Raw genomic sequence first — 201,447 nt, 5'->3', positions numbered from 1 at the left:
CTCCTTCTTCCTCGGGCGGCGGGGCGGGGGGGGCGCCCCCACCCCGTTTTTCGTCGAGCGCCCCTCCGGGACCGGGCGCCCCGTTCCGGACCGGGCGCCCCTCCCAGAACGGGTGCCCCTCCCGGACCTGGTGCCCCTCCCGGAACAGGTGCCCCCTCAGGTCGGGCGACCGACCCAGGTCGAGCGCCTCTCCCAGAACAGATGCCCCTCCCAGGTCGGGCGCCCCTCCCGGACCGGGCGCCCCTCCCAGAACGGGTGCCTCTCCCCGGTCGGGCACCTCTCTCAGGTCCTGCGCCCTCTTAAAAAGGGGCCCGCGCCCTCCTCTCAGGACACGCCCGCCCTCCCCCTCTCAAAACGGGCCCGCCGTCCTCAGTACGAGGAAAAGCGTGACCGTCGCGTTCGCGGACGAGAGCGCCGATCCGAGCGTCCCGGCCGCCGCCGCCCAGGCCGCGAGGCCCACGGCCGTGAAGACCGACGGCCAGCTGACGGCCGACGGCTCCGGTTCGAGCAGTGCGGCCACCCGGCGCGGCACCGGTCCCGGCGCGGCGAAGCCCGCCAGCGTCGGGGTGGGCGTGCCGCGCGACACGAGGGCCGCCTTGCCGATGGCCCGGGCCACGACCCGCCGTTCCCCGGTCACCCGGGCCGCCTCCTCGTCCGCCCACCGTTCCGTCGTGTAGGCCACGGCCGACCGCAGCGGCATCAGCAGCGGGTTGGCCCGGGCGGCGAAGCGGACGGCAAGCAGATACCGGTGGTGGTGCCCGGCGAGATGCGCGCGTTCGTGGGCGACGAGCGCCGCGCGCTCACCGGCGTCCAGACACGCGAGCATGGCCGTGGAGACGACGATCCGCCCGCCGGAGACCTCGGTGGGCACGTGCGGACCCACCGACGGGCGCCCGGAGAGCCGGGCGAACCAGCCGCCGGACGAGCGGGGCCGCGCGGCCGGAAGGGCGTACGCGTAGGCGGCCTCGTCCGTCAGTACGGCGAGTTCACCGCCCGGCACACCGGCCAGCGCGTCCGCCGCCCGGCGGCGGACGCGGCGGTGTCTGCGGGCCGCCGTCGACCACGACACGGCCACGGCGAGCAGCGCGACGACGGCGCCCTTGCCGGCGGTCTCCTCGTACGGCGCGGTCGGCGGGCCCTCCTCCTCGGTCCAGGCGTCGGCCCAGTCGGGCAGCGGATGGCCGGGCAGTTGGACCGTACCGACGACCACCAGCAGCCCGAGGCAGACCGTGCTGCACAGGGCCAGGACGGCGGCGAGCGCCGACAACAGCCGTGTGGCGACGCGGGGATGGAGGTGCCGCTCGGCGAGGCGCGCGACCGGCAGGGCCGTCAGGGGCAGCAGAAGCGGCAGCAGGACGAACACTCCCATCCCCTCAGCCCTCCGTCCCGTCCTCGGGAAGATGGAGGAGGTCGCGCAGCAGCCGCTCGTCGTCCGGCGAGAGCGTGGTGACGAAGCGGGCCAGCACCGCCTCGCGGTCCGACTCGGCGTCGAGTACCCGGCGCATCCGCAGCGCGGCGAGCCCGGCCTCGTCGGAGGTCGCGCACCATTCGAAGAACCGCCCCACCCGCTCACGGGTGACGGCCCGTTTGGCCTGGAGCCTGGTCAGGATCGTCATGACCGTCGTGTACGCCAGGTCACCGCCGAGCTGGTCGAGCACCCAGCCCGCGTTGACCGGTCCCGGCGCCTGCCGCAGCACGGCGAGGACCTGGGCCTCCAGCTCGCCCTGGCCGCGCCGGCGCGGGCGCTCGTCCGCGCCGTCCGGCCCTCCGGCCCCGGCCGGCCGCTCACCGTCCCGGCTCCCGTCCGCCCCGACCTGTCCCCTCACAGCGTCTCCCTCCGCCACCGACGTGCGGCCTGGGGCCATCCGGCGCAGCTCCGGCCCGGCCCCGGCGTGGCGGCTTCGCCGCCCCGTACACGCTTCTACAGTGTTGTGGATTTTCAATGCGGTCACCAGTTCAACTCAGGAGGAGCAGCGTGGGAGTCTCCCTGTCCAAAGGCGGCAATGTCTCGCTCACCAAGGAGGCGCCGGGGCTGACAGCCGTCCTGGTCGGTCTCGGGTGGGACGTACGCACCACGACCGGCACCGACTACGACCTGGACGCCAGCGCCCTGCTGGTGAACGAGGCCGGGAAGGTCGGCACGGACCAGAACTTCGTGTTCTACAACAACCTCCGGAGCCCGGACGGTTCGGTCGAGCACACCGGTGACAATCTGACCGGTGAGGGCGAGGGGGACGACGAGGTCGTCAAGGTGAACCTGGCGGGCGTGCCGGCCGATGTCGCCCGGATCGTCTTCCCGGTGTCGATCCACGACGCCCAGGCCCGCGGCCACAGCTTCGGCCAGGTCCGCAACGCCTTCATCCGTGTGGTGAACCAGGACGGCGGTGTCGAGCTCGCCCGCTACGACCTGAGCGAGGAGGCGGCGACCGAGACCGCGATGGTCTTCGGCGAGCTGTACCGCAGCGGCGCCGAGTGGAAGTTCCGTGCCGTGGGCCAGGGTTACGCGAGTGGTCTGTCCGGTATCGCCGCCGACTACGGTGTCGGTGTCTGAGCCTGTCGGACCGTGCCCGTGCCCGCTCTCCCGGCGGCACGCACGAAGGGGCGTGGGCGCGTGACGCGCTTTCCGCGCCCCTTCGGCGTGTACGGGCCCCGGGCGGCGGGCGTCAGCCGTGCGAATGAGCCGTGTCGGCCGGTCCGGGGGCGGCTCCCGCCTCCTCCGTGAGGGACTCGGGCTTCCCGGCCACCGGAGGCGCCGGTGGCTTGCGGGTCAGTCGCCGGGCCAGCGGTTCGGTCCAGCGGGCGGCGAGGGGCCCGAGGATGACGAGGATGAGTACGTACGCGGTGGCCAGGGGTCCGATCCGGGGCTCGACACCGACGGCGAGCCCCGCGATGACGATGGAGAACTCCCCGCGCGCCACGAGCGTGCCGCCCGTCCGCCAGCGGCCCGCCGTCTTGACGCCCGCTCTGCGTGCCGCGTAGTAGCCCGTGGCGATCTTCGTCAGCGCGCTCACGACGGCCAGGATCAGGGCGGGGACGAGCACCGGCGGGATCGCGGCCGGATCGGTGTTGAGACCGAAGAAGACGAAGAAGACGGCGGCGAAGAGGTCCCGTAGCGGCGAGAGCAGGTTGTGGGCGCCCTCGGCCACCTCGCCGGAGAGCGCGATGCCGACGAGGAACGCGCCGACGGCGGCGGAGACTTGGAGCTCCTGGGCGACGCCCGCGACCAGCAGGGTGAGGCCGAGGACGACCAGCAGCAGCATCTCCGGGTTGTCGGAGGAGACCGCGCGGCTGATCAGCCGGCCGTGGCGGAGCGCGACGAAGAGCACCACCCCGACGCTGCCGAGCGAGATGAGGAGCGTGAGGCTCCCGCCGGCGAGGCTCAGTCCGGCCAACAGGGCGGTGAGCAGCGGCAGATAGACCGCCATGGCGAGGTCCTCGATGACCAGGACGCCGAGGATGACGGGGGTTTCGCGGTTGCCGAGTCTGCCGAGGTCGCCGAGCACCTTGGCGATGACGCCGGACGACGAGATCCAGGTGACGCCGGCGAGTGCGACGGCGGCGACCGCGCCCCAGCCGAGGAGGAGCGCGGCAATCGCTCCGGGCAGTGCGTTCAGTACGAAGTCGACGATGCCGGAGGGGTACTGGGTCTTGAGGTTGGTGACGAGTTCGGAGGCGCTGTACTCCAGCCCGAGCAGGAGCAGCAGCAGGATGACCCCGATCTCGGCGCCCGTGGCGAAGAACTCCTCGCTGGCCGCCATGGGGAGGAGGCCGCCGTGGCCGAAGGCGAGTCCCGCCAGCAGGTAGAGCGGGATGGGCGAGAAGCCCACCCTCCCGGCGAGCCGGCCGAGCAGACCCAGGCCGAGGATGACGGCCCCGAGTTCGATGAGCAGCGCGGTCGTGTCGTGCACGGGCGTTTATCCTCCGGTGATCAGTTCGGCGACGGCGTCCACGCCTTCCCTGGTGCCGACGACGACGAGCGTGTCCCCCAGTGCGAAGCGGAAGTCCGGGGCGGGCGAGGGGACGGCGTCGGTCCGGCGCAGCACGGCGACGATGGACGCGCCGGTGCGGGTACGGGCCTGGGTGGAGCCGAGCGTGCGTCCCGCGAAGGGGGAGCGTTTGGTGACCGGGATGTGTTCGGTGACGAGGTCGATCTCCAGGTGCTGGTGCAGATGCCCGACCGGGTCGGGCATCAGAAGTTTGGACAGCGCGGTCGCCTCGTGCGGGGCGAGCGGCGTGGAGTCCTTGCAGTTGTCGTCGTCCTCGGGGTCGTGGAAGCCGACGATGCGGCGTCCGTCCTGGTGCACCACCACCGAGATATGACGGCCGGAGTCGGTGTTGAGGTCGTAGCGGGTACCGACCCCGGGCAGGGCGGTCTTGCTGACGTGAGCGGTGTGCTCCATAGGAAGGCGCTCCATGCGGGCATGCGGGCATGCGTCGGAGGTGTACGGGCGCGGGGCCCCTGGTGGGGAAATTCTCCGCCATTCGGCGCGGCGGGGGCCGGTCAGTGGCGGCCGGCCGGCCGGGCCGGTAAGGGGGTACGGGTGCGCCCGCCCATGAGCTGCCCCTCCGCCTCGGCCCCGGTTCGCAACAAGCCGCCCAGCACTCAACCGTGCGGGGGCAACTCATCAGCCATTTTAACGTAAAATCAAATGGGTCGATTGAGTGCTTTGATGCCGATATTGGCCGTTTCTCTTCGAGCGGGAAACCCGCACGTGTGGCCCGTCGGTGATGACTCCCGACCGCTTGCGCGCCGACGCGGGACGGGGTCCCGGCGGGGCCCGACGTGGCCTGATCAACGTGCCGTTGGAGTCCCGGCGTGGTCGGCCGGGCAGGGTCTCTCTCGAACACCCCACCCCGAGAGCGGAATGAGGCGAGCCATGTCCCCGCACAGCAGCTGGGAGTTCACGGACGACCGCGGTCATCTCACCGTCGCCCCCCGACGCCCGGAACGGGTGGTCGCCTACATCCAGGCGGGCGCGACCCTGTGGGACCACGGCCTGCGCCCCATGGGGATCTTCGGATCCCATCACGACGGCGACTCCCCCGACCCCGCCAAGGCGGGCGGTCTGCCGCTCGACCGCACCCTGGACTTCGGCGGTGGCTCCTCGGTCGATCCGGACGCCGTCCTCGCCGCCGAGCCGGACCTTCTGGTGGCGGTCAGCTACGGCGGTGGCCAGGTCTACGGCATCGATCCGGAGGCGGCCAAGCACCTGGAGGAGCAGGTCGGCGTCATCGTGATCGACGTCGGCAAGGACCGGCCGCTGGAAGGGATCAGAGACCGGTTCACGGCTCTCGCCCAGTCGCTCGGCGCGCCCCGGGAGCCCGACGCCCAGGATCTGGAGTGGGCGGAGGCCCGGCTCCGTACGCTCACCGCACGGCCCGGCGCGGCGCGGGTGCTCGCCCTGTCGGCCGCCGGGCGCGGCTCCGTACATCTCGCGCGGCCCGGGACCTGGCCGGATCTGCGGGCGCTGACCGCGCTCGGTGTCGATCTGCTCGACCCCGGCGAGGGGGCGGGCGCCAACTGGCGTACGACCGACTGGGAGCAGGCGCTGGCGCTCGAACCGGACGTCGTGCTCGGCGACATCCGGGCGAACGCGGCCGCGCCCGAGGCGCTCAGGAGCGACAGCCACTGGCGCGCGCTCCAGGAGCGGGTGCGCACCGTGGCGTGGAACCCGGAGGCGCCGTGCAGCCACCGGGGGCACGCGCGCTTCGTGGACGCGGTGGCTGCGGCGCTGTAATCGGCGCGGTCTCGGGCTCGGGCCGGCGGCCGTGTAGGCGGCGTGTCGGTCGCGTATCGGTGGCGGCTGCGACCGTTCCGTCATGACACGTCACACGGACACTCCCGCCGGCCGTCCCGCCACTCCCGCCCTGCCGGTGCGGACCGTCGAAGTCACCGCGGTACGGCGGCTCTCGCCGCACATGGTCCGCGTCACCTTCGGCGGTCCTGCGCCGGCCGATCTCACCCACGACGGTCCCGACCAGCAGGTGAAGCTGTACTTCCCCAAGCCGGGGCAGGTGTCCCCGGTGCTGCCCGAGCCGGGCGCCGACGGGGATGTGATGCGCTGGTACGGGGCGTTCCAGGCGATCCCGGAGGACGAGCGGCCCTGGACGCGCAGCTATACGATCCGCGCGCACGACCCGGCGCGCGGCACGGTGGACATCGACTTCGTCCTGCACGGCGAGGACGATGACAAGGGCGACGGGGGCGGTGAGGGCCCGGGGCCGGCGACCCGGTGGGCGCGGTCGGCGCGGGCCGGGGACGTGCTCGGGATGTTCGGCCCGTCCGCGTACTTCGCGGAGCCCGTACCGCTCGGGACGACCGACTGGATGCTGCTGGCGGGCGACGAGTCGGCGCTGCCCGCGATCGGCACGATCGTGGAGGCGCTGCCCGAGGGGGCACGCGCGGTGGCGTATGTGGAGGTGTGGGACGCGGCGGAGGAGCAGCGGTTGGAGTCGGCGGGTGAGGTGACCGTGCACTGGCTGCACCGGGCGGCCTCGGCGGGTGACGGCTCCCCGTTGGTGGAGGCCGTACGCGCGGCGGTCTTCCCGGCGGGCTCGGTGTTCGCCTGGCTGGGGGGCGAGGCCGGCGCGGTACGGGCACTGCGCCGGCATCTGGTCGGGGAGCGGGGGCTCGACAGGCGTGCGGTCCACTTCACCGGCTACTGGCGCCGGAGTCTGACCCAGGACGACGCGCCGACGGAGGAGGATCTCGCGGAGGCGCGGGAGCGGCTGGCCGGGCGCTCCTGAGGGCCCCGCACACGCCGGATCGCCGGTTCAGATGAGGGCCGCGGCCTCTCTCAGGGAGAGGGCGCCGCCCTCGGCGTTCGCGCGGGCCCGGGCCTCCTCGTCGAGAGCCGCCCCTACCTCCGCCTCCGCCCGTCGCCGCATCTCCCGCTCGTAGCCGGCCGGGTAGGGGTGGAAGAGGAACTTCTCGGCCCGCCCGGTGTGGCGGCCGTACGCCCCCAACAGCCGAGCGCCGTCGGTCACTTCGCCGATTCCGCTCTTCGCCCAGGCCGCGCAGAGGAACTGACTGACGATCAGCTGGGGTGCGACGAGATGGGCCAGGCTGTCCAGCAGGCGTACCGACTCCCGCAGACGGTCGAGCGCCCGTTCGTAGTCGGCGTCGAGGCAGTCGAGCCAGCCGTGGAGACCCTCGGTCATACCCATCTGGAGGGCGTGCTCCCGGAAGCCCGGTTCCTCTTCCAGCGTGGTCAGTTGGGCGCGCGCGAGGGCGGTGCGTCCGGTACGGCCGTAGCGGCCGGCGAGCAGCAGCCGGGCCGTCCCGCCGGTGCGTCCCGCGTGGCCGCGGGACTCCTCGACCGCCTCCTCCAGCAGCAGCTCCGCGTCTGCCTGGGCCGCGGGACCGGCGGCGGCCTCCAGCCGTACGGAGGCCAACCGCGCCTTGTACAGGGACGCTTGGGTGGGCATCGAGCTGCGCGCGCAGCTCTCCATGGCCCGTGCGAAGTCGGCCGCGGCCTCCTCGTAACGCCCGCGCCGCTCGTACGACTCGCCCCGGGCGGACAGGGATTCGGCGAGGAGCACCAGATCACCGGTCCGTTCGAGCAGCGAGACCGCCTCCTCGGCGTCCCTCGCCGACCGGTCCTCGTTGTCGGCCGCGGTGCCGAGCATCCTTCCGCGCAGCGTCAGCGCGAGGCCGAGGTCCCAACCGCCGCCCCGGTGGGCGCGGCAGGAGTCCACCAGGGCGTCGAGCGCCTCGCCCATGGACCGCCACTCGCCGACGAGGAGCCCGGCGAAGAACCACATGGCACCGGGCTGCCGGCTGACCTGGGGCAGATCGGCCCGGTAGGCGGCGACGATCCGGGTCAGTTGGGCGCGCGTGTCGGCGCTCCCCCAGAACCGCCCGCCGCTCTCGCCCGTGTCCCGGTCGCCCGTACCCAGGTCGCCCGTACCCAGGTCACCCGAGCCCTTGTCGTCCGCAGCCTTGTGCTCCGCGTCCCCGCCCAGGTCCGCGCCGCTCGCGAACCGCAGCAGCCACACTCCGCGCCGCGCCTCCCACACCTGCTCGTCTGACCAGGGCGGCGGGAGGGCGATGCTCGGGTCGGCGAGCGGTACGGCGGGACGTACGGGCGCCGCGAAGGGGTCGGGCCCCAGCTCCGCGACGGCCGACGACCACTCGCGGGCATCGCGCTGATGGCCGTGCAGCAGCCAGAACCAGCTCATGGAGAGCACGAGGCACAGGGCGTCCTGTTCGTGCTCCGGTACGTCCGGGTGGTGGAGCGCGGTGCGCAGGGCGGCCCGTACGTTGTCGTGCTCCCGCTCGAACCGCGCGAGCCGGTGGGCCTGGTGGGGGCCGCGCAGCTCGGGCTCACCGAGGCGGACCAGTTCGCGGTAGGCGCGCAGGTGGCGCAGTTCGACGGCTTCCCGTTCGCCCGACTCGTCCAGCCGCTCCGCCGCGTACTCGGCGACGGTCTCCAGCAGCCGGTAGCGCATCCCGTCCGGGCCGTCGGGCACGGCCACAAGAAGCGACTTGTCGACAAGGGAGGCGAGTACGTCGAAGACCGGCACGTCACCCCCGGCGCAGACCTCCTCCGCCTCGCTCGGCGCGCAGCCGCCCACGAAGACGGAGAGCCTGCGCAGCACGGCCCGTTCGGTCTCCGTCAGCAGCTCCCACGACCAGTCCACGACCGCGCGCAGGGTCTGCTGCCTCGGCAGGGCGGTCCGGCTGCCGCTGCCGGCTCCCAGCAGCCGGAAGCGGTCGTCGAGCCGGTCGGCGAGCTGGCGCGGGGTGAGCAACCGGAGCCTGGCCGCGGCCAGTTCGACGGCCAGCGGCAGCCCGTCGAGCCGGCGGCAGATCTCCTCGCAGGCCGCCGGGTCGTCGTCCGTACGGAATCCGGGCCGGGCGGCGGCGCCCCGTTCACCGAGCAGCCGCAGCGCGGCGGACCGCGCCAGCGGGCCGACCCCGTACAGGAACTCGCCGCGCACCCCGAGCGGTTCGCGGCTGGTGGCGAGGACGGTCACGCGGGGGCAGCGGGTGAGAACGGTCTCGGCGAGTTCGGCCGCGGCGCCGATGACGTGCTCGCAGTTGTCCAGCACGATCAACAGCCGACGGGATCCGCAGTGCTGGACGAGTCTGTCGAGCGGGCGGGGCGCGGCGCCCTCGGCGCCGCCGGGACCGAGCACCGCCGTCTCGCGGGCCCCGAGCGCGGTCAGTACGGCTTCCGCCACATCGACCGGCTCTCGTACGGAGGCGAGCTCCGCGACCCAGACGCCGTCCGCCCAGTGAGGGTCCGACGCGTCGGCGCCCGCCCGGTCCCGCTCGCCCCACCCGCCGCCGTCCGGGCAGAGGTCCGCGCGCGCCGCGCTCTCGGCGGTCTCGAAGGCCAGCCGGGTCTTGCCCGCGCCTCCGGGTCCGGTGAGTGTGGTGAGGCGGTGCGCGCGCAACTCGACGCGCAGCGCGTCCAGTTCGGGCTCCCGTCCGACGAATGAGGTGAGCCGGGCCGGGAGATTGCCGGGGAGTCCGGTCGGGCCCGCGACGGGCACGGCCCCGCTCGTGCGGGAGGGCGCGTCGTGCTCCCGGGCGGGGTGACCGCTCGGGACAGGACCCGCCGCGCTCCGTGCGTCGAGGTCGTCGCCGAGGTCGTCGCCGATGTGGTCGTCGATGTGGTCGTCGATGTGGTCGTCGATGTGGTCGTCGAGGAGCAACTGGGCGTGCAGAGCCCGCAGTTCCCTGCCCGGCCCCGTACCGAGCCGGTCCGCCAGCAGGGCGCGTACCTCCTCGTACGCCTGGAGGGCTTCGGCCCGGCGCCCGGCCGAGCGCAGCGCCGCGATCCTGGTCGCCTGCAACGGCTCGTCCAGGGGCGCTTCGGCGGCCAGCGCGGCGAGCCCGGGAAGCGCGCGTTCGGCATGGCCGAGCCGGACGTCGGCCGTCAGACGGATACGGCGGGCCTCGATGTGCCGTTGCCGCGCGCGTACGGCGAGGGGGTCGGTGTCGCCGCCCGGGAGATCCGCGAGCGCGGGCCCGCGCCACAGCGCCAGCGCGTCGTCCAGCAGCGCTGCGGCGCGGGCGCCGTCGCCGCTGTCGAGCGCCGACGCGCCTTCCGCGGCGAGCCGTTCGAAGCGGAACACGTCGACGGCGTCGCGCTCGACCGCCAGCCGGTAGCCGCCGGGGACCGAGGCGATCGCGTCGCCGCCCAGCGCCTTGCGCAACCGTCCGATCAGTGCCTGGAGGGCGGCCGGCTCGTCGGCGGGCGGCTCGTGCGCGTCGTCCCACACCCGTTCGGCCAGCCGGCCGGCGGGGACCGCGCGGCCACCGGCGGCGGCGAGCGCGGTGAGCAGTGCCCGCATCCTCGCCCCGCTGACCGGCACCTCGGCGCCGTCCGGGCGAAAGGCCCGGGTCGTGCCGAGTACGTCGTAGCGGTAGGTCACCCGATCATTGTCCCCGCCGGGGGAGCGGGCCGCGTCCGCTCCCCCGGCGGGCGCCGGAAGGGGTCAGGCGGCGCGGCGGTCCTTCGGGGTGAACTCGCACCAGACGGCCTTGCCGTTCCCGCGCGGTTCCCCCCCAGCGCGCCGCCACGGCGTCGATCAGCAGGAGCCCGCGCCCCGAGGTCGCCGCCTCGCCCGGCCACCGCCGCCGGGGCCAGGCGCTGGAGCGGTCCTTCACCCAGAGCCGTACGCGCCGGACCGGTCCCGGCACGACCTCCAGGGTGAGGACGGCGCTTCCCTCGGTGTGCAGCAGGACGTTCACCAGCATCTCGCCGGCGGCCAGTTCGACGTCGTCGATCAGGGCGGGCATGTCCCAGTCCGTGAGCGCCTGGCGCAGCACGGCCCGGGTCTCGGTCAGGCCCTCCGGGTCGGCCTGGTGGATGTACTGGTGGACACGGGGTGCCTGGTGGGTGCCGGGGTCGGGCGGCCGGTGCACGACGAGGAGCGCGACGTCGTCGCCGGTCGCCCAGCGCTGCCAGAGCCGGTCGGCGAGATGGTCGGCGAGCGCGCCCGCCCCGCCGGGACCGGTGCGCACGGCGTGCGCGAGCTCCCCCATGCCGTCGGTGATGTCGAGTCCCGGCTCCTCCACGAGACCGTCGGTGCACAGCACGAATGTCTCGCCGGGCACCAGATCGAGCCTGGTCTCGGGGAAGTCCTCCTGCCCGAACTCGGTGGCCGGACCGAGGGGCAGCCCGCCGCGCAGATGGGGCCAGCCGGTCCTGCCGTCGGTGTGCCGCACGAGCGGGCCCAGATGCCCGGCGCGTACGGCGCGTACCTCGCCGGTGGCGAGGTCGAGCTGGGCGTACGTACCTCGGCGGGCGTCACCGCGGGCTCCGACCACGGGGCCCGCGCCGGATCCGCGGCCGAGGCCGGATCGGGGCCCGGGTGGGGCGTCAGCCCGCGGCGCGCAGGTGTTCCCGCGCCCAGGTCTCGAAGGTGGTGACGGGAAGTCCCAGGTCGCGCGCGAATTGCGGCCGGGCGGGCTGCGGGTGCTCGTTGATGTGCGCCTGTCCGAAGCCCATGTCGGGCATCCCGGCGGCGACCGCCTCGTCCTTGGTCATGTCGGGCGCCGTCAGTTCGGTGCCCAGCTCACGGGAGAGGATCTCGGCGATGTCGGTCATCGCCAGATGGTCGCCGGCCAGCTCCAGCTCGACCCGGTCGAACCGGGCGGGCTCCAGGAAAGCGGCGGCGGCCGCCGCGCCGATGTCCCGCACCGCGATGAGGGACAGCCGCGTGCCCGGCTTCAGCAGGGTCACCAGGCCGCCCTCGATCCCGCGCGGGAACACGATCCCGGCGGAGGGGTACAGGTTCTCCATGAAGTAGCCCGGCTTGAGAAGCGTCCAGTGCGTGAAGCCCGCCTCGCGCACCCGGTCCTGGATCCCGGCCTTGGCGGTGTAGTACGGCTCCATCCAGGCCCAGGCGCCCTTGACCCAGTCGATGTGCTGTCCCGCGCCGGAGACGGAGGTGTGCACGAACTGGGGCACTCCGGCGGCCCTCGCCGCCTCGATCAGATTGACGGCCTGGACGACCTCGCCCTCGAAGGCCCGTCCGTTCACATCGGGCAGCTGGACCGAGAAGACGGCGCGTGCCCCCTCGGCCGCGCGGGCCAGCGACTCGCGGTCGTACAGGTCGCCGGTCACCAGCTCGGCGCCGAGCGCCTCGACGGTCTTCGCCCGGTCGCTCGCGGGGTCGCGGACCAGCGCCCGGACGGGAACGCCCGCCGTGAGCAGGGCGCGGGCGGTGGCGCCGCCCTGCTTGCCGGTGGCTCCGGTGACGAGAACGGGTGCGGATTCAGTGGTCATGGTGGTCCTCGGGGTGGTGGCACGGATAAGTGGCGGGGCCCGCCACTTACCTTACGGTACGATACGGAGGACCCCGCCACTTAGCAAGCCTCGGAGATGCCGCATGACCGTCCAGCGCGCGGACGCCCGGCGCAACTACGCGCGGATCCTCGCCGTGGCCGAGCAGGAGGTCGCCGCGCACGGAGCCGATGCCTCCCTGGAGCAGATCGCCCGGATCGCCGGGGTCGGTTCGGCCACCGTGCGCCGGCACTTCCCCGGGCGGCACGCGATGCTGCGGGCGGTGTTCGACGAGCGGATCGAGGCGCTGTGCGTCCGCGCGCGGGCACTCGCCGGGGCGGACGACGCGCGGGCCGCGCTGCTGGAGTGGCTGGGCGCGCTCACCGCGTACTCCGCCTCCGCGCGGGGCATGGCCGACCTGCTGGTCCAGGACGGAACGGCCGGGGCGGACCACCCGGACCATGTGAACGCCTGCTCGGTGAAGCTCACCGGCGCGGCCGAGCCCCTCCTGCGGCACGCCGAGCGGGCCGGCGCGGTGGGGCCGGACGTGACCGTGGCCGATCTGGTCACCCTGGTCACCGGCATCGCCCTCGCCACGGAGAAGCACCCGAACCCCCTCGCGGAGGCGCACCGCCTGCTGGATCTGACCGTCGCGGGAATCAGCCCGCGCGGCTGACGGGCGCGGCTCCGGCCGCTCCACCCCGGCCGCTCCAGGGCGTGCCCTCCGCCCAAGGGCGTCGGCTCACAGTCCCGTCCGGCCCGAACCCCCACTCCCCCGCGGCGACTTTCGCCCTCGCCGTGTCATGTACCTGGACACGGCGAGGGCGCCGTGCTGAGATGCCAACTGTCGCTCTTTCCAACGTTGTACAAACATCGTCGATGCTCGTGGACGGGAGACCCGATGACGCTCGACCGACGACACTTCCTGGGCACCGGCGCCCTCGCGATCGGTGGTGCCGGCCTGCTGGGGCCGCTGGCGCCGACCGCCGCCGCCGTACCGCCCGCGCGCGGCGGCTGGTACACGCCGAACGTCGCCCCGCTCGCCCCCACCGCCTTCCAGAAGCTGCCGCTGGGCAGCGTCACCCCGCGCGGCTGGCTCACCGGCCAGCTGCGCCTGCTGCTCGACGGACTGTTCGGCCGGTACGCCGAGGTCTCGCACTTCCTGCGGTTCGACGACTCCGGCTGGGTGCACCCCGAGAAGAACGGCTGGGAGGAAGTCACCTACTGGCTGCGCGGTTACGTGGACCTGGCCGCCCTCACCGGTGACGCCGGGGCCCTCGCCACCGCCCGCCGCTGGATCGACGCGATCCTCGCGACCGGGCAGCCCGACGGTTTCTTCGGACCCACCCGGCTGCGCACCGCCCTCAACGGCGGACCGGACTTCTGGCCGTATCTGCCGCTCCTTCAGGCGCTGCGCTCGCACGAGGAGTTCACGGGCGACGAGCGCGTCGTGCCGTTCGTCGTCCCCTTCCTGCGCTACATGAACGCGCAGGGGCCCGGCGCCTTCAACTCCAGCTGGGTGTCGAAGCGCTGGGGCGACGGTCTCGACATCGTCTTCTGGCTCTACAACCGCACCGGCGAGACCTTCCTGCTCGACCTCGCCGACAAGATGCACACCCACGGCGCCAACTGGGTCGACAACTTCCCCGACCTGCACAACGTCAACATCGCGCAGGGCTTCCGCGAGCCCGCCCAGTACGCGCTGCGCTCCGGATCGGCGGAGCTGACCCGTGCCACGTACCGGAGTTACGCCTCTGTCATGGGCGCCTACGGCCAGTTCCCCGGCGGCGGCTTCGCCGGTGACGAGAACTCCCGGCCCGGCTTCAACGATCCCCGGCAGGGCTTCGAGACCTGCGGCACCGTCGAGTTCATGGCCAGCCACGAACTGCTCACCCGGATCACCGGCGACGCCGTCTGGGCCGACCGGTGCGAAGAGCTGGCCTTCAATCTGCTGCCGGCGGCCACCGACCCCGCGGGGCGCGGCATCCACTACGTCACCAGCGCGAACAGCGTCGAACTGGACAACACCGCCAAGAACCAGGGCCAGTACCAGAACGGCTTCGCCATGCAGGCGTACAAGCCGGGCATCGACACCTACCGCTGCTGTCCGCACAACTACGGCATGGGCTGGCCCTACTTCACCGAGGAGCTGTGGCTGGCCACCCCCGACCGGGGCCTCGCGGCGGCGATGTACGCGCCGAGCCAGGTACGCGCGAAGGTCGCGGACGGGACGGAGGTCACCGTCACCGAGTCCACCGACTATCCGTTCAAGGAGACCGTCACCCTCACCGTCTCCACGCCCAAGAGCGTCACCTTCCCGCTCTACCTGCGGATTCCCGGCTGGTGCGAGGACCCTCAACTGGCCGTCGCCGGACGGCGCGTGGCCGTTCCGGGGGACGGACCCCGGTTCTTCAAGGTGGAGCGCGAGTGGCGCGGCGGCGAGCGGGTGACCCTGCGGCTGCCGCAGCGCACCACCGTACGGACCTGGGAGGACAACCACCGCTCCGTCAGCGTGGACCACGGGCCGCTCACGTACTCCCTGCGGATCGGCGAGAGGTACGAACGGTTCGCGGGCACCGAGGACTTCCCCGAGCTGTCGGTGCACCCCACCACCCCCTGGAACGTCGGCCTCGCGCCCGACCCGCTGCGCGGGCTGCGGTTCACGGCCGACAGCGGACCGCTCGCCGAGAACCCCTTCACCCATGAGGGGACGCCGGTACGGATCACCACCTCGGCGCGCCGCATCGAGGAGTGGGTGGCCGACGACCAGCGAGTCGTCGCTCCCCTCCAGGACAGCCCGGCCCGCAGCACCGCGCCCCCCGAGCAGGTGACGCTCATCCCGATGGGCGCGGCCCGGCTGCGGATCACCGCCTTCCCGACGGCCTCGCCGGGCGGGCGGGCGTGGACGCCGGAGCCGCCGTTCCGCCGGGTGCGCAACAAGCACAGCGGCAAGGTGCTCGCCGTGGACGGGATGTCCCTCCAGGCGGGCGGGCGTGTCGTGCAGTTCGACAACACGGGGACGGCGGACCACGCCTGGCAGTTGGCGCCGGCGGGCGGGGGCTGGTTCCTGATCCGCAACGGCAACAGCGGGAAGATCATCGGGGCCGAGGGGAGGTCCACGGCGAACAGCGCGCGCGTCGTCCAGTTCGACGACGACGGGAGCGGTGACCATCTCTGGCAGCTGGTCGACCGGGGCGAGGGCTGGTCGCTGATCCTCAACCGGCACAGCGGGAAGGTCCTGGGTGTCGACCTGATGTCGACGGCCAACAGCGCGCAGGTGGTCCAGTTCGAGGACAACGGCACGGACGACCATCTCTGGCAGCTGGTCTGAGCGGGGCTCTCGTCGGTCCGGGTGACCGCCGGCGCCACAACTCGGCGCCGGCGGTCGCCTGTTGTCACCGACGGAACGCGTGACGGCCCATCCGTTCACCACTCTTGACGTGTACGAGACAGCAGAGCAGCATCAGCCGTGCACCGAGAGAGCGCTCTCTGAGGATTCCCGGCCCCGAGGATTCGGGGGCCGCGACGACTCGCCGGGGGCTCTTTCGGGTGTTCCCCCCACCGTTCACGACTCAGGAGAGATGCCCGTGCACGCTCCCCCCACCGGTCCCCCCGCGTTCCACGGCACCCCACGGCCGTCCCGCCGGGGCCTCGCGGCGACGCTCGCCGCCACCCTGGCCGCGACCCTGCTGGCCTTCGTCCCGAGCGGCCCCGCACATGCCGACCCGATCGAGGGCGGCGGCGATCTCGGTCCCAACGTGATCGTGTTCGACCCTTCGACGCCCGACATCCAGGGCAAGCTCGACGAGGTCTTCAAGCAGCAGGAGTCGGCCCAGTTCGGCTCCGGCCGCTACCAGTTCCTTTTCAAGCCGGGCACGTACAACGGGCTCAACGCCCAACTCGGCTTCTACACCTCGGTGTCGGGTCTCGGGCTCTCGCCCGACGACGTGAACATCAACGGCGACGTGACCGTGGACGCCGGCTGGTTCAACGGCAACGCGACCCAGAACTTCTGGCGTTCGGCCGAGAACCTGTCGCTCAACCCGGTGAACGGGACCAACCGCTGGGCGGTCTCGCAGGCCGCCCCGTTCCGCCGTATGCACGTCAAGGGCGGGCTCAATCTCGCTCCCGACGGTTACGGCTGGGCCAGCGGCGGCTACATCGCCGACAGCAAGATCGACGGCAGCGTCGGCCCCTACTCCCAGCAGCAGTGGTACACCCGGGACAGCTCGGTCGGCGGCTGGCAGAACGCCGTGTGGAACATGACGTTCTCCGGTGTGGAGGGCGCGCCGGCGCAGAGCTTCCCCGACCCGCCGTACACCACGCTGGAGACGACCCCCACTTCCCGTGAGAAGCCCTTCCTCTATCTGGACGGCGCCGACTACAAGGTGTTCGTGCCCGAGAAGCGGACGAACGCGCGCGGGGTGACCTGGGACAGCGGCGCGCCCGCCGGCTCCTCGATCGATCTCGACCAGTTCTACGTGGTCAAGCCCGGCGCGACGGCGGGGACGATCAACGCGGCGCTCGACCAGGGTCTCAACCTGCTGTTCACGCCCGGGGTCTACCACCTGGACGGGACCATCGAGGTCGACCGCCCGGACACCGTCGTCCTGGGGCTCGGACTCGCCACGATCATCCCGGACAACGGGGTGACGGCGATGAAGGTCGCCGACGTGGACGGGGTGAAGCTGGCCGGGTTCCTGATCGACGCGGGGCCGGTCAACTCCGAGACGCTGTTGGAGGTCGGGCCCGAGGGATCGTCGGCCGACCACGCCGCCAATCCGACGACCGTGCAGGACGTCTTCATCCGCATCGGCGGAGCGGGTCCCGGCAAGGCGACCACCAGCATGGTGATCAACAGCGACGACACCATCGTCGATCACACCTGGGTGTGGCGGGCGGACCATGGTGACGGGGTCGGCTGGGAGACCAACCGGGCCGACTTCGGCGTACGGGTGAACGGTGACGACGTCCTGGCGACCGGACTGTTCGTCGAGCACTTCAACAAGTACGACGTCGAGTGGTACGGCGAGCGCGGCCGGACGATCTTCTTCCAGAACGAGAAGGCGTACGACGCGCCCAACCAGGCGGCGATCCAGAACGGCGACACCAAGGGCTATGCCGCCTACCGGGTGGACGACTCGGTGGAACAGCACGAGGGCTGGGGCATGGGCAGCTACTGCTACTACAACGTCGATCCGACGATCCGGCAGCACAACGGGTTCGCCGCGCCGGTCAAACCCGGCGTCAGGTTCCACCATCTGCTGGTGGTCTCGCTCGGCGGCCAGGGCCAGTACGAGCGGGTGATCAACGACATCGGTGAACCCACGTCAGGGACCTCGACGATCCCCTCGGTCGTCGTCCAGTTCCCCTGACCCGGCCACCGTCGAAAAGCGCCCCCCGCCACCCCTGAGGAGGACCCGGTCTCTCGCGAGAGACCGGGTCCTGCCCGTGCGCGTACGACCGCGTGCGCGTACGACACCGGGCCGAGGCGCCTGGTCAGTGCCTGCCGCCGCGCAGCTTGCCGAGCAGGCGGCGGGCCTGCTCGCGCTTCCTCGGGTCCGACGAGGCCGCTCGCGCCTGACCGATCACACGCCGCCCCTGCGGGCTACGGGTGAAAGCCTTGATGCGGTCGATGATTCCGGGCATGCCGTCTCCTGCGCTTCGATGACACCGACGACCCCGCTGCGAGGCCTCGGACTACGTCTACCCTCTGTAACGCCGAAGACCCCCATTGCGTTCCCATTACCTTCTCTTTACCTCTGGTGCGGCCCGGCCCGACCTCCCGCCGTCCCCCGATACGGCGTCCCCGATGGCGCCCCGGCGCGACCGCGCCCAGACTGACGTGATGTCAGGGAAGCGAAGCGCCGGACTCCTGCTGTACCGGATCACGGAGTCCGGCGGCACCGAAGTGCTCATCGGGCACATGGGCGGCCCGTTCTGGGCCGGTCGTAAGCGGGCCGCCTGGTCGATCCCCAAGGGCGAGTACGGCCCCGACGAGACGCCGGAGGACGTGGCCGCCCGTGAGTTCGAGGAGGAGGTGGGACACCCCGCCCCCGACGGGCCACGGGTACCGCTGGGCGAGACCCGCCAGTCGGGCGGCAAGACCGTCACCGTATGGGCGATCGAGGGGGACTTCGACCCCGCCCTCGCCGTACCGGGCACCTTCACCATGGAGTGGCCGCGGGGCTCGGGCACCCAGCAGGAATTCCCGGAGCTGGACCGGCTCGGCTGGTTCCCGCTGGACGAGGCCGTGGAACTGCTCGTGTCGGGACAGCGGATCTTCCTCGGCCGACTGGCCGTGCACATGACGGACCGCGCGGACCACCGGGCCTGATCCTCAGGGACACGCGTTCGGTGCTTGGGAGAAGCGGCCCGGGCGCGCGAAGATCCGGCGGTCCGGGAAGTCGGGCGTCCGGGACGACCGGACGTCCGGCAGCCGAGTGAAGTCCGTCCGGAAAGGGATACGCCCCCGTGCACCACAGATCGCCCCTCTACGCCCTCGTCGGCGCCGTGCTGCTCACCGCTTCGGCCCTGCCCGCCACCGCGCTCCCGGCCTCCGCGCTCGACACGTCGTATCCGCCGCCGCCCGGCCCACAGAGCGGGGCTCCGGGCCCGCCGACCGACGAGAACTCGCCCGAACCGGACGCCCCGGTCACGGCGGACGCCCTCCTGGCGAAGGTCGGTGGCTGCACGCCCGTCTCGGAGGGCCGGTACCGCACCGACCAGGACAGGCCCGCCGACGTCCCCGTGTGCGGCGCGAAGGGCGCCGTGTTCTGGAAGGCCGACCTGGACATCGACTGCGACGGCCAGATCACCGACCGCTGCAACAGGACGACCGACCGCTGGTTCCACGCGGACACCGCCTTCCACCAGTCCGACGGCAAGCCGCTCAACGCGGAGACCCTGCCGTACGTCGTGGTGCCCGCGCCCAGCGAGATCTGGGACTACACCTCCTCCGGCATCCGGGGCGGCGCCGTCGCGGCGGTCCTCTACAAGGACCGGGTGGAGTACGCGGTGGTGGGCGACACCGGGCCGGCCGGGATCATCGGGGAGGCGTCCTACGCTGCGGCGCAGCGGCTCGGTATGAATCCCGATCCCTCACGTGGCGGAGTCGCGTCGGGAGTGACGTACATCCTCTTCAAGGACTCCCGGGTGACGCCGATCGAGAGCCGGTCGGCGGTGGTGGAGCTGGGGCAGAAGCTCGCCGGGACGTTCCTCCGGGAGAACTGACGCACGTCCCTTCCACGGAGGCGGAGTCGGCGCCCGCCTCCGTACGAAGGACGTGATCCAGAAGGTCTTCCGCCGGACAGGCCCTAGACGATCCCCTCGGAGATCTCCGACTGCTCGCGGGCGCTGCCGTACGACTGCGGGGTGCTGTACGAGCCCCGCGCCGCGTACCACCAGGCGGTGGCGAGGGCCAGCACGACGGCCAGGGCGACCACCGCGTAGTTCATGGTGTCCGTGGTCACCGGGTTCTTCTGGGGCAGGCAGAAGATCACGGTGACGATCAGGACCCAGCCGACGGCGATCCACCCGATCGGCTTGGACCAGCGGCCCAGCGACCAGGGACCCGGCTGGAAGCGGTCGCCTGCACGCAGCTTGAGGTAGATCGGGATGGCGTAGGCGGGGGTGATGCCGATGACGTTGATCGCCGTCACGGCGCCGTACGCGGTCGGCGAGTACAGCGAGGGCAGCGCGAGCACGCAGGCGAAGCCGACCGACAGCCACACGGCGGGCACCGGGGTCTGGGTACGGCTGCTGACACGGCGCCACAGGGCCGAGCCGGGCAGGGCGTTGTCACGGCTGAAGGCGAACACCATCCGGCTGGCGGCGGCCACCTCCGCGTTGCCGCAGAAGAGCTGGGCGGCGATCACGACCAGCAGGAGCGCGCTGGCCCCGTTGGTGCCGAGCGCGTCGATGAAGATCTGCGCGGGCGGCACGGCGGCGCCGCTCGTCTCCCCGTAGTTCTGGATGGCGAAGGTCAGCCCCGCGAGGAGGGCGAAGCCGGCGATCCAGGAGACCCAGATGGCGCGCACGATGCCGCGCGCGGCGGAGACGGACGCGTTCGACGTCTCCTCGGAGAGATGTGCCGAGGCGTCGTAGCCGCAGAAGGTGTACTGGGCGAGCAGCAGACCGATGGCGGCGACATAGATCGGGTTCTGCCAGCCGGTCTCGTTGACGAATTCCGTGAAGACGAACTCGGGCGACTGATGGCTCTTGGGGACGACCGCGAGAATGCCGACGATCAGCGCGACACCGCCGAGGTGCCACCAGACGCTGATCGAGTTGAGCAGGCTGACCAGCCGGACACCGAAGAGGTTCAGCGTCGCGTGCAGCAGCAGGATGCACATGAAGATGACCATGGTCCAGCCGGGCGTGGCCTCGAACCCCCACTGGAGGTTGAGGAACGCGCCGGTGAACAGGGCGGCGCCGTAGTCGATTCCGGCGATCGCGCCCAGCAGGCCGAGCAGGTTCAACCAGCCGGTGTACCAGCCCCACTTGCGTCCGCCGAGCCGGTCGGCCATGTAGTAGAGCGCGCCCGACGTGGGATAGGCGCTGGTCACCTCCGCCAGCGCCATGCCTATGCAGAGGACGAAGAGACCGACACCCACCCAGCCCCACAGCATCACGGCGGGACCGCCGGTGATGAGGCCGAATCCGTACAGGGTCATGCATCCCGAGAGGATCGAGATCACCGAGAAGCTGATGGCGAAATTCCCGAACCCGCCCATCCGGCGCGCGAGTACGGGCTGATAACCGAGTTCCCTCAGCCGTTCTTCTTCGTCCTGGTGCGGGACGGGGTCCGATTTCGACCAGACCGGTGGGGAGACGGACATGGCAGTACCTCCGGGTACGGACAGATCAAGGAGAGCGCGGGGGTGCGGTGGGGACCTGGCGGGGCCGGCGCGGAAGCGGGGGCGAGGCCTAGGAATCGGATTTCCGTTCACGGTCTGCGGCGAGGCAGCGGGCGCGGGCGCGGGAGAACACCTCCTCGGCCTGGGTGCTGTCGTCCGGGCCACGGGCCCGGTAGACCCACGGCAAGGGTGTGTAGTACGGCCCGAGGGCCTCGAACACCCGTGCCGCCTCTGCCAGTTGGAGCGAGCCCCAGAGGGCGTGCGCCAGATAGTTGAGGTCCAGCAGCGAGTTCTCCGCGGGCACCGACCGGTCGAACCAGATGTGCAGCGCGCGCAGCGCGTCCCTGGTGGCGTCCTCGGTGACCCAGTGCAGGTCGAGCGCCTTCTCGTTGCCGCCTTCCCTGCGGTACCTCTCCACCCGTACGAAGAGCGGCAGCGCTTGGAGCGCGGATCCCTCGGGCGCCGACGAGGCGGCCCACTGGACGAAGTTGACCGCCTCGGAGAGCGAGCCGTCGGCCCTACGCGCGTATACGAACTGAAGCATCCGGTGGTACGCCTCGCGGTTGCCCGGGTCGCGCTTGTCCGCCTCGGAGAGCAGGGCCCAGGGGCCGGGGAAGAGCATCGGCCCCGGCGGCGCCAGCCGGTTCTCCTCCATCCGCTGTCTGCCGTCGAGTTGGGCCAGGGCGAGCAGACAGATCCAGGGGACGGGGTCGTCCGGCACCAGCCGCGCGGTGCTGTCGCACGCCTCCCACGCCTGGCGCCACAGGTCGGTCGTCCTCGCGTGGCCCTCGCGGTGCGCGCGCAGGGCGCGTTCAACGGTCACCCGCGTCCGCATGACGACGGCCGCCGTGCTGTCGGGTTCCTCGGCCAGCCAGGTGTGTACGGTGTCCGAGCCCGCGGCGACGGCGGCGAGTACCTGGGTGCGCTGGGTCCACAGAGCCCAGCCGTGCGTGGTGTCGAGCATGTCACGCATCGACAGCCAGCGGCCGGTTCGCAATTCCTGCACGGCCGACCGGAGTTCACTGTCGTGGCCCGCTGGGTGATAGAGCGGACGAAAGCGATCGCTCACGCACCCTCCGCCCGATTCTCCCGCAACTCCGCCTCTTTCCGGTGTAGTTCGAATCCCAGGCGCCAAGGCCGGCACATGAGAATCACACTACTCAGTGATACTTACTCGGCTGTTATTCGGCGATCAGTGTAGGGGCCAACCCAAGGGCCCCAGGAACACTTTGCTGATCTTAGGCAACCCTGAGTGCATGTCGTGACCTTGACGTGTCCCGCGGGCTGCACCACCCTTTCGCTCAGTGATCGGACGATCACCGCTCTCCGACCGAAGAACGTGACATGCCGCCTGCTCAGCACAGCCTCGGCGCCACCGCCGTGGACCCGGCCTCCCGGCCGGTTCTCGCCGTCGACCAGGGCACCTCTTCCACCAAGGCCCTGGTGATCTGCCCGGAGCGCGGGGTGATCGGCAGCGGTACGGCGCCGGCGCCTCCCCGCTACGCGTCCGGCGGAGTGGTCGAGGCCGATCCCGCCCTGCTCCTCTCCTCCGTCGTCGACGCAGGACGCCGGGCGCTCGCCGACGCCGGCGAGGGTGTCGCGGCCGTCGGACTCGCCAACCAGGGTGAGACCGTCCTCGCCTGGGACCCGGACACCGGCACGCCGCTCACCGACGCGATCGTGTGGCAGGACCGGCGCGCCGCCTCCGTCTGCGCCGAACTCGCCCCACACGCCGAGATGTTGAGAGAGCTGACGGGGCTGCCGCTGGAGCCGTACTTCGCCGCGCCCAAGATGGCGTGGATCCGGCGGAATCTGACCCGCGACGGCGTCGTCACGACGTCCGACTCCTGGCTCGTCCACCGGCTGACCGGGGAGTTCGTCACGGACGCGGCGACGGCGGGGCGCACCCAGCTGCTCGACCTCGACACCGCCGAGTGGTCCCCCGCCGCACTCGACGTCTTCGGCATGGGCGACGAGCGGCTGCCCCAAGTGGTGGACGCGGCGGGGCGGTTCGGTGTCACGACGGCCTTCGGGGAGCCGGTCCCGCTGACGGGCCTGCTGGTCGACCAGCAGGCCGCGCTGCTGGCCCAGCGGGTGACCGAGCCGGGGACGGCCAAGTGCACGTACGGCACGGGGGCGTTCCTCCTCGCGCAGACCGGGGAGCGCCCGCTGCGCAGCCGGACCGGTCTGGTCGGCTGTGTGGCCTGGCGCCTGGGCGGCCGGACCAGCTACTGCCTCGACGGGCAGGTCTACACGGCCGCCTCGGCGGTGCGGTGGCTGAGCGATCTCGGTGTGATCTCCGGCGCCGACGACCTCGACCGGGTGGGCTCGTCCGTCGCCGACAGCGGCGGCGTGACCTTCGTACCGTCGCTGGCCGGCCTCGCCGCTCCGTGGTGGCGCGGCGACGCGAAGGGGTCGATGACCGGGCTCGGTCTGGAGACCGGCCCGGGGCATCTGGTGCGGGCGCTGTGCGAGGGCATCGCGGCGCAGGTGGTGGGGCTGGCGGACGCGGTGGCCGAGGACACCGGCACTGGCCTTGAGTCGCTGCGGGTCGACGGCGGACTGACCCGGTCGGAGCTGCTGATGCAGACACAGGCGGATCTGCTGCAACTGCCCGTCGAGGTCTCGCCGTTGCCCGACGCGACCGCGCTGGGCGTGGGCGCGGTGGCCCGGCTCGGGCTCGATCCCGGCCTGACGGTGGAGCGCGCCGCGCCCCGGTGGCGGCCCGAGAGGGTCTTCGAGCCGAGGATCGGGGCGGCCGAGGCGGCCGAGCGGCTGGGTGTCTTCCGTACGGAGGTGGCGGCGCTCGTCGCCCGTACGCCATCCGCCGGACAGACGGCGTCCGCGCCGGCGAACACCGGCGCCGGTACGGTCACCGCATGACCGTCACGGTGTCCGGGCCGCTGCCGGACGAGGTGTACGACGTGGCCGTCGTGGGCGCCGGGGTCGTGGGCGCGGCGATCGCCCGTGAACTGGCCCGCTACCGGCTGCGTACCGCCCTCGTCGAGGCATCCGGGGATGTCGGCGACGGCACGTCCAAGGCCAACACGGCCATCCTGCACACCGGTTTCGACGCCGTGCCGGGATCGCTGGAAGCCCGGCTCGTCCGTGAGGGCGGGGACCGGCTGAGGGCGTACGCGGACGAGTGCGGCATCCCCGTCGAACCGATCGGCGCCCTGCTGGTGGCCTGGGACGAGGAACAGCTCGCCGCTCTGCCGGGGCTCGCCCGCAAGGCGGCGCGCAACGGGTACCGGCGCACCCGTACGGTCGCCGCCGACGAGCTCCGCAGCCGCGAACCGCATCTGGGGCAGGGCGCGTCGGGCGCGCTCGAGGTCCCCGGCGAGAGCATCATCTGCCCCTGGACGACGACGCTCGCGTACGCGACCCAGGCGGTACGGAACGGGGTCGACCTGCATCTCAACTGCCGGGTGACCGGCGTGGGCGGGACAGGGGCCCGCACGCCCCATCTGCTCACCACCGGACGGGGGCAACTGCGCGCCCGGTGGCTGGTCAACGCGGCGGGCCTGTACGCCGACGAGTTCGACCGGCTGCTCGGCCGCACGGACTTCTCGGTGACGCCCAGGCGGGGTCAGCTCATCGTCTTCGACAAGCTGGCCCGCGGGTTGGTGAGCCACATCCTGCTGCCGGTGCCGACGGCGCTCGGCAAGGGGGTCCTGGTGTCGCCGACCGTGTACGGCAATGTGATGCTCGGTCCGACCGCCGAGGACCTGGACGACAAGCGGGCGACCGGTTCGACGGCCGAGGGGCTCGCGTTCCTCCGGGAGAGGGGCCGGCGGATCATGCCGGAGCTCCTCGACGAGGAGGTCACGGCGGTGTACGCGGGGCTGCGCGCGGCCACCGAGGACGACGACTACGCGATCCGCTCGCACCCGCGGCAGCGGTACGTCACGGTGGGCGGTATCCGCTCGACGGGGCTCACGGCGTCGATGGCGATCGCCGCGCACGTCGTGGAGCTGCTGGCGGATGCGGGTGCCAAGGTGGGGACGGCCGAGGACCTCCCGCCGGTGACGATGCCGAATCTCGGGGAGAGCTTCCCCCGTCCGTACCGGCGCGCCGATCTGATCGCGGCCGATCCCGAGTACGGGGCGCTCGTCTGCCACTGCGAGCGGGTCTCGCGGGGCGAGATCCGTGACGCGCTCGTCTCCGACATCCCGCCGTCGTCGCCCGAGGGGCTGCGGCGGCGCACCCGGGCGCTGGGGGGCCGGTGCCAGGGCTTCTACTGCGGGGCCGCGGTGCGTGCCCTGCTCGACGCGCCGGGCCCCGGCGCGTGGTCGTCGCTCCGTACGGAGGCCGCACGGTGAGCAGTGAACTCTTCTCGTCCACACCCGAATCCGCGCCCGGGTCGTCGGCGGACCCGGCGGGCGGACCCACGGCCGGGCCCACGGCCGGACCCACGGCCGGGCCCTCGCCCGCGCCCCTGCCCGGCAGGCGGGAGCGCGCTGTCGACGTCCTGGTGGTCGGCGCGGGCCCGGCCGGTCTGGCCCTGTCGTCGCGGCTTGCCGCCAGCGGCATCAGTGTCGAGGTGGTCGACCGCGAGGACGGTCCCGGCGGTGTGCCCCGGCACTGCGACCACTCCGGATTCGGTTCCCGGGATCTACGGCGGCGGATGACGGGCCCCGCGTACGCGCGCCACTGGGCGGGCGCAGCCGTGCGGGCCGGCGCCGTCCTGCGTACGGGCGTCACGGTCACCGGATGGAGCGACGGCCCGCCTGCGGACCCGCTCGCCGTCGATGTCACGAGCCCGGCGGGTCTTGAGCGGATCACCGCGCGCGCCGTCGTGCTGGCCACCGGAGCCCGGGAGCGTCCCCGCAGCGCGCGGCTGGTGCCGGGCACCCGGCCCGCCGGGGTGTTCACGACCGGAGAGCTCCAGCGGACGGTCCATCTGCGTCACCGTCCTGTCGGGCGCCGCGCCGTCGTCGTCGGCGCCGAGCCGGTCAGCTACTCCGCCGTGCGGACGCTGCGGGACTCCGGTGTCGAGGTGGTGGCCATGGTCACGGAGCTGCCGTACCACCAGGCCTCCCCGGCCACCGCGCTCGACGCCCGCCTCCGGCACGGCGTCCCGCTGCTCGTCGACGCGCGCGTGAGTGAACTGATCGGCCGCGGGCGCCTGTCGGGGGTGGCGCTGAGGCACCGGGACGGCCGGGGCACGACGCTCGCCTGCGACACGGTGGTGTTCACCGGCGACTGGATCCCGGACCACGAACTCGCCCGGCGGGGCGGTATCACGCTCGACCGCGCGAGCCGGGGTCCGGCCGTCGACGGCTCCTTCCGTACGGACCGGGCCGGGGTCTTCGCCGTCGGCAATCTGCTGCACGCGGTCGAGCCCGCGAGCACCGCCGCGCGGGAGGGCCTGCTGGCCGCCGAGCCCGTACTGCGTCATCTGGCGGGCGGGGCGCGCCCGTCCGTCTGGATCCCGGTCGAGGTCGAGAAGCCGCTGCTGTGGGTGACGCCCAGCCGACTGGATCCGGCGGACCCGCGCGTCGAGACCGGCGGGTTCACCCTCCGTACGGAGGGCAGGCTGGTCCCCTGGTCGTCGCTGGTCGTCCGGCGCGAGGGGCGGGTGCTGCACCGGCAGCGGCTCGTACGCGGCGTGGTGCAGGGCAGGACTCTTCGGCTCTCCGCCGTGTGGACGGCGAAGGTGCGGGCCGCGCTGACGGCGGCGGTGAAGGACCCGGGCGGCGGGCCGGTGCGGATCTCGGTGGAGCGCTGAGACCGGCGGGGACCCGGCCGACGGGAAATCCCCGGAAAGCTCGTGGAAGCTCCGGGGAAAAGAGCCGCCCGGTAAAGGCCGCGCCCGGAAAGGGGGCGGCCCCACCGGCAGGGGGTGGACCGGTGGGGCCGTTGGAACGCCGCGGCCGGGAAAGCCGCAGGCTCGGGTCGAGAGGCATGTGCCCCTTGGCCCGGGAATTACTCTCCCCGCGACATCACTTCTTCTTGGGCACGAACATCTTGATGTCGGTCAGGCTCGCGCTGCCCTCGTACACGTTCGTGTACAGGTCCCCGATGACGAAGGAGTCCGGGTAGGCCGATCCCTTGGGCCACTGCTCGGGCCACGTCGCGCTGCCGTTGTGGTCGTTCTGGACGAGGGTGTTGTTGAAACGCCCGTCGTACTCGCTCGGCTTGACGTTGTAGTGCCAGATCGGGTCGTCGTCGACGATGAACGGCCGGTGGAAGCGGAGGGTCTGCTGCCCGGCGCGCGCGAAGTTGCCGCTGGCCTCCAGCGTGTAGCCGGTGGCGTCGCGCTCGATCGCGAACGTGTAGTCCTGGTTCGGCATCAGCTCCGGCTGGAGCTCGGCCGCCGACGAGAGCTGCTGCTCGGCGACCCCGTCCGAGCAACTGGTCATGAACCACTGGGAGTTGCCCGCGAGGCCGCCCTTGCCGGGCGTCCAGTTCGGCAGTCCGCTGATCCACATGTTGACGGTGTTGAAGCTGCTGTCCTTGTAGTCGTAGTACGTGTCGTTCGCGGAGTTGCAGACCCGGCCGCCGGTGCCCGTGCCGACCCGGTCGGGGTGCTGGGAGAAGGAGTCCATCAGGACCTTGCGGCGGTAGTGCCAGAAGTGGTTGTTCCGGGGCGCCGGGTCGGCGAAGTCGACGATCGACAGGAAGTGGAAGCCGTTGTAGCCGTACTTTCCGGCCCGGACGTCCTGCCACTCGCAGTACGGCGCCGACGCGTCACCCTCCCAGCCGGGGCTGTTCGAGCCCTCGCCCCACGGGTGCTGCGTCTTGCAGCCGTCCTTGCTGTAACCGTTGGTGCGGTTGTCGTAGTCGATGGTGCCGTTGCGCTTGCCGCCGAAGTCGAGTGTCTTGAGCTTGTACTCGATGCGGTACTGGTCCGGCAGGGACTCCGTGGGACGGAAGATGGCGCCGCCGGTGTGGTCGGGGACCTTCAGCTCGGCGACGGTCGTACCGCCCGCCGTGCCGTTGGTGATGGACGGCTCCTTCTCGATCTTGCCGTCCTTGTTCCAGTCGCGGGCGGAGAGCGAGGCGGTGAGCCAGCCGCCGTCACCGACCTTGAACTCCTTGCGGTAGGTGTCGAAGGAGTTGAAGGCCGTGTTCCAGGCGGGCCCGTAATCGTTCGCGTACCACTTGCCGTTGTCTTCCATGATGGTGTCGAACGGCTCGCTGTACGTCTCACGGGTCCAGGACGCGCGCTTGGGGTCGAGCCTCTTCTTGAAGCTCTCCTGGTGGAGCAGCTTCCAGGCCGGCGCCTTGGGCGGCTTCGGGGGCTTGCCGGGTCGGTCGGCGGCGGCCGTCGCCGCGCCCGTCCCGTCGTCCGGGGCCGCGTTGGCGGACCCGAGCGAGAGCGGGACGACGAGGGCGCCGCAGAGCAGCGCGGTCATGGCGTACGCGCGCTTGCTCCGAGGTAGTGACCGGGTGCGGCCGGTCCCTCTCGGTGCGGGATTCGTGCGGGTGGGGCTCATCAGAAGTTGCCCTCCGGGTCGTAGTACTTCTTCGCGTTCTCCTTGGTCACACGCGGCGAGGGCACGACCGTGTCCTTCTCGGGCTTCTTGCCGTCGAGGATCTCCACGGTCCTGTCCAGACCGAGACTGCCGATCACATCGGCGTCGTTGAGGCCGGTGACCAGGTAGTTGGTCCCGTCGAGAATGGCCTTCAGCGCCTCGGCCTGACCGTCGACGCCGGCCAGCACGATCTTGTCGGCGCGGTCGGCGTCCTTGACGGCCCGCTGCGCGCCCAGGCACATGGCGTCGTTCTCGCAGAAGACGGCGTCGATGTCGTCGTGGGCGGCGAGCAGGCTCTCCATGACGGTCAGTCCGCCGTCCGAGCTCCAGTTGCCGTAGTCGGGGGCCTCGACCAGCTCGATTCCCGACGCGCCCTCGAGGGCGCCCTTCACCCCGTCCGTACGCGCCTTGCCGATGCTGTTGTCGGCGGGTCCGCCCTTGATCAGGGCGACCTTTCCGCCCTTGGGGAGCTGCTCGACGAGGAACTCGCCGTTCTGCTTGCCGATGGCCTCGTTGTCGGGGCCGACCCAGCTGGCGTACTCGCCGGTCTGGAACTTCCGGTCGACGAGGACGGCGGGCTTGCCGGCCGCCCGGAGGGAGTTGAGGACGGCGGGCGCCGACTCCAGCGGCCCGCCGGAGATGATGACGGCGTCGACCTCCTTGCTCAGCAGGTCCTCCACGTTGGAGGCGAGCTTGGCGGCGTCGCCGCCCGCGTCCGTGCTGAGGATCTCGACGTCCTTCTTCTTGGCCTGGGCCTTGATGGCCTTGTCCATGCCGTTGAAGTAGGGGCCGCCGAGGGTGAAGTTGGCGACGCCGACGGTGTACGACCCGTCGCCCTTCTCGCCGTCGGACCCGGAGTCGGATGAGCAGCCGGTGAGAGCCGCGGTCAGAACTCCGGCCACCAGCACACCGGTCACTCGTTTCGTGATCATGAGGTACTTGCCTTTCCGGGATTCGGATCGTTCACGGCCGCCGTACGGAAGCGGCCGGTGCGCTGGATGAGAATGACGGCGATGATGATCAGGCCCTTCAGCACCTGCTGCCAGAAGCTCTGCACGTCGTAGAGGTTGAGCAGGTTGTTGATCAGCGCGAGGACGAGGACACCGGCGAAGGTGGCGCGGACCGAGCCCTTGCCGCCGGCCAGGCTCGCCCCGCCGATGACGCAGGCGGCGATCGCGTCGAGTTCGAACGCGGTGCCGACGCTGGGCTGGGCGATGCCGACCCGGCTGGCGAGGATGACGCCCGCGAGTCCGGCGCAGGCGCCGGAGATGGTGTAGGCGAGGACGATATGGCGCCGGACGCCGATGCCCGCGAGCCGTACGGTCTCCGCGCTGCCGCCGATCGCGACGAGCGAGCGGCCGGCCGGGGTGCGGCTGAGGAAGACGCCGCCGACCAGGAAGACCCCCAGCATGATGAGGGTGGAGACGGGCAGCGGTCCGACGACGGCGGAGCCGAGCTCGAAGAAGCCGGTCTTCTCGGGGGCGACGGGTGTCTCCGAGTAGACGAAGGCGAGGCCCCTGATGGTGGTGAGCGCGGCGAGTGTCACGACGAACGGCGCGAGTTGGAAGCGCGCCACCAGCGCTCCGTTGACGAGTCCGAAGCCGATGCCGGACGCGATACCGACCGCCATGGCGACCGGCACCGGAAGTCCGGAGGAGAGCCCGGCGGCGACGATCCCGGAGAAGGCGACCACCGAGCCGACGGAGAGGTCGATGCCGCCGGTGAGGATCACGACGAGCATCCCGTAGGCGAGCAGGCCCGTGGTGACCATCTGCTTGAGCAGATTGGTGATGTTGCCCTCGGTCAGGAACGACTCGGTGGTGGAGCCGGCGATCACGACGAAGATCACGAGGAGTGCGGCGATCCCGGTCTCGACGGTGATGTCGTGGCCCGCGACGGTGAGCCGCGGCAGCCGGAGCCCCCGTGGTGGCGGGGGTCCGGGGTCGCCGGGCCCGGTGGTCTTGGTGAGCTGTGTGGTCATGCTGCGTGTCCGATCGCGTGGGCGAGGACCGTGTCCTCGGTCGTACCTTCCGAAGGGAGTTCCGCGGCGATCCGCCCCTCGTGCATCACCAGCACCCGGTCGGTGGCGCCGAGCACCTCGGTGAGGTCGGAGGAGATCAGCAGGATGGCCATGCCGTCGCGGGCCAGTTCGTCGAGCATCCGGTAGATCTCGGCGCGGGTGGCCATGTCGACGCCGCGGGTGGGCTCGTCGAGCAGCAGCACACGCGGCTCGGTGAGGAGCCACTTGGCCAGGACCGCCTTCTGCTGATTGCCGCCGCTGAGTGTGCGTACGGGCAGCTTCGCCGAGTGCGCGGGCCGGATGTCCAGCCGGTCGACCATGGAGACGACGTCGCGCCGGCGTCTCGCGGTGTCGAGCAGCGGGCCACGCGTGGTGGTGCGCAGCGTGGTGAGGCCGATGTTCTCGGCGGTGCTGAGACCGAGGACGAGTCCGGTGCCCTTGCGGTCCTCGGTGACGAGGGCGAGTCCGGCGGCGATGGCCTCGCGGGGGCTGCGGAACCGGACGGTGTCCCTGCCCGGCGCGCAGACCACGCCGGTCTTGGCGGGCTCGGCGCCGAAGACGCACCGGGCGAGTTCGCTGCGGCCGGAGCCGACGAGCCCGAACAGGCCGGTGATCTCGCCCGCGCGCAGGGCGAAGGAGACGTCGTTGAACTCCCCGGTGCGGCTGAGCCCGTGGACCTCGAGAAGCGTCTCGCCCTCCGGTGGGCGGCGCGCCGGGTAGAGCTGCCCGGCGGGCCGGCCGGCCATCAGCCGGATGAGTTCGTTCTCGTCGGTCCGGTCGGGGGTGGTCTCGGCGACCACCCGGCCGTCCTTGACGACCACGATGGAGGTGGCGAGTTCGGTGACCTCGGCGAGCCGGTGGGAGACGTAGACGATGAGGACGCCGCGTTCCTGGAGCCGGTGTATCAGCGCGAACAGCGCTTCCAGGTCGCTGCCCGCGAGCACGGCCGACGGCTCGTCGAGGACCAGGACCTTGGGCTCGCCGCCCTCGCTGACCAGGGCCTTGGCTATCTCGACCATCTGCTGTCGGGCGACGGTGAGCCGGCCCGCCCTGACCCGGGGGTCGATGGCGCCGTAGCCGATGCCGTCGAGCAGGTCCCGGGCCCGGCGGTGTGCGGCCTTCCAGTCGATGAGTCCGCCGAGGTGCCGGGGGAAGTGCCCCATGAGGAGGTTCTCGGTGACGGAGAGCTCGGGCACCAGGGTCAGCTCCTGGTGGACGGTACGGATGCCGTGTGTGTGCGCGTCGTGCGGTGAGCGCAACTCGACGTCCTGGCCGTCGAGTTGGAGCTCTCCGGCGCTCATCCGCTCGGCGCCCGCGAGGATCTTGATGAGCGTGGACTTGCCCGCGCCGTTGGCACCGACGACGGCGAGCACCTCACCGGCCCGGCCGGTGAGGTCGACGCCGTGCAGTACCTGGGTGGGGCCGTACGATTTGCGCACCCCGCGCATCCGCAGGACCGGCCGGGTCGGCGTACTCACCCGAAGGCCTCCATCACGATGATCGTCTTCTGCCGGGTGAACTCCAGGGCGGTGTCGTGGAGTCCCTCGGCCGAGCCGCCGGTGTCCTTCGGCCCGCCGAAGGGCAGGTTCTCGGCGCGCAGCGCGGTCGACCCGTTGATGACGACGCCGCCGACCTCCAGGCGTCCGGCGAGGGTGAAGGCGCGCTGGATGTCGCGGGTGAAGACGGCCGCCTGGAGGCCGTACGGGGAGGAGTTGGCCATCCGTACGGCGTCGAGCGGGTCGGTGAAGCGGGCGACGGGCGCGACGGGGCCGAAGATCTCGTCGGCGAACGCGGCGCTGTCCTCGGGGACCCCGACGAGGACGGCCGGGTCGTAGAAGGCGCCCCGGCGCCCGCCGCCGGCCGCCTTGCGCGCGCCGTCGGCGACGAGTGCGGCGACCGCGGACTCGACGCGCTCGGCGGCCTCTTCACTGATCAGCGGTCCGACATCGTTGCCATCGGCCAGTTGGTCCCCGACGCTGAGCTTGGCGGCTCCCGCGAGCAGTGCCTCGACAAAGCTGTCGTGCACGCCGTCCTGGACGTAGACGCGCTTGACCGCGCAGCAGATCTGGCCGTTGCCGCGGGCGAGCCGGCCGAGGACCACGGCTTCGGCCGCCGCCTCGACGTCGGCGTCGTCGCAGACGATCAGGGCGTCGTTGCCGCCGAGTTCGAGGTGGACCTTCTTGAGGGTGTCGGCGGCGCGCCGGGCGATCTCGCGGCCCGCGGCGGTGCTGCCGGTGAGGCTGACGGCGGCGACGCCGGGGCGGGTGGCGAGTTCCTGGGAGATGTGCACGCCGCCGGTGAGCAGTTGGTGGGCGCCCGCGGGCGCGCCCGCCTGCTCGACCAGTTCGCCGATGCGCACCACGGCGAGCGGGCAGCGCACGGGCGGGTGGACCAGGACGGCGTTGCCTGCGGCGAGGGCCGCCGCCGCCTTGTGGGCGTACAGCTCGACTGGGTAGTTGAACGGCACCAGCGCGGCGACCGGGCCCAGTGGTTCGCGCACGGTGACGGCGAGGTGCTTCTCCAGGCCGGGGACGGCGTCGAGCGGGATCTGGCGGCCGAAGAGACGGGTGGCCTCGCCGGCGAAGCCGCGGAAGATCCGTACGGCGGCGCGGACTTCCTCCACCGTCTGGAAGATCGGCTTGCCGTTCTCGGCGGCCAGCAGCCTCGCCAGGTCGTCGGTCTCGGCCTCGATCAGGTCGGCCACGGCACGCAGGAGCCGGGCGCGCGCGTGGGCGGGCATGGCGGCCATCGCCCGTTGTCCGTCCACCGCGGCGGCGAGGGCGGCGGTGACGCGTTCCGGGCCGAAGTCCTCTATTTCGCCCAGCAGTTCGCCGGTTCCTGGGTTACGTACGGGCAGCGGTGCGGTTCGACTGGGCATGCGGCGCTTACTCCCGGGTGCAGGGCTCGGCAGAAGTACGTTCGGCACTTCGAACATGTGCAGGCGATGCTGACGCACGCTCATTAATTCGTCAACACGTCTTACAAAATGGGAAAGCGCTTTCCGGACGACCTTTCACCCTGCACCGGCAACCGGTCCCCCGTGTCCCGCCATGCCCGTATGAACGGCGGATGAGCGGATTCCGCACGCCGTGAAAGAGGTCGGCGAACGTTTGCTTCTGCGAGTGATCCCTGTGCGGTGTTCGGCGCCGGGCGTTGCGGCCTCGTTCATACGCGGGCCACGCCGGGTCCCCAGCATCGAAGGGAGACACGTCCCCACCTCGGTGTCTCGCCCGCCGCGACGTACGCACTCCGGGAGAGCGCACCATGTCACGCATCCGCTCCGCGGTCACCGCTGTCGACCGCCGTTCCTTCCTCGCCGTGGCCGGCGCCGTCGGCCTGTCGGCCGGTATCGGCGCGGCCGTCGGCGCCAACGGCGGCTCCGGCAGCGCCTCGGCCGCACCCGCGCCCACCGCGCCCCGCACCACCGGTCCCAGCACCCCCACGCCCACCCCGACCCCCACGCCCACCGGCCCGTCGGCCGACCGCACCACGCTCCACTCGCTCGCCGCGCCGCGTGGGGGAGGCGCCGCCTTCCGGCGGATCGGGGACGGACCCGGCTGGCGCAGGGTCGTCCGTGAACAGTTCGCTTCCGCCAAGTCCGGGCGGGAGAGCCGCCGTACGGTGCTCAGCTCCTTCGTCCAGCTCACCGACCTCCATGTGACGGACGTGCAGCACCCGGTGCGCACCGAGTACGTGCGCAGCCAGTCGGCGGGCTCCTGGCGCCCCCACGAGGCACTGTCGGTGCCCGGTGCCGTCTCCCTCATCGAGCAGGTCAACGCGCTGGGCACCGGGCCCGCGACCGGCGCGCCGCTGACCTTCGCCATGACGACCGGCGACAACACGGACAACAACTCGCTCTGCGAACTCGACTGGTACCTCACCCTGATGAGCGGCGGGCTGGTCACCCCCAACAGCGGTGACCCGGAGGCGTACGAGGGAATGCAGAACTCGGGCCTGCGGATGTACTGGCACCCCGAGGACGCCACGCCCGACGCCGACAAGCGCCTGGGCTACCCCCGTATCGAGGGATTCCTCGAAGCGGCCCTGCGCCCGGTGCGCAGCCCGGGCCTGGCCCTCCCCTGGTACTCCACCGTCGGCAACCACGACAGCCTCGCCAGCGGCGCGTACGCCGACCGGACCGGCTTCCTCGCCGAGTTCGCCGTCGGCGGCGCCAAGCTGTACGACCTCCCGGACCAGGACGCGGCGGCGCTGCTCGCCCAGATCTCGCAGGGCGACACCGCCAACGGGGGCCCGCTGATCTCGCTGCTGCGCCGCGAGAAGCGGCGGATGCGGACGATCACCCCCGACCCGCGCCGCGCGCCGTTCACCCCGCTCCAGTACCTGACGGCGCATCTCGACTCGGCGCACACCGGCGCGGGTCCGGTCGGTCACGGCTACACCCGGGCCAACCTGGCCTCGGCGAGCCTCGACTACACGTTCTCCATGGGGGAGAACGTGACCGGTGTCAGCCTCGACACCACGGACCACGGCGGCCACTTCACGGGCTCGGTCGGTACGGGCCAGCTCGACTGGCTGGAGCGGATCCTCAAGGAGCACCGCGACGGGTACGTGGTGCTCTTCACCCACCACAACAGCTGGACCATGGGCAACAAGCGGCCCGACCCCGCGCGCCCCGGTGAGGCACGGCACGACGGGAACGAGCTCGTGGCCCTGCTGCGGCGCCACCGCTCGGCGGTGGCCTGGATCAACGGGCACAGCCACCGCAACGTGGTGCTGCCCCACGGGTCCTTCTGGGAGATCTCCACCGCCTCGCACATCGACTTCCCGCAGCAGGCACGCGTGATCGAGATCGCGGACAACAAGGACGGCACGCTGTCGCTCTTCACCACGCTGATCGAGTCCGCGGCGCCGCGCGAGACCGACTTCACGGATCTTTCGCAGTCCGGTCTGGCGTCGCTCTACCGGGAGCTGGCGCTCAACGCGCCGGGGAGCCGCCAGGATCTGGCGGGCCTGTCGGACGCGCGCAACACGGAGCTCCTCCTGCGTCGCTGACAATCATATAATCCAAGGTTCATGGGTTTACAGGCCTTACAATCAAACCGTCAACCAACGACACAGGCTCCGAATCAATCAGTTTCAGCCCAACTCGCCACACCTCCCGCAAGGGCCCGGACCAGCCCGTTCCGAACACATTCAGCGATCAGAGCGACACGCGGAGCGACCGAAATCGGTCAGGGAGCGGGCGGAGCACCCCCGGCGTGAGCAAGACTCACGTCCGTTGTCCGAGACATCGACCCCAGGGAGTGTTCGAAATGCGGAGCATCGCAAGGGCTGCGGCCTGTGGAGCCGCACTGGCGCTCAGCAGTCTGTGCTTCACCGGCACGGCCGGCGCCCTGCCGACCGGTGGAGCGCCCGTCGAAGAAGCATCCATCGGAGGCGTGCCGGCTCCGGCCGGCACCTCGCCGACCGGGGCGGAGGCCCTCTACGCACCCTCGGCGCTGGTGCTGACCGTCACGGACGGTGCTGATCACAAGACCGGGACGGTACGCCGCGCCGTCACGCTCAGTTGCGCACCCGCCCCGTCGGGCAGCCACCCGGACGCGGCCGGCGCCTGCTCCGAACTCAAGAAGAACGGGGCCAAGTTCGACGCCATCACCGCATCCGGGACGAACCGTGTCTGTACGAAGGAGTGGGAGCCGGTCACGGTGACGGCCGACGGCGTCTGGGAGGGACAGCGCGTGGACTACGTCCACACCTTCTCGAACTCGTGCGCCATGAACGGCGGCAGAGGCGCCGTCTTCACCTTCTGATGCGGGCGGACGGCCACCGCTGACCCGTGGCCCGAGGCGGCCGGGGCAGGGGATTCCCCCCTCCCCGGCCGTCCCGCGTCCGGGCCCCGTCCCACCGTCCCCGCGTCTTCACATCCGTGCCCGTCCACGCCCTCCGGAAGTGAAGGTCACTGGCTGGATCTGGACACGATGTCCCAATACCGGCCCCGTAGAGCCCCCGAACTCAGGTTTTCACCAACGGACTTGAGGAGTTCTCGCGGCGCCGTCCCGAGTCCGTGCGCGCTTTCCCCCCAGGTCCGGAGGACGGTAGGACGCCCTCCGCCTGACGGTGCGTCACTTGTGACTTTCCGTACTGAGACCATTACATCTTCGCCACGTATTGTTACCTCCGTGACAGAAACGCACTCGTGGGGCAGTGGAGGAGAATCATGCGACCGTTCGCGCTGAACTACGCTTTCCCGGCGGAGAGCTCACCGGTCGTCGGACCTTTCGTCTACGACTCCACGCTCCAGCTGAACGTCCTGCCGGACGGACGTCCCGCGATAGCCGACCGTGCGCTGCTGCTTGCCGCCGGGTCCACGACCTCGACGGCCGGCTCCAAGACGCACTTCGACGACTGACCACCCTGGCTACCCGATGACTGTGCTGATCCTCACCGCCGAGGGGGACGTCACCGCCGACCTGGTCGTGGCGGAGCTGCACCGGCGCGGCACACCTCTGGTGCGCTTCGACCCGGCCGATCTGCCGGGCGAGGCGGCGATGTCCGCCGAGTACGTCAGCGGCGACTTCCGCGGCCATCTGTCGGCCGGCGGGCGTCTGTTGAGCATGGACGGACTGCGCGCGATCTGGGTGCGGCGGCCGGGCGCGAGCGCGGCCCACGCGCCCTCCCCCTCCCCCTGGCTCACGGCGGAGTCCGCGCACGCCTTCTTCGGCATGCTGTACTCCACCTCCGCGCGCTGGATGAACCATCCGCAGGCGGCCGCCCAGGCGCGCCTCAAGCCCTGGCAGCTGCGGGTCGCGCACCAGAGCGGGTTCGCGGTGCCGCCGACCCTTGTCACCACCTTTCCCCGCATAGCCCGGCTCTTCGCCGCCGAGCACCGGGACATCGTGGTCAAGTCCATCACCGGCCCGCCGCCCGGCGACCCGCCGGTCTCGCTGCCGACCACCCGGGTGGGGCCCGGCGCCGACTTCGAGTCGGTCGCCGCCGGGCCCACCCTGCTCCAGCGCTACATCTCCAAGCGGGCCGACATCCGGCTCACCTGCGTCGGCCACGAGCTGTTCGCCGCGCGGAAGGCCGCCGAGCCCGGCCAGGTCGACGGCCGGTACGGCGAGACGGGCCACCGCTGGGAGCCCGTGGAGGTGCCCGAGCGCATCGCACGAGCCGTGTACGGCTATATGCGCGTCGCCCATCTCGCCTACGGGGCCTTCGACTTCGCCGAGGACACCGACGGCACGTGGTGGTTTCTCGAATGCAACCAGGGCGGCCAGTTCGGCTTCGTGGAGCTGGAGACGAGCCAGCCGATCGCCGGGGCCGTGGCCGCCTGGCTCGCCTCACCGTCACCGGTCTAGACCATTTCGGGCGAATCCTCGCAGGCCGGGGCGGTGTCCGGTCGCGCGGCCGACGGCGAGGGGGTCCCGCGTCGTCCGGGACCCGCCGTCGGCCGTAGAATCGGCGAAGCGGTGCAACTGCGAAGATCCTGGTTCGGGACGGCCCTTCGGGGCCTCGTTGTCGACCCCTTTCGCCGGTTACCCGCGGTATTTCCCATGACCGTAATTAGGATCGCCGCGGCGCGAATCCGTGCTCAACCCGTTCCTCAACAACCAATCGATTAGCCGCGGTTGGAGATCTCTTGTTTCACCCACAAGGGCTGTGCAATGGTGAACGCGCTCACTCGACAGCAATGGAGAGAGCGCTCAACCGTTCGATTCGGCGGCGGCCGACCGCCCGAAAGACTCTCGCGGCCGTTGCCGTTCCCCCGCTTCGCGCCAGCAGGTCATTTCCCCGGAGGCATACCACCGCCACAAGGTACGCATCAATCGGACACCCCCCTTTCAGTCGGCCGGAAATCACTGCCGCCACCCTCGCGTCAAGGGACTGGACACCCCCCACTCAGTGCCCTGGAAGGCAGGACCTCTGTGCAGGACCCCCGTACGTCCAGAACCACCCCGCTCCCGCCGCCCGCCCGGCCGGGCCCCCGCTCCGAAGGATCGGACGCGGATCTCGTCGCCGCGCTGAGGACCCGCGAGAGCGACCAGGAGGACCACGCCACCGCGCTGTTGCTCGCCCGCCACTGGGGTCCCCTTCTCGACTACGCCGAGATCCGCTCCCCCTCGGCGAACGCCGCGTCGATGCTCGCCACCGCGGCGTTCGGCAAGGTCCTCGACACCCTGCGGGGCGCCGGACCCGTCCCGGCCCTGCGGCCCGAATTCCTGGTGGCCGCCCGGCACACCGCCCATCTCTGGGCGGCGGAGGGACAGAGGGCCGATACCGTCTGGAATCACCACGGAGGGTGGGCCGACACCGGCAGAGCGGGCCCCGACGAGCCGGAGACACCGGAGAATCGGCGGCTCGCCTTCCATGCCTTCCAGGCAATGCCCACACCCTCGCGCTGTCTGCTCTGGCACAGCGCCGTCGAGGCCGAGCCCATAACCGTGGCGGCCGGTCTGCTCGGCATCGCCCCGGAAAGCGCCCTCACCGAACTCGAACACGCGGGTGAACTCTTCCGGTCCGGCTGTGTACGCGCGCATATCCAGCTCGCGCCGGACAGGGAATGCCGCCACTACAACCGCCTGTTGGACGTGTCGCTGCGGCGCGGCGGTGCTTTGCTCCCGGACATCCAGCAGCATCTGGCGGTCTGCGCGTACTGCGCGTTCGCCGCCGAGCAGTTCGTCGAGGCCGAGGGCCGGCCGTCCGTCCTCCTCGCCGAGGCGGTCCTCGGCCCGCACGGCAGGCGCTACCTCGACACGCGACCGGGCAGGCGCGCCGGCGCGCGGTCCGCGGGCGCACGGGGTCGCGCACGGCACTCCCTGGGCGGGCGGCCACGGGTGCTGCCCCGTGTCTCGGTGCTGGGCAGGCGCGTGATGACCACCCCGGGCGTGCCGAGGACCGTACTGCTCAGCGGACTCGGGCTGGTGACCGTCGGTCTGCTCGCCGTGTCCGTCTCCAGCCTCACCGCCGGGGGTGAGAGCGGCGGCGAGGCGGCCGGACCGTCCGCCCCCATCGGCAACGGCACCTCCACGACATCGCCCGACCCGGGCTCGCAGGGCGTCTCGGGACCCGGCCAGATGCCGCCGACGGGCTCGGACGGCGCCGCTCCCGGGCCGATACGGACGACGCTGCGCAGCGCGGACGCCGATCTCTGTCTGGACCTCCGGGACACCCGGCCCACCGCGGGCTCCGAGGCCACACTGGCGATCTGCTCGTCGTCGGCGGGCACGCAGCAGTGGCTGTACGAGGAGGACGGGCTGCTGCGCAACAGCGCGGACCAGGACCTGTGCCTCAACTCCCGTACGGTGGACGGCTCGCTGATCCTCGGCCCGTGCACCGACCCGCCCGCCGAGAACGCCGCCGACGTGCGCTACGACCTGACCGTGCAGGGGCATGTGATCCCCCGGTGGGACGACTCGCTGGCCGTCGTCCCGACAACTCCCGTGGCGGGTACGTCCGTCGTCACGAGGGTCCGCGACGAGTCCACACTCCAGAACTGGTCGACCGACACGGCACCGAACAGCCCCAGGTCGCTGCCGATCGCGGGCGACGGCCGGGCGCCGGGCTCGCCCGGCGACAGGAAGTCCGAACTGCGGAACACGATCAGGTCGACGGGCCCGACGGAGTCGGCGGAGTCCCGTGGGCGGAGCGACGTGCGCGGGCCCGGGCGGGGTGGCGACGGCGGCGGGCGCGGTTGCGAGGCGCCCGGGCGCGGCGAGGGGCGGCACGACCGGGACGACCAGCACGGGAACGGCTACGGAAACGGCCGTCAGGCAGGCGGCGACGGCGGGAACAGGGAACGCTGCGGCAACGGGGGGTTCGACGGCTGAAGGGCACCGGCTCCGGTCGACGGGGCCTCAGGTGACGCCGGTCCCGTGCGCCATCAGCAGCCCCACGTCCAGAGCGGCCACGGCGACCGCCCCGACGAACGGCGCCTTCTCCTGTCGGCGGCCGAGCAGCAGCCCGGCCGCCGCGATCGTCCCCGCGGCGAGCGGGACGAGCACGGCGCCCGTGCCCGCCCGCCCCTCCGGGCCCAGGGTCAGCACCACGGAGGCCGCGACCAGCGGGACGGGCAGCAGCAACCGGGTGCCGGTGGCGCCGAGTCGGTGCGGCAGACCCCGTACACCGGTGGCGAGATCCCCCCGGATGTCGGGCAGGACGTCCGCGAGGTGCGCCCCGACGCCGAGCAACGCGCCGCCGGTGAAGGCCCACCAGGCCGGCCCCGGGGCGCCCGGCAGGCTCAGTGAGACAAGAGCGGGCAGGCCGGCGAATCCGATCGCGTACGGCAGCCAGGACAGCACGGTGGCCTTGAGCCGCAGGTTGTACGCCCAGGCCGCGCCCACCGCGATCAGATGCGCGGTCCCCGCCGGCGCGCCGCACGCGAGCGAGAGCGGCACACAGAGCGCGAGCGCGCCGAACGCCGCGGTCCACACCGTCCCTTGGCCGACCCTCCCCGCGACGACGGGTTTGTCACGGCGGCCGTTGACGGTGTCACGCGGGGCGTCGTAGGCGTCGTTGCACCACCCCACGGAGAGCTGACCCGTCAGCACGGCGACGGTGAGCAGCACGCAACGGCCCACGCCGTGGCCCGCGGTGGCGGCGAGCGCGAGGGTGAGGGCCGTGACGGAGACCACCGGCCCGGGGTGGCAGGACAGCGCCAGTGCCCGTCCGGCGCTCAGCGACCGGGCTCCGCGCGGGGGTTGGGCGTTGCCGGTCCCGGCCTCGCGCGTACTGGTTCCGGGGTCCACATCGGCGTCCACGCGCCGATGGTAGGCGCGCGGGCCGCACGGACATGGCAGCCGGACGGGCGACTTACGGTGTCTCATCCCGTCCCTCGGCTGTTGGGACGGTTATGACATCCCCAGGCTGGAATCGATGACCCGAATCGCCGCCGTGCACGGCGTCCTCGCTCCGTACCGCCACACCCAGGCCGAGATCACCGACATGGTCGCGCGCACCTGTCTGCCCTCGGGTACCGACCGGCAGGTGCTCGACCGGCTGCACGGGAGCGCGCGGGTCCGCACGCGTCATATGTCCCTGCCGTTGGACGACTACGTCAAGATCGACGGTTTCGGGGCCGCCAACGACACGTTCATCGAGCTGGCGGGTGATCTGGGCGCCGAGGCCGTGCGCGGAGCGCTCGGTACGGCCGGGCTCCGGCCCGAGGACGTGGACCTGCTGATCTTCACCTCGGTGACCGGCGTGGCCGCCCCCTCCGTCGACGCCCGTCTGGTCGGGCGGCTGGGGCTGCGGCCCGATGTGAAGCGGGTGCCCATGTTCGGACTCGGCTGTGTCGCGGGGGCCGCGGGCGTCGCGCGGCTCCACGACTATCTGCGGGGCTGGCCCGAGCAGGTCGCCGTGCTGCTGTCGGTCGAGCTGTGCTCGCTCACCTTCCAGCGCGACGACGCGTCGTTGGCGAACATGGTGGCGACCGGGCTGTTCGGTGACGGCGCGGGTGCGCTCGTGGCGGTGGGCGACGGCTTTCCCGGGCCTCGGGCGGCGTCGGGCGCGGCCGGACAGTCGGCGGCGGGATCGTCGGTGGGCGGCGCGTCGGTGGCAGGGCCGTCGGTCGCCGCCGCGTCGACGGCCGGGCCTTCTGTGGTCGCCACGCGCAGCCGGATGTACCCGGACACCGGCCATGTCATGGGCTGGTCGGTCACCGGTTCCGGCTTCCGGGTCGTCCTCGACTCGTCGGTCCCCGAGGTCGTCCGCCGGTTCCTCCCCGACGACGTACGCGCCTTCCTCGCGGAGCACGGTCTGACACCGGCCGACATCACGGGGTGGGTCTGCCACCCCGGCGGCCCCAAGGTCCTCGAGGCCGTGGCCGAGGCGCTGGAGCTGTCCGAAGGCGCGCTGGACGTCACCTGGCGCTCCCTCGCCGAGGTGGGGAACCTCTCGTCCTCCTCCGTCCTGCACGTCCTGCGCGACACCCTCGCGGGGCGGCCCCCGGAGCCGGGCAGCCACGGTCTGATGATGGCGATGGGTCCCGGATTCTGCTGCGAACTCGTCCTGCTTCGCTGGTGAGTTGGAGAACACATGTGGTGGTACACGGCACTGGTGCTCGCCGTCGCCTGCGAGCGCGTCGCCGAACTCGTCGTCGCCCGGCGCAACGCCCGCTGGAGTCTGGAGCGCGGCGGTACGGAGACCGGGCGCGGGCACTATCCGGCGATGGTCGCGCTGCACACGGGTCTGCTGGCGGGCGCGCTCGCCGAAACGGCCCTGGCCGGACGGGCGTTCGTGCCGGCGGTCGGCTGGACGATGCTGGGCATCGTCGTGGCGGCCCAGGCGCTGCGCTGGTGGTGCATCCGGACTCTGGGGCCGCGCTGGAACACGCGGGTGATCGTCGTACCGGGTCTGCCGCTGGTGTCCGGCGGCCCCTACCGGCTGCTCCGGCATCCGAACTACGTGGCTGTCGTCGCGGAGGGGCTGGCTCTGCCGCTGGTGCACGGGGCATGGGTGACGGCCGCCCTCTTCACCGGCCTCAACGCGGTTCTGATGGCGGTCCGCATCCGGTGCGAGAACACGGCGCTCGGGACGGCGCCGGCCGGTGCGCCCGCGTGATCGACGTCCTGATCGCGGGCGGCGGCCCGGCCGGTCTCGCCGCCGGCATCCACGCGGCCCGCGCCGGGCTGCGGGCGGTCGTCGTGGAGCCGCGGACCACCCCGGTAGACAAGGCGTGCGGCGAGGGCATCATGCCCGGCGGCGTGGCGGCGCTGCGCGCGATGGGCATCGCGGTGTCGGGCCTGTCGGGCCGCGACCTGCGCGGTATCCGCTACCGGGACGGCGTACAGGACGCGGAGGCGCGTTTCCGGGACGGTACGGGCCGGGGTGTACGCCGTACCGAACTGCACGCCGCGCTACGGCGCCGGGCCGACGCCCTCGGCGTGGAGACGGTCCGGGGCAAGATCGGCGAGGTCCGGCAGAGCGCCGACCGGGTGTACGCCGGGGGCCGGACCGCGCGGTGGCTGATCGCCGCCGACGGGCTGCACTCGCCGATCCGCCGGGGCCTCGGTCTGGAGCTGCGGGACCGCGCCCCGTCCCGGTACGGGCTCAGGCGGCACTTCCGGGTCGAACCGTGGTCGGACTTCGTGGAGGTCCACTGGGCTCGGCACGGTGAGGCCTATGTGACACCGGTCGGGGACGATCTCGTCGGCGTGGCCGTGCTGAGCCGGGAACGGCGGGGTTACGCCGAACACCTCGCCCGTTTCCCGGACTTGGCCCCCCTGCTGGGGGAACGGCCCGCGAGCGCCGTGCGCGGGGCGGGCCCGCTGCGGCAGCGGGTGAGCAGCCCGCTGGCGGGCCGGGTCCTGCTGGTGGGCGACGCCGCCGGTTATGTGGACGCGCTGACCGGTGAGGGGGTGGCGCTCGCCCTCTCCACGGCGGAAGCGGCGGTGCGCGCGCTGGCGCAGGACCGGCCGGGGACGTACCCCGCGGCCTGGGCGAAACTGACGCGACGTCACCGTCTTCTTACGGAGGGCCTGTTGTACGCCACCCGCCGCCCGGGCGGGGCCCGCCTGATCGTGCCCGCCGCGGCCCGGCTCCCGTCGGTCTTCGCGGCGGCGGTCCACGCGCTTCAGTAGCGCGAGCCGCGTCCCACCCGGCTGCGGTCGCCAGCGCGGGAGTTGCCGTTCCGCTACTCCGCGACGGGGCTGTCCGCCCCCGGCTCGAACCAGGTCGGCTCGTCCGCGAGGGCCTGTTTGATACGGAACTTGGCGAACTCGGGCAGCTCCGGCAGCGCGTCCACCGGGAACCAGGCGACCTCCAGGGACTCGTCGTCGTTGACCCTGGCCTCCCCGCCCGTCGCACGGCAGCGGATCGTGATGTCCAGGTACTGGCACTGATCCCCGTTGGGGTACGTGACGGGCTTGCGCATCGCCTGAACGAGGACGACCCGCTCGGCCGTGCAGCGCACGGCGGTCTCCTCGTACACCTCGCGCTCCGCCGTCGCCGCGGGCTGCTCCCCCGGCTCCGGGATCCCGCCGATGACCGACCAGTTGCCCGTGTCGGCGCGCCTGCCCAGCAGCACCCGCCCGTCGTCGTCGAGGACGATGGCGCTGACCCCCGGCAGGAGCAGCAGCTGGTGCCCGGCGGTGGCGCGGATGTCTCGGATGAAGTCTGGCGTTCCCATGCCGCGACCCTATGCGCAGGGCTCAGCTCGCGTCGTCGGCGGCCGGGTGCCGGCGGGCGCGTACGGCCCGTGCGCCGGCCCAGCCGAGACCGGCGACGGCGATCGCGACGAGCAGCGCCTCGGGCAGCGTGCCCATCCGGGTGGCGGGCGTCCGCGAGGAGCGCAGCGGCAGCTCGCGCACGAGCGCGTCGGGGGTGAACATCCTCGTCTCGTCGACGACCTTGCCGTCCGGCATGATCATCGCGCTGACGCCGCTGGTGACGGGGACGACGACCGCGCGGCTGTGCTCGACGGCCCGTACGCGGGACATCGCCAGCTGCTGGTAGGTCATCTCGCTGCGCCCGAAGGTGGCGTTGTTGCTCGGTACGGTGATCAGCTGCGCCCCATGGGTGACGGTGTCGCGCACCGCCCAGTCGAACGCCGCCTCGTAACAGGTGGCCAGACCGACCTTCGTACCGGCCAGATCGAAGACGCCCACCTTGTTCCCCGGCCCGAAGTCGCGTCGCACCCGGTCGACGTCCGAGCTGAAGATCCGTACGAAGGAACGCATCGGGATGTACTCGCCGAACGGCTGGACATGGCGCTTGTCGTACGTGGCGACGGGCCCCTTCTCGGGATCCCACTGGATCAGGGAGTTGCGCAGCTTGCCGGTGTCGGGCGAGAGCACGGAGCCGACCACCGTCGGCACACCGATCGCCTTGACCGCGTCCTCGATGACCAGGCGCGCGTCGCCGTTGCGGAAGGGGTCGAGGTCGGAGGAGTTCTCGGGCCACAGGACGAAGTCCGGCCGCGGCTCCTTGCCGGCCTTCACATCGGCGGCCAGTCGCTCGGTGCGCTCGGCGTGGTTGTCGAGCACCGCCCGGCGCTGGGCGTTGAAGTCGAGCCCCAGACGCGGCACGTTGCCCTGGATCGCGGCGACGGTCGCGGTGCCGTCCTCGGCCGACGCGTCCACGAGGGGCAGCGCGGCGAGGGCGCCCGCGACGGGGAGCAGTACGGAGAGCGTGGCGACGGCGACGGTGGCGTGCCGGAACGGTCGCGCGGACGCGGGGGCGGCATCATCGCCGTCGGTGCCGACGGTGGTGTCGTTGCTGTTATCGCGGCCGGCGCGGTGGGCGAGGAACAGGCGCACGCCCTCGTACAGGCCGAAGCCGCACAGCACGACGGCGAACCCCAGTACGGGTGTGCCGCCCACCGCCGCGAGTGGCAGGAACATGCCGTCCGCCTGGCCGAAGGCGATCTTCCCCCAGGGGAAGCCGCCGAACGGCACCCGGGCGCGCGCGGCCTCGCCGAGGATCCATACGGCGGCGGCGAGCACCGGCCACCCGGGCAGTCGTGACACGGCGGCGATGCCCACGCCGACGGCGCCGATGAACAGCGCCGACACGGCGGCCAGCGCGACCCATGGCAGCGGGCCCACCTCCTCGCCCGTCCACTTCAGGAGCGGCAGCAGGAAGCCGAGACCCGCGAGGAAGCCGAGTCCGAACCCGGCACGCGGGCGGCGCCCTCTGAGTGTCCAGCCGAGGACGGCGAATCCCGGCAGTGCCAGCCACCACAGCGGGCGGGGCGGAAAGCTCGCGAAGAGCAGCAGACCGGACAGCACCGCGGCGCCCGGCCGTGCGTACCGGCGCGGCCACCGCCTGCCGCCGGGCGCGGGAACGGGCTCGGCGGGTTCGACGGGGGTGATGGTGGTGCTCACCCGGCGGAGTCTACGGTGGCACCCCCGAACGGCGCAGTCCGCCCTGTCCGCGCGGCCTCGGCCGGGGGCCGCCGACCCCCAATCGTGGCGCAACGTTTCCGCGCCGGATCTCCACATACCCCCTGCTTTGCGATTACCGTGTGCGCAGCCCTGGAGTGGGCGCGCAGTGCCCCGACCGATCCGGCTCCAGGGCTGTCTCGGGTCGGGGGGTCCACGGGATGGCAGTACCGGCAGGCCGGTCCGTCGCGCGCGAGCAGAGCGGTACGTCCGATGTCGTCGGCACCGTGGTGTTCGTCGGCTGCGCGGTATGGGCCCTGGTCAGCGCGGCCGGCCGGGAGGGCAGACCCGAGGGCGTGCTGCTGGCCGTGCTGGCGGTCGCCGCCGGTTACACCTGCGGACGTATCTCGGGGACCCTGGCCCCCGTCGCCACGGCCGGCACCCTGGCCGTGGCCGCGTACGTCCTGGCGGTCGCGGCGCGTCACGACGTGCGGTTCGCGCTGGGCGACCAGGAACTCACCCGGGCCGAGCTGGACCGGCTCGCGGAGGCGACACGCCCGGTCGTACGGCTGCGCGACCAGTGGGTCCTCATCGACCCGGAGGAGGCCAGGCGCGCCCGGGAGAGCCAGGACCGCAAACTCACCCCCGTCGACGCGCTCGGAGCCGTCCTCACCGGGTCCACCGAGGTGGACGGGCGACGGGTCGAGGTGGAGGCCTCGGGCTGGCTGGCGGCGCTGCGCGACCGCCTCGCCGACCCGGAGGGCACCGACCAGGAGATCGGCCAGCCCGCGGCTCTCGCGGCGACGCTGCGCGACTACCAGCTGCGCGGCCTCAACTGGCTGCACCGGATGACCTCGCTCGGTCTCGGCGGCTGTCTCGCCGACGACATGGGCCTCGGGAAGACCATCACGGTCATCGCGCTCCATCTGCACCGCCGGAGCGACGAGTCGGCCGCCGGTCCCACCCTGGTGGTCTGCCCGACGTCGCTGATGGGCAACTGGCAGCGTGAGATCGAGCGGTTCGCGCCCGGCACACCGGTGCGCCGCTTCCACGGCGCGTCGCGGAGTCTGGAGGCCCTCGCGGACGGCGAGTTCGTGCTCACGACGTACGGCACGATGCGTCTGGACGCGGCCCGGCTCGCGGGCGCCGAGTGGGGCATGGTCGTCGCCGACGAGGCGCAGCACGTGAAGAATCCGTACTCCTCCACCGCGGGACAGCTGCGCACCATCGGCGCCAAGGCGCGTGTCGCCCTCTCCGGCACCCCGGTGGAGAACAACCTGTCCGAGCTGTGGGCGATCCTCGACTGGACGACGCCGGGTCTCCTCGGCCGGCTCCCCACGTTCCGTACGCGCTACGCGCGGGCGGTCGAGGGCGGCGATCCGGGGGCGGCGGAACGGCTGTCAGCGCTGGTACGGCCTTTCCTGCTACGGCGCCGCAAGTCGGATCCGGGCATCGCGCCCGAGCTCCCGCCGAAGACGGAGACCGACCGGGCGGTGTCCCTGACCACGGAGCAGGCGGGGCTCTACGAGGCCGTCGTACGGGAAACCCTCGCGGCGATCCAGGGTGCCGACGGCATGGAGCGCCGCGGCCTCGTGATGAAGCTGCTGACGTCGCTCAAGCAGATCTGCAACCATCCCGCGCAGTTCCTCAAAGAGGACGATTCGCCGCGTGTCGCCGGGCGTTCGGGGAAGGTCGAACTGCTCGACGAACTGCTCGACACCATCCTCGCGGAGGAGGCGAGCGTGCTCGTCTTCACCCAGTACGTACAGATGGCGCGGCTCCTGGAACAGCATCTGGCCGCGCGTGGTGTCCCGACGCAGTTCCTGCACGGCGGCACACCGGTGCAGCGGCGCGAGGAGATGGTCCGGCGGTTCCAGGAGGGTGAGGTCCCGGTGTTCCTGCTGTCGTTGAAGGCGGCGGGCACGGGTCTGAATCTGACACGCGCGGAGCATGTCGTGCACTTCGACCGCTGGTGGAACCCGGCGGTCGAAGCACAGGCGACGGACCGCGCGTACCGCATCGGCCAGAGCCGGCCGGTGCAGGTGCACCGCATGATCGCCGAAGGCACGATCGAGGACCGGATCGCCGACATGCTGACGCGTAAACAGCATCTGGCGGACTCGGTCCTCGGCGCCGGTGGCGAGGCGGCACTGACCGAACTGACCGACGACGAGCTGGCCGATCTGGTCGAGCTGCGAGGGAGTGCGCGATGACCGGAGCCGGTAGTGGTGGCGACGGCGGTCGCGGTGACGGGAGCGGGGAGGAGCGTACGTTCGCCGCTCTGCCCCCGGCGGCCGGCCGCGCCTTCGCGGGCACCTGGTGGGGACGGGCGTGGCTGAAGGCGCTCGAAGACACGGCGCTCGACTCGCAGCAGCTCAAGAAGGGCCGCAGGCAGGCCCGTGAGGGGGCCGTCGGCGCGGTTTCCGTACGACCCGGGAGAATCACGGCCGTCGTACGGGACAGGGACGGCACCGCGCAGCGCAGCGACGTGCTGTTGCAGCAGCTCAGTACGGAGGAGTGGGACCGGTTCCTGGACATGGCCGTCGAGCGGGCCGGGCACATCGCCGCGCTGCTGGACCGTGACATGCCGCCGCATCTTGTGGAGGACGCGGCGGGGGCCGGGGTCGAGTTGCTGCCCGGCATCGGCGACCTGGAGCCGGAGTGCGCGTGCGACGCCTGGGACCTGTGTCCGCACACGGCGGCGCTCTGCTACCAGGTGGCGCGCCTGCTGGACGAGGATCCCTTCGTCCTCCTACTGATGCGTGGCCGGGGTGAGCGGCAGCTGCTCGACGAGTTGCAGGTGCGTTCGGCGCGGGCCGCGCGGACTCGGCGGAATCCGGCCGACGGCGCCCGCCCGGACGCGGGCGGGGCGGTTGCCGAGGAGCCGGGCGGCGTGGGAGGCGTACGCGCCGACGAGGCGTTCGCGGCGCGGGACATCCTCCCGCCGCTGCCCCCTCCCCCGCCGGTCCCGGAGGAGCCCGGGCTGCCTCCGTCGCTCGACACGGAGGCGGAGCCGCCACCCGGGATCGACGCGGACGCGCTGGAGTTCCTGGCGGCCGACGCGGCGTCGCGAGCGCTGCGGCTGCTGATGGAGGCGCTGTCCGCGGGGCACGAACGACAGCCGCTCCACGAGGAGTTGACGCCCCGTCAGGACGCGGTCCGGCTGGCGGCCGCGTCGGACGATCCGCTGATAGCGGTGCGACTCGCCGGGGGCACGGGCCGGCAGCACGCCGAACTGGAGTTGGCCGTGGAGGCGTGGCGCCACGGCGGCCCGGCGGCGCTCGCCGTGCTGGAGGAGGAGTGGGAGCCGGAACCGGACGCGCTCGCGCGGGCGAAGGCGGACCTCGCGGAGGCCTGGGAGGGCGTCGAGCGCCCGCGACTGCGCGCGGGGGCGGCGGGCCGCTGGACGGTGGCGGGAGCGGACACCCAGCTCCGCTACGGCCGCGACGGCCGCTGGTGGCCCTACCGCAAGGTCCGCTCCCGATGGGCCCCCGCCGGCCCACCGGCCGCCGACCCGGCGTCGGCACTGGCCGCCCTGGCGGCGGAGACGTGACACCGCCGCGCGGCCGAAGCGGAGCCTTCCGGATGCGGTAGGGGGATGGCACGTCCGGAAAGCCGCCCGCACCCGTTGAGAGTGAGGCGGGCGGTGAGCTGCCACTCGCCGGGCTGCCCCGAGCGCAGTACCGCACGCGTACGGCGCCAGCCGCTGGTGGCCCTACCGCAAGATCCGCTCCCGATGGGCCCCCGCCGGCCCACCGGCCGCCGACCCGGCATCGGCACTGGCCGCCCTGGCAGCGGAGACCTGACGCTCCCGCGCGGCTGAAGCGGAGCCGTCCGGGTCCGGGAAGGGGATGGCCCAGGGGGGACGCGCCCGCCACGAGTGGGGCCGCTGCCGACGCCTGCCACCGCCGTGCCGACCCGACGTGGCACCACCAGCGTGGTGGGCGCCGGCGCCAGGCCGTACAGAGGCGGCTCCTGAGGGCGGGCGCCGTCGCCGAGGGTGATGCCGACCGTGGGCGCGCACACCGGGGTGGCGCGGTCCCGTCGTCAGCCGACCTGCGGGCCCGGGCGCGACCGTCCTCCGGACCGTGCCGTCCACAGCCTGGCCCCCGCTGAACCCTCCGGTGCCTCCCGGAAGGCGGACCCGGCCGGCGCTCCTTACTCTCTGTTCAGAGAGCACACCACAGGGCGACTCTCGCGGTGCCCACTCGTCCGATCCCGAGGAGTCCGCCATGCCGGAGTTGTTCATCGGTGGCAGGTGGACCGCCGCCATCGGCGGTCGGGAACGCGAGATCCGCTGCCCGGCGGACGGCACCCTCGTCGCCACCGTGGACGAGGCCGGCCCGAAGGACGCGGCTGCCGCGATCGAGGCCGCCCGTGACGCCTTCGACCGCGGCCCCTGGCCCGGCACGCCGACCGCCGATCGGGGGAGGCTGCTGCTGCGCGTCGCCGAGCTGCTGGAGCGCGACAGGGCCGCGTTCGCGCAGGCCGAGTCCCTGGACACGGGGAAGCGGCTCGTCGAGAGCGAGTACGACATGGACGACGTCGCGAACTGCTTCCGCTACTTCGGCAATCTGACGGCCGCCGGCGGCACCGACCGGGTCGTCCACACCGGTGACTCCGGCGTCGACAGCCGTGTCGTCCACGAGCCGGTCGGCGTCTGCGCGTTGATCACTCCCTGGAACTATCCGCTGCTCCAGACCTCCTGGAAGGTGGCTCCCGCTCTCGGCGCCGGCAACACCTTTGTTCTCAAGCCGAGTGAGCTGACCCCCCACACGGCGATCATGCTCATGCGGCTGCTGGCCGAGGCCGGGCTGCCGGACGGCGTCGCGAATCTCGTCCTCGGGGCCGGTGCCACGGCCGGCGCGCCGCTCACCGAGGACCCCCGCGTCGACATGGTGTCCTTCACCGGTGGACTGGCCACGGGCCGCCGCGTCATGGCGGCCGCCGCGCCGACGGTGAAGAAGGTCGCCCTGGAGCTCGGCGGCAAGAATCCCAACATCGTCTTCTCGGACGCCGATTTCGACAGCGCCGTCGACTACGCGCTGACGGCGGTGTTCCTGCACTCCGGGCAGGTCTGCTCGGCCGGTGCGCGGCTGTTGATCCAGGACGAGTCGCACGACACGTTCGTGGACGAGCTCGTACGCCGGGCCAAGCGGATCCCGATGGGCGGCCCGTTCGACGAGCACGCCCGCACGGGGCCGCTGATCTCCGCCGCTCACCGCGACAAGGTGGAGGCGTATGTGGCGGCCGGGCTCGCCGAGGGCGCCGTACTGCGCTGCGGCGGAAAGCGCCCCACCGACCCGGAGCTGCGCAACGGGTTCTTCTATCCGCCGACCGTGCTGGACGACTGTGCTCCGGGGATGTCGGTGGTGCGTGACGAGTCGTTCGGCCCGGTTCTCACCGTCGAGCGGTTCAGCGACGAGGACGAGGCCGTGGCACTCGCCAACGACACCGTCTACGGGCTGACCGGGGCGGTCTGGTCGCAGGACGTCGGGCGCGGGCAGCGGGTGGCGTCGCGTCTGCGGGCGGGCACCGTATGGATCAACGACTTCCACCCGTACGTGCCGGGGGCCGAGTGGGGCGGGATGAAGCAGTCGGGCTTCGGACGGGAGCTGGGGCCCGCCGGGCTGGCCGAGTACCAGGAGGCCAAGCACGTGTGGCGCAATCTGTCGCCCACTCCGCAGGGATGGTTCGAGTGAGCGCCGGGGGCGGCGCACCCGGGCCGCCCGCCAGGACCCGCACCAGCTTCTTCCGGCGGCGTACCGGACATCGGGTCCGACCGGCTGTCGACGGACAGTCTCCAGTTTCGTCGTCATCCCGCCTGGGGCTCATGGGGCACGAGGAGTTATAAGCCGGGCTCGCCCGGCCGCATCGGCACCCAGCGGCCGGGGTTCCGTCACAGCAGGGTCACAACCGGTGCATGCCGGGGTGCACTTCGCATCCCGTACAGCTACCTTCATCCCTCCACGAAACAGCCTTCGGGGGGACACATGAGCAACAATCCACCGCCGGGCCCGCCCGAGCCGTGGGGGCCGCCGCCCCAGCCGTTCGGCCCACCGCCCCCAACCCCCCAGGGCGCTCCGCCCAGTTGGGCGCGTAAGCGCGTCGTCGTCCCCGCCGCGCTGATCGTGTTCGCCGTCGGGGCCGCGGCGGGCGCGGCGGGTGCCTCGGGGAATGGCGACGGCACCGCCGAGGCCAAGCCAGGGCCGACGGTCACCGTCACGGCCGAGCCGGCCGCTCCCGCCGAGGGCGGGGAGGCGCCACCGGAGGACAAGCCGGGGGCGGAGAAGCCGAAGGACGCGAAGTCCGTGACGATTCCCGGGGAGGGCACGTTCGTCGTCGGCGAGGACGTGCAGCCCGGCACGTACAAGACGTCGGGGCCCTCGGATTCGGAGTACCCGAACTGCTACTGGGCGAGGCTGCGGAGCACCTCGGGCGACTTCGAGGACATCATCTCGAACGGCACCCCGAGCGGGCAGACGACCGTCACCATCTCCGGCGGCGACGGCGCCTTCGAGACCACCGGCTGCGCGGAGTGGAAGAAGTCCGACTGACGATCCGGCGCACCCACCCCAGCGCTCACCCCCGTACCCACCCCCCGCGCTCACCCCCCGCGCTCACCCCAGCAGCAACGACCTCGGCTGCGCGGAGAGTGCCTGGTCGAGGACCAGGGACGCCGCCCCCACCGCCGCCACGTTCTCGCCCAGCGTGGTGGTGAGGACCGTCGTCGGGTGGGTCGCCCTGACGAACGGGGACCGGGCGACCATCGGCTCGATCGTCGCGAGCAGGCGAGGGGCTAGCAGCAGCCACGTCGGTCCGCCGAAGACGATGGTGTCGACGTCCAGCAGCGTCCCCGCCGCGCAGACCCCCCGGCCGATCCGGATGGCGAGGCGCTCGATGATGCCGTCCGCCTGCGCGTCGCCCTCGGCGGCGAGCGCCGTCAGCCGCTCCAGACCGCGCTGGGCGTCGGCCGGATCCAGCACCGTGTACTCGGCGCCGAGCACACCCAGCGCGATGGCCTCGTCGACGAGTGTCCGGGTGGAGCAGGCCGCGCCGAGTCCGCCGACCTCGCCCGCGTTCCCGGAGACGCCGCGCAGCACGGTGTCCTCCACCACGAGCCCCATCCCCGAGCCGGTGCCGAGGTAGAAGAAGAGCAGGTTCCGGCTCTCGGTGGCCGCCCCCGCCCAGCGCTCGGCGACGACGGCGGCCGTGACGTCCTTGTCGAGAAGCGCCGGAAGTCCGGTCGCCTCGCTGAGCCGGTCGCGCAGCGGGTAGCGGCCCCAGCCGGACAGCTCCGGCGGGTCGACCACCCAGCCGGCCAGGGCGTCTATGGGCCCGGGGGCGGCGATGCCCAGACCCAGTACCCGCTCCTCGTCGATGCCCGACTCCGCCACCAGCGAGCGTACGGACGCGGCCATGTCCGCGACGGTCCCGTCGGTGTCGCCGCCGCTCGGGGTGCGCTGGCTGCGATGCCCCACGACCGTACCGAGCAGATCCACCAGGACGCAGGTGATCACGGCGGGGTCCAGATGGACCCCCACGGCGTAGCGCGAGGTCGCAACGATCTCCAGGAGCGTTCGGGGTTTGCCGCTGCCGGTGTTCTGCTTCCCCGATTCACGGGCCACGCCCTGGTCCAGCAGCCGGCGCGTGATGTTGGAGACCGTCTGCGCGGACAGACCGGTGGCCTGCGCGAGTTCGACCCGGCTCAGGCCCGCCGGGTGCCGGCGAATGGCATCCATGATCACGGACTCGTTGAAGTCCCCCATACGCGGCAGGTTGGTGCCGCGCCGGATCGTGCGCTTCTCGGGTCTCACCGTGTTGGCGGTCAACGTTCCTCTCCCAGCCCCGGGCGGCGGCGCGGTCGCCGTGCCGCCGCCGCCCCGAGGGCAACAGATCGATGGAAAATGGTACGACGCGGTCCGCGCGCCGGTCGGATCGTGCTCATCCCCCCGCCGGATCAGGGGATTCGCTCCGTTCCACGGCGGGACGCAGACGCAGGGTGCGGATCTGGAACGGCCGGAATCCGAGCTCCAGGGATTCCCCGCCGGGCGCGCGTGGCAGCTCACTCTCCGGCTCTTCCAGCAGGTCGCAGTCGTGTGCGGCGGCGAGGGGGAAGCCCGCGGTCACCCGCGCCGGGACCGCCCCGCCGCACGCTTCGTACAGTCGTACGACGATGTCGCCGCTGCGGTCGTCCGCGAGCTTCACCGACTCCACGACCACATCGGTGGTGTCGACCTCGACCAGCGCACGGGCCCGCGCGGAGGCCGGGCGCAGGGGCAGGTTCAGCGCGTAGCCTCCGGCGATCGCCTCCTCGATCCCCGCTCCCGTGAGCAGCGCGTAGCTGAAGCTGTGCTTCCCGCGGTCGGCCTCCGGGTCGGGGCTGTGGGGGGACCGGAGCAGGGAGAGCCGGACCGTCGTGGTGGTGCCGCCGTTCTCCCGGGTGTCGCGGCGGACGTCGTGTCCGTAGGTGGAGTCGTTGAGCAGGGCGGCGCCCCAGTGCCGCTCGCCGACGTGGACCCAGCGGTGAGCCCACAGTTCGAAGCGTGCCGCGTCCCAGCTGGTGTTCTCGTGCGTGGGGCGCTGCACATGGCCGAACTGGATCTCGGCGCTCTCCCGTTCCGCGTGCACGTCGAGCGGCCACGCGGCCTTCAGTACGGTGTCCCGCTCCTGCCAGTCGATGTCGTTGCGGACGGTGACCTGGCGGCTCTCGGCGGCGAGCTCGATGTGCTGGACGAACCGGGAGGAGCCGTACGCGCGCTCGACCCGTACCGACGCCAGCAGCGGTCCTTCGTCGACGAGCGTCACCGACTCGGCCTCGTCGAGATCGCGCACGGTGTCGCGGTAGTACGAGTCGATGTTCCAGGCCGACCACAGGTTGGGGTCGTCGGGGTGGAGCTGGAGGAGGTTGCCCGCGGCGCCGGGAGCGATCGCCTCCCGTCCGGCGGTGTGGTCGTGGACGGAGGTGAGCAGGCCGCGCCGGTCCACGACGACGGTCAGCACGCCGTTGCCGAGTACGAATCCGCCGTCGGTGGCCGTGGCGGTGACCGCTTCCCGGGGGGCGTCCGCCGTACCGCCGGAGGCGAGGGGCCCGACCTCGGCGAGGACAGCGGTGCGCCCGTCCGACAGGCGCTGCCCGGTGGCGAACCCGCCGTCGGCGCCGTCGGCGACGACCGCGACCTCGCGGCGGGCGTACGGTCCGGCGTTGAGCAGCGCGGGGGCGCCGGGCAGCCGGCCGGCCGCCTCGGCGATCAGGGCTTCGAGTTCGGCGTGGATCTCCCCGTACTCACGCTCGGCCTGCCGGTGTACCCAGGCGATGGACGAGCCCGGCAGGATGTCGTGGAACTGGTTGAGCAGGACGCGCCGCCACAGCGATTCCAGACGCTCGTACGGGTAGGGAGCGCCGGCCTGGACGGCGGCGGTGGCGGCCCAGAGTTCCGCCTCGCGCAGCAGTGCCTCGCCGCGCCGGTTGCCGCGCTTGGTGCGGGCCTGGCTGGTGTAGGTGCCGCGATGGTTCTCCAGATACAACTCACCTCGCCAGACCGGGAGTCCGCCGCGTTCCGCCCGGGCCTTGGCGAAGAAGGTGTCGGGGGTCTCGACGACGACCTTGGGCGAGCCCTCGAGGTCGCGCAGACGGCGGGCCTTCTCCAGCATCGAGCGGGTGGGGCCGCCACCGCCGTCGCCGTAGCCGAAGGGGGCCAGCGAGCGGGTGGACTGTCCCTTCTCCGCGAAGTTGCTCTCGGCGTGGGCGAGTTCGCGTCCCGTGAGGGAGGCGTTGTAGCTGTCGACGGGCGGGAAGTGGGTGAAGATACGGGTGCCGTCGATGCCCTCCCAGTCGAAGGTGTGGTGCGGGAGCTTGTTCGTCTCGTTCCAGGAGAGCTTCTGGGTGAGGAACCACTCGGCGCCCGCCAGCTTGGCGAGTTGGGGATAGGCGGCGGTGTAGCCGAAGGAGTCGGGCAGCCACACCCCCCGCTGCTCGACACCGAACTCCTCGGCGAAGAAGCGCCGCCCGTGGACGAGTTGGCGGGCCAGGGCCTCACCGCCGGGCAGATTGCCGTCGGCCTCGACCCACATGCCGCCGACCGGGGCCCAGTTGCCCTCGGCCGCCGCCTTCTTCATACGGGCGAAGATCTCGGGGCGCTGTTCCCTCATCCACGCGTACTGCTGCGCGGAGGAGCAGGCGAAGACCAGTTCGGGGTACTCCTCCGCCAGCGTGGTCATGTTGGTGAACGTACGCGCGCACTTGCGGACCGTCTCCCGCACCGGCCACAGCCAGGCCGAGTCGATATGGGCGTGGCCGATCGCGACGACGGTGTGCGCCGAGGCGTGCGCGGGCCGGGACAGCGCGTCGGCGAGCCGGCTCCGGGCCTCGGCCGCGGTGTTCGCCACATCGCCCGGTACGACGGCGTCGGCGGCGCCGCGCAGGGCGTAGAGGATCTCGTGGCGCCGTGAGGAGCCGACGGGCAGCTCGTGCATCAGCTCGTCGAGCACCTCGATGTCGTGGATGAGGTGCCACACGTCGTCCTCGCGGACGGCGATCTCGGCCTGTCGCAGGCGGTAGATGTGCTCGCCGCCCGCGGTCTCCGGCGCACCGTGGTGGATGTGCAGTCCCGCGCTGGCGACGATGGGCGGGTTGGCGGCCAGCTCGACGAGCAGGTCGACCCGGTCGCCGCCGGTGGCGGAGTCGGCGAGCAGTACGGTGCGGCTGTAGGGATGGAGGCCCTGGAGCGGTGCGCCCTGGGCGTCGTGGACCAGGCCCTCCGCCTGGCCGCCGGGCCCCTTGGTGAGGTCGAACCCGAGGTCGAAGACGGCCTCGACACGGCGTCCCGACCACGCGTCGGGGATGTCGGCACTCGCCCGCATCCAGGTGGTCGCCCAGGGCACGCCCCAGGTGGAGCCGAGGGTGAAGGGCTCGTAGTCGGCGCGCAGGGCGTCCGCCACGGGGACGGGTTCGCCGTCGACCTGCCAGGTGCTCAGGGTGAGGGGGCGCGCCGCGCTGTGGAGCGCGGGGCGGATCACCCGGTCGAGGAGCTTGCGGATCCGGGTCTCGATGATCCGGCGGTCGTCATGCACGGTGGACGTCCTTCCAGGGGTCGTACGAGAGGTCGGGCGCGGGGAGCCGGACGGTGTCCCGCACGCCGTCCGGCCAGCTCACCTCCACGAGCAGGGTGGTGTCGTCGGTGCCCGTGGTGACCTTGGGGAGGGCGGCGGGGTCGGTGCCGCCGAGGTGGACGAGGGCGACATGGGCGACGCCGTGGGCGACGGGTCCCTCGCTCTCCACGACGGGGGTCGCGGAGGCGGCGCCGATGGCGTTGCTGTCCGTGCCGGCCACGACGGAGGAGCGGGGCAGGCCGGCCACACCGACGACGACGGAGACGAGTCCGCCGGCGCCTTCGACCCGGGCGGTGTCACCTGAGGCGGGCTCGGACAGCGGGGCGACCGCCAGCGCCCAGCCGCCGATACGCAGCACGGACCCCGCCCCGGGGTCGCCGTCGACGCGTACCGCCCGTACCTCGACCGATCCGCGCAGCGCCGAGCCGACCGTGATCCAGGGACCGCGCGTGTACCGGGTGTCGGGGCCGCCGAACGGGTCCCAGGTCGCGTCGTCGGGCCAGTGCGCCCGGGAGCGCGAGACGGCGGTGGCGCCGTCCACGGAGATCCTGGTGGCCGGGCGTCGGTGGGAGGCGCGCCCCCGCGCGTCGAGCAGGACGACCGCGTTGTCGAGCGGGTCGGCGTCGGCGCAGGCTCCCGGTCCGGCGGTGGGGTCGCCGGGGGTCTCGGGCGCGGTGTGCGTCGAGTAGGCGAAGCGTGCGTAACAGGGGTCGTCCGCGTGCGGGCGGGCCGGGTCGGCGTGGTCGCCGCCGTGGTTGACGACGCGTACGACACCGTCGGCGGAGGTGCCGGAGACGAGCCAGCCCGGCGCGCTCAGCGTGGCGGTGAAGTCGCCGCGCTCCACGGCGAGTCGGGTCTCGTCCTCGGTCCACACCGGGTGCTGCGGCGGCAGTGCCAGGCCGATGAAGCCCTTGCTCGCCCAGTACGGGGAGGCGGGTCCCGAGTAGACCTGGAGGACGCCGCGGTACGGCCGGTGCCAGCCGAGGGTGAGGAGCCCCTCCTCGTCGGTGGCTCCGTGGTCGGTGAAGTGGTCGAGCATCCGGCCGGCGACGGCGCGGGTCTCCCCCGGTGCCAGCGGTGTGGCGTCGAACAGCGCGCCGGTCCACACGGAGGCGAGCGCGGCGTGCCGGTAGGTGAGGGAGCGGCCCTGGATCAGCGGCGAGCCGTTGCCGCCGATCAGCAGTCGCTGGTCTTCGAGGAAGCGGCGCAGCCGGTCCCGGTAGCGGTCGAGGAGCCCGGCGGGCGCGTCGTCGCCGAGGATGCGGCAGAACCACAGCGGGTACAGGTGCATGGCCCAGCCGTTGTAGTGGTCGAAGTTGCGGTGTGCGCCGCCGGTGAGCCCGTCGGAGTACCAGCCGTCGCCCGCGTACCAGTCGTCGGTCAGCGCGACGACGCGGTCGAGGTCCTGCCGGCGCCACTGCCCGCCGGCGGTGCGGGCGAAGGCCTCGGTGACTCCCTGGAACCAGATCCAGTTGTTGCCGGGCATCGGGTCGCCGACCATCGGGGCGAGCCAGTCGAGGACGCGGCTCCTGACCCGGTCGTCGAGGCGGTCCCAGATCCAGGGCCGGGTCTCGTGCAGGGCGAGGGCGATGGAGGCGGCTTCGACCTTGGCCTGGTTGCACTCGGCGAAGGTGGGCCAGCGTTCCGGGTTCGAGGGGTCGGTTCCGGCGGCCAGACCGGCCGCGTACCACCCGGCGAGATCGTGCGGGTCCACTCCCCCGGCTCCCGCCAGCCGGAAGCCGGCGAGCAGGAAGGTGCGGGCGAAGCCCTCCAGACCGTCGCTGCGTACGCCGCTGTGGCTGGGGGTGCCGGGGAGCTGGATGAGGGCGTGCTCGTCGGTGGCGTACGGCCGTACGGCGAGCAGCAGCCGGTCCGCGGTCCGTTCCCAGTGGGCGCGGTCCTCGGCGGGGGTGCGTGTCATGAGTTGCGGGTCTCCCATGCCTCTTCGTACTCGCGGCGTATCTGGTCACCGGCCTCCTTGCGCCAGTTCTTGACGGCGTCGTCCCACTCGCCGAGGGGGACACGGCCCTGCATGATGCCCTTGCGGGTGTCGTCGAGGGCCGTCTGCAGGAGTTTGGACATCTTGGCGTCGGTGGGTGAGTAGAGCGGTTCGGCGGCGTTGGGGATCAGTTGCCGGACGGCTTCCTTCTGGAAGGCGTACTGGTCCGCGACGATCTCCGGTTTCGACGGGTAGTAGAGGGCCATCGGCGCGTCGGTGGCGAAGATGGTGGGCAGGTTGACCTCCGCCTGGCCCTCCGGGGTGAGGATCGGGTCGCTGCCCCTCAGCGTGTGGCCGGGGCCCTGGACGCCGTACTTGCGCAGCAGATATCCGTCGGTGCCGAAGGGGGAGGCGAGGGCGTTCATGGCGCGCAGGATCTGTTCGACGCGTGCCTTGGGGGCCTTCTTGATGATGAGGGTGGCGTAGTTGGCCTGGCCCTGCCACTGGCTGCCGGTGCCGCCGTCCCAGCCGGGGGCCATCATGTAGCCGATCTCGAAGTCCTCGGCGGTCGTGCCGTAGAGGGTGTAGTAGTCGTTCCAGGCGACCGGTCCGTCGGGGTTCATGACGGTACGACCGGTGCCGAACCACTCCTTGGCCTTGCCGAGGACGCTGTAGGTGTCCGGGTGCATGACGCCCGCCTTGGTGAGCGAGCGGACCGCGTCGAGGGCCTGCTTGGCCTCCTCGGTCTCGAAGTGCCAGGTGAACCTGCCTCCCTCCTCACGCCACTTGAAGGGGCCCTTGAGCGACTTCATCGCGAACTCCCACGCGGTGACACTGTCGCCGAGCGCGTAATGGTTGGCCTTCGGGTCGGTGACGTCCTTGCAGAGCTGGACGAACTCGCGCCAGCTCGTGGGGTTCGGGTCGAGCCCCCGCTTCCGGATCAGGTCGAGCCGGGTGAAGGTGGGGCCGCCGGAGAGCGGGCGGGGCATCGGAAGCGCGTAGATCCCGCCGTTGCGTACGCACGGGGCCCAGTGCGCGCTGGGAATGTTGGCGAGATACGGGTAGTCCCGGATGTTGTCGCCGGCCAGATGCTCGGAGAGGTTCTCGAAGAGGGCGTCCAGCATGTCCGGTGTGGCGGCGGAGTTCTGGTCCGGCGGCAGCATCAGCATCGCGTCGGGCAGGTCGCCCCCGGCGATGGTCACGGCGAACTTGTTCGGGTAGTCGCCGACGGGCGTGATCTGGAAGTTGAGATCGCAGCCGACGCTCTTGTTGAGCGCCTGCCACATGACGTTGTCGTCCACGGGCGGTGGCACCGGGTTGAAGATCAGCGTCATGATGTCGATCGCGGGGCCCTTGGCGGGCGGACCGTCCGGGAAGGCCTTGACCGGGTCCGCGGGGTAGTGCGGATATCCGGGGGCGACGCCGTCCGCGGTGGCGGGCATCGACGTCGGCACGCCCTTGTACGGGATGTACGTGGGCAGTTGGGCCTTCGCGTTGGCGTCGCCGGCCGTGGCGGGCTTGTAGTCGCCGCAGCCGGCCAGGGTGAGCCCGGCGGCGACGCCGGCGGCGGACGCGAGGAAGCCGCGGCGGTTCAGTCCTGGATTCATGTCGGTCCTCATCCCTTCACCGCTCCGAGCATTACGCCCTTGTTCATGTGCCGCTGCAGGAAGGGGTAGACGATCACGATGGGCACGATCGAGAGCACCAGGATCGCGGCCTGCAGCGACTGGGCCGGTGGCAGTGGCGCGCCGGCGGCGACGTCGACCTGACCGCCGCTGAGTGCCGCGTTGTTGACGACATAGGTCCGCAGCACGAGCTGCATGGGCCACTTGGCCGCGTCGTTGATGTACAGCAGGGCGTTGAAGAACGCGTTCCAGTACGTCACCGCGTAGAAGAGTCCGATGACGGCGACGGACGCCTTGGACAGCGGGAGCACGATCCTCGTCAGGATCTTCGGTTCGGAGGCGCCGTCGATCCGGGCCGCGTCGATGAGTTCCTTGGGCAGATTCATGAAGAAGGAGCGCAGCACGATCACGTTGAACGCGTTGATCATGGTGGGCAGGATCAGCGACCAGTAGCTGTTGATCATGCCGAGCTGCTTGACCATCAGATAGCTGGGGATGATGCCCGGCGCGAACAGCATGGACATCAGCAGCAGCATGAGGACGGGCTTGTGCCCGAAGGAGCCGGGCCGGCTGAGCCCGTACGCCAGCATGATGGAGCAGACGAGGCTGAGGGCGGTGCCGACCACGGTGACGCCGATGCTGACGAGCATGGCCTTGGAGACCAGGCCGCCCGAGAGCAGGGCCCGGTAGGACGAGAAGGTGATGTCGTCGGGCCAGAGCACATAGCCACCGGCCTTGTTGACCTGGTCGGCGTCGGCGAGCGAGGTCGCGATGATCGCCACGAAGGGCAGGACGACCAGGATCACGCACACCAGCAGGATCAGTGACTTGAGGGAGCGCCACGGCAGGGAGCCGGGGGTCTCGCCGGGAATCGCGCTGTAGGCCTTGCGTGGCGGCCTGCGCCGGGCGGGATGTACGGGAGACATCGTTGTCATGAGCGGTACACGCCTTCCTCGCCGAACAGGTGGGCGACCTTGTTGGCGCCCAGGACCAGGGCGACTCCGACGATCCCCTTGACCAGCCCGACGGCGGCGCTCACGCCCCAGTCCCCGCCTATCAGACCGTGGTTGAAGACATAGGTGTCCATGACCTCGCTGTTCTCCAGGCCGATGCCCTGCTGCTGGAGCAGGATCTGCTCGAAGCCGACGGACAGGGCGTCGCCCAGGCGCAGGATGAGCAGCAGGATCACCAGTCCGCGCAGCGCGGGCAGCGTGACGTGCCAGGTCTGCCGCCAGCGGCTGGCGCCGTCCATGGCGGCGGCCTCGTAGAGGTTGTGGTCGACACGGGACAGGGCGGCCAGGAAGAGGATCGTGCCCCAGCCGGTGTCCTTCCAGATGACCTGGGAGGTGAGCAGCGTCTTGAACATCTCGGGGTTGCCGATGATGCTCCAGGTCCCCATGTCGTGGGCGCTCAGGAAGAGGTTGAGCATGCCGTTGTTGCCCAGCATCTGCTGGAAGAGGGAGACGACGACCACCCAGGACAGGAAGTGCGGCAGATACAGGACGTTCTGCACCCACTTCTTCACGCGCTCGCTGACGAGGCTGTTCAGGGCCAGTGCCAGGAGGATGGGCGCGGGGAACACGAACACGACCTGGATCAGCGTCAGTTCGAGGGTGTTGACGAGCGCGTGGAGGAACTGCTGGTCACCGTTGAAGATGACCTCGAAGTTGTCGAACCCGCTCCACGGGCTGTGCAGGATTCCGATGTACGGCTGGTAGTCCTGGAACGCGATGACGTTGCCGAGCAGCGGGATGTAGTGGAAGACGAGCATCACCACGATGCCCGGTATCAGGAACCAGAACAGGGCCATGTCCCGGCGGCGGCGCGGACGCGGCCTCCGTAGCCGGCCCTTCTCCGCCGGCCCGGCCTTCTCGGCCGGGGCGGCGGCGGGTTGTTCGAGAGTTGTCATGCTGTGGAGCCCTTTCACCGGGAGACGGGCGTCTTCGGCCACCCCCGGGGTCGCGAGATGCGGAAGTTCGATGGGCGGTCCGGCCTCCTTGTCCGATGCTGTGGTGGTGCCGGGGCCGGCCGTCAGGCCAGGCGCGGCAGCGCTTCGCGGGGCACTTCGCCGAGCAGCGGCTCGCCGGCCACCCATCGGGCGACCTCGGCAACGGCGTACTCTCCGAGCCGTCGTACCTCGCTGCCCTGTGCGCCGGCCATGTGCGGGGTGACCAGCACATTGGGCAGCGACAGCAGCGGGTGGCCGGGCGGCAGGGGTTCGGGGGCGGTCACGTCGAGGTACGCCTCAAGCCGTCCGGACGCGCATTCGGCGGTCAGCGCCCCGGTGTCGACGATGGCCCCGCGGGCGGTGTTGACGAGCGCGCCCCCGTCGGGGATGAGCGCGAGCATCGTGGCGTCGAGCAGGCCCGTGGTCTCGGGAAGGAGCGGGGCGTGGACGCTGACCACCGCCGACCGCCGGCAGAGTTCGGCGAGTTCGACCCGCCGGGCGCCGAGCCGCCGTGCCTCCTCGTCCGTGATGTACGGGTCGTAGAGCAGTACCCGGTAGTCGGCGTCGGAGCCGACCAGCTCGGCGACGACCCGGCGCCCGATGCGCGAGGCGCCGATGATCCCGACGGTGAGCCGGTCGGCGCCCGAACGGCTGGGGAAGTCCGGCCATCCGCCGGCGTAACCGGCCGCCAGGGTCAGCGTGCGGCGCGCGGCGAGGGTGATGAGGGCGACGGTGCAGGAGACGACGGGACCGGCGTTGGCGTCGGCGGCCGACGACACGGCGATCCCGCGTTCCCAGACAGCGTCGCCGACGAGCGATCTGACGCTGCCGGCGGCGTGCGCCACCAAGCGCAGACGGGGTGCCTCCGCCAGGACCTCGGCGGTCAGGCGGGGGCACCCCCAGCCGCTGACGAGGATCTCCGCGTCCCCGAGCGCCCCCGCCGGGCCGGACCCGGCGGGAGCGGGGTCGAGCCGGACCAGTCCGGCGAGCCGCTCGCGCAGATCGGCGGGGAGTACGAGCTCCGCGGCCACGGGGTCCATGACGCATACGGCCCTGGGGCGTTCGGGGTGTGCGGCTCCGGCTGTCATGCGACGGTTCCTCTTTCGTTCCGTGCTGATCTGCGCTGGTCCTTGACGGCGTTCGGTTCTTCACGCGGACACATGGGGTCGGCCGCCCGTCCCTGGGCGGCCCCGGGTCAGGCCCGTGGCAGCCGCAGGGTCACCATCTGGAACGGGCGCAGGGCGAGTACGACACCGCCGTCGGCCGCGGCCGGCGGTTCGGTGTCCGGGAGCGGGCGTTCGAGCAGATCCGTGAGGACGGCCCGGCCGCTGGCGAAGGTGTCGATGCGGACCGTGGCGCGGGCCCGGCCCCCGTGTGCCTCGTAGAGGCGTACGACCAGGTCGCCGCTGCGGTCGTCGGCCAGTTTGACCGCGCTGATCACGACGGCGTCGTTGTCGACACTCACCAGCGGCGCGACCTCCGTGGCGGATCCGGTGATCCGGCGCTCGGGCAGGTTGGCGCGGTGGCCCTCGCGGACGGCGTCACCGATGGTGGCGCCCGGCACGAGTGCGTGCCGGAAGCGGTGCAGGCCCTGGTCGGTCTCGGGGTCCGGGTAGCGGGGGGCGCGCAGGAGGGACGCGCGCACGGTGGTCGTCGTACCGGCGTCGGCGCCGGTCCGTACGGTACGGGTGACGTCGTGGCCGTACGTGGCGTCGTTGACGAGCGCGACGCCCCAGCCCGGTTCGTCGACGTGCACGAAGCGGTGGTTGCAGGCTTCGAACTTGGCCCACTCCCAGCTCGTGTTCTGGTGGGTGGGCCGGTAGACATGGCCGAACTGTGTCTCGGAGGCGTACCGGTCGGCCTTCACGTCGAGCGGGAAGGCCAGCTTGAGGAAGCGCTCCCTCTCGTGCCAGTCCACCTCCGTGTCGATGTCGAGCCTCTTGGCGTCCGCCGGGACCGACAGCAGTTGGGTGACCCGCGAGGCGCCGAAGGTCCTTTCGACACGTACCGAGCCGCCTTCGAGCCCCAGTTCGGCGATGTCGGTGAGGTCGCTGCCGACGTTCCGGTAGAAGGCGTCGACGTCCCACGCGTCCCACTGGTTGGGGAAGTCGGGGTGGAGCTGGAGGAGATTGGCGGCCCCTCCGGGTGCGATCGCCTCCCGGTCCGCGGTGCGGTCGTACGCGGAGACCACCAGGCCCCGGCCGTCGATCTCGACCCGCAGCAGGCCGTTGTCGAGGACGTAGCCGCCTCCCTCACGTGGGGCGGGGGTGACCACGTCGCCCTGCGCGGTGCGCGCCGACGCGCCTCCGGCCGGGACCGAACAGCGTTTGTGCGGGGCCGAGTTGAACGTCAGCTCGCGGCCACCGGCGGCGTCGCCGGCGAGTGCGCGCTGCGCGCCCGCGATGATGCCGTCCAGCTCCTCGGCGACGCGCGCGTAGGTCGCGCGCGCCTCGCGGTGCACCCAGGCGATGGACGAGCCGGGCAGGATGTCGTGGAACTGGTGCAGCAGCACCGTCTTCCAGATCCGGTCCAACTCCTCGTAAGGGTACGGCGTGCCGGTGCGCGCCGCCGCCGTGGCGGCCCAGAGTTCGGCCTCGCTGAGCAGTGACTCGCTGCGCCGGTTGCCGCGCTTGGTGCCCGCCTGGCTGGTGAGCGTGGCGCGGTGCAGTTCGAGGTAGAGCTCGCCGACCCAGACGGCCGGATCGGGGTATTCGGCCTCGGCCTTGGCGAAGAAGTCGGCGGGGGCCTCCCACTCGACGCGTGCCGCGCCCTCCAGACTGCGCATCCGTGCGGCCTTGGCGACCATCTCGCGGGTGGTGCCGCCTCCGCCGTCCCCGAAACCGGTCGGCGCGAGCGAGCGCGTCGCCACCCCCTTCTCCTTGAAGTTCCTTGCGGCGTGGGCGATCTGACGGCCCGTCATCTCGCAGTTGTACGAGTCGACGGGCGGGAAGTGGGTGAAGATACGGGTCCCGTCGATGCCCTCCCAGGAGAACGTGTGGTGCGGGAAGGTGTTGGTGCGGCTCCAGGAGATCTTCTGGGTGAGCAGCCGGGTGGAGCCGGCCGCCCTGATGATCTGCGGCAGGCCCGCCGCGAAGCCGAAGGTGTCCGGCAGCCACGCCTCGTCGTTCTCGACGCCGAACTCCTCCATGAAGAAGCGTTTGCCGTGCACGAACTGACGGGCCATCGCCTCGGACCCCGGCATGTTGGTGTCGGACTCGACCCACATCCCGCCGGCGGGCACGAACCTGCCGTCCGCGACGGCCTTCTTGACGCGGGCGTACACCTCCGGCCGGTGCTCCTTGATCCAGGCGTACTGCTGGGCCTGCGACATGGTGAAGACGAAGTCGGAGTCCTCCTCCAGGAGGGCCGTCATGTTCGACGCGGTACGGGCCACCTTGCGGACGGTCTCGCGCAGCGGCCACAGCCAGGCGGAGTCGATGTGGGCGTGCCCGACGGCGCTGATGCGGTGCGCGGCGGGGGCGGCGGGCGAGGCCAGTACACCGGCGAGTTCGTCACGCGCGGCCCGGGCCGTACCGTTCACGTCCTGGAGGTCGACCGCGTCCAGCGCGCGGCCGACCGCGCGCAGGATCTCCCAGCGGCGCGCGCCGTCGAGCGGCAGCTCGGCCATCAGCTCGCCGAGGACCTCCAGGTCCATGACCAGGTCCCACACCGTCTCGTCGAAGACGGCAAGCCGCATCTCGCCGAGCACGTACTGGGGTGCGTCGCCCGCGGTCGCCCTCTCGCCCATCGGTGTCGGCTGGAAGGGCACTCCGCCGGCGTCGATGTCGGGGTTGGACGCGGCCTCGATACGCCAGTGGACCTGCTCCCCGCCGCTCACCGGTGAGCCGACGCGGACGTGGGAGTTGCGCGGGTGGAGTCCCTTGACCGGGGTGCCGTCGGGCAGATGGACGAGGCCCTCGCACTGGAATCCCGGGGTCCGGGGGGTGAATCCGAGATCGAGTACGGCCTCGACGGTACGGCCCGACCACTCGGCGGGGACGGTGCCGGTGACCTTGAACCAGCTGGTGCCCCACGGCAGGCCCCACGGGGTGCCGGGGGCGATGGGCGCGGTGGGTGCCGTCAGCCCCTCCGACACGGGGACGGGTTCGCCCGCGGTGGACCATATCTCCACGGCCAGGGGGGTGGTGACGGGGTGGACGGCCGGCCGGATGCGCTCCCTGAGGACGCGTTCCAGACGTGCTTCGACCAGCTTCCGGTCGTCGTGCATGAAGGGGGTCTCCTGTTGCTGCGAGCGGGTGCGGGCAGTCGAGAGTGGCGCGGTCCGGCGGGGTGTCGGTCAGCGGTCCGGGGCCCTCACCGGGGCGGGGCGCTCGCAGGTGCTCGTGATCGGGAGCGCCCGGCCCTGCTCCGCCGCGTCCATGAGGGTGAGCATGGTGTCGAGGACATGCGCGGCGAGTTCGGCCGAGGCCCGGTGCGGACGCCCCTCGGACAGGGCGTCGGCCAGATCGTCGAGGCCGACGCCTCGCCCGGCTCCGGGGTGGCCGGCGGACGGGGGCAGTGTTTCCCAGCCGCTACCGGTGTTGATCTCCACGGCGCCGTCGAAGTTGTTCGGGTCGGGTACGGACAGCGAGGCCTCGGTGCCGTGCGCCTCGATGCGCGGCAGCCGGGCGGCGTGGACGTCGAAGCTCATGACGAGCGTGGACAGGGCGCCGCCGGCGTGCTCCAGGACGCCGGTGACATGGGTGTCGACCTCCACCGGGAAGGTCTGTCCCGCGCGGGGACCGCTGCCGATGGTGCGCCGTTCACGCGGCCGGGACGACGCTCCGGTCACCCGGACGACCGGGCCCAGCAGATGGACCAGCGCGGAGAGGTAGTAGGGCCCCATGTCGAGCAGGGGGCCGCCGCCCGGGCGGTAGTAGAACTCCGGGTCCGGGTGCCATCGCTCGTGGCCCGCGCCGGTCATGAAGGCGGTGGCGGCGACGGGCGTGCCGATCAGGCCGTCGTCCACCGCCTTGCGCGCGGTCTGGGTTCCGGTGCCGAGGACGGTGTCGGGCGCGCAGCCGACCCGCAGTCCGGCCTCGCGCGCCGCCGTGAGTACGGCGTCGGCCTCCTGCCGGTCGGCCGCGAGGGGCTTCTCCCCGTACACATGCTTGCCCGCGCCGAGCGCCGCGAGGGCGACCTCCGCGTGCGCGGCCGGAATCGTCAAGTTGAGTACGGCGTCGACGTCGTCCCTGGCCACGAGCGCCGCGACGGACTCCGCCACGGCCACATCCGCCCCGGCCTGCTCCGCGACGCCCGACGCGCGGCTCAGGTCGAGGTCGGTGACGGCGGTGAGCCGTACGGACGGCAGATCGCGCAGCGTGGCGAGGTAGGCGCCGCTGATCTTTCCCGCGCCCACGACGCCGATCCTCAGCGGCTCGCCCACAGCAGCCCCCTCTCGGTCAGCGTGCGGACCTCCGGCACGTCGAAGTCGTCGGGTTTGTGGCCGATGGTCGAGACGAAGATCCGTCCCGCGCCGGAGGTCCTGGTCCAGACGGCGGGCATCACCGCGGGCCGGTCGTGCAGTTCGTCGGCGGGGAAGGTGGTGGTGGCGAGGACGTCGATGTGTGGGTCGGTGAGCACCCAGTACTGCTCGGTGTGTACGGCGAAGTCGTCGAGGCCCGCGATGACGGGGTGGTCGGCACGCTCGGGCAGCAGACGCACGGTGTGGTCGTGGAAACCGGGCGGGTGCATCACGAACTTCCCGCCGGTCAGCAGGTGGTAGCCGTGATCGTGGAAGGAGTCGATGATGCCGCCGTGCCAGCCGGCGAGTCCGGTCCCGGCGTGTACGGCGGCGGCGAGACCCGTGCTCTGCTCCCGGGTGAGGGTCCCCATCGTCCAGCACTGCACGATCAGATCGGTGGCGGCCAGACGCTCCGCGTCCTCGTACACGGCGAGGTCCTCGGAGGTCTCGACGGTGTATCCCCGCTCCTTGAGGAACGGGACGAATCCGTCGCTGATCGTGACGGGCTGGTGTCCGTCCCAGCCGCCGCGGACGACGAGTGCTCGCCGGTTGTCGCTGGTCAAGGTGGTTGCACGCTCCCATCGGCGCCGCAGGGGAGGTACGGCGTTCGGGTCGGGTGAGATCGTCCGGGGGGCCGGGGCGAGGCGGTCGCCGCCGCTCGGGCCGTGGGTGACCGGCGGTGAACCGGCTGCCATGTGAACGTAAGAACCCCTACTGAAGTTTGTCAATATGTTGGACGAACTCCGAGGAGAGAACGGCTCGCTGGTCAGCGCTTCAGGGCGGGGCCCGGCGGACGGCGATCGTCGCGCGGCCCCGGCGGCCGGTCACGACGGACCCATCCACCGGGCGGCCTCAGCGAATACGCGAACCTGGTCAGACCTGTTCCGACGGGCTCACCGCATGGCTCTCGCGGCGAATCACCGCGAATCGCCGCGCCGGACCCACGCTCCGTCAAGTCGCCCCAAAACCTGGGCGCTTGCCCAAAAGCCTTTCCCCGCCGCCGCGTTCGCACTGTCTAACGTATTGACTAACCCAACTCGATGGATTTACATGACGGAAACACCCACGCCGTCAGCAGCGCCCGCCCCCCACCACCGACAGAGTGCCAGGCGTGCCCGGGATGTCACAGGACCTGTCGCGGCGGCGACTTCCGCATCTTCGTCGGCGACGTTCGGACCGAGCGCCTTGGGCGAGCATCCGCTCGCGGCCCGTCGATCCCGCCCCGCGTCAAATCCGACCAAGAGGTGACACATGCATCGAAGAGTCCGCAGAGTCTCGACCTGGCTTTCCGGCACGGCGGTGCTGGCCGCCGGGGCCCTGTTCTTCCTCCCGGGCGCCGAGGAAGGCGACGCGCTGCCGCTGACGGAAGCGGGAGCGGCGGCGGTCGCCGCGGCCGGTGCCACCACACCCTTCGTCACGGTCGAGGCCGAGTCCGGGACGCTCGGCGGCGGCGCCGCGGTCCGCTCCGTCAAACCGGGAGACCCGGCACCGACCAAGGCGACGCTGGAGACGGAGGCCTCGGGCTACTCGCTCGTCGAACTGAACGCCACCGGTGAGTCGGTGACATTGCCGAACAGCTCGGGGAAGAGCGCGAACACCCTCGTGGTCCGCGCGTCGATTCCGGACGCGCCGAAGGGCGGCGGCATCACCGCGTCGCTCAACCTCTATGTGAACGGCACGTTCCGCCAGGCCATCTCGCTGAGCTCGGCGCAGGCGTGGAACTACCGCGAGGCGACCACGAACCCGGACGACCCCAGCGCGGGCGGGATGCCCTACCGCTTCTACAACGAGTTCCCCGTCTGGGTCACCGGTGCCGCCATCGCCCCCGGCAGCACCCTCATGCTCAAGAAGGACGCCGCCAACACGGCCGCCGTCTACGACATCGACTCCGTCGATCTGGAGAACGTCGGCGCCGCACCGGCCCAGCCGGCCAACTCCGTCTCCGTCGTCAGCCATGGCGCCGACCCGAACTTCTCGAAGGATTCGACGGTCGCCATCCAGGACGCGGTGAACGCCGCCCGGCAGCAGAACAAGTCGGTGTGGATCCCGAAGGGCAAGTACCTGACCAACAGCCTGGTCTCCAAGCCGCTGGACTTCACCGGCGTCAAGGTGCAGGGCGCCGGAATGTGGCACACCACGCTGTATCGCAAGGTCCCGCTGCCCGCCAACTCCTGGCGCTCGCAGATCCTGGTGGGCTCGGGCACCACGGTCACCGACCTCCAGGTCGACGCGAACGCGATCTGGCGGGGAATCGGCGGCACCGGAGGTTCGGACTACGGGTTCAACGCCAGCGGTGCGGGTGGCTGGCTGCTCGACCGGATCTGGACGCGGCACATCGACGCCAACTGGCTGTCGGGCACCGGCGGTATCGCGCGTAACAGCCGGACCGCGGACACCTACGGCGACGGATTCAACATCAACAACGGCAACACGAAGAACCCCGACAAGCTCGGCCTCAACATCACCGTCCAGAACAACTTCGCCCGGGGCACGGGTGACGACTCGTACGCCGTGTACTCCGACGCCGGAGCGGCCGGGACCAACGGCCAGCTGAGCGGTGCCAAGATCCTCAACAACACGGCGGTCGCGCCCTGGTGGGCCAACGGTCTGCGGATCGCCGGCGGGCGCGACATCGAGATGAGGAACAACCTGGTGAACAGCGTGTCGTCCAACAGCGCGCTGGACGTCGCCGTGTTCGGCGACACCGGGCACCCCCTGGAGTCCGCGACGGTCAGCGGGAACGTCCTGATCGGCGGCGGTGGCTGGAACGGCGTACGCCACGGGGTACGGATCGGCTCCCCCAGCGCCACCTCGCTGTTCCCGAACGCGTACACGAACGCCACCCTGACCGACAACGTCATCCGCGGCTCCCTGCGCGCCGGCCTCCAGATCGACCGCAAGAACGTCAACGCGGTCCTGCGGAACAACACGATCGACGGTCCGGCCCTCCATGGGATCTGGGTCAACACCGGAGTCACCGGCACCGGGACCTTCACGGGCAACACGGTGCGGAATCTGCGCCCGGGTCAGGTCGCCACCAGGAACGACTCGGCCTCCACGTTCAAGATCACCGGCTGAGGGCTCGCCGGCCCGCGCACGGCTCGGCCCCGGACCGACAGTCCGGGGCCGAGCCGTGCGGTGCGGGTGCCGTGCGGTGCGGGTGCCGTGCCGCGTACGGACCCGGTCACGGCTGCCGTGCGGCGACCGGCGGTTCAGCTCGCGAGGGTGGCGAGCTCTCCGGGCTCGTAGGAACCTCCCCGGTTGTTCAGGATCACGCCGATGCGGTTGGTCGCGTTGATCATGGCGATCAGCCCGACCAGGGCGACGACCTGCTCGTCGTCGTAGTACGTGACCACCCGGGCCCAGGTGTCGTCGGACACCCCCTGGAAGGCGTCGGTGAGGCGGGTGCCTTCCTCGGCGAGCGCCAGCGCCGCTCGCTCGGCCTCGGTGAACACCGTGGAGTGGCGCCACGCGGCCACCAGGTTCAGCCTGGTCGAGCTCTCGCCCGCCGCGGCGGCGTCCTTGGTGTGGATGTCGACGCAGAAGCCGCACCCGTTGAGCTGGCTGACGCGCAGCTGCACCAGTTCCTGGACGGGCTTGGGCAGCGGCGACTCCCGGATCACCTGGCTGACGGCGTAGACACGCTTGCCGATCTTGGCACCGGTCTCGTGGGAGAAGAGGTTCGTACGGGGTTCCATGACTGCGTCCTCACTGGTGGGGCCATGCGCCGGGCGGATCGTCCGCCCGGTGTCCGGCGAACACGAGATGCCGCCCGCCCGGTCCCTGTGACAGCCTGGCGATGTGACGTAGGCCACCGGTCCTGGGTGTCACAAGACGATCGGGAGCGGCCTCTTGTGCGTGACACGGCCCAGAGCGAGCAGGCGGGAGCCGACTATGGACAAACGCAGCGAGCGGACGACCGACACAGCCGGGCACCTCACGCGTGAGAACAGCGTGGACCCCGCCACCGAGGCGTTCGTCACCCACCGCAACCTGCTGTTCACCGTCGCCTACGAGTTGCTCGGCTCCGCCGCCGACGCCGAGGACGTCCTCCAGGAGACCTGGCTGCGATGGGCCGACGTCGACTTCGAGGCGGTCCGGGAGAAGCGGGCCTATCTGGTCCGGATGACCACGCGGCAGGCGCTGACCCGGCTGCGTACCCTCCGGCGGCGCAAGGAGTCCTACGTCGGCCCCTGGCTGCCCGAGCCGCTGCTGACAGCCCCGGACGTGGCGGAGGACATCGAGCTGGCGGAGAGCGTCTCGATCGCGATGCTGCTGGTCCTGGAGACCCTCGCGCCGACCGAGCGAGCCGTGTTCGTGCTGCGCGAGGTCTTCGCCCTCGACTACGACGACATCGCGGAGGCCGTCGACAAGAGCCCGGTCGCCGTCCGTCAGATCGCGCACCGGGCGCGGGGCCATGTCGCGGCACGCCGGCCGCGCGAGAGCGTGTCTCCGGCCGAGACCCGTGGGGCGCTCACGGCCTTCAAGGAGGCCATCGAGACGGGCGATCCGCGGCGCCTGCTCGACATGATCGCGCCGGACATCGTCCTGCTGACCGACGGCGGCGGAGTCGTACAGGCCGCGCTGGCGCCTGTCGTGGGCGCCGACAAGGTGGCCCATGTGCTGGGCAGACTCGATGCCGGGATCGTGCTCCAGCCGGCGCAGATCAACGGCAGTCCGGCGCTCGTCCTGCGGCTGGGGGACGAGATCGACACCGTCCTCGCGGTGCACATCGACGAGGGCCTCATCACCGGGCTCTACGCGGTGCGCAACCCCGAGAAGCTCTCTCGGGTCGACCGCGAGACCGCGGTCAGCCGGTGAGCCGGTCGGCCGGTCAACTGGTCAGCCGGTCAGCCGGTCAGCCGGTGAGCCGTCGGGGCCGGGCGGGACCTCGGGCCGCCGGGACGTGGGCGGTCACTCCGGCGCCGCGATCCGCTTCTCGAACCAGTGGTGGGCGTACGGCTCGTCGTTGAAGGCGGGGACCTCCTCGAAACCGCAGGAGTGGTAGAGGCCGATCGCGGCGCTCAACGCCCTGTTGGTGTCCAGTCGCAGGACCTCGCGGCCGTGCCGGGCGGCCCGTGTCTCCAGTTCGGCGAGGAAGCGGCGGCCGAGACCGAGACCACGGGCCTCGGGCGCCACCCACATGCGCTTGATCTCGGCCGGGGCGCCCGCCGGCAGCTTGAGACCGGCGCAGCCGACGGGCGCGCCGTGCATCCGGGCGACCAGGAACAGGCCGCGCGGCGGCCGGAGTTCCCCCGCGTCGGGCAGGAGGCTCCGCTCGGGGTCGAAGCCGGACTCGAAGCGCTCCCCCAGCTCGGCGAAGTAGGAGCGCAGACAGTGCTCGGCGTCGGGGTGAGCGGGGTCGACCGGCTCCAGCGTGACGGTCGCGGCGGTCAGCAACCGGTCCACCTCGGCCATGGCCGCGACCAGCCGGGCGCGCTGGGAGGTGTTGAGCGGTTCGAGCAGGGAACCGGCCAGTTCGTCGCTCCGGCCGTCGAGTGCGGCGCGCTCCGCACGGCCCACGTCGGTGAGCCGGACGGTGCGCACACGCCTGTCCCGGGGCTGCGGCTCCACCGTCACCAGGCCGTCGGTCTCCAGGGACCGCAGCAGCCTGCTGATGTAGCCGGAGTCCAGCCCGAGGCGCTCACGCAGCCGCCGTACGTCCTGACCCTCCTCGCCGATCTCCCAGAGCAGCCGGGCCGCGCCGACGGGCCGGTCGCCGCCGAGGAAATGGTCGTGGAGCACACCCACGCGTTCGGCGACGGTGCGGTTGAACCGCCGTACCTGTTCGATCTGCGCCGCGTCCATTCTCTGACTCTAGTCAGAGAATCCCGCACGGGGCCAGTGAGGACGGCATTCGCGGCGTACGGATCCGCTCCGCCGGGTAGACGCGCGCCGATCCTCCTCATCGACCGCGTATCACCGCTCCGGCGCGTCGGAAAGAAAGCGGAGGAACCGGATCGGTCATGGGATTTCAGGTCCGTCCAGCGGAATTCGCTCAAGGAAGCGAAGGCCTTCGCAGCGCGCCCCGGGGTTGCCCCGACAGCGGGAGTCGAATTAACTGGCGGGGGCACGAAAACTATTTGCAACCACCACCGGCACAAAAGCGCCTTTCAGCCACCGTCCCGGGCTCCCCCTATTCACGGGAGAGCTCGAAACGTCACCGCTCGGCCCGGTAAAGGGCGGTGCCGCGGGGGGCTCGGCGGGCGCCTCGACGGCGGGGTCGGCAGCCGATGTCTCCCCTGCCCACTGCCAGACGTTTTCAGGACGCGGTGGATGGTGCCGCCACGCAACACGGGCCCGGTTTCGGAAAGTATTTTCCGCCATCCCTCTCCCGTCGCCGCACACACCGGTATTTCCGTTTTTAGTGCACTAAGAGGCAGGCGTTTACGCGTGTCGCTCCCCCGACGAGAAGCCTCTTGCTCCGGCGGGGGACCGTCACGGGGCGACCGGTTTTCGACGTTTGGGAAATCCGTGCGGAAGGGTATCGATCGACCTGGTCCGATGATGGCTTGTTAAGGCCGCCAGCCCTTCGGCGCGCCGTTTTGAAGAATGTGCTCAAGTGATGGTCGCCATCCTCGGACCGTGAAGTATTTTGAGGGAGTGTCACCCGTGTCCCACATAGCGAATATCGGCACACCGCTCCAAAGGCTGCGGACCATCGTGGCCGAAGTTCTTGAAACGGACGAAGCAAGCATCGAGGACGACGCTCTCTTTTTCGAAGACCTCGGCCTCGATTCCCTGGAGAAGACCGAGGTCGTCGTCCGTGTCGAGAAAGAGTTCAAGGTGAAGCTCAGCCCCGTCGACGCCGCGGCCATGCGCTGCGTGGAGGACTCGGCGGCCGTCCTGGTGGGCAAGCTGGGCGATCGGCCGGCGGCGGGTGCGGACGCCGGGCAGGAGCCCGTCGACCTCGTCGGGCGGCTGGTGGGGACCCACCTGGCCCAGGGGCGCGGAGAGCGGATCGCGTACACCGACCCGGATTCCGGCGACGTCTCCTACCAAGGGCTGCACGACGCCGTCGTACGGTACGCGGCGACGCTCGCCGCCAAGGACATCCCCGCCGGCACCCGTGGACTGATCGTCGCCGACGACTCCGTCACCACGGTCGCGGCTGTCCTCGGCATGTGGTGGCACGGATGCGTGCCCGCTGTCGTCAGCCCCCTCCTCAACGACGAGGAGATCGGCTACATCGCCGACGACTGCGGTGCGAGCGTGATCCATCTCGATGCCGCGCCCAAGCGCCAGCGGGCCCTCGAAACCCTCTTCGCGGACCGCTCCCGGATCGCCGGCCAGGACATCCGCGCCGAGCACCGCGCGGCCGGCGACGGGAACGCCGAGAGCGCCGGCAGCGCTCCGGCCGACGCCGTCCCGTGGCCGTCGGACGCCGAGGCGCTGATCCAGTACACCTCGGGAAGTACGGGCCTGCCCAAGGGAGTTCGGCACAGCGCCGGCGCCCTCGTGGCGGCTCTGGCCGGATTCGGCTCGCTCCTGGCACTGCGCGAGGACGACACGGTGCTGTCCACCGCGCGCATGTCCTTCGGATACGGATTCGGCGGGACGGTGCTCTTCCCCCTCGCCGCCGGCGCCCGCGCGGTCCTCATGCGCGGCAGTGTCGACCTGCACAGCGTGACGGCCGCGCTCGACGAGTACCGGCCGACGGTGATGTGGTCGGTGCCGCGCCTGTACGCGGCGACGGCCGACGCCGCCGACACCTCCGACTGGGGCCCCCGCACGGAATCGGTGCGGCTCTGCGTCGCCGCCGGCGAGCATCTCCCGGCCGCGCTGAGCGAGCGCATCCAGAACACCTTCTCGGCCGACCTGATCAACGGGCTGGGCGCGACGGAGGTGCTGCACATCGTCGTGGCCACCCCCGCGGGCCGACCGATGCCGGGGACCATCGGACTGCCCGTGCCCGGTGTGCTGGCCACCATCCGTGACACCGACGGCGCGCCCGTCGCCGACGGCGTCGAGGGCCGCCTCCACATCGCCGGGCCCACGGTCGCGCTCGGCTACATCGGCCGGTCCGACGCCGCCGCCAAGACGTTCGCCGACGACGGCGTCTACACCGGCGACATAGCGATCCGCAACGCCGACGGCACCGTGGTCCACCTGTGCCGCGCCGACGACCTGCTCAATCTGGGCGGCTACAAGGTCCCGCCGGCCGAGATCGAGGCGGTGGTACGGGAGGTCGAAGGCGTCCGGGAGTGCGTCGTCGTGGGCCAGCCCGACGCGCACGGACTGGAACAGGCGGTCCTGTACGCCGTCGCCGAACCCGGCTCCGACACCGAACCGATCCGCCGCTCCATCACCGCCGCGATCCGCGGCCGGCTCGCCCCCTTCAAGCGCCCGGCACGGGTGGAGTTCCTCGACAAACTGCCGGTCACCTCCACCGGAAAGCTGGCCTCCTTCCAGCTGCGGAAGCGGGTGAGTCAGTCATGACCTGGGACATCACCGGCAGTGGGGCGCTCGCCAACATCGGCCGCACACCCGGCCAGATCTTCGACGCGCTCTGCGCGGGGCGGGAGACGCGCAACCCGCTCAAGGTCTTCGACAGCGACAAGTACCGGACCCGGCACGCCTACGAGATCGACGACCGCCCGGGTCTGGGCGACGAGCCGCTGCGGGCGACCAAGTGGCTCATCCTCGCCATCCGCCAGGCCCTCGCCGACGCCGGTCTGTCCGAGGACCTCTCCCGGACGCCCGTGCTCGTCGGTACGACCCTGCGGGAGCAGCGCAGCGCCGAACTGTGGTGGACCGAGGGCGTCCCGGTCAGCCCCTCCGACCTCCACTTCGGCGGCGCCCTGCGTGACGCGTTCGGTGCTGCCACCACGTACACGTTCGCCAACGCCTGCTCCGCCTCGCTCTACGCGCTGGCGCTCGCCACCGACATGCTCGAATGCGGTACGACCGACACGGTCGTGGTCGCCGGCACCGATTCCATCACCGAGAGCGCCTTCGGAATGCTGGACCGGGTGCAGAACGAATCGCCGCAGGAGCTGCGGCCGTTCGACGTGTCGCACAAGGGCATGCTGATGGGCGAGGGCGCGGTGGCCATCGTCCTCCAGCGTCCGGGTACGCACGACCGGCGTCCACTCGCCCGGCTCAGGGGCGTCAGCATGAACTGCGACGGCCGGCACGCCACCGCTCCCGACGCCGAGGGCATACGCCAGGCCGTTCTCGACGCCCACCGGCGTGCCGGTGTCGTCTCGGACGACATCGATCTGGTGATGCTGCACGGCAGCGGTACGCCTCGTAACGACGAGACCGAGGCCGCCGTCCTGTCGGAGGTGTTCGCGGGCAGGAGCGGCGCCGACGCCCCTTTGATGACGGCGATCAAATCCATGACGGGCCATACGCTGGGTGGATCGGGCCTGCTCAGTCTGGTCGTCGCCGTCCTGGCCATGCAGCGGGGCACCGTACCGCCCGTGCTCGGCCTCACCGAGCCGATCGAGCAGGCGGCCGGGCTCGGTCTGGTCCGGGGCGTGGCCACCGCCGCGACCATCACCACGGCGCAGATCAACGCCTTCGGCCTGGGCGGAATCAACGCGGTCGCGCTGGTCGGGGCGGCGGCGTGAACGACACCTCCACGGCGCACACGGCGAAGTCCGACGCCACGACAGCCGATGGGGCACGCGGCACCGTCGTCACGGGTGTCGGGCTCGCCTTCCCCGGCCTCCGGTCGGTGGGCGACCTGCTCGCCGACCGACCGCCCTGCGACGGCTTCGATCCGGCGACGGCCCTGAAGGGGCGTGAGATGCGGCACAAGGACCGCGCCTCGCGGCTCGCCCTGTACGCCGCCGAACAGGCACTCGCCGATGCCGGCCTTCTCGACGAGAAGGGACACCTCCGGGGGACAGGCGACGCCACCGCCGTGGTGGTGAGCTCCAACCTGGGCTCCTTGCAGACGGTCTGCGACTTCACCGACACAATCGCCCGCGAGACGGTCATCGGGCTGAGCCCCCTGGGGCTGCCGCAGACGTCGAGCAATGTCGTCGCCGGGTGGGTCGCCATCCGGTACGGGCTGCGCGGCCCCAACCTGACCGTCTGCAACGGGGCCACCAGCGGTCTGGACGCCCTGCACTGGGCGCGAAACCTCATCGAGGCGGGGCGCTGCCGCAGGGCGGTCGTGATCGGTGTCGAACCCGCCACCGAACACGTCGACAAGATGCTCGGCGGGACCGCCCCCGACGTGGCCTGCGCCGTGGTGCTCGAATCCGCGGCCGAGGCCTCCGCAGGGCGTTCGAGCGTCTACGCGCGCCTGGCGGCGTACACCCGAGGCGCCGAACTGGCGCCCACCGTCGCGGTTATCGAGTCCCGGGCGCCCGCGCCCGTCGGACTCCGGCTCACCGGCGGGCTCGCGCGGTCGGCGTCCGCCGAGGCGCCGCCGAGCCTGGATCTCACCGCGCGGCTCGGAGACTGCTCCGGTGCCCTGGGAGTGCTCCAGGGCGCGGTCGCGGCCGTTCACATACGGACCTACGGAACGGAAGCAGTGCTCGCATTCACCGGAGGCGGCAACCGCGACGACGCGGCGGCCGCCCTCCTGTTGACCGGTGGGGACACCGAACGAAAGGAAAGTCCGTAATGGAATCAGCAGTGGACGTCGAGGAACTGCGCACGCTCGTCGCCGAGTCCCTCGAACTGGAACCCGAGGAGGTCGGTGACAGCGACCACTTCGCCGAGGACCTGGAGATGGACTCCCTGATGGTGCTGGAGATCTCGTCCCGGCTGGAGCAGCGCTACGGCATCGCGGTCAAGGACTCCGCCATCGGCTCCATACAGAACCTCGCCGAACTGCGCGATCTGGTCGACTCCTTGCTGGCCGAGGGATCGATGGCGTGACCGAAAGACGAATCGCCCTGGTGAGCGGCGGCTCCCGGGGCATAGGCCGCGCCGTTGTCACCAGGCTGGCCCAGGACGGATTCGACGTCGCCTTCTGCTACCGCTCCCGCTCCGGCGACGCCAAGGAGACGGAACGGGTGGCGTCGAACCACGGCTCGCGGGTCTTCGCCCAGCAGGTCGATGTCACCGACGCGGACGAGAGCCGCGCCTTCCTCGCCGCGACGGAGGAGGAGTTGGGTCCGGTGGACGCCGTGGTGACGGCCGCCGGCATCACCCGTGACAAGCCGCTGGCGACGATGGAGGACGCCCAGTGGAACGACGTGCTGACGACCAATCTGGACGGCAATTACCACATATGCCGTCCGGCGATCGAGCGGATGGTCAGCCGCCGGGCCGGCAATCTGGTGACCCTCTCGTCGATCGCGGGAGTGCACGGAAGTGTCGGCCAGACCAACTACTCCGCGGCCAAGGCCGGGATCATCGGCTTCACGATGGCCATGGCGAAGGAGTACGGCCGGTTCGGCATACGGGCCAACACCGTTGCTCCGGGATTCATCGACACCGAGATGACGGCCGACGTGTCCGACAGGGCGAGGAAGAAGTACCTCGGCCAGATACCGCTGTCGCGGTTCGGCACATCGGACGAGGTGGCGGATCTCGTCTCGTTCCTCGTCTCCACCCGGGCTTCCTACATCACCGGCCAAGTCCTCGGTATAGACGGCGGGTTGGTGATATGACGACCATGGCCGGCCTTCTTACGCACGGCTCGGACGCCCGAAGACGAGGAGGGTGCGAGTGAGTCCAGCAGGCCCACTCGGCCCCGTCACCCGGCGCCGCCCTGTCGACGACCCCGCGGTGCGTCTGTTCCTCTTCCACCACGCGGGTGGTTCCCATCTGCTCTACCGCGGCTGGACACGTCATTTCCCCGAGGACTGGGACATCTGTCTGCTGGACGCGCCCGGCCGGGGGAACGCGCAGGCCCTCCCGCTCATCGGTGACTGCGCCGACCTCGTGGCGTTCTTCGACGAGGCGCTGACGCCCCTGCTGGACCGGCCGTTCGCGTTCTTCGGCCACAGCGTGGGCGCCCGTGTGGCGTACGAGTTCGCGTGCCGTCTCGTGGAGTCGGGACGCGAACCGCCGCTGTGGCTGGGCGTGTCGTCCTTCCGCTCGCCCCAGCGGGGTGTGTCCGGGCCTCCGTTGAGCCGGCGTCTGACGACCGACGCCGAGCTACGGGACTGGCTCTGGGCCACGGGCGGCGTCCCGGAGAAGTTGCTGACGGACGACAGCCTCTGGCAGGCGTTCTCCCCCGTCATGCGCAGCGACCTGGGACTCGCCGACACCTGGGACCGTGACACGCCCGGACCGCCTCTGCCGGTGCCGTTGACGGTCTTCAGGGGGACCGAGGACACGGTGATGGCCGGACACACGTTGGACGGCTGGCCCCGGCTGACGGACAACTTCCTGGGGGCGCACGCCTATCCGGGGGACCACTTCTATCTCAACGACCACCGGGAAGCGCTGATCGAGCGCATCACGGAGACGGTGCTCGCCCTGCCGGCCGCCCGGCCGGAGAGCGGATAACCGCAGCCGCAGACAACCGGACAACCGCAGCCGTGGAAGACCGGAGGCCCCGGACCGGAAGTCCGGGGCCTGTGTCCGCGGGTCTGCCGGGTCAGCTCGGGCTCTGCCCCCGGCGGCGTACGACGACGAGGAGCCCCGCGCCCGCGGCGACCACGGCGCCGGCCGCGCCCAGGACCGGCAGTGTCGCGGAGGAGGAGCCGGTGGCGGCGAGATAGCCGCCGGTCGTGGTCGACCCGCCGCCACCGGTGGACGAGGAGCCTCCGGCCGTACCGTCGGAGCCTCCGGTCGCACCGCTCGACCCACTCGCACCGCCCGAACCGCTCCCACCGGTCGTGTCGCTCGGACCGCCACCCGTCACGTCCAGCGTGATGTCGGCCCTGTCGTTCGTCTTGTCGGGGTCGAACGGCCGCTCATCGGTGCTCAGCGCCACCGAGCCCTTGGCGCCCGGCACCTTCTTGTCGATCCTCAGCTTGAAGGTGTAGGTCTCTCCCCCGCCCTCGTCGACCCACCGCTGACCGGTGCCGCAGGCGTACGCCTTCCCCTTGGGCTGGCAGTACCCGTGGGGCTTGAGGGACGACGTGCCGGCGGGGGGCGTGATCAGTACCTGGACGAGGGGGTCGCCCTCCCTGGTCAGCACCCAGGCCGGCCCCGCGTTGGCGAAACTGACCTTCAGCGTCACCGTGTCGCCGACGGCGCCCTTCAGGGCGGCTCCCGTCACCTCGTAGTCGGCCGTGTTGACGGACGTCACCGGCACATCGACGGCTTCCTTGGTGGCTTCTCCCGCCGGCTGACGCTCCACCAGCTTCACAGGCGGCGCGGTGCCCGGCACCGGAGACGTGGCGTTCTCGTCCGGCACCGGCTCGCCGACCCCGACGGTGACACGCAGATCGTCGTTGAGCGCGCGGTCCAGCACCTTGATCGGCAGGGGCTTCTCGGGCGCGTAGCCCGCACCGGACCCCACCGTCTGGTCGAACCGGCACACCACCTTGGACTTGGCGGTCATCTCGTCGTAGGAGGGGATCTGGTACGTCTGGCAGTTGGAGGGAACTTCCGGGAAGCCCAGGCCCCGGGTGACCGAATAGGAGACCCAGACCTTGTCGGCGGCCCCGGTGCCCTTGTTCACCAAGGTGACCGACTGACCGAGGAGGCCCCCCGGCCGGGCGCCGTCGACGGGGGCGATGTCGCCCAGGACCAGATGGGGTCCGGGCTCGTCGGCGAGGGCGGCGGGAGCCGTGCCCAGCGCGAGGAGACCGAGGGCAGCCAGCGTGGCGACAGCGGTACGAGAGGCGCGACGGTCCTGTGGGGCGATCGGCATGGAGAGAACCTCTGTCCGGGTGTGGGCAAACGTAGGGTGTCCTCCAGGAGAACAGTCCTTCGATCACTCAGACCGTCGTGGACGCCGAACGGTTGTACGGGCTCCCGGAGTTGCCCTGCCGTACGCCTCGGCGACGTCGTAGCCGATCAGGCGACCGCCGGGGCGTCGGGCAGTCGGCCGCAGAGCCAGTTGCCCGGTTCCGCCGGGTCGTCGCTGATCCAGAACTGGCGCCAGAGCCGCGCGAACTCCTCGCGGCCGAGATGCCCGTCGCCGTCGAGGTCGACCATGTCGAAGACACCCGTCATATCGACGGGCCGCCCGTTCCAGGTCTCGACGAGCCTGCGGTGTTCCTCCGGGGATATACGGCCGTCGCCGTTGGCGTCCACGGCGTCGAAGACGGTGTCGGCGGTGGCGGTGACGTCCGCGACCATGCCGGGCAACTTGTCGACGAGCGCCAGCACTTCGCCCAGGTCGACCGCGCCGTCCCCGTTGGCGTCCCCGGTCTCCAGGAGCGCCGCCCACCAGCCCATCAGCAGGGTCTCCACACGCGTGCGCAGCTCGGTCCCCGGGTCCACCCCCGGCAGCCGGTTCCACCGGGCGACGAGCGCCCTGAAGTCCTCCTCGCGCAGATAGCCGTCCCCGTCCACGTCGAACGCGGCGAACATCCCCCTGAGCTTGAGCTCCTGGAACGCACTGGCCATGAGCGACCCCCTAAAGGCGTGACGTTACGCGCCGTAACTACGCGTAACTATAGGCCGAGACACGCCGCAGGTCACATGGGCACATACGTACGAAGCGTCACCCCCGAGCGCCATTCCGAGGCGGGTTGACAAAGCGGAACACCGCTCCGTATGTTGAAACGGAACGATGCTCCGAATTTCTCCCGAACGGATTACGCATCATGAGTGAAACGACGTACACCCCCGACGCCCTCCCGTCTCCCGTTCCCGTCCTCTCCGTCGCCCCGGTCGTACTGCCGGCTCCCGGCCGTCCCGTCGACCTGGAGATACGCGTCTCCGCACCCGTGACCGGGACCGACCTGCCGGTCATCCTCCTCTCGCACGGCCACGGTTACTCGAACAATCTCTCCTCACTGAACGGCTACGCCCCCCTCGCCCACCACTGGGCGGCGCACGGCTTCGTCGTCATCCAGCCCACCCACCTCAGCTCCGCCACGCTGAACCTGCCGGCCGGGACTCCCGGGGCACCTCTCTTCTGGCGGTCGCGGGCCGAGGACATGACGTTCGTCCTCGACCGGCTCGACGCGATCGAGGTCGCCGTCCCCCAGCTCCGAGGGCGTCTGGACCGAAGCAGGGTCGCCGTCGCCGGGCACTCGCTGGGCGGGCACACCGCGAGCCTCCTGCTCGGTGCCAGGCTCACCGACCCGGACGACGGGACCGAGGTGGACCTGGCCGAGCCCCGGATCAAGGCGGGCGTCCTGCTCGCCTCGACGGGCCGAGGCGGAGACGCGCTCACCGAGCCCGTCGCGGAGAACTTCCCCTTCCTCCTGACCACGGACTTCTCCAAGATGACGCCGCCCACCCTGGTGGTCGCCGGCGACAACGACGCCTCCGCCCATCTGACGGTCGTGGGCCCGGACTGGCACACCGATCCGTACGTCCTCTCCCCCGGCCCCAAGTCCCTGCTCACCGTGTTCGGCGCCGAGCACGGACTCGGCGGGGTCTCCGGCTACGACGTCGCCGAGACCACCGACGAGAGCCCCGAGCGGCTGTCCGCGGTCCTGCGGCTGACCTGGGCCTATCTCCGCTCGGCGCTCTACGCGGGCGACTCCGCCTGGGATTCGGCCCGTGCGGAGCTGGCCGCCGGCCCGAACCCGCTCGGACGGGTGGAGTCCAAGGTCCGGTGACCGGGGGCCCTGCTCCTAGACGCGGTCGGCAGCGATCAGGACGTACTGGAACGAGCCGTCCTTGTAGGAGTTGATGAACGCCTCCTCGATCCCGGTGACGAGTGAGGACGTGGCTCGCAGCTCCCAGTAGGGCAGGGTGTCGGGAGTGAGGTCGACGACCGCCTGCGGTACGAGCCGGTTGTCGGCCATGGCCCGCAGATACTCGCGGCGGGAGTGGATGTTGCACTCGAAGTGCGCGTTGATCTGGGACACCCACTTGGAGGGCTGACCGTAACGCGGGTTCCAGCAGCCGGTGATGGTCACGTAGCGGCCGCCGGACCGCAGGACCCGCGAGTGCTCGGCGAAGAGGTCGTCCAGGTCGACGTACATGCTCGACTCGTTGTTCCACGAGGCCGCGGCCTGCCCGGACTCGAAGGGCATGTCCAGCATGTTGCGGACGCGGGCCTGGACGTGGTCCTGGATGCCGAGTTCACGGGCGCGCCGGTTGCCGAAGTCCGCCTGCTTCGCCGAGAGGGTGACGCCCTCCACCGTGCACCCGAACCGCTGGTGGGCCATGACCATCGATCCGCCCCGGCCGCAGCCGGCGTCCACGAGCGTGTCGTCGCGCTCGATCCGGCCGAGGTTGTCCAGAAGAAGATCGGTCTGCGCCGACTCCAGACGGTGCAGTTCGGCGATCAGCCTCTTCTCGTACGCGCTGTCCTCGGGCCGGCCGAGGGCGGCGTGGTCGACCTCACCGATGCCGTAGTGATGGTGGTACAGGCCGTCGACATCGCCGAGCCGCAGGTTCACGGGCCTCGCCTCGTGGTCCCAGTAGCGCGCGATGTCCCCCTGGTAGGGCGTCACCGGGGAGGGGATGAAGACGGAGGCGCCGGTGGAGGGGGCGACGGTCGTGTGGTCAGTGCTGGTCACAGATGAGTCCATTCCTCTTACCAGAAGTCGGGCAGGCTGTAGCGGTAGGTGTTGGTCCGGTGCCAGTGGTGGTTGCCGTCGACCCACACGGCCACCCCGCGCAGAAAGCGCCGCACGGTCGGCACGGGGCAGGCCTCGGCGAGGGCCGCGGCTTCGGCCTCGAAGTCACGCATGAGGTCGTTGTGGACCTCGACCGCCTTCAGATAGGCGTCGCGTTCGGACAGGTCCTCACGTTCGGCGAGCACCACGGGCAGGTTCAGATGACGGCCGGGGGCGGCGAGTTCCTTCGTGTACGAGTAGAGGTCGTTCACGATCGTGGTGGCGTTCCCCGCGAGCGCGATGACCCGCTGCATGGCGGGCTGCGCGTGCAGGTCCGCCGGAAGTTCGTACCCTCCGACGCTGTCGGTGATGGTGGGACAGGGGCGGAAGTTGTTGAACTGACGCATCGCCAGGTACTCCCACACCTCCGGGACGTGGTCCAGCTGCGCCCAGGCTCCCTCGGCGAGATACCCCAGGTGCAGACGGGCCATGTCGTGCCGGAGGCGATCGGCCTGGGATGGGCTGGCCCCCTGGGTGAAGTACTCCATGGCGGACCGGTAGGCGCGGCGGGGCGCGTCCGAGTGGAGGGACGATGCCCACTGCGGTTCGTACTCCTCGGTGGTGTGCAGGGGGTCGAGGGCGGTGTGCGCCAGCAGAAGGCGCCCGCCGAGGCCGATGGGTGAGCCTCCGTGGTCCTCGCAGTAGCAGTCGTCCACCGCGTTCTCGGCGACCATCAGGCGCGTGGCGAGCATCAGATGGTCGATCGTGGGCGCGTCCGGATGGCAGACGACCATGTAGCGGCCGACGGAGAAGCCGTCGAACTGGTCCTCCCAGTCGTCGGGATAGAGGTCGACCTCGTCCAGCGCCCAAGCCTTGATCCTGCGGCTGACCTCCTCCACCCGTACGGGATCGGGCTCCGGCACGGGATGGTGGTAGAGACCCGGGATCGGGTTGCCCTCCACCGTCGCCGCGTCCGGCACAGCTGTGGCGGGCCCAGGTGCCGGCTGCTCGCGGGGGGTGAAGTAGAGGCCGGACGTGCCCAGGCCGCTGGGGCCGCGCAAAATCCGTTCCAGGTCGGCGGTGGGGGTCCGCGCCTCGGCGACGGGCAGGTCGAGGGAGGGCGCCGGGGCGGGTGAGGCGGGCACGGGAGGTGGTTCGCCGACGGCGGCTCCGACGTCGAGGGCCCGCGCCGCCGCGTTGGCGAGGACGTACGCCCCGAGGTGGGTCGCGGCGGCGGGCGGGCTCGACTGCGGTGGGGAGAGCTCAGGGTCGGGCATCCATGGCTCCTTGGTGGGGTGGGAGTGGGTGTGCCGTGTGCGGGCACGCTCGGCCGACCCGGGGCGCATGGCTTGTCGTGACCGCCGGGCAGGACGGGTCGGGATGGATCGGGCCGGGGGCGGGGCGCGGTTACGGGGCAGGGCGTGTACGGGGCACGCGAGCCCGGCAGGTTCCGGGAGAGGGGCTCTGGGGCCCCGCGCGTCCTCGTGGATCAGACCCGGGGGCTTCGAAGCCCGGGGCCCGGTCCGGGCTAGCCGTGCCGGCCGGCGATCTGCACGTTCTCCAGTACGCCGAGCGCGTCCGGCACCAGGACCGCGGCGGAGTAGTAGGTGGAGACGAGGTAGGAGATGATCGACTTCTCGTCGATGCCCATGAACCGTACGGACAGGCCCGGTTCGATCTCGTCGGGCAGTCCTGTCTGGCGCAGTCCGATGACGCCCTGGTTGTCCTCGCCGGTACGCATGACCAGGATCGAGGTGGTCTTCTCCTTCGTGATGGGGATCTTGCCGCAGGGCAGGATCGGGACCCCGCGCCAGGCCGGGACCTGCTGGCCGCCGAGGTCGACATGGTTCGGGTAGAGACCCCGGTGGTTGAGCTCGCGGCCGATCGCGGCGATCGCCTTGGGGTGGGCGAGGAAGACCTTGGAGCCACGGCGGCGGGAGAGCAGCTCGTCGAGGTCGTCCGGGGTGGGCGGGCCCGAGTGGGTCTGGACGCGCTGCTTGAAGTCGGCGTTGTGGAGCAGACCGAACTCCCGGTTGTTGATCAGCTCGTACTCCTGGCGCTCGCGCAACGCCTCGACGGTGAGCCTGAGTTGCTCCTCGGTCTGGTTCATCGGCCCGTTGTAGAGATCCGCGACCCTGGTGTGGACCTTCAGAACCGTCTGGGCGAGGGAGAGTTCGTACTCGCGCGGTTTCAGTTCGTAGTCCACGAACGCGCCGGGCAGCTCGGCCTCGCCGGTGTGGCCGGCCGACATCGCGATCTCGGCCTCGCCGTGACGGTTCTGCCGCTGGAGGGGAAGTGAGCGGAACCGCTGGACGTGCGTCCGGAGGCCGGGGGACGAGGACACCACGGCGGCGAAGTCGGCCCGGTCCAGGGTGAGCAGGGTGCCCGCTGTCTCGGCGGTGGCGGTGTACTCCCACCGGGCGTCCGTGTCCAGCAGCGCGTTCTCACCGAACTGGTCACCGTCGGCAAGGACGGCCACGGCCGTCTCGTCGCCGTACTTGCCGACGGAGGTCTGGCTGACACGGCCGTGGGCGATCAGATGGATCTGCTCGGCGGGCGTACCGCGCTCGACCAGCGTTTCGCCGGCGCGGAAGTCGCGCTGGACGCAGCGGTCGGCGAGGGCGGTCAGCACGTCCATCTCGTCGAAGCCGTGCAGCACGGCCAGTTCGCTCAGTTCGCGGGGGATCACCCGGACGTCGGCACCGTCCTGGACGAACTCCACGCGCCCGTCGCCGACCGTGTAGCTCAGCCGGCGGTTCACCCGGTAGACACCGCCCTTGGTCTCCACCCAGGGGAGCGTCCGCAGCAGCCAGCGGGAGGTGATCTCCTGCATCTGCGGGGCGGACTTGCTCGTGGTGGCGAGGTTGCGGGCAGCCGCGGTGCCCAGGCTGGACTGCCGAGGCGAGTCCAGCTGTGCTTCGGGGCTGGTATCAACAGTCATCGAGCGAACTCTCCTTCGTAAGGGCGGTGGTGGGCACGCGTGGCGTGTGTGGCACCGGGAACGAGGATGAAGCGGGGCAAACGTCTGGGAAACCGTCCAGATACGTGGGAACAGTAATCGCGGCGCACCTGGTGGGCGCCGAGAAGACGTCGGCATTAGCTCGATTCGCTGATCTTCCCGCCAACAAGGTTTGCAGGGACGGCGGTTGGTATCCCGGAAGACGGTCGCACGGTCTCCACGTGTGCACCGGGAAGGACGCCCGGAAGCCGGACCGGGTGGTCGGCCTGGTCCGGCGGGGGCCGCGGGGGCGGGGCGTCAGCGTACGCGGTCGTAGATCAGTGCCATCTCGCCCAGGGCGCCGGTCTCCTGGCGTGTGAGCGTCCACTTCGACGCGGGCAGCCCGTCGTCGAACAGCCGCTGTCCGCCGCCGGCGATCTCGGGGCAGATCATGAGGTACAGCCGGTCGAGCAGGTCCGCCGCGAGCAGTGCCTTGATGACGCTCGCGCTGTTGTTGACGAGGATGTCGCCCCCGCCGGTGGCCTTGAGCTCGGTGACGACGTCCGCCACGGGGGCGTTCACCACTCGGGCGCGCTCCCACGGCGCCCGGGTCAGGGTGCGGGAGAGAACCACCTTCTCCGCGTCCACCAGCCACTTCGCGTATCCGCGGTCACGGGGGTCCGCGTTCTCGTCGTCGGCGACCGACGGCCAGTACCCCAGGAAGCCCTCGGCGTTGAGCCGGCCGAGCACGGCGGTCGTCGCGCCCTCCCAGATCCGGGTGAGATGGTCGCGCGCGACCTCGGTGACGGCGTACGGGACGATCGCGCCGAGATCACCGGGGCCCCCGGGACCGCTGTGGCGTCCGTCGAGGGTGAGGCTGATGTTCGCTCGCACCTTGCGGTCGGTCGAGTTGCTCATGTCAGTCGTTCCTTCGGGTTGTTGTCGCATGTCGTGTCGGTCGCCGGGTCAGTCGCCCGGCCGCCGCGTCGGGCGGCGCCCGACGGTGTCGGCGAGGTTGTCGAGCACCTGGCTCCAGCCGGTCTCGATGCCGGCGATGTACGGCATGGCATCGACGGTCGTTCCGGTGACGCGCAGGCCGAGTCGGAGCCGGGTGCCTTCGGGGGCCGCGGTGAGGTCGAGGTCGTAGTGGCCGGTGAACGAGACCGCTCCCGCGCCGTCCAGCACGGACAGGTCGAACACCAGGTGTTCGGGTTCCCGGGCGGCACGGACCCGGCCCGCGGAGTGGTAACGCCCTTCGGCGTCGCGGTAGTCGAGGACGACGCGCCCGCCCGCCCGGGGCTCAAGGGCGCAGTCGGTGACCGTCATCGACGGCGGGACCCACCAGGAGGCGAGCAGCTCCGCGTCGGTCCAGTGCCGCCAGACGGCATCCGGGGGCGCGGCCAGCACACGCTCGAAGGAGAAGGTGCGCCCGTCCGCCCAGCGTTCCCGGTCGGCGACCGCCGATTCCGCCTCGATGGCGGCGCGATACCGCGCGATGACGTCTCTGTCGCCCGCGTGCGCGTCGGCGGTGCCGGCCAGCTCCCGCAGCCGTAGCGAGAGAGCCGTCAGGGGCGCCGGCTCAAGCGCGTACACGCGGCGTTGTCCGAGGGGGAAGACCGTCACGAGGCCGACGCGGGCGAGCGTCTGGAGGTGCTTGGTGGTCTGCGGCTGCCGCAGTCCGGTCAGTTCGGCCAGTTCACCGACAGACCGTGGCCGCTCGGCGAGGAGCTCGACGACGCGCCACCGCGCGGCGTCTCCAAGTGCTGATGCGATCCCGTCCATGGCGGCAGTATTCAACGAAGAGAATATTCTTGTCAAGGAATATTCTCGGCGGGAGGGGGCCGGGGAAGCCGGGTCTCCGCCACCCCTCGCGCCGCCCCCACGCGCCCCCACGGGCTACCGTCCGAAGAGGTGATCGACGAACTGCCATCTGTCGCAACGGAGAAGCGTTTTGTAGCGTCTGATCTTCCAGGGGAAGGGGGCGCGATGAACGCACAGTTGGAGTGGAGCGGACGGGGTGCCTGCCTGGCCGTCGACCCGGACACCCTGTTCGTGCAGGGCCAGGAGCAGAACAAGGCGAAGTCCGTGTGTCTGGGGTGCCCGGTGCGCACCGAATGCCTGGCTCACGCCCTCGACAACCGGGAGGAGTTCGGCGTCTGGGGCGGCATGACCGAGCGCGAACGGCGGGCGCTGCTACGGCGCAGACCGACCGTCACATCCTGGCGGCGTCTCCTGGAGACGGCGCGGACCGAGCACGACGAGCCGCAGGACGGCGAAGGCGGGGGCGGGGGCACACACCTGCCCGTCATCGGCTTCTAGGGCGGGGCCGAGCGGGCGGGAGGGGCGCTCAGAGGATGAAGACGCTCGCGGCCGTTTCCGTACGGTAGGTCTTGCCCGGGTACACGAGTTCCTCGACCTGTCCCGTGCAGTCCCTCCCGGTGTGGACCTCGGCGATCGCGTCCGTGTGGTTGGCCACCGAGGACGGGAACCAGTCGATCGGGTAGCAGCCCCGCGGATCGACGTGCTCGGAGCCGTTGATGAACAGGGAGCCCTCCGCCGCGTAGGCCGAGCCGGGCACCGCGAGTCCCAGGGTCGCGGCGGTCGCGAGCGCCCCCAGGGCCAGGGCCGCACGTCGTCGTCGCATCATGCCGAGTCCTCTCCTCGCGCGGACCGCTTCCGGCGCCGCCCGCTGAAGTGACCCAGCGTAGGCGTCCGGCGGCTTTCTGTATCCGGGCGCGCGGGGGCAGAGGAAAGCCACGTTCCGGCGGGGGCCGGGGCGCACCTAGCGTGAAGCGCACTGAGCACGCCAGGAACACGGTGCAGGGAGTTGTGATGATCGAGGCCAGAGGTCTCACCAAGCGGTACGGCCCCACGCTGGCCGTCGAGGCGTTGAGTTTCGATGTACGGCCGGGGGCCGTGACCGGCTTTCTCGGCCCCAACGGGTCGGGCAAGTCGACGACGATGCGCATGATCATGGGCCTGGACCGGCCCGACGCCGGAGCCGCCACCATCGGCGGCCGTCCAGTACATCGAGACGAAGTACGCGACGCGACTGCTCGCGGCCGGCTCGGCGGGCGTCGGCTATCTGCTCAAGGACCGGGTGGCGAACGTGGCGGAGTTCACCGACGCGCTGTCCCGGGTGGCGGCGGGCGGCACCGCGCTCGATCCGGAGGTGGTCACCCAGCTGGCCGGGGCGGGCAGCCGGGCCGCCGATCTCGCCCCGCTCACCGAACGGGAGCGCCAGGTGCTGTCCCTGATGGCGGAGGGCCGCACCAACGCGGCGATCGCGCAGTCGCTCACTGTCTCCGCCGGGGCCGTCGAGAAGCATGTGGCCGCCGTCTTCGACAAGCTCGGTCTGCCGCCGTCGCAGGACCTGAACCGGCGGGTGCTCGCGGTCATCCGCTATCTGCGGGTGTGACGGCGGCGCGCGACTGACGGCACGTCAACTTTTCTGCATCCGGCTGTCGTTGGCGGGCGCTTCCTGGCCGTCCCGGAAATCCCGGTCGGACCGTGCCGCGACACGCAGATGTTCGGCGAGCGCGTCGGTGGCCGTACGCGGGGTGCGCGTCTTCGCGCCCCAGGCGAGCAGATGGAGGCGGCGCGCCCAGGGCTCCTGGAGTTCACAGACGTCGAGAAGCTGGTGGGGATCGACGGTGCGACGCGGTACGACGGCGAGCCCGACACCCGCGGCGGCGAGAGCGACGAGGATGTTCAGGCCGGCGACGGTCGTGCGGTAGCGCACCACCGGGGCGTGGGGGCCGAGGTTCTTCTCCATCCAGCGGCGCAGCGAGGAGCCGGCGTCGAGTCCGACGAGGGGGTGTTCGGCGACCTCGCTGTAGGTCAGTGCGGTGCGTCCGGAGAGGATCCCGCCGGCCTGTCCGACCACGACGAGGGAGTCGTCACCGAGGGGTTCCGTGTCGAGGCCGCAGTCTCGGGCCTCCTCGTCGTCGATGACGATGCCCAGGTCCGCCTCGCCGTCGGTCAGCATGCGTACGGTCTGGGGGGTACGGCTCTCGGAGACCCGGACGTCGATGTCCGGGTGCGCGCGGAGGAACGAGACGAGGGCCCCCGGCACGAACCCCTGCATGGCGGAGCCGCCGCCGAGCAGGGTCAGCGGAGCCGAACGGGACCGGGTGTAGCTCGCCACGGCGCTCTCCAGCCGCGCCGTCTGCGCGAGGACGTCGCGTGCGTGGCGGGCCAGTGTCGTGCCGGCCGGGGTGGGGCGTACTCCCCTGCGGCCCCGGATCAGCAGTGCCACACCGGCGGTGTGTTCGAGCGCCCGCACCCTCGCGCTGGCGGACGGCAGACTCAGGTGCACCCGGCGGGCGCCTCCCGTGAGCGACCCCTCCGCCAGGATGTCGAGAAAGAGCCGCAGATCGTCCAGGTCGTAGCGCATCCGTCCCAGCCTAAGGCAGGGGCTAAGGCTGGGTACAGCAATGACGCATTGTGAACCGACGGGTCGCGGGGTGATCCTCGGCGGGTGTCCGAGATCGCTCTCGTCCTTGTCGCCGGTGCCGTCGCCGGCACGCTGAACGCCGTCGGCAGCGGAGGTACGTTCGTCGCGCTGCCCGCCCTCGTCGCCGCCGGTCTGTCGCCGGCGACGGCCAACGCCTCGTCGACCGTCGCCCTGGTACCCGGGGCCCTGGCCGGCGCGTGGGTCCACCGGCGTCAACTGACCACGGTCGGGGGGACATCCACCACCGCGCTCACGTCGGTCAGCCTGGTCGGCGGCGTACTGGGCGCGGGCCCGCTGCTGACGCTGCCGACGGATTCGTTCGGCGCGGCGGTGCCGTGGCTGCTCGCCTTCGCCACGCTGGTCCTCGCTTTCGGGCGCCGGGTCTCCCGGGCGCTGAGCGCGGCGACGGAGCGCCCGGCCGGTGCCGGGATGGGCCCGAGGGCTCTGCTGATCGCGCAGTTCGTCCTCGCCGTGTACGGCGGATACTTCGGCGGCGCCGTAGGCACCATGATGCTGGCGCTCTGGAGCGTCGGGCCGGGTCTGGACACGGCGGCCGGCAATCCGATGCGCATGGCCCAGGTCGGGGCCGTCTGTCTCGGCGCGACCGCGCTGTTCCTCGTCGCGTCGGACGCGCTCGGCACACCTCTGCTCCTCCTCGCGATGCTGCTCGGCGGGGTGGCCGGCGGATTCGCGGGCGCCCATCTCGCGCGCCGTCTTCCGGCGCGGCCGCTGCGCGGCACCGTCCTGACGATCGCCGTGACCATGACCGTCCTCTACTTCCTGCGCGGAACGGGGGGTGGCTGACATGGCGGCAGGTGCCGAGGGCGACGCGGGAGCGCCGTACACCGACGTGGCGCGGGCGAGGCTGGAGATGGCCTTCGCGGCGTACGAACTGGCCGAACTCGCGCGCACGGCCGTCCCGGTCGGCGTGCACGAGCTGGCGCCCGACGGCACCGCCGGTCCGGCGGATTCCGGTGGGGCGGGCTCCGCCCTGGCCGACGCCGCCCAGATTCTGGCCGCCGCCCACCGATTCCACGAAGCCGCCGTCGCGTTCGAACACGTCCGGAAGGGCTCGCGCTCCGCCGGGACGGACACGGCAGCCAAGCCGGAAGAGACGCGTTGGTGGCGGGCCTATCTGGCCGTGGCCCCGTACGAGGCGGCGCACGACCTCGACGACTGGGTGCTGCGCCACAGGGACGGGGACCACGGACTCAGCGGCGCGCCGGTGTCCGGCGGGCTCTTCCACCGGACCGATCCTTCGCCTCCCGGCATCGACGGATGAATCGCCTCGCGGGTCCTCAGGCGGCGGCGTCCTCGTCGGCAAAGGCCGTCGAGCGGCTGACGTCGGCCCAGAGCGCGGCCTCGGCGGCACGTTCCTTGGACGCCTTCTCGGCGATCGCGACGGCGTCCGCGCCCAGCAGGAGCCGCAGCGGGGGCTCGGGGTTGTTGACGATGTCGATCAGGACGCGGGCCGCCCGTGCGGGGTCGCCCGGCTCCTTGCCGGCGTGGTCGCGACGGTAGGCGTGCATCTCGCCGACGGACGACGCGTAGTCGGGGCCGGGCTCCTGGATGGTCATGGACGAGCCTCCCCAGTCGGTCCGGAAGGCGGCGGGCTCGACGATGGTGACCTTGATGCCGAGCGGCACGACCTCGGTGTTCAGGACCTGGGAGAAACCTTCGACGCCGTATTTGGCGGTCTGGTAGGCGCCCATGCCCGGGGTGCCGCCCACGCGTCCGCCGATCGAGGAGAACTGGAGGAAGTGCCCCGCGCGCCGGGTCCGCATGTGGGGCAGCGCGGCGCGGGTGACGTTGACGAGGCCGAAGAGGTTGGTCTCGATCTGCGCCCGGAAGTCCTCCGGGTCCATGTCCTCGATGGACGCGGAGCTCGCCCGGCCGGCGATGTTGGCGACGACGTCGAGCGAGCCGAACGCCTCCAGCGCGGTGGCGACGGCGGCGCGGGCGGCTTCGGGGTCGGTGATGTCGAGAGCGACGGTACGGACGCGGTCGCCGTAGGTGTCGGCGAACTCCGCGAGCTGCTCGGGCCGGCGGGCTGTGGCGACGACGTTGTCGCCGGCTTCCAGCGCCGCCTTCGTGACTGCGTGCCCGAAGCCGCGGGAGCTTCCCGTGATCAGCCAGGTGTGGCGTGCCATGTTGCGCTCCTTGATACCTACGAACCAGTTGGTTGGTACTTCCAGCGTGCCTCCATCCGGTCCGGTTGGCAACCTACTAGTTGGTAGGTAAGCTGGAGCCATGCCCCGTAATCCGGACGCGACACGAGCCCGCATCATGAAGGCGGCCACCGAGGAGTTCGCCACCTACGGGATCGCCGGCGCCCGCATGGACCGGGTCGCGGAGCGGGCCGCGAGCAGCAAGGAGCGGATCTACACCTACTTCGGCAACAAGGAACAGCTCTTCGACGCGGTCTTCAGCAACTACGTCAAGGAGTCCCTCGCCGAGGTCGACTTCGACGCCCACGATCTGCCGGCGTACGCGGGCCGTATGTTCGACCACTTCGCCGACGACCCCGAGCGGCTGCGGCTGTCGACCTGGTACCGCCTGGAGCGCGCGGACGCCACGCACCTCCAGACCCTGATCGAGACCAACGATCTCCGGGTCCACCGCATCGCGGCCGCGCAGGACGACGGATCGGTCCCGTCCCACTTCACCGCCGTCCAGCTGCTGGCGCTCATCCAGGCGCTCTCGACGTCCTGGGCGACGATGAACCCGGAGTTCTCGACCCTCGCCGCGCCCGTCAGCCGGCGCGAACGGCGCCGCACGGTGGTCGAGGCGGTGGCGCGCGTCGTCGGCGTCACCACCGACGCGCCCGACGACGGCGCCCCGGACGACGAGGGCTGAGCGCGAACCGGGGGGTTTGTCCCTCCGGCAGCGCCATCGGGACCGGGATCACGGCGGCCCCGGCGTCCGTGCGCGGTTCCCCGGGTGGTGCGACCACGGTTGTCGGGGGAGCTTGGAAGGTGCGGGTTCTCGCGTCGCGCGACGCGGGCGGGCTCCCGTGACGTGGCCGACGAGACGAACAGGGAAAACTGGTGGTCAACCGTGCCGAACTCCTCCGGACAACCGCAGCCGCGCCCCCGCCGTGTCTCGGTCGACCGCGACGGGCCGGTCCTCGTGGAGGGGCCGGTCGAGGCGGTCGACGGAGCCGGGAACACCTGCGTCTCGAACCGGTTCGTCGTCGCCCTGTGCGCCTGCCGCCGCAGCCGCTCCTACCCGTGGTGCGACACGAGCCACCGCCGCCGGAAACGGCGGGAGGAGCGCCGGGGCCCTGGGGACGGCCGCGGTCCCGGCGGCGAAGCCCGGGAGGAGCAGAAGGAGGGAGGGCCCGGCGGTGACGCCGTACCGTGAGTCACGCGCGCTGAGCCCGCCGCTGCCGGAGGAACGGGGCGCGATCTCCGCCTCCGTACGGAAGGCGCTGGGCGAGGGAACAGCCGTCACGCTCCCGTCGGAGCCCGTGGCCGCCGCCGACCCCTTCGGTGACGATCTGCAACTGGCGCTCTACGTCCTGTACGAGCTGCACTACCAGGGATTCGAGGGGGTCGACGACCGGCGGGAGTGGGACCCCGACCTGCTGCGGCTGCGCCGCCGGCTGGAGGACCGATTCCTCGGCGCCGTACGGGAGGCGGCCCCCGGGGGCGACGACGTGGAAGAGGCGCTGGCGGACCTGCTCGTCGAGCCCCTGGGCGACGACCCGACGAGCATGACGCACTTCCTCCAACGCGAGGGCACCCACGAGCAGTTGCGCGAGTACGCGGCGCTGCGTTCGCCCTACCACCTCAAGGAGGCCGACCCGCACGCCTGGGTTCTCCCCCGGCTGCACGGCAGGGCGAAGGCGGGCATGGTGGCCGTCGAGTTCGACGAGTTCGGAGCCGGCCATCCCGAGTCCATCCACGCACGGCTCTTCGCCGATCTGATGGCGGATCTCCAGCTGGACACCCGCTACGGCCACTACGTGGACGCGACACCCGCCGAGGCCCTGGCCTCCGTCAACCTCATGTCCACGCTGGGACTCCACCGCGCGCTGCGGGGCGCTCTCGTGGGTCATTTCGCGGTGGTGGAGGTGACGTCGTCCCCGGGGTCCCGGCGGTTGGCGCGGGCCATGCGCCGGACCGGCGCGGGCGCCGCCGCCGAGCGCTTCTACGACGAGCATGTGGAGGCCGACGCGGTCCATGAACAGGTCGTCCGGCGCGAGGTAGTCGCCGGGCTGCTGGCCGACGAGCCGCATCTGGAGCCCGATGTCGCGTTCGGCGTACGGGCCACCGTGCTCGTGGAGGACCGGCTGGCGGCCCGTCTGCTCCCCGCGTGGCGCGCCGGCCGGAGCGCCCTGCGGCGCCCGCTGCCATCGTGAGGGGCCCGGGCCCGGGCGCGGGTCGCCGGTCGCGGCGCGCCGCGGGTCGCCGTCATGCCACCGGGTCCCGTTCCCGGAGCCTGCTGAGCAGTTGGTCGCCGATACGGGCGACCTCCGGCCGGTACGGGGTGTCGGAGAGGACGAAGTGGGTGACCCCGAGCCGGCGGTACTCCCGCAGCGCGGCGGCCACGTCGTCCGGGGAGCCGACCAGCCAGGTGGTGCCCGCGCCACCGCCCCCGACCCGCCCGGGCGCGGTGTACAGGCAGGAGTCCAGCACCTCACCGCGCTCCGCGAGGTCGTAGAGCCGCTGCTGGCCGACGGCCCTGCGCCGCCCGCCGTGCATCGTCGTGTCACGGACGCCCGCGAGCCGGGCCACCTTCGCCTCCGCGTCGCGCCAGGCCTCCTCGGTCGTGTCGCGGACCAGCGTCGTGACGCGCAGTCCGAACTCCAGCGGCGCGTGGGTCCGGCCGAGGGACCGGCTCAGCTTCTCCAGCCGGTCGATCCGCTCGGCCACGCCGTCGAGCGGTTCCCCCCAGAAGAGCTGCACGTCGGCCTCGGTGGCCGAGACCGCCTCGGCCGCGGCGGAGGCGCCGCCGAAGTAGAGCGTCGGGGTCCTGCCGTTCTCGGCGCCGTACGGGCGCGGGCTCACGGTGGAGTCCTCCACACCGAAGAACTCGCCCCGGAAGGTGACGTTCTCCTCCGTCCAGAGCCGGCGCACCAGTTGGAGGAACTCCCGTGTGCGGTCGTACCGGCGGGCCGGGTCGCTCTCTCCGTCGCCGTACGCCCCCGCGTTGTCGAGACCGCTGACGATGTTGACCAACAGGCGTCCGCCGCTGAGCCGGTCGAGCGTGGCCGCGGCGCTCGCGAAGTGGGCGGGCTGCCAGTAGCCGGGGCGAATGGCCACCAGCGGTTTGAACGTGGTGGTGAGGGCTGCCAGTGCGGTGGCCACGGTGAAGGTGTCGGGCCGGCCCCATCCCGTACCGATGAGGGCTCCGCCCCAGCCGTGGGCCTCCGCCGCCCGGGCGATCTCGGTGGAGAAGCCGAGGGTGCCCCACCCGTCGGTGGTGTCGTCTCCTCGGTGGCCTGGCTCGACCGTGTTGGGGATGTACCAGAGGTATTCGTCGCTCATGTCAGTACTCCGATTCACTGTCGGGCACGGCGGCATCGGTCGCCCGGCTCGCCGTGCTCGCTCGGTGGTGAATCACGCGCGCCGCCGCTCGCGGGCGGCCGAGGTCCAAGGATCGGCCCGCAGCGAAGCACGGCGCGGTGAGAGAGAAAGGGGGCCGCGAAAAAGGGGATATCGCCGGGCCGATCGGTGTCCTGTTGAGGAAGGGCCCCGGCGGATCGATTACGGGCGCGGCGCTGGACGCGGCCGGCGCCTAGAGGTCAGGCGGCACTAAAGACAGAGCGCACTGGCCGACCGCAGAAGGTCGACGTGAATGCGCGTCACGAGCCTCACACCTGGATGCACGATGCAACGGTAGGTGACGCGAGGGATCCTGGCAATGCGCCGACGCGGCCGGTGAAAGCCCTGTTGTTGCAGGGTTGTTGCCGCGCGTGGTGAGCACACCGAAGGAAAGTCGGTACGCTCCCCGTTGACTTCGGGGCATCGGCAGGAGCTGAACTGCCGTAAACAGGGGATGATCGCCATGACCAGTACACCTTCCGCCAACCTTTTCAAACCGCTCGGGGAAAGCGACCCGGATGTTGTCGGCGGGTATCGCCTCGCCGCCGTGCTCGGTGCCGGCGGAATGGGCAAGGTGTATCTCTCCTACACGCCGGGCGGCAGGCCCATCGCGATCAAGGTGATCCGGCCCGAGTTCAGCGAGGACCCCGAGTTCCGGCTGCGCTTCCAGCGGGAGGTGCAGTCCGCGGAGCGGGTGCAGGGGCTGTACACCGCTCCGGTCATCGACTCCGACACCGAAGGCGCCCAGCCCTGGCTCGCCACCGCGTATGTGCCGGGCCCCTCGCTCTCGCACGCCGTCGCCCAGCACGGCGCACTGCCGCTGCGGAGTGTGCTGCTGCTCTCGGTCGGGGTCGCCGAGGCCCTCCATGTCATCCATGGCGCGGGTATCGTCCACCGCGACCTCAAGCCCGCCAACGTGCTTCTCGCCTCCGACGGCCCCCGAGTGATCGACTTCGGTATCGCCCGCGCCGCCGAGACCACCGCGCTGACCGGTACCGGAGTCAGCGTGGGCACCCCCGCGTTCATGGCGCCCGAACAGGCGGCGGCCGGTACGGTCGGCCCCGCCACCGACGTCTTCGCCCTCGGCCAGATCGCGGCCTTCGCGGCGATCGGTTCACCCGCCTACGGCGAGGGGTCCTCGCACGCGGTGCTCTACCGGATCGTGCACGAGGACCCCGATCTCAGCCGGGTCCCGGCGGAACTGCTGCCGTTGGTGTCCCGCTGTCTGACGCGCGACCCGGACGCCCGGCCGAGCCTGACCGAGATCATCGAGCTGTGCCACGAGATCTCGCCCGAGCCGCTGCGCCAGGGCGAGGACTGGCTCCCGCGCTCGGTCGCGGGATCGATCACCGAGCGGCTGCGGCTGCCCGAGCCGGCGAGGACCCCGCCGCCGCAGCCCACCGTCGCGCCGACACCGACGCAGTTCGCCCCCCAGCATCCGCCGACGCAGTACTCGCCTCAGCCGCCGGCGCCGGGCACCGTGAACCCGTACGCGCCCACCGGGTTCTCGCACGCCGCGCCGACGCGGAGCGCGCCGGGAGCGCCGGGCCCGGTGCCTCCGCCGCCGCACGGGCACCCGACGCGGCCCACATCCGCGCCGGGGTACCAGACGCCCCCGCCCGGCTACCACACCCCGCCGCCCGTCGTGCACGCTCCCTACGTACCGCCGCAGCAGCCCAGGCCGAAGCGGACCGGGCTGATCGTCGCCGCGTCGGTCGTGGGCGCGATCGTCGTCCTCGCGGTCGTCGGGTCCCTGCTGCCGGACGGCTCAAGCGGCGACGACGAGTCGAAGTCGTCCGGCACGAGCACGAGCAGGAGCCCCGAGAGCGGTGATTCGAGCGGCGAGGCCTCGGGCGGCGGACAGAAGAGGGCGGACCCGAAGCCGGTCTCGTACAAGGGCATCGACCTGACGGACGGCTACGAGCTCATGCTCGCCGACAGCCCGCCGCGCCCGGTCGAGAGCGAGGACGCGGCTTACGGCAACGCGGATGTCTACTTCAGCGACGTCGACTTCCTGGACGAGGCCACCATCGGCACCGCCAACGGGAAGTTCGTCCTGCTGAACAACACGCAGAAGGGCTCTCTGGAAACCTGCCGCACGGAGACGCGCTTCACGCAGAAGATCAGCCTCGACCAGCTCAGCCGCGGGTCGGAGATCTGCGTGCTCAGCGACGCGGGCCATATCGCGGTGGCGACCTATCAGGGCAAGTCCGGGGAGAACGACCCGGGCCAGTACGTCACCCTCGACCTGGAGATCTGGCGCAACGCCGAGGACCCCACGGAGAGCTGAGGCGGCGCCTCCTCACGGCAGGTCTGCGCCGGACGGGTGAGCCGGTCCGCGGCGTCGGCTCGGCGTGGTGCGGGCCGCGCCCCCGCACCGTATTGGTGGCCTCTTCGGGCAGGCGACGCGGAGGCGGTGTGACGGGGTGCCGACGACCGAAGCGGTGCGTCCGGGGCGCGCCCAGTGGGGTGCGCTGATCCTGTTCGCCGGGGCGTCCGGCGCGGTCGACGTACTCGCGTTCACCGCGCTGGGACGGGTCTTCGCCGGTGTGATGACCGGAAACCTCGTTCTTCTGGGGCTCTCGCTGACGGGAACGGGCCACGAGGGCGGGCCGGCCATGCCGCTGCTGGCGCTGGGCGGCTATGTGGCGGGGGTCGCGGCCGTGGCGCCGTTCGCCCGGCACCGGCCGGGGGAGCCGGAGACTCGCTGGCCGCGCGCGGTCGTACGGAGTCTCGCCGTCGAGGTGCTGCTCCTGGCCGCCGTCGCCGTCGGCTGGGGGGCGGCCGACGGGGCACCCGCCGAGCCCTGGCCCGATGTCGTGCTCGTCGCCATCGCCGCCGCCATGGGGATCCAGTCCGCCGCGCTGGCCGGGGCGGGCGCGGCGGGCGGGCCCGGCACGTACTTCACCGGCATCCTCACCCAGGTGGTCGCGCACGCCGTCGGACCGCCCGGCGAACGCCGCGCGGACCTCGGCAACCTGGCCCGGCTGATCTCGCTCACCGGCGGCGCCGCCGTGGGCGCGCTGGTCCACTCGGCCTCCGCGCCCTGGGCGATGACCGTCCCGCTGGTCCTGGCGTCGGCCGCACTCGCGTGCGTGGCCGTCCCCCCTCGCCCGCGGCGGCCCACCCCCGCCCCCGCCACACCGTCAGGAGACATGCCATGAAGGCCGTGGTCTACGACGCCACCCGCCGGGTGTCCGTGCAGGACGTCGAGGACGCGGCGCTGGAGGAGCCGACGGACGCCCTCGTACGGATCACGTCGAGCGCCCTGTGCGGCACCGACCTGCACATGTACGACGGCCGGACCGGCGCGGAGCCGGGCCTCGTCCTGGGCCACGAGCCGCTGGGGGTGGTCGAGCGGACCGGCTCCGCCGTCACGGCGGTCGCGCCGGGCGACCGGGTCGTGATGCCCACCCACCTCTTCTGCGGCGTCTGCCCCCAGTGCGCCCGTGGGCTGACCGCCGCGTGCAGCAGGATCAGGCCCGGCGCCTTCGGTGCCGCGTACGGTTACGCGGGCATGGGACCGTACCGCGGCGCGCAGGCCGAACTGCTGCGCGTGCCGTACGCCGACGCGAACTGCGTGCCTCTGCCCGGCGAGCCCGGCGACCGGTACGAGGACGCGTTCGTGCTGCTGGCGGACGCGTTCGTCACGGGCTGGCACGCCACCGAGCTGGCCCGGGTACGACCGGGCGACAGCGTCGCCGTGTTCGGCGCGGGGGCCGTGGGGCTGCTGGCCGCCCACTCGGCCGTCATCCGCGGCGCCGGCCAGGTCTTCGTGGTCGACCACATCGCCGAGCGGCTGGCCGTCGCCGCCGAATTCGGCGCCGTACCGGTGGACTTCACCGCCGGCGACCCCGTCCGGCAGATCCGCGACCACCGGCGCGAGCGGGGGCTGCCGCCGGGCGAGGAGGGAACGGACGGGGTGGACTGCGGCATCGACGCGGTCGGTTTCCAGGCGCGCGACCGGGCGGAGCCGGGGCGGGAGAACCCGCGTCAGGTCATCGAGGACCTCGCACGGCTGGTGAACCCCGCCGGATCGCTCGGTATCGCCGGGGTCTTCGCCGCCGGGGATGTCAACCCGGCGGTGGGCGGTCATCACGACGGATCGCTCCGGGTGCCGTGGGCGACGCTGTTCGACCGGGGCGTCCACGTCGGTTTCGGCCGCACCCACGACCGGCGCTACACGCGCCTGTTGCGCGACCTGGTGCTGGACGGCCGGGCGCGGCCGGAGAAGGTGGTCACGCATCACGGTTCGCTGGCCGACGCGCCGGGTCTGTACGCCTCCTTCGACCGCCGCGCCGACGGCATCGTGAAGGCGGTGCTCCGCCCGTAGGCCGATCCCCTCGCTCCGCGCGGCCTGCGGGAGCGTGGCCGCGGCGGGCGTCGCCGGGAGGTCAGGTGTCGCCGGGTCCGAGCGCGGCGCAGATCCCCCGGAAGGAGCGGTGCCCCGAGGCCACCGCTCCCTCGCCAGGTGTCCTCACGCCTTGACCGCGGACTTCTCCGGTTCGGAACTTCCGTGGGTTTTCTCCAGGCCGCCGGCAGCGGTGCGTACCGCCGGGATGACGGCCGCGATCGCGGCGGAGACCAGCGCGACACCGCAGCCGATCAGCAGGCCCGTACGGAAGCCGCTCTCGGAGGTGATGGTGAAGCCGCCGATGTCGGTCGTCATCTGGGAGAGGACGACGCCGATCACGGCGGCGCCGATCGAGGTGCCGAGCGAGCGCATCAGGGTGTTGAAGCTGTTCGCGGCGGCGGTCTCGGAGAGCGGGACGGAGCTCATGATGAGCGCGGGCATCGAACCGTAGGCCAGTCCCACACCACTGTTGATCACCATGATGGCGAGCATGATCCCCCACGCCGACCCCATCAGCACGAGCGAGAGCCCGTAGCCCGCGGCGATGACGAGGACGCCGCTGAGGAGCGTGAGCTTCGGGCCGTGGGAGTTGGTCAGCTTTCCGCCGAGCGGGGAGACGATCATCATCATCACGCCGCCGGGTGCCATCCACAGACCGGACGCGAGAATCGACTGCCCCAGGCCGTAGCCGGTGGCCTCGGGGAACTGGAGCAGTTGCGGAACCACCAGCATGCTGGAGTACATCGCGAAACCGACGAAGATCGACGCGAGGTTGGTGAGCAGGACCCGGGGACGGGCGGTGGTGCGCAGGTCGACCAACGGGTCGGTCGTGCGCAACTCCCAGGCGCCCCAGCCGACCAGCAACACGACGGCGGCCACGAAGAGACCCAGTGTGGTCCCCGAACTCCAGCCCCAGTCCGCTCCCTTGGAGATCGCGAGCAGCAGACTGACCAGACCCGCGCCGAGGGCGATCGCGCCGGGCGCGTCGAACCGCTGCCCCTTGGCGCTGGCGGGCACGTCCGGGATCAGGGTCCAGATCATCACGGCGATCACCGTGGCCAGTACGGCGGAACCCCAGAAGAGCACCCGCCAGTTGGCGTACTGGGCGACCGCGGCGGCGATCGGCAGCCCGAGGCCGCCGCCGATTCCCATGGAGGCGCTCACCAGCGCGATGGAGGAGCTGAGCCTCTCCGTGGGTACGACATCGCGCAGCAGGGCAATACCGAGCGGCACCATGCCCATTCCCATGCCCTGGAGCCCGCGTCCGACGATCATCGGCAGGACGGACGACGAGAGCGCACACACCACCGAGCCCGCGATCAGCGGCACCGAGCAGACGAGAAGCATGCGGCGCTTGCCGATCAGGTCACCCAGGCGACCGACGACCGGCACGCAGACGGCCGCCACCAGGAGGGTCGTCGTGATCACCCAAGTGGCGTTCGACGCGCTGGTGTTCAGGATCTTCGGCAGGTCGGCGATGAGCGGGGTGACCAGCGTCTGCATGATCGCGGCCGTGGTGCCGGCGAGCGCCAGCGTCGCGACCACACCGCCCGAGCGGGATGCGGGCTGAGGGGCGTCCATGAAAGGGGACTCCTAGGGCTGTCTTACCTGAAAAGAACATGTGCATCATACATACCATGTGCATCGGGCATCTTACGTGCACAATGCATAAACATGAGAAGATGATGTCCGGGCCGTACGGACGTGATGCGACAATGGCCCGGCGAGAGAGGCAGGAGGCGACACAGGCATGGTCGGCGCCACGCACGAGGTCGAGTACGAGCAGATGCTCCTCAGCCGCCACACGTTTCTGCACCAGAAGGGCGGACGCCGCAAGGACGGCGTACTGGAACGCAGCGCCTACATCCTGCTCAGCCGTATTCGCCTCCAGGGGCCGATGTCGATCGGCGAACTCAGCGACGCCTTCGGGCTCGACGCCTCCACCCTGAACCGTCAGACGGCGGCCGCGATGCGCGCGGGGCTCGTGAAGCGCATCCCGGATCCCGAAGGCGGTATGGCCCGTAAGTTCCGCATCACGGACGAGGGCGCACGCGTCCTCGACGAGGAACGGGAGGCCACGGTGCAGGCCCTGGACCGGGTCATGTCCGAGTGGCCGGAAGAGGACATCGCCGCGTTCGCCGCGTATCTGAAGCGCTTCAACACCGACATCGAACGGCTCGCCGGAAGGCCCTGGCCGCGCCTCTGAGCGAGGGCGGGTCCGCGCCGCGCCTCTGCCGGCCGGCCGGGATTCATCCGTATGGAGTAGTCGCGCGAGGGGCGGCGATCGGCGGCTGCCGGGCAGGCCAACGGTGCGCGGATCGGTCCGGCCCGGTGGTTGTCGAGGGATCGGCGCCGCTCGTCGAGGTGCGCGTCACGGGTCGGGGCCGCCAGTCTGGAAGGGAGTACGCCGCATACCGGACCGAGGCGAGCGAGCCGCCCACGCCGACAAGGAGACCCCCCATGGCGACCTGGACCAAGGACGAGCTGAACAGGATCGAGCACGCCGACGAGCTGGAGGTCGCTCCGCTCGGCAGCGACGACACGCCACGCCGCCCGACCACGATCTGGGTGGTCCGCGAGGGCGACGACCTGCACATACGCGCCTTCCGCGGACCCGGCGGCGTCTGGTTCCGCGCGGCCAAGGCGAAGCACGCCGGCCACATCAGCTCCGGCGGTGTGGACAAGGACGTCACGTTCGTGGAGGAGGACGACCCGGCGCTCAACGACCGGATCGACCGGGCCTACCGCAGCAAGTACGGCGGCTACAGCGACAGTTATGTCGACCCGATGGTGGCCGACGGCGCCCGTGCCACGACCCTCAAGCTCGTCCCCCGCTGAACCGGTGGCGGGGGAGTCCGCGGCCGTCCGGACTCCCCCGCCGCGGCCCGGCCCGCTCTCATGACAAGGACCCTCCTATGACCACCCTCGCCATCGTCGGAGCAGGCAGCGGTCTGGGCGGCGCCGTGGCGCGCCGCTTCGGGCGTGAAGGCTTCGATGTCGCCCTCGTCTCCCGTACCAAGGAGCACGTCGACGCCCTCGCCGCCGAGCTCGGCGGCGAGGGCGTGAACGCGCGCGGGTTCGCCGCCGACGTACGCGATCCGGCCGCGCTCTCGGCCGCGCTGGACGCGGCCGCCACGGACCTCGGCGCCGTTGAGGTCCTTCAGTACAGCCCGATCCCGCACAGGGACTTCATGAAGCCGGTCCTGGAGACGACGCCGGCCGACATCGAGGCTCCGCTGGCGTTCTCGGTCATGGGACCGATGACGGCCGTCCGTCAGGTACTGCCCGGGATGCGCACCCTCGGCCGTGGCACGCTGCTGTTCATCAACGGCGGTACGGCCGTCCAGCCGCACCCCGACCGGGCGGGCACCTCCATCGCCTTCGCCGGGGAGAGCGCCTACGCGCGGATGCTCCACGACGCGCTCGCGAGCGAGAACATCCACGCGGCGCAGCTCGTCATCCCCGGCGCGATCACCCCCGGGCATCCGCGCAAGGACCCGGCCGTGCTCGCCGACACGCTCTGGGGGATGTACCGGGAGCGCGGGGAGTTCCGGCACTACGCCGAACCCCTGGAGCCCTGACCCGCCGGCGGGAGCACGGGCGAGCGGTGGCCAAGCGCGTCGACCGTGGGCCATGGGCGTCGGCGCATGATCAGCCGGTGACCACCCCGAGGCCCTGCTTGACCTGGCGCGTCACCTCGTCGGCCAGTATCTCCGGGGTGGCCTTCTCAAGACCGTCCAGGGCCAGCGCCGCGACGGCCGCCGGGGAGATCTTCTGGTCCGCATCGATGTGCGCGGCCATGTCGGTGTCCATGTAGCCCACGTGCAGGGCGGACACCCGGATGCCCCGGGGCTCCAGCTCCTCGCGGATCGAGTTGGTCAGGGCCCACGCCGCCGCCTTGCCCGCGCTGTAGGCGCCGAGGGCGGCCGGGTGGAACCAGGACAGCACCGAGAGAACATTCAGGATCGAGCCACCGCCGTTGCCCTCGATGACGGGCGTGAAGGCACGGGTCACCCGCAGAGTGCCGAAGAAGTGGGTGTCCATCTCCAGCCGGATCCGGTCGGGATCGCCCGCCACGAGGGGTGTGTGGGTGGAGATGCCCGCGTTGTTCACCAGGAGCGTGGCATCGGGGGCGGCAGCCGCCGCGGCGCGGACCGACGCCGGATCGGTGAGGTCCAGACGCAGCGGTACGGCGCCGGGCAGGTCGACCGTCTCGGGGCGGCGGGCCCCCGCGTACACCTTGGCGCCACGTCGCAGCAGCTGTTCGGCGATCTGACGGCCCAGCCCTCGGTTGGCGCCGGTGACAACCGCTACGGCGTTGTTCAGTTCCATGGTCCTGCCCCTTCGTGGAAGGCGAACGGCCTCTTCCGGCCGCCGCCGGCTCACATAGATTACAGTCATAATCTAAAAAGGGAAGGTGTGAGGCGTACGATAGATGTCATCGAACATTTATTCAGGGAGGTGGCCCATGGGCCGCGCATCGAAGGAACAGGCGCAGGAGAACCGCCGCCGGATCGTCGACACCGCCTCCCGTCTCTTCCGCGAACAGGGCACCGACGGTGTCAGCGTCGCCGACCTGATGAAGGCCGCCGGGCTCACCCACGGGGGCTTCTACAAGCACTTCGACTCCAAGGAAGCCCTCGTCGACGAGGCCACCGCCGTCGCGTTCGACGACTTCGCGGAGCAGGGCGCCGCCCCCGCAGGGGCCGGCGACGGTGAGGGCGACGCGAAGACCGCGCGCGGCGCGTTCGTCGACCACTACCTCTCCCCCGCGCACCGGGACGACATGGCCGGGGGCTGCCCGACAGCGGGTCTGGCCGTCGACATGGCGCGCGGCGCGGCGGGCAGCGCGGCCCGCCACACCTACGCCGAAGGGGTCCGCGCGTTCGCGCGGCAGATGGCCGACGACGACGAGGGGGACGACGGTCTCGCCCGTCTCAGCACGATGGTCGGAGCGCTGATCCTGGCCCGCGCGGTCCGCGACGACCCGCTCTCCGACGAACTCCTCGCGGCGGCGCGGGCCGAGGTTTCGGAGTAACGCTCCCCTCCGGGCCGCCCCGGCGACCCGGGGCCGGGGCGGCCCGGAGGCCGGGCCTCAGCGGCGCGGGCCCAGCAGCCGGATCGCGTCGGCCGCCACCGTCCCGTCGGCGTCGTTGGACAGCTCGACCGAGGTGCCGAGGCCGGCCCGGAGCCGGTACGTGCCCAGCGAGACCCATGAGCCGCCACGCGGATCGGCGGCTCCCGCCACCCGCTGGTCGACCCGGACGGCGGCGGTACCGTCCGCGTGGACGACGGAGTACGGGGCGTTGCTCGCGCGGCCCGCACCCGGGGGGTACGACGTCTGGATCTCGTAGGAACCGTCCAGGGGTACCGCCGGACGCCAGCGCACCGTCCGCTCGCCGGAACCGGCGGGCGCCGTACGGTAGTTGCCCGCCCAGAAGCCGGGGTCGGCCGTCGCCGTCGGCCAGCTGCCGCTGACGACCGCGAAGCCCAGCCGGTCGTTGTCCACGACCACCTCGGCGCGGACGTCGGCGGTGCCCGGCGCCTCGACCAGGCTGAGGGAGTCCAGGCCGAGCACGGTCCCGCCGCCCCGGCCGGCGCCCGTCACCACGCATCGCACGGTGTGGCGCCCGGCGCGCAGCCGGGCGGTGCCGATACGGGCGAGGTCGAAGCCGTCGGCGGACTGCGCCGTGGTGTCGATCGCGAAGGCGGGGAGCCTGCTGCCGTTCACGGTGACCGTGGCCAGTGCGCCGTCCGCCGAGCGGTAGTGGCGCAGGAGGAGTTCGTACTCGGCGGAGCGTGCCACCCGGAAGGTGAACTCGACCGCGCCGCCCACCTGTTCGGGGGTGAAGACCAGCCGCTCGCCGCCGCGCGCCAGCGGATCCGCGACCGTCCGCACCGTGCCGCCGGTGACCTTGCGGGCCGTGTCCGCGAGGGCGACCGCGGCCTCCCGGAGGCGGGGGCCGCGGCGCAGGCTGTCGCGGCCACGGGTCAGCCAGTCGAGCGAGAAGCGGCAGACGTTGACCCGGCGCGGCGCGCTCGCCAGGTCGCCGTCGCAGCCGTAGAGCAGCACGATGGTGCCGTCGGAGAGCCGGGCGAGATCCGAGTAGAAGGAACGATTCTCGTTGATGACCCGCCGGTAGCGGTAGGAGATGCCCTCGTCGTAGCTGACCGAGACCGTCATGTTGTACCGGACGGGCGAGTCGGGGCGGCTGAACAGCACCCGGTCCGTCTCCCGGCTGCCGGGACCGCCGGTGTAGCGCAGCAGGCCGGCGTCCACCGCGTTGAACGAACCGGTGCCGCCGTCGAACGCCGGCTGGGACCAGGTCGTACCGTCGTCGGAGCTGACGGAGACGATGCGCTGCCCCTCGCCGCCCGCCGCCGCGCGGCCGTTCACGAGCACGGTGCCGTCGGAGCGCTGCACCATCCGCGCCTCGTTTATGGGGTACTTGACCTGTACGGGGACCTCACCGGTCGCCCTCCAGGTGGCGCCGTGGTCGTCGCTGTAGATCGGCGCGACGCCGTAGTACCGCTCGGCCACGGTGTTGCCGACGATCACCCTGCGGTGCGAGCAGTTGAGCAGCAGACGGCCGGACTTCAGCTGGAGTCCGTGGCCCGGACCGGGGCCGTGCAGCGCCCAGTTGTAGGGGAATCCGTCGAACAGGCCCCCCAGGTTGCGCACGTCGCCCCAGGTTCTGCCGCTGTCCCGGCTGGAGATCACATAGAGGTCGCCGGAGTCGCCCGAGCAGGAGGTGTTCTCCGGCAGCCGGAGCGAGAGCATGTAGAAGAGGAAGACCTCCCGCGTCTGACGGTCCACCACCAGCGCCGGGTTGCCCCAGGAGTCGCCGTTGGCGGAGGTGACCAGCGAGCGGCTCGCCTCCCAGGTCCTGCCGCCGTCGGTGCTGCGGCGCAGCAGCAGATCGCGCGGGCCGGCGTCGCACACCTCGTGGCGGCCCTCGGTCACGGCCAGAATGGTGTCGTCGGGGAGGACGGCGAGCGCGTGGACGTGGTAGTTCACGAGCGGGCCTTCGACGGAGTCCCAGAGGGTCTGCTCGTGGAAGTAGGAGCCGTGCCGCACAGGTGCGGCCGTCCGGCCGGGCGCGGACGACCGGTCGGCGGCGTGTGCGGTGGAGCCGACGGCCGCGGGGCCGAACGCGGCGGTCGCCGAGACGCCGGCGACACCCAGGGCGAAGGATCTGCGGTTCATGGCGGTGCGCTTGGGTCCGGTGTCGGACATGGTGGGCCACCCCTTTCGGGCGGTACGGAGGAGAGAGCCGGCGCGGGGGCATAACGGTCCCGATCGGGATGTACTGGACCGATCAGGGGTGTGCGGGGTCCCGGTCGGGGGCGTGCTGCCCCGGTCGGGAACCTGTGGCGCTGATCAGCGGGGTACGGGCCCGGCCAGCGCGTGCCGGTCCGGTGTGTACCGGTCCGGGCACGCGCGTGGACGGATCAGGCGCGTATGAGATGGGCGTCGAGCGGGGCGAGCAGGTCGAGCAGTGCGCGTCGCTCCTCGTCGGAGCAGGGCGTGAAGGGCGTCGCGACATGCGGCGGGCAGAGCCCTCGTACGGCCAGGACGGTCTTCACCGCCGGCACACCGGGTCGTACGGTGTGCAGCGCCAGCACCTCGTCGATCAGCTGTTGGGCGCGCCGCGCGTCGTCGTCCCGGCCCTCGCGATGGGCCCGAAAGAGCTCGACGGCCACCGCCGGCGCCAGATTCGCCACTCCGGGCACGACACCGTCGGCCCCCAGCCGCAAGCCGTCGAGTGCCTGGCTCTCGGCGCCCTGACTGACCCCGAAGTCGTCGCGGCGCCGGGCGGCGGCGACGGCGTGGGCGAAGAGATCCGGGTCGCCCGAGCTGTCCTTGAGGCCCACGAGGTGCGCGAGGCCGGTCACTTCGTCGAGCAGGGCCGGTGTCAGCGGGTTGCTGTAGCGGGGGGCGTTGTAGGCGACGACGGGGACACCGAGACCGGCCATGGCGGCGTAGTGGGTGACGATCTCGTCGTGCCGGTGGTGGAAGTAGACCGGCGGGCTGAGTACCAGCGCGTCCGGCCCGGCGGGCAGGACGGCCTCCGCCCGTGCCAGCGCCTCGGCGGTGCCGGGCGCCGTGACATTCATCAACACCGGCCCGCCGTCGGTCAGTTCACGCCAGCGCTTGGCCACCCCGGCGGCGAAGTCGCCCAGGAGGGCCGTGGGCAGGAGCGGGCCCTCGCCGTTGCTGCCGAAGAGCATCAGGCTCCGGGCCCCCGCCTCCGCCAACGCGTCGAGCAGGGCGTCGGCGGCCGGCACCGAGGGGTGTCCCGGCCGGTCCATCGGTGTGACCAGCGGGACCATGACACCGGCCAGCAGCGCGCGGCCGTCGGCAGGCCTCGCCCGGTCGTCGGCCCGTCGCGGCCGGCGCCCCCTCATGTCCCGGCGGGACAGCCTCTCCCCGCCGGTCCGCTCCCCGCCGGCCTGTCTCTCCCCGTCGGCGCCTCTGTCCTGACCGCCCATCAGTACCCCTTGACCTCGGGCCAGGCCAGTTCGACCCCGGCGCGCGTGAGTTCCTCCTGGAAGTGGCGCAGTCGCTCGCCGTCCTCGTACACCTGCTCGACGTCCAGCCGGTTGTCGAGGCAGTGCGCCGCGAGGGAGCCGGCCGCCTCGCCGATGTTCCACTCGACGGGGTGCAGCCGGTAGCAGCCGTTGGTGATGTGGGTGGTGCCGATGTTCTTGCAGACCGGCAGCAGATTGCGCAGCCGTACGGGGAGCAGTGCGCCCAGGGGGATCTGGAAGGGGCTGCTGGCGACGTCGATGTAGGTGTCGCCGCCGGTGGACGGGTGCAGATCGATCCGGTACATCCCGATGCCGACGGAGTCCGGGTAACGCACCGCGCCCCGCTCGCCCCTGACGGTGAGGGAGAGGTCCTGCTCGACGATCCGCCGCCGGGAGACGATCCGGCGTGACTCCCGGATGTACGGCGCCTTCGCCAGCCCGTCGGCCGTACCGAACACATCGCCGCGCAGCCGCAGTCCAGGCCAGCCGGTGCCGCCGTCGGGGCGGGGTGCCTCGGTCTGGAGCCAGTAGAGCATGCTCATGCTCAGCTCTCGGGCCCCGGCCAGATGGCGGTCCCGCTCCTTGTCGTCCACCCCGATCAGCGGTCCGGGCAAGTAGTCGATCATGGGCCAGTTGACGATGGTCACATCGCTCGCGGCGAAGCCGGGCCGGTACAGCTTCCGGGAGACGACCCGGCGGAACTCCCACAGTTCCTTGTCGCCCGCGTCCTTGCTCTGGTCGGCGACGACCGGCCCGGAGTCGGCGTTCGGTGTGAAGCCGCGCGGAACGGTCTCCAGCGTCCTCGGATCGGGCGCGCTCAGGCTCAGCAGCCGGTTCGGCCACTGCGGGGGGTGGTACGCGGCCCAGCCGTCGTAGCCCGCCGGCCGGTCGACGGTATGGTCCTCGCCCGCCAGATGGTCGACGGCGAACACCCAGGAGAAGGCCTGCATGTTGGCCGGCTGCGCCTCCTCGGGCGCGCTCGGCTCGCCCGTGTCCCGTCGCGACTCGAAGCCCGTCACATGCTCGGCGCCGGTCAGCGGCAGCAGATCGCCCAGTTCCGTCGCGTCCAGCACGTACGGCGCCGTCACCTCGACGCGCGCCCCGCCGGGTCCTTCGACGACCACGGACCGTACCCGGTCGCCGTCGACGGACGCGGCCACCGGCCGGTGCCCGTACAGGATCCGCAGCCGCCCGGCGGCGACGTAGGGCGCGACCATCGCCTGTAGCACGGCGGCGGCGACCCTCGGCTCGTGGCACAGCGCGCTCACGCGGCCCTCGCCGGGGTTGAGATACCGGCGCCGTCTGGCCTCGTCGGTCAGCGGATACCAGGTGCGGTAGTGGTCACGGATCGCGTCGCGCAGCGCGCGGTACGTGCGGGTGGCGCCGAACTGCTCGATCCAGGCGTGCTCGTCGGGCGGCACGCCCTGGCTGGTGAGCTGGCCGCCGATCCAGTCGGTCTCCTCGGTGAGCAGGACGGACCGTCCCCGGTCGAGGGCGGCCAGCGCGGCGGCCACGCCGCCGAGGCCGCCGCCCACGACGAGGATGTCCGTGGACGCCGATGTCTCCGCGCTCATCCGCCGCTCCCCTCGCGTGCGGCGCCCGCGCGGTCCGCGTCACCGACCCCGCCTGCCCCGACTTCGCCGGCCTCGCCGTCTGCCCCGCCTTCGCCGACCTCGTCGACCTCGTCGATCGGACCGCCGGTCGTCACCGGAGCCTCGCGTTCGGCCGGCCCTCCGTCCTGGCCGAACACGAAGCTCCGGCTCCCTCCCCCTACGTCCACCGGCACGGGCGGGCCGCCGCCCGGCGGTGTGACGAGCAGATCGCCGGTGCCGTCGGCGGTTCCGGTGACGCGGTCGGCGGTCAGCCGGTAGCCCCGTACGACGACTCCGGGCGCCATGTCCAGCAGGACACGTCCGTCGAGAGCGACGGTGAGCCGGTCGGCCGCCCGGACGTCGAGACGGCCCTCGCCGAGAGGCAGATTGCACAGCTCGGCCGGCTCGCCCGGATGGGCGAACCGCCAGCCGTCGGGCCGCGCGTCGGCGAGTTCACCGAAGGCGAGGTACGCCAACAGACCTCCCCAGGCCATCAGTCCGTCCGAACGCTTCTGAAGACCCGTCAAATTCTCCCCGTCGACGGCCGGATAGTTCTCCCTGACGTGGCCGTACTCGCGCCATTCGTCGAGAAACAGCCGCAGCAGTGCCCCCACCACCGGTCGGCTCAGCTCGGTCAGCCCGTAGCGGCGCAGACCGCGGACGGCGAGATACGCCATCGGTGCCCAGATCCGGCCGCGCCAGTAGGTGGCCGCGAAACCGGGGTCGTTCCGGGCCACGCTGGGCAGTGGCCGTACGCCGCCGAGCGCTTCGGGACGCAGCAGTTCGGTGGCCATGGCCCTCGCACGGCCGTCCTCCGGCAACCCGCCGAGCAGGGCGTACAGCATCGTCGGGGAGACATGCGGATCGTGCGTGCCGGTCGCCGTGAGATTGCGGTAGCCGCCGCGGTCGTCGTCCCAGAGCAGCCGGTCGGCGACCTCCTTGGCGGCCCCGGCCTCGGTTCGCAGCCGGCCGACCGTCGCGTGCTCGCCCAGGATGTCGGCGATCTCCGCCAGAGCCTCGGCGTCGGCGATGTGGAGCGCGTTCAGCCCGACGTCGGCCAGGTCCATGGTGTGGGTCGCCGGGTCGTACACCGCCTCGTCGTACATCGGCGAATCGTCCAGGCCCGACTCCCGTTTGGCCCGGTCCAGGGTCGCCGACGCGGGGTCGTCCGCGACCGGGTCGGAGCCCCAGGCGAGCAGCCCGTGCGGTCCCCGGCGGGCCCGGGGCCACCAGTCGTGCCAGGCCAGCAGCGCCGGGAAGGTGTCGTCGAGCAGGGCGGTGTCGCGGGTCTCGGGCGAGAGACCGCCCGCCAGATAGGCCTGGTACACCGTGAGCGCGCCGACCGGCGGCTGGGAACGATCGTCGGTGCGGCCCCTGTCGTCCGAGACCCGGTTCGGGATCATGCCCGCCTCGTCCGCGTAGGTCAGGATCTGGCCGAACACACCGCGCGCGTAGTCCCGGTCGACGGCGGACGCGGCGAGGCCGGTGAAGAAGGTGTCCCAGGCGTGCAGGGCCCAGGTGCCGTAGAAGCCCTTCCGCTCGGCGCTGACGAAGTCCCGTGAGGTCGGGGTGAGGACCTGGCCGATGTCGGGGGCGTGGATGGTGTTCCAGGTGACGGCCCTGGTCAGGGCGTCGGCGGCGGCGCCGAGCCAGCCGCCGGACCGCAGCCGGGTCCGGTCGGCGTCGGCGCGGCGTGCCGCGAGTACGTCGCCGGTCCCCGCCACCGTGCCCGGCGCCTGCTCGGGCGCGATCCGCAGGTCCACGGCGGCACCGTCGCCCCGCGTTCCGAACGCCAGAACCAGCGTGTGCGCCGGACCGTCGAGCCTGCGCGCCGGCGACGAGGTGGTGAGGGTCCAACGGCGGCCGCCGGCAAGGACGGTGCAGGCCGGTGAGGCGGCGTCCGGGTCGGGCTCGACGCCGTCCAGATCCTCGACGGACAGCACGACGGTGCCCGTGCTCTCGGCGCGTGCGTGCAGGACCTCGCCGGGTCCGCCCGCGAAGATCAGCCGTAGCCGGTGGTCCGCCGCCCGTACCGTCACCTCCGCGAAGGAGCCGTCCACCGTGTGGTGCCCCAGCCGGTCGAGCCCGTCGCGCCAGGTGAACCCGTCGAGTACCGGCCCTTCGGGGCCGAGGACGCCGAAGCGCACCCGAGGCCCGGACGGCAGCAGGTTCATTCCGGTGTGCGTCCGGACGTCCCAGGTGTTCCAGCCGGTCGCGGCCGGGGTCACACCGGCCCGCCTCTCTTCCGTACGCCTCTCTTCCGTGCGCCCCTCATCCATAGGACGCCCGCTCGTACGACTCTCGCTCATACGACTGCCGTTCATACGACCGCCTTGTCGTCGGCGGTGCCGTCGCCCGGCACCGAGTCGTCCAGGTCCAGGGCCGCGTCCAGCAGCGCCCGGGTGTACGCGTCACGCGGCGCGGTCAGCACCTCGCCGCTCGGGCCCTCCTCCACGATCACGCCCCGGTGCATCACCGCCACCCGGTCGGCGATCTGGTGCACCACCCCCAGATCGTGCGAGATGAACAGCATCGCGAGCCGGTGCCTGGCACGCAGATCGACGAGCAGGCGCAGGATCTGGGCCTGGACCGACACGTCGAGCGCGGACACCGCCTCGTCGCAGACCAGCAGCCGGGGACGTACCGCCAGCGCTCTGGCGATGCTGACCCGCTGGCACTGACCGCCCGACAGGTCCCCCGCACGGCGTGATGCCACCTCGGGGTCGAGTCCCATGTCGGCGAGGAGCCGGTGCAGCGCCTCGGTCCGGTCGCCCTCGGGCGCGGTGACCGGATGGGTGCTCCAGACCTCGGCGATGATCGAGGCGACGGTCATGCGCGGATTCAGCGACGACCGGGGGTCCTGGAACACCATCTGCACCGCGCGCTGCAACTCGGGCGGTCTGCGCCCGGCCCGGCCGAGGGGCCGGCCGTCGAACATGAGCGTCCCCGCGCCGGGCGCCAGCAGTCCCGCCACGCAGCGGGCGACGGTGGTCTTGCCCGAGCCCGACTCGCCGACGAGGCCGAGTGTCTCCTCGGGCGCGACGGACAGGCTCACGCCGTCCACGGCGAGCCGAGGGGCCCGGCGGCCCCATCCCCGTCCGCCGTAGCCGACGCGCAGATCACGCACGTCGAGAAGGCGGCCGGCTCCTTCGGTGCCGCTCACGACCCCAACACCTCCTCGGCGAAGTGGCAGGCGCTCCAGCGCCCTCGCGCCACCTCCCGTACCTGCGGCACCTCGCCCCGGCACCGCTCGCGCGCCAGTGGGCAGCGCGGATGGAACGCGCATCCGGCCGGCCGGTTCGCGGGGGTCGCCGGGGCACCGGGCAGCGGATCGGCGAGCGCGGTACGCGTCCTGACGGCGGGCACGCTGCGTACCAGGGCGGCGGTGTACGGATGGGCGGGCCGCCGCAGTACGTCGCGGGCGGGACCGCGCTCGGGGACCCGTCCCGCGTACATCACCACGACCTGCTCGGCGACATGGGACACGACCCGTAGATCATGGCTGACCAGCAGCATCGCGAGGCCCTGCGCCGACTGGATGTCGGCGAGCAGCCGCAGGATCCGGGACTGCACCGTGACGTCGAGCGCGGTCGTCGGCTCGTCGGCGAGCAGCAGGGAGGGCTCCCCCGCCAACGCCAGCGCGATCATGGCGCGTTGGCGCAGACCGCCGGAGAGTTCGTGCGGGTACGCGCGCGCCCGCCGCTCCGGCTCCGGCACCCCGGCCCGGTCGAGGAGTTCGACGACCCGGCGGCTCACCTCGGCGCGCGGCAGCCCGTCGCGGCGGAGGATCTCACCGACCTGACGGCCGATCCGCTGCGTCGGGTTGAGCGCGGCGAGCGGGTCCTGGAAGATCATCGCGATCTCCCGGCCGCGTACCGTACGGCGCCGTACGGGATCGGCCGCGATCAGGTCCTCGCCCTGCCAGAGCAGCCGCCCCGCGAGGGTGGCGCCCTCCGGTGGCAGCCCGAGGATCGCCTGGGCGGTCATCGTCTTCCCGCTGCCCGACTCGCCGATCAGCCCGACGGTGGTGGCGCGTGGCACGTCGAAGGACACGCCGTCCACCACCCGCACGCGGGTGCCGCGCGGGCCCGGCAGGTCGACCACCAGGCCGTCGATCCGCAGGGGTGGCCCGTCGCTCGCGCGCGTCTCTTTCGTCACGTTGGTGACGCCGCGTTCGCGAGCGGTTCCGGCGGGGGTCACGAGCCACCGGTCCGTACGGTGGCGAAGTCCGGCAGACCGCTGGCGTCGGGGACGAAGCCCTTCAGACCGCTGTTCCAGGCGTACGCGATGCTCACCGACATCGGGTACATCCCGACGGCGTCGCGCCAGATGATCGCGCTCGCCCGGCCGTAGAGATCGGTGCGCTTCCGCTTGTCGGCCGTCGCGCCCGCCGCCGCCAGCAGAGTGTCCAGCTGCTTGTTGCAGTAGCCGTTCCGGTTGGCCTCGCAGGTGTAGAGGCGGCCCAGGTTGCTGGCCGCGTCGTAGCTCGGGGTCGCCAGCTGCTGGAAGTTGATGTCCCACTTGAGCGCGATCAGATCCTCGGTGAAGGTGGCCTGTTCCTTCTCCAGCGGCTCGGCCAGCACACCGACCTCCCGCAGGTCCGAGACGACGGCCTGGATGAAGGGCCGGAACTCGGCGTTGGCGAACTGGAGCCGGAGCTTCTTCGAGAAGTCGAAGCCCGCGGCGGTGAGAGCCGCCTTCGCGGCGGTCGCGTCGTGGGCGACGGGCGGCTGCGGCACATGGCCGAGGACGACGCTCGTCACGGGCGCGTCGGCCGGCTTGCCGGTCTCGGGGTAGAGCTTGCCGATGATGGTCTCGAAGTCGACCGCCTGCCAGATCGCCCTGCGTACCTTCGCGTCCTTGAGCGCGGGCGTGGACGAGTTGAACCACATCGTGAACTCGGCGCTGCTCGGTACGGTCCGGACCGTCAGGTCCTTCTCGCTCTTCAGCGAGGCCAGTTGGTCGTCCGGGATGCCCCAGAGGATGTCCACCTCGCCGGTGCGCAGCGCCGTCATACGCGCCGACAGCTCGGGGATGTTCCGTACGGTGACCCGGTCGAGCGCGGGCTTCTCGCCCCCGTACTCCCTGTTGGGCACCAGGACCAGCGACTCGCCCGGGGTGAAGCCGTCGACGGTGAACGGGCCCGAGCCGACAGGGTCGTTGAAGAACGCGGTGTCGTCCTCGCCGACGTCCGAGGGGACGACGTAGAAGGTGTTGAGCTTCCCGGGGACCGACGCGTCGGGGGCCGGGCTGCTGAGGACCACTTCGGTGGCGGAGGTCTTCTTCATCGTGGAGCCGGGGAAATTGCCCGCGTTGGGGCCGTTCAGAGTGATCATCCGCCGGAAGGACGCCACCACGTCGTCGGCGTCGAGCGGGGAGCCGTCGGAGAACTTCACGCCGTCGCGCAGCGTGAACGTCCAGGCGGTGACGTCCTTGTTGGGCTTCCAGGAGGTGGCGAGGTCGCCCTTGAGGGTGCCGTCCGGGTCGGGTTTCACGAGTCTGCTGAAGATCTCCTGCCCGGCCAACTGGGTTCCCGTGGAGGCACCTTGGGCGCCGTGCGGGTCCAGGCTCTCGATCGGGTAGGTGCCCGCGGCCGTGATGGCGCCGGAGTCCCCGGAACCGCCTCCGTTGTCGTCGTCGCCGCCCGAGGTCGTCGTACAGGCGGCGAGGAGCGCCGCGGTCGCCGTGGCGGTGGCGGCCAGCCTGATCCGCCGGGCCCGGCCGTACTCACGCGTGGTGGTCATGGTGGTGCTCCTGTCTGCGAACGAGGTCGGAAGGAGTCGGTTGCGGTCGCTCGGGGTCGGTCGGGGACGGTGGGATCTCCGGGTCGCTCCGGGTCGGTCGGGGGCGGTCGGGGGCGGTGAGGCCGCCCGGGATGGGTCCGGTCAGTCCGTGCGGCCACGCCGGTAGCGGGCGGTGAGCTGGTCACCGAGGATCCCGACGTTGATGATCAGGAGGGAGAGGGCGATGCCGGGCAGGGTGGAGATCCACCACTGCGGTTCGAGGAACTCCTTGCCGTTCGCGATGGTCTGCCCCCATGACACGGTCGAGGGAGGCAGCCCGATACCGAGGAAGCTGAGCCCCGCCTCCGCCAGTACCACCAGGGCGAATTCGAGTGTGGCGAGGGCGACGATCGGTCCCGCGGTGAACGGGAGTACATGGCGGACGAGGATGGTGCGGCCCGGCACACCGAGGACCCGTGCCGCGTCGACCCAGGGCCGTTCCCTGATGGAGAGCGCGACGCCGCGGGTGACCCGGGCGAAGGTGATCCAGCCGGTCGCCGACAGCGCGACGACGACCAGCAGGACGCTGCGCTCGAAGGCGCCCGCGATCACGATCGCCAGCAGGATCGCGGGAAACGCCAGCAGGATGTCGAAGACCCGGGCCAGGACGGCGTCGACGCCGCCGCGGAAGTATCCGGCGAAGGCGCCGAGGGCGACCCCGACGAGACAGGAGATCGCGACGGTGGACACGCCGATGAGCACCGACGTCCTGGCGCCGTAGACGATCTGGGCGAGCACGTCGCGGCCGAGACCGTCCGTGCCGAACCAGGCCGTTCCCCCGGTGGAGGTCTCGGAGCCCGGTGACAGCAGCCGGTCCTCCAGGGAGGTGTGCACCGGGTCGTAGTCGATCAGCAGCGGTCCGAGGAGGGCGACCAGCAGATAGAGGCCGACGACGAGGTAGGGGACGCGGGAGAGCGGCCGGAGCCGTCCGCGCGGCCGGGCCGTCAGCGGCTTCTCGGGGGCGGCGGCGATGCCGGCCATCAGACGGCTCCCGTCCGGATACGCGGATCCAGCTGCGCGATGAGCAGGTCGGCCATCAGGTTGAGTACGACGACGATGCCCGCGATCAGCAGGGTGACGCCCTGCACGACGGCGTAGTCGCGGTTGGCGACGGCGTCCACCACGAGCGAGCCGAGACCGGGCCAGGCGAAGACGTTCTCGACGATCACGGCGCCGCCGACCAGGGCCCCGACCTGGACGCCCACCACCGTCACGACGGGGATCAGCGAGTTGCGCAGGGCATGGCCGAGCAGTACCTGACGCTCCGTCAGCCCCTTGGAGCGCGCTGTCTGGACATAGCCCTCGCGCATCGTCTCCACGACGCTCGTCCGGGTCAGCCTCGCGATGATCGCGATGAAGGGGAACGAGAGTGTGACGGCGGGCAGCACCAGATGCTCGGGCGTGCCGACCCCCGAGCTGGGCAGCAGCCGCAGGCCGAGCGAGAAGACCAGCACCAGCATGATGCCGATCCAGAACGTGGGGAACGACTGGAGGGCGATCGCGCAGGCCGAGACCACCCGGTCCAGCGGACCGCCCGGCCGTCCGCCCGCCAGCACGCCGAGCGCCAGTCCCACGACCACCGCGATCGCCGTGGCCGTCAGCGTGAGGTCGATCGTGGCGGGCAGCCGGTCGAGGACCGCGTCCATGGCGGGTCTGCCGAGCCGGTGCGACTCGCCGAAGTCGAGCCGGGAGACATCGCCGAGGTAGCTGACGTACTGGGCGCCGAGCGACCGGTCGAGTCCGAGGGTGGCGCGCAGCTGGTCGATCTGGCTCCGGTCGGCGTCCGGGCCGAGCAGCACCGTCGCGGGGTCGCCGGGCGCGGCCCGGACGATGAGGAAGATCAGCGAGGCGGCGCCCCACATCACGAAGACGCCGATCAGCAGGCGTTGCGCGATCATACGGATCATGGCGTCGGCCTCCCGCCGGGACCGGCGACGGGTTCGGGACCGGCGACGGGTCGGGCGGGGGTCTCGGTGGGGGCCGGGCCGATCGAGTCGCCCGGTACGAACTCGCAGGGCACCGTCAGCTGTCGCGGTCCGGGGGTCTCCTCGTCGAGCAGTCCGATCAGCAGCCGTACGGCCTCACCGGCCATCTGGGCGCGCGGCAGGGAGAACCGCGTCCAGTTCCTCAACTCCGGTGTCCAGGACGGCGGATCACCCAGCAGGGCCAGTGAGCAGTCCTGCGGGAACCGGACCCGTTCGGTGCCGGCCATCGTCGCCAGTGCCTCGGTGAGCCGGTTGTCCTCGGTCGGCTCGACGAGCAGCGCGGTGATCCCGAGCCCGTTGATCCACTCCTCCAGCCGGTCGATCGACAGATCCGCCGGATCGGCCAGGCTCCTGATCAGCGCCTCGTCCACGACGATGCCGGCCTCGGCCAGTCCGCGCCGGTATCCCTCCTCACGGTCCCGGGTCGGCTCGCTGTCCTCCAGCGCGCGCAGATGGAGGATCCGCCGGTGGCCGAGTCGGGCGAGTTCGGCGACGAGGGCTCCGGTCGCCGAGACGTAGTCGGCGGCGACGTACGACAGTTCGCCGTCGTCCACCTCGCGGCGTCCGACGAAGACGAACGGGAAGTCCTCCCGGACCAGCGCCGACAGTTCCTCGCGGCGGACGTTGCGGCCGAGGAGGACGCAGCCGTCGGCGATTTTCAGCCGGTTGGCCCCACCGACGTAGATCGATCGCTCGGCCCCGGACGTACCGGATTCGGTGGGGATTTCGGTGCCGGGACCGGATTCGCCCATGTCGGAACTGAAGAGAATCAGATCGTAGCCCTGGCGCGCCGTCTCCTCCTCCACACCGAGCAGGAACGGGTAGTAGAAATCCCGCCGATCGGTCGGGAAAACGGACTCGAAGGTGTAGAGCCCGAGAAGTCTGTTCCGGCCGCCTTTCAGACTGCGGGCGGCGACATTGGCCGCGTAGCCCAGTTCCTCGGCCGCCGCCAGAACGGCCCTGCGGGTCGATTCCGCGATCTGGGTACTCGCCGCGCCGCCGCTTATCACCAGCGACACCGTTGCCTGGGAGACGCCGGCACGCCGGGCGATGTCCCGTTGGGTGGGCCGTCGACGCCGTTCGGGAGGGGCCATGAGCACTCCCAACTAATACGTATTAGCAAGTGCCGCAAGACGCTACTCGGCCGCCGCGAAACACGTCAAGAGTCGTGAACTCCCTTTGTCCGGCGTGTTTCTTGAGGATGATCCGATCATGCGGAGTGACAGGATTCGCCATCCGTACGCACGGGCGAGCCATGGCACACGGACGCGATATTCAGGAAGATCGGGAAGACGACCGTATTCCGTTGTCACGGCGCATGGGTGAGAAAGGGAATTCGATGACCGTCCACACCATTCCGCAGAACACCGGAAGCGCCCCGCCTCCCGCCACGTCCACCGACGCGAACTCCGCCGACGGTCCCGCCGCCCGCTTCGACCGGGACGGGTACGCCGTGCTGCGGGGCGTCGTGACACCGGAGGAGGTGGCGGAGCTGCGGGCGGAGACCCTGCGGATCTGCCGCGGCGAGCGGGGCGCGGTGGAGGGGGCGGTGCCGCCCGTCGCGGGCGAGAGCGACGACGACACCATCCGCAGATTCCTGTGCGTGCACTATCCGCACAAGCTGTCGGCGCTCATGCTCGACACCATGCGCCATCCCGCCGTCGTCGGGCCGCTGACCGAGGTGATCGGCCCCGACATCAAGTCGATGCAGTCGATGCTTTTCGTCAAGTCGGAGGGCAAGCCGGGCCAGGCGTGGCACCAGGACGAGATGTTCATCCCGACCCGGGACCGGTCGCTGACCGCCGCCTGGCTCGCGCTGGACGACGCCACCGTCGACAACGGCTGCCTCTGGGTCCTGCCCGGTTCGCACCGGCCCGGCGTCATCTACCCCAACCGGGAGCACGACGACGCGCGTTACGACTGCACGGTCGAGTCCTACGACTTCCCGTACGAGGAGTCCGACGCGGTCCCCGTCGAGATCGCCGCCGGATCGGTGCTGCTCTTCAACGGCTATCTGCTGCACAAGTCGCTGCCCAACACCGGCGGGCGGGGCTTCCGGCGGGCCCTGGTCAACCACTACATGAGCGCCTCGTCCCTGCTTCCCTGGGCGCCCCCCGAGGCCGAACAGCCCATGGCCCAGGCCGACTTCAGGGACATCGTGCTCGTGGCGGGCCGGGACCCGTACGCCTACCGGGGCACCACGGACATCCGGGCGCCCAGAGTGCGCCGCGACCGGTCCGGAGGCTGCGACAGGTGAGGCCGTGACGGACAGCTCCTGGCCCACACCCACCCTGCTGGCCCGGCTCGGTCCCGCGGTCGCCGACTATCCGCCCGGCTCGGTCTTCGGGCCCAGGGACGCGGGATCGTACGAGTTCGTCTGGCTGCTGCACGGGAGCGCCCGCTGGGTCTGCGGTGAGCTGACGGTGCCGCTGACGCCCAGCGCGTTGCTGCTCGTACGGCCCGGTATGCGGGACACGTTCCACTGGGACGTCCACCGGCCCACCCGGCACGCGTACACCCACTTCCGCTTCCACACGGACCCGCAGGACCAGGACGCGCGGGGGCCCGACGACAGCGGCTGGCCGATCGTCCGGGACCTGTCGGGGCGGGGCGACCCGATGGCCGCGCTCTGCCAGTACCTCCTCACCCTCGGGGCGACTCGCCCGCCGGCCTGGGAGCGGCACGCCGAGGAGACCCTGCGGCTGCTGCTCCTCACCTTCGTGCACGGTCCCGGGCCCGGGGCCGGCGCGCACACGCTGCCGGAACCGCTGATCGCCATGATGGCGGCGGTCCGCGCGGACTGGTCGGACGGCGTCGCCCGGCCGCTCTCCCTGGAGCGGCTGGCGCGGGCGGCGGGGGTGTCGGAGAGCACGCTCTGCCGTATCTGCCGGCGGCAACTCGGCGTCAGCCCGGTGGAGGGCCTCGAACGGCTCCGGCTGGCGAGGGCCGAGCCGCTGCTGTGGCTGAGCAACCTCTCACTGCGCGCCGTCGCGGTGCAGTGCGGCTTCGCGGACGCGTACCACTTCTCACGCCGGTTCCGGGCCGTCTACGGGATGTCGCCGAGCGCCTTCCGCAAGGTCCCGCCCGAGTCGGCGCCCCCGTCGCCGATCGCGAACGGCGCCCTGTCGGCCCTCCAGGCCCTGGTGCCCGCGTCGCACTCGGCCCAGTGACCGGCCGAAGCACCCGCCCCAGGATTCGATTACCTCCGGGGTAATCGACCTCGTCCCCCTCCCCCGGCAGGATCGGGTCCATCGACGGGAACCCCCGCAGGGCTCCCGCCACCAGCCGCGAGGAGCCCACCATGTCCGACAACTCCCCTGCCACCGGCGCGCGTTCGGTCTCCGACGAGACCCGGAACGTCGTACGGGAGTTCCTCACCGCCCGCGCGGCCGGGGACACCGAACGGCTCGTCTCGATCTTCGCCGACGAGGTGGACTGGCAGCTCGCCGAGAACCCGGCCGTACCGTGGATCCGCCCGCGCTCCACCGGCGCCGAATGCGCGGCCCAGTTCACGGAGTTGATGCGGTACGTCGTACCCGAGGACGCGCGGGCCACGGTCGACGCCCTCCTGGTCGACGGCAGGGACGCCGTCCTGACGGGCCATCTGGCGGGGACGGTACGCGCGACGGGGAAGTCCTTCGAGGGCCCGTTCGCCCTGCGCCTCACGGTCGAGGACGGCCGTATCGTCCGCCACCACCTCTACGAGAACAGCCTGTCGATCGCCGAGGCGTGCACGGTGTGAGCGCGCGCTCCGCCCACGGATCCCACCCGCACAGGCGGGAGTTCGCACCCGTGAGCGAGTGGTGCCGTTGCCGACGACTACGCTGATCGCGTTCTGGAGTCGGCGGGTGGGGAAGGTGGCGGACGGTGCCTCTGCGCGGTGGGGAGGGAGGCGCGATCGGGAGGTACACGCTCGTTGACCGGCTCGGGGCCGGGGGTATGGGGGTCGTCTACCTGGGCCGGTCGGCTTCCGGGCGGCGGGTGGCGGTGAAGGTGGTCCACGCCCAGTTCGCGGAGGACCCCGAGTTCCGTGTGCGGTTCCGGCAGGAGGTCGCGGCGGCGCGGCGGGTCAGCGGCGCCTTCACCGCTCCGGTGGTCGACGCGGATCCCGACGCGGAACAGCCCTGGATGGCCACCCTGTACATCCCCGGGCCGAATCTGGCCGAGCGGGTGGCCGGTCAAGGGCCGCTGTCCGGCGGGGAGTTGAGAGGGCTGGCCCTCGGGCTGGTCGAGGCCGTGCGGGACATCCACCAGGCCGGTCTCGTGCACCGGGATCTCAAGCCGGCGAACGTGCTGATGTCCGAGGACGGTCCACGGGTCATCGACTTCGGGATCTCGCGCGCCGCCGACGGGCAGACCATGACGGCGACCGGGCGTGCCTTCGGCACACCGCCCTTCATGTCGCCCGAGCAGCTGAACGCGGGGCGTGACATCGGTCCCGCGTCGGACATCTTCTCCCTGGCCGCGCTGCTGGTCCACGCCGCCACCGCACGCGGGCCCTTCGACGCGGACAGCCCGTACATGACGGCCTATCAGGTCGTGCACCAACCGCCCGTGCTCGACGGGGTCCCGGAGCCGCTGCGGACGATCCTGGCGCAGTGCCTCGACAAGAGTCCCGGGAACCGGCCGGGTCTGGACGAACTGCTCACCCGCTTCGCGGAGTTGCCGGAAGACGGCACCGAGGCGGGGTGGGCCGGCGCCGTGGCGTCGCCGACGGCACGGATACCCGCCGTCGCCTCGCCGGCCACGGTCGACACGGATGCCGTTCCCGCTCCCGCCGTGGCCGGGGGCGCCGAGGGTGGCCGCGCGCGGCGGCGCCGGCCCGCAGAGCGGCGGCCGGGGCGGCGCGGACTCCTCCTCTCGGTCGGTACGGTGCTGGTCCTCGCCGGGCTGGGTGCCACCGCGGCCGCCTGGAGCGGCTGGGGCGAGCAGGACACCGGCGGGAAGGTGAAGGGGGCCGACGGCCCCGACCCACAGCTGCCCGACGGCTGGGGGCCCTGGCAGACCACGGTCGGACAGAAGTCCGAGGCGACCGGGAACACCGCTTTCCGCGGTGGCTGCGCCGTCGACGGCGAGGCCCTCTACTGCGGCGGCGAAGGCCTGCTGGCGTCCCGGCTCAACTCCTCGACGGGGAAGGCCGCATGGCGGGTTCCCTCCACGTCCGACTCCGCCGTCCCGTTGCTCGTCCGGAAGGGGACCGTCGTCGTCAACGACTTCGTGGGTCCGGACTGGTCGACCGAGGAGCGGCAGTGGGTGACGGGGCTGGCCACCGGCGACGGGAAGGTGCGCTGGACACACTCCGTCGCCATGGACTCGCAGCCGGTGGCGGTCGGGGAGCTGATCGTGACGGTCTCCGTGGACGAACGCAATCTGCTCGCCATGAACGCGTCCGACGGCGAGGAGGCATGGCGCTGGGCGCTGCCGCCCGACCAGTACTGCGGTCCCTGGGTGGCGGACGACGCCGTCCTCGCCTTCTGCCGGCGGAACGCCTCCGACTCCGACAAGGGCACGCTGTGGCGGATCGACCCGGCGGACGGTACGGCGCGTGAGCTGGGCCCGGTCCCGGTGGGAGCGCGTCCCGCCGGTATGGACGGCGAGACGCTGGTGCTGGTGGAGCACGAAGGCGGGGCGACCGGAACAGCGGGCCCGTACACGGGTGTTCGGCGGGTGAACACCGAGAACGGCAGGAGCGAGGGCGTCTCCCTTCCGGACGCGGCGTCGGGTGCGCGGGAGGACCTGGTGCGGGTCGTCGACGGGACGCTGTACGTCGTACGGGCCAACGGCACGGTCACCGCGCTGTCGGCGCGTACCGGCGAGCAGCGCTGGCGGCGTGGGACGGAGATGGAGGGCCCCTCGGTACCGGTGCTGTCGGAGAAGTACGGCGCGCTGTACTTCGTCGACCGGCACGGCCGTCTGCTGGCGCTGCGGGCGGACGACGGCAAGAAGCTGTGGCAGGCACCGGCCCGCGACGGCGCCGGTGACCGGTCCGCCCTCGGAGGCCCGCCGTCACCGGTGGTCCTGGTGGACGACGCGCTGACGGGCCTGGTCGGCCGCGTGGCGTTCTCGGTCGACCCGTCCGACCCTGCCGCACAGCCGTAGGACGTATTCGCGAGGGCCCCGGCGTCGCTCCCGCGGCGAGGGCATCGGGGCCCCTCATCGCTGGACGGTGAGGGGCCGCACGGCATCGGGGCGCCCGGGATCCGGAGTAGGCGACGGAGACATGGATGCTGGGCCGCCGCACCACAACCCGGCCGGAGCTGGACCGGATCCGAACCCGGGTCCCTCATCGGTCGATCGCGATCGACGCGGACCTGGAGATCGAGGTCGCCTGGCGTACGTCGTGGAGGTCCCACGCCCTCAAGCCGTTCCGGTGGCCACCGCGCCGCCTCAGACATGAAAAGGCACCGAGGTGATTACGATCTTGCGCAGGGGACGCAGCGCCCGGCGCAGACGCGGGGCGGTCCGGCCGTGCAGGGCGCTGTAGCGCCGACGGCGCATGACGACCTCCGGGAGAATCACGGTGAGCGTGAGGTCGGGCCGCTCGTGGTGGAGCGCCTCGATGTAGTTGACCAGGGGTGCGATGACGGCCCGGTACGGGGAGACGAGCTCCTGGAGGGGCAGATGGTCGCCCCACAACCGCCAGTGGTCCCGGAAGGTTTCGGCCTCCCGGACGCCGGTGCTGACGTGCACGACGAGGACGGGCTGCTCCAGCGAGGCCGCGTAGGCGAGGGCGCGCATACCGGCGCGGTCCAGGGTCTCGATCGGTACGAGGGAGAGATGCCGGATCTCCTCGGGCACCTCTTCCGTCTCCTCCGTCTCCCCCGGCTCCCGGAAAGCCTGCGGGTCCCGGACCTCGCGCCCGTCCTGTCCGTCCGGCGAGCGGGCCGGGCCGCTCAGGTCGGGCAGGTCCGGCGAGCCCTCGACACCCTCGGCCGGTGCCGGTACGCGGGGCGCGATGGTGCGGCGCGGGAGTTCGATCGCGTGCCGTTGGAGCCGTAGCGCCGCCGCGACCCTGTCGTAGTGCCCCCGGATGCGCGTCGTGACGAAGAGGAACAGCGCGACCGCCACGAGCGCGACCCAGGCGCCCTCGGTGAACTTGGTGATGCCCGCCGTGACGAGGACGACCGCGGAGAGCAGACAGCCGACTGCGTTGAACACCAGGCTCTTGCGCCAGTCACGGTCCCTCAGACGCCACCAGTGGACCACCATCCCCGCCTGCGACAGGGTGAACGCCAGGAAGACGCCGACCGCGTACAGGGGGATGAGGGAGGCGGTACGGCCGCCGAACGCCACGTACACCAGCCCCGCCGCGACCGACAGCAGGATGATGCCGTTGCTGAAGGCGAGGCGGTCGCCCATCCGCGCGAAGAGGCGGGGCGCGTGGTCGTCGCGGGCCAGCAGGGACAGCACGCGCGGGAAGTCGTTGTAGGCGGTGTTGGCCGCGAGGAGCAGTACGGCGGCGGTGGCGACCTGCGTGTAGACGTACATCGGGCCGGAGCCGTAACTGCTGTGGGCGAGTTGGGACAGCACCGTCTCGTCGGAGCGCGGCAGGATGCCGTCGAAGTGGACGAGGGCCACGATGCCCGAGAAGAGAACGACGAGGATGCCGATCATCATCGTCAGGGTCGTACGGGCGTTGCGCCACTCGACGGGCTTGAACGCGGGGACCGCGTTCGAGATCGCCTCGATGCCGGTCATCGCGGTGGCGCCGGACGCGAAGGCCCGCATGACGAGGAGGATGCCGAGCCCTTCGGTGGCGCTCACGGGCGGGTCCGGCAGCGGATCGAAGCTCCGGCCGCCGGCGTCGGCGAGGCCGACGGAGATCAGCGCCACCATCGCGATCACGAAGGCGTAGGTGGGCGCGGCGAAGATGGCGCCGGCCTGCCGGATCCCGCGCAGGTTGCAGGCGAGAAGGACGGCGATGGCGGCGACACCGATCAGTACGGAGGAGGAGGCCAGTGACGGCAGGGCGGAGGTGATCGCGGCGACACCGGCGGCGATGGACACCGCGACGGTCAGGATGTAGTCGGTCATCAGCCCCGCGGCGGCGACGAGTCCCGGGACACGCCCCAGGTTGTCGCTGGCGACGATGTACGAGCCGCCGCCGTGCGGATAGGCGCGGATGGTCTGCCGGTACGAGACGCCGATGGCCAGCATCAGGAAGACGATGGTGGCCGCGATGGGGATCGAGTAGCCGATTCCGGCCGTGCCGGCGAGGACGAGGACGGCGAGCATCGCCTCGGGGCCGTACGCGACGGAGGAGAGCGCGTCGGCGGAGAGCACCGGCAGGGCGACCAGCTTGCGCATGCGCTCGCGGGCGATGGCCGTGCTGGCGAGCGCGGGGCCCAGCAGCAGACGTCGCAGACGGTAGAGCGACTCGGACCCGCCGACGATGCGCGGAGGTCCTTCGTCCGCGGTGTCCGGGGGAGGGAGCCGGGACGGCGGAGTGCCCAGCGCCGTGGGACCGAACGGGGAGACCGGGACGAACCGGCCGAAGCGGGCGGGAGTGATCTGGGCCGGTGCGGGGAGAGCGCCCAGGTCCGGGTCCACCGGCAGTGCGCGCCGCCATACGTCGCGGCCGGCGGAGACCCGTTGCCATTCACGCCCCACGCCGCGCAGCACGTCCAACTGCTGCGCGTCGAGTGCCCGGAGGGGGGCGCTGCCCGGTACCGCCGCACTCCGCGTGCTCTTTGCGTTCGAGGTATTACCGTGAGTGCCCGACATGCGGCAAGTGTCGCGGAACGCACCACGTCCGGGCGGGAGTGACGCCGCGAGGTTCCGGGGCGTCAGTGCCGACGCGTGGTGCGGTGGCGGGTCCGGGCCGGGCCCTCAGCTACCGGTCACGCCCGGGGCCGATGCCGGAGCCGTCGCGCTCAGGGCTTGCCGCGGTGGATCCAGTGGGCCCGGCGCTGATGCCGGAGAGCCGGCGGCGTCGGGGTCCGCGACCGGTCCGTCGGCTGTACGGGCTGCGCGGGCGCCTCCTGGGCGGGCGTGCGCTCGGCGGGGCGCTGGAGGGTGTCGAGGGCGTAGTTCGTGGTGGCGATGCAGTTCACGAGCTGCTCCTCGGTGAACTCCTCCGACCCCGGCACATGCGGGACGAACCCGATCAGAGCGCCCTCGTTGACGATCTCCGCGTCAAGTCCCGCCGCCCCGTCCATGTCCCAGAGCGCCTCGATCTTGTCGTCGAGGACGACCCGGATGCCGAACTCGTAAACACCGGCGTGCACCAGATGCGCCATGACACCGCGATCACGGAGCTCGGCGGTCATGCGCTCGGCGCGATCCGCGTCCATACGGAGCACCTCTTCACCTACGACGTTCCTGGGCCCGGTGGACCCACTGGGGGTCCTGGAGCCCTCGTCCTTTCAACGTTACCGCTCCCCGCGGCGGTACGCCGAGCCCGCGCGCGCCCTCCGCGCCGCCTCCGCGACCGCCCGTTCCCACCCGGCGTACGCCCGTATCGACGCCGGGGGCGGTCCGATCAGGGGGCCCTGTGATCAGTGGGCCCAGGGATGGGTCCTGAGGCCCTGCGCCTGGGCCCCGATCGCTCCTTACTCTCCAGCCCCAACAAGTGAACCTGTCACGGCTTGAACGAGGAGCTCGGATGAACGGCAATGAACACCGTCACGGAGCGCGCGGGCACGCCGAGGCGGGCCAGGGCGGTGTCGAGTACGTGGCGATGATCGGCGTCGTCGCCGCCGTCGTCGCGGGAATCGTCGCGCTGACCGTCCCCACCGACACGGCCGTGGGGCTTCAGGACGCGGTGTGCCGGATCGTCAACGCGGGCGACGGCGACCAGGGCTGTGACTCCGGAGGCGGCGGCACGGGCGACGACGGAGGTGGCGGCGGGGACGGGGATATACCCGAGGGTCCGCCGGGCGACCCCTTCCAGCCCGCGAAATGCCTGCTCTCCCAGGATCAGACCAAGACGACGGTCGTCGTCCAGATCCTCTTCATCAAGATCAGCGGCTCGGAGCAGGTCAAGCTCCAGCAGTGGTCGGACGGCACCGTCACCCTGGAACGGATCACCGAGTCCGGAGGCGGCGTCACCGGCAGCATCTCCGCCGGCATCCCCGGTCTGAAGGACTGGGGCGGCAGCGCGTCGCTCAGCGGCAGTTACATGAGGGGCAGCGGCAGCGGCGGCCAGTGGCTGTTCAACGGCAACAAGACCGGCGACCCGCAGAAGGACCTGGAACTCAACCTTGAGGACGCCAAGCAGTTCACCGAGTATCTGAAGGCGCAGGACGAGTGCAACTCGCGCCCGGCGGGGCCGCGCTCCTCCGAACTGGGCATGATCTGCGGCTATCACGCGAACAAGAAGAAGCCCGACCTGCCGCCGGAGAAGGCGCCGGACGTCGACATCACCAAGACCAGCACGGAGGCGGCGGGCAGCGTCAGCTTCGGCAAGTCCTTCACGAAGGGCAAGGGCGGCAAGGACAAGGACGGCAAGCCGACCGACCTCGGCAACATATCCGGTGAGTTCGGATCCGGCACCATGACCGAGGACGTCGTGGTGATGCGCGCCAACACCGGCCCGGACGCGGGCAAGATCACCTTCATCTACACCTTCAGCGTCGACGCCAAGGGCGGCGAGATCGCCCAGGGCAAGGCCACCCGGATGCAGCAGGTCGCCGTGACGTACGACGCGGCCACCTACGACCAGGAGGAGAAGGACGGCAAGGAGCACCGCCCGGAGAAGCTGGTCATCACCACCAGCCAGGAGAACGGCGAAGGGGCGGGCGTACAGGCCGGAGCCGGCACCAACGTCCCCGGCACACCCGTCACCATCGATGTCGGCGGCGGTGGCGGCACCATCAACTCCAAGATCCACACCGAGTCGGCGGAGCTGGTCCTCGACAACGACGGCGACAGCAAGCTGGTGGAGGACTGGCTGCGGGGCCGCGGTGACTTCCCCGCCAGCGACGCCCTGCCGACCCCCTCGGAGGCGGCGGAGGCACCGGACAGCGACGCGGGACCGCTGGAGCGCCTCCTGCACGACAAGGCCAAGCTGAGCAGGCTCGACTACAACGCCAACACCGACTGGTGGAACGCCTCGCTCGGCATCGGGTTCGGAATCTCCGCCGGTCAGGTGACACTCGGCTTCAAGCTCTTCGGCATCGACATCACGCACGAGGAGAAGAACCAGACGATCACCGGCGACCCCACGTACGCCACCGGACCGAAGAACGGCGGCGCCCGGCCGTGGGTGGAGTGGAAGAACTGCACGCAGACGAAGCCCATCGCCTAGGGCCCCTCCGCTGGCACCGGCTCTAGGGCCGGTACCAGCGCCTGCGGCGCAGGTAGGTGGTCAGAAAGACGGCGATGAACACCACGGGGAACGACCCCCCGAAGCCCAGCGCGAGCAGGTTCTCGGAGACGTCGTCGAAGACATCGGTGGAGAGTCCCAGCCCCAGGAACACGCCGCCCAGAACGGGAAAGGCGCCCAGGGACACGGTGCAGGCGAGCTGACCCGGCGTCAGACCGTACTGGAGGTCGACGATCTCCTTCGTCACCCTGCCCGCGATCCTCGCCTCGACCTCGGGCACGGGCTCCCAGTCCTCGCCCCGCCACCGCAGCCACATCTCCCGCAGCGCCCCCACCTCCTCATGGAGCGCCCGGGTCGACCCCAGCGTCTTCTCGTCGACGCGGGGAAGGGCGAGGCGGCGCCCGTCCCGGAGGTAGAGGTGGACGACCTGCTGGGGCAGGTTGGGCTCGGCGTTCGGGATCTTCTCGATCCGGAAGCCCTGGATGTCGGCCCAGGCGATCTCCCTGTTCCTGAACGCCCCGTGGACCACGATGTGTTCGTGGTCCACGACGGTCCCGTACTTCGGGAGCGTCTTGATCAGCCGCACCACGGGGACGGCCAGAAGTACGACGACGAGTACGCCGGTCCAGGCGGGGGCCTCCCAGGCGTACAGGAACACGAACGCCACGCCCGCCGTCACCAGTCCGGCCGGTACGAGGACGAACGCCGCCAACGTGCCGCTGCTGTGCCTGCTGTACTCCCGCGCGTGCGGGCTGTCGGTCGTCATCGGTCCACTCCCCCGTACGCGATCACCTCACGGACCGCTCCCACCGTCGCCCCCGGGCCCGCCCGCCGGCCGGCAACCCGACGGGGCGGCTGTCCAGCATAGGGCGGAGGGGGCCCCGGCCTCCGTGCCGCCTGCGTCCAAGTCGGCGGCCGATGGGTAATGCTGACGGTCTGACAGCCGGAGAGCCGGACAGCCCGACGGGCTCAGGGGCTCAGGGTCCGACGGAACGAGGCGAGGAGCGGTGTGGTGCGGGAGACGGACGTGATCGTCGTCGGCGCGGGCGCGGCCGGTCTCTCCCTCGCGTACCGGCTCTGCGCCCCTCCCCCCGGCCACCCCGTTCCCGACGTGACACTGATCGACGCGCCCGCCGGGCCGCTGAGACCGCCGGAGCGGACCTGGTGCTTCTGGGAGTCCTCCCCCGGCGACTTCGACGGCGCGCTGACCGCCGCGTGGGAGTCGCTGCGGGTACGTGGGCGGGACGGCGCCCCGACCGTCGGGCGGCCCGCTCCGTTCCGCTACAAGATGCTGCGGTCCGGCTCCTTCGAGTCCCTGCTGGCCGAGCGGCTTGAGGGGCCCGGTTCGCCGCGCCGCGTCGTGGCCCGCGTCGACGGGGTCAGGGATCTGGCGTCCGGCCCCGGCGCCGAGGTGACGGGGGTCGCCGCCGACGGAAGCGCGCTGGCGCTCCGGGGCCGCTGGGTGTTCGACTCGCGTCCGCCGCACGCCCTGCCGCCCGCGCGGACGACGCTGCTCCAGCATTTCCGCGGCTGGTTCGTCCGGACCGACCGGCCGGTGTTCGATCCGGCCACCGCCGATCTGATGGACTTCCGGACCCCGCAGCCGGCTCATGGACTGTCCTTCGGATACGTCCTGCCGACGAGCGAGTACGAGGCGCTGGTGGAGTACACCGAGTTCTCCCGCGCGGTGCTGGACGACGCCGGCTACGCCCGGGCGCTCAGGCACTACACCGAGCGGGTCCTCGGTCTCGGCCGCTTCGAGGTGACCGCGTCCGAGCAGGGCGTCATCCCGATGACCGACGGTCGCTTCCCGCGCCGCGCGGGCCGTTCGGTGTTTCGTGTCGGAACCGCGGGCGGCGCCACCCGCCCGTCGACCGGCTACACCTTCGCCGCCGTGCAGCGGCAGGCGCGGGCCGTCGCCGCCGCGTACCACGCCGGGCGGGTCCCCGAGCCGCCGCCCGCCTATCCGGCGCGGGCCAGGGCGATGGACGCCGTTCTGCTACGAGGGCTGGACAGCGGCCGGGTGGACGGCGCCGAATTCTTCGAGGGCCTGTTCCGGCGCGTGCCGATGGAGCGGCTGCTGCGCTTCCTGGACGGCGACACCCGGCCGTACGAGGACTTCACGATCGGCCTGCGCACCCCGGTCGGTCCGATGCTGCGTACCGTCGCCGAGCTGCCGTGGCTCCTGAGACGGCGGCCCGCGCGCCTGTAAGACGTCGTTGCGAGACGCCCCTGCAAGACGGACAGGGCCGGGGCCGAGACCGAAGAGACCCGCCGAACAGATGCGACCGAAGGGAAAGAGCCGTCAGATGACGCTCCTGCACGACGCGGAACTCTCCGCCGCGTTCGACCACGCCGCACTCGCCTACGACCGGCTGGTCGCCGTCAATCCCGGCTACCACGCCCATCTCAGACGCTCCGCCCGGCGCCTGCGGCTGCCCCGTGGCGGCGCCGGGCTCCGGCTGCTCGACCTGGGCTGCGGGACCGGCGCGTCGACCGCCGCGCTGCTGGCCGCCGCCCCGCGCGCCGAGATCGTCGCGGTCGACGCGTCGGCCGGGATGCTGGAGCGGGCCGCCGCCAAAGAGTGGCCCGCCGGGGTCTCGTTCGTGCACGCGCCCGTGGAGCGGCTGGCGGGGGCGGGCGTCACGGGACCGTTCGACGCGGTCTTCGCCGCGTACCTCTTCCGGAACGTCACCGACCCGGACCGTACGCTCGCCCTCGTGCGGTCCCTGCTCGCGCCCCGCGGCCGGATCGGGGTGCACGAGTACGCGCTCGGCGGGCGCGCCGTGGACCGCGCCGTCTGGACCGCCGTGTGCAAGGGCGTCGTCCTCCCGGCCGGGCGGCTCGCCGGTGACGGGGACCTCTACCGTCATCTGTGGCGCAGCGTCGTCGAGTTCGACAGCGCGTCGGCCTTCGGCGACCGGCTGCGCCGCGCCGGCTTCGCGGATGTGCGGGTGCTGCCGATGCCGGGCTGGCAGACGGGCATCGCGCACACCTTCGTGGGCCGCCGGGACGCGCGGTGACGGGCCGGCACCTGACGGGTCGGGGCGACCGGGGGGTCCCCCGCCGGGGCAGGGACCGGCGCGCCCGGGTGGTGCGCCCGGCGCCGGGGCGGGACCGGTTCGGCGGCGACGCACCGGACGTCGCGGTCGTCGGCGGCGGTATCGCGGGCCTCGCCGCCGCGACCGCGCTCGCGGAGCGCGGGACGCGCGTGACGCTGTACGAGCGCGAGCCGCGCCTCGGTGGACGGCTGACGGGTTGGCCGGTGACGCTGACCGACGGCTCGGCGGCCACCATGAGCCGGGGCTTCCATGCGTTCTTCCGCCAGTACTACAACCTCCGGGGCCTGCTCCGGCGGGCCGATCCGGGCCTCCGCGCGCTGAGGGCCCTGCCGGACTACCCGCTGCTGCACGCCGGCGGCGCGTACGACAGCTTCGCGCGGGTGCCACGCACCCCGCCGCTGAGCGCCCTGGGATTCGTCGCCCTCAGCCCCACGTTCGGATGGCGGGACCTCGGCCGGATGGATCCGACGGCCGCGCTGCCGCTTCTCGACGTGCGGGTGCCCGAGGTGTACGAGGAGTTGGACAAGGTCAGCGCGGAGGACTTCCTGTCCCGGATCGGCTTCCCGGAGGCGGCGCGGCATCTGGCGTTCGAGGTCTTCTCCCGCAGCTTCTTCTGCGATCCGGCCGAACTGTCCGCCGCCGAGCTGGTGTTGATGTTCCACATCTACTTCATGGGATCGAGCGAGGGCCTGCTCTTCGACGTGCCGAACGACCCCTTCCCCGCCGCCTTGTGGGAACCGCTGGGCTCGTATCTCGCCGGGCACGGCGTCGAGTCGCGTACGGGGAGTGCGGTGGAGGAGGTGGCACCGGCGGCCGACGGTGGAGTGACGGTGACGGCGGACGGGCGGCCACGGCGGTACGACGCCGTGGTCCTCGCGCTGGACAGCGGCGGGCTGCGCCAGGTGGTCGCCGATTCGCCCCGGTTGTGCGACGCGCGGTGGCGGGCGCGGATCGGGCGGCTGCGCGACGCCCCGCCGTTCCTGGTGTCCCGGCTCTGGCTGGACCGGCCGGTGGCCGCGGACCGGCCCGGATTCCTCGGTACCAGTGGGTTCGGCGGGCTCGACAACGTGAGTGTGCTGGACCGCTGGGAGGGCGAGGCGGCGAGATGGGCGGCCCGGACCGGTGGGTCGGTGGTCGAACTGCACGCGTACGCCGTCGCTCCCGGCGCGGACCGGGACCTCCAACAGAAGCTGCTGGTCGAGCAGTTGCACCGGGTGTATCCGGAGACACGGGACGCGGGGACCGTCGACGCGCGGCACGAGTGGCGGTCGGACTGTCCGCTGTTCCCGGTGGGCGGTTACGGCGACCGCCCCACCGTACGCACGCCGGACCCGGACGTCGTGGTGGCGGGGGATCTCGTCCGTACGGACCTGCCGGTCGCGCTCATGGAACGCGCCGCGACCACGGGCTTCCTGGCGGCCAACGCGCTGCTGGAGCGGTGGGGCGTACGCGGTCAGACGCTGTGGACCGTACCGGACAGGGGGCGTTCGGCGGGCCTGCGCGCGCTCGTCAGGCTGGCCCGGCGCTGACCCGCGGGGGCCCGGACGGGGCCTGCGGGGAGGGTCACCCGCCGTACCGCGCGCATTCGCTGTTGTCCCCGCCGCTGCGGCAGCCCACCGGTCCGGACGGTGCGGGGACGGGCCGGTTCCGCTCGTCCTCGTGGGACTGGAGGGCGGCTCCGGCGAAGAACCCGAAAGCGATGAGCGCGGCCATCACGCCCTGGCTCACCGCGGTCACGGTCGCCCGCGCCCGGGACGCGACGACGGCGGCCACGAATGCCACCAGACCGACTCCGCCGAGGGCGGGCAGATAACGCCAGAGGGACACCGGCTCGATGTCCGTGGCCGGGTCCAGGTCGAAGTGGTCGAAGAACGGCCACAGAAGGACGATCACGGCCACGGCGATCAGTTCGAGGAAGACCAGTGCGCAGGAGGCTCCCACGTCGGGGCCCCGCTCCGTACGCCGCTTCACCGGGGTGTCGAAGGCCGGGGGCGCGACGGGCAGCTCGCTCATGTCGAACACACTGCCGGGTGGGGCCGCGCGGCCGCATGAGTACGGATACCCAGAAGGCGTCCCGCCGACGGACCCCGCTGGTCCGCCCGCCTGTTCGGGTGACGGTGGGTCGTACGATCTGCCCATGACCGAGGCCGGGAAGCACTGGACCGTACGGCATTTCTCGCAGGCGAACCCGGCGGGCCCGGGCTGCGACAGCGTTCCGGCCCTGCTGCGACGGCTGGCCGACAGCATCGAGGCGCTGGGCCCGGTGGAGATACAGGACGTCGTGATCTCCTCGGAGACGACCGAGCACGGCCTCTGGCGCTCGGGGACGGTCTACTTCCATCTCCCGGAGGACGGCTAAGCGCAGGCTCCGGGCCGTGTCCGGCGGAACGCCCGGGCCGGGCCCGGAACGCCCGGGTCCCTGCGTCGTCGGACTCGTCCGCGTACACCCCGAGCGAGCCCCAGCCTCCGCCTTGCGACGCACCGCACCGCGAGGCCCCGGGCTGATCCGCGAGGATCCGCCGGACAGCCCCTAGCCGGGAAAGCGGCCCGTGCTGCGCAGGTGCCAGCGGCGTTCCGCGTACGCGAGATCGTCGCGCCACAGGCGTCCCGCCACCGCGCGCATCAGTGGGCGCAGCGCGGGGGCGGCGGCGCGGGCGGCGCCGAAGCCCGGTCGGTCGGAGGCGGCGACGACCGCCTCCACGACGGCGGTTCGCGGCCGGCCGCGGTCGTCGTGGCCGAGGGGCGTGGCATGGGTCTCCACGACGGAGCCCTGCCCCTCGCCCTCCGTGATGCGCATGACGACCGTGCGCGGCTCCGGCGCGGTGAAGACGGCGCGCACCGGCACCACCGCCCGTCCCGCCACCTTGAAGGAGACGTCGACGGCGAAGCCGTCACCCGCGTCGTCGCCTACCTCGTCCCGTTCGTCGCCCCCGTCCCCCGGAGTCGACAGGACCGTCAGATCCACGAAGGAGTACGGGTGCAGCCAGGCGCCGTGCCAGGGGTCGAGCCGGTTGGCCACCACGTCCTCGGGCTCGCACACGCCGAAGCCGGTGTAGACGGCGGCGACCGATCCGGCCACCTCGGGCCGGGGCGGGACGACGGGGCGGTCCAACGGGCTCTCACCGCCGGCCCGGTCGAGCCGTACCCAGGCCAACACCCCGTCGTCGTGGGCCGGGTAGGGCTCCCACCCCGCGAACGGCCCGCCGTCCAGGGCGAGTCCGTGCCAGTGGCAGATGAGCGTGCCGCAGTGCACCCGGCTGTCCTTGAGGGGCGCGCCGAGGTGGGGGCATGCGCCGGGGCCGGCCACCAGTTCTCCCGACCCGTCGCGCCACACGACCAGTTCGACGCCCGCGACGGTCCGCCCGAGCGGGCGGCCGGGGCGTACGTCCCGGGAGGCGCCGATCACATACCAATTGCCGGACGGCCGGGCGAGCGCGCGCCGCAGCGCGGCGGCGATGAGGCCGGGCCGGGCCTCGCGCCAACTGGGCCGCTGGTGCTCCCAGTTGACGGCGCGCCGACGCAGTCGCAGCGGAAACCGCCCCCGCCGTCCGCCGCGCATGGGTTGAGCGCTCACGCCACCTCCTCGCGCACGGCGCCCGGACGCGGCCGTGCCGGTCGTACGCCGGTGGGCGCCACCGGCGGGCCGGACACCCGCGCGACGGCTCTCGTCCGGGCCGCCGCCACCCGTACCAGCCCGTCGACGGCCACGGCCGCCCGCCGCCTGCGCGGCACGACGGAGCGGCGGTGCAGTACGGCGTACCCGTCATCGGCGACCGCGTCCAGGATCGCCCCGTACAGGACGAACGCGGCACGGATGCACGGCCGGGACAGCGGGTCGAGCATGCCGAGTCCCGGCGCCGCCTGGCGGTAGACACCACGGGTCAGGGCGACGGCGGCCCGCATCGAGGCGGTGATCCGCCGGTCGCGGGCGCCGGTGGTACGGCTCCACTCCAGCAGGTCGCGGTCGACGTCGTCCGCGGCAAGCAGGTCGGCGGGCAGATAGATCCGGCCGCGGTCGAGGTCCTCACCGACGTCGCGTACGAAGTTGGTCAGCTGGAAGGCGACGCCGAGTGCGGCGGCGTGCGGGGCGGCCTCCTCGCGGGGGACGACGGTGCCGAGCACGGGCATCATCTGGAGACCGATCACGGCGGCCGAGCCGTACATGTAGCCGTAGAGGTCGTCGTAGGTGGCGTAGTCGGTGACCGTGAGGTCGCTGCGCATGGAGGCCATGAAGGCGGTGAACAGCCGGTGGTCGATTCCGTAGCTCGCCGCGGTGTGGGCGAGCGCCGCGACCACCGGTTCGCGGCTGCGGCCCGAGCGCAGCCCGTCCGCCAACCGGGCCTGGAGTACGTCCAGTTGGCCGGCCCGCTCGGCAGCGGTCGTGGCGGGGTGTTCGAGGTCGTCGACGATGTCGTCGGCCCAGCGGGCGAAGCCGTAGAGGGCGTGCACGGCGGGGCGGCGTTCGACGGGCAGGAGTCGGGTGGCGAGGAAGTAGGTCTTGCCGTGGCGGGCGTTGAGCCGGCGGCAGCGGGCGTAGGCGTCGCGCAGGCGGGGGTCGGCGATGCCGGCGGCGTCGAGTTCGCGTGCGGTCATACGGACCGGCCTTTCGGTACGCGGACGGGTCCCCGGCCACCGGGGCCGTTCCCGGTGACGCGGGCGGCGGCGAGCTTGCCGGAGATCAGGACGGTGGGGACGCCGACTCCCGGGGTGGTGCCGCAGCCGGCGAGAACGGCGTTGGTGGTGCCGCGGACCAGGTTGCGCGGGCGGAAGGGGCCGGTCTGCCCGAAGGTGTGGGCGGCGGAGAACGGAGTGCCCGCCGCGTGTCCGTCCGCGGCCCAGTCGGCCGGTGTGACCAGGCACTCCTCCTCGATGGCGGCGCCGAGTCCGTCCAGGCCCCGGCGTTCGAGCTCGGCGAGGAGGCCGGCGCGGTAGCGGGGGCCGAGGTCCGCCCACTCCCGGACGCCGGGTCCTACAAGGGTGTTGGGGCAGGGCGCCAGGATGTAGTGGAGGTGGCGGCCCGGTGGGGCGAGGGAGGGGTCGGTGGCCGTGGGGCGGGTGATGAGCAGTGAGGGGTCGCTCATGAGTCTCCCGGTGTGGGTGAGTTCCCTGAATGTGCCCTTCCAGGCCTCTCCGAAGGAGAGGGTGTGGTGGCCGAGCCCGGGCCAGGTGCGGTCGGTGCCCGCGTGCAGCACCACCGCGGACGGTGAGAACCGCAGGGGGACCGTGCGGCGGGGCCGTCTGCCGAGCAGGCGGTAGGTGACGGGCAGGTCGGGGGTGAGGACGACCGCGTCGCAGGGGATGCGTACCTGGTCGGCGCCCCGGCCGGTGATGACGGCGGTGACTCGTTCGCCCGATCCCTTGTGGGATCCCGCTCCGGCTCCGGCGCCCGACCGCTCCAGCCGCGTGACGTCGTGTCCGTAACGGAAGTCGGCGCCCGCGTCGGCCGCCGCCCGCGCCATGGCCCGGGGCAGGGCGTGCATGCCGCCACGCGGGAAGTAGACCCCGGCCACGGTGTCCATGTAGGCGATGACGGCGTACGCGGCCAGTGCCTTGGCGGGCGGGACTCCCGCGTACAGGGCCTGGAAGGAGAAGACGCGGCGCAGTCGTTCGTCCGAGAGGAACGAGCCGACGCGGGCGTCGAGCCGGCCGAAGCCGCCGAGGGCCGCGAGACGGACGAGGTCGGGGTGGAGCAGACTCAGCGGCGAGTCGAAGTTGGCGTCGATGAAGCGCCGCATCTGTACCGCGTACAGCTTCTCCAGCCAGCGGCGCAGCCGCCGGTACCCGTCGGCCTCCCGGGCACCTGCGAAGCGCTCGACCTCGGCCTCCATCGCCTCGCCACCGGTGTGGACGTCGAGCTCGCCGCCGTCGGCGAACCGCGCGCGGTAGGCGGGGTGCAGGGGGACGAGGTCGAGCCGGTCGGCGAGGCTGTCGCCGACGGCGGCGAAGGCCTCGTCGACGAGGTCGGGCATGGTGAGGACGGTGGGGCCGGTATCGATCCGGTAGCCACCGCGTTCGAGACACCCGGCCCGGCCGCCGGGCCCGCTGCCGCGCTCCACGACGGTGACGGCGCGCCCGGCGCCGAGCAGATGAAGCGCCGCGCCGAGCCCGGCCAGCCCGGCGCCGACCACGACGACGTGGTCGGTGGGTCCGTCGAGGCTCTTCATGGGCGGCTCCCCCGGTGGACGGCGGCGATCGGCGCGCGGGGGCGGACGAGTTCTTCTGCGGAGGGGCGTGCCCCGGTGCCGCTGCCGCGCATCGCGTCTCCTCTCCCTCGCGTCGGATCCTCGCGTCGGACGGCTGTGTTCACCGTTCAACCGGTGCTGTCCGGCGTGCTCGTGGCGCCTCACTCCATCACGGGCACCCGCCGCGCGTCCGTCAGCCGCGTCACCCGTACACCTCTTCGGGTGACGGGCCACGGGCGAGCGTCCCCCGGCCGGGTGTCGTCCCTGCGGGGGAAGCGTGCGCCGATGCCCCACCGGTGCCGTGTCCCGGCGCGCCGTCGCGCGGGCCGGTCACCCCGTGGGCCTATAGATACCCCTGACGGCCCGACGGACGGAACCCCGGGCACAAGTGAGTCTCATGCAGCGGAAGGACCTCCATGACCGTCTCGGTCGTCCTGTTCACCAGCGACCTGCGTCTGCACGACAACCCCACGCTGCGCGCCGCGCTCGCGGCCGCCGACGAGGTGGTGCCGCTCTTCGTCGTCGACGAGGCCATCGCGTCGGCCGGGTTCGCCACGCCCAACAGGCGGGCGTTCCTCGCCGACTGTCTGGCCGATCTCGACGCGGGTCTCCGGGAGCGCGGCGGCCGGCTCGTCGTACGCGGCGGCGACGTGGTGGAGCGGACCCGGGAGGTCGCCGCCGAGGCGGGCGCGGACGAGGTGCGGACGGCCGGGGGCGTCAGCGCCTACGCCCAACGGCGCGAGGAACGGCTGCGGCGCGCGCTGGAGTCCGACGGCCGCCGCCTGCGTGTCCACGACGCGACGCTCACCGCGCTCCCGCCGGGGGCTGTCACTCCGGGAGGCTCCGATCACTTCGCGGTCTTCACCCCGTACTTCCGCCGCTGGTCGCGGGAGCGCCCGCGCGACGTGCTCGCGGCGCCCCGGACGGTGCGGGTGCCCGCCGGGATCGGCTCCGACCGGGTCCCGGCGCGCGCGGACGTCCGGGGGGTGTCGGAAGGACTCGCCGAGGGCGGCGAGACGGCGGGCCGGAAGCGGTTCGCGGCTTGGAGCCGCTCCGGTCTCGCCTCGTACGAGGACGGCCAGAACGATCTCGCCGGTGACCTGACCTCCCGGCTCTCGCCGCACCTGCACTTCGGCACGCTCTCCCCCACCGAACTCGTCGCGCGGGCGCGCCGGAAGGGCGGCGCCGGCGCCGAGGCGTTCGTACGTCAGCTGTGCTGGCGGGACTTCCACCACCAGGTGCTCGCGGCCCGGCCGGACGCCTCCGTGGCCGACTACCGCGCCAGAGACGACCGTTGGCGCTCGGAGGAGTCCGCCGGCGCGGAGATCGAGGCGTGGAAGGCGGGCCGTACGGGCTATCCCGTGGTGGACGCCGCGATGCGTCAGCTGCGCCACGAGGGATGGATGCACAACCGGGGGCGGCTGCTGACCGCCAGCTTCCTCACCAAGACGCTGTACGTGGACTGGCGGGTCGGCGCGCGCCACTTCCTTGAGCTGCTGGTGGACGGTGACATCGCCAACAACCAGCTCAACTGGCAGTGGATGGCGGGCACCGGCACGGACTCGCGCCCCAACCGGGTGCTCAACCCCGTGATCCAGGGCAGGCGTTACGACCCGGAGGGACGCTACGTACGCCGCTGGGTACCGGAGTTGAGGGGGCTCGCGGGCGCGGCCGTCCACGAGCCGTGGCGGCTCCCGGCGCGTGAACGGGCCGCGTACGACTACCCGGACCCGCTCGTGGAACTGGCCGAGGGACGCGACCGGTTCCTGCGGGCGCGCGGCAAGGACTGAGCCGGCCGCGCCCTCCCCCTAGGGAGCGACCGGGACCGGGCGGGCGGACGGTGACAGATACACGCGGCAGTCGCTCAGACCCGGCAGGTCCGGGATCGGTTCGACGCGCCAGCCGCGTGCGTACGCCGGTGGTGCGGCCCCTCCCGCCACCACGAACGCCACCGGCCGCTCACGCGCCAGGGCCACGAGTCGGGCGGGGGTGATGCTCCCGTCGTGGCCGCCGGTCTGCCGTGACGCGCACCCGGCGCGGAAGGCGACCCTGATCGCCTCGGTACCACTGATCACACACGGCGGTGTCACACCCTCCCGGGCCAGCACGGCCGCCGCGCCGCTCAACTTGACCCGGTCGGCGCGGCTGCGTTCGGCCCGGTCGGCGACCACGGAGCCTTGGACCCACAGATGCGCGACCGCGGCCGTCACGAGCAGCGCCACGACGAGTCGGCGGGGCCGCGCCGTACGGACGAGCCAGACCAGGAACAGGGCGGTGGGCAGGGCGAACAGCGCGTACACGGGGAGCAGGAAGCGCGGCGCGGCGTACCCGATCAGCAGCAGGTACTGCACGGCCATCGACAGACCGACCAGTGTCGGCACCAGCACGAGCGGCAGCCGTCGCAGCCGCCCGGCGACCAGCAGCCCGCCGAGGGTGAGCAGCGGCAGCGCGAACCACCAGATCGCGGTGGCCGGCCGTCGCCACCGGATGTCGCAGGGGCGGCAGAGCAACCGCCCGTCGAGCGAGCGCATGTGGTCGCCGAAGACGAGGTGCCAGCCCAGGTGCCCCTGGATCTCGCTGGCGCGCGCGAGCCGGGTGAAGAGCCCGCCGTAACTGACGTACGCCTCGATGACCCACTCCGCGCAGCCGATCACCCCGCCTGCGGCGAGCGCACTCAACAGGGCCCAGCGGCGCCACCGTGGGACGGCGAGGGCGACGAGTGCGAGGGGCGCGCTGAGCCAGAAGGCGTCGGTGGGGCGCATGAGCGCGACGAAGGCCACGGCGACGCCGAGACCGACGAGGGCCGTGCGGTCGGTCCGGTCGAGCGCGGCCCTGACGAAGAAGCCGACGGCGCAGAGGCAGCCGAGGGCGACCCAGAGGTTCGGCATGACCTGCGGCCCGTAGAAGAGCGTGATCCAGAGCCCGGCGAACAGGGCGCCGGCGAGGGCGAGTACGGGGGCGGGAAGCAGCCGTCGCCATACGCCGAGGGCGAGGAGGAGACCCGCGCCCGAGAGCAACGCCAGATAGACGCGGAGCACTTCGACGGAGGAGGTGAGCGAGGTCACCGGGGCGATGAGGAAGGTGATGCCCCGCGCGCGGGGGGCGCTGAAGAACGCGGTGTCGGAGGGGGCGCGGCTGACTTGGCTGGTGTACACGGTCTCGTCCCAGCCGAGCCCGGATCCCGGTACGAGGACGACGAGTTGAACAATCGTGTACACGCTCGCGACGACCGCCAGCCACAGGAGACCGCCGTCGGCCGTCCAGTCCCGGCGGGCCGGGCGGCTCGTCTCTCGCAGGCCGGTCGCGACGGCCTTGGTCTGTGTCATGGCCCAAAGCTGCCTGGCCTGGCCCTACCGGGCCGACGGGACACGCCACGAGACGAATATTAAGAAATCGCATCTAAAGCATACGATTCACTCGATGGGGGCGTATCCATATGTCCCCGGCTCGCCCGACGACGAGACCGGCCGGCCGGACCGGGCCGACACGGCTTCGCTCCGGGTGGGAAACATCCCTTTCATCCAGTGAGGACGCCGTGACCGTGACGCAGCGCACCACGCGAGGGTTCTCGGTCGGATATCTCGGCGCGGCCGTCGTCTTCGCCATCGGCATGCTGGGTACGACGCTGCCGACACCGTTGTACGGGCTCTACCGCGAGGAGCTCCACTTCTCCGAGTTCATGGTGACGGTGGTCTTCGCCGTCTACGCCTTCGGAGTCATCGCGGTCCTGCTGCTGCTCGGCGACTTCTCCGACCGGATCGGCCGCCGGCCCGTCCTGTTCATCGGGCTCGGGCTCTCCGTCGCCAGCGCCGTGTGCTTCCTGTCGGAGGGCGGGCTGCCGCTGCTGTTCGCGGGGCGTCTGCTGTCGGGCTTCGCGGCCGGGCTGTTCAGCGGCGCGGCCACCGCCACCGTGATGGACCTGGCCCCGGCGGGCCGGGAGGCGCGCGCGGGGCTGGCCGCCACGGCGGCGAACATGGGCGGTCTGGGCTGCGGCCCGCTGCTCGCGGGGCTGCTCGCGGAGTACGCGCCCCTGCCGCTGCGGCTGCCGTTCGCGGCGGCCCTGGGGCTGGCGCTCGTGGGGATGGTGCTGACGTGGTTCCTGCCGGAGCCGGTCGAGCACCGGACCCGGCGGCCGGGGCTGCGTCCGCGGGGGCTGAGGGTACCGCCGCAGGTGCGTGGAATCTTCGCGCCGGCGGCACTGGCCGCGTTCGCCGGCTTCGCCCTGCTCGGCCTCTGTACGGCGGTGTCCCCGACGTTCGTCGGAACGACCCTGGGCGAGCCCAATCTGGCAGTGGCGGGCGCCGTCGTGTTCTCCGTCTTCCTGGCCTCCACCGTCGGACAGTCCCAGATGGGCCGGGTGGGCGCGCCCAGGGCGCTGCCGGGCGGCAGCCTGGTGCTGGTGGCGGGGCTCGTACTCGTGGGCGTCTCGCTGTTCGTGGAGTCGCTGGCACTGCTGGTGGTCGGTGTGATCTGCGGCGGGCTGGGTCAGGGGCTGGCGTTCCGCGCCGCCATCACGTTGATCGGCGCGGCGGCGCCGCAGGAGTCGCGCGGCGGCACGATCTCGGCGTTCTTCGTCGTCGCGTACATCGGCATCTCCCTGCCGGTGATCGGGATCGGCGCGCTGACGCTGGTGCTGAACCTGCGCGTCGTGGGCCTGGTCTTCACCGGGTGTGTGGCGGTGCTGGCGGCCTGTGTCGGGCTGTACGAGCTCCGCGAACTTCGGGGTCGGCGGAGCTCGGCCACGGCGTCGGACGGCTGAGGGAGAAGGCCGCCGCACAGGGCGGCGGTCTACCGTACGCGCGCCGCTCCGACGTAGAAGCCGCTCTCCTCGTTCGCCGGCGCGGGGGTGTCCTTGTACCACTCGGGGGCCCGCACCAGACCGGGATCCACCAGGTCGAGTCCCTCGAAGAACCGCTCGACCTCGGCCCGTGTCCGGGGCCGCAGATTGATGCCGCCGGACCGGTAGGTGCCGGTGATCTTCTTGGCCTGCTCGGGGTCCAGGAAGTCCGCGGTGCCGTGCGAGATGATCAGAAGGCTGCCCGACGGCAGGGCGTCGACGAGGGTCCGGGTGATGCCGTACGGATCGTCCTCGTCCCCGATGAAGTGCAGCACCGCGACGAGGGACAGGGCGACCGGCCGGTCGAAGTCCAGGGAAAGGCGGGCGTGTTCGAGGATCTCCAGCGGCCGGCGCAGGTCGGTGTGGACGTACTTGGTGGTTCCTTGGGGCGTGCTCACCAGCAGGGCCTCGGCGTGCCGGAGAACGATCGGGTCGTTGTCCGCGTACACGATCCGTGCGGCCGGGACGGTCTTCTGCACGATCTGGTGCAGGTTCGGCTCGGTCGGTATCCCGGTGCCGATGTCGAGGAACTGCTCGACACCGCTCCTGGCGGCCCATGCCACCGCGCGCTGCATGAACTCCCGGTTGATCTGCGCCCCGCGCTGCGCACCCTTGGCCAGTTTCTCCGCCAGCTCCCGGTCGACCGGGTAGTTGTCCTTGCCGCCCAGGAAGTAGTCGTACACGCGGGCGGGGTGGGGTTTGCTGGTGTCGATCTGGGGCTTGGGGGTGCCTGATGTCATGCGCGGGATTATGTCACCGGTGGGAGACCTCCGACGACCGGGCGACTCCCGCCCACGGTGAGCCCAACTCACCTGAAGGGCAGGCATGTTCGGGGTCGTGGGCGATCAGCTGACGGACAGTCGGTAGACCTGTCGCGAGCCGCCCTCCGGGCCGGGGTCGGTCGCCTCGGCGGGGCTGAAGCCCAGCCGCTCGTAGAAGATCCGGGCGCCGCTGACGACGGCTCCGGGATGGTCGGCGCCGAAGGTGACCACCTCGACGGTGCCGGGGCCCGTGACGAACCGCTTCATCGCGTCGGCCATCAACGCACCGCCGACGCCCCGCCCGCGCGCCCGCTCGGAGACGACGAGCCAGTGGACGTGGAAGGCAGGCGCGTCCGCGCCGAACAACAGCCCGCCGAGCGGCGCCGGCTCCCCGGGTCCCTCCGGGTCGACCGCGACAAGGGCCTTCCCGGCGCGGATGTGCTCGACGACCGCCGCGGTGAAGCCGGGATCGTCGACCATGGGGCCGAACCAGTGCTCGACCTGGGCGGCCAGCCCGAGGAAGCCGGACAGGTCTTCGGCTCGCGCGAGTCTTACGATCATCGGACCATTCTGGCATCCGAGAGCCCGGGCGAGGCGCGACGCCGTCTTCGTCGACGCACGGTGATGAGCGCGTTCGTCCCACCCTCGCGGGCGGGGCGTGAAACCGTACGGGAGTGAGCACCTTCCTACCGCTTCCCGCGACCGCCACCTGGGCGCACGAGCACGCGCGCCGGGGCTTCGAGGTCGTGTACTTCCGACCCTCGGGCGACGGGCATCACCTCGTCGGGTGCACCACGGCCGTCGAGGACGGCCGGACCTGGACGGTGGACTACGACATCACGCTGGACGCCGACTGGGTGACCCGCCGGGCCGTCGTCACCGGGCGGTCCGACGAAGGGACCCGCTCGACCGTGCTCCAGGCCGACGGCATGGGCCACTGGCAGGTGGACGGAGCGGCGGCACCGTATCTCGACGGGTGTCTGGACGTCGATCTGGAGTCCTCGGCGATGACCAACACCCTTCCCGTGCACCGTTTCCGACTGGCCGTCGGGGAGGCGGCAGAGGCCCCGGCCGCGTACGTACGCGCGCTCGGCCTCGCCGTCGACCGGCTGGAGCAGGACTACCGGCGCGTCGACGACGAGGGGGCTCGGCAGTGCTACGACTACTCGGCCGCCGCCTTCGACTTCCGCTGCCGGCTGGTCTACGACGAGGCCGGTCTCGTGCTCTCGTACCCGGGGATCGCGACCCGCGCCGCGTAGCTCCGCACCGCGCCGCGCGTCATCGGAGCGGGAACTCCACGCCGTGCTCGCTCTCCGGCCGCGTACCGAAGACGCGCCGCTCGCCCTCCTCGATCCGCAGGTCGTTGATGCTGGCCTCGCGGCGGCGCATCAGCCCGTTCTCGTCGAACTCCCACAGCTCGTTCCCGTAGCTGCGCCACCACTGGCCGCCGCTGTCGCGGCACTCGTACTGGAACCGCACCGCGATGCGGTCGCCCTCGAAGGCCCAGAGGTTCTTGCGCAGCGCGTAGTCGAGCTCGCGCGACCACTTGTCGGTCAGGAACTCGACGATCGCGGGGCGGCCGGTGACGAACGTGTCGCGGTTGCGCCAGACGGAGTCGACGGTGTACGCGCCCGCGACACGCTCCGGGTCCCGGGTGTTCCAGGCGTCCTCGGCGGCCTGCACCTTCTTCAGTGCGGCGGCGCGGTCGAAAGGCGGTACGGGCGGGCGGACGGTCATGGGCCATCTCCTGAGAACGGTCATTCTCTGACTCGCTGGTAGTCTAGAAAACGATCGTTCTCTACGTCAACGCGCCGCGCCCCAGTGAGGTTTCGTGTCCCCCGTCCCCAACTCAGACGATCCGCTCCGGGAGGTCCGGGAGCGGTTGCTCGACGCCGCCGAGCGGGTGTTCTACGCGCACGGTATCCAGGCTGTCGGCATGGACCGCCTCCGTACGGTGTCCGGCGTCCCGCTCAAGCGCATCTACCAGCTCTACTCCCGCAAGGACGAGGTGGTCCGCGCGTTCCTGCGGCGGCGCCACGACCGGATGATGGGCACGCTCGCGGGGTACGTCGCCGGCGCGGACGGCCCGGAGCAGCGGGTGTACGCGCTGTTCGACTGGCTGTACGACTGGTTCGGCGAGCCGGACTTCCGGGGCTGCGCGTGGATGAACGCCTACGGCGAACTGGGGCCGGCCAACGCCGCCGTCACGGCGGAGGTGCACCGGCACAAGGACGCGTTCCGGGAGTTGGTGACCGGCACGGTGCGCGAGGCGGGGTATCCGGCCGTCGTGGCGGACGCCGTCTATCTCCTGGTGGAGGGCGCGGTCGTCGCCGCGCAGTTGCGGAAGGACACCGGGCCCGCCCAGGAGGCCCGGCGGGGCGCGGAGATCCTGCTGCGGGCGGCACCGGGCCCGCCCGGGAGGACCATGGCCGGATCCGGTCCGGACGCGCGCCGGGAGGCGGCCGATACCGGCCACCTCCCGGGGAGTTGAGAGCCGTCAGTAGAGGGAAAGGCCGTACCTGGCCAGCAGGTCCACGACCGGCTGGTAGTAGGTGACGCCGCCCGAGGAGCAGTTTCCGCTGCTGGCGATGATGATGCCCAGGGCGGTGGTTCCGGAGAACGCGGGGGCGCCCACCTCGCCGCGGTCGGAGCAGATGTTGGAGCTGAACAGTCCGTTGATCGTGCCTTCGGGGTAGTGCACCGAGACGTTCACGGCCGTGACCGTTCCACAGCGGACTCCGGTCACGGGGCCCGCGTGGCAGAGGGACTGGCCGATCACCGGGCGCGCGGCACGGGTGATGTCCTGCGCGCCGCCGGGGCCGAGTGTGACCTCTCCGGGGTAGACCACCGACGTATTCGTGTAGCGGATGACCGCGTTGTCCGGGGACGGGAAGCCCGCTCCGGCGGTGACGCCGACGAGGACGCTCCTGGCGGCGTCGGCGTACCAGTTGGTGGCGCCCGCCACGCAGCGGCCGTCCATCAGACCGTAGTGGGTGCTGCCGCTCCGGGCGTTGAACCCCACGGTGCAGCGGGTGCCGATGCCGCTGTAGAGAGTGGAACCGCCGCGGATCTCGACCGCCCTGCCGTCGGCGGGAGTTGGGGCGGTGGCGGCCGGAGCGGCCGACTCCTGCGCGTACGCCGTCGATCCGGTGGCGGTGAACCAGCCCAGCAGCAGGGTCAGTGCCGCCACGGCCGAAGCGGCTGAGCGGAACAGTCTGCGCGAAGGTCTCTCGGTGCGGTACGGACTCATGTGCCCTCCCCGTTATCCCGGTCATGACATGTCATGGGCCTGCCATTGTGGTGTCGCGGGGAGGGTCGCGTCAGTCCTAAAGAGGCCATTCGGCCGCGATCAGGCCGCCGATTCCAGGTCGAGGAGTACGGACTTGGCAGCGGGCCCGCCCGCGTAACCGCCGAGCGTTCCGTCGGCCCGCAGCACACGGTGGCAGGGGACGACGACGGGGAGCGGGTTGGTCGCGCAGGCCGTACCGACGGCGCGGACCGCCTTCGGATTGCCGACGAGCCGGGCGACCTCTCCGTAGCTCAGCGTCCGGCCGTAGGAGATCTCCGGGAGGTGACGCTGCACCAGCTGCCGGAATCCGTGGGAGAGCGAGAGGTCCAGGGGCAGATCGAACGTCCTGCGCTCCCCGCTGAAGTACTGGTCGAGTTCACGGGCCGCGCCGTCGAGCCGCTTGGGGGCGCGCAGCACCCGGGGGCTCAGCGTGGCCGCGAGGCCCTCCAGGACCTTGTCGTGGTCCTGGTTGGTGAAGGCCACGCGGACGAGGCCCTTCTCCGTGGCGGCGAGCAGGAGGGGGCCGACGGGGCTGTCGACGACGGTGTACGCGACGTCCAGCAGGCCGTCGCGCGTGGCCGCGTCCTCCAGCCTGGTGTGCAGCCGGGCGAGGGTCTCGGCGTCGGCGGTGTCGTCGGCGCGGTCGAGGAGGGTGTGGAGGTCCTGGGCGGCGGTGGGGTCCTTCATGGTCGTGCTCCTTTCAGGACGGGATCCGGGGCGGGGTCGGGGTCGGGGTCCGGCTCAGGTTCGGGCGTTGGTTTCGGCCCAGGGTCCGGATCGGGGTCCGCGAGTCTGGTTCTCAGTGCCTTGATGCCGTCCGACGCGGCGCGGCGCGCCGCCTCGGGGGTGCCGCCGACGATCTCGGCGACCTCGCGATAGGGCAGTCCGGCGACGTGGTGGTACGCCACCGCCTGCCGCTGTTTCTCGGGGAGCGCCTTGACGGCCCCCCAGAGATCGCGGTCGCTCTCGCCGGGCAGTCCGAGCGCCGAGGGCCGCTCGGGCAGCTCCGCGACGGGGACGGCGCGGCGCTGTCCCGCGCGGGTGATGTCGATGGCCTTGCGGTGGGCGATGGTCACCAGCCACGCCTCCACGTTGGCATCGTCCGGCAGGTCCGGGTAGGCGCGCATCGCCGCGAGGAACGTCTCCGACCAGGCGTCGTCGGCGTCGTGGACACCGACCACCGCCCGGCACACGCGCAGGACGGTGGCCGCGTGCTCCTCGACCACCCGCTCGAAAGGCTTCTTCATGTCCATCATTCTGTAGACGTCCGAGCCGTGTACGGCCCCACGCGGGGACACGCGTGGACACGCGTGGACCCTGGCTCAGAAGAGCCTGGCCTCCTTCACCGCGTCCGGCTCCTCGATCTCCAGGAGCCGCTGCTTGCGCTTGAGGCCGCCGGCGAAGCCGGTGAGCTTCCCGTTGCTGCCGACCACGCGGTGGCAGGCCACGATGATGGAGATCGGGTTGTGGCCGACCGCCTGGCCGACGGACTGCGCGAGTGCCTTGTTCCCCAGCCGCTCGGCCAGTTCGCCGTAGGTCGTCGTCGCGCCGAACGGGATCTCCCGGAGCATCGCCCAGACCCGCTCCTGGAAGGCGTCCCCGTTCGTCCGCGTCGGCAGGTCGAACTCGGTGCGCCCACCGTCGAGATACTCACCGAGCTGGGTCGCGGCCCGGGTGAGCAGGGCGTCGTCCTGGACCTCGACGCGACGGCCGAGGCTCTCCTCGGACGGCAGGTACCAGTGGTGCGGGAAGTACAGGCCGGTGATCGCGTCACCCGACGCCACGACGGTGAGACCGCCGAGGGATGTCTCGACGACCGCGTGACGGGTCTCCGTACGCGGCTCCGTTCCGGTGTCGTACATGGCCCGGCCTCCCTCTCGTGCGACATCCTCTTTCACTGGGTAGACGCGCGGGCCCGGCGGAATGTGAGGTCGCCGCTTCGCGGTGGTCCGTCCGGAAATTCCCGGCTGCGCTCCGTTGCCAAACTTTCGACTCTTCGTGGACATTGAGCGTTGGAACGCCGCGAAAGAAGGTTTCCGGAAGGTCGACGGGCACCCTTTTCACGCCTCTGAACTGGCGAGACTTCTCCATGAAGGTCAACAGGCGGGTTGGCGGGACCATATTCACGCTCCGTAGCCATAAGGCCGGAACCGGACATCCATCGAAAAAGTTATTGTGATCTGGCGCACAGCTTCCGGGGCGCCCGGACCCCGAACGTTCCACGCGCGTGTCATGTCGATATCAACGACATGATCCACGGATGACGCAGATGAAAAACGCCCCCCGATCTCCGGTCCGCCCGAATCCGCCGGACGCCAAAGACGTACATACGTTCGACAAATCGGCACGACCACTCTCTGTGATCGGTTGACTCTGGGGAAGCGCGGCCACTTAACTGCGAATCCCCACAACTGCCCCCCGCACCTGGAGAGTTCATGCGGACTCCGGGACCTGCTTGGTCCAACGATTTTTCCCTGCCGCATTCGGTCATCGTGCTCAATCCGCTCCAACGACCGTCCCCACGCCTGACCGCCTCCGCTGCCGCCGCCGGCGCGGTCGGTGTGCTGGAACTGCCCACCGGTGACCCCCGGGAAGTGGCCGATCTGCTCGACCGCACCTGCCGCTGGTCGTCCGCGCCCTTCGGTGTCCGGATACCCGCGGGCTGTACCGCGACCGACGGTGAGCTGCCCGAACTCGTGGACACGGTGCTGCTCGCCGACCCGTCGCGGTCGCCCGCCGAGTTCGCCGGCCGCCGCGTCCTGGTCGAAGTCACCTGCCTCGCCGAGGCGTTGGGCGCGGCCGAGGCCGGCGCCGCCGGGCTGATCGTGCGCGGCTCGGAGAGCGGTGGACGCGCGGGCGAGCTGAGCACGTTCGTCCTGCTCCAGCAGGTGCTCGCCGAACCCTCCCTGTCCCTGCCCGCCTGGGCCTGCGGCGGTATCGGCCCCCACGCCGCCGCCGCGGCCGTCGCGGGAGGCGCGGCGGGTGTCGTGCTCGACACCCAGCTCGCCCTGTTCGACGAGGCGGGGCTGCCGACCGAGCTCACCGGGGTGCTGGCCGGGCTCGACGGGTCGGAGACGGTGCTGCACCACGGGGTACGGGTGCTCCGCCGCCGTGGCCCCGGCGCCCCCGAACTCCCCTCCGGGCAGGACGAGTTCACCACCAGGATCGGTTCGGACGATCTCCGTGCCCAGTTCGTCCCGCTCGGCCAGGACGCCTTCCTGGCCGCCTCGTTCGCCGAGCGGTGGAGCACCGTCGCCGAGGCCGTCCGCGGCGTCGGGGCCGCGATGGCCGCCGCGTTCGCCGACGACGCGCCCGCCTCCGCACTGGCCGCCGGTTCGGCCGGCGCCCGGGCGCTCGGCACCCGGCTGCCCGTCGCCCAGGGGCCGATGACACGCGTGAGCGACGAGCCCGCGTTCGCCGCGGCGGTGGCCGCCGAAGGAGGCCTGCCGTTCCTCGCGCTCGCCCTCGCGAACGCCGACCGGACCCGCTCGATGCTCGAACGCACCCGCGACGCTCTCGGCGACGCCAAATGGGGTGTGGGCGTGCTCGGCTTCGCCGACGAGGACATCAAGGCCGCCCAGCTCGAAGTCGTACGGGAGTTGCGGCCCACGCACGCGATCATCGCGGGCGGCAGGCCGGCCCAGGCCGCCGCGCTGGAGGCGGAGGGCATCACGACCTTCCTGCATGTGCCCTCGCCGGGACTGCTGCGCCAGTTCCTGGCGGCGGGCGCGCGCCGGTTCATCTTCGAGGGCGCAGAGTGCGGTGGCCACGTCGGGCCGCGCAACAGCTTCCCGCTCTGGGAGGCCCAGACCGAGGTGCTGCTCGACTTCCTCGCCGAGGCCCGTGCCACGGGCGACGAGGCGGGCGACCGGGCCGCGGCCGAGCTGACCGTCCTCTTCGCCGGTGGCATCCACGACGAGCGGTCGGCCGCGATGGCCGCCGCGCTGGCCGCCCCGCTGACCCGCGCGGGCGTCGCGTTCGGCGTACTGATGGGCACCGCCTATCTGTTCACGGAGGAGGCGGTCGGGGGCGGCGCCATCCAGCCGCTCTTCCAGCGCCGGATCCTTGACGCGGAGCGGACCGATCTGCTGGAGACGGCGCCGGGCCACGCCACCCGCTGTGCGCGCAGCGCCATCGGCGCGGACTTCGCCGCCCTGAAGGACGAGCTGCGCGAGCGGGGCGTACCCGACCGCGAGATCTGGGAGCGGCTCGAACGGTTCAACGTCGGCCGGCTGCGGCTCGCCAGCAAGGGCATCGAGCGCGTCGGCGACGAACTGCTCGCCGTGGACGAGACCCGCCAGGCCGACGAGGGCATGTTCATGGCCGGTGAGGTCGTGGTGCTCCGGGAGGCCGTGACCACCGTCGCCGCCCTGCACGACGCGGTGAGCGAGGGCGCCGTCGGCTGGCTGCGCGCCAGGGCGAGCGAGGTGCGCGACCCGCTGGGCATCGGCGCGGCGCCGGAGCGGCCGGCCCCCGAGCCGCTGCGGGTCGCCGTGGTCGGGATGGCCGGGATGTTCCCGGGCGCGCCCGACCTGGCGGACTTCTGGGCCAACGTCCTCGCGGGCAAGGACTGTGTCACCGAGGTCCCCGCCCAGCGCTGGGACCAGGAGCGCTACTACGCCCCCGACGGCGACGGCGAACACACCCCCTCGCGCTGGGGCGGCTTCCTGCCCGAGATCCCGTTCGACCCGCTGCGCTACGGCATCCCTCCGGCTTCGCTCGCCGCCGTGGAACCCGTGCAGCTGCTCGCGCTGGAGGCGGCGCGCCGCGCCCTCGCCGACGCGGGGTACGACGCAAAGGGCACCGACCACGCCCGCACGTCGGTGGTGTTCGGCGCCGAGGCGGGCAGCGACCTGTCGAACGCGACGACGCTGCGTACGGTCCTGCCCGGCTACATCGGCACGATCCCGCCCGCGCTCGACGAGCAGTTGCCCCGGCTCACCGAGGACTCGTTCCCGGGGATGCTGGCCAACGTCATCGCCGGCCGGGTCGCCAACCGGCTCGACCTCGGCGGCGCCAACTACACCGTCGACGCGGCGTGCGCCTCCTCGCTCACCGCCGTGGACGTCGCGTGCAAGGAACTGGTCGCGGGCACCAGCGACATGGTGCTGTGCGGCGGGGCCGACCTGCACAACGGCATCAACGACTATCTGCTGTTCTCCTCCGTCCACGCGCTCTCCCCCACCGGCCGCTCGGCCACCTTCGACGCCGCCGCCGACGGCATCGCCCTCGGCGAGGGCGTGGCCTGTGTGGTCCTCAAGCGCCTCGCGGACGCGGAGCGGGACGGCGACCGGGTGTACGCGGTGATCGACGGAGTGGGCAGCGCCAGTGACGGGCGCGCGCTCGGTCTGACCGCGCCCCGCCCGGAGGGACAGCACGCCGCCCTGACCCGGGCCTACCGCAACGCCGGTGTGTCGCCGGCCGAGGTGGGACTCGTGGAGGCGCACGGCACCGGGACCGTGGTCGGGGACCGTACCGAACTCGCCACGCTCACCGAGGTGTTCACCGACGCCGGTGCGGAGGTGGCCAGTTGCGCGGTCGGCTCCGTCAAGTCGCAGATTGGGCACACCAAGTGCGCGGCGGGCCTGGCCGGTCTGATCAAGGTCACGCTGGCGCTGTACCACGGGGTGAAGCCGCCGACCCTGCATCTGAAGGAGCCCAACTCGGCCTGGCGGGAGGAGAGCAGCCCGTTCGTCTTCCACACGGCGGCAACGCCGTGGGCGGTGGAGCCGGCGCAGCGGGTCGCGGGAGTGAGCGCCTTCGGATTCGGCGGCACCAACTTCCACGTTGTTCTACGCGCGTACACGCAGGCGCCACCCGCGCACTCCCTCGACACCTGGCCCGCCGAGCTCTTCACCTTCCGGGGCCAGGACGCCGAGGCGGCCAGGCGGTCGGTACGGGCCCTTGAGGACCTCTTGCGCGAGGGGGGCAGGTGGAAGCTGCGCGACTACGCGCGTAGCGCCGCACGCCGCGCCGACCGGGCGGCGGTCCGCGGTGAGCGGGTGCGGATCGCCGTGGTGGTGGAGAGCCTCGCCGAACTGCCCGAGCTGCTGCGGCGCGCCGCCGAGGGCGAGCACGCGCCCGAGGCGGGGATCCACACCGCCGACGGGGCCGCCGGCACCGACGGCAAACTGGCGTTCCTCTTCCCGGGACAGGGCAGCCAGCGCCCGGGCATGCTCGCCGAACTCTTCGTCGCCTTCCCCGAGTTGCAGCGGTATCTCCAGCTCGGCGCGCGCTGGGCCGACTTCCTCCATCCGCCGGCCGCCTTCGGCGAACAGGGCAGGGCCGGGCAGTTGGCCCGTATCACCGACACGGCCGTCGCACAGCCCGCGCTCGGCATCGTCGAGCTCGCCGCGGCCGATCTGCTCCTCTCCGTCGGCGTGCGCCCGGACATGGCGGGGGGCCACAGCTACGGCGAACTGGTCGCGCTCGGGGTGGCCGGGTCGCTCTCCCCGCAGGACGTCATCACCGCCAGCGCGGAGCGCGCGCAGGCGATCCTGGCCCGTACGGAGGAGGGCGGCGACCCGGGCACGATGGCCGCCGTCACCGCGTCGCCCGAGCAGGTGGAGGAGGTTCTGCGGCTGGCCGGCCTCGACGGGGAGGTCGTCGCCGCGAACCGCAACTCCCCCGAGCAGACGGTGATTTCGGGCCCGACCGAGCAGGTCGGGGCGGCGGTCGCGCGTCTGCGGGACGCGGGTCACTCCGTCAAACCGCTCCAGGTGGCCTGCGCCTTCCACAGTCCGCTGCTGGCCGGGGCGGGTGAGGACTTCGCGGATCGGCTCGACGGACTGGCCGTGTACCCGCCCGCGTTCGACGTGTGGGCCAACCGCACGGCCGAGCCGTATCCGACGGATCCCGTCGGCATACGGGAGGGTCTCGCCGCCCAGATCGGCTCGCCGGTCAGGTTCGCGGAGCAGATCGAGTCCATGTACGCCGCCGGTGCCCGCGTCTTCGCCGAGGTCGGGCCCGGCCGTGTGCTCAGCCGGCTGGTCTCGGCCGTTCTCGGGGACCGGCCCCACCGGACGATTCCACTCGACGGCGGCCGGGCCGGCGCGCTGCGCGGCTTCCTCACCGCCCTGGCCCAGCTCGCCGTCGACGGGGCCGATGTCCGCACCGGGCGGCTGTTCCAGGGCCGGGACGCCGTCGACCCGGAGACCGCGGACGCCGGGCGGAGCCCCGGCTGGACCGTGGACGGCCAGCTCGTCCGGCTCGCCGACGGAACCATTCCCCCCCACGCCCTGCGCCCCGCTCGACCCGTTACGGAGCTGATCGTGCAGAACCAGTCCCCCCACTCCCCCCACAGCGCACCGGACGCGCTCGTCGCCGAATTCCTGCGCACCAGCCGCGATCTGGTCGCGGCCCAGCGCGACGTCCTGATGACCTATCTCGGCGGCCCGGGGGCGGTGGCCGCGGGTCAGGCGCCGGCCCCCGTCGCCTGGCAGCCGGCCGCCGTCGCCGCACCGACCGCACCGTCGGTCCTCACACTGCCCGCCGCCGTGTCCCCCACCGCGGCGGCGGGCTCCCCCGCTCCGGCGCCCGCCCGGACCGAGCCCGCGGCCGTCGCGGAGGCCGGGGCCGCCCCCTCCCCGACGGATCCGGAGTCGGTGCTCAGCGCCGTTCTGGCCGTCGTCGCGGACCGCACCGGCTACCCGGTCGAGATGATCGAGCCAGAGCTCGATCTGGAGGCCGACCTGAGTGTCGACTCGATCAAGCGCGCCGAGATAGCCGGCGAACTCGCCGTACGCCTCGGCCTGCCCCTGGACGCGAGCGGCGAGCTGGACGGTCTGAGCACGGCGCGCACCGCCGCCGGGATCACCGGCCTCCTCGTCGAACGGCTCACGGGCCCCGGGGAGTCGGACGCGCCTGACACCGGCGCCGCCGGGGGTACCGGGACCGCCCGGACGGCGGAGACCGGTGCCGAGTCCCCGGCGGAGGCGGAGATCCTGGCTCCGCAGCGCCTGGAGTTCATCGAGGAGGTGCTCCCCGATGTGACCGGTACCGTCGCCGCCGGCGCCGCCGTACTGCTGCTCGGCGGCGGCGAGTTGGCGCCGGTCCTGGCCGAGCGGCTGCGCGCCGCCGGCGCGTCGCCCACGCTCGTACCGGCGGGCGAGCCGCCGATGGGCACCGCGGACGCCGTCGTCTTCCTCGACACGCTGGACGCGGACCGCCCGCCGCTCCCCGAGGCCCTGCCCCTGTTCCAGGCGGCACTCGCGGGCGCGCCCGGCACGGTCGTCGCCGTCGAGCGCAGGACCGAGGGCACGGCCAGCGGTCTGCGCGGCTTCTTCCGCAGCGTCGCGCGCGAGTACCCCGACATGAAGGCGACCCTCGTCGAGGTCGCGCCGGACGCGGCCACCGACACTGTGGCGGACGCTCTCGCCACCGAACTCGCCTCCACCGAACGGGAGTCGGTGGTCCTCCACCACGGCGGGAAGCGGCACGCGCTGCGGCTGACCCCGACCGGTCTCGGCGCGCTCGGCGCCACCGGGGCCGGACCCGCGGGCGAGGGACAGGCGGAGGCGGAGGCGGCCGGTCTCGACCATGAGTCGGTCGTCCTGCTGGTCGGCGGCGCGCGCGGCATCACCGCGCGCTTCGCCCGGACGATCGCGTCGGCGAGCCGGTGCCGTATCGAACTCATGGGCAGGACACCGGTTCCTGCCGCGACGGAGGACCCGGCCACCGTCGGTGCGACCGACCGCGAGGGGCTGCGGGCCGCCTTCCTGGCCACCGGGCTGACCTCGCCCGGTGAGGTGGAGCGGCTGGTCTCGGCGGTGCTCGCCGAGCGGGAGGTACGGGCCACGGTCGAGGCGCTGCGGGCGCTCGGCAGCGAGGTGCGCTACCACTGTGTGGACGTGCTGGACACGGAGGCCGTCCGGGCGACCGTGAAGGACATCTACTCCGAGCACGGCAGGCTCGACGGCCTCGTGTACGCGGCGGGGGTCATCGAGGACAAGCTGCTGGCCGAGAAGTCGGCGGACTCCTTCGGCCGGGTGTTCTCCACCAAGGTCGACGGCGCCCGCGCGGTGCTCGACGCGGTGGACGTGCTGCCGCGCGGCCCCCGGTTCGCCGTGCTGTTCGGCAGCATCGCCGCCGCGCTGGGCAACCGCGGCCAGTCGGACTACGCGGCCGCCAACGACGCGCTGGAGGAGCTGGGCCGCCGCTGGTCGACCGACGAGCGACGGGGGCTGACCGTGCACTGGGGTCCCTGGGCCGCCGCCGAGACCAACGGCGGCATGGTCACCCCGGCGCTGATGCGCTCGTACGCCGCCCGGGGGATCAAGCTCATCGACCCCGAGGAGGGGCCGCTGAGCCTGCTGCGTGAGCTGGCCTGGGGCGCGCCCCGGGTGCACGCGGCCGTCTATACCGCGTCGGGCTGGTGACCTCGGTGGACTCCGGCACGCCGGTCGCCGTCGTCGGCATGGCCGTGTATTTCCCGGGCGCCGACACGCTGGAGAGCTACTGGCGGAACATCGTGGGCGGCGTCGACTCGATCACCCAGGTGCCCGCGGGCCGCTGGGACGAGGAGTTCTACGCGCCCGGCGGGCCCCCGCGCAGCGACCGGGTGTACTGCCGGCGGGGCGGCTTCGTCGACACGGGCGCCGAGTTCGACGTGACGCGGTTCGGCATCATGCCGACCTCGGTGGCGGGTACGGAGCCGGACCAGCTGATCGCGCTGGAGGTGGCGCACCGGTCGATCACCGACGCCGGTGGTGAGCCGGTGCTGCCCGACGACCGGCAGCGGGCCGGGATCGTGCTCGGCAGGGGCGGCTATCTGACCCCGGGTCTGGTCAGGCTGGACCAACGGGTGCGTACGGCGAACCAGTTGGTGCGCACGCTGCGCGAGCTGGCGCCCGAGCTGGGAGAGGACCGGCTGGAGGAGGTCCGCTCCGCGTTCGCCGGTCAACTCGGTCCCGAGCAGCCGGAGTCGGCGATCGGTCTGGTGCCGAACCTGGCCGCGTCCAGGGTCGCCAACCGGCTGGACCTGCGTGGTCCCGCGTACACCGTGGACGCCGCGTGCGCCTCGTCGCTGGTGGCGGTCGACCACGCCGTACGCGAACTGGCGAGCGGGCGCTGCGACGTGATGCTCGCCGGCGGGGTGCACCACTGCCACGACATCACGCTGTGGAGTGTGTTCAGCCAGCTCGGCGCGCTGTCGCCGAGTGAGCGGATCCGTCCGCTGCACCGTGACGCGGACGGTGTGCTCATCGGTGAGGGCACCGGCATCGTGGTGCTGAAGCGGCTGGCGGACGCGGAGCGCGACGGCGACCGGGTGTACGCGGTGGTCTCCGGCACCGGTGTGGCCAGCGACGGGCGCTCGGCCAGTCTCTTCAACCCCGATCCGGGCGGGCAGGTCCGTGCCGTACGGCAGGCGTGGGACGCGGCGGGTCTCGACCCGCGCGCGGCCGACGCGATCGGTCTGCTGGAGGCGCACGGTACGGCGACCCCGGCCGGTGACCGTGCCGAACTGACCACGCTCGCCGAGGTGTTCGGCCCGGCCGTCGGGTCGCGCGCGGCGATCGGGTCGGTGAAGTCGATGATCGGCCATACGATGCCGGCGGCCGGTATCGCGGGGCTGATCAAGGCGGCGCTCGCGCTCCACCACGGGGTGCTGCCGCCCACGCTGCACTGCGAGGAGCCGCATCCGGCCCTGGAGGCGACCCGGTTCACCCCGCTCGCGCGGGCCCTGCCGTGGGAGAGCCCCGCGACGGGCACGCCGAGGCGGGCGGGTGTCAACGCCTTCGGGTTCGGTGGCATCAACGCGCATGTCGTGCTGGAGCAGGCGACACCGGGCTCGGTCCCGACGGGGCGTACGGCGCGAGGGACGGCGAAGGCGAGGGCGACCGTCACGGAGCCGGAACGGGTGCTCCGGCTCGCCGCACCCGATCGGGCGGCGCTCGCCGCGCTGCTGGACGCCGACGACCGCGCGGTGCTGGCCGCCGGTCTCGACGAGCGCGCGCCCGCCGGCGGTTCGGTGCGGCTGGGCATCGTCGACCCGACGGCGCGCCGGCTGAAGCTGGCCCGCAAGGCGGTCGCGAAGGGCACGGCCTGGCGGGGGCGCAGCGATGTGTGGTTCAGCCCCCGTCCGCTTCTCGGACCGGGCGGTGGCAGGACCGTGTTCGTCTTCCCCGGTCTGGAGGCCGAGTTCGACGCGCGGGCGGACTCGCTGGCCGAGCGGTTCGGGCTGACCTGGTCGCCGGGCCAGGACGCCAGGGTCGGCGACGTGGGCCGGCACGGCGCGGCCGTCTTCCAGCTCGGACGGCTGCTCGACACGGCGCTGCGCAGGCTGTCCGTGGTGCCGGACGCGGTCGCCGGGCACAGCGTCGGCGAGTGGACGGCCATGGCCTGCGGCGGGATTCACGCCGCCGCCGAGGTCGACAGTTTTCTCGCCGGCTTCGACCCGGACGCGCTGCGGGTGCCCGGCGCGGCCTTCGCCGTGCTGGGGATGCCCGCAGACCGGGTGCTCGCCGAACTGGCGGGCCGCGTCGATGTCGTGCTGTCCCACGACAACGCGCCGAACCAGTCGATGATCTGCGGCCCGGAGGAGGCCGTCGGCGAACTCGTCCACCGTTTCCGATTGGAGGGCGTGATCGGGCAGGTACTGCCGTTCCGCTCCGGCTTCCACACGCCGATGCTCGCCCCGTACCTCGATCCGATCAGACGCGCCGCCGAGACGTACACACTGCACACCCAGTCGACGCCGGTCTGGTCGGCGACGACCGCCGCGCGCTATCCCCAGGACCCGGCGGCGGTACGGGAGTTGTTCGTCCGGCATCTGCTCGAACCGGTGCGTTTCCGGCAGCTGATCACCGCGATGCACGACGCGGGGCACCGCGCGTTCGTCCAGCTCGGCGCCGGTCAGCTCGGTTCGCTCGTCGACGACACCCTGGCGGGCAGGGACCGGCTGGTCGTGTCGGCGCACTCGTCGGCGCGGGACAGCCTGGCGCAGCTGCGCCGGGTCGTCACCGCGCTGTGGGTGGAGGGCGGGGCACCGGACGCCGGCCCCTTGCTGGGACCGGCGTCCGTCACGGCCGTCTCCGTCCCTCCGTCGGATGCCGGACGCGCGCGGCGCGGCGTACGGCTCGATCTCGGCGGCGCGCTGGTGTCCCTGCCCGAACAGGCGCGGAAGCTCCTGGCCGACAGCATCGGTCAGCCTCCGGCCGGGCTGCCCGTCGGCGGGGGCAACGCTCTCGACCGGCTGGCCGCGCTCGGGCGGAGCGGGGCCGGGTTCCCGGTCGCCGCCGAGCTGTCGGCGCTGATCAACGACACGGCGGCCGTCGCGGACGAGCTGATCGGGGCGCGGGCCGCGCAGCGGGCGCCGGTGCCGGTGGCGGCGCAGGCGGCCCGGCCGGTCCCGCCGCCGGAGCCTTCCGTTCCCGCCGTTCCCGCCGCGCTGCGTGTCGATGTCGCGGAGATGCCGTACCTCCTCGACCACTGCTTCTTCCGGCAGCGCCCCGGCTGGCCCGACGACGCGGACCGCTGGCCGATCGTCCCGGCCACCACCGTCATCGGCCATCTCATGGAGATCGCCGAGCGATCCGTGCCCGGCACCCGGGCGGTCGCGGTCCACGACGTACGCCTGCTGAAGTGGATCGAGGCGATCCCCGCCGTCGATGTGCCGGTGGAGGTACGGCAGTTGGGGCCCGACCGGGTCGAGGTGAGCCTCACCGGCTACTCGCGCGCGGTGGTGGAACTCGCCGCCGCCCATCCCGCGCCCCCGGCTCCGTGGCCGGTCGACACCGCCGCCGAACGGGTCCCCGGGCTGCGGGCCGAGCAGCTCTACGACGAGCGGTGGATGTTCCACGGTCCGCGGTTCCAGGGCGTCGGCGAGCTGACGGCCATCGGCGACCGCTGGGTACGCGGGGTCCTGACCAACCCCGGGGCGCCGGGCGCCCTGCTGGACAACGTCGGCCAGTTGCTCGGGTACTGGATCATGGCGACGCTCACCGAGCGGACCACCGTGTTCCCGGTCCGTATGGAGCGCATCCGCTTCCACGGTCCGCATCCGCCGCCGGGCGAGCGGCTGACCTGTCTGATCCGTATCACCGAGGTCACCGACCTCGCACTCACGGCCGACATGCAGCTGATCGGCCGGGACGGCCGCGTGTGGGCGGAGTTCACCGGCTGGCAGGACCGGCGCTTCGACACCGACCCCAACATCCGTACGGTGGACCGCTTCCCGGGCCGGAACACCCTGTCGACCGCGCGCCCCGGGGGCTGGTCGATCGTCCATGAACGCTGGCCCGATCTCGCGACCCGCGAGCTGATCATGCGCAACATGCTCGGCTCCACCGAGCGGGCGCGTTACGACGAACTGCCGCCGGTGCGCAGGCGCCAGTGGCTGCTGGGACGGATCGCGGCCAAGGACGCGGTGCGCCGGCTGCTCTGGCGGGAGGGCGCGGGGGAGATCTATCCGGCCGAGATCGCCGTACGCAACGACGAGTCGGGGCGTCCGCTGGTCGAGGGGGTGCACGGGCGCACGGTGAACGGGCTGACGGTCTCGGTGGCGCACCGCCGCGAGACGGGGGTGGCGGTCGCGGCGCGCGGGAGCTGCGGCATCGACATCGAGGAGGTCACCGACCGGCCTCGTGCCACGGTCGAGACCGCCTGCGACCGGGCCGAACTCGCCCTGCTCGACGCGCTGGTGGCGCGGTCGCCGGGCAGCGGGGCGCTCTGGTTCACCCGCTTCTGGACCGCCAAGGAAGCCGTCGCGAAGGCGCGCGGCACGGGGCTGCGTGGCCGTCCGGCGGAGTACCGCGTGGTGGCCGCCGACGAGAACCGTGTCCGCGTGGTGACGGGGGGACGGCGCTACGAGGTGCGCCTGGAAGAGACAGCCGCTCCGCCGGGGCTGCCGGAGCGGCAGTACGTCGTCGCCTGGACGACGACCGAGAACGACGACGAGAAAGATCAGACAGGAGATTCGGAATGACCACCGAAATCGAGGCGACCGTGGCGGCGGCCGTGGAGCGGGACATCATCGCGATGCTGCGGACCATGCTGGAGGAGGACGGTCCGGACGACGCCGAGATCACCCGGGAGACCACCTTCCACGACGATCTCGAACTGGAGAGCATCGATCTGGTGACGCTGGCCGGTTCGCTGCGCGAGCACTACGGCGACCGGGTCAATCTCGCGCTGTTCATCGCCGATCTCGAACTCCACGAGATCATCGCGCTCACGGTCGGTGAGCTGGTCGACTATGTCGCCGCCTCCCTGCGCACCGCCGGGCAGGTCTGATCCGATGGCGAAGATACGCACCGGGGAGATCACGACCCATGTCCAGCGGCTGCCCGCGGCGAACCCGCCGACCGACGGGGGCGAACCGCCGGTCGTGGTGTTCGTGCACGGCCTGCTCACGGACAGCCTGGCCAGCTACTACTTCACGCTCGGCCCGGCGTTCGCCGCCGCGGGCATCGACGTGATCATGTACGACCTGCGGGGTCACGGCCGCAGTGACCGCCCGGCCACGGGGTACCGGCTCGAATCGTTCGTCGGGGATCTCGTCGGTGTGCTCGACGCGCTCGGCGAGACCCGCCGGGTCCATGTGGTCGGCAACTCCTTCGGGGGCACGATCGCCACCGCGTTCGCCGCCTGGCACCCCGACCGGGTCGCCACCGTCACCATGATCGAGTCCGAGCCTCCGGTGGCGGAGTGGACCCGGCACATGGCCGACGGGCTCGCGGACGCCAAGAACCAGCTCGCCCGCGAGGAGGTCATCGGCTGGATCTCGGCGACCCACGGCGCGCACACCGCCCGGCTCTCCCGGGGGGCGAGCCGCATCCTGGCGACGACCACCCTGGCGGAGGACGTCCCGGCCGGCCGGGTGATCGACGACAGCCTGGACGCGCTCGACGGCTGCCCGCTGTTCGCGATCTTCGGCGACGAGTCGGGGCTGAGCGCCCAAGTGCCCGGTCTTGAGGCCAAGTTGGTCTCGTGCCGCACCGTGGTCCTCGCGGAGCAGGGCCACTCGGTGCTGGTCGAGCGCACCGAGGAGACACAGGACCTGATCCTGCGCTGGGTGTGGGAGCACAACTTGGCCGAGGCGGTGCGGTGACTCGGTTTCTGCTCGTCGTCCCCCCACTGGTCGGTCACACCAATCCGCTGGCCGCCGTCGCCGACGAACTCCTCGGCCGGGGCCATGAGGTGGCGTGGGCCGGCTACGGCGACCAGATCCGGGGGCTCGCGGGCCCCAGGGCCCATGTGTTCGAGTGCGCCATGCCCGACGAGGGGCTGAGCCGACCGCCCGGCCTCGCCGGGCCGGCCGCCTTCCAGCATCTGTGGGAGCGGTTCTTCGTCCCGCTCGCCGATCTGATGGCGCCGGGCGTCGACGCGGCGGTCGAGGCGTTCCGTCCCGACGCCGTCTTCACCGATCAGCACGCCGTCGCGGGCGCGCTGGTCGCGGAGCGGCGCGGGGTCGTCCATGTCACGTCCGCGAGTACGTCGGCCGAACTCGTCGACCCGCTCGCGGAGTTGCCGAAGGTGGGCGCCTGGCTGGCGGAGCTGCTCGGCGCCCTGCGGTCGCGGATCGGTGATCCGTCCGCCGAGGGCGATCCACGCTTCTCACCGCACGGCGTGATCGCGTTCACGGGGCGGGAGCTGGTGGGCGACCGGCCGCTGCCGGGCGGGAACGTCCATCTGGTCGGCCCGGCGCTGGCGCCGCGCGCCGGGGGTGCGGACTTTCCGTGGGAGCGTCTGGATCCGGGCCGCCGCCTCGTTCTCGTCTCGCTGGGCACGGCCAACGCGGACGCCGGAGGCCGCTTCCTCACCGAGGCGGTGGCCGCGCTCGACGCGCTGGGCGACCGGGTGCAGGGGGTCGTGGTCGATCCGGGCCGGACCCTCGGAGCCGTACCGCCCGATGTGATCGTGCGCCCGCATGTGCCCCAACTCGACCTGCTGGTACGGGCCGACGCCGTCGTCTGCCACGCCGGCCACAACACCGTGTGCGAGTCGCTGTGGCACGGACTGCCGCTGGTGCTCGCGCCGATCCGCGACGATCAGCCCATCGTCGCGGGGCAGGTGGTCGACGCCGGCGCGGGTGTGCGGGTCCGTTTCCGACGCGTGGACGCCGCCCGGCTCGGCGCGGCGATCGCGACCGTGCTGGACGACTCGGGCGGCCACCGCGCCGCCGCCGAGTCCATCGGCCGGTCGCTCCGCGCGGCGGGCGGCCGGTCCGCCGCGGCCGACCATCTCGAACGGATCGCGGCGCGGCATGCCCCCGTCCCCGCGTCCGGCTGACTTCCGCCCCGCCGGCCTCTCCCCGACCGCTACCCCGGGACCCCCCATGACTTCGGCTTACGCTCTCCCCGACTCGCCCGCCGAGCCACCGCCCGGCACGGCTGTTGACGACCCGTCAGGTACTGCTCCGCTGCGCGTCCTGCTCGGTTACGCCCGGCCCCACCGTCTCGTCCTGTCCGCCTCGCTGCTGCTCCTCCTGGCGGCGAGCGGGGCCGGTCTCGTACAGCCGCTGGTGGCGCGGCATGTGCTGGACGGGCTCGGCGACGGCACCGGGGTCATGGGACCCGTACTGCTCCTGGCGTCCCTGGTCGTCCTCGGGGCGGTGCTCACCGGACTCCAGTCGTGGTGGCAGCAGCGCACGTCGGAACGGGTGGTACGGCAGATCCGGCGGGACCTGGTGTTCCGGCTGATCCGGCTGCGGGTACCGGAGCTCGACCGCCGGGCGCCCGGGGATCTGATCTCCCGCGTCACGTCCGACAGCACCCTCGTGCAGAACGCGGCGACCGAGGGCCTGGTGATGGTCGCCAACGGTGTGCTCAGCATCCTGGGGGCCGTTGTCCTGATGGGGCTGGTGCATCTGGGACTGCTCGGGGTGACCGTGGCGGTGCTGCTCGGGGTGACGCTGGTGATGGTGCTCATCCTGCCCCGCATCCGGGAGGCGGTCGCCCGCTCGCAGGAGTCGATCGGCTCCGTCGGCGCGGCGCTCGACCGGGCGCTGGGCGCGGCCAGGACGGTGAAGGCCAACGGCGCCGAGGGCCGGGAGACCGCCCGCGCCGACGAGGCTGTCGACGGGGCCTACCGCGCGGGCCTGGTCGGCGCGCGGTACGTGGCGATGGTGAAGGTGCTGTCCGGCGTCTCCATCCAGGCCGCGTTCCTCGCCGTGCTCGGGGTGGGCGGCGCGCTGGTCGCCTCGGGAAGCCTCGATGCGTCGGCGCTGATCGCCTTCCTGTTGTACGTGTTCTACCTGGCGAGCCCGATCGGCTCGCTGGTCGCGGGGCTGGGGATGCTTCAGCAGGGGCTCGGCGCCGTGGGCCGTATCGAGCAGGTCGGACGGATGCCCATCGAGGAGGACGTCGACGGACCCGAGATGGGCGGCGGTGCGGGCCGCGGTCGTTGGGACGGGAAGGACGCGCCGCCGGTCGAGTTCCGGGACGTCCACTTCTCCTACCCGGACCGGTCGCCCGCGCTGCGGGGAGTCTCCTTCACGGTGCGCGGCGGCACCCAGAGCGCGCTGGTCGGGCTCTCGGGTGCGGGAAAGACGACCATGTTCGCCCTGCTCCAGCGGTTCTACGAGCCGGTGGCCGGCCGGATCCTGATCGGCGGTGCGGACATCGCCACCCTGCCCCGCGCCGAGGTGCGGCGCCGGATCGCCTACGTCGAGCAGGAGTCGCCCGTCATGGCGGGCACGATCGAGGACAACCTCACCTACGCGGCATCGGACGTGACGGACGAGCGGATCGCGGAGGTCCTGCGGCTGACCCGGCTCGACTCGCTGATCGAGCGGCTGCCCGCCGGTCTGCGGACCGAGGTCGGCAGCCGGGGCGTGGCGCTGTCGGGCGGTGAGCGGCAGCGGCTCGCCATCGCGCGCGCTCTGCTCCGCGGTCCCGAGGTGCTGCTGCTCGACGAGGCGACGGCGCAGCTCGACGCGAACAACGAGCGGGCGCTGCGCGAGGCGGTCGAGCAGGCGGCGCGCCGCTGCACCGTCCTGCTGATCGCGCACCGGCTCTCCACGGTGACGGGCGCGGACCAGATCGTGGTGCTGGAGCACGGCCGGGTACGCGGCACGGGGACGCACCGGGAGCTGGTCGAGTCCGACGTGCTGTACCGCGAACTGGCCGCCTCCCAGATGCTGGTCGGCGACGAGGGCACGGACGCGGGCATCAGGGGCGTCACGAGTGGCGCCGGTGTCGGCGGACCGGCCGGGGAGCCGGTGCCGGTGAACCCATGAGAAAGCGGTGAGGGCATTCCGCTCGTTCGCGAAATGCCCTCACCCGTTCTCGGCCGTTCGGTGTTTCAGTCCTTCAGTTTTCCCGACCCAGGTGATCCGGTCAGCCCGTAATGGAATTCAGGGCGGCCAGATATCCGTCCCTGTGGCCTTCCACATTCGGGTGGTAGGACTCGTTGATCTTGTCCCACTCCAGGCTCGTGACCCATTCCGTGCCACCCGAGCAGATGGCGTGCGGGTCAAATGCGGGACGCGGGTCGAGGAAGGTGAATCCGGCCTCGGCGGCACGGCTCGCCATGATGTCGTTCAGGACGTCGGCCGCGGAATTCATGGCCGAGCGCTCGGCGTCGCTCAGACCGAAGATCCCGCAGGAACCGCCGATCTTGTAGAGCCGCGGGTAGCCCACGACGACGACCTCGGCCGACGGCGCGGCGGCCCGCACCGCGCCGTAGGTCTGGGCGAGTGCCGGGGACAGCGCACCGGTGGCGGCCTGCTTCGCGAGCTCGACGCCGTTGATACAGTCCTGGTCGTCGATGGTGAGGATGCAGTTGGTCAGGACGTCGACGAAACCGACGTCGTTGCCTCCGACCTGCACCGTCACCAGGGTGGTGTCCGCGGTCAGCTGCGGTATCTGGGTGCTGACGACATCGGCCGTGGTGGCGCCGGAGCACGAGGCCTCGACGAAACCGACGGACGGATGCTGGGCGGCCCAGAGCCGGGGGTAGGTCAGTGGACCGCGCCGGCACGGGTCGTCCGGGTTGTCGTAGGTACGCGTACCGGGGGCGACCGCGTAGGAGTCGCCGATGGCCACGTACTTACCGTCCGCCTGCGGTGCCGCGTTCGCTGTGGGGGCGACGGTTGCGGCGACGACCATTGCCAGAAGTGCGGCGACGAGTGGTCTTTTTGAGCGCACGAAAATTTCTCCGATGAGTGGGGTCATGGACTCCTATATAAATAGCATCACTTGGTGCCCCGCGGTACTGCGGGCCATAAAATATCTGATGGCAATTCAGAGGTACCCGTACTTCCGTTGCCGGTCAGGGCTGGAGGCTGCTCACCACGTTCGCGGTGGAGTCGATGCCGTCCTGGATGGTCGGGGCCATACTGGTGCCCGCGAGGAAGAATCCCAGCAGTACGCAGATGATCGCGTGCCCCAGCTTGAGTCCGCTGTTGCGGACGAAGAGCACGGTGAGTACCAGCAGTAGTAGGACCAGTGAGATCGAAATGGCCATCGCCAACCTCCTCCGCCGCGCCGGAATTGCGGCATTCGGCCGTCAGTCTGGCGGAGCGGAGGGGCCCTTCGAGCAACTGGCGTGTAGGCCGTACGGGTTGACTACCGGTTGACTTCCGCGCCGGCTAGCGGTCGTTCTTGGCGAGGAAGCTCTCCAGGCCCGCGAGGTCGTCCGTGTTGATGTGGTCGACGCCCGCGTCGAGGAGTTCGGTCCAGACGGCGTCGCGGGCGGGCCCGGGCACCTCGGGAGTGGCCCAGAACCGGACCCGCTGGCCCCGGCGGTGGGCGGTGCGGACGATGCGGTGCAGCTCGGCGCGTTCGGCGGCGGGGAAGGCGCCGACTCCGAGCCAGGTGAAGCTCGTTGTCCAGTTGCTGCTGATGAGCGGGATGAACGAGGCACGCGCCGGGCCGCCGAGGTCTTCGAGCCGGCCGTCGTAGAAGGCGTGGCGGGTGCGCTGCGCCTCCATCGGGACACGGGCGGCGCGGTCGCCGGAGATGACCGGGGTGACGGCACCGGGCCGTACCCCTCCGTGGGAGTAGGTGCTCAGCATGGAGCGGTAGGCGCGCAGTTGGTCGTGCAGCTCCAGATAGGCGGCGGCGCCGTCCGTCTTGATGTCGATGAGCAGCTGCACCGGGCGGCGGTAACCCCGGTACACGGCGCCGCCGTTGGCCCTGACACGGTCGCGGAGCGGGTCGAGGTAGAGCGAGCGGAGTGTACGGGTGGGGTCGAGCGTGGCGGGCTCGTGGGCGACGAGCAGTTCGCCGTCGACCAGGAAGACATCGGCCTCGACGCTGGTGAAGCCGTGCGACAGGGCGTCGTGGAGGGGGCGCTCGTGCAGATAGTCGTTGTGCGCGTGGGCGCGGCGCAGCGGCTGGGGGCCGCGGTGCTCGGTCGCCTGCGCGTAGTAAGAGGGTACGGCGACTGCTCCGGCGAACGCGGCCGCGATGGTGGTCACCGCTCTGCGCCGGGTCGTGAGGGCCATGATGCCTCCGAGATCTGTGGGGCGGGGACGAGGCCCTCTCCGGTCGGCCGTCGCGTGGCCCGGAAGATCGACCGGACAGGTCCTGGGGTGGGTCTTCCGGATCTCGGTCCGGCCTGATCCGGAAGGAACGCCGTAGCCGAGTATCCGCCGCCACCTGCCTCAAGAGGGGGGATCTTACGAAGAGTTCCGCCACCCGACGGCTGTGATTCAGACGCTCTCGGTGATCTCCGGCCAGCGCACCGTACGGTCGCACCAGCGCTCCAGCAGCACCCGGTCGTGTCCGACGGCCAGCAGTCCGGCTCCCTCGGCGCGCCGGTACTCCTCGACCACCGTGACCAGCGCGGCCGTGGTCGAGGCGTCGAGCATCGCGGTCATCTCGTCGCAGACCAGCCAGCGCGGGTCCAGTACCAGCGCGCGGGCGACACAGGCGCGTTGGAGCTGACCGTCGCTGACCTCATGGGGTCGGCGGCCGAGCAGGTCGTCGGTGAGACCGACGGTCCGGGCCAAGTCGCCCACCCTGTCCGCCACTTCGTCCCGGCGTCCGTTGGCGCGCAGCGGCTCGGCGATCAGGTCGCCGAGCCGGAGCCTGGGGTCGGCCGACAGCCGTGGCTGCTGGAAGACCACACCGATCGCGGTGCGTTGCGCCTTGGGGGCGCGGTGGCGCCAGCCGGTGGCGGGTTCGCCGTCGATGGTGACGGTCCCCGCGTCGGGGCGGTGCAGCAGGGCGGCGACGCGGGCGAGGGTGGACTTGCCGCAGCCGCTGGGGCCGAGGAGGCCCACCGACTCGCCGGGGGCGACGGTGACGGACGCGCCCTTGACGACCGGGGTGCCGCGTCCGTATCCGGCGGTAATGCCGAGGAGTTCAAGCATCGACGCGCTCCTCGGCGTGATGGCAGGCGACGGACGAGCCGTCCGCCGGTGTGAGGGCGGGCAGGGTGGCGCAGAGGTCGGTGACGCGCGGGCAGCGGTCGGCGAAGGCGCAGCCGTCGGGGAGATCGCCCAGCTCGGGCGGCATTCCGGGTATGGCGGTGAAGCCGCGCTCGGGCAGGGCGTCGAGGAGACCGCGCGCGTAGGGGTGACGTGGTCCGGCCGGGCCGAAGAAGCCTTCCGCGGGGCCGAGTTCGACGATGCGGCCCGCGTACATGACGGCGACCCGGTCGGCGATCCGCTCGGCCGCCGCCAGATCGTGGGTGATCATGAGCAGGGCGCGGCCGTCGTCGGTGTGGCGTCGCAGTTCGTCGGCCGTGCGGTCGACCAGTTCGCGGTCGAGTCCGGTGGTCGGTTCGTCGGCGAGGAGCAGCGGGGCGTCGCCGATCAGCGCGAGGGCGGTGGCGGCGCGCTGGGCGAGGCCGCCGGAGAGTTCGTGCGGATACCGGTCGAGATGGTCGGCGGGGTAGGCCGCGCGTTCGGCCGCCGCCTCGACGGCCCGGGGAAGGGCCGGCCCCCGGACGCCCGTCACCTCCCGCAGCACTTCGGCCAGTTGGGAGCGCACGGTGCGTACGGGAGTGAGGTGGGCGGCCGGGCTCTGCGGTACGAGACCGACGCGCCGGCCCCGTACGGTACGGGCCAGGGTGCGTTCGTCGGCGGTGAGCAGGTCGACGGCCCCGGCCGGCCCGGCTCCCCTCAGCACGGCGGAGCCCGTGGTCCGCGCGTTGGCGGGCAGCAGCCCGAGCAGCGCCGACGCCAGTACCGACTTCCCGCAGCCGCTCTCGCCGACGAGCGCGAGGCACTCCCCCGCCGCCAGGTCGAAGGTGGCGTCGGTGACGGCCGCGATGTGCCGTCCGCCCCGCATCCGGAAGCGGACGCCGAGGCCCCGCACCGAGAGGACGGGAGCCGCGGGCGACTCCGTCGCCGGGGCGCTCGAAGGCTCGGGGGTGGTCACAGCATCAGCTCCGATCGGCGGCGCGGATTGATCCGTTCCCGCCACACGCCGGCGAGCCCGGCGATGGCCAGGGTCGGGACGATCAGGAACAGACCGGGGAAGAGCGTCGGCCACCAGTCGCCCGCGAGCAGCGAACCCCTTGCCGTCTGGACCAGATTGCCGAGGCTTGCCTGGTGGCTGGGCAGGCCGAGGCCGAGGAAGGAGAGCGCGGACTCGTGCCACATGGCGTGCGGCACCATCAGTACGGCGGCGAGCCCCGCCTGTGGCAGGACGCCCGGCAGCAGATGGCGCACCGTGATCCGCCATCGCGAGGAGCCTCCGGAGACGGCCGCGTCCACGTAGGGGCGCGAGCGCAGCGACAGGACCTCCGAGCGCACGATGCGTGCGGTGGAGAGCCAGTGCGTCAGCGCGACGGAGACGACCACCGGCCAGACACCGGGCCGGAACATGGCGACGATGAAGATGCCGAGGAGCAGGTGCGGCACCGAGGAGAAGGTGTCGACGAGCCGCATCACGACACGGTCGGTCCAGCCGCCGAGGGCCGCCGCCGCGGCGCCCACGGCCGTGCCGATGACGGTGGCCACGAGGGCGGCGACCAGTCCGACCAGGAGCGAGACGCGGAGCCCGTACACACAGCGCAGGAGCAGATCGCGGCCCACGTCGTCGGTGCCGAACGGGTGGGCGAGGGACGGCGGTCGGAGCTTGAGCGCGAGATCGACCGCCTGCTGGTCGAGCTGGGCGACGGGCGGGACGATCAGCACCGCCAGTGCCACGGCGGAGACGACGACGGCCGAGGTGACGGCGCGGACCGTGCGGGTCGAGCGGCGGCTGCGCCCGTGGGAGCGCCAGAGCGGGGCGGGCGGGGCGGGTGTGGTGTCAGCCATCGAAGCCCACCCTCGGGTCGGCGAGTCCGTACAGCAGGTCGGAGAGCAGGTTGCCGAGGAGTACGGCCGCCGTGGCGAGCACGGTGAGCGCCGCCAGCAGCGGGAAGTCCACGGAGGTCGCCGCCTCGACGGTGGCCGCCGCGATCCCCGGCCAGCTGAAGACCGTCTCGATCAGGAGCGCGCCGGTGATGAGTTCGGGGACGCGGGAGCCGATGAGCGTGAGCATGGGCAGCATCCCGGAACGCCAGGCGTGCCCGAGCAGCACGGTGCGCTCGCTCAGTCCCCTGGCGCGGGCCCCGCGTACGGGGTCCTCGGCCAGCGCGTCGGCGACCCCCTGCCGTACGTAGAGGTAGAACCACGGCATCTGCGAGATGCCGAGCACGGCCGCGGGCAGCACGAGATGGGAGGTGACCTGGCCGAAGGTGACGGTGTCGCTGCCCGGATCGGTGAGTCCACCGGCCGGCAGTACGTCGAGCCGCAGCGCGAAGAACCAGATGGCGAGCAGCCCGAGCCAGAAGACCGGCGCGGCTTCCAGGGTGTACGCGGCGGTGCTGACGCCCCGGTCGAGCAGTCCCCCGGGGCGGCGGGCCCCGGCCACTCCCAGCGCCGTGCCGAGCAGGATCGCGACAGCGAAGGCGGTGGTGGCCAGGAGCACGGACCAGCCGAGGCGTTCGGTGATCACGTCGGCCACGGGGCGGCGCATGACGCTGGAGTCGCCGAGGTCGCCCGCGGCGGCCGACGTCAGCCACTCCCACCAGCGCGGGACGAGTGCCCGCTCCACTCCGAGGTTGGCGCGCAGCTGGTCGAGGGTCTCCTGGGAGGCGGTGAGACCGGCGGTGCCGGCGTACGCCTTGACCGGGTCGAACGGGGAGGCCGCGGCGACGGCGAAGACGCCGAAGGTGACGACCAGCAGGACGGGGGCGGCGAACAGCAGCCGCCGTCCCGTCATCCGGGCCATCGCCCCCCAGGGGAGACGTCGGTTCACGGGGTACGGGCCCACTTCTCGATGTTCCACCAGGGGCCGGAGGCCAGTCCGTGGTCGTGCGGTTCGACCTGGGTGGTGAGCGTGCCCCAGGTGTCGTCGACGACGTAGAGGTGGTCGATATGGGTGAGGAAGGTGTAGCCGGGGTTCTTCATCAGTTCACGCTGGACGGTGTCGTACGCGGCCTTGCGCGCGGCCTTCCGTCCGCTCTGGCGCCCGGTGTCCAGGGCCTTGTCGACGGCCGGGTTGTCGTACCGGGCCATGTTGTTGAAGCCGTCGCCCGCGAGGTCCGAGTGGAGAAGGCCGAACTGGTCGAAGTCCGGGTCGCCGGGGGCTCCGCCGCCCGCCAGGACGGCGTCCACCTTCATGCGCGGTTCGATGACCTCCCACGTACCGGCCTGGGTCCTGATGTCGATGCCGGCCTTCTTGGCGTCGGAGGCGTAGGCGAGGGCGTGGTCCTGGCGGAGCTTGTCGCCCGTCAGATACCAGAGCGGGAAGCTCGCGCGTACGCCGTCCTTCGTACGGATGCCGTCGGGGCCCGGCTTCCAGCCCGCCTCGTCGAGCACGCGCCCGGCGGCCGCGAGGTCGTGCCGACGCTCGGTGCCCTTGGTGAACCACTCGCTGTCGGTGGGGACGGGGCCGTAGGCGGCCTTGCCCGCGCCGTCGAGGATCTTGTCGACCATCGTGTCGCGGTCGACGGCGAGATCGAGCGCGCGGCGTACGGCGGTGTCGCCCGTGACCTTGTTGTGGGTCGGCAGGGTGACGGTGCGGTAGTCGTACGTGGTGGCGGCGTAGGTCCGTCTGCCCTTGTCGTTCTCGAAACCCTCGGCGAGGTTGGGCGGCAGGATCGCGCCGTCGAGGTCACCGGCGCGCAACCGGGTGGCGCGGACGTCGTCGTCCTTGATGACGGCCATGGTGAACCTCTTCACCGCGGGCTCGCCGCCCCAGTACTCCGGATTGGCCCTGAAGCTGATCTTCTCGCCCTTGGACCAGTTGGTGAGGAGGTAGGGACCCGTGCCGACGGGCTTGCTGGTGAACGGTCCGGAGTTGACGTCCTGGCTGCCCGCCACATGCTCCGGCACGATGGGGAGCACGGTCCGCTGGGCGAAGGGCGCGTAGGGGTACTTGAGGGTGAAGACGACCGTGTTCCGGCCCTTGGCGGTGACGTCCTTGATGGCGGCCAGCTCGGTCTTGGACGGGTTGTTGGTCCCGGCGTCGAGGATGGTGCGGTAGGTGAAGACGACGTCCGCCGCGCCGAAGGGCTTGCCGTCGCTGAACTTCACGTCGTCGCGCAGCCGGTAGGTGTACGTCATGCCGTCGGCGGCGACCTCGGGGAGCGCGGAGGCGAGCGCGGGCCTCAGATTCATCGAGCCGTCGACGGTGAGAAGTCCGTCGAAGAGCTTGGAGTTGCCGTCCTTGCCGTAGCCGAGCAGCGGGCTGAGGCTCTCCGGCTCGTAGGCGATCCCGACGACGGCGGACTCCTGGTCCCCGCCCTCGCCCGAGCCGCTGTCCGGGTTCGAGCACGCCACGGCGGTGCAGGCCAGCGAACCTGCCAGCACCGCCGCGACCGTGCCACGTATGGAACGGGCGGTCATGGATTCCACACCCCTACTGAAGATCAACCGTTATTGCGAACGACTCGCAATTAAACAGTACGCAAAGGGGTGCCTGTCCAGATGCCCACGCGGTGTACCGGTCGGACCGGCGGCCGGGGCTACCTCGTCGCGGCGCCGGGCGCCGGCAGACCGGTGAGCTCCGCGAGCCTCTCGCGGTGCGACCCGGCCGAACCCAGCGCGATCTCGGCCGACTTGGCGCGCTTGAGGTACAGATGCGCGGGGTGCTCCCAGGTCATGCCGATGCCGCCGTGGAGCTGGACGCACTCCTCGGCCGCGTGAACGGCGACCCGGCCGCAGTAGGCCTGGGCGACGGCCACGGCGAGCGGTGCGTCGGGACTGCCGGTCGCCAGCGCGTCGGCGGCGTTGCGGGCGGCGGCGCGGGCCGAGACGATCTCCAGCCAGAGATGGGCCATCCGGTGCTTGAGTGACTGGAAGGAGCCGACGGGGCGGTTGAACTGGTGCCGTTCGCGGGTGTGCCGCACGGTCTCCTCCAAGCACCATTCGGCGAGGCCGAGTTGCTCGGACGCGAGCAGCCCCGCGCCGGCGAGCAGTCCGTGCCGTACGGCGGACTCGGCCGTGGCCGCGTCGGCGAGCCGGGTCCCGGCGGCGAGCGCGGCGGAGTCCACGGTGACGGTCGAGAGGGGGCGGGTGAGGTCGAGCGGGGTCCGCGCCTCGATCGTCACTCCGGGCGCCGCCGTCCCGACCGCGTACAGCCCGTCAGGGCCGAGGACCAGCAGGATGTCGGCGGCAGCCGCGTCGGCGACCGCGGGGATCGGGGCTCCGGAGTCGGCGAGCGGGAGCGGCACGTCCGGTCCGGTGGAGAGCGGGACGGCGAGTACGGCGACCGTACGGCCTTCGGCCAGTGCGCCGAGCAGCTTCGCGGCGGCCCCGTCCCCGTCCCCGTCCCCTTCAGCGGTGTCGCAGACGAGCAGCGTCTGGGTCGCGATCACCGAACTGGTCAGGAACGGCGCGGGCGTGACCGCCCGGCCCAGCTCCTCCAGGACCACCGCCGCCTCGCGGTGGCCCGCTCCCTGACCGCCGAGCGCCTCCGGTACGAGCAGCCCCGCCGCGCCGATCCCGGTGGCGAGCGACGTCCAGAGAGCGGTGTCGTACGGGTTTCCCGACTCGGCGCGTACGAGCGCCGCCGGGACATCTCCGCGGCCGGTGAGCAGTGACCGTACGGCGGCGCGCAGGTCGTCCTCCGCCTCGGAGTACAGCAGATCGGGCGCGTCCGTGTCGCTCATCGGGTGAGGTCCTTCCATGCGACGTCCTTGTCGTCGCGCGGCTCGGCGGGCAGACCGAGGACGCGTTCGGCGACGATGTTGAGCAGTACCTCGCTCGTACCGCCCTCGATGGAGTTGCCCTTCGAGCGCAGATAGCGGTAGCCGGCCTCGCGGCCGGTGAAGTCGACGAGTTCGGGGCGGCGCATCGTCCAGTCGTCGTACAACAGGCCCTCGTCGCCGAGCAGTTCGACTTCGAGGCCGCTGATCTCCTGGTTGAGCCGGGCGAAGGAGAGCTTGAGGCCCGAGCCCTCGGGACCCGGCCGGCCCACGGCGAGCTGCTGGCGCAGCCGTTCGCCGGTCAGCCGGGCCACCTCGGCGTCCACCCAGAGGGTGAGAAGCCGCTGGTGCAGTCCGTGGGTGCGCAGTTCGGGGCGGTCGCGCCAGGTCCGGGCGACCTGGCCGATCATGCCGCCCTCGCGCGGGAGGCGGGCGCCGCCGATCGAGACGCGTTCGTTCATCAGGGTGGTCCGGGCGACCCGCCAGCCGTCACCGACGGCGCCGAGCCGGTGGGCGTCGGGGATGCGGACGTCGGTGAGGAAGACCTCGTTGAACTCGGCCTCGCCGGTTATCTGGCGCAGCGGCCGGACGTCGACACCGGGATCGGTCATGTCACACAGGAAGTAGGTGATGCCCCGGTGCTTGGGCAGGGTGGGGTCGGTGCGGGCGATGAGGATGGCCCAGCGCGCGAGATGGGCGCTGGACGTCCACACCTTCTGGCCGTTGACGATCCAGTCGCCCGCGTTCTCGTCGTCGCCGTCGCCCTCCCGGACGGCGCGGGTCCCGAGCGCGGCGAGGTCCGACCCGGCGCCCGGCTCGCTGAAGAGCTGGCACCAGACTTCCTCACCGACCCACAGGGGCCGCAGGAACCGGCGCTTCTGCTCGTCGGTGCCGAACCCGAGGATGGTGGGCGCCGCCATGCCCAGGCCGATACCGATACGGCGCGGGTCGTTGTCGGGGGCGCCCGCGGCGGCCAGTTCGGCGTCGACGACCGACTGGAGGGAGCGCGGGGCGTCGAGTCCGCCGAGACCGGCCGGGAAGTGCACCCAGGCGAGTCCGGCGTCGAAGCGGGCCTTCAGGAAGTCGGTGGGGTCCGTGTCGGCCGGCGGATGGGCGGCGAGCAACTCCCCCGTACGGCGCCGGAGTTCGGCCGCGTCCAGCGCGTTCATATGGTGCTCGCCCCCGACGCGTGGGAGGGGAGGACGACCAGGCGCCCGGTGGTGGTGCCGTCGGCGACGCGCTGGACGGCGGACGCGGCGTCCGCCATCGGGACACGCTCGCTGATGAGCGGCTTGACGACGCCCTTGGCGGCGAGTTCCGTCAGCTCCTGGTGGCAGCGGAGGATCGCGGCGGGGTCCTTCCGGTTGTACAGGCCCCAGTGCAGTCCGACGATCGAGTAGTTCTTCACCAGGGCGTGGTTGAGCGCGGGGCTCGGGATCGCCCCGCCGGCGAAGCCGATGACAAGGATGCGCCCCTCGAAGGCGACGCATTTGGCGGACTTGGCGTACGCGTCGCCGCCGACCGGGTCGTAGACGACGTCCGCGCCGCGCCCGCCGGTGAGTTCCTTCACGCTGGCGACGATGTCGTCGGTGCGCCGGTCGATGACCTGGTCACAGCCCAACTCCCGTGCCACACGGACCTTTTCGGCGCCGCCGACCACCCCGATGACGGTGGCGCCCGCGGCCTTGCCGAGCTGGACGGCCGCGCTGCCGACACCTCCGGCGGCGGCGTGCACGAGCAGTGTCTCGCCGGCCTGGAGGCGCGCCCTGCGGTGCAGCCCGAACCAGCCGGTCTGGTAGCCGATGTGCAGGGCCGCCGCCTCGGCGTCGTCGAGGGTGTCGGGCGCGGGGAGGAGCGACGCCGTGTCGGCGACGACGTACTCGGCGAGTCCGCCGTGCGGCAGGGCGGGGGTCGCGATGACCCGCCGCCCGTCCTCGGTCTCGGCGCAGACCTCGACACCGGGGGTGAAGGGCAGCGGCGGGCGGACCTGGTACTGGCCCCGGCAGAGCAGGGCGTCGGGGAAGTTGATGTCGGCGGCCAGGACCTTCAGCAGCGACTGCCCGTCCCCCGGCACCGGCCGGTCCACCTCGTCCAGCCGCATCACCTCGCCCGGCTCGCCGTTCCGGTGGACTCGCCATGCCTGCATTCGGGGGCCTCCACAGATGAGGGTAGGTACACGCTCATCCGCATACTAAGCGGTCGCTTGCCCCCTGTGAACAGCCCGGCACGGGGCAGGTCCACCCTGGCCGGTGAGCCCGGAGAGCCCGGTGAGCCCGGTGACCCCGGTCGGCCCCGTCACCCCGGTCGGCGTGTTCAGCCCGCTTCGCCCGCGCCGCCGATCTCGCCCGCCCCGCCCGCCGCGCGCATCCGGCGCGGGGTGGCGTCGACGGGGTGCCGCGCGACGGCCACCACCGCCATGTCGTCGTCCCGCTCCCCGTCCGTCCACCGGCCGATCGAGTCGAACAGCTCACCGATCAGCCGCTCCGGGTCCCGGTCCGACGGCGGTCGCAGGTCCTCGCAGGGGTCGTAGAAGGAACCCTCGGCGTTCCGTGCCTCCGTCACGCCGTCGGTGACGCAGAGCAGGGTCGCGCCGAGGGGGAAGTCGTAGGAGTGGATCCCGCCGCCGGTGCCGGGCGCGAGGTCCCGCATCCCCAGGGGCGGCGACGCCTCACCGGTGTCGAGCGGGTGCAGCACGCCGTTCCGGAGCAGATACGGAGGGGGATGGCCGCAGTTCAGCAGCCGTACAGGCGTGCCGCGCCTGCTGATCTCGACCAGGAGAGCGGTGGCGAACGACTCGGCCGCCTCCGCCGTGAAGGGGTCGGAGTGCACCCCGACGGACCGGGCCACGGCGCGGTCGAGCCGTTCGGCCAGCCCGGTCAGGTCGGCCTCGGACTCCGCGCGCTCACGGAACGCGCCGACGATGACGGAGACGGCGGAGACCGCGCCCAGGCCCTTGCCGCGCACGTCGGCGATGAGCAGCCGGAGGCCGAACGGGGTCTCCTCCACGGCGTAGAGATCGCCCCCGATCCGGGCCTCGGCGTAGGCCGCCTCGTACCGGCAGGCGACGGTCATGGGCCCGACGATCTTGGGAAGTGGCGGCAGAAGGGCCCGTTGGAGTTTCTCGGCGGCGGATCTGACCAGCGAGAACCTCTCGCTCTGGCTGTCCAGCATGCGGCGCAGGGCGAGCGCGAACCCGGCGGCGATCAGCACTTCGAAGACCTGGAGGAAGTCCGCCACCACGCCGTGGGTGTTGGCCACCGCGGAGACCAGGCTGATGGTGATACCCATGGCCACGACGAGCACGGTGCGGCGGAGCGTGCTCGTGACGGCCGCCGCCATGCCGGCCACACCGATGAGCGCGGCACCGCTGACGACCGTGGGGGTGAGCAGTTCGAGGACGACGGCCCCGGCCAGCAGGACCGGGGACAGCCACTGGTAGCGCCGGATACGTGGATATCCCTGGTCCACGACACCGGTCTCCATGAGACCGGTCCTTCTCCGCCGAGCCCGTCTCTCCATTCCGCCACCACATCACAGAACGAACACGCTCATCGCGCTATGAAACTAGACAAACCCCTTCTTAGGGTATCTCGACCGCGGGGGGCCGCGTCAGCGGGCGAAGACCTCGAAGGACACCGCAGGCCGGCCGCCGAAGCGCGCCGCCGCGCGCTCCGCGTTCTCCGTGAGGAACCTACGGCAGTAGGTCTCCGGGTCCTCGTCCGTCAGTACCTCGATATAGCTGCGGTGTTCGAGCAGCGACCGCACGGAGCGTTCGAGACCGGGCGCCGCGTCGACCGCGTGCGTCGGGGTGGCGGACCCCGCGACGGCCACCCAGCGCACGCCGTCCCAGGGCTCCAGCCCCCGCTCGGCCAGTTCGGGGAAGATCCACCGGTTTCCCGCGTCGCCGGCCGCGTCGAGCGTGGCGCGGCCGACGGCGCGGTGGTCCGGGGTGTTCCAGGCGACGCCGCCCCAGGTGTCGCGGTGGTTGAGGGTGATGACCAGCTCGGGGCGGTAGCGGCGGATCGCCGCCGCGATGTCGCGGCGCAGCGCGACACCCTCCTCGATCACACCGTCCCGGTGGTCCAGGAAGACCACCTCGGACACACCGACGACGGCGGCGCTCGCCCGCTGCTCCCGCTCGCGCAGCGGGGCGGCCTCGACGGGGTCGATCGTGTCGATTCCGGCCTCGCCCCGGCTGGCGAGCAGATAGGTGATCTCGCGCCCCTCGTCGGTCCAGGCGGCGACGGCCGCCGAGCAGCCGTACTCCAGGTCGTCGGGGTGCGCGACCACGGCGAGGGCGCGCCGCCAGTCGGCTGGCATGGGGGCGAGTTGTCCGGTCGGTTCGCTCATGCCCGCAGATTACGACCTGGGGAGCCGGCCGGCGGCCCGGTCGGGGGAGCCGTCAGAGCTCTCCGCGCGCCAGTCCGACGAGCCGGTCGAGCACCCGTGGGCCCGACACCCGGACCCCGTCGTGCTCGTACTCGTCGGTGACCCAGGTACGGAGCCCTCGGACGGCGCGCGCGGTCTCCAGGGAATGGCCGGTGTCGACGTACATGTCGTCGTGGTAGACGGCCGCGGCGACGGGGACCTCGTTGGCGGCCAGCCGGGCGCGGTCGTACAGGGCGGGCCAGTCCGTGCGCGCGGCCAGCAGTTCAGCGGTCTCGCGCAGGGGGCGCAGCGCCGGGTCGGTGGTGAAGTGCCAGGGGTGGATGGTCTCGCCGGTGAAAAGCAGCGGGCTGTCCCCGGCGAGGGCCCGCTCCGCGTCGAAGCGGGGGAACTCCGCGCGTACCCGCTCGGCCGACCAGGCGGTGGGGCGGCCGTCCTGCGCGTAGATCGCCTCGTGCATCAGCGCGTAGAGGGGGTGCCCGGCGAAGGAGAGCTCCGCGGCCACCTTCTCCTGGAAGGCGTCGGACAGCTCGTGCCCGCCCGGGGTCTTCACGAACGCGCCGTCGAGGAGCTGGTGCAGCTGGTGGGTGCCGTCGCCGGTGCCGAGGAGGATGCCGAGCGACTGGAACGCCTCGGGCGTCAGGGTGTAGCCGTTCGGCAGGACGGGGCGGTGCTCGGCGATATGGGTGACGATCCGGCGGGCCCGCTCGACGTCCTGCGGATAGCGGTCGTAGTGGGCGGCCACCTTGCGTTCGATACGCGGGTAGGCCGCGCGGTAGACGTCGTCGGGCCCCCCGTCGAGCGAGGGCAGACCGCCGGTGATCAGTACGGTGCTCAGGCCCTCGGGCGCGGTGGAGAGATAGCGGACGGCGCAGAATCCGCCGAAGCTCTGGCCGAGAACGGTCCACGGGGCGCCGCCGGTCAGTCCCGGACGGATCGCCTCGCAGTCGCGCACGATGTTGTCGGACCGGAAGAGCGCGAGATGGTCGGCCTGCCGCGCTGCGTCTCCGCGCGAGGGCAGTGTCTGGCGGTTGAGGGGGGTGGAGAGGCCCGTGCCGCGCTGGTCGAGGTGGAGCACCCGGAACTCTTCGAGGGCCCGGCCGAGCCATGCCTGCTTGCCGATGAAACGGCGGGCGCCGAAGCCGGGGCCGCCTTCCAGATAGACCAGCCAGGGCAGGTTGTCGCCGGCCTTGGAAGCGGCGACGGCCGAGCGGCCGTACAGCTCGATCCGCTCTCCCGACGGATCGGCGTGGTCGAGCGGGACGGAGAAGCGGTGGTCCGTGAGGACGACGCCGGGCTGGCGGTAACTGGTCAAGGCTGCTCCTGGTTCGGTGCGGGCCCGGTCACCTCGGCCGGGCCTCCTCAGACGGTACGTCGGGCCGGCGCGGTCACGCCGGACGGGCCTCGTCGGGGCCCGTCCGGCGGTGGTGGGTCAGCCGCGCGCCACCGCGATCGAGCCCTGGAGCCGCTCCCCCGCCTCGTAGACCATGTACGGCACGCCCCGGTCGGTGCCGAAGCTCGGCGAGGCGCTGCGGCCGTTGTCCGGCGGGGTGGTGGCCGAGTCGAAGAAGAGACCGAGGTGGTTCCGGCGGCCGAAGTCGTCGCCGACCTCGGTGATCAGCAGATTGCCGCCGTGCTCCTTGTCGGTGTTGTAGACGACGTACGTGCTGCCGTTCCGGCTGAGCAGGTGCGGGCCGCCGATGTTGTTCGCCCCGACGTCGGAGTGCCGGACGAGGGGCTGCTGGTCGAACGTCCAGGTGCGGCCGTCCGCCGACCAGCCCCAGGCGATGTCACGGTGGTTGGACTGGTTGTTGAGCATGAAGAGCATCAAGTAGCGGGCGCCGCGCGAGGGCAGGTCGTGCCGGAAGACACGCGCGTAGGAGGTCTCGCTGGTGCCGGTGGGCATCATCTCCTTGGTCAGGACGACCTTGTCGTACGTGAAGGTGACGCCGTCCTTGGAACGGGCGAGGCGGGTGGTGCCGTTCTCGCCGTGGAAATAGAGCCACAGCTCCTTGACGTCCTCGTTCCACAGGACGTGCGGGGAGGCGACATGGCTGACCTGGTAGTGCGGCTGCCAGTTGTTGGAGACGATCGGGTTCGCCCGGTACTCGGTGAACGGCCCCTCCAGCGAGTCGCCGTAGGCGAGGCAGATCCCACCGGGCGCGTCGTGCGGGCCGTAGTAGAGGTAGTAACGGCCGAGCGGGTTCGCCAGCTTGTCGTAGACCCCCCGGATGCACGGGAAGATGATCTCGCCGGTGGGGTTGTACAGGAGCTGGGAGGGCGTCAGCAGGGTCTTCACATAGCGGTAGTCGGGGAATCCGCCGGGCGCCGCGGCGACGGCCGGTGCCCCCGCCGCCGGGGTGGTGGCGGCGCTCGCGCCGCCCGCCGTCGCACCGGTCGCCGCGACACCGGACGCCACGGCCGCGGACGCGGCGGCGGCGCGCAGGAAGATCCGGCGGCCGGGGTTCCTCGGCCCGAGGTTGTCGCTGTCGTGCCGCTTCGGGTCGCTGTCGTGCTGTGTCATGTCGTTCTCCGTCCGGGGGAGTTGATAGATCACAGATAGGTGGCGGCGGTGACGCAGAATCCGCCGAGGGCGACGGCCCAGACGTACGGCAGGGTCCGCACCATCACCTGCTGCGGTGTCACCCCCGCGTACTGCGCGCTCCATACGGTCTGGGTGCTGGTCGGGTCCGACACACCGAAGACCTGGTTGTAGGAGGTGGCGATGCCCAGCACCGCGACGGCCGGGTAGATGCCGGCGGCGATGAGGACACCGGCGATGCCCGCGCCGAGGCCGTAGACGTTCAGCGGCCCCCGGTAGAGGCAGAGCGGTACGAGCAGGGTGAAGACCACGACGAACAGCACCGGGTTCTGCGGGCTGACCGCCTTGATCAGCGGCTCCAGCGCCTCCACGGCGCCGGGCAGCTTCACGGCCGCGAGCAGGATGCCGATCGCGATGAAGAGCACGATCGGCGCCGCCGCGACCTCGAAGCCGCCGTACAGGGTGCGCAGCAGGCGCTTGTTCATCTCGCCCGGCCGTGTGGTGGTGACCAGCGCGTACAGGACGCCCGCGAGCATCGACGGCAGGATCGCCACCTCGAATCCCAGGGCGAGGATCAGCGGTACGAGCGGGGTGAGCAGCGCGTACCACGGCGCGTCGCCGAGCTGCTTGCGGCGCGAAGCGGGCTTGGCCGAGACCGACTTGAGCGACCAGGCGTGCTCCACACCGCGGCGCCGGGTCTCGATGAGGACGAAGAGGATCGCGGCGGCCAGCGCGAACGGGAACAGCTTCATCATGAAGCCGCGCACCGTGTCCACCGGCAGCTCCAGCGCGGTGGAGAAGAACTGCCAGATGGGCAGTTCGAAGGGCATACCGGCGGCGATGCCCATCAGGATGGTGCCGGCCGCGGTGACCTTGGGGATGCCGACGGCGATCATGGCGGGGATGCCGATGATGCCGGCGAGCATCGCGGCGGGTGCGGAGCCCGTGACCGTACCGACGAGGGTGGACACGGCGAGGACGCCGAGCGCGACCACCACCGGCCGGTCGCCGCCGAACTCGACGATCTTGCGGACGAGGGTGCCCGCGATACCGGTCTCGTCGAGGAGCTTGCCGAGCCAGGAGCCCAGCAGGATCGCGATCATGGTGGCGGCGAGGGCCGGCGCGCCCTCCTGGACGACCGTGTCCAGGACGCTGTTCTCGCCGGTCAGCGGGGCGCCCGCGAGGAAGGCGATGACCACGGCCAGGATCACGAGGGCGAAGGCGGTGGGGAGCCTGCGGGTGAGCATCGCGGCGACACCGGCCGCCATGACAAGAAGGATGACGACGCCCATGGCGTTACTTCTTTCTTCCGTGCGGGGACCCCTGTGGGGATCCGTGCTTCGGTTCCGCCGCGGTGGCCAGGGCGGCCGTCAGCAGGAGCGGGCTTCGGCCGAGACCGCAGACCGTGCGGGCGTAGGCGTGGGCGGCGATCTCGTCGGCGCCCGCGACATGGCCGTACAGACGGTGGCGTCCCGCGCGCAGCACCACATGGCCGAGGGAGCTCTTGAGGGCGCTCTTCGCCGGTCCGTGGTGGAGCTGTTCGTGTACGGCCTCGTGGGCGATGGCCGCTTCCCGTACCGACCCGGCCGGGTACCAGTGGCGCCAGCCGAGCCGGTCTATCAGCTCCTCGGCGAGCGCGAGGGTGTCGGTGAACAGCTCGACCGTCGGGACCGGCCGGGAGGTGTAGCGGGCGAGCAGCCCCCGCTCCAGGCCGTCACCGCTCTCCACGATCCGGGCCGTGACGGCGACGGGCGTGAGCGCGGCACCGAACTCGTCGGCCGTACGCGCCCATTGACGCAGGCGGGCGGGGTCCCGGTTCTCGTGCGTGGGCGTGTTGGCGAGCAGCCGGACACCGAACTCGACGTCGTCCGTCGATTCGAGCGCCTCGATCTCCGCGAGCGCGGCGCGGTCGAGCGGGGCGGCCCTCATGAGCGCACCTCCAGCACGGCTATGACCGGCTCGTCGGCGGCGCGTGCGCGCAGTTCGCTGCGGGCGAGCGCGAGCAGCGGCTGCGGATCGAGTACGCCGGAGAGGTCGGCGATCCGGGAGCCGAGGAGCAGCCGCAGGGCGGGGGCGCGGACGCCTCCGTCGCCGTACGAGGTGGCGTCCCGCACCAGTCCGGCGAGCACTTCGGGCGCGCGGCCGACGGTGGTGGTCTCGACCCGGGCGTCGGGTGCGTGGAGCCGTACGACGCCGTCCGCGTCCACCACGCGCACCGGGTGACGGTCCGGGCGGAAGCGGCGGTGCACGTCGGTGCCGTACACGGTGTGCGCGGGGGTGCCCGCGAGCACCCGCACCGACGCCGGGTCGGTCTTGAGGGAGTCGGCGGCGGCGCGCAGCCGGTCGGCGTCGTCCGCCCGGTGGGCGCGGTCCTGGGTGCGCAGCTCGGTGGCGCCGGTGGCGACGGCCCGCACGGTGCTGGTCTGCGGGTCGACGGTGACCTCCACCTCGACGCCGTCGGCGGCGGCGCCCTGGGCGACGACGGCGGCCTCGGCCTCGGCCCGTACGGCGAGGATCTGTTCCTGGCCGGCGCCGGGGACGATGCGTTCGACCTGCTCGCGGATGAGGGCGAGGGCGACGCCGATGGGGCTGATGACCTCGTTGTGGCGGGCGATCCTGCCCTCCTGGCCGGTGACGGCCGCGAGGTGCGGGGTGACGGACGCCGCGCCGCCGCCACCGCCGACGAGCACGGCGGTGTCCTTGTCCAGGCGGTAGTCGCGGATCATCGCGTCGACCACGGACCTGACCTGGTCGGTGCCCGCGTCCAGCACGCGGGCCGCCGCCGTGGCGACGTCCGTGCCGAGCGCGGCGGCCAGGGGGGCCATCGCGGCCCGGGCCACCTCGGGGTCGCAGTGCGCGAAGTCGCCGTCGGGGACCCGGCCCAGCGCGTTGGCCGCGCAGGTCATGGTGAGGGCGAAGCGTCCGCCGGCGGCGTCGAGCACCGCGTAGTCGGCCGGGTCGTCCTCCATCGGCCGGACCGTGGTGACCTTGGCGTCCCGCAGGTCGTCCAGGGTCGCGAAGCAGGCGTAGGGCAGTCCCGCGATGTGCGCGCTGCGCGGTCCGGCGCCGGTGACCCTGCCGCCGCCGATACGGACCATAGAGCCGCCGCCGACCCCGACGGTCCTGACGTCGAGCGCCGACAGGTACGACGTCCTGCCGAGGATGGTGGCGTGGCGGACGGCGACCTTGCCGCGCCGTACGACGCTGATGTCGGTGGAGGTGCCGCCGGTCTCCAGGAACAGGCCCTCGCTGATGCGCTCCTGCATGAGCGCGCCGGCGACACCGGCCGCCGGTCCGGACAGGATGGTGAGCAGCGGCCTGCGCCGCATCTCGTCGAGCGACATCACTCCGCCGTCGCAGCGCATCACCATCAGCGGCGCGCTCACGCCCGCCTTGGTGATGGACGCGTCGACCAGGTCGGCGGTGGCGAGCATGCGCGGCAGGATCGCGGCGTTCACGACGGCGGTCCTGGTCCGCTTGTGGAGCCCGTAGAGCGAGGTGATCTCGTGCGCGGCCGTCGTCGGCAGTCCGCGTTCCCCGGCCACCGCCACGACCGCGTCCTCCCCTTCGGGGCGGTCGACGCTGAACGGCTGGCTGGCGACGACGACTTGGGCGCCCTCCTGGACGACCGCGTCGACGGCGGCGCGCACCGAGGGCGCGTCGTCCGGGTCGGCGACATGGGCGTAGGCGAGGGGAAGGCGCTTGCCGGGGGTGAGTTCGAGCTTCCGGAACGCGGCGAGCCTGCGGGTGAACCCGGCGCTCGGACCGGCGCCGACACCGACCAGACCGACCGTGGCGACGTCACCCTCCAGCAGGGCATTGGTAGCCTGGGTGGTGCCGTGGGCCAGGAAGGCCACGTCCTTCGGGGCGTGTCCGGTCTGTTCCAGCAGACGGTCGAGAGCTTCCACGATGCCGTGGGCGACGCCGTCCTCGTGATGGTGGCTGGTGGGGACCTTCACCTGCCCCAGGAGTCGCAGGGTCGTGGCGTCTACGGCCACGGCGTCGGTGAAGGTTCCGCCCACGTCGATGCCGACGCGGATGCGGTGGGTGTTCATGGCTTGGGCACCTCCTTGTGCACAGTTGGCAGGGTGCGGGCGGTAGGCCGGGCGGGGCAGGTGGAGCTGCTCCTGCCCGGCTGTTCCGCCGCTGTTGTTCGGTCGGGCGGTGTCAGTAACCGCGTACGTCGGGCCAGTGGCGCTGCACTCCTTCACGGTCGAGCAGCCGGGCGAACCGGTCGAACAGCTTGTCCTCGGCCTGGACCTGGCGCGGTTCGACGCCCTCGGCGACACAGTGCGCGGCCAGCGCGCCCGCGACCTCGCCGATGTTCCATTCCACCGGGTGGAGCCGGTAGCAGCCGTTGGTGATGTGGGTGGTGCCGATGTTCTTTCCGGCGGGCAGCAGATTGCGGACGCGGCGCGGTACGAGCGCGCCGAGGGGGATCTCGAAGGGCACGGAGCCGATGTCGATGTAGTTGTCGCCGCCGGTGGAGGGGTGCAGATCGATGCGGTAGTTGCCGACGCCGACGGAGTCCCGGTAGCGGGTGCCGCCGTAGGGGCCGACGAGGTCGATCGCGACGTCGTGTTCGGTGACGGTGGTGACGGCCTTGATACGGCGTGACTCCCGTACGTACGGCGCCTTGGCGAGGCCGTCGGCCGTGCCCATGACATCGGGACGCAGACGGAGTCCGGGGAATCCCCTGCCGCCGTCGGCGCGCGGCGCCTCGGTCTGGAGCCAGTACAGCACCGAGAGGGAGAGCTGGCGGGCCTCGGCGAGCGCGGCGGCCGATGTCTCCTCGCCCCCGCCAATCAGGGGCTTGAGCCAGTAGTCGTTGAGCGGCCAGTTGACGAGGGTGATGTCGGAGTCGAACGCGCCGGGCCGGTGCAGCTTGCGGGCGAGGATCCGGCGGAAGCCGAAGAGCTCCTTGTCACCCGCGTCGGCCGACTGGTCGGCGGTGACGTCGAGCGGGTCGAGGTCCGGGTTGGGGACGAAGGTGCGCGGTACGGCCTCCAGGCTGCGGGGGTCGGGCGCGAGGAAGCCGAGCAGCGGGCCCGGCCAGAAGTCCGGCCGGTAGGCGCGCCAGAAGTCGTAGTCGGCCGGCCGTTCGATGGTGTGGTCCTCGCCCTCGTGGTGGGAGAGCGCGAAACAGACTGTGATGCCCTGCTGGTTGAGGGGCTGTGCCTCCTCGGGGGCGTGCGGCTCGTCGAACTCGGAGCGCGCCTCGGCGCCGGTCGCGTGCTCGACCCCGGCGAGTTCGAGCAGTTCACCGGTCTCGGTCGCGTCGATGACGTAACGGGCGCCGATCGTACGGCGGCCACCGGTCCGCAGGTCGGCGAGTGTCACGGACCGTACGGTGTCGTCGTCGCCCGCCTCGGCGGCGACCGGGCGGTGTTCGGTCAGCAGGGTGAGGCGGCCCGAGGAGCGGTGCGGGGCGAGCATCGCCTCCAGCACGGCGAGCGCGACGCGCGGCTCGTGGCAGAGCTTGCTGACGCGGCCCGCGCCGGGGTTGAGATCGGTGAGGGCCAGCGCCTCGGAGCGCAGCGGGTACCACCGGCGGTAGTGGTCCCTGATGGACTCGCGCAGGGTGCGGTACGAGGCGGTGGTGCCGAACTGCTCGACCCACGGGTGCTCGTCCGGCGGGACGGCCTGGGAGGTGAGCTGGCCGCCGATCCAGTCCGTCTCCTCGGTGAGGACGACGGTGCGTCCCGCCCGGCAGGCGGCGAGGGCGGCGGCCACGCCGCCGAGCCCGGAGCCCACGATGAGGATGTCGGGTGCGGATGTCACGGATCTCCTTGAAGTGCCTTGTGGTGCCTGGTGCCTTGTGGTGCCTGGTGCTTGGTGTGTCGTGTGCTTGGGGTCGGGGTCGGGTCAGAGGTGGGCGGGTGGTGCGCCCGCGGTCGTGCCGATCCGGAAGCCGCAGGCCACCAGCGGTTCGGTGGCCTGCTCCCCCGCCACCAGTGCGGCAAGCATCCGCACGGCGGCGGCGCCCAACTGGGGCCGGGGGATGTCGAATCCGGTCGGGGTCGGTCCGTCGGACAGGTCCGGCGGCGGGCTGCCGAGCAGCGCGAGCGACGCGTCACGCGGGCAGTCGATGCCCACGAAGTGCGCGGCGCCGTGCAGCGCCCGCCAGGCGTCCCCGGTGTCGGTCTCCTCGGCGACGAACGCGGTGACGCCGTCGTCGAGCCAGCCGCGCAGCCGCTCCGCCGTGAGGTCGTGCTCGGGGTCGGCGGAGCGGAAGACGGCGTCGGGGCCGCCGGGCAGCCCGGCCTCCTCCAGTCCTTTGAGGAATCCGTGCTCACGGTCGGTGGACGCGGCGGCCTCGTCGTCCTCCCGTACGAGCACGATCCGCCGGTGCCCGAGCCCGGCGAGATGGCTCACCACCTCCTTGCTGGCGCTGACGTAGTCGGCGCCGACCCACGCCAGTCCCTCCAACTCGTCCCTGCGGCCGAGGTGAACGACGGGGAAGCCGTCGGCCACCAGGCGGAGCAGTTCGTCGGCCGGCGCGTGGCGGCCGAGGAAGAGACAGCCGTCGGCGAGCCGTACCCGGCCGAGGGCGTGCGGTCCGGCGGCCCCCGCGCCGCCCGTGCTGGAGCCGGTGAAGAGCACCAGGTCGTAGCCGCGTGCGGCGGCCTCCTGCTCGACGCCGACGAGGAAGGGGTAGTACGAGTGCTGCACATCGGTCGGGAAGGTGGAGGTGAAGCTGAAGACCCCGAGCAGGTTGTTCCTGGCGGCGGCGAGCCGGCTGGCCGCCGGGTCGGGGACGTAGCCGAGGCTGCGCACGGCGTCGAGCACCTTGCGCCGGGTCTCCTCCGAGATCGTCGCGCCCTGCTTCCGGGCGCCGAGCACGAGTGAGACCGTGGCCTGCGAGACCCCGGCGAGCCTGGCGACCTCGGCCTGGCGCGGCCTGGACGTACGGCCCGTGGGTGCGGGGGTCCGGCCCGGCCGGGCCCGCTTCCTGGGTTCCTCCACCGTGTTCCTCCGGATCGTTAATGCGTATTAGTAATGCGCATTAACGAGTACTGTGGACCTCCGTCCCGGCACCGGTCAAGAGATCGTCATCATTTCTTTCGCACACCTCTGCGACTCCTCGGCGACGCCACAGCAGCCCCGGGCGTCCCTCCTGAGGCCCTTCTACGACCGGGACCAGGGACGTACGGTGTGATCGTCCGCCCGCGAAACCCGAGGTGATACCGCACATGGCCTTGTTCGATCTGCCCGTCGAGGAGCTACGGGGCTACCGGAGCCGCTCCGTTGAACCGGCCGACTTCGACGCCTTCTGGACGACGACTCTCGCCGAGGCCCGCGCCCACGATCTGGCCCCCGACTTCAAGCCCGTCGGGACCGGTCTGTCGACCGTCGAGGTCTTCGACGTGACCTTCGCCGGCTTCGGCGGCCACCCGGTCAAGGGCTGGTTCGTCCTGCCGGCCGGGACCCGTGAACCGCTGCCCCTGGTGGTCGAGTTCGTCGGTTACGGCGGCGGTCGCGGGCTCCCGCACGCCCGGCTGCTCTGGCCCTCGGCCGGCTTCGCCTACTTCGTGATGGACACCCGGGGACAGGGTGCCGGGTGGGGCGGCAGTGACACCCCGGACCCGGTGGGCAGCGCCTCCGCGTTCCCCGGCTTTCTGACGCGGGGCATCGAGGACCCCCGGGAGTACTACTACCGCCGGGTCTTCACCGACGCCGTCCGCGCGGTGGAGGCCGCCCGCTCGCATCCGCTCGCCGACGCGTCGCGTACGGCCGCGATCGGGCGCAGCCAGGGCGGCGGGATCACGCTGGCGGTGGCCGGTCTGGTGCCGGACCTCGTGGCGATCGCGCCAGACGTGCCGTTCCTCTGCGACTTCCCCCGGGCGACGACGCTCACCGACAGGCACCCGTACCGGGAGGTGGGCAAGTACCTCAACACCTACCGCCGCCGGGGCGAGTTGGTCCGACGGACGCTCAGCTACTTCGACGGGGTCCACTTCGCGGCGCGCGGCCGGGCGCCGGCGCTCTTCTCGGCGGCCCTGGAGGACCAGACCTGCCCGCCGTCGACGGTGTTCGCCGCGTTCAACACCTATCCGCACGAGGACAAGACGATCGAAGTGTACGAGTTCAACGGCCACGAGGGCGGTGAGCAGTATCAGGAGGAGGCCCAACTGGCCTGGCTGCCGCGACGTCTGAGGGCCTGACAGGTTCGGCGGGGGCGGCGGCCGGTCGTCGCGCCGCCCCGTGACCGGCCGCCGTGCCGGCGCTCCCGGCGTCACTCCGGCGCGGCGTCCTCCGGTGTGCCGCGCGCCAGCGTGGCGAGGAGATCGAGGGCGTCGCGGAGCGCCTGGTGCGAGGGGGTGCCCAGGGCCAGCCGTACGGCGTTGGGGGCGCGGCCGGGGCCGACGGTGAACGCCGCGCCGGGCGCGATCGCGATGCCCTGGCGGGCGGCGGCGGCCACGAAGGTCTCGGCGCGCCAGTGACCGGGCAGCTCCCACCAGCAGTGATAGCCACGGGGGTCGGCGTGGACGGTGAAGTCCGCCAGGCTCTCGGCCCTGATCCGCTGGCGCGCCACCGCGTCGGCGCGCTTGGCCCGGGCGATCGCGGCGGCGGTGCCGTCGGTCGTCCACTGTGTCGCGGCGTCGAGGGCGAACCGGCCCGCCGACCACGCTCCCGACCGCAGGGCGGAGGCGAGGCGCTGCTCGAATCCGGGGGGTGCCACGGCGTATCCGAGCGTCAGACCGGGCGCGAGCCGTTTGGACATGCTGTCGAGGACGACGGTGCGTTCGGGGGCGAGGGTGGCGAGCGGCGGGACGTCGTCGCGGAGGAATCCGTAGATGGCGTCCTCGATGACGTACAGATCCAACTTCCGTGCCATTTCTACGAGTCGGGCCCTGCGGCCGGGCGGGGCGGTCATGCCCAGCGGGTTGTGGAGCGTGGGCTGGAGATAGACGGCCCTGAGCGGCGGCGCGTCGGCCAGGGCCTCCGGCAGGAGTCCGTCCTCGTCCATGGCGAGCGGGACGAGGGTGATCCCGAGTCGGAGCGCGATGCCCTTGACCACGGGGTAGGTGAACTCCTCCACCCCGAGCCGTTCCCCGGCGGGGACACAGGCGGCGAGGGCTGCCGCGATCGCCTGACGGCCGTTGCCGGCGAAGAGGATCCGCTCCGGCTCCGGAGTCCAGCCGGCGCGTGCGAGGAGCGGCGCCGCGGCCTCGCGGGCGGCGGCGGACCCCGAGCCGCCGAGAGGGCGCAGGCCGACCGCGAGGACGTCCGGGCGTTGCATGCGCGCCATACCGACGGCGAGCAGTTCGGCCTGTTCGGGCAGGACGGGGAAGTTGACCTCCAGGTCGACCCGGGCGTCGCTGGGCTCGGTGAGGGTCGGCTGGGGGCCGGGCGGGGCGGCGCGCACGAAGGTCCCGCGCCCCACCTCGCCGACGGCCAGCCCGCGCCGGATCAGCTCGCCGTACACCCTGGCCGCGGTGGAGCCGGCGATGTGGCGGCTCCGGGCGAACTGCCGCTGCGGCGGAAGCCGCTCACCGGCGCGCAGGCGCCCGGTCCGGATGTCGGCCGCCAGTTGGTCGGCGATCAGCCGGTAGTCCTCCATCGCGTTCCTCCCCGATCCGTCGATTCCCCGGATTGCACCGAGATCAATTCCTACATTGCATCGAGATATTGCACCACATAGCATCGAGTCGCAAGCCCGGAGAGGACAGCCGCCGAGCATCGAGCGAAGGACGCGCGCATGAGCACCACGACGCTTCACGACATCACCGTCGCCTACGACGACGCGGGCGGGGAGGGGGACACGGGCGCCGCCGACGTGCTGGTCCTCGTGCACGGCCACCCGTTCGACCGCTCCATGTGGCGGCCCCAGATCGAGACGTTCGCGGGCCCCGGGCGGCGGGTGATCGCCGCCGATCTGCGCGGCTACGGCGGTACCACCGTCGTGCCCGGAAAGACGACGCTCACCACCTTCGCCCGGGACATCGCCGCGCTCCTCGACCGGCTGGGCGTCGAGCGCGCGGTGCTGGGCGGACTGTCCATGGGCGGCCAGATCGTCCTGGAGTTCCACCGGCTCTTCCCGGAGCGGGTCCGGGCACTGGTGCTGGCCGACACCTTCGCCGCGGCCGAGACGGAGGCGGGCAAGGTGGCGCGCCGCGCGATGGCCGACCGGCTCCTGCGGGAGGGGATGGGCCCGTACGCGGACGAGGTGCTGACCAGGATGGTGGCGCCGCGCAACGCCGAGGAACTGCCCGCGGTGGCGGAGCACGTACGGGACATGATGCGCGGCGCGCCGCCGGAGGGCGCGGCGGCGGCGCTGCGGGGCCGGGCCGAACGCCCGGACTACGTCGGCATGCTGGGGCAGGTCGCGGTGCCGGCGCTCGTCGTGGTCGGCAGCGAGGACACGTACACACCGGTCGCCGACGCGCGTGTGATGAGCGAGGGGATACCGGACGCGACGCTCGCGGTCGTCGAGGGCGCCGCGCACCTGCCGAACCTGGAGCGGCGGGCGGAGTTCGACGCGGTGCTCGGCGCGTTCCTCGACTCGCTGCCACCCCTCGCCTCCCGGGCGGTCGGCGAGGACTGAGGTTTCGAGAGGCCTCAGCGGACCGGCGGTCGCGCCGGTGTCCGGGCGCGCAGGGCGCGGGTGAACGACCCGCGTGCCGGGGCCGGGCCTCCGGGGCCCGCCGCCCTTTGACGGCAGCCAGGGGCTCAACTCCCCGGTCTGCCCCGGCGGGAGTCAACTCCGTGGGGTGTGCCCCGCGCCCGGAGCACGCCCCAGGACGTACGCCTGGATGGCCGTCACCGCCGCGCCGCGTGCCCACAGGCCGAAGTCCACCGGTCGTACGTCGAGCGAGACGGCCGACGCGCGCGGGTCGCGGTCGTGGGCGAGGCCCTCGGCCAGCGCCTCGTGGGCCACCTCCGCCAGCCGTGCCCCCTCGCCGGTCAGGACGATCTCGGTGGTGAGGGTGAGGTTCGCGACGGCGGCGACCAGACGCCCCAGTGCCCGGCCCGAGGCCGTCACGACCGGTCCGGCCACCGGGTCGCCGGCCGCCGCCAGATCGAGGCACTCGTCGTACGGGACGTCGCGCCGCAGTCCGACCGACGCGGCGGCGCGGATCGAGGCCGTCGAGAGCATGGCGGTGGCGCAGCCGCGGTGCCCGCGCGGGCAGAGCGGTCCCAGGGGGTCGAGCGGGAAGTGTCCGAGCAGGCCGACGCCGGCGTCCGGGCTGTCGACGACGCGGTCGTGGACGACAAGGCCGTAGCCGATGCCCGCGCCGACGGTGAGCACCGCGAAGCGGTCGTGACCGCGTGCGGCGCCGAACCAGTGTTCCGCGCGGGTGAGCGCGAGCAGGTCGTTGTCGACGGCGGTGGGCACCCCGAGCGCCCCGGAGAGCAGCGCGCCGAGCGGCACGTCGCCCTCCCAGTGGAGGAACGGGGCGTGGGTGACCGTCGTGTGGTCGGCCACGCTGCCGCCGAGGCTGACACCGGCGGCGGTGATGTGGGGTGTTCCCGGGGCGAGTTGGGCGAGGAGTTCGGCGGCCAGCGCGCGCAGGACGGCGACGACGGAGGCGGGGTCGCGTCCTGGCAGGTCCGCCCGCGCGGAGGCGACGACCTCGGCGCGGAGCGTGGTCAGTACGGCGTGCACGTCCTCGTGGGTGATCTTGGCGCCGAGGAAGTGGTGCGCGTCGGCGACGATGTCGAGTGGCCGGGTGGGGCGGCCGGCGCGCGACTCGTGGCTGGTACCCGACTCGACGAGAAGCCCGCTGTCCAGGAGCGGTTTCGCCAGCCGGGTGAGGCTGCCCGCGGACAGGTCGAGCCGGCGGGCGAGTTCGCTGCGGGAGAGCGGGCCGCAGAGCAGCACCTCCAGGGCGACGGCGTGCGTCGCTCCCGAGAGAGGGGTCCACGGCGCTGGACTCACATACACGGGACGGGCCTTCCGCGGCGGGGCCGACGCAGCGGGCCGGCCGCTACGGACAACTGGCCCGCCCATCCTTCCAGGCGATCCCCTTTACTTCTACAGCGGAAGTAAACGTGTGCCGAGGGATGGGTTTCCGCCACATCCGGCCCATGGCATCCGCCTATTGACGGGCGGAAACTTCCACCCCGAAACTAAATCCGGAACCAGACGGGCTGACGAGTGCGCGCACGGGGCCGACCGGTGGCCGGTGAACGACAGATCACGGACGACGGACGACGGACAACCCGAGGAGCCGTATGCAGACCGGTGCCGCCCGTGGCCACCTCCACCTCCGCGCCCCGGGCACGAGCCTGGTACTCGACTGCACGGGCGACCGGCTGCCCCGGGTTCTCCACTGGGGCGACGATCTCGGGGACACCGGCGGGGCGGGGCTCGCCGAGCTGGCCACGGCGAGCGCCGCCCGGGCGATGTCCAACACCCTCGATCTGCCCGTGCCGCTCTCCCTCCTGCCGGAGCACTCGGCCGGCTGGCTCGGTACGCCCGGTCTCACCGGCCACCGGGACGGCGCCGACTTCTCCACCGCCTTCACCGTCCGCTCGATCCGCGCCGTCCGCACGCCGGACCTCTCCGAGGCCCACCAGCTCACCGTCGACGCCGTCGACGAACACGCCCGGCTCGGCCTCGTGCTGGAGATCGAGCTCACCCCCTCCGGGCTCGTACGGCAGCGCGCCACCGTCACCAACCACGACACCGGCGAACGCCCGTACGCGCTCGACGGTCTGCTGCTCACCCTTCCCGTGCCCGCCCACGCCACCGAACTCCTCGACCTCACCGGCCGGCATCTGCGCGAACGCAGCCCGCAGCGGCACGAGTTCACGCTCGGCACCCATCTGAGGGAGAACCGCCGGGGCCGTACGGGAACGGACGCGACGCTGCTGCATCTCGCCGGCGAGCGCGGCTTCGGATTCCGTACGGGCCAGGTCTGGGGTCTGCATGTGGCGTGGAGCGGCAACCACCGCACCCTCGCCGAACGCACCCCCGCCGGTGTGTCCCTGCTGGGCGGCGGCGAGACCCTGCTCCCGGGCGAGATCCTGCTGGCGGGCGGCGAGTCGTACACGAGTCCCTGGATCATCGGGTCGTACGGGCATGGGCTGGACGAGGTCGCCGGGCGCTTCCATCGGCATCTGCGGGCGAGGACACACCACCCGAGGCGACCGCGGCCGGTGACCCTCAACACCTGGGAGGCGGTCTACTTCCAGCAGGACATCGACAGGCTCACCGCGCTGGCGGACGCCGCCGCCGAGGTGGGCGCCGAGCGGTTCGTGCTGGACGACGGCTGGTTCAAGGGGCGCCGGCACGACCGTGCCGGGCTGGGTGACTGGTACGTGGACGAGACGGTCTGGCCCGACGGGCTGCGTCCGCTGGTCGACCATGTCCGTTCCCTGGGGCTGGAGTTCGGGCTCTGGGTCGAGCCCGAGATGGTCAATCCCGACTCCGATCTCGCCCGCGCGCACCCCGAGTGGATTCTCGCGACCGGCGGGCGGCTCCCGCCGGAGTCCCGGCAGCAGCAGGTGCTCGACCTCGCCCACACGGGGGCGTACGACCATGTGCTGGAGCGGCTCGACGCGCTCGTCTCCGAGTACGGCATCGACTACCTCAAGTGGGATCACAACCGCGATCTGGTGGAGGCCGGACACAGTCCGACGGGGGCCGCCGGGGTCCACGCCCAGACCGCCGCCGCGTACCGGCTGCTGGACGAACTGCGCTCCCGGCACCCGGAGTTGGAGATCGAGTCCTGCTCGTCCGGCGGAGGCAGGATCGACCTCGGCATCCTGGAGCGGACCGACCGCGTCTGGACCAGCGACTGCATCGACGCGCTCGAAAGACAGGAGATCCAGCGCTGGACCGGGCTGCTGCTGCCGCCCGAGCTCCTCGGCGCGCATGTCGGCTCACCCGTCTCGCACACCACGGGCCGTGCCCATACGCTCGACTTCCGGGCCGGGACCGCGCTCTTCGGGCACTTCGGCATCGAGTGGGACCTCACCGCCGCCGACCCCGGCGAGCGCGCCCGTCTCGCCGAGTGGGTCACCGCGTACAAGCGGCTCCGGCCGCTGCTGCACACCGGTACGGTCGTCCACGGCGACCATCCCGACCCGGCGCTCTCGGTGCACGGCGTGGTGGCGCCCGACCGCTCGCACGCGCTGTACGCCCTCGTCCAGACGGCGACCGGCGTGATGTCCCCGGCCGGACCCGTCCGGCTCCCCGGACTCGACGCGGACGCCCGCTACCGGATACGGCCCCAGCGCCCCGGCGACCGGCCCGAGGGACCCCACCGGTCCGACCCGCTCTGGTGGGAGCGCCCGGACGGGGTGGAGCTGACCGGGCGGATGCTGGCCGTCGCCGGGGTGCGGGCACCGACACTCTTCCCCGAACGGCTCGTGCTCGTGGAGGCACGCAGACTCTGACGGCGAGCGGCACGGCGAAGGGCACGACCGACGAAGGCAAGTGAGGTCCAGGCACATGAGCACCGACTCCCCCTCCCCCGGCTCCCCCGAACCCTGGTGGAAAACCGCGGTCGTCTACCAGATATATCCGCGCAGCTTCGCCGATTCCGACGGCGACGGCGTGGGGGACCTGCGCGGCATCATCGACCGCCTGGACCATCTCGCCGAACTCGGCGTGGACGTCCTGTGGCTGTCGCCGGTCTATCCGTCGCCGCAGGACGACAACGGCTACGACATCAGCGACTACCAGGACATCGATCCGTCCTTCGGCACACTGGCGGACTTCGACGATCTGCTGGCCGCCGTCCACGCGCGGTCCATGAAGCTGGTCATGGACCTCGTGGTCAACCACACCTCCGACGAGCACCCCTGGTTCACCGAGTCCCGGCGGGGACCGGACAGTCCCCGGCGCGACTGGTACTGGTGGCGGCCGGCCCGGGACGGCGCGGTCCCGGGCACCCCGGGGGCCGAGCCCAACAACTGGCGCTCGTTCTTCTCGGGCTCGGCGTGGGAGCACGACGAGGCGGGTGAGGCGTACTACCTGCATCTCTTCTCCCGTAAGCAGCCCGATCTCAACTGGGAGAATCCCGAGGTCCGCGCGGCCGTGCACCGGATGATGAACTGGTGGCTCGACCGGGGCGTGGACGGCTTCCGGATGGATGTCATCAATCTCATCTCCAAGGACCCCGGGCTCGCCGACCGCACCCACCACGGCGCGGGGCCCCGGATCCACGAGTTCCTCCAGGAGATGCACCGCGAGGTCTTCGCCGGGCGCCCCGAGCGGCTGCTGACGGTCGGTGAGATGCCGGGCGTCACCGTCGACGAGGCGAGGCTCTTCACCGATCCGGCACGGGCCGAGGTGGACATGGTCTTCCAGTTCGAGCACGTCGGACTCGACCAGGGCGACGGCAAGTTCGACGTACGGCCGCTGAATCTGCTCGATCTCAAGGCGTCGTTCGGCCGCTGGCAGGACGGGCTCAGCGGGACCGGCTGGAACAGCCTGTACTGGAACAACCACGACCAGCCCCGGATCGTCTCCCGCTTCGGCGACGACGGGCCCGCGCACCGGGTGAGGTCCGCGACCATGCTGGCCACCGTCCTCCATCTGCACCGGGGCACCCCGTACATCTACCAGGGCGAGGAACTGGGCATGACCAACGCCCCGTTCACCTCGATCGACGACTTCCGCGACATCGAGTCGCTCAACCACTACGCGGAGGCGGTCGACCGGGGCACCGACCCGGCGCGTGTCCTGGCGGGGCTCCGGGCGATGGGGCGCGACAACGCCCGTACGCCGATGCAGTGGGACGCGTCCCCGCACGCCGGATTCACCACCGGCACCCCCTGGATCCCGGTCAACCCGAACCACGGCGAGGTCAACGCGGAGGCGGAGTACGCCGATCCGTCGTCCGTCTTCCACCACTACCGCCGACTGATCGCGCTGCGGCACGCCGAACCGGTCGTGGCGCACGGGGACTTCACCATGCTGCTGCCGGACGACCCGCGGGTGTACGCCTACACCCGCCGGCTGGTGGCGGCCGACGGTACGGCGACCGAGCTGCTGGTCCTCGGGAACTTCACCGGCGACACGGCCGGGGCCGAACTGCCGGACGACGGCTGGCGGGACGCCGAACTGCTGCTCGGCAACGTCGCGGAACCCGCGCCGCCGGGCCCGGCGGTCGTGCTGCGCCCCTGGGAGGCGAGGGTCCTGCGCCGCCTGACCTGATCCGTCGCCCGAAAACGAACCGGCCCCGAGAACGGACCGGCCCCAGGGACGAATCCCCGGGGCCGGCTCGCCGGGTGGGGCTACCGCCCGATGGTGAAGGTGTCGATGTCGAACAGGGCGCCGCCGCCACCGGTGAAGGTGAGGAACAGCGGGCCGGACGGTGTGCCCGTCAGGGTGGTGGACACATCACGGAAGGTCTCCCAGCCGCCGGTGTTCGGCACCGCGACCGAGCCGACGACCGTTCCGGTCGCCGAGCCCGAGCGGATCTGGACGGTGCCTCCCGCGCCGGCCGACGAGACCCTCGCCGCGAAGGTCTTCGCCCCGCTGAGCGACGCCTGGGAGTAGCCCGCCCAGTCGCCGTTCTCGATGTGGCCGAGGGTCCGGCCGCCGCTCGCCGGAGCGTGGTCGGCGGGCTGGACGCCCTGGCTGGAGGTGTAGGACTCCCCTTCGTAGGTGGTGGTCTGGGGCGGGTTGGTGCCGCCCAGTTCCTTGATCCTGATGTTGCGGAAGGACACGTCGTCACCGGTGCCGTGGTTCTGGATACCGATGTGTCCCTGCTGGAGCGAGCGCACCGGGTCGGTGTTGGTGAAGTCGTTGATCCGGGTGCCGTTGAGGAAGACCTGGAGCCGCTCCCCCTCCACCCGGATCTCGTACGTGTTCCAACTGCCCGCCGGATTCAGGGCGTTGTCGCGGGCCGTGAGGTCCGCCGCCTTGAAGCCGTAGATCGACCCGGTGGTCCGGTCGGCCGCGTCGGTGGAGTCGATCTGGATCTCGTAGCCCTGGTTGACCGACGTGTTGACGTCGTCGGAGGCCGGGAAGCCCACGAACACACCGGAGTTGTCGTCCCCGGCCATGCGCCAGTCCAGCTTGAGGGAGTACGAGGCGTACTCCTTCGCCCGGTACCAGTACAGGCCCATGCCACCCTGCGAGTTCAGCGTGGCGTCGGTGTTGGTGAAGCTGCCCGGGCCGGCCTGGGACCAGCCGGTCGTCGAGCCGTTGAACAGCGGGGTGTAGCCGGTCTCCGCGCGGCAGTCGGCCTTGGCGAAGCCCGCCGCGTACCGGATGCCGCCGAGCAGCACCTGGCGGAAGGCGGGATCGGCGTACGACTCCTGGGTGTGGCCGAGTCCGGTGTAGAAGGACCGGCCGCTGCCCTGCGGGTGGCACCAGGTGATCGGGTGGTCGCCGCTCATCTCCCCACCGCTGTAGCTGGATTCGTCCAGGCTCTGCAGCACCCGGACCTGCGGGCGGGGATTGGTGCGGTAGTTGTACCACTCGTCGCTGCGGGACCAGGTCGGGCTCAGGTGCGAGGTGGCCGCGTGCGACCGGTCCTCGTTCTTCACCGTGGCCCGCTGGATCGCCGGGTGGCTCTTGAACCAGGCGCCGACCAGGCCCTCGTACTCGGGCCAGCCGTACTCGGTGTCGGCGGCGGCGTGGACACCGAAGTAGCCGCCGCCTCCGTCCACGTATCCCTTGAGCGCCGACTGCTGGGCGGTGTTCAGGACGTCGCCGGTGGTGGAGAGGAAGACGACGGCCTTGAAGTTGGCCAGGTTCGACGTGGTGAAGGCGTTGCTGTCCTCGGTGGCGGTGACGGTGAAGTTGTTGGCCGCGCCGAGGTCGCGGATGGTCTGGGTGCCGACCGGGATGGAGTCGTGCCGGAAGCCCGCCGTCTTGGAGAAGACGAGGACCCGGTACGCGGGGTCGGCGGCCTCGGCCGCGGTGGCCGGTGCCAGGAGTGACGCGGCGAGGCCGAGGGTGAGGGCGAAGGCCG

The 201,447-nt window shown here is 72.0% G+C and carries 158 protein-coding genes and 4 pseudogenes (1 of these 162 cut by a window edge); 70 read left to right on the top strand and 92 right to left on the bottom strand.

Annotated features, from left to right (window positions below; genetic code table 11):
- Window positions 1-349: 349 nt before the first annotated feature.
- The gene (locus ACFWU9_RS07010) at window positions 350-1,369 is read right to left on the bottom strand and encodes a M56 family metallopeptidase (protein WP_384315350.1); all 1,020 of its coding nucleotides are present in this window, start codon (window positions 1,367-1,369) and stop codon (window positions 350-352) included.
- Window positions 1,370-1,373: 4 nt separating this feature from the next.
- On the bottom strand, window positions 1,374-1,718 hold the full coding sequence (locus ACFWU9_RS07005; protein WP_384315358.1) for a BlaI/MecI/CopY family transcriptional regulator: 345 nt from the start codon (window positions 1,716-1,718) through the stop codon (window positions 1,374-1,376).
- Window positions 1,719-1,975: 257 nt separating this feature from the next.
- On the opposite strand from ACFWU9_RS07005, the gene ACFWU9_RS07000 reads away from it, so the two are divergent.
- Complete coding sequence (locus ACFWU9_RS07000; RefSeq protein ID WP_384315349.1) at window positions 1,976-2,551, top strand: TerD family protein; 576 nt, start codon at window positions 1,976-1,978, stop codon at window positions 2,549-2,551.
- A gap of 112 nt (window positions 2,552-2,663) precedes the next feature.
- Here ACFWU9_RS07000 and ACFWU9_RS06995 read toward each other — a convergent pair whose 3' ends face one another.
- Both ACFWU9_RS06995 and ACFWU9_RS06990 read right to left on the bottom strand, forming a co-directional pair.
- The gene (locus ACFWU9_RS06995; RefSeq protein ID WP_384315348.1) at window positions 2,664-3,908 is read right to left on the bottom strand and encodes a cation:proton antiporter; all 1,245 of its coding nucleotides are present in this window, start codon (window positions 3,906-3,908) and stop codon (window positions 2,664-2,666) included.
- 6 nt (window positions 3,909-3,914) lie between these two features.
- Window positions 3,915-4,400, bottom strand: coding sequence for a cation:proton antiporter regulatory subunit (locus ACFWU9_RS06990; RefSeq protein WP_384315347.1), 486 nt, complete (start codon window positions 4,398-4,400; stop codon window positions 3,915-3,917).
- Between the two features lie 477 nt (window positions 4,401-4,877).
- Here ACFWU9_RS06990 and ACFWU9_RS06985 point away from each other — a divergent pair, with 477 nt between their 5' ends.
- Together ACFWU9_RS06985 and ACFWU9_RS06980 are read left to right on the top strand one after the other, a co-directional pair.
- Window positions 4,878-5,738: an ABC transporter substrate-binding protein gene (locus ACFWU9_RS06985; protein WP_384315346.1), complete on the top strand. Its 861-nt coding sequence runs from the start codon at window positions 4,878-4,880 to the stop codon at window positions 5,736-5,738.
- Window positions 5,739-5,820: 82 nt separating this feature from the next.
- On the top strand, window positions 5,821-6,747 hold the full coding sequence (locus ACFWU9_RS06980) for a siderophore-interacting protein (protein ID WP_384315345.1): 927 nt from the start codon (window positions 5,821-5,823) through the stop codon (window positions 6,745-6,747).
- Window positions 6,748-6,774: 27 nt separating this feature from the next.
- Here ACFWU9_RS06980 and ACFWU9_RS06975 read toward each other — a convergent pair whose 3' ends face one another.
- From ACFWU9_RS06975 to ACFWU9_RS06965, 3 genes and pseudogenes are all read right to left on the bottom strand, one after another.
- A complete protein-coding gene (locus ACFWU9_RS06975; protein WP_384315344.1) occupies window positions 6,775-10,386 on the bottom strand; it encodes a BTAD domain-containing putative transcriptional regulator in 3,612 nt (1,203 codons plus the stop codon).
- A pseudogene (locus ACFWU9_RS06970) lies at window positions 10,383-11,251 on the bottom strand (SpoIIE family protein phosphatase); the annotation flags it as partial. The pseudogene ACFWU9_RS06970 and the gene ACFWU9_RS06975, both read right to left, overlap by 4 nt.
- Before the next feature lie 85 nt (window positions 11,252-11,336).
- A complete protein-coding gene (locus ACFWU9_RS06965) occupies window positions 11,337-12,245 on the bottom strand; it encodes an NmrA/HSCARG family protein (RefSeq protein WP_384315343.1) in 909 nt (302 codons plus the stop codon).
- Window positions 12,246-12,348: 103 nt separating this feature from the next.
- Between ACFWU9_RS06965 and ACFWU9_RS06960 the strand changes: the two genes are divergently transcribed.
- From ACFWU9_RS06960 to ACFWU9_RS06950, 3 genes are all read left to right on the top strand, one after another.
- On the top strand, window positions 12,349-12,918 hold the full coding sequence (locus ACFWU9_RS06960; protein WP_384315342.1) for a TetR/AcrR family transcriptional regulator: 570 nt from the start codon (window positions 12,349-12,351) through the stop codon (window positions 12,916-12,918).
- 225 nt (window positions 12,919-13,143) lie between these two features.
- Window positions 13,144-15,573 carry a beta-L-arabinofuranosidase domain-containing protein gene (locus ACFWU9_RS06955; RefSeq protein WP_384315341.1) on the top strand — a complete coding sequence of 810 codons (2,430 nt, stop codon included), beginning with the start codon at window positions 13,144-13,146 and terminating at the stop codon, window positions 15,571-15,573.
- Window positions 15,574-15,829: 256 nt separating this feature from the next.
- Window positions 15,830-17,617, top strand: a complete 1,788-nt coding sequence (locus ACFWU9_RS06950; RefSeq protein ID WP_384315340.1) for a coagulation factor 5/8 type domain-containing protein — start codon at window positions 15,830-15,832, stop codon at window positions 17,615-17,617.
- A 124-nt stretch (window positions 17,618-17,741) separates the two neighbouring features.
- Here the strand turns inward: ACFWU9_RS06950 and ACFWU9_RS06945 are convergent, their stop codons facing one another.
- On the bottom strand, window positions 17,742-17,891 hold the full coding sequence (locus ACFWU9_RS06945; RefSeq protein WP_384315339.1) for a hypothetical protein: 150 nt from the start codon (window positions 17,889-17,891) through the stop codon (window positions 17,742-17,744).
- Window positions 17,892-18,090: 199 nt separating this feature from the next.
- Between ACFWU9_RS06945 and ACFWU9_RS06940 the strand changes: the two genes are divergently transcribed.
- Both ACFWU9_RS06940 and ACFWU9_RS06935 read left to right on the top strand, forming a co-directional pair.
- The gene (locus ACFWU9_RS06940) at window positions 18,091-18,579 is read left to right on the top strand and encodes an NUDIX domain-containing protein (protein ID WP_384315338.1); all 489 of its coding nucleotides are present in this window, start codon (window positions 18,091-18,093) and stop codon (window positions 18,577-18,579) included.
- Between the two features lie 137 nt (window positions 18,580-18,716).
- Entirely contained in the window at window positions 18,717-19,475 is a 759-nt protein-coding gene (locus ACFWU9_RS06935) for a glycoside hydrolase family 75 protein (RefSeq protein WP_384315337.1), read from the top strand.
- A gap of 83 nt (window positions 19,476-19,558) precedes the next feature.
- Here ACFWU9_RS06935 and ACFWU9_RS06930 read toward each other — a convergent pair whose 3' ends face one another.
- Complete coding sequence (locus ACFWU9_RS06930; protein ID WP_384315336.1) at window positions 19,559-21,082, bottom strand: amino acid permease; 1,524 nt, start codon at window positions 21,080-21,082, stop codon at window positions 19,559-19,561.
- Between the two features lie 88 nt (window positions 21,083-21,170).
- A complete protein-coding gene (locus ACFWU9_RS06925) occupies window positions 21,171-22,169 on the bottom strand; it encodes a hypothetical protein (protein WP_384315335.1) in 999 nt (332 codons plus the stop codon).
- Between the two features lie 275 nt (window positions 22,170-22,444).
- On the opposite strand from ACFWU9_RS06925, the gene ACFWU9_RS06920 reads away from it, so the two are divergent.
- The 3 genes from ACFWU9_RS06920 (at window position 22,445) to ACFWU9_RS06910 (ending at window position 26,831) form a co-directional block, all read left to right on the top strand.
- Window positions 22,445-23,983 (top strand): FGGY family carbohydrate kinase, encoded by a 1,539-nt coding sequence (locus ACFWU9_RS06920; protein WP_384315334.1) that lies wholly within the window; start codon window positions 22,445-22,447, stop codon window positions 23,981-23,983.
- Window positions 23,980-25,422: an NAD(P)/FAD-dependent oxidoreductase gene (locus tag ACFWU9_RS06915; RefSeq protein WP_384315333.1), complete on the top strand. Its 1,443-nt coding sequence runs from the start codon at window positions 23,980-23,982 to the stop codon at window positions 25,420-25,422. Before ACFWU9_RS06920 ends, ACFWU9_RS06915 begins: the two co-directional genes overlap by 4 nt.
- A gap of 116 nt (window positions 25,423-25,538) precedes the next feature.
- Window positions 25,539-26,831: an NAD(P)/FAD-dependent oxidoreductase gene (locus tag ACFWU9_RS06910; RefSeq protein WP_384315357.1), complete on the top strand. Its 1,293-nt coding sequence runs from the start codon at window positions 25,539-25,541 to the stop codon at window positions 26,829-26,831.
- A 214-nt stretch (window positions 26,832-27,045) separates the two neighbouring features.
- Here ACFWU9_RS06910 and ACFWU9_RS06905 read toward each other — a convergent pair whose 3' ends face one another.
- The 5 genes from ACFWU9_RS06905 to ACFWU9_RS06885 are packed head-to-tail and all read right to left on the bottom strand — an operon-like array spanning window position 27,046 to window position 33,479.
- Window positions 27,046-28,542 (bottom strand): mucin-5B, encoded by a 1,497-nt coding sequence (locus tag ACFWU9_RS06905; protein ID WP_384315332.1) that lies wholly within the window; start codon window positions 28,540-28,542, stop codon window positions 27,046-27,048.
- A complete protein-coding gene (locus ACFWU9_RS06900; protein WP_384315331.1) occupies window positions 28,542-29,513 on the bottom strand; it encodes a sugar ABC transporter substrate-binding protein in 972 nt (323 codons plus the stop codon). Before ACFWU9_RS06900 ends, ACFWU9_RS06905 begins: the two co-directional genes overlap by 1 nt.
- Window positions 29,510-30,562, bottom strand: a complete 1,053-nt coding sequence (locus ACFWU9_RS06895) for an ABC transporter permease (protein ID WP_384315330.1) — start codon at window positions 30,560-30,562, stop codon at window positions 29,510-29,512. Before ACFWU9_RS06895 ends, ACFWU9_RS06900 begins: the two co-directional genes overlap by 4 nt.
- A complete protein-coding gene (locus tag ACFWU9_RS06890; protein WP_384315329.1) occupies window positions 30,559-32,079 on the bottom strand; it encodes a sugar ABC transporter ATP-binding protein in 1,521 nt (506 codons plus the stop codon). Before ACFWU9_RS06890 ends, ACFWU9_RS06895 begins: the two co-directional genes overlap by 4 nt.
- Complete coding sequence (locus ACFWU9_RS06885; protein ID WP_384315328.1) at window positions 32,076-33,479, bottom strand: aldehyde dehydrogenase family protein; 1,404 nt, start codon at window positions 33,477-33,479, stop codon at window positions 32,076-32,078. The genes ACFWU9_RS06890 and ACFWU9_RS06885 overlap by 4 nt, the downstream gene beginning before the upstream one ends.
- Window positions 33,480-33,865: 386 nt before the next feature.
- Here ACFWU9_RS06885 and ACFWU9_RS06880 point away from each other — a divergent pair, with 386 nt between their 5' ends.
- The 5 genes from ACFWU9_RS06880 (at window position 33,866) to ACFWU9_RS06860 (ending at window position 40,389) form a co-directional block, all read left to right on the top strand.
- Complete coding sequence (locus tag ACFWU9_RS06880) at window positions 33,866-35,614, top strand: TIGR03767 family metallophosphoesterase (RefSeq protein ID WP_384315327.1); 1,749 nt, start codon at window positions 33,866-33,868, stop codon at window positions 35,612-35,614.
- A gap of 260 nt (window positions 35,615-35,874) precedes the next feature.
- Entirely contained in the window at window positions 35,875-36,372 is a 498-nt protein-coding gene (locus tag ACFWU9_RS06875; protein WP_384315326.1) for a subtilase-type protease inhibitor, read from the top strand.
- 407 nt (window positions 36,373-36,779) lie between these two features.
- Window positions 36,780-36,971, top strand: a complete 192-nt coding sequence (gene tgmA / locus ACFWU9_RS06870; RefSeq protein ID WP_384315325.1) for a putative ATP-grasp-modified RiPP — start codon at window positions 36,780-36,782, stop codon at window positions 36,969-36,971.
- A 16-nt stretch (window positions 36,972-36,987) separates the two neighbouring features.
- Window positions 36,988-37,920: an ATP-grasp ribosomal peptide maturase gene (gene tgmB, locus ACFWU9_RS06865; RefSeq protein ID WP_384315324.1), complete on the top strand. Its 933-nt coding sequence runs from the start codon at window positions 36,988-36,990 to the stop codon at window positions 37,918-37,920.
- Window positions 37,921-38,487: 567 nt separating this feature from the next.
- Window positions 38,488-40,389: an RICIN domain-containing protein gene (locus tag ACFWU9_RS06860; RefSeq protein ID WP_384315323.1), complete on the top strand. Its 1,902-nt coding sequence runs from the start codon at window positions 38,488-38,490 to the stop codon at window positions 40,387-40,389.
- Between the two features lie 27 nt (window positions 40,390-40,416).
- Here ACFWU9_RS06860 and ACFWU9_RS06855 read toward each other — a convergent pair whose 3' ends face one another.
- The gene (locus ACFWU9_RS06855; protein ID WP_384315322.1) at window positions 40,417-41,319 is read right to left on the bottom strand and encodes a UbiA family prenyltransferase; all 903 of its coding nucleotides are present in this window, start codon (window positions 41,317-41,319) and stop codon (window positions 40,417-40,419) included.
- A 115-nt stretch (window positions 41,320-41,434) separates the two neighbouring features.
- On the opposite strand from ACFWU9_RS06855, the gene ACFWU9_RS06850 reads away from it, so the two are divergent.
- From ACFWU9_RS06850 to ACFWU9_RS06840, 3 genes are read left to right on the top strand one after another with little or no spacing between them, the layout of a single operon-like run.
- Window positions 41,435-42,583: a type III polyketide synthase gene (locus ACFWU9_RS06850; RefSeq protein ID WP_384315321.1), complete on the top strand. Its 1,149-nt coding sequence runs from the start codon at window positions 41,435-41,437 to the stop codon at window positions 42,581-42,583.
- A 12-nt stretch (window positions 42,584-42,595) separates the two neighbouring features.
- On the top strand, window positions 42,596-43,120 hold the full coding sequence (locus ACFWU9_RS06845) for an isoprenylcysteine carboxyl methyltransferase family protein (RefSeq protein ID WP_384315320.1): 525 nt from the start codon (window positions 42,596-42,598) through the stop codon (window positions 43,118-43,120).
- Window positions 43,117-44,139, top strand: coding sequence for an NAD(P)/FAD-dependent oxidoreductase (locus ACFWU9_RS06840; RefSeq protein WP_384315319.1), 1,023 nt, complete (start codon window positions 43,117-43,119; stop codon window positions 44,137-44,139). The genes ACFWU9_RS06845 and ACFWU9_RS06840 overlap by 4 nt, the downstream gene beginning before the upstream one ends.
- Before the next feature lie 53 nt (window positions 44,140-44,192).
- Here ACFWU9_RS06840 and ACFWU9_RS06835 read toward each other — a convergent pair whose 3' ends face one another.
- Window positions 44,193-44,687 carry an NUDIX domain-containing protein gene (locus ACFWU9_RS06835; RefSeq protein WP_384315318.1) on the bottom strand — a complete coding sequence of 165 codons (495 nt, stop codon included), beginning with the start codon at window positions 44,685-44,687 and terminating at the stop codon, window positions 44,193-44,195.
- A 22-nt stretch (window positions 44,688-44,709) separates the two neighbouring features.
- Window positions 44,710-46,383, bottom strand: coding sequence for an apolipoprotein N-acyltransferase (gene lnt, locus ACFWU9_RS06830; RefSeq protein WP_384315317.1), 1,674 nt, complete (start codon window positions 46,381-46,383; stop codon window positions 44,710-44,712).
- 482 nt (window positions 46,384-46,865) lie between these two features.
- Here lnt and ACFWU9_RS06825 point away from each other — a divergent pair.
- The 4 genes and pseudogenes from ACFWU9_RS06825 to ACFWU9_RS06810 all read left to right on the top strand — a co-directional run.
- Window positions 46,866-48,593, top strand: a pseudogene (locus ACFWU9_RS06825) (DEAD/DEAH box helicase); the annotation flags it as partial.
- Window positions 48,590-49,933 (top strand): SWF or SNF family helicase, encoded by a 1,344-nt coding sequence (locus tag ACFWU9_RS06820; protein WP_384315316.1) that lies wholly within the window; start codon window positions 48,590-48,592, stop codon window positions 49,931-49,933. The pseudogene ACFWU9_RS06825 and the gene ACFWU9_RS06820, both read left to right, overlap by 4 nt.
- 679 nt (window positions 49,934-50,612) lie before the next feature.
- Window positions 50,613-52,082, top strand: coding sequence for an aldehyde dehydrogenase family protein (locus tag ACFWU9_RS06815; protein WP_384315315.1), 1,470 nt, complete (start codon window positions 50,613-50,615; stop codon window positions 52,080-52,082).
- Window positions 52,083-52,373: 291 nt separating this feature from the next.
- Window positions 52,374-52,937 carry a hypothetical protein gene (locus ACFWU9_RS06810; protein WP_384315314.1) on the top strand — a complete coding sequence of 188 codons (564 nt, stop codon included), beginning with the start codon at window positions 52,374-52,376 and terminating at the stop codon, window positions 52,935-52,937.
- A gap of 63 nt (window positions 52,938-53,000) precedes the next feature.
- Here ACFWU9_RS06810 and ACFWU9_RS06805 read toward each other — a convergent pair whose 3' ends face one another.
- The 10 genes from ACFWU9_RS06805 to ACFWU9_RS06760 form a co-directional block, all read right to left on the bottom strand.
- The gene (locus ACFWU9_RS06805) at window positions 53,001-54,149 is read right to left on the bottom strand and encodes an ROK family transcriptional regulator (RefSeq protein WP_384315356.1); all 1,149 of its coding nucleotides are present in this window, start codon (window positions 54,147-54,149) and stop codon (window positions 53,001-53,003) included.
- Between the two features lie 175 nt (window positions 54,150-54,324).
- The gene (locus tag ACFWU9_RS06800; protein ID WP_384315313.1) at window positions 54,325-57,453 is read right to left on the bottom strand and encodes an alpha-mannosidase; all 3,129 of its coding nucleotides are present in this window, start codon (window positions 57,451-57,453) and stop codon (window positions 54,325-54,327) included.
- Complete coding sequence (locus ACFWU9_RS06795; protein ID WP_384315312.1) at window positions 57,446-59,413, bottom strand: DUF2264 domain-containing protein; 1,968 nt, start codon at window positions 59,411-59,413, stop codon at window positions 57,446-57,448. Before ACFWU9_RS06795 ends, ACFWU9_RS06800 begins: the two co-directional genes overlap by 8 nt.
- Window positions 59,410-61,038, bottom strand: coding sequence for an extracellular solute-binding protein (locus tag ACFWU9_RS06790; protein ID WP_384315311.1), 1,629 nt, complete (start codon window positions 61,036-61,038; stop codon window positions 59,410-59,412). The genes ACFWU9_RS06795 and ACFWU9_RS06790 overlap by 4 nt, the downstream gene beginning before the upstream one ends.
- Before the next feature lie 8 nt (window positions 61,039-61,046).
- Complete coding sequence (locus ACFWU9_RS06785) at window positions 61,047-61,982, bottom strand: carbohydrate ABC transporter permease (protein WP_384315355.1); 936 nt, start codon at window positions 61,980-61,982, stop codon at window positions 61,047-61,049.
- Between the two features lie 5 nt (window positions 61,983-61,987).
- The gene (locus ACFWU9_RS06780) at window positions 61,988-62,965 is read right to left on the bottom strand and encodes an ABC transporter permease (protein ID WP_384315310.1); all 978 of its coding nucleotides are present in this window, start codon (window positions 62,963-62,965) and stop codon (window positions 61,988-61,990) included.
- Between the two features lie 122 nt (window positions 62,966-63,087).
- Window positions 63,088-64,092 (bottom strand): hydroxyacid dehydrogenase, encoded by a 1,005-nt coding sequence (locus ACFWU9_RS06775; protein WP_384315309.1) that lies wholly within the window; start codon window positions 64,090-64,092, stop codon window positions 63,088-63,090.
- A gap of 107 nt (window positions 64,093-64,199) precedes the next feature.
- Window positions 64,200-67,232 carry an alpha-mannosidase gene (locus tag ACFWU9_RS06770; RefSeq protein WP_384315308.1) on the bottom strand — a complete coding sequence of 1,011 codons (3,033 nt, stop codon included), beginning with the start codon at window positions 67,230-67,232 and terminating at the stop codon, window positions 64,200-64,202.
- Window positions 67,233-67,301: 69 nt separating this feature from the next.
- Window positions 67,302-68,390 carry a Gfo/Idh/MocA family protein gene (locus tag ACFWU9_RS06765; RefSeq protein WP_384315307.1) on the bottom strand — a complete coding sequence of 363 codons (1,089 nt, stop codon included), beginning with the start codon at window positions 68,388-68,390 and terminating at the stop codon, window positions 67,302-67,304.
- A complete protein-coding gene (locus ACFWU9_RS06760; protein WP_384315306.1) occupies window positions 68,375-69,031 on the bottom strand; it encodes a ThuA domain-containing protein in 657 nt (218 codons plus the stop codon). The genes ACFWU9_RS06765 and ACFWU9_RS06760 overlap by 16 nt, the downstream gene beginning before the upstream one ends.
- Before the next feature lie 688 nt (window positions 69,032-69,719).
- Between ACFWU9_RS06760 and ACFWU9_RS06755 the strand changes: the two genes are divergently transcribed.
- Window positions 69,720-71,546, top strand: a complete 1,827-nt coding sequence (locus ACFWU9_RS06755; RefSeq protein ID WP_384315305.1) for a glycosyl hydrolase family 28-related protein — start codon at window positions 69,720-69,722, stop codon at window positions 71,544-71,546.
- A 134-nt stretch (window positions 71,547-71,680) separates the two neighbouring features.
- Here ACFWU9_RS06755 and ACFWU9_RS06750 read toward each other — a convergent pair whose 3' ends face one another.
- Entirely contained in the window at window positions 71,681-72,166 is a 486-nt protein-coding gene (locus ACFWU9_RS06750; RefSeq protein WP_384315304.1) for a carboxymuconolactone decarboxylase family protein, read from the bottom strand.
- Window positions 72,167-72,362: 196 nt separating this feature from the next.
- On the opposite strand from ACFWU9_RS06750, the gene ACFWU9_RS06745 reads away from it, so the two are divergent.
- A complete protein-coding gene (locus tag ACFWU9_RS06745; protein ID WP_384315303.1) occupies window positions 72,363-73,289 on the top strand; it encodes an RNA polymerase sigma-70 factor in 927 nt (308 codons plus the stop codon).
- Window positions 73,290-73,382: 93 nt separating this feature from the next.
- On the opposite strand, the gene ACFWU9_RS06740 is transcribed toward ACFWU9_RS06745, so the two are convergent.
- On the bottom strand, window positions 73,383-74,276 hold the full coding sequence (locus ACFWU9_RS06740) for a GNAT family N-acetyltransferase (RefSeq protein ID WP_384315302.1): 894 nt from the start codon (window positions 74,274-74,276) through the stop codon (window positions 73,383-73,385).
- An 804-nt stretch (window positions 74,277-75,080) separates the two neighbouring features.
- Here ACFWU9_RS06740 and ACFWU9_RS06735 point away from each other — a divergent pair.
- The 6 genes from ACFWU9_RS06735 to ACFWU9_RS06710 are packed head-to-tail and all read left to right on the top strand — an operon-like array spanning window position 75,081 to window position 80,888.
- On the top strand, window positions 75,081-76,907 hold the full coding sequence (locus tag ACFWU9_RS06735) for an AMP-binding protein (RefSeq protein WP_384315301.1): 1,827 nt from the start codon (window positions 75,081-75,083) through the stop codon (window positions 76,905-76,907).
- The gene (locus tag ACFWU9_RS06730; RefSeq protein ID WP_384315300.1) at window positions 76,904-78,043 is read left to right on the top strand and encodes a beta-ketoacyl synthase N-terminal-like domain-containing protein; all 1,140 of its coding nucleotides are present in this window, start codon (window positions 76,904-76,906) and stop codon (window positions 78,041-78,043) included. Before ACFWU9_RS06735 ends, ACFWU9_RS06730 begins: the two co-directional genes overlap by 4 nt.
- On the top strand, window positions 78,040-79,050 hold the full coding sequence (locus ACFWU9_RS06725) for a beta-ketoacyl synthase N-terminal-like domain-containing protein (protein WP_384315299.1): 1,011 nt from the start codon (window positions 78,040-78,042) through the stop codon (window positions 79,048-79,050). Before ACFWU9_RS06730 ends, ACFWU9_RS06725 begins: the two co-directional genes overlap by 4 nt.
- On the top strand, window positions 79,050-79,307 hold the full coding sequence (locus ACFWU9_RS06720) for an acyl carrier protein (protein WP_384315298.1): 258 nt from the start codon (window positions 79,050-79,052) through the stop codon (window positions 79,305-79,307). The genes ACFWU9_RS06725 and ACFWU9_RS06720 overlap by 1 nt, the downstream gene beginning before the upstream one ends.
- Window positions 79,304-80,044, top strand: coding sequence for a 3-oxoacyl-ACP reductase FabG (fabG, locus tag ACFWU9_RS06715; protein WP_384315297.1), 741 nt, complete (start codon window positions 79,304-79,306; stop codon window positions 80,042-80,044). The genes ACFWU9_RS06720 and fabG overlap by 4 nt, the downstream gene beginning before the upstream one ends.
- Window positions 80,045-80,102: 58 nt before the next feature.
- Window positions 80,103-80,888, top strand: coding sequence for a thioesterase II family protein (locus ACFWU9_RS06710; protein WP_384315296.1), 786 nt, complete (start codon window positions 80,103-80,105; stop codon window positions 80,886-80,888).
- 91 nt (window positions 80,889-80,979) lie between these two features.
- Here the strand turns inward: ACFWU9_RS06710 and ACFWU9_RS06705 are convergent, their stop codons facing one another.
- A complete protein-coding gene (locus ACFWU9_RS06705; RefSeq protein ID WP_384315295.1) occupies window positions 80,980-82,203 on the bottom strand; it encodes a hypothetical protein in 1,224 nt (407 codons plus the stop codon).
- 146 nt (window positions 82,204-82,349) lie between these two features.
- A complete protein-coding gene (locus tag ACFWU9_RS06700; protein ID WP_384315294.1) occupies window positions 82,350-82,904 on the bottom strand; it encodes an EF-hand domain-containing protein in 555 nt (184 codons plus the stop codon).
- A 200-nt stretch (window positions 82,905-83,104) separates the two neighbouring features.
- Between ACFWU9_RS06700 and ACFWU9_RS06695 the strand changes: the two genes are divergently transcribed.
- Window positions 83,105-84,070: an alpha/beta hydrolase family protein gene (locus tag ACFWU9_RS06695; protein WP_384315293.1), complete on the top strand. Its 966-nt coding sequence runs from the start codon at window positions 83,105-83,107 to the stop codon at window positions 84,068-84,070.
- 15 nt (window positions 84,071-84,085) lie between these two features.
- Here the strand turns inward: ACFWU9_RS06695 and ACFWU9_RS06690 are convergent, their stop codons facing one another.
- From ACFWU9_RS06690 to ACFWU9_RS06670, 5 genes are all read right to left on the bottom strand, one after another.
- Complete coding sequence (locus ACFWU9_RS06690; RefSeq protein WP_384315292.1) at window positions 84,086-84,991, bottom strand: geranyl diphosphate 2-C-methyltransferase; 906 nt, start codon at window positions 84,989-84,991, stop codon at window positions 84,086-84,088.
- Window positions 84,992-84,996: 5 nt separating this feature from the next.
- The gene (locus ACFWU9_RS06685) at window positions 84,997-86,295 is read right to left on the bottom strand and encodes a family 2 encapsulin nanocompartment cargo protein terpene cyclase (RefSeq protein WP_384315291.1); all 1,299 of its coding nucleotides are present in this window, start codon (window positions 86,293-86,295) and stop codon (window positions 84,997-84,999) included.
- A 251-nt stretch (window positions 86,296-86,546) separates the two neighbouring features.
- Window positions 86,547-87,959, bottom strand: a complete 1,413-nt coding sequence (locus ACFWU9_RS06680; protein ID WP_384315290.1) for a family 2B encapsulin nanocompartment shell protein — start codon at window positions 87,957-87,959, stop codon at window positions 86,547-86,549.
- A 315-nt stretch (window positions 87,960-88,274) separates the two neighbouring features.
- Complete coding sequence (locus ACFWU9_RS06675; protein ID WP_384315289.1) at window positions 88,275-88,874, bottom strand: dihydrofolate reductase family protein; 600 nt, start codon at window positions 88,872-88,874, stop codon at window positions 88,275-88,277.
- A 48-nt stretch (window positions 88,875-88,922) separates the two neighbouring features.
- Window positions 88,923-89,738 carry a metalloregulator ArsR/SmtB family transcription factor gene (locus ACFWU9_RS06670; protein WP_384315288.1) on the bottom strand — a complete coding sequence of 272 codons (816 nt, stop codon included), beginning with the start codon at window positions 89,736-89,738 and terminating at the stop codon, window positions 88,923-88,925.
- Between the two features lie 204 nt (window positions 89,739-89,942).
- On the opposite strand from ACFWU9_RS06670, the gene ACFWU9_RS06665 reads away from it, so the two are divergent.
- Window positions 89,943-90,275, top strand: coding sequence for a WhiB family transcriptional regulator (locus tag ACFWU9_RS06665; protein ID WP_384315287.1), 333 nt, complete (start codon window positions 89,943-89,945; stop codon window positions 90,273-90,275).
- Between the two features lie 28 nt (window positions 90,276-90,303).
- Here ACFWU9_RS06665 and ACFWU9_RS06660 read toward each other — a convergent pair whose 3' ends face one another.
- Window positions 90,304-90,603, bottom strand: coding sequence for a hypothetical protein (locus tag ACFWU9_RS06660; RefSeq protein WP_384315286.1), 300 nt, complete (start codon window positions 90,601-90,603; stop codon window positions 90,304-90,306).
- A gap of 185 nt (window positions 90,604-90,788) precedes the next feature.
- Here ACFWU9_RS06660 and ACFWU9_RS06655 point away from each other — a divergent pair.
- A pseudogene (locus ACFWU9_RS06655) lies at window positions 90,789-91,067 on the top strand (ATP-binding cassette domain-containing protein); the annotation flags it as partial.
- Window positions 90,979-91,374 (top strand): annotated as a pseudogene (locus ACFWU9_RS06650) (response regulator transcription factor); the annotation flags it as partial. The pseudogenes ACFWU9_RS06655 and ACFWU9_RS06650, both read left to right, overlap by 89 nt.
- A gap of 24 nt (window positions 91,375-91,398) precedes the next feature.
- Here ACFWU9_RS06650 and ACFWU9_RS06645 read toward each other — a convergent pair.
- Window positions 91,399-92,352 (bottom strand): LysR family transcriptional regulator, encoded by a 954-nt coding sequence (locus ACFWU9_RS06645; protein ID WP_384315285.1) that lies wholly within the window; start codon window positions 92,350-92,352, stop codon window positions 91,399-91,401.
- A gap of 84 nt (window positions 92,353-92,436) precedes the next feature.
- Here ACFWU9_RS06645 and ACFWU9_RS06640 point away from each other — a divergent pair, with 84 nt between their 5' ends.
- Window positions 92,437-93,216 (top strand): sulfite exporter TauE/SafE family protein, encoded by a 780-nt coding sequence (locus tag ACFWU9_RS06640; protein ID WP_384315284.1) that lies wholly within the window; start codon window positions 92,437-92,439, stop codon window positions 93,214-93,216.
- Window position 93,217: 1 nt separating this feature from the next.
- Window positions 93,218-93,694 (top strand): hypothetical protein, encoded by a 477-nt coding sequence (locus ACFWU9_RS06635; RefSeq protein ID WP_384315283.1) that lies wholly within the window; start codon window positions 93,218-93,220, stop codon window positions 93,692-93,694.
- Between the two features lie 16 nt (window positions 93,695-93,710).
- Here the strand turns inward: ACFWU9_RS06635 and ACFWU9_RS06630 are convergent, their stop codons facing one another.
- Entirely contained in the window at window positions 93,711-94,562 is an 852-nt protein-coding gene (locus ACFWU9_RS06630) for an SDR family NAD(P)-dependent oxidoreductase (RefSeq protein WP_384315282.1), read from the bottom strand.
- A gap of 100 nt (window positions 94,563-94,662) precedes the next feature.
- Between ACFWU9_RS06630 and ACFWU9_RS06625 the strand changes: the two genes are divergently transcribed.
- From ACFWU9_RS06625 to ACFWU9_RS06615, 3 genes are all read left to right on the top strand, one after another.
- Window positions 94,663-95,268, top strand: coding sequence for a TetR family transcriptional regulator (locus ACFWU9_RS06625; protein WP_384315281.1), 606 nt, complete (start codon window positions 94,663-94,665; stop codon window positions 95,266-95,268).
- 201 nt (window positions 95,269-95,469) lie between these two features.
- Window positions 95,470-95,775, top strand: a complete 306-nt coding sequence (locus ACFWU9_RS06620) for a CDGSH iron-sulfur domain-containing protein (protein WP_384315280.1) — start codon at window positions 95,470-95,472, stop codon at window positions 95,773-95,775.
- The gene (locus ACFWU9_RS06615) at window positions 95,759-96,775 is read left to right on the top strand and encodes an iron-containing redox enzyme family protein (protein WP_384315279.1); all 1,017 of its coding nucleotides are present in this window, start codon (window positions 95,759-95,761) and stop codon (window positions 96,773-96,775) included. Before ACFWU9_RS06620 ends, ACFWU9_RS06615 begins: the two co-directional genes overlap by 17 nt.
- A 52-nt stretch (window positions 96,776-96,827) precedes the next feature.
- On the opposite strand, the gene ACFWU9_RS06610 is transcribed toward ACFWU9_RS06615, so the two are convergent.
- The gene (locus tag ACFWU9_RS06610) at window positions 96,828-97,904 is read right to left on the bottom strand and encodes an LLM class flavin-dependent oxidoreductase (protein ID WP_384315278.1); all 1,077 of its coding nucleotides are present in this window, start codon (window positions 97,902-97,904) and stop codon (window positions 96,828-96,830) included.
- A gap of 267 nt (window positions 97,905-98,171) precedes the next feature.
- Window positions 98,172-98,426 carry a putative leader peptide gene (locus ACFWU9_RS06605; protein WP_384315277.1) on the bottom strand — a complete coding sequence of 85 codons (255 nt, stop codon included), beginning with the start codon at window positions 98,424-98,426 and terminating at the stop codon, window positions 98,172-98,174.
- Between ACFWU9_RS06605 and ACFWU9_RS06600 the strand changes: the two genes are divergently transcribed.
- From ACFWU9_RS06600 to ACFWU9_RS06590, 3 genes are all read left to right on the top strand, one after another.
- A complete protein-coding gene (locus ACFWU9_RS06600; protein ID WP_384315276.1) occupies window positions 98,416-100,251 on the top strand; it encodes a protein kinase in 1,836 nt (611 codons plus the stop codon). The genes ACFWU9_RS06605 and ACFWU9_RS06600 overlap by 11 nt on opposite strands.
- Before the next feature lie 136 nt (window positions 100,252-100,387).
- On the top strand, window positions 100,388-101,125 hold the full coding sequence (locus tag ACFWU9_RS06595) for a YoaK family protein (RefSeq protein ID WP_384315275.1): 738 nt from the start codon (window positions 100,388-100,390) through the stop codon (window positions 101,123-101,125).
- The gene (locus ACFWU9_RS06590) at window positions 101,122-102,294 is read left to right on the top strand and encodes a glutathione-independent formaldehyde dehydrogenase (protein ID WP_384315274.1); all 1,173 of its coding nucleotides are present in this window, start codon (window positions 101,122-101,124) and stop codon (window positions 102,292-102,294) included. The genes ACFWU9_RS06595 and ACFWU9_RS06590 overlap by 4 nt, the downstream gene beginning before the upstream one ends.
- A gap of 144 nt (window positions 102,295-102,438) precedes the next feature.
- On the opposite strand, the gene ACFWU9_RS06585 is transcribed toward ACFWU9_RS06590, so the two are convergent.
- Window positions 102,439-103,896, bottom strand: coding sequence for an MFS transporter (locus ACFWU9_RS06585; protein ID WP_384315273.1), 1,458 nt, complete (start codon window positions 103,894-103,896; stop codon window positions 102,439-102,441).
- Window positions 103,897-104,065: 169 nt separating this feature from the next.
- On the opposite strand from ACFWU9_RS06585, the gene ACFWU9_RS06580 reads away from it, so the two are divergent.
- The 3 genes from ACFWU9_RS06580 to ACFWU9_RS06570 all read left to right on the top strand — a co-directional run bounded on the left by ACFWU9_RS06580 (window position 104,066) and on the right by ACFWU9_RS06570 (window position 105,896).
- Window positions 104,066-104,521, top strand: coding sequence for a MarR family winged helix-turn-helix transcriptional regulator (locus ACFWU9_RS06580; protein ID WP_384315272.1), 456 nt, complete (start codon window positions 104,066-104,068; stop codon window positions 104,519-104,521).
- 254 nt (window positions 104,522-104,775) lie between these two features.
- On the top strand, window positions 104,776-105,153 hold the full coding sequence (locus ACFWU9_RS06575; RefSeq protein ID WP_384315271.1) for a DUF2255 family protein: 378 nt from the start codon (window positions 104,776-104,778) through the stop codon (window positions 105,151-105,153).
- Between the two features lie 77 nt (window positions 105,154-105,230).
- Window positions 105,231-105,896, top strand: a complete 666-nt coding sequence (locus ACFWU9_RS06570) for an SDR family NAD(P)-dependent oxidoreductase (RefSeq protein ID WP_384315270.1) — start codon at window positions 105,231-105,233, stop codon at window positions 105,894-105,896.
- A gap of 70 nt (window positions 105,897-105,966) precedes the next feature.
- Here the strand turns inward: ACFWU9_RS06570 and ACFWU9_RS06565 are convergent, their stop codons facing one another.
- Window positions 105,967-106,647, bottom strand: a complete 681-nt coding sequence (locus ACFWU9_RS06565; RefSeq protein ID WP_384315269.1) for an SDR family oxidoreductase — start codon at window positions 106,645-106,647, stop codon at window positions 105,967-105,969.
- 136 nt (window positions 106,648-106,783) lie between these two features.
- Here ACFWU9_RS06565 and ACFWU9_RS06560 point away from each other — a divergent pair, with 136 nt between their 5' ends.
- A complete protein-coding gene (locus tag ACFWU9_RS06560) occupies window positions 106,784-107,353 on the top strand; it encodes a TetR family transcriptional regulator (protein WP_384315268.1) in 570 nt (189 codons plus the stop codon).
- Window positions 107,354-107,410: 57 nt separating this feature from the next.
- On the opposite strand, the gene ACFWU9_RS06555 is transcribed toward ACFWU9_RS06560, so the two are convergent.
- From ACFWU9_RS06555 to ACFWU9_RS06510, 10 genes are all read right to left on the bottom strand, one after another.
- Window positions 107,411-109,552 (bottom strand): exo-alpha-sialidase, encoded by a 2,142-nt coding sequence (locus tag ACFWU9_RS06555; protein WP_384315267.1) that lies wholly within the window; start codon window positions 109,550-109,552, stop codon window positions 107,411-107,413.
- A gap of 215 nt (window positions 109,553-109,767) precedes the next feature.
- Window positions 109,768-110,808, bottom strand: a complete 1,041-nt coding sequence (locus tag ACFWU9_RS06550; protein WP_384315266.1) for a dihydrodipicolinate synthase family protein — start codon at window positions 110,806-110,808, stop codon at window positions 109,768-109,770.
- On the bottom strand, window positions 110,808-112,421 hold the full coding sequence (locus ACFWU9_RS06545; protein WP_384315265.1) for an FAD-dependent oxidoreductase: 1,614 nt from the start codon (window positions 112,419-112,421) through the stop codon (window positions 110,808-110,810). Before ACFWU9_RS06545 ends, ACFWU9_RS06550 begins: the two co-directional genes overlap by 1 nt.
- Complete coding sequence (locus ACFWU9_RS06540; RefSeq protein ID WP_384315264.1) at window positions 112,418-114,667, bottom strand: amylo-alpha-1,6-glucosidase; 2,250 nt, start codon at window positions 114,665-114,667, stop codon at window positions 112,418-112,420. The genes ACFWU9_RS06545 and ACFWU9_RS06540 overlap by 4 nt, the downstream gene beginning before the upstream one ends.
- A gap of 92 nt (window positions 114,668-114,759) precedes the next feature.
- Window positions 114,760-115,602: an ATP-binding cassette domain-containing protein gene (locus tag ACFWU9_RS06535; RefSeq protein ID WP_384315263.1), complete on the bottom strand. Its 843-nt coding sequence runs from the start codon at window positions 115,600-115,602 to the stop codon at window positions 114,760-114,762.
- A complete protein-coding gene (locus tag ACFWU9_RS06530) occupies window positions 115,599-116,597 on the bottom strand; it encodes an ABC transporter ATP-binding protein (protein ID WP_384315262.1) in 999 nt (332 codons plus the stop codon). The genes ACFWU9_RS06535 and ACFWU9_RS06530 overlap by 4 nt, the downstream gene beginning before the upstream one ends.
- A gap of 38 nt (window positions 116,598-116,635) precedes the next feature.
- Window positions 116,636-118,183, bottom strand: a complete 1,548-nt coding sequence (locus tag ACFWU9_RS06525; protein WP_384315261.1) for an ABC transporter substrate-binding protein — start codon at window positions 118,181-118,183, stop codon at window positions 116,636-116,638.
- 141 nt (window positions 118,184-118,324) lie between these two features.
- A complete protein-coding gene (locus ACFWU9_RS06520; protein ID WP_384315260.1) occupies window positions 118,325-119,203 on the bottom strand; it encodes an ABC transporter permease in 879 nt (292 codons plus the stop codon).
- Complete coding sequence (locus tag ACFWU9_RS06515) at window positions 119,203-120,129, bottom strand: ABC transporter permease (RefSeq protein WP_384315259.1); 927 nt, start codon at window positions 120,127-120,129, stop codon at window positions 119,203-119,205. The genes ACFWU9_RS06520 and ACFWU9_RS06515 overlap by 1 nt, the downstream gene beginning before the upstream one ends.
- Entirely contained in the window at window positions 120,126-121,301 is a 1,176-nt protein-coding gene (locus tag ACFWU9_RS06510; protein WP_384315258.1) for a LacI family DNA-binding transcriptional regulator, read from the bottom strand. Before ACFWU9_RS06510 ends, ACFWU9_RS06515 begins: the two co-directional genes overlap by 4 nt.
- Before the next feature lie 245 nt (window positions 121,302-121,546).
- Between ACFWU9_RS06510 and ACFWU9_RS06505 the strand changes: the two genes are divergently transcribed.
- From ACFWU9_RS06505 to ACFWU9_RS06490, 4 genes are all read left to right on the top strand, one after another.
- Window positions 121,547-122,464 carry a phytanoyl-CoA dioxygenase family protein gene (locus ACFWU9_RS06505; RefSeq protein ID WP_384315257.1) on the top strand — a complete coding sequence of 306 codons (918 nt, stop codon included), beginning with the start codon at window positions 121,547-121,549 and terminating at the stop codon, window positions 122,462-122,464.
- A 4-nt stretch (window positions 122,465-122,468) separates the two neighbouring features.
- Entirely contained in the window at window positions 122,469-123,377 is a 909-nt protein-coding gene (locus ACFWU9_RS06500) for a helix-turn-helix transcriptional regulator (protein ID WP_384315256.1), read from the top strand.
- 131 nt (window positions 123,378-123,508) lie between these two features.
- On the top strand, window positions 123,509-123,949 hold the full coding sequence (locus ACFWU9_RS06495) for a nuclear transport factor 2 family protein (RefSeq protein ID WP_384315255.1): 441 nt from the start codon (window positions 123,509-123,511) through the stop codon (window positions 123,947-123,949).
- A 125-nt stretch (window positions 123,950-124,074) separates the two neighbouring features.
- Window positions 124,075-126,306 (top strand): PQQ-binding-like beta-propeller repeat protein, encoded by a 2,232-nt coding sequence (locus ACFWU9_RS06490; RefSeq protein ID WP_384315254.1) that lies wholly within the window; start codon window positions 124,075-124,077, stop codon window positions 126,304-126,306.
- Window positions 126,307-126,594: 288 nt separating this feature from the next.
- Here the strand turns inward: ACFWU9_RS06490 and ACFWU9_RS06485 are convergent, their stop codons facing one another.
- Both ACFWU9_RS06485 and ACFWU9_RS06480 read right to left on the bottom strand, forming a co-directional pair.
- On the bottom strand, window positions 126,595-128,931 hold the full coding sequence (locus ACFWU9_RS06485) for an APC family permease (protein ID WP_384315253.1): 2,337 nt from the start codon (window positions 128,929-128,931) through the stop codon (window positions 126,595-126,597).
- Between the two features lie 149 nt (window positions 128,932-129,080).
- Window positions 129,081-129,500, bottom strand: a complete 420-nt coding sequence (locus tag ACFWU9_RS06480) for a hypothetical protein (protein ID WP_384315252.1) — start codon at window positions 129,498-129,500, stop codon at window positions 129,081-129,083.
- A 311-nt stretch (window positions 129,501-129,811) separates the two neighbouring features.
- Here ACFWU9_RS06480 and ACFWU9_RS06475 point away from each other — a divergent pair, with 311 nt between their 5' ends.
- Window positions 129,812-131,455: a hypothetical protein gene (locus ACFWU9_RS06475; protein ID WP_384315251.1), complete on the top strand. Its 1,644-nt coding sequence runs from the start codon at window positions 129,812-129,814 to the stop codon at window positions 131,453-131,455.
- Between the two features lie 22 nt (window positions 131,456-131,477).
- Here ACFWU9_RS06475 and ACFWU9_RS06470 read toward each other — a convergent pair whose 3' ends face one another.
- A complete protein-coding gene (locus tag ACFWU9_RS06470; RefSeq protein WP_384315250.1) occupies window positions 131,478-132,239 on the bottom strand; it encodes a PH domain-containing protein in 762 nt (253 codons plus the stop codon).
- A 246-nt stretch (window positions 132,240-132,485) separates the two neighbouring features.
- Here ACFWU9_RS06470 and ACFWU9_RS06465 point away from each other — a divergent pair, with 246 nt between their 5' ends.
- From ACFWU9_RS06465 to ACFWU9_RS06455, 3 genes are all read left to right on the top strand, one after another.
- Complete coding sequence (locus ACFWU9_RS06465) at window positions 132,486-133,685, top strand: lycopene cyclase family protein (RefSeq protein ID WP_384315249.1); 1,200 nt, start codon at window positions 132,486-132,488, stop codon at window positions 133,683-133,685.
- A 97-nt stretch (window positions 133,686-133,782) separates the two neighbouring features.
- Entirely contained in the window at window positions 133,783-134,496 is a 714-nt protein-coding gene (locus tag ACFWU9_RS06460) for a class I SAM-dependent methyltransferase (protein WP_384315248.1), read from the top strand.
- 68 nt (window positions 134,497-134,564) lie between these two features.
- Window positions 134,565-136,064, top strand: coding sequence for an FAD-dependent oxidoreductase (locus tag ACFWU9_RS06455; protein WP_384315247.1), 1,500 nt, complete (start codon window positions 134,565-134,567; stop codon window positions 136,062-136,064).
- A 34-nt stretch (window positions 136,065-136,098) separates the two neighbouring features.
- Here the strand turns inward: ACFWU9_RS06455 and ACFWU9_RS06450 are convergent, their stop codons facing one another.
- Complete coding sequence (locus ACFWU9_RS06450; RefSeq protein WP_384315246.1) at window positions 136,099-136,548, bottom strand: DUF6234 family protein; 450 nt, start codon at window positions 136,546-136,548, stop codon at window positions 136,099-136,101.
- Between the two features lie 124 nt (window positions 136,549-136,672).
- On the opposite strand from ACFWU9_RS06450, the gene ACFWU9_RS06445 reads away from it, so the two are divergent.
- Window positions 136,673-136,894 (top strand): hypothetical protein, encoded by a 222-nt coding sequence (locus ACFWU9_RS06445; protein ID WP_384315245.1) that lies wholly within the window; start codon window positions 136,673-136,675, stop codon window positions 136,892-136,894.
- Window positions 136,895-137,065: 171 nt separating this feature from the next.
- Here the strand turns inward: ACFWU9_RS06445 and ACFWU9_RS06440 are convergent, their stop codons facing one another.
- Genes ACFWU9_RS06440 through crtI form a run of 3 tightly spaced genes read right to left on the bottom strand, consistent with a single transcriptional unit; the run spans window position 137,066 to window position 140,699 of the window.
- Window positions 137,066-138,094 (bottom strand): DUF5914 domain-containing protein, encoded by a 1,029-nt coding sequence (locus ACFWU9_RS06440; protein ID WP_384315354.1) that lies wholly within the window; start codon window positions 138,092-138,094, stop codon window positions 137,066-137,068.
- A gap of 11 nt (window positions 138,095-138,105) precedes the next feature.
- The gene (locus ACFWU9_RS06435) at window positions 138,106-139,128 is read right to left on the bottom strand and encodes a phytoene/squalene synthase family protein (RefSeq protein ID WP_384315244.1); all 1,023 of its coding nucleotides are present in this window, start codon (window positions 139,126-139,128) and stop codon (window positions 138,106-138,108) included.
- A complete protein-coding gene (crtI, locus tag ACFWU9_RS06430; protein ID WP_384315243.1) occupies window positions 139,125-140,699 on the bottom strand; it encodes a phytoene desaturase family protein in 1,575 nt (524 codons plus the stop codon). The genes ACFWU9_RS06435 and crtI overlap by 4 nt, the downstream gene beginning before the upstream one ends.
- Window positions 140,700-141,133: 434 nt before the next feature.
- Between crtI and ACFWU9_RS06425 the strand changes: the two genes are divergently transcribed.
- Window positions 141,134-142,507, top strand: a complete 1,374-nt coding sequence (locus tag ACFWU9_RS06425) for a cryptochrome/photolyase family protein (RefSeq protein WP_384315242.1) — start codon at window positions 141,134-141,136, stop codon at window positions 142,505-142,507.
- A gap of 18 nt (window positions 142,508-142,525) precedes the next feature.
- On the opposite strand, the gene ACFWU9_RS06420 is transcribed toward ACFWU9_RS06425, so the two are convergent.
- Window positions 142,526-144,043, bottom strand: a complete 1,518-nt coding sequence (locus ACFWU9_RS06420) for a hypothetical protein (protein WP_384315241.1) — start codon at window positions 144,041-144,043, stop codon at window positions 142,526-142,528.
- A 215-nt stretch (window positions 144,044-144,258) separates the two neighbouring features.
- Here ACFWU9_RS06420 and ACFWU9_RS06415 point away from each other — a divergent pair, with 215 nt between their 5' ends.
- The gene (locus tag ACFWU9_RS06415) at window positions 144,259-145,476 is read left to right on the top strand and encodes an MFS transporter (RefSeq protein ID WP_384315240.1); all 1,218 of its coding nucleotides are present in this window, start codon (window positions 144,259-144,261) and stop codon (window positions 145,474-145,476) included.
- A gap of 29 nt (window positions 145,477-145,505) precedes the next feature.
- Here the strand turns inward: ACFWU9_RS06415 and ACFWU9_RS06410 are convergent, their stop codons facing one another.
- Both ACFWU9_RS06410 and ACFWU9_RS06405 read right to left on the bottom strand, forming a co-directional pair.
- Window positions 145,506-146,294 carry an SAM-dependent methyltransferase gene (locus ACFWU9_RS06410; RefSeq protein WP_384315239.1) on the bottom strand — a complete coding sequence of 263 codons (789 nt, stop codon included), beginning with the start codon at window positions 146,292-146,294 and terminating at the stop codon, window positions 145,506-145,508.
- 105 nt (window positions 146,295-146,399) lie between these two features.
- Entirely contained in the window at window positions 146,400-146,876 is a 477-nt protein-coding gene (locus tag ACFWU9_RS06405; protein WP_384315238.1) for a GNAT family N-acetyltransferase, read from the bottom strand.
- A gap of 113 nt (window positions 146,877-146,989) precedes the next feature.
- On the opposite strand from ACFWU9_RS06405, the gene ACFWU9_RS06400 reads away from it, so the two are divergent.
- The gene (locus ACFWU9_RS06400; protein ID WP_384315237.1) at window positions 146,990-147,574 is read left to right on the top strand and encodes a putative glycolipid-binding domain-containing protein; all 585 of its coding nucleotides are present in this window, start codon (window positions 146,990-146,992) and stop codon (window positions 147,572-147,574) included.
- A gap of 19 nt (window positions 147,575-147,593) precedes the next feature.
- Here the strand turns inward: ACFWU9_RS06400 and ACFWU9_RS06395 are convergent, their stop codons facing one another.
- A complete protein-coding gene (locus ACFWU9_RS06395; RefSeq protein ID WP_384315236.1) occupies window positions 147,594-148,052 on the bottom strand; it encodes a nuclear transport factor 2 family protein in 459 nt (152 codons plus the stop codon).
- 94 nt (window positions 148,053-148,146) lie between these two features.
- Here ACFWU9_RS06395 and ACFWU9_RS06390 point away from each other — a divergent pair, with 94 nt between their 5' ends.
- Entirely contained in the window at window positions 148,147-148,806 is a 660-nt protein-coding gene (locus tag ACFWU9_RS06390) for a TetR/AcrR family transcriptional regulator (protein WP_384315235.1), read from the top strand.
- A 6-nt stretch (window positions 148,807-148,812) separates the two neighbouring features.
- On the opposite strand, the gene ACFWU9_RS06385 is transcribed toward ACFWU9_RS06390, so the two are convergent.
- The 4 genes from ACFWU9_RS06385 to ACFWU9_RS06370 all read right to left on the bottom strand — a co-directional run bounded on the left by ACFWU9_RS06385 (window position 148,813) and on the right by ACFWU9_RS06370 (window position 151,466).
- Window positions 148,813-149,505, bottom strand: coding sequence for a S1 family peptidase (locus ACFWU9_RS06385; RefSeq protein ID WP_384315234.1), 693 nt, complete (start codon window positions 149,503-149,505; stop codon window positions 148,813-148,815).
- A gap of 159 nt (window positions 149,506-149,664) precedes the next feature.
- Window positions 149,665-150,291 (bottom strand): methylated-DNA--[protein]-cysteine S-methyltransferase, encoded by a 627-nt coding sequence (locus ACFWU9_RS06380; protein WP_384315233.1) that lies wholly within the window; start codon window positions 150,289-150,291, stop codon window positions 149,665-149,667.
- Window positions 150,288-150,851, bottom strand: a complete 564-nt coding sequence (locus ACFWU9_RS06375; RefSeq protein ID WP_384315232.1) for an RNA polymerase sigma factor — start codon at window positions 150,849-150,851, stop codon at window positions 150,288-150,290. The genes ACFWU9_RS06380 and ACFWU9_RS06375 overlap by 4 nt, the downstream gene beginning before the upstream one ends.
- Before the next feature lie 75 nt (window positions 150,852-150,926).
- The gene (locus ACFWU9_RS06370; protein WP_384315231.1) at window positions 150,927-151,466 is read right to left on the bottom strand and encodes a methylated-DNA--[protein]-cysteine S-methyltransferase; all 540 of its coding nucleotides are present in this window, start codon (window positions 151,464-151,466) and stop codon (window positions 150,927-150,929) included.
- Window positions 151,467-152,039: 573 nt separating this feature from the next.
- Between ACFWU9_RS06370 and ACFWU9_RS06365 the strand changes: the two genes are divergently transcribed.
- From ACFWU9_RS06365 to ACFWU9_RS06340, 6 genes are read left to right on the top strand one after another with little or no spacing between them, the layout of a single operon-like run.
- The gene (locus ACFWU9_RS06365) at window positions 152,040-158,981 is read left to right on the top strand and encodes an SDR family NAD(P)-dependent oxidoreductase (protein ID WP_384315230.1); all 6,942 of its coding nucleotides are present in this window, start codon (window positions 152,040-152,042) and stop codon (window positions 158,979-158,981) included.
- Window positions 158,978-163,528 (top strand): beta-ketoacyl synthase N-terminal-like domain-containing protein, encoded by a 4,551-nt coding sequence (locus ACFWU9_RS06360; protein WP_384315229.1) that lies wholly within the window; start codon window positions 158,978-158,980, stop codon window positions 163,526-163,528. The genes ACFWU9_RS06365 and ACFWU9_RS06360 overlap by 4 nt, the downstream gene beginning before the upstream one ends.
- Entirely contained in the window at window positions 163,525-163,836 is a 312-nt protein-coding gene (locus ACFWU9_RS06355) for an acyl carrier protein (RefSeq protein WP_384315228.1), read from the top strand. The genes ACFWU9_RS06360 and ACFWU9_RS06355 overlap by 4 nt, the downstream gene beginning before the upstream one ends.
- Before the next feature lie 4 nt (window positions 163,837-163,840).
- Window positions 163,841-164,653 carry an alpha/beta fold hydrolase gene (locus tag ACFWU9_RS06350; RefSeq protein ID WP_384315227.1) on the top strand — a complete coding sequence of 271 codons (813 nt, stop codon included), beginning with the start codon at window positions 163,841-163,843 and terminating at the stop codon, window positions 164,651-164,653.
- Window positions 164,650-165,834 carry a glycosyltransferase gene (locus ACFWU9_RS06345; RefSeq protein ID WP_384315226.1) on the top strand — a complete coding sequence of 395 codons (1,185 nt, stop codon included), beginning with the start codon at window positions 164,650-164,652 and terminating at the stop codon, window positions 165,832-165,834. Before ACFWU9_RS06350 ends, ACFWU9_RS06345 begins: the two co-directional genes overlap by 4 nt.
- Before the next feature lie 46 nt (window positions 165,835-165,880).
- On the top strand, window positions 165,881-167,782 hold the full coding sequence (locus tag ACFWU9_RS06340; protein ID WP_384315225.1) for an ABC transporter ATP-binding protein: 1,902 nt from the start codon (window positions 165,881-165,883) through the stop codon (window positions 167,780-167,782).
- A 100-nt stretch (window positions 167,783-167,882) separates the two neighbouring features.
- Here ACFWU9_RS06340 and ACFWU9_RS06335 read toward each other — a convergent pair whose 3' ends face one another.
- From ACFWU9_RS06335 to ACFWU9_RS06240, 20 genes are all read right to left on the bottom strand, one after another.
- Window positions 167,883-168,719, bottom strand: a complete 837-nt coding sequence (locus ACFWU9_RS06335; protein ID WP_384315224.1) for an SGNH/GDSL hydrolase family protein — start codon at window positions 168,717-168,719, stop codon at window positions 167,883-167,885.
- 97 nt (window positions 168,720-168,816) lie between these two features.
- Window positions 168,817-169,011: a hypothetical protein gene (locus tag ACFWU9_RS06330; protein ID WP_329377723.1), complete on the bottom strand. Its 195-nt coding sequence runs from the start codon at window positions 169,009-169,011 to the stop codon at window positions 168,817-168,819.
- A gap of 124 nt (window positions 169,012-169,135) precedes the next feature.
- Window positions 169,136-169,993 (bottom strand): phosphatidylinositol-specific phospholipase C/glycerophosphodiester phosphodiesterase family protein, encoded by an 858-nt coding sequence (locus ACFWU9_RS06325; protein WP_384315223.1) that lies wholly within the window; start codon window positions 169,991-169,993, stop codon window positions 169,136-169,138.
- A gap of 207 nt (window positions 169,994-170,200) precedes the next feature.
- A complete protein-coding gene (locus ACFWU9_RS06320; RefSeq protein WP_384315222.1) occupies window positions 170,201-170,863 on the bottom strand; it encodes an ABC transporter ATP-binding protein in 663 nt (220 codons plus the stop codon).
- Window positions 170,856-171,875 (bottom strand): ABC transporter ATP-binding protein, encoded by a 1,020-nt coding sequence (locus ACFWU9_RS06315; protein WP_384315221.1) that lies wholly within the window; start codon window positions 171,873-171,875, stop codon window positions 170,856-170,858. Before ACFWU9_RS06315 ends, ACFWU9_RS06320 begins: the two co-directional genes overlap by 8 nt.
- Window positions 171,872-172,759: an ABC transporter permease gene (locus ACFWU9_RS06310; RefSeq protein ID WP_384315220.1), complete on the bottom strand. Its 888-nt coding sequence runs from the start codon at window positions 172,757-172,759 to the stop codon at window positions 171,872-171,874. The genes ACFWU9_RS06315 and ACFWU9_RS06310 overlap by 4 nt, the downstream gene beginning before the upstream one ends.
- Window positions 172,752-173,717, bottom strand: coding sequence for an ABC transporter permease (locus ACFWU9_RS06305; protein WP_384315353.1), 966 nt, complete (start codon window positions 173,715-173,717; stop codon window positions 172,752-172,754). Before ACFWU9_RS06305 ends, ACFWU9_RS06310 begins: the two co-directional genes overlap by 8 nt.
- A gap of 23 nt (window positions 173,718-173,740) precedes the next feature.
- Entirely contained in the window at window positions 173,741-175,336 is a 1,596-nt protein-coding gene (locus ACFWU9_RS06300) for an ABC transporter substrate-binding protein (protein WP_384315219.1), read from the bottom strand.
- A 119-nt stretch (window positions 175,337-175,455) separates the two neighbouring features.
- Window positions 175,456-176,601 (bottom strand): acyl-CoA dehydrogenase family protein, encoded by a 1,146-nt coding sequence (locus ACFWU9_RS06295; RefSeq protein ID WP_384315218.1) that lies wholly within the window; start codon window positions 176,599-176,601, stop codon window positions 175,456-175,458.
- Entirely contained in the window at window positions 176,598-177,806 is a 1,209-nt protein-coding gene (locus ACFWU9_RS06290) for an acyl-CoA dehydrogenase family protein (RefSeq protein ID WP_384315217.1), read from the bottom strand. The genes ACFWU9_RS06295 and ACFWU9_RS06290 overlap by 4 nt, the downstream gene beginning before the upstream one ends.
- Window positions 177,803-178,783 carry an NADPH:quinone oxidoreductase family protein gene (locus ACFWU9_RS06285; protein ID WP_384315216.1) on the bottom strand — a complete coding sequence of 327 codons (981 nt, stop codon included), beginning with the start codon at window positions 178,781-178,783 and terminating at the stop codon, window positions 177,803-177,805. Before ACFWU9_RS06285 ends, ACFWU9_RS06290 begins: the two co-directional genes overlap by 4 nt.
- Before the next feature lie 167 nt (window positions 178,784-178,950).
- Complete coding sequence (locus ACFWU9_RS06280) at window positions 178,951-180,120, bottom strand: PP2C family protein-serine/threonine phosphatase (RefSeq protein ID WP_384315215.1); 1,170 nt, start codon at window positions 180,118-180,120, stop codon at window positions 178,951-178,953.
- Window positions 180,121-180,246: 126 nt separating this feature from the next.
- On the bottom strand, window positions 180,247-180,987 hold the full coding sequence (locus ACFWU9_RS06275; protein ID WP_384315214.1) for a PIG-L deacetylase family protein: 741 nt from the start codon (window positions 180,985-180,987) through the stop codon (window positions 180,247-180,249).
- A gap of 52 nt (window positions 180,988-181,039) precedes the next feature.
- Window positions 181,040-182,338: an alpha/beta fold hydrolase gene (locus ACFWU9_RS06270; RefSeq protein ID WP_384315213.1), complete on the bottom strand. Its 1,299-nt coding sequence runs from the start codon at window positions 182,336-182,338 to the stop codon at window positions 181,040-181,042.
- 117 nt (window positions 182,339-182,455) lie between these two features.
- On the bottom strand, window positions 182,456-183,547 hold the full coding sequence (locus tag ACFWU9_RS06265) for a hypothetical protein (protein ID WP_384315212.1): 1,092 nt from the start codon (window positions 183,545-183,547) through the stop codon (window positions 182,456-182,458).
- A 29-nt stretch (window positions 183,548-183,576) separates the two neighbouring features.
- A complete protein-coding gene (locus ACFWU9_RS06260; protein ID WP_384315211.1) occupies window positions 183,577-184,857 on the bottom strand; it encodes a TRAP transporter large permease subunit in 1,281 nt (426 codons plus the stop codon).
- A 4-nt stretch (window positions 184,858-184,861) separates the two neighbouring features.
- On the bottom strand, window positions 184,862-185,494 hold the full coding sequence (locus ACFWU9_RS06255; protein ID WP_384315210.1) for a hypothetical protein: 633 nt from the start codon (window positions 185,492-185,494) through the stop codon (window positions 184,862-184,864).
- The gene (locus ACFWU9_RS06250) at window positions 185,491-187,620 is read right to left on the bottom strand and encodes a hydantoinase/oxoprolinase family protein (RefSeq protein WP_384315209.1); all 2,130 of its coding nucleotides are present in this window, start codon (window positions 187,618-187,620) and stop codon (window positions 185,491-185,493) included. Before ACFWU9_RS06250 ends, ACFWU9_RS06255 begins: the two co-directional genes overlap by 4 nt.
- A 112-nt stretch (window positions 187,621-187,732) precedes the next feature.
- Window positions 187,733-189,346 (bottom strand): FAD-dependent oxidoreductase, encoded by a 1,614-nt coding sequence (locus tag ACFWU9_RS06245; protein ID WP_384315208.1) that lies wholly within the window; start codon window positions 189,344-189,346, stop codon window positions 187,733-187,735.
- Window positions 189,347-189,430: 84 nt separating this feature from the next.
- On the bottom strand, window positions 189,431-190,531 hold the full coding sequence (locus tag ACFWU9_RS06240) for a LacI family DNA-binding transcriptional regulator (protein ID WP_384315207.1): 1,101 nt from the start codon (window positions 190,529-190,531) through the stop codon (window positions 189,431-189,433).
- 227 nt (window positions 190,532-190,758) lie between these two features.
- Between ACFWU9_RS06240 and ACFWU9_RS06235 the strand changes: the two genes are divergently transcribed.
- Window positions 190,759-191,730: an acetylxylan esterase gene (locus tag ACFWU9_RS06235; RefSeq protein WP_384315206.1), complete on the top strand. Its 972-nt coding sequence runs from the start codon at window positions 190,759-190,761 to the stop codon at window positions 191,728-191,730.
- A gap of 71 nt (window positions 191,731-191,801) precedes the next feature.
- On the opposite strand, the gene ACFWU9_RS06230 is transcribed toward ACFWU9_RS06235, so the two are convergent.
- The gene (locus ACFWU9_RS06230) at window positions 191,802-193,130 is read right to left on the bottom strand and encodes a PLP-dependent aminotransferase family protein (protein WP_384315205.1); all 1,329 of its coding nucleotides are present in this window, start codon (window positions 193,128-193,130) and stop codon (window positions 191,802-191,804) included.
- Between the two features lie 138 nt (window positions 193,131-193,268).
- On the opposite strand from ACFWU9_RS06230, the gene ACFWU9_RS06225 reads away from it, so the two are divergent.
- The gene (locus ACFWU9_RS06225) at window positions 193,269-194,114 is read left to right on the top strand and encodes an alpha/beta fold hydrolase (RefSeq protein ID WP_384315204.1); all 846 of its coding nucleotides are present in this window, start codon (window positions 193,269-193,271) and stop codon (window positions 194,112-194,114) included.
- Window positions 194,115-194,267: 153 nt separating this feature from the next.
- Here ACFWU9_RS06225 and ACFWU9_RS06220 read toward each other — a convergent pair whose 3' ends face one another.
- Window positions 194,268-195,449 (bottom strand): ROK family protein, encoded by a 1,182-nt coding sequence (locus tag ACFWU9_RS06220; RefSeq protein WP_384315203.1) that lies wholly within the window; start codon window positions 195,447-195,449, stop codon window positions 194,268-194,270.
- 296 nt (window positions 195,450-195,745) lie between these two features.
- Between ACFWU9_RS06220 and ACFWU9_RS06215 the strand changes: the two genes are divergently transcribed.
- Window positions 195,746-197,914 (top strand): alpha-galactosidase, encoded by a 2,169-nt coding sequence (locus tag ACFWU9_RS06215; RefSeq protein ID WP_384315202.1) that lies wholly within the window; start codon window positions 195,746-195,748, stop codon window positions 197,912-197,914.
- A gap of 55 nt (window positions 197,915-197,969) precedes the next feature.
- Window positions 197,970-199,679, top strand: a complete 1,710-nt coding sequence (locus ACFWU9_RS06210) for an alpha-glucosidase (RefSeq protein ID WP_384315201.1) — start codon at window positions 197,970-197,972, stop codon at window positions 199,677-199,679.
- A gap of 80 nt (window positions 199,680-199,759) precedes the next feature.
- On the opposite strand, the gene ACFWU9_RS06205 is transcribed toward ACFWU9_RS06210, so the two are convergent.
- Window positions 199,760-201,447, bottom strand: partial view of a ThuA domain-containing protein gene (locus ACFWU9_RS06205; RefSeq protein ID WP_384315352.1) — the 3' portion only. The gene runs 40 nt beyond the window's last position; only the last 1,688 of its 1,728 coding nucleotides appear in the window; its start codon lies off the right edge, out of view; the stop codon is at window positions 199,760-199,762.

It is taken from the genome of Streptomyces sp. NPDC058653 (genome assembly GCF_042716895.1).
Lineage (GTDB): Bacteria > Actinomycetota > Actinomycetes > Streptomycetales > Streptomycetaceae > Streptomyces.
This window is presented reverse-complemented; position numbering and strand designations above follow the sequence as displayed.

What these genes read in the sequence shown, in the direction of transcription:
- ACFWU9_RS07010 (WP_384315350.1), bottom strand. Translation starts at nt 1,369, where the DNA reads ATGGGAGTGTTCGTCCTGCTGCCGCTTCTGCTGCCCCTGACGGCCCTG.
- ACFWU9_RS06990 (WP_384315347.1), bottom strand. Translation starts at nt 4,400, where the DNA reads ATGGAGCACACCGCTCACGTCAGCAAGACCGCCCTGCCCGGGGTCGGT.
- ACFWU9_RS06985 (WP_384315346.1), top strand. Translation starts at nt 4,878, where the DNA reads ATGTCCCCGCACAGCAGCTGGGAGTTCACGGACGACCGCGGTCATCTC.
- ACFWU9_RS06980 (WP_384315345.1), top strand. Translation starts at nt 5,821, where the DNA reads ATGACACGTCACACGGACACTCCCGCCGGCCGTCCCGCCACTCCCGCC.
- ACFWU9_RS06965 (WP_384315343.1), bottom strand. Translation starts at nt 12,245, where the DNA reads ATGACCACTGAATCCGCACCCGTTCTCGTCACCGGAGCCACCGGCAAG.
- ACFWU9_RS06960 (WP_384315342.1), top strand. Translation starts at nt 12,349, where the DNA reads ATGACCGTCCAGCGCGCGGACGCCCGGCGCAACTACGCGCGGATCCTC.
- ACFWU9_RS06955 (WP_384315341.1), top strand. Translation starts at nt 13,144, where the DNA reads ATGACGCTCGACCGACGACACTTCCTGGGCACCGGCGCCCTCGCGATC.
- ACFWU9_RS06945 (WP_384315339.1), bottom strand. Translation starts at nt 17,891, where the DNA reads ATGCCCGGAATCATCGACCGCATCAAGGCTTTCACCCGTAGCCCGCAG.
- ACFWU9_RS06940 (WP_384315338.1), top strand. Translation starts at nt 18,091, where the DNA reads ATGTCAGGGAAGCGAAGCGCCGGACTCCTGCTGTACCGGATCACGGAG.
- ACFWU9_RS06930 (WP_384315336.1), bottom strand. Translation starts at nt 21,082, where the DNA reads ATGTCCGTCTCCCCACCGGTCTGGTCGAAATCGGACCCCGTCCCGCAC.
- ACFWU9_RS06920 (WP_384315334.1), top strand. Translation starts at nt 22,445, where the DNA reads ATGCCGCCTGCTCAGCACAGCCTCGGCGCCACCGCCGTGGACCCGGCC.
- ACFWU9_RS06915 (WP_384315333.1), top strand. Translation starts at nt 23,980, where the DNA reads ATGACCGTCACGGTGTCCGGGCCGCTGCCGGACGAGGTGTACGACGTG.
- ACFWU9_RS06905 (WP_384315332.1), bottom strand. Translation starts at nt 28,542, where the DNA reads ATGAGCCCCACCCGCACGAATCCCGCACCGAGAGGGACCGGCCGCACC.
- ACFWU9_RS06900 (WP_384315331.1), bottom strand. Translation starts at nt 29,513, where the DNA reads ATGATCACGAAACGAGTGACCGGTGTGCTGGTGGCCGGAGTTCTGACC.
- ACFWU9_RS06895 (WP_384315330.1), bottom strand. Translation starts at nt 30,562, where the DNA reads ATGACCACACAGCTCACCAAGACCACCGGGCCCGGCGACCCCGGACCC.
- ACFWU9_RS06885 (WP_384315328.1), bottom strand. Translation starts at nt 33,479, where the DNA reads ATGCCCAGTCGAACCGCACCGCTGCCCGTACGTAACCCAGGAACCGGC.
- ACFWU9_RS06880 (WP_384315327.1), top strand. Translation starts at nt 33,866, where the DNA reads ATGTCACGCATCCGCTCCGCGGTCACCGCTGTCGACCGCCGTTCCTTC.
- ACFWU9_RS06875 (WP_384315326.1), top strand. Translation starts at nt 35,875, where the DNA reads ATGCGGAGCATCGCAAGGGCTGCGGCCTGTGGAGCCGCACTGGCGCTC.
- tgmA (WP_384315325.1), top strand. Translation starts at nt 36,780, where the DNA reads ATGCGACCGTTCGCGCTGAACTACGCTTTCCCGGCGGAGAGCTCACCG.
- tgmB (WP_384315324.1), top strand. Translation starts at nt 36,988, where the DNA reads ATGACTGTGCTGATCCTCACCGCCGAGGGGGACGTCACCGCCGACCTG.
- ACFWU9_RS06850 (WP_384315321.1), top strand. Translation starts at nt 41,435, where the DNA reads ATGACCCGAATCGCCGCCGTGCACGGCGTCCTCGCTCCGTACCGCCAC.
- ACFWU9_RS06845 (WP_384315320.1), top strand. Translation starts at nt 42,596, where the DNA reads ATGTGGTGGTACACGGCACTGGTGCTCGCCGTCGCCTGCGAGCGCGTC.
- ACFWU9_RS06835 (WP_384315318.1), bottom strand. Translation starts at nt 44,687, where the DNA reads ATGGGAACGCCAGACTTCATCCGAGACATCCGCGCCACCGCCGGGCAC.
- ACFWU9_RS06820 (WP_384315316.1), top strand. Translation starts at nt 48,590, where the DNA reads ATGACCGGAGCCGGTAGTGGTGGCGACGGCGGTCGCGGTGACGGGAGC.
- ACFWU9_RS06815 (WP_384315315.1), top strand. Translation starts at nt 50,613, where the DNA reads ATGCCGGAGTTGTTCATCGGTGGCAGGTGGACCGCCGCCATCGGCGGT.
- ACFWU9_RS06810 (WP_384315314.1), top strand. Translation starts at nt 52,374, where the DNA reads ATGAGCAACAATCCACCGCCGGGCCCGCCCGAGCCGTGGGGGCCGCCG.
- ACFWU9_RS06805 (WP_384315356.1), bottom strand. Translation starts at nt 54,149, where the DNA reads ATGGGGGACTTCAACGAGTCCGTGATCATGGATGCCATTCGCCGGCAC.
- ACFWU9_RS06795 (WP_384315312.1), bottom strand. Translation starts at nt 59,413, where the DNA reads ATGACACGCACCCCCGCCGAGGACCGCGCCCACTGGGAACGGACCGCG.
- ACFWU9_RS06790 (WP_384315311.1), bottom strand. Translation starts at nt 61,038, where the DNA reads ATGAATCCAGGACTGAACCGCCGCGGCTTCCTCGCGTCCGCCGCCGGC.
- ACFWU9_RS06785 (WP_384315355.1), bottom strand. Translation starts at nt 61,982, where the DNA reads ATGTCTCCCGTACATCCCGCCCGGCGCAGGCCGCCACGCAAGGCCTAC.
- ACFWU9_RS06780 (WP_384315310.1), bottom strand. Translation starts at nt 62,965, where the DNA reads ATGACAACTCTCGAACAACCCGCCGCCGCCCCGGCCGAGAAGGCCGGG.
- ACFWU9_RS06775 (WP_384315309.1), bottom strand. Translation starts at nt 64,092, where the DNA reads ATGACAGCCGGAGCCGCACACCCCGAACGCCCCAGGGCCGTATGCGTC.
- ACFWU9_RS06770 (WP_384315308.1), bottom strand. Translation starts at nt 67,232, where the DNA reads ATGCACGACGACCGGAAGCTGGTCGAAGCACGTCTGGAACGCGTCCTC.
- ACFWU9_RS06755 (WP_384315305.1), top strand. Translation starts at nt 69,720, where the DNA reads ATGCATCGAAGAGTCCGCAGAGTCTCGACCTGGCTTTCCGGCACGGCG.
- ACFWU9_RS06750 (WP_384315304.1), bottom strand. Translation starts at nt 72,166, where the DNA reads ATGGAACCCCGTACGAACCTCTTCTCCCACGAGACCGGTGCCAAGATC.
- ACFWU9_RS06745 (WP_384315303.1), top strand. Translation starts at nt 72,363, where the DNA reads ATGGACAAACGCAGCGAGCGGACGACCGACACAGCCGGGCACCTCACG.
- ACFWU9_RS06740 (WP_384315302.1), bottom strand. Translation starts at nt 74,276, where the DNA reads ATGGACGCGGCGCAGATCGAACAGGTACGGCGGTTCAACCGCACCGTC.
- ACFWU9_RS06730 (WP_384315300.1), top strand. Translation starts at nt 76,904, where the DNA reads ATGACCTGGGACATCACCGGCAGTGGGGCGCTCGCCAACATCGGCCGC.
- ACFWU9_RS06720 (WP_384315298.1), top strand. Translation starts at nt 79,050, where the DNA reads ATGGAATCAGCAGTGGACGTCGAGGAACTGCGCACGCTCGTCGCCGAG.
- ACFWU9_RS06705 (WP_384315295.1), bottom strand. Translation starts at nt 82,203, where the DNA reads ATGCCGATCGCCCCACAGGACCGTCGCGCCTCTCGTACCGCTGTCGCC.
- ACFWU9_RS06700 (WP_384315294.1), bottom strand. Translation starts at nt 82,904, where the DNA reads ATGGCCAGTGCGTTCCAGGAGCTCAAGCTCAGGGGGATGTTCGCCGCG.
- ACFWU9_RS06695 (WP_384315293.1), top strand. Translation starts at nt 83,105, where the DNA reads ATGAGTGAAACGACGTACACCCCCGACGCCCTCCCGTCTCCCGTTCCC.
- ACFWU9_RS06690 (WP_384315292.1), bottom strand. Translation starts at nt 84,991, where the DNA reads ATGGACTCATCTGTGACCAGCACTGACCACACGACCGTCGCCCCCTCC.
- ACFWU9_RS06685 (WP_384315291.1), bottom strand. Translation starts at nt 86,295, where the DNA reads ATGCCCGACCCTGAGCTCTCCCCACCGCAGTCGAGCCCGCCCGCCGCC.
- ACFWU9_RS06680 (WP_384315290.1), bottom strand. Translation starts at nt 87,959, where the DNA reads ATGACTGTTGATACCAGCCCCGAAGCACAGCTGGACTCGCCTCGGCAG.
- ACFWU9_RS06675 (WP_384315289.1), bottom strand. Translation starts at nt 88,874, where the DNA reads ATGAGCAACTCGACCGACCGCAAGGTGCGAGCGAACATCAGCCTCACC.
- ACFWU9_RS06670 (WP_384315288.1), bottom strand. Translation starts at nt 89,738, where the DNA reads ATGGACGGGATCGCATCAGCACTTGGAGACGCCGCGCGGTGGCGCGTC.
- ACFWU9_RS06665 (WP_384315287.1), top strand. Translation starts at nt 89,943, where the DNA reads ATGAACGCACAGTTGGAGTGGAGCGGACGGGGTGCCTGCCTGGCCGTC.
- ACFWU9_RS06660 (WP_384315286.1), bottom strand. Translation starts at nt 90,603, where the DNA reads ATGATGCGACGACGACGTGCGGCCCTGGCCCTGGGGGCGCTCGCGACC.
- ACFWU9_RS06645 (WP_384315285.1), bottom strand. Translation starts at nt 92,352, where the DNA reads ATGCGCTACGACCTGGACGATCTGCGGCTCTTTCTCGACATCCTGGCG.
- ACFWU9_RS06635 (WP_384315283.1), top strand. Translation starts at nt 93,218, where the DNA reads ATGGCGGCAGGTGCCGAGGGCGACGCGGGAGCGCCGTACACCGACGTG.
- ACFWU9_RS06630 (WP_384315282.1), bottom strand. Translation starts at nt 94,562, where the DNA reads ATGGCACGCCACACCTGGCTGATCACGGGAAGCTCCCGCGGCTTCGGG.
- ACFWU9_RS06625 (WP_384315281.1), top strand. Translation starts at nt 94,663, where the DNA reads ATGCCCCGTAATCCGGACGCGACACGAGCCCGCATCATGAAGGCGGCC.
- ACFWU9_RS06610 (WP_384315278.1), bottom strand. Translation starts at nt 97,904, where the DNA reads ATGAGCGACGAATACCTCTGGTACATCCCCAACACGGTCGAGCCAGGC.
- ACFWU9_RS06600 (WP_384315276.1), top strand. Translation starts at nt 98,416, where the DNA reads ATGATCGCCATGACCAGTACACCTTCCGCCAACCTTTTCAAACCGCTC.
- ACFWU9_RS06605 (WP_384315277.1), bottom strand. Translation starts at nt 98,426, where the DNA reads ATGGCGATCATCCCCTGTTTACGGCAGTTCAGCTCCTGCCGATGCCCC.
- ACFWU9_RS06590 (WP_384315274.1), top strand. Translation starts at nt 101,122, where the DNA reads ATGAAGGCCGTGGTCTACGACGCCACCCGCCGGGTGTCCGTGCAGGAC.
- ACFWU9_RS06585 (WP_384315273.1), bottom strand. Translation starts at nt 103,896, where the DNA reads ATGGACGCCCCTCAGCCCGCATCCCGCTCGGGCGGTGTGGTCGCGACG.
- ACFWU9_RS06580 (WP_384315272.1), top strand. Translation starts at nt 104,066, where the DNA reads ATGGTCGGCGCCACGCACGAGGTCGAGTACGAGCAGATGCTCCTCAGC.
- ACFWU9_RS06575 (WP_384315271.1), top strand. Translation starts at nt 104,776, where the DNA reads ATGGCGACCTGGACCAAGGACGAGCTGAACAGGATCGAGCACGCCGAC.
- ACFWU9_RS06570 (WP_384315270.1), top strand. Translation starts at nt 105,231, where the DNA reads ATGACCACCCTCGCCATCGTCGGAGCAGGCAGCGGTCTGGGCGGCGCC.
- ACFWU9_RS06565 (WP_384315269.1), bottom strand. Translation starts at nt 106,647, where the DNA reads ATGGAACTGAACAACGCCGTAGCGGTTGTCACCGGCGCCAACCGAGGG.
- ACFWU9_RS06560 (WP_384315268.1), top strand. Translation starts at nt 106,784, where the DNA reads ATGGGCCGCGCATCGAAGGAACAGGCGCAGGAGAACCGCCGCCGGATC.
- ACFWU9_RS06555 (WP_384315267.1), bottom strand. Translation starts at nt 109,552, where the DNA reads ATGTCCGACACCGGACCCAAGCGCACCGCCATGAACCGCAGATCCTTC.
- ACFWU9_RS06550 (WP_384315266.1), bottom strand. Translation starts at nt 110,808, where the DNA reads ATGGGCGGTCAGGACAGAGGCGCCGACGGGGAGAGACAGGCCGGCGGG.
- ACFWU9_RS06545 (WP_384315265.1), bottom strand. Translation starts at nt 112,421, where the DNA reads ATGAGCGCGGAGACATCGGCGTCCACGGACATCCTCGTCGTGGGCGGC.
- ACFWU9_RS06525 (WP_384315261.1), bottom strand. Translation starts at nt 118,183, where the DNA reads ATGACCACCACGCGTGAGTACGGCCGGGCCCGGCGGATCAGGCTGGCC.
- ACFWU9_RS06520 (WP_384315260.1), bottom strand. Translation starts at nt 119,203, where the DNA reads ATGGCCGGCATCGCCGCCGCCCCCGAGAAGCCGCTGACGGCCCGGCCG.
- ACFWU9_RS06515 (WP_384315259.1), bottom strand. Translation starts at nt 120,129, where the DNA reads ATGATCCGTATGATCGCGCAACGCCTGCTGATCGGCGTCTTCGTGATG.
- ACFWU9_RS06510 (WP_384315258.1), bottom strand. Translation starts at nt 121,301, where the DNA reads ATGGCCCCTCCCGAACGGCGTCGACGGCCCACCCAACGGGACATCGCC.
- ACFWU9_RS06505 (WP_384315257.1), top strand. Translation starts at nt 121,547, where the DNA reads ATGACCGTCCACACCATTCCGCAGAACACCGGAAGCGCCCCGCCTCCC.
- ACFWU9_RS06495 (WP_384315255.1), top strand. Translation starts at nt 123,509, where the DNA reads ATGTCCGACAACTCCCCTGCCACCGGCGCGCGTTCGGTCTCCGACGAG.
- ACFWU9_RS06485 (WP_384315253.1), bottom strand. Translation starts at nt 128,931, where the DNA reads ATGTCGGGCACTCACGGTAATACCTCGAACGCAAAGAGCACGCGGAGT.
- ACFWU9_RS06480 (WP_384315252.1), bottom strand. Translation starts at nt 129,500, where the DNA reads ATGGACGCGGATCGCGCCGAGCGCATGACCGCCGAGCTCCGTGATCGC.
- ACFWU9_RS06475 (WP_384315251.1), top strand. Translation starts at nt 129,812, where the DNA reads ATGAACGGCAATGAACACCGTCACGGAGCGCGCGGGCACGCCGAGGCG.
- ACFWU9_RS06470 (WP_384315250.1), bottom strand. Translation starts at nt 132,239, where the DNA reads ATGACGACCGACAGCCCGCACGCGCGGGAGTACAGCAGGCACAGCAGC.
- ACFWU9_RS06460 (WP_384315248.1), top strand. Translation starts at nt 133,783, where the DNA reads ATGACGCTCCTGCACGACGCGGAACTCTCCGCCGCGTTCGACCACGCC.
- ACFWU9_RS06450 (WP_384315246.1), bottom strand. Translation starts at nt 136,548, where the DNA reads ATGAGCGAGCTGCCCGTCGCGCCCCCGGCCTTCGACACCCCGGTGAAG.
- ACFWU9_RS06445 (WP_384315245.1), top strand. Translation starts at nt 136,673, where the DNA reads ATGACCGAGGCCGGGAAGCACTGGACCGTACGGCATTTCTCGCAGGCG.
- ACFWU9_RS06440 (WP_384315354.1), bottom strand. Translation starts at nt 138,094, where the DNA reads ATGCGCGGCGGACGGCGGGGGCGGTTTCCGCTGCGACTGCGTCGGCGC.
- ACFWU9_RS06435 (WP_384315244.1), bottom strand. Translation starts at nt 139,128, where the DNA reads ATGACCGCACGCGAACTCGACGCCGCCGGCATCGCCGACCCCCGCCTG.
- crtI (WP_384315243.1), bottom strand. Translation starts at nt 140,699, where the DNA reads ATGAAGAGCCTCGACGGACCCACCGACCACGTCGTCGTGGTCGGCGCC.
- ACFWU9_RS06425 (WP_384315242.1), top strand. Translation starts at nt 141,134, where the DNA reads ATGACCGTCTCGGTCGTCCTGTTCACCAGCGACCTGCGTCTGCACGAC.
- ACFWU9_RS06420 (WP_384315241.1), bottom strand. Translation starts at nt 144,043, where the DNA reads ATGACACAGACCAAGGCCGTCGCGACCGGCCTGCGAGAGACGAGCCGC.
- ACFWU9_RS06410 (WP_384315239.1), bottom strand. Translation starts at nt 146,294, where the DNA reads ATGACATCAGGCACCCCCAAGCCCCAGATCGACACCAGCAAACCCCAC.
- ACFWU9_RS06405 (WP_384315238.1), bottom strand. Translation starts at nt 146,876, where the DNA reads ATGATCGTAAGACTCGCGCGAGCCGAAGACCTGTCCGGCTTCCTCGGG.
- ACFWU9_RS06395 (WP_384315236.1), bottom strand. Translation starts at nt 148,052, where the DNA reads ATGACCGTCCGCCCGCCCGTACCGCCTTTCGACCGCGCCGCCGCACTG.
- ACFWU9_RS06380 (WP_384315233.1), bottom strand. Translation starts at nt 150,291, where the DNA reads ATGAAGGACCCCACCGCCGCCCAGGACCTCCACACCCTCCTCGACCGC.
- ACFWU9_RS06375 (WP_384315232.1), bottom strand. Translation starts at nt 150,851, where the DNA reads ATGAAGAAGCCTTTCGAGCGGGTGGTCGAGGAGCACGCGGCCACCGTC.
- ACFWU9_RS06370 (WP_384315231.1), bottom strand. Translation starts at nt 151,466, where the DNA reads ATGTACGACACCGGAACGGAGCCGCGTACGGAGACCCGTCACGCGGTC.
- ACFWU9_RS06365 (WP_384315230.1), top strand. Translation starts at nt 152,040, where the DNA reads ATGCGGACTCCGGGACCTGCTTGGTCCAACGATTTTTCCCTGCCGCAT.
- ACFWU9_RS06355 (WP_384315228.1), top strand. Translation starts at nt 163,525, where the DNA reads ATGACCACCGAAATCGAGGCGACCGTGGCGGCGGCCGTGGAGCGGGAC.
- ACFWU9_RS06350 (WP_384315227.1), top strand. Translation starts at nt 163,841, where the DNA reads ATGGCGAAGATACGCACCGGGGAGATCACGACCCATGTCCAGCGGCTG.
- ACFWU9_RS06340 (WP_384315225.1), top strand. Translation starts at nt 165,881, where the DNA reads ATGACTTCGGCTTACGCTCTCCCCGACTCGCCCGCCGAGCCACCGCCC.
- ACFWU9_RS06335 (WP_384315224.1), bottom strand. Translation starts at nt 168,719, where the DNA reads ATGACCCCACTCATCGGAGAAATTTTCGTGCGCTCAAAAAGACCACTC.
- ACFWU9_RS06330 (WP_329377723.1), bottom strand. Translation starts at nt 169,011, where the DNA reads ATGGCCATTTCGATCTCACTGGTCCTACTACTGCTGGTACTCACCGTG.
- ACFWU9_RS06325 (WP_384315223.1), bottom strand. Translation starts at nt 169,993, where the DNA reads ATGGCCCTCACGACCCGGCGCAGAGCGGTGACCACCATCGCGGCCGCG.
- ACFWU9_RS06320 (WP_384315222.1), bottom strand. Translation starts at nt 170,863, where the DNA reads ATGCTTGAACTCCTCGGCATTACCGCCGGATACGGACGCGGCACCCCG.
- ACFWU9_RS06310 (WP_384315220.1), bottom strand. Translation starts at nt 172,759, where the DNA reads ATGGCTGACACCACACCCGCCCCGCCCGCCCCGCTCTGGCGCTCCCAC.
- ACFWU9_RS06305 (WP_384315353.1), bottom strand. Translation starts at nt 173,717, where the DNA reads ATGGCCCGGATGACGGGACGGCGGCTGCTGTTCGCCGCCCCCGTCCTG.
- ACFWU9_RS06300 (WP_384315219.1), bottom strand. Translation starts at nt 175,336, where the DNA reads ATGACCGCCCGTTCCATACGTGGCACGGTCGCGGCGGTGCTGGCAGGT.
- ACFWU9_RS06295 (WP_384315218.1), bottom strand. Translation starts at nt 176,601, where the DNA reads ATGAGCGACACGGACGCGCCCGATCTGCTGTACTCCGAGGCGGAGGAC.
- ACFWU9_RS06290 (WP_384315217.1), bottom strand. Translation starts at nt 177,806, where the DNA reads ATGAACGCGCTGGACGCGGCCGAACTCCGGCGCCGTACGGGGGAGTTG.
- ACFWU9_RS06285 (WP_384315216.1), bottom strand. Translation starts at nt 178,783, where the DNA reads ATGCAGGCATGGCGAGTCCACCGGAACGGCGAGCCGGGCGAGGTGATG.
- ACFWU9_RS06280 (WP_384315215.1), bottom strand. Translation starts at nt 180,120, where the DNA reads ATGGAGACCGGTGTCGTGGACCAGGGATATCCACGTATCCGGCGCTAC.
- ACFWU9_RS06275 (WP_384315214.1), bottom strand. Translation starts at nt 180,987, where the DNA reads ATGAGCGAACCGACCGGACAACTCGCCCCCATGCCAGCCGACTGGCGG.
- ACFWU9_RS06265 (WP_384315212.1), bottom strand. Translation starts at nt 183,547, where the DNA reads ATGACACAGCACGACAGCGACCCGAAGCGGCACGACAGCGACAACCTC.
- ACFWU9_RS06260 (WP_384315211.1), bottom strand. Translation starts at nt 184,857, where the DNA reads ATGGGCGTCGTCATCCTTCTTGTCATGGCGGCCGGTGTCGCCGCGATG.
- ACFWU9_RS06255 (WP_384315210.1), bottom strand. Translation starts at nt 185,494, where the DNA reads ATGAGGGCCGCCCCGCTCGACCGCGCCGCGCTCGCGGAGATCGAGGCG.
- ACFWU9_RS06250 (WP_384315209.1), bottom strand. Translation starts at nt 187,620, where the DNA reads ATGAACACCCACCGCATCCGCGTCGGCATCGACGTGGGCGGAACCTTC.
- ACFWU9_RS06235 (WP_384315206.1), top strand. Translation starts at nt 190,759, where the DNA reads ATGGCCTTGTTCGATCTGCCCGTCGAGGAGCTACGGGGCTACCGGAGC.
- ACFWU9_RS06230 (WP_384315205.1), bottom strand. Translation starts at nt 193,130, where the DNA reads ATGGAGGACTACCGGCTGATCGCCGACCAACTGGCGGCCGACATCCGG.
- ACFWU9_RS06225 (WP_384315204.1), top strand. Translation starts at nt 193,269, where the DNA reads ATGAGCACCACGACGCTTCACGACATCACCGTCGCCTACGACGACGCG.
- ACFWU9_RS06215 (WP_384315202.1), top strand. Translation starts at nt 195,746, where the DNA reads ATGCAGACCGGTGCCGCCCGTGGCCACCTCCACCTCCGCGCCCCGGGC.
- ACFWU9_RS06210 (WP_384315201.1), top strand. Translation starts at nt 197,970, where the DNA reads ATGAGCACCGACTCCCCCTCCCCCGGCTCCCCCGAACCCTGGTGGAAA.